The organism is Veillonella parvula, from assembly GCF_032577575.1.
GTDB lineage: Bacteria > Bacillota > Negativicutes > Veillonellales > Veillonellaceae > Veillonella.
The window spans coordinates 288,357-519,042 of record NZ_JAWFVO010000003.1 but is presented as its reverse complement, the minus strand read 5'-3'; the positions used below and the strand labels follow the sequence as shown (position 1 = coordinate 519,042).

The 230,686-nt window shown below is 40.4% G+C and carries 194 protein-coding genes, 1 tRNA gene, 1 other RNA gene, 1 riboswitch and 1 other annotated feature (2 of these 198 only partly in view); of the genes, 42 read left to right on the top strand and 154 right to left on the bottom strand.

Features of this window, described 5'->3' with window-relative positions; all coding sequences use genetic code 11:
- The 39 genes from E7K77_RS08125 to E7K77_RS07935 form a co-directional block, all read right to left on the bottom strand.
- Window positions 1-835, bottom strand: partial view of a hypothetical protein gene (locus E7K77_RS08125; protein WP_316687654.1) — the 5' portion only. Its footprint begins 164 nt before the window's first position; 835 of the gene's 999 nt are visible here — the first part of the coding sequence; its start codon is at window positions 833-835; the stop codon falls past the left edge of the window.
- The gene (locus tag E7K77_RS08120) at window positions 822-1,127 is read right to left on the bottom strand and encodes a hypothetical protein (RefSeq protein ID WP_287512926.1); all 306 of its coding nucleotides are present in this window, start codon (window positions 1,125-1,127) and stop codon (window positions 822-824) included. Before E7K77_RS08120 ends, E7K77_RS08125 begins: the two co-directional genes overlap by 14 nt.
- An 8-nt stretch (window positions 1,128-1,135) precedes the next feature.
- On the bottom strand, window positions 1,136-4,621 hold the full coding sequence (locus tag E7K77_RS08115; protein WP_325321183.1) for a host specificity factor TipJ family phage tail protein: 3,486 nt from the start codon (window positions 4,619-4,621) through the stop codon (window positions 1,136-1,138).
- A 468-nt stretch (window positions 4,622-5,089) separates the two neighbouring features.
- Entirely contained in the window at window positions 5,090-5,416 is a 327-nt protein-coding gene (locus tag E7K77_RS08110; RefSeq protein ID WP_325306068.1) for a C40 family peptidase, read from the bottom strand.
- Complete coding sequence (locus tag E7K77_RS08105; protein WP_325306069.1) at window positions 5,400-6,005, bottom strand: DUF1833 family protein; 606 nt, start codon at window positions 6,003-6,005, stop codon at window positions 5,400-5,402. Before E7K77_RS08105 ends, E7K77_RS08110 begins: the two co-directional genes overlap by 17 nt.
- A gap of 1 nt (window position 6,006) precedes the next feature.
- The gene (locus tag E7K77_RS08100; RefSeq protein WP_325306070.1) at window positions 6,007-6,339 is read right to left on the bottom strand and encodes a hypothetical protein; all 333 of its coding nucleotides are present in this window, start codon (window positions 6,337-6,339) and stop codon (window positions 6,007-6,009) included.
- 2 nt (window positions 6,340-6,341) lie between these two features.
- Entirely contained in the window at window positions 6,342-9,539 is a 3,198-nt protein-coding gene (locus E7K77_RS08095; protein ID WP_325306071.1) for a phage tail tape measure C-terminal domain-containing protein, read from the bottom strand.
- Window positions 9,529-9,714 (bottom strand): hypothetical protein, encoded by a 186-nt coding sequence (locus E7K77_RS08090; RefSeq protein ID WP_105098784.1) that lies wholly within the window; start codon window positions 9,712-9,714, stop codon window positions 9,529-9,531. Before E7K77_RS08090 ends, E7K77_RS08095 begins: the two co-directional genes overlap by 11 nt.
- Window positions 9,715-9,857: 143 nt before the next feature.
- Complete coding sequence (locus E7K77_RS08085; protein WP_316603901.1) at window positions 9,858-10,136, bottom strand: hypothetical protein; 279 nt, start codon at window positions 10,134-10,136, stop codon at window positions 9,858-9,860.
- A gap of 11 nt (window positions 10,137-10,147) precedes the next feature.
- Window positions 10,148-11,110 carry a phage tail tube protein gene (locus E7K77_RS08080; RefSeq protein ID WP_325306073.1) on the bottom strand — a complete coding sequence of 321 codons (963 nt, stop codon included), beginning with the start codon at window positions 11,108-11,110 and terminating at the stop codon, window positions 10,148-10,150.
- 14 nt (window positions 11,111-11,124) lie between these two features.
- Complete coding sequence (locus tag E7K77_RS08075; protein WP_325306075.1) at window positions 11,125-11,529, bottom strand: hypothetical protein; 405 nt, start codon at window positions 11,527-11,529, stop codon at window positions 11,125-11,127.
- Window positions 11,530-11,602: 73 nt separating this feature from the next.
- Window positions 11,603-12,283 (bottom strand): hypothetical protein, encoded by a 681-nt coding sequence (locus E7K77_RS08070; RefSeq protein WP_004697574.1) that lies wholly within the window; start codon window positions 12,281-12,283, stop codon window positions 11,603-11,605.
- On the bottom strand, window positions 12,283-12,585 hold the full coding sequence (locus tag E7K77_RS08065; RefSeq protein ID WP_325306076.1) for a hypothetical protein: 303 nt from the start codon (window positions 12,583-12,585) through the stop codon (window positions 12,283-12,285). The genes E7K77_RS08070 and E7K77_RS08065 overlap by 1 nt, the downstream gene beginning before the upstream one ends.
- Before the next feature lie 44 nt (window positions 12,586-12,629).
- Window positions 12,630-12,953 carry a DUF2190 family protein gene (locus tag E7K77_RS08060; RefSeq protein ID WP_325306077.1) on the bottom strand — a complete coding sequence of 108 codons (324 nt, stop codon included), beginning with the start codon at window positions 12,951-12,953 and terminating at the stop codon, window positions 12,630-12,632.
- A gap of 16 nt (window positions 12,954-12,969) precedes the next feature.
- Window positions 12,970-14,868 carry a prohead protease/major capsid protein fusion protein gene (locus tag E7K77_RS08055; protein WP_325306078.1) on the bottom strand — a complete coding sequence of 633 codons (1,899 nt, stop codon included), beginning with the start codon at window positions 14,866-14,868 and terminating at the stop codon, window positions 12,970-12,972.
- 2 nt (window positions 14,869-14,870) lie between these two features.
- The gene (locus E7K77_RS08050) at window positions 14,871-16,349 is read right to left on the bottom strand and encodes a phage portal protein (protein WP_325306079.1); all 1,479 of its coding nucleotides are present in this window, start codon (window positions 16,347-16,349) and stop codon (window positions 14,871-14,873) included.
- A complete protein-coding gene (locus E7K77_RS08045; RefSeq protein ID WP_325306080.1) occupies window positions 16,346-16,558 on the bottom strand; it encodes a hypothetical protein in 213 nt (70 codons plus the stop codon). Before E7K77_RS08045 ends, E7K77_RS08050 begins: the two co-directional genes overlap by 4 nt.
- A gap of 10 nt (window positions 16,559-16,568) precedes the next feature.
- A complete protein-coding gene (locus E7K77_RS08040; protein WP_325306081.1) occupies window positions 16,569-18,455 on the bottom strand; it encodes a terminase gpA endonuclease subunit in 1,887 nt (628 codons plus the stop codon).
- Window positions 18,361-18,897, bottom strand: coding sequence for a hypothetical protein (locus tag E7K77_RS08035; protein ID WP_325306082.1), 537 nt, complete (start codon window positions 18,895-18,897; stop codon window positions 18,361-18,363). Before E7K77_RS08035 ends, E7K77_RS08040 begins: the two co-directional genes overlap by 95 nt.
- 291 nt (window positions 18,898-19,188) lie before the next feature.
- A complete protein-coding gene (locus tag E7K77_RS08030; protein ID WP_325306084.1) occupies window positions 19,189-19,575 on the bottom strand; it encodes a DUF1492 domain-containing protein in 387 nt (128 codons plus the stop codon).
- Window positions 19,576-19,752: 177 nt separating this feature from the next.
- Window positions 19,753-20,007, bottom strand: a complete 255-nt coding sequence (locus tag E7K77_RS08025; RefSeq protein ID WP_325306085.1) for a hypothetical protein — start codon at window positions 20,005-20,007, stop codon at window positions 19,753-19,755.
- A complete protein-coding gene (locus E7K77_RS08020) occupies window positions 19,979-20,524 on the bottom strand; it encodes a DUF3310 domain-containing protein (RefSeq protein WP_325306086.1) in 546 nt (181 codons plus the stop codon). The genes E7K77_RS08025 and E7K77_RS08020 overlap by 29 nt, the downstream gene beginning before the upstream one ends.
- Before the next feature lie 16 nt (window positions 20,525-20,540).
- Window positions 20,541-21,923, bottom strand: coding sequence for a DEAD/DEAH box helicase (locus E7K77_RS08015; RefSeq protein WP_316689347.1), 1,383 nt, complete (start codon window positions 21,921-21,923; stop codon window positions 20,541-20,543).
- Window positions 21,923-22,219 carry a VRR-NUC domain-containing protein gene (locus E7K77_RS08010; RefSeq protein WP_316689346.1) on the bottom strand — a complete coding sequence of 99 codons (297 nt, stop codon included), beginning with the start codon at window positions 22,217-22,219 and terminating at the stop codon, window positions 21,923-21,925. Before E7K77_RS08010 ends, E7K77_RS08015 begins: the two co-directional genes overlap by 1 nt.
- Before the next feature lie 271 nt (window positions 22,220-22,490).
- Window positions 22,491-24,893 (bottom strand): virulence-associated E family protein, encoded by a 2,403-nt coding sequence (locus tag E7K77_RS08005; RefSeq protein WP_325306088.1) that lies wholly within the window; start codon window positions 24,891-24,893, stop codon window positions 22,491-22,493.
- An 84-nt stretch (window positions 24,894-24,977) separates the two neighbouring features.
- Window positions 24,978-26,942: a DNA polymerase gene (locus E7K77_RS08000; protein ID WP_325306089.1), complete on the bottom strand. Its 1,965-nt coding sequence runs from the start codon at window positions 26,940-26,942 to the stop codon at window positions 24,978-24,980.
- A 12-nt stretch (window positions 26,943-26,954) separates the two neighbouring features.
- On the bottom strand, window positions 26,955-27,671 hold the full coding sequence (locus E7K77_RS07995; RefSeq protein ID WP_325306091.1) for a DUF2815 family protein: 717 nt from the start codon (window positions 27,669-27,671) through the stop codon (window positions 26,955-26,957).
- Between the two features lie 2 nt (window positions 27,672-27,673).
- A complete protein-coding gene (locus E7K77_RS07990; protein ID WP_325306092.1) occupies window positions 27,674-28,858 on the bottom strand; it encodes a DUF2800 domain-containing protein in 1,185 nt (394 codons plus the stop codon).
- Entirely contained in the window at window positions 28,858-29,424 is a 567-nt protein-coding gene (locus E7K77_RS07985) for a hypothetical protein (RefSeq protein WP_325306093.1), read from the bottom strand. The genes E7K77_RS07990 and E7K77_RS07985 overlap by 1 nt, the downstream gene beginning before the upstream one ends.
- Window positions 29,417-30,382: a DNA-methyltransferase gene (locus tag E7K77_RS07980; RefSeq protein ID WP_325306094.1), complete on the bottom strand. Its 966-nt coding sequence runs from the start codon at window positions 30,380-30,382 to the stop codon at window positions 29,417-29,419. Before E7K77_RS07980 ends, E7K77_RS07985 begins: the two co-directional genes overlap by 8 nt.
- Window positions 30,357-30,839, bottom strand: coding sequence for a DUF4406 domain-containing protein (locus tag E7K77_RS07975; RefSeq protein ID WP_325306095.1), 483 nt, complete (start codon window positions 30,837-30,839; stop codon window positions 30,357-30,359). The genes E7K77_RS07980 and E7K77_RS07975 overlap by 26 nt, the downstream gene beginning before the upstream one ends.
- Entirely contained in the window at window positions 30,836-32,209 is a 1,374-nt protein-coding gene (locus E7K77_RS07970; RefSeq protein WP_325306096.1) for a DEAD/DEAH box helicase, read from the bottom strand. Before E7K77_RS07970 ends, E7K77_RS07975 begins: the two co-directional genes overlap by 4 nt.
- Entirely contained in the window at window positions 32,199-32,654 is a 456-nt protein-coding gene (locus E7K77_RS07965; RefSeq protein ID WP_325306098.1) for a hypothetical protein, read from the bottom strand. The genes E7K77_RS07970 and E7K77_RS07965 overlap by 11 nt, the downstream gene beginning before the upstream one ends.
- 155 nt (window positions 32,655-32,809) lie before the next feature.
- On the bottom strand, window positions 32,810-33,316 hold the full coding sequence (locus E7K77_RS07960; protein WP_325306100.1) for a hypothetical protein: 507 nt from the start codon (window positions 33,314-33,316) through the stop codon (window positions 32,810-32,812).
- Between the two features lie 13 nt (window positions 33,317-33,329).
- Window positions 33,330-33,563, bottom strand: a complete 234-nt coding sequence (locus E7K77_RS07955) for a hypothetical protein (protein ID WP_322352826.1) — start codon at window positions 33,561-33,563, stop codon at window positions 33,330-33,332.
- A 97-nt stretch (window positions 33,564-33,660) separates the two neighbouring features.
- A complete protein-coding gene (locus E7K77_RS07950; RefSeq protein WP_325306102.1) occupies window positions 33,661-33,963 on the bottom strand; it encodes a hypothetical protein in 303 nt (100 codons plus the stop codon).
- Window positions 33,964-33,975: 12 nt separating this feature from the next.
- Window positions 33,976-34,215 (bottom strand): hypothetical protein, encoded by a 240-nt coding sequence (locus E7K77_RS07945; RefSeq protein WP_322353098.1) that lies wholly within the window; start codon window positions 34,213-34,215, stop codon window positions 33,976-33,978.
- A gap of 20 nt (window positions 34,216-34,235) precedes the next feature.
- Window positions 34,236-34,490 (bottom strand): helix-turn-helix domain-containing protein, encoded by a 255-nt coding sequence (locus tag E7K77_RS07940; protein WP_325306105.1) that lies wholly within the window; start codon window positions 34,488-34,490, stop codon window positions 34,236-34,238.
- A 73-nt stretch (window positions 34,491-34,563) separates the two neighbouring features.
- The gene (locus E7K77_RS07935) at window positions 34,564-34,779 is read right to left on the bottom strand and encodes a helix-turn-helix domain-containing protein (protein WP_308518666.1); all 216 of its coding nucleotides are present in this window, start codon (window positions 34,777-34,779) and stop codon (window positions 34,564-34,566) included.
- Window positions 34,780-34,987: 208 nt separating this feature from the next.
- Between E7K77_RS07935 and E7K77_RS07930 the strand changes: the two genes are divergently transcribed.
- The 3 genes from E7K77_RS07930 to E7K77_RS07920 are packed head-to-tail and all read left to right on the top strand — an operon-like array spanning window position 34,988 to window position 37,352.
- The gene (locus tag E7K77_RS07930) at window positions 34,988-35,818 is read left to right on the top strand and encodes a helix-turn-helix domain-containing protein (protein WP_325306106.1); all 831 of its coding nucleotides are present in this window, start codon (window positions 34,988-34,990) and stop codon (window positions 35,816-35,818) included.
- Entirely contained in the window at window positions 35,808-36,209 is a 402-nt protein-coding gene (locus tag E7K77_RS07925; RefSeq protein ID WP_325306107.1) for a hypothetical protein, read from the top strand. Before E7K77_RS07930 ends, E7K77_RS07925 begins: the two co-directional genes overlap by 11 nt.
- 57 nt (window positions 36,210-36,266) lie before the next feature.
- Window positions 36,267-37,352: a tyrosine-type recombinase/integrase gene (locus E7K77_RS07920; RefSeq protein WP_325306108.1), complete on the top strand. Its 1,086-nt coding sequence runs from the start codon at window positions 36,267-36,269 to the stop codon at window positions 37,350-37,352.
- A gap of 95 nt (window positions 37,353-37,447) precedes the next feature.
- Here the strand turns inward: E7K77_RS07920 and E7K77_RS07915 are convergent, their stop codons facing one another.
- From E7K77_RS07915 to E7K77_RS07885, 7 genes are all read right to left on the bottom strand, one after another.
- A complete protein-coding gene (locus E7K77_RS07915; RefSeq protein WP_325306109.1) occupies window positions 37,448-37,642 on the bottom strand; it encodes an AtpZ/AtpI family protein in 195 nt (64 codons plus the stop codon).
- A 1-nt stretch (window position 37,643) separates the two neighbouring features.
- Window positions 37,644-38,786 carry a non-hydrolyzing UDP-N-acetylglucosamine 2-epimerase gene (wecB, locus tag E7K77_RS07910; protein ID WP_004695061.1) on the bottom strand — a complete coding sequence of 381 codons (1,143 nt, stop codon included), beginning with the start codon at window positions 38,784-38,786 and terminating at the stop codon, window positions 37,644-37,646.
- A 57-nt stretch (window positions 38,787-38,843) separates the two neighbouring features.
- Window positions 38,844-39,995 (bottom strand): glycosyltransferase family 4 protein, encoded by a 1,152-nt coding sequence (locus E7K77_RS07905; RefSeq protein WP_004695060.1) that lies wholly within the window; start codon window positions 39,993-39,995, stop codon window positions 38,844-38,846.
- Between the two features lie 34 nt (window positions 39,996-40,029).
- Entirely contained in the window at window positions 40,030-41,388 is a 1,359-nt protein-coding gene (locus E7K77_RS07900) for a PFL family protein (RefSeq protein ID WP_101928468.1), read from the bottom strand.
- 8 nt (window positions 41,389-41,396) lie between these two features.
- A complete protein-coding gene (locus tag E7K77_RS07895) occupies window positions 41,397-41,672 on the bottom strand; it encodes an ACT domain-containing protein (RefSeq protein ID WP_004695058.1) in 276 nt (91 codons plus the stop codon).
- Between the two features lie 134 nt (window positions 41,673-41,806).
- A complete protein-coding gene (locus tag E7K77_RS07890; RefSeq protein ID WP_039965238.1) occupies window positions 41,807-43,444 on the bottom strand; it encodes a phosphoglucomutase in 1,638 nt (545 codons plus the stop codon).
- Window positions 43,445-43,615: 171 nt separating this feature from the next.
- The gene (locus tag E7K77_RS07885; protein WP_008602433.1) at window positions 43,616-44,560 is read right to left on the bottom strand and encodes a YitT family protein; all 945 of its coding nucleotides are present in this window, start codon (window positions 44,558-44,560) and stop codon (window positions 43,616-43,618) included.
- Between the two features lie 205 nt (window positions 44,561-44,765).
- Here E7K77_RS07885 and ispE point away from each other — a divergent pair, with 205 nt between their 5' ends.
- The 4 genes from ispE (at window position 44,766) to E7K77_RS07865 (ending at window position 49,566) form a co-directional block, all read left to right on the top strand.
- Window positions 44,766-45,662, top strand: a complete 897-nt coding sequence (gene ispE, locus E7K77_RS07880; RefSeq protein ID WP_008602429.1) for a 4-(cytidine 5'-diphospho)-2-C-methyl-D-erythritol kinase — start codon at window positions 44,766-44,768, stop codon at window positions 45,660-45,662.
- A complete protein-coding gene (locus tag E7K77_RS07875) occupies window positions 45,659-46,351 on the top strand; it encodes a GntR family transcriptional regulator (protein WP_004697535.1) in 693 nt (230 codons plus the stop codon). The genes ispE and E7K77_RS07875 overlap by 4 nt, the downstream gene beginning before the upstream one ends.
- A gap of 138 nt (window positions 46,352-46,489) precedes the next feature.
- On the top strand, window positions 46,490-47,950 hold the full coding sequence (locus tag E7K77_RS07870; protein ID WP_021148542.1) for an alanine/glycine:cation symporter family protein: 1,461 nt from the start codon (window positions 46,490-46,492) through the stop codon (window positions 47,948-47,950).
- A 359-nt stretch (window positions 47,951-48,309) separates the two neighbouring features.
- Window positions 48,310-49,566, top strand: coding sequence for a Glu/Leu/Phe/Val family dehydrogenase (locus E7K77_RS07865; RefSeq protein WP_008602423.1), 1,257 nt, complete (start codon window positions 48,310-48,312; stop codon window positions 49,564-49,566).
- Window positions 49,567-49,707: 141 nt separating this feature from the next.
- Here E7K77_RS07865 and E7K77_RS07860 read toward each other — a convergent pair whose 3' ends face one another.
- From E7K77_RS07860 to E7K77_RS07835, 6 genes are all read right to left on the bottom strand, one after another.
- Window positions 49,708-50,199: a QueT transporter family protein gene (locus tag E7K77_RS07860; RefSeq protein WP_008602421.1), complete on the bottom strand. Its 492-nt coding sequence runs from the start codon at window positions 50,197-50,199 to the stop codon at window positions 49,708-49,710.
- Between the two features lie 470 nt (window positions 50,200-50,669).
- Window positions 50,670-51,359 (bottom strand): 7-cyano-7-deazaguanine synthase QueC, encoded by a 690-nt coding sequence (gene queC, locus E7K77_RS07855; protein WP_008602419.1) that lies wholly within the window; start codon window positions 51,357-51,359, stop codon window positions 50,670-50,672.
- A gap of 68 nt (window positions 51,360-51,427) precedes the next feature.
- Window positions 51,428-52,183, bottom strand: a complete 756-nt coding sequence (locus tag E7K77_RS07850; RefSeq protein ID WP_004695049.1) for an exodeoxyribonuclease III — start codon at window positions 52,181-52,183, stop codon at window positions 51,428-51,430.
- Window positions 52,184-52,333: 150 nt separating this feature from the next.
- Entirely contained in the window at window positions 52,334-52,561 is a 228-nt protein-coding gene (locus E7K77_RS07845) for a hypothetical protein (protein ID WP_008602417.1), read from the bottom strand.
- Between the two features lie 13 nt (window positions 52,562-52,574).
- A complete protein-coding gene (locus tag E7K77_RS07840) occupies window positions 52,575-53,393 on the bottom strand; it encodes a sulfurtransferase (RefSeq protein WP_008602416.1) in 819 nt (272 codons plus the stop codon).
- A 51-nt stretch (window positions 53,394-53,444) separates the two neighbouring features.
- Window positions 53,445-53,609 (bottom strand): hypothetical protein, encoded by a 165-nt coding sequence (locus E7K77_RS07835; protein WP_008602413.1) that lies wholly within the window; start codon window positions 53,607-53,609, stop codon window positions 53,445-53,447.
- Window positions 53,610-53,923: 314 nt separating this feature from the next.
- Between E7K77_RS07835 and E7K77_RS07830 the strand changes: the two genes are divergently transcribed.
- The gene (locus E7K77_RS07830; RefSeq protein WP_008602411.1) at window positions 53,924-54,853 is read left to right on the top strand and encodes a DUF3829 domain-containing protein; all 930 of its coding nucleotides are present in this window, start codon (window positions 53,924-53,926) and stop codon (window positions 54,851-54,853) included.
- A 67-nt stretch (window positions 54,854-54,920) separates the two neighbouring features.
- Here the strand turns inward: E7K77_RS07830 and E7K77_RS07825 are convergent, their stop codons facing one another.
- The 10 genes from E7K77_RS07825 to E7K77_RS07780 form a co-directional block, all read right to left on the bottom strand.
- Window positions 54,921-56,474: an ABC transporter substrate-binding protein gene (locus E7K77_RS07825; protein ID WP_325306114.1), complete on the bottom strand. Its 1,554-nt coding sequence runs from the start codon at window positions 56,472-56,474 to the stop codon at window positions 54,921-54,923.
- A gap of 386 nt (window positions 56,475-56,860) precedes the next feature.
- Window positions 56,861-57,676: an ABC transporter ATP-binding protein gene (locus E7K77_RS07820; RefSeq protein WP_101928478.1), complete on the bottom strand. Its 816-nt coding sequence runs from the start codon at window positions 57,674-57,676 to the stop codon at window positions 56,861-56,863.
- Complete coding sequence (locus E7K77_RS07815) at window positions 57,669-58,466, bottom strand: ABC transporter ATP-binding protein (protein WP_187002389.1); 798 nt, start codon at window positions 58,464-58,466, stop codon at window positions 57,669-57,671. The genes E7K77_RS07820 and E7K77_RS07815 overlap by 8 nt, the downstream gene beginning before the upstream one ends.
- A 12-nt stretch (window positions 58,467-58,478) precedes the next feature.
- Complete coding sequence (locus E7K77_RS07810) at window positions 58,479-60,047, bottom strand: ABC transporter substrate-binding protein (RefSeq protein WP_004697531.1); 1,569 nt, start codon at window positions 60,045-60,047, stop codon at window positions 58,479-58,481.
- A 173-nt stretch (window positions 60,048-60,220) separates the two neighbouring features.
- Entirely contained in the window at window positions 60,221-61,042 is an 822-nt protein-coding gene (gene nikC / locus E7K77_RS07805) for a nickel transporter permease (RefSeq protein WP_021148552.1), read from the bottom strand.
- Window positions 61,042-61,980 (bottom strand): nickel ABC transporter permease, encoded by a 939-nt coding sequence (nikB, locus tag E7K77_RS07800; protein WP_004697516.1) that lies wholly within the window; start codon window positions 61,978-61,980, stop codon window positions 61,042-61,044. Before nikB ends, nikC begins: the two co-directional genes overlap by 1 nt.
- A 145-nt stretch (window positions 61,981-62,125) precedes the next feature.
- Window positions 62,126-62,313, bottom strand: a riboswitch (cobalamin riboswitch).
- Between the two features lie 406 nt (window positions 62,314-62,719).
- On the bottom strand, window positions 62,720-64,051 hold the full coding sequence (potE, locus tag E7K77_RS07795) for a putrescine-ornithine antiporter (protein WP_004697529.1): 1,332 nt from the start codon (window positions 64,049-64,051) through the stop codon (window positions 62,720-62,722).
- 590 nt (window positions 64,052-64,641) lie between these two features.
- Window positions 64,642-66,069 carry an argininosuccinate lyase gene (gene argH / locus E7K77_RS07790; RefSeq protein ID WP_278467658.1) on the bottom strand — a complete coding sequence of 476 codons (1,428 nt, stop codon included), beginning with the start codon at window positions 66,067-66,069 and terminating at the stop codon, window positions 64,642-64,644.
- Complete coding sequence (locus tag E7K77_RS07785; protein WP_278467655.1) at window positions 66,069-67,280, bottom strand: argininosuccinate synthase; 1,212 nt, start codon at window positions 67,278-67,280, stop codon at window positions 66,069-66,071. The genes argH and E7K77_RS07785 overlap by 1 nt, the downstream gene beginning before the upstream one ends.
- Window positions 67,281-67,530: 250 nt before the next feature.
- Window positions 67,531-68,337 (bottom strand): transglycosylase domain-containing protein, encoded by an 807-nt coding sequence (locus E7K77_RS07780; RefSeq protein ID WP_058948111.1) that lies wholly within the window; start codon window positions 68,335-68,337, stop codon window positions 67,531-67,533.
- Between the two features lie 330 nt (window positions 68,338-68,667).
- On the opposite strand from E7K77_RS07780, the gene E7K77_RS07775 reads away from it, so the two are divergent.
- Window positions 68,668-68,946, top strand: coding sequence for a metal-sensing transcriptional repressor (locus tag E7K77_RS07775; RefSeq protein ID WP_004697521.1), 279 nt, complete (start codon window positions 68,668-68,670; stop codon window positions 68,944-68,946).
- A 92-nt stretch (window positions 68,947-69,038) separates the two neighbouring features.
- On the opposite strand, the gene E7K77_RS07770 is transcribed toward E7K77_RS07775, so the two are convergent.
- Window positions 69,039-69,299: an HPr family phosphocarrier protein gene (locus tag E7K77_RS07770; RefSeq protein WP_215675767.1), complete on the bottom strand. Its 261-nt coding sequence runs from the start codon at window positions 69,297-69,299 to the stop codon at window positions 69,039-69,041.
- Window positions 69,300-69,437: 138 nt separating this feature from the next.
- The gene (ptsP, locus tag E7K77_RS07765) at window positions 69,438-71,165 is read right to left on the bottom strand and encodes a phosphoenolpyruvate--protein phosphotransferase (RefSeq protein ID WP_155085940.1); all 1,728 of its coding nucleotides are present in this window, start codon (window positions 71,163-71,165) and stop codon (window positions 69,438-69,440) included.
- A gap of 318 nt (window positions 71,166-71,483) precedes the next feature.
- Between ptsP and dapF the strand changes: the two genes are divergently transcribed.
- From dapF to E7K77_RS07740, 5 genes are all read left to right on the top strand, one after another.
- Window positions 71,484-72,317: a diaminopimelate epimerase gene (dapF, locus tag E7K77_RS07760; RefSeq protein ID WP_004695030.1), complete on the top strand. Its 834-nt coding sequence runs from the start codon at window positions 71,484-71,486 to the stop codon at window positions 72,315-72,317.
- A 1-nt stretch (window position 72,318) separates the two neighbouring features.
- Window positions 72,319-73,716, top strand: coding sequence for a Na+/H+ antiporter NhaC family protein (locus tag E7K77_RS07755; protein WP_325306118.1), 1,398 nt, complete (start codon window positions 72,319-72,321; stop codon window positions 73,714-73,716).
- Between the two features lie 28 nt (window positions 73,717-73,744).
- A complete protein-coding gene (gene pfkB / locus E7K77_RS07750) occupies window positions 73,745-74,659 on the top strand; it encodes a 1-phosphofructokinase (protein ID WP_325306120.1) in 915 nt (304 codons plus the stop codon).
- A 33-nt stretch (window positions 74,660-74,692) separates the two neighbouring features.
- Window positions 74,693-76,687, top strand: coding sequence for a PTS fructose transporter subunit IIABC (locus E7K77_RS07745; protein ID WP_325306121.1), 1,995 nt, complete (start codon window positions 74,693-74,695; stop codon window positions 76,685-76,687).
- Between the two features lie 454 nt (window positions 76,688-77,141).
- On the top strand, window positions 77,142-80,900 hold the full coding sequence (locus E7K77_RS07740; protein WP_325306122.1) for a subtype B tannase: 3,759 nt from the start codon (window positions 77,142-77,144) through the stop codon (window positions 80,898-80,900).
- A 275-nt stretch (window positions 80,901-81,175) separates the two neighbouring features.
- On the opposite strand, the gene cysK is transcribed toward E7K77_RS07740, so the two are convergent.
- The 15 genes from cysK to E7K77_RS07665 form a co-directional block, all read right to left on the bottom strand.
- Complete coding sequence (gene cysK, locus E7K77_RS07735) at window positions 81,176-82,111, bottom strand: cysteine synthase A (protein ID WP_024061368.1); 936 nt, start codon at window positions 82,109-82,111, stop codon at window positions 81,176-81,178.
- 15 nt (window positions 82,112-82,126) lie between these two features.
- Window positions 82,127-82,576, bottom strand: coding sequence for an RrF2 family transcriptional regulator (locus E7K77_RS07730; protein ID WP_008602390.1), 450 nt, complete (start codon window positions 82,574-82,576; stop codon window positions 82,127-82,129).
- Between the two features lie 493 nt (window positions 82,577-83,069).
- Window positions 83,070-83,633, bottom strand: a complete 564-nt coding sequence (gene ahpC / locus E7K77_RS07725) for an alkyl hydroperoxide reductase subunit C (protein ID WP_004695016.1) — start codon at window positions 83,631-83,633, stop codon at window positions 83,070-83,072.
- Window positions 83,634-83,822: 189 nt separating this feature from the next.
- Complete coding sequence (locus tag E7K77_RS07720; protein ID WP_008602389.1) at window positions 83,823-84,038, bottom strand: hypothetical protein; 216 nt, start codon at window positions 84,036-84,038, stop codon at window positions 83,823-83,825.
- A 9-nt stretch (window positions 84,039-84,047) separates the two neighbouring features.
- A complete protein-coding gene (locus E7K77_RS07715) occupies window positions 84,048-85,658 on the bottom strand; it encodes a CTP synthase (protein ID WP_004695015.1) in 1,611 nt (536 codons plus the stop codon).
- Window positions 85,659-85,673: 15 nt separating this feature from the next.
- Window positions 85,674-87,407 (bottom strand): arginine--tRNA ligase, encoded by a 1,734-nt coding sequence (gene argS / locus E7K77_RS07710; protein ID WP_004698104.1) that lies wholly within the window; start codon window positions 87,405-87,407, stop codon window positions 85,674-85,676.
- Entirely contained in the window at window positions 87,373-87,831 is a 459-nt protein-coding gene (locus E7K77_RS07705) for a DUF1934 domain-containing protein (protein ID WP_004695011.1), read from the bottom strand. Before E7K77_RS07705 ends, argS begins: the two co-directional genes overlap by 35 nt.
- 51 nt (window positions 87,832-87,882) lie before the next feature.
- A complete protein-coding gene (locus tag E7K77_RS07700; RefSeq protein WP_012864827.1) occupies window positions 87,883-88,134 on the bottom strand; it encodes a GIY-YIG nuclease family protein in 252 nt (83 codons plus the stop codon).
- Between the two features lie 124 nt (window positions 88,135-88,258).
- The gene (locus tag E7K77_RS07695) at window positions 88,259-88,900 is read right to left on the bottom strand and encodes a peptidylprolyl isomerase (RefSeq protein ID WP_008602382.1); all 642 of its coding nucleotides are present in this window, start codon (window positions 88,898-88,900) and stop codon (window positions 88,259-88,261) included.
- 212 nt (window positions 88,901-89,112) lie between these two features.
- On the bottom strand, window positions 89,113-90,021 hold the full coding sequence (locus tag E7K77_RS07690) for a DUF3829 domain-containing protein (RefSeq protein WP_101928489.1): 909 nt from the start codon (window positions 90,019-90,021) through the stop codon (window positions 89,113-89,115).
- Window positions 90,022-90,157: 136 nt separating this feature from the next.
- On the bottom strand, window positions 90,158-90,934 hold the full coding sequence (locus E7K77_RS07685; RefSeq protein ID WP_004695003.1) for an HAD family hydrolase: 777 nt from the start codon (window positions 90,932-90,934) through the stop codon (window positions 90,158-90,160).
- Between the two features lie 8 nt (window positions 90,935-90,942).
- Window positions 90,943-91,179 (bottom strand): DUF1653 domain-containing protein, encoded by a 237-nt coding sequence (locus E7K77_RS07680; RefSeq protein ID WP_004698254.1) that lies wholly within the window; start codon window positions 91,177-91,179, stop codon window positions 90,943-90,945.
- 44 nt (window positions 91,180-91,223) lie between these two features.
- Window positions 91,224-92,297, bottom strand: coding sequence for an iron-containing alcohol dehydrogenase family protein (locus E7K77_RS07675; protein WP_325306123.1), 1,074 nt, complete (start codon window positions 92,295-92,297; stop codon window positions 91,224-91,226).
- Between the two features lie 149 nt (window positions 92,298-92,446).
- The gene (gene brnQ / locus E7K77_RS07670) at window positions 92,447-93,778 is read right to left on the bottom strand and encodes a branched-chain amino acid transport system II carrier protein (protein ID WP_325306124.1); all 1,332 of its coding nucleotides are present in this window, start codon (window positions 93,776-93,778) and stop codon (window positions 92,447-92,449) included.
- A gap of 208 nt (window positions 93,779-93,986) precedes the next feature.
- The gene (locus E7K77_RS07665; RefSeq protein ID WP_325306125.1) at window positions 93,987-95,990 is read right to left on the bottom strand and encodes a molybdopterin-containing oxidoreductase family protein; all 2,004 of its coding nucleotides are present in this window, start codon (window positions 95,988-95,990) and stop codon (window positions 93,987-93,989) included.
- A gap of 580 nt (window positions 95,991-96,570) precedes the next feature.
- Here E7K77_RS07665 and E7K77_RS07660 point away from each other — a divergent pair.
- A complete protein-coding gene (locus E7K77_RS07660) occupies window positions 96,571-97,710 on the top strand; it encodes an Ldh family oxidoreductase (RefSeq protein WP_004698291.1) in 1,140 nt (379 codons plus the stop codon).
- A gap of 295 nt (window positions 97,711-98,005) precedes the next feature.
- A complete protein-coding gene (locus E7K77_RS07655) occupies window positions 98,006-99,643 on the top strand; it encodes an L-lactate permease (protein WP_325306126.1) in 1,638 nt (545 codons plus the stop codon).
- Window positions 99,644-99,730: 87 nt separating this feature from the next.
- Here the strand turns inward: E7K77_RS07655 and E7K77_RS07650 are convergent, their stop codons facing one another.
- Window positions 99,731-99,937 carry a PepSY domain-containing protein gene (locus E7K77_RS07650; RefSeq protein WP_325306283.1) on the bottom strand — a complete coding sequence of 69 codons (207 nt, stop codon included), beginning with the start codon at window positions 99,935-99,937 and terminating at the stop codon, window positions 99,731-99,733.
- A 455-nt stretch (window positions 99,938-100,392) separates the two neighbouring features.
- On the opposite strand from E7K77_RS07650, the gene E7K77_RS07645 reads away from it, so the two are divergent.
- Window positions 100,393-101,580, top strand: coding sequence for a multidrug effflux MFS transporter (locus tag E7K77_RS07645; protein ID WP_287528715.1), 1,188 nt, complete (start codon window positions 100,393-100,395; stop codon window positions 101,578-101,580).
- Window positions 101,581-102,441: 861 nt separating this feature from the next.
- On the opposite strand, the gene E7K77_RS07640 is transcribed toward E7K77_RS07645, so the two are convergent.
- From E7K77_RS07640 to E7K77_RS07610, 7 genes are all read right to left on the bottom strand, one after another.
- On the bottom strand, window positions 102,442-106,698 hold the full coding sequence (locus E7K77_RS07640) for an acyl-CoA dehydratase activase-related protein (RefSeq protein WP_325306127.1): 4,257 nt from the start codon (window positions 106,696-106,698) through the stop codon (window positions 102,442-102,444).
- A gap of 514 nt (window positions 106,699-107,212) precedes the next feature.
- Window positions 107,213-108,046: a MetQ/NlpA family ABC transporter substrate-binding protein gene (locus E7K77_RS07635; protein ID WP_077707659.1), complete on the bottom strand. Its 834-nt coding sequence runs from the start codon at window positions 108,044-108,046 to the stop codon at window positions 107,213-107,215.
- Between the two features lie 372 nt (window positions 108,047-108,418).
- Window positions 108,419-109,732 carry a DUF389 domain-containing protein gene (locus tag E7K77_RS07630; protein WP_012864837.1) on the bottom strand — a complete coding sequence of 438 codons (1,314 nt, stop codon included), beginning with the start codon at window positions 109,730-109,732 and terminating at the stop codon, window positions 108,419-108,421.
- Window positions 109,733-109,741: 9 nt separating this feature from the next.
- Window positions 109,742-110,779: a nicotinate-nucleotide--dimethylbenzimidazole phosphoribosyltransferase gene (locus E7K77_RS07625; RefSeq protein ID WP_325306128.1), complete on the bottom strand. Its 1,038-nt coding sequence runs from the start codon at window positions 110,777-110,779 to the stop codon at window positions 109,742-109,744.
- 288 nt (window positions 110,780-111,067) lie between these two features.
- A complete protein-coding gene (locus tag E7K77_RS07620; RefSeq protein WP_325306129.1) occupies window positions 111,068-112,387 on the bottom strand; it encodes a dicarboxylate/amino acid:cation symporter in 1,320 nt (439 codons plus the stop codon).
- A gap of 396 nt (window positions 112,388-112,783) precedes the next feature.
- Window positions 112,784-113,614 carry a hypothetical protein gene (locus E7K77_RS07615; RefSeq protein WP_279008921.1) on the bottom strand — a complete coding sequence of 277 codons (831 nt, stop codon included), beginning with the start codon at window positions 113,612-113,614 and terminating at the stop codon, window positions 112,784-112,786.
- 24 nt (window positions 113,615-113,638) lie between these two features.
- Window positions 113,639-114,811, bottom strand: a complete 1,173-nt coding sequence (locus E7K77_RS07610; RefSeq protein WP_325306130.1) for an iron-containing alcohol dehydrogenase — start codon at window positions 114,809-114,811, stop codon at window positions 113,639-113,641.
- Window positions 114,812-114,959: 148 nt separating this feature from the next.
- On the opposite strand from E7K77_RS07610, the gene E7K77_RS07605 reads away from it, so the two are divergent.
- The gene (locus E7K77_RS07605) at window positions 114,960-116,519 is read left to right on the top strand and encodes a hypothetical protein (RefSeq protein ID WP_325306131.1); all 1,560 of its coding nucleotides are present in this window, start codon (window positions 114,960-114,962) and stop codon (window positions 116,517-116,519) included.
- 73 nt (window positions 116,520-116,592) lie between these two features.
- Here E7K77_RS07605 and E7K77_RS07600 read toward each other — a convergent pair whose 3' ends face one another.
- Window positions 116,593-117,516, bottom strand: coding sequence for a DUF2806 domain-containing protein (locus E7K77_RS07600; protein WP_101928502.1), 924 nt, complete (start codon window positions 117,514-117,516; stop codon window positions 116,593-116,595).
- Between the two features lie 619 nt (window positions 117,517-118,135).
- On the opposite strand from E7K77_RS07600, the gene E7K77_RS07595 reads away from it, so the two are divergent.
- Together E7K77_RS07595 and E7K77_RS07590 are read left to right on the top strand one after the other, a co-directional pair.
- Window positions 118,136-120,418, top strand: coding sequence for a ribonucleoside-diphosphate reductase subunit alpha (locus E7K77_RS07595; protein WP_325306132.1), 2,283 nt, complete (start codon window positions 118,136-118,138; stop codon window positions 120,416-120,418).
- Window positions 120,419-120,617: 199 nt separating this feature from the next.
- Window positions 120,618-121,646, top strand: coding sequence for a ribonucleotide-diphosphate reductase subunit beta (locus E7K77_RS07590; protein ID WP_123138122.1), 1,029 nt, complete (start codon window positions 120,618-120,620; stop codon window positions 121,644-121,646).
- Between the two features lie 380 nt (window positions 121,647-122,026).
- Here E7K77_RS07590 and E7K77_RS07585 read toward each other — a convergent pair whose 3' ends face one another.
- Together E7K77_RS07585 and E7K77_RS07580 are read right to left on the bottom strand one after the other, a co-directional pair.
- Window positions 122,027-122,485 (bottom strand): DIP1984 family protein, encoded by a 459-nt coding sequence (locus E7K77_RS07585; protein WP_008602307.1) that lies wholly within the window; start codon window positions 122,483-122,485, stop codon window positions 122,027-122,029.
- Window positions 122,486-122,585: 100 nt separating this feature from the next.
- Window positions 122,586-123,002: a GNAT family N-acetyltransferase gene (locus E7K77_RS07580; protein WP_325306134.1), complete on the bottom strand. Its 417-nt coding sequence runs from the start codon at window positions 123,000-123,002 to the stop codon at window positions 122,586-122,588.
- A gap of 472 nt (window positions 123,003-123,474) precedes the next feature.
- On the opposite strand from E7K77_RS07580, the gene aroF reads away from it, so the two are divergent.
- The 8 genes from aroF to E7K77_RS07540 all read left to right on the top strand — a co-directional run bounded on the left by aroF (window position 123,475) and on the right by E7K77_RS07540 (window position 131,813).
- The gene (gene aroF / locus E7K77_RS07575) at window positions 123,475-124,488 is read left to right on the top strand and encodes a 3-deoxy-7-phosphoheptulonate synthase (RefSeq protein ID WP_325306135.1); all 1,014 of its coding nucleotides are present in this window, start codon (window positions 123,475-123,477) and stop codon (window positions 124,486-124,488) included.
- Window positions 124,489-124,562: 74 nt separating this feature from the next.
- The gene (gene aroB, locus E7K77_RS07570; protein WP_325306136.1) at window positions 124,563-125,615 is read left to right on the top strand and encodes a 3-dehydroquinate synthase; all 1,053 of its coding nucleotides are present in this window, start codon (window positions 124,563-124,565) and stop codon (window positions 125,613-125,615) included.
- Window positions 125,616-125,625: 10 nt separating this feature from the next.
- Window positions 125,626-126,894, top strand: coding sequence for a 3-phosphoshikimate 1-carboxyvinyltransferase (aroA, locus tag E7K77_RS07565; protein ID WP_325306137.1), 1,269 nt, complete (start codon window positions 125,626-125,628; stop codon window positions 126,892-126,894).
- A gap of 74 nt (window positions 126,895-126,968) precedes the next feature.
- A complete protein-coding gene (aroC, locus tag E7K77_RS07560; RefSeq protein WP_314051843.1) occupies window positions 126,969-128,063 on the top strand; it encodes a chorismate synthase in 1,095 nt (364 codons plus the stop codon).
- Window positions 128,050-129,189, top strand: a complete 1,140-nt coding sequence (locus E7K77_RS07555; protein WP_008602300.1) for a bifunctional chorismate mutase/prephenate dehydratase — start codon at window positions 128,050-128,052, stop codon at window positions 129,187-129,189. Before aroC ends, E7K77_RS07555 begins: the two co-directional genes overlap by 14 nt.
- A gap of 124 nt (window positions 129,190-129,313) precedes the next feature.
- A complete protein-coding gene (locus tag E7K77_RS07550) occupies window positions 129,314-130,549 on the top strand; it encodes a shikimate kinase (RefSeq protein WP_325306140.1) in 1,236 nt (411 codons plus the stop codon).
- Window positions 130,550-130,889: 340 nt separating this feature from the next.
- Complete coding sequence (locus E7K77_RS07545; RefSeq protein ID WP_004694948.1) at window positions 130,890-131,495, top strand: type II toxin-antitoxin system RelB/DinJ family antitoxin; 606 nt, start codon at window positions 130,890-130,892, stop codon at window positions 131,493-131,495.
- A 15-nt stretch (window positions 131,496-131,510) separates the two neighbouring features.
- Complete coding sequence (locus E7K77_RS07540; RefSeq protein ID WP_008602295.1) at window positions 131,511-131,813, top strand: type II toxin-antitoxin system RelE/ParE family toxin; 303 nt, start codon at window positions 131,511-131,513, stop codon at window positions 131,811-131,813.
- 24 nt (window positions 131,814-131,837) lie between these two features.
- Here the strand turns inward: E7K77_RS07540 and aroD are convergent, their stop codons facing one another.
- From aroD to E7K77_RS07525, 3 genes are all read right to left on the bottom strand, one after another.
- Window positions 131,838-132,632 carry a type I 3-dehydroquinate dehydratase gene (gene aroD, locus E7K77_RS07535; RefSeq protein ID WP_008714845.1) on the bottom strand — a complete coding sequence of 265 codons (795 nt, stop codon included), beginning with the start codon at window positions 132,630-132,632 and terminating at the stop codon, window positions 131,838-131,840.
- A gap of 311 nt (window positions 132,633-132,943) precedes the next feature.
- Entirely contained in the window at window positions 132,944-134,188 is a 1,245-nt protein-coding gene (locus E7K77_RS07530) for an MFS transporter (protein ID WP_038125678.1), read from the bottom strand.
- Window positions 134,189-134,449: 261 nt separating this feature from the next.
- Window positions 134,450-134,869: an RrF2 family transcriptional regulator gene (locus tag E7K77_RS07525; protein ID WP_004694942.1), complete on the bottom strand. Its 420-nt coding sequence runs from the start codon at window positions 134,867-134,869 to the stop codon at window positions 134,450-134,452.
- 146 nt (window positions 134,870-135,015) lie between these two features.
- On the opposite strand from E7K77_RS07525, the gene E7K77_RS07520 reads away from it, so the two are divergent.
- Window positions 135,016-136,383, top strand: a complete 1,368-nt coding sequence (locus tag E7K77_RS07520; protein WP_287508088.1) for an NCS2 family permease — start codon at window positions 135,016-135,018, stop codon at window positions 136,381-136,383.
- A 248-nt stretch (window positions 136,384-136,631) separates the two neighbouring features.
- Here the strand turns inward: E7K77_RS07520 and E7K77_RS07515 are convergent, their stop codons facing one another.
- From E7K77_RS07515 to E7K77_RS07495, 5 genes are all read right to left on the bottom strand, one after another.
- Window positions 136,632-137,939 (bottom strand): hypothetical protein, encoded by a 1,308-nt coding sequence (locus E7K77_RS07515; protein WP_287508090.1) that lies wholly within the window; start codon window positions 137,937-137,939, stop codon window positions 136,632-136,634.
- Between the two features lie 130 nt (window positions 137,940-138,069).
- On the bottom strand, window positions 138,070-138,831 hold the full coding sequence (locus E7K77_RS07510) for a hypothetical protein (RefSeq protein WP_287508093.1): 762 nt from the start codon (window positions 138,829-138,831) through the stop codon (window positions 138,070-138,072).
- 238 nt (window positions 138,832-139,069) lie between these two features.
- On the bottom strand, window positions 139,070-139,582 hold the full coding sequence (locus E7K77_RS07505; protein ID WP_004694934.1) for a pyridoxamine 5'-phosphate oxidase family protein: 513 nt from the start codon (window positions 139,580-139,582) through the stop codon (window positions 139,070-139,072).
- Window positions 139,583-139,617: 35 nt separating this feature from the next.
- Window positions 139,618-140,007 (bottom strand): MarR family winged helix-turn-helix transcriptional regulator, encoded by a 390-nt coding sequence (locus E7K77_RS07500; RefSeq protein WP_287508095.1) that lies wholly within the window; start codon window positions 140,005-140,007, stop codon window positions 139,618-139,620.
- 66 nt (window positions 140,008-140,073) lie between these two features.
- The gene (locus tag E7K77_RS07495; RefSeq protein WP_287508097.1) at window positions 140,074-140,481 is read right to left on the bottom strand and encodes a polyketide cyclase; all 408 of its coding nucleotides are present in this window, start codon (window positions 140,479-140,481) and stop codon (window positions 140,074-140,076) included.
- A gap of 282 nt (window positions 140,482-140,763) precedes the next feature.
- On the opposite strand from E7K77_RS07495, the gene E7K77_RS07490 reads away from it, so the two are divergent.
- Window positions 140,764-142,206: an amino acid permease gene (locus E7K77_RS07490; protein WP_004694928.1), complete on the top strand. Its 1,443-nt coding sequence runs from the start codon at window positions 140,764-140,766 to the stop codon at window positions 142,204-142,206.
- Between the two features lie 33 nt (window positions 142,207-142,239).
- On the opposite strand, the gene E7K77_RS07485 is transcribed toward E7K77_RS07490, so the two are convergent.
- The 15 genes from E7K77_RS07485 to E7K77_RS07415 all read right to left on the bottom strand — a co-directional run bounded on the left by E7K77_RS07485 (window position 142,240) and on the right by E7K77_RS07415 (window position 162,911).
- Window positions 142,240-142,812 (bottom strand): immunity protein YezG family protein, encoded by a 573-nt coding sequence (locus E7K77_RS07485; RefSeq protein WP_287508098.1) that lies wholly within the window; start codon window positions 142,810-142,812, stop codon window positions 142,240-142,242.
- Window positions 142,813-142,906: 94 nt separating this feature from the next.
- Entirely contained in the window at window positions 142,907-143,797 is an 891-nt protein-coding gene (locus tag E7K77_RS07480; RefSeq protein WP_008714828.1) for a hypothetical protein, read from the bottom strand.
- A gap of 207 nt (window positions 143,798-144,004) precedes the next feature.
- Window positions 144,005-145,129, bottom strand: a complete 1,125-nt coding sequence (locus E7K77_RS07475; protein ID WP_287508100.1) for a cation diffusion facilitator family transporter — start codon at window positions 145,127-145,129, stop codon at window positions 144,005-144,007.
- Between the two features lie 260 nt (window positions 145,130-145,389).
- The gene (locus tag E7K77_RS07470; protein ID WP_174892375.1) at window positions 145,390-146,508 is read right to left on the bottom strand and encodes an RluA family pseudouridine synthase; all 1,119 of its coding nucleotides are present in this window, start codon (window positions 146,506-146,508) and stop codon (window positions 145,390-145,392) included.
- Window positions 146,508-149,096, bottom strand: coding sequence for a 3'-5' exonuclease (locus E7K77_RS07465; RefSeq protein WP_316703839.1), 2,589 nt, complete (start codon window positions 149,094-149,096; stop codon window positions 146,508-146,510). Before E7K77_RS07465 ends, E7K77_RS07470 begins: the two co-directional genes overlap by 1 nt.
- Before the next feature lie 12 nt (window positions 149,097-149,108).
- Window positions 149,109-149,360 carry a hypothetical protein gene (locus tag E7K77_RS07460; protein ID WP_008714821.1) on the bottom strand — a complete coding sequence of 84 codons (252 nt, stop codon included), beginning with the start codon at window positions 149,358-149,360 and terminating at the stop codon, window positions 149,109-149,111.
- 4 nt (window positions 149,361-149,364) lie between these two features.
- Window positions 149,365-149,961, bottom strand: coding sequence for a recombination mediator RecR (gene recR / locus E7K77_RS07455; protein ID WP_004694915.1), 597 nt, complete (start codon window positions 149,959-149,961; stop codon window positions 149,365-149,367).
- Window positions 149,962-150,291, bottom strand: a complete 330-nt coding sequence (locus E7K77_RS07450; RefSeq protein ID WP_008714816.1) for a YbaB/EbfC family nucleoid-associated protein — start codon at window positions 150,289-150,291, stop codon at window positions 149,962-149,964.
- A gap of 140 nt (window positions 150,292-150,431) precedes the next feature.
- On the bottom strand, window positions 150,432-153,119 hold the full coding sequence (gene dnaX / locus E7K77_RS07445) for a DNA polymerase III subunit gamma/tau (protein ID WP_316703841.1): 2,688 nt from the start codon (window positions 153,117-153,119) through the stop codon (window positions 150,432-150,434).
- Window positions 153,120-153,375: 256 nt separating this feature from the next.
- Window positions 153,376-153,475: signal recognition particle sRNA small type (gene ffs / locus E7K77_RS07440), an RNA gene on the bottom strand.
- A gap of 117 nt (window positions 153,476-153,592) precedes the next feature.
- A complete protein-coding gene (gene gltB / locus E7K77_RS07435) occupies window positions 153,593-158,173 on the bottom strand; it encodes a glutamate synthase large subunit (RefSeq protein ID WP_325306143.1) in 4,581 nt (1,526 codons plus the stop codon).
- Between the two features lie 318 nt (window positions 158,174-158,491).
- A complete protein-coding gene (locus E7K77_RS07430) occupies window positions 158,492-159,358 on the bottom strand; it encodes an RluA family pseudouridine synthase (protein WP_316061261.1) in 867 nt (288 codons plus the stop codon).
- A 1-nt stretch (window position 159,359) separates the two neighbouring features.
- Window positions 159,360-160,553, bottom strand: a complete 1,194-nt coding sequence (locus E7K77_RS07425; RefSeq protein ID WP_325306144.1) for a GNAT family N-acetyltransferase — start codon at window positions 160,551-160,553, stop codon at window positions 159,360-159,362.
- A gap of 205 nt (window positions 160,554-160,758) precedes the next feature.
- Window positions 160,759-161,694, bottom strand: a complete 936-nt coding sequence (locus E7K77_RS07420) for a DUF2156 domain-containing protein (RefSeq protein ID WP_316062400.1) — start codon at window positions 161,692-161,694, stop codon at window positions 160,759-160,761.
- 101 nt (window positions 161,695-161,795) lie between these two features.
- Window positions 161,796-162,911, bottom strand: coding sequence for an efflux RND transporter periplasmic adaptor subunit (locus E7K77_RS07415; protein WP_325306145.1), 1,116 nt, complete (start codon window positions 162,909-162,911; stop codon window positions 161,796-161,798).
- Window positions 162,912-163,022: 111 nt separating this feature from the next.
- Between E7K77_RS07415 and E7K77_RS07410 the strand changes: the two genes are divergently transcribed.
- The gene (locus E7K77_RS07410; protein WP_050756201.1) at window positions 163,023-163,874 is read left to right on the top strand and encodes an aldo/keto reductase; all 852 of its coding nucleotides are present in this window, start codon (window positions 163,023-163,025) and stop codon (window positions 163,872-163,874) included.
- A 55-nt stretch (window positions 163,875-163,929) separates the two neighbouring features.
- On the opposite strand, the gene E7K77_RS07405 is transcribed toward E7K77_RS07410, so the two are convergent.
- The 3 genes from E7K77_RS07405 to E7K77_RS07395 form a co-directional block, all read right to left on the bottom strand.
- Window positions 163,930-164,268 (bottom strand): branched-chain amino acid transporter permease, encoded by a 339-nt coding sequence (locus E7K77_RS07405; protein ID WP_038125671.1) that lies wholly within the window; start codon window positions 164,266-164,268, stop codon window positions 163,930-163,932.
- A complete protein-coding gene (locus E7K77_RS07400) occupies window positions 164,261-164,926 on the bottom strand; it encodes an AzlC family ABC transporter permease (RefSeq protein WP_008714808.1) in 666 nt (221 codons plus the stop codon). Before E7K77_RS07400 ends, E7K77_RS07405 begins: the two co-directional genes overlap by 8 nt.
- A gap of 100 nt (window positions 164,927-165,026) precedes the next feature.
- Entirely contained in the window at window positions 165,027-166,193 is a 1,167-nt protein-coding gene (locus tag E7K77_RS07395) for an iron-containing alcohol dehydrogenase (RefSeq protein WP_004694893.1), read from the bottom strand.
- 261 nt (window positions 166,194-166,454) lie between these two features.
- Here E7K77_RS07395 and E7K77_RS07390 point away from each other — a divergent pair, with 261 nt between their 5' ends.
- A complete protein-coding gene (locus tag E7K77_RS07390; RefSeq protein ID WP_004694891.1) occupies window positions 166,455-167,273 on the top strand; it encodes a MetQ/NlpA family ABC transporter substrate-binding protein in 819 nt (272 codons plus the stop codon).
- Between the two features lie 72 nt (window positions 167,274-167,345).
- On the opposite strand, the gene E7K77_RS07385 is transcribed toward E7K77_RS07390, so the two are convergent.
- From E7K77_RS07385 to E7K77_RS07360, 6 genes are all read right to left on the bottom strand, one after another.
- Window positions 167,346-168,161 (bottom strand): nitroreductase family protein, encoded by an 816-nt coding sequence (locus E7K77_RS07385; protein ID WP_004694890.1) that lies wholly within the window; start codon window positions 168,159-168,161, stop codon window positions 167,346-167,348.
- A 746-nt stretch (window positions 168,162-168,907) separates the two neighbouring features.
- Window positions 168,908-170,461, bottom strand: coding sequence for a nitrite/sulfite reductase (locus E7K77_RS07380; protein WP_325306147.1), 1,554 nt, complete (start codon window positions 170,459-170,461; stop codon window positions 168,908-168,910).
- Window positions 170,462-170,710: 249 nt separating this feature from the next.
- A complete protein-coding gene (locus E7K77_RS07375; RefSeq protein ID WP_008602231.1) occupies window positions 170,711-172,102 on the bottom strand; it encodes a cation:dicarboxylate symporter family transporter in 1,392 nt (463 codons plus the stop codon).
- Window positions 172,103-172,278: 176 nt separating this feature from the next.
- A complete protein-coding gene (locus tag E7K77_RS07370) occupies window positions 172,279-173,007 on the bottom strand; it encodes a LutC/YkgG family protein (RefSeq protein WP_325306149.1) in 729 nt (242 codons plus the stop codon).
- On the bottom strand, window positions 173,007-174,452 hold the full coding sequence (locus E7K77_RS07365) for a LutB/LldF family L-lactate oxidation iron-sulfur protein (protein WP_004694882.1): 1,446 nt from the start codon (window positions 174,450-174,452) through the stop codon (window positions 173,007-173,009). Before E7K77_RS07365 ends, E7K77_RS07370 begins: the two co-directional genes overlap by 1 nt.
- 12 nt (window positions 174,453-174,464) lie before the next feature.
- Window positions 174,465-175,202: a (Fe-S)-binding protein gene (locus tag E7K77_RS07360; RefSeq protein ID WP_325306150.1), complete on the bottom strand. Its 738-nt coding sequence runs from the start codon at window positions 175,200-175,202 to the stop codon at window positions 174,465-174,467.
- Between the two features lie 523 nt (window positions 175,203-175,725).
- On the opposite strand from E7K77_RS07360, the gene E7K77_RS07355 reads away from it, so the two are divergent.
- Both E7K77_RS07355 and E7K77_RS07350 read left to right on the top strand, forming a co-directional pair.
- Complete coding sequence (locus tag E7K77_RS07355) at window positions 175,726-177,474, top strand: S-layer homology domain-containing protein (protein WP_316689724.1); 1,749 nt, start codon at window positions 175,726-175,728, stop codon at window positions 177,472-177,474.
- A gap of 183 nt (window positions 177,475-177,657) precedes the next feature.
- Complete coding sequence (locus E7K77_RS07350) at window positions 177,658-179,043, top strand: S-layer homology domain-containing protein (RefSeq protein WP_316689723.1); 1,386 nt, start codon at window positions 177,658-177,660, stop codon at window positions 179,041-179,043.
- A 92-nt stretch (window positions 179,044-179,135) separates the two neighbouring features.
- Here E7K77_RS07350 and E7K77_RS07345 read toward each other — a convergent pair whose 3' ends face one another.
- Together E7K77_RS07345 and E7K77_RS07340 are read right to left on the bottom strand one after the other, a co-directional pair.
- On the bottom strand, window positions 179,136-179,981 hold the full coding sequence (locus tag E7K77_RS07345) for a hypothetical protein (RefSeq protein ID WP_316689722.1): 846 nt from the start codon (window positions 179,979-179,981) through the stop codon (window positions 179,136-179,138).
- Window positions 179,982-179,992: 11 nt separating this feature from the next.
- Window positions 179,993-182,071, bottom strand: coding sequence for an OPT family oligopeptide transporter (locus E7K77_RS07340; protein WP_012864880.1), 2,079 nt, complete (start codon window positions 182,069-182,071; stop codon window positions 179,993-179,995).
- Window positions 182,072-182,651: 580 nt separating this feature from the next.
- On the opposite strand from E7K77_RS07340, the gene E7K77_RS07335 reads away from it, so the two are divergent.
- Complete coding sequence (locus E7K77_RS07335; RefSeq protein WP_325306152.1) at window positions 182,652-184,007, top strand: class II fumarate hydratase; 1,356 nt, start codon at window positions 182,652-182,654, stop codon at window positions 184,005-184,007.
- Window positions 184,008-184,104: 97 nt separating this feature from the next.
- Here E7K77_RS07335 and E7K77_RS07330 read toward each other — a convergent pair whose 3' ends face one another.
- From E7K77_RS07330 to E7K77_RS07320, 3 genes are all read right to left on the bottom strand, one after another.
- A complete protein-coding gene (locus E7K77_RS07330; RefSeq protein WP_120054955.1) occupies window positions 184,105-185,286 on the bottom strand; it encodes a metallophosphoesterase in 1,182 nt (393 codons plus the stop codon).
- A 16-nt stretch (window positions 185,287-185,302) separates the two neighbouring features.
- Window positions 185,303-186,400 (bottom strand): A/G-specific adenine glycosylase, encoded by a 1,098-nt coding sequence (mutY, locus tag E7K77_RS07325; RefSeq protein WP_316097878.1) that lies wholly within the window; start codon window positions 186,398-186,400, stop codon window positions 185,303-185,305.
- 203 nt (window positions 186,401-186,603) lie between these two features.
- On the bottom strand, window positions 186,604-187,125 hold the full coding sequence (locus E7K77_RS07320) for an 8-oxo-dGTP diphosphatase (protein ID WP_227037291.1): 522 nt from the start codon (window positions 187,123-187,125) through the stop codon (window positions 186,604-186,606).
- 117 nt (window positions 187,126-187,242) lie between these two features.
- On the opposite strand from E7K77_RS07320, the gene E7K77_RS07315 reads away from it, so the two are divergent.
- The 3 genes from E7K77_RS07315 to E7K77_RS07305 all read left to right on the top strand — a co-directional run bounded on the left by E7K77_RS07315 (window position 187,243) and on the right by E7K77_RS07305 (window position 189,165).
- Window positions 187,243-188,016, top strand: coding sequence for a DUF4931 domain-containing protein (locus E7K77_RS07315; protein ID WP_004698244.1), 774 nt, complete (start codon window positions 187,243-187,245; stop codon window positions 188,014-188,016).
- Between the two features lie 75 nt (window positions 188,017-188,091).
- The gene (locus tag E7K77_RS07310; RefSeq protein WP_316097876.1) at window positions 188,092-188,925 is read left to right on the top strand and encodes a metallophosphoesterase; all 834 of its coding nucleotides are present in this window, start codon (window positions 188,092-188,094) and stop codon (window positions 188,923-188,925) included.
- Between the two features lie 9 nt (window positions 188,926-188,934).
- Window positions 188,935-189,165 (top strand): hypothetical protein, encoded by a 231-nt coding sequence (locus tag E7K77_RS07305; RefSeq protein WP_004698256.1) that lies wholly within the window; start codon window positions 188,935-188,937, stop codon window positions 189,163-189,165.
- A gap of 243 nt (window positions 189,166-189,408) precedes the next feature.
- Here the strand turns inward: E7K77_RS07305 and E7K77_RS07300 are convergent, their stop codons facing one another.
- The 3 genes from E7K77_RS07300 to crcB form a co-directional block, all read right to left on the bottom strand.
- Window positions 189,409-191,907, bottom strand: a complete 2,499-nt coding sequence (locus E7K77_RS07300) for an S-layer homology domain-containing protein (protein WP_316603810.1) — start codon at window positions 191,905-191,907, stop codon at window positions 189,409-189,411.
- Window positions 191,908-192,327: 420 nt separating this feature from the next.
- Complete coding sequence (locus E7K77_RS07295; RefSeq protein ID WP_325306156.1) at window positions 192,328-193,308, bottom strand: molybdopterin-binding protein; 981 nt, start codon at window positions 193,306-193,308, stop codon at window positions 192,328-192,330.
- An 84-nt stretch (window positions 193,309-193,392) separates the two neighbouring features.
- Window positions 193,393-193,773 carry a fluoride efflux transporter CrcB gene (crcB, locus tag E7K77_RS07290; protein ID WP_101928541.1) on the bottom strand — a complete coding sequence of 127 codons (381 nt, stop codon included), beginning with the start codon at window positions 193,771-193,773 and terminating at the stop codon, window positions 193,393-193,395.
- A gap of 189 nt (window positions 193,774-193,962) precedes the next feature.
- Here crcB and E7K77_RS07285 point away from each other — a divergent pair, with 189 nt between their 5' ends.
- Window positions 193,963-194,346 carry a helix-turn-helix domain-containing protein gene (locus E7K77_RS07285; protein WP_325306157.1) on the top strand — a complete coding sequence of 128 codons (384 nt, stop codon included), beginning with the start codon at window positions 193,963-193,965 and terminating at the stop codon, window positions 194,344-194,346.
- A gap of 195 nt (window positions 194,347-194,541) precedes the next feature.
- Here the strand turns inward: E7K77_RS07285 and E7K77_RS07280 are convergent, their stop codons facing one another.
- The gene (locus E7K77_RS07280; RefSeq protein ID WP_004694848.1) at window positions 194,542-195,249 is read right to left on the bottom strand and encodes a GntR family transcriptional regulator; all 708 of its coding nucleotides are present in this window, start codon (window positions 195,247-195,249) and stop codon (window positions 194,542-194,544) included.
- Window positions 195,250-195,457: 208 nt separating this feature from the next.
- Between E7K77_RS07280 and E7K77_RS07275 the strand changes: the two genes are divergently transcribed.
- Complete coding sequence (locus E7K77_RS07275) at window positions 195,458-196,399, top strand: diacylglycerol/lipid kinase family protein (RefSeq protein ID WP_325306158.1); 942 nt, start codon at window positions 195,458-195,460, stop codon at window positions 196,397-196,399.
- Window positions 196,400-196,479: 80 nt separating this feature from the next.
- Here the strand turns inward: E7K77_RS07275 and addA are convergent, their stop codons facing one another.
- Together addA and E7K77_RS07265 are read right to left on the bottom strand one after the other, a co-directional pair.
- Window positions 196,480-200,346 (bottom strand): helicase-exonuclease AddAB subunit AddA, encoded by a 3,867-nt coding sequence (addA, locus tag E7K77_RS07270; protein ID WP_325306159.1) that lies wholly within the window; start codon window positions 200,344-200,346, stop codon window positions 196,480-196,482.
- On the bottom strand, window positions 200,336-203,893 hold the full coding sequence (locus E7K77_RS07265; RefSeq protein WP_325306161.1) for a PD-(D/E)XK nuclease family protein: 3,558 nt from the start codon (window positions 203,891-203,893) through the stop codon (window positions 200,336-200,338). Before E7K77_RS07265 ends, addA begins: the two co-directional genes overlap by 11 nt.
- Before the next feature lie 350 nt (window positions 203,894-204,243).
- Here E7K77_RS07265 and E7K77_RS07260 point away from each other — a divergent pair, with 350 nt between their 5' ends.
- Window positions 204,244-205,236, top strand: a complete 993-nt coding sequence (locus tag E7K77_RS07260) for a hypothetical protein (protein ID WP_287550321.1) — start codon at window positions 204,244-204,246, stop codon at window positions 205,234-205,236.
- An 87-nt stretch (window positions 205,237-205,323) separates the two neighbouring features.
- Here E7K77_RS07260 and E7K77_RS07255 read toward each other — a convergent pair whose 3' ends face one another.
- From E7K77_RS07255 to E7K77_RS07230, 6 genes are all read right to left on the bottom strand, one after another.
- Complete coding sequence (locus tag E7K77_RS07255) at window positions 205,324-205,998, bottom strand: flavodoxin family protein (protein ID WP_287550319.1); 675 nt, start codon at window positions 205,996-205,998, stop codon at window positions 205,324-205,326.
- 11 nt (window positions 205,999-206,009) lie between these two features.
- The gene (locus E7K77_RS07250; protein ID WP_287550317.1) at window positions 206,010-206,891 is read right to left on the bottom strand and encodes a DMT family transporter; all 882 of its coding nucleotides are present in this window, start codon (window positions 206,889-206,891) and stop codon (window positions 206,010-206,012) included.
- Window positions 206,888-207,466, bottom strand: coding sequence for an anthranilate synthase component II (locus tag E7K77_RS07245; RefSeq protein WP_287550315.1), 579 nt, complete (start codon window positions 207,464-207,466; stop codon window positions 206,888-206,890). The genes E7K77_RS07250 and E7K77_RS07245 overlap by 4 nt, the downstream gene beginning before the upstream one ends.
- A gap of 14 nt (window positions 207,467-207,480) precedes the next feature.
- A complete protein-coding gene (locus E7K77_RS07240; RefSeq protein ID WP_316101772.1) occupies window positions 207,481-208,950 on the bottom strand; it encodes an anthranilate synthase component I family protein in 1,470 nt (489 codons plus the stop codon).
- A 74-nt stretch (window positions 208,951-209,024) separates the two neighbouring features.
- Window positions 209,025-209,272: a binding site (T-box leader), on the bottom strand.
- 314 nt (window positions 209,273-209,586) lie between these two features.
- Window positions 209,587-210,138 (bottom strand): SGNH/GDSL hydrolase family protein, encoded by a 552-nt coding sequence (locus E7K77_RS07235; RefSeq protein WP_287550554.1) that lies wholly within the window; start codon window positions 210,136-210,138, stop codon window positions 209,587-209,589.
- A gap of 148 nt (window positions 210,139-210,286) precedes the next feature.
- Window positions 210,287-211,513, bottom strand: coding sequence for an MFS transporter (locus E7K77_RS07230; RefSeq protein ID WP_287550553.1), 1,227 nt, complete (start codon window positions 211,511-211,513; stop codon window positions 210,287-210,289).
- A 142-nt stretch (window positions 211,514-211,655) separates the two neighbouring features.
- Here E7K77_RS07230 and E7K77_RS07225 point away from each other — a divergent pair, with 142 nt between their 5' ends.
- Window positions 211,656-211,820: a hypothetical protein gene (locus E7K77_RS07225; protein ID WP_287550552.1), complete on the top strand. Its 165-nt coding sequence runs from the start codon at window positions 211,656-211,658 to the stop codon at window positions 211,818-211,820.
- Here the strand turns inward: E7K77_RS07225 and E7K77_RS07220 are convergent, their stop codons facing one another.
- The 15 genes from E7K77_RS07220 to E7K77_RS07150 form a co-directional block, all read right to left on the bottom strand.
- Window positions 211,821-212,468, bottom strand: coding sequence for a DUF6338 family protein (locus E7K77_RS07220; RefSeq protein ID WP_287550551.1), 648 nt, complete (start codon window positions 212,466-212,468; stop codon window positions 211,821-211,823).
- 408 nt (window positions 212,469-212,876) lie between these two features.
- Window positions 212,877-212,965 (bottom strand) — tRNA-Ser (locus E7K77_RS07215).
- A 168-nt stretch (window positions 212,966-213,133) separates the two neighbouring features.
- Window positions 213,134-214,087: a magnesium transporter CorA family protein gene (locus E7K77_RS07210; protein ID WP_004694714.1), complete on the bottom strand. Its 954-nt coding sequence runs from the start codon at window positions 214,085-214,087 to the stop codon at window positions 213,134-213,136.
- A 445-nt stretch (window positions 214,088-214,532) separates the two neighbouring features.
- Window positions 214,533-216,662 carry a heavy metal translocating P-type ATPase gene (locus E7K77_RS07205; RefSeq protein WP_325306163.1) on the bottom strand — a complete coding sequence of 710 codons (2,130 nt, stop codon included), beginning with the start codon at window positions 216,660-216,662 and terminating at the stop codon, window positions 214,533-214,535.
- Window positions 216,663-216,917: 255 nt separating this feature from the next.
- Window positions 216,918-218,450, bottom strand: a complete 1,533-nt coding sequence (locus tag E7K77_RS07200) for an ABC transporter permease/substrate-binding protein (protein ID WP_004694709.1) — start codon at window positions 218,448-218,450, stop codon at window positions 216,918-216,920.
- A gap of 172 nt (window positions 218,451-218,622) precedes the next feature.
- The gene (locus E7K77_RS07195; RefSeq protein ID WP_004694706.1) at window positions 218,623-218,949 is read right to left on the bottom strand and encodes a YolD-like family protein; all 327 of its coding nucleotides are present in this window, start codon (window positions 218,947-218,949) and stop codon (window positions 218,623-218,625) included.
- 56 nt (window positions 218,950-219,005) lie between these two features.
- Window positions 219,006-220,289, bottom strand: a complete 1,284-nt coding sequence (locus tag E7K77_RS07190; RefSeq protein WP_004694705.1) for a Y-family DNA polymerase — start codon at window positions 220,287-220,289, stop codon at window positions 219,006-219,008.
- 250 nt (window positions 220,290-220,539) lie between these two features.
- A complete protein-coding gene (gene dnaB / locus E7K77_RS07185) occupies window positions 220,540-221,898 on the bottom strand; it encodes a replicative DNA helicase (protein WP_004694701.1) in 1,359 nt (452 codons plus the stop codon).
- A 69-nt stretch (window positions 221,899-221,967) separates the two neighbouring features.
- Window positions 221,968-222,414: a 50S ribosomal protein L9 gene (gene rplI / locus E7K77_RS07180; RefSeq protein ID WP_004694699.1), complete on the bottom strand. Its 447-nt coding sequence runs from the start codon at window positions 222,412-222,414 to the stop codon at window positions 221,968-221,970.
- Window positions 222,411-224,438: a DHH family phosphoesterase gene (locus E7K77_RS07175; protein ID WP_119562631.1), complete on the bottom strand. Its 2,028-nt coding sequence runs from the start codon at window positions 224,436-224,438 to the stop codon at window positions 222,411-222,413. The genes rplI and E7K77_RS07175 overlap by 4 nt, the downstream gene beginning before the upstream one ends.
- 19 nt (window positions 224,439-224,457) lie before the next feature.
- The gene (locus E7K77_RS07170) at window positions 224,458-225,414 is read right to left on the bottom strand and encodes a DUF2232 domain-containing protein (RefSeq protein ID WP_004698114.1); all 957 of its coding nucleotides are present in this window, start codon (window positions 225,412-225,414) and stop codon (window positions 224,458-224,460) included.
- A 177-nt stretch (window positions 225,415-225,591) separates the two neighbouring features.
- Window positions 225,592-226,071 carry a DUF4411 family protein gene (locus E7K77_RS07165; RefSeq protein ID WP_101928550.1) on the bottom strand — a complete coding sequence of 160 codons (480 nt, stop codon included), beginning with the start codon at window positions 226,069-226,071 and terminating at the stop codon, window positions 225,592-225,594.
- Between the two features lie 11 nt (window positions 226,072-226,082).
- Entirely contained in the window at window positions 226,083-227,198 is a 1,116-nt protein-coding gene (locus tag E7K77_RS07160; protein WP_156697312.1) for an ImmA/IrrE family metallo-endopeptidase, read from the bottom strand.
- A gap of 160 nt (window positions 227,199-227,358) precedes the next feature.
- Window positions 227,359-229,521 carry a ribonuclease J gene (locus E7K77_RS07155; RefSeq protein WP_325306165.1) on the bottom strand — a complete coding sequence of 721 codons (2,163 nt, stop codon included), beginning with the start codon at window positions 229,519-229,521 and terminating at the stop codon, window positions 227,359-227,361.
- A gap of 395 nt (window positions 229,522-229,916) precedes the next feature.
- Window positions 229,917-230,686 carry the 3' portion of a DUF805 domain-containing protein gene (locus tag E7K77_RS07150; protein ID WP_058948253.1) on the bottom strand. 307 nt of this gene lie beyond the right edge of the window, so only the last 770 of its 1,077 coding nucleotides appear in the window; its start codon lies off the right edge, out of view — the gene reads right to left on this strand; it ends in the stop codon at window positions 229,917-229,919.

The window sequence follows — 230,686 nt, the reverse complement described above, 5'->3', positions numbered from 1 at the left end:
ACGTTTGCCACACTCGCCCCGTGTGTGACTTTTTATCTCCGTTATTGATATTGGGCCCCCAAACGGATACATCGATTACAGACATGGGTATAATCGCAACCTTGACGCCATAAGTCTTTGGATCACGGGCCATGTTTGTAAAAGTATCCGGAACGTAGTTTGATAACTGGTTATACCAATCATGCGCATAGTGATCGATTATGCGTAGGTACCTGATGCGGCTATCATATATCACATCATTCTGCAGATTGTAATCTGCTACCCAGGATGCTTTATAGTACTTGTGACGGCCAAGCACTTGCAATGCCGTATTAGGCTTACTACTTCCTACCTTGTCAACAAATCGAATACGAGGTGTATTTGCATTAGCCACAACATCCTCGAAATAGCCGAAGCAATAAAACTTGATGCCGGCTTTCACTTCATCAACCATTGCTTGCGTTACCTTTTCGCCTGGCTTAATTACATCCACTACCAGCACCATTAATCGTTCACGACGTTTATGAACCCACTGAGCTGCGAATTCATATCCTTGTGGAACTGATACTGCTATAAGAGGTGCATCACCATGATATGCGTAATTAGTGACATAAAAGACCTGGATTACATTAGCCTCCCCTGCGATATATCCGTATTGGAATTTACTTGTAGGTACCATCATAGGAGTGTAAGCTGCGGGCTTGAGTGGAATTTGAACTGTTGGCGTTATCCCCCTCATTGCCCCAGTGTAAAGAACTGCATCTTTTTGTTTAGGAAAGCTAAGATATACTAGATTATCATAGGTATCGTTTATAATCGTGACACCTTCTTTATTCTGGATGTTAATAAATTCCATACGCCAACCACCCTTCATATGTAAGATCTTTAAATTGACGATTGATATTATATTCATCCTGGGACACCGCAAAATAATATGTTATGACATTGCCCCTAACCTCTGCCACTAAGTACTGCCCCATGGCTGCGGCCCAGACATGTTGCCCAGGCTGTAAACCATTCACAGTAATTTGTTGACGTCGATTTGGGATGTCAGATACATATATCCGCCCCTCGATATGCGTGAGCCTTTCCTTGAGATTTAGTATGATATTGCCGTTAGCATCATAAGCTAATACATGCGGTTCCATAATACCTCCTACCAGCATCCAAGCTTAATCCGAGGGTTGTTATCATCATCAAAGCCTGTAATAAGATTATCCTGAATCTCAACACGAGCGCCCGTCTCTTTCGAACGAAGTAACCCGATTGTACCGGACACCGCCGATAAACTATCAACATGTAATTTGTCGGCAGTAACTGCGTTAGCCTGAATCATCTTATTAACAATGACGTTATCATCGAACTTAGTCGCTCCAGTGATGTGAATCAATTTCCCCGCAATGTATACACCGGACTGACTGAGGTTAATGCGAGATACCAACTCGCCACCATCAATCTCACCAATACTTTTTTTAACTTGTAAATCGATGCTACCAGCTAACTCAGTAATGCGAGATTCCGTATGTGATGCCAAATTCGTAATTCTTCTAGTGGTCTCTTCAGAATTCTTATTGAATTTCTTGTCAAGTTCCTTAATTCGTTCATCAACTTTATTCAGCCCAAGAGACTCAAGGTCTAGCAAGCTAGCATCAATTTGTGTCTTAATCACGACTTGCTTCTCGTTAACGAGTCCATCTCCGAACACATCCACAAACGAGCAACGTATCCGATATATTCCGGCTGAGTTCGAATACGTCAGCATGGTGCTAGTAGTTTCAAAATCATCAGTGCGTTCATCTCCGATCACGTGGCATCGAATAGCGTAGGCCTGCGCCGGCTTAGTTGAGAAGTAAAGATTGAATCCGCCTAACTGACTTTTTACTACAAGCTCAGGCGCGGCCAACTGTGGAACGTTATACTCATATGTTGCTGCAGTCGAGTATTTGCCCAACGTGCTGCGAGCATATAAATAAACCGTATCTGCTCGTTTGGTTAAAGTAAGTACAGCAGAGGTACCTTTAACTCTTGCCAATAAAGCATTCGTATCTTTGCCAGGATTATTATCGGTACGTAATTCGTAATAGTCGACATCAGCATTCAGCACCTCATCCCATGATGCGGTGGCATTTCTACCGAACGTAATACCAAAATTACTAGGCATATCAGGTATCGCATCCATTGGTTTGACTATCACATCAACCATTTGGGCTGTTTCTGCTCGGTTGCCAAATCGGTCAACCGAGATTGCTTTGATTCGATACTCCTCACCTGGACCTAATGATTTGATAATAACCTGACTATTACTACTGCCAGCATACTGCCATTCTTGCCCCGTTACAGGTTTTCCACTTTTCGATTTTAAGAGATACCAAATCTCCGCCACATCGAAATTGGCAGGATTACTAGGCGGGTCAAATAGCACTTGTAAGTCGTAGTAAACACTTTTATCGGCCGTTTGATTGTATCGACTTATAACGTGTAAATTCTGAACATCCTCTGGCGTTTGCAGCTTAGGTATGGCTATAGATTTTGTTACGCCAGTAGTTAACTGTCCTAACTCATTAATAGCCTGTACCCGCACCTCATAGGTCGCACCTAGCAGCACATCAGATATCGTGGTAGTATTTGTGGATGCCGGGTAGTTTCCGATATATGTCCACGTATCGCTTTTTACGTTTCGGTAATTTACGACTACGTTTGAGACTTTTCCATCACGAGGTAACTGCCACGTTACACCTATGCGTGAATACATGATGCCATTAGCACCATAGACATCGCTCACTAACCCTACTGATTGAATATCAGATGCACCGTGATTCGTATAATCAATACTTGGCACCGTGCCATCATCTGATACATAGAGTTCTGGATAGTATTCCATGCATTGGATCTTACGAGTCATTTCTGATAGTGTCTTTGTAATAGCCAACACACGAAATGGCTTAGCCGATTTAGAAATTTCTCCGAATGCATATACCGCATCAGGCTGCACCGGTATAGCCTCTTTAACAATCACATTGAGACCTGATACATTTACTACGTTAAACGTAGAGACGATATCCGTAGCGTTGCTACGAATCAGCAACTGATAATTCTTCCCTGGTTGTACCGACACTTCCTTGTCGAGTGTAATCGTCTGGCCACTTACCGCAACCACACGACCGCCCTCGCCCCATTCAGGTATGTCGTGCTGAATTAAAATAATATCTCCTACCGTGCACGCTATAGCATCCGTAAACGCCTCTATTGTCACAGTACGTATTTCATATTTATTGCATCGCAAGAAATGCTTACCGTGTTTATAGGCCTGCTCAAGACTAGTACACCCCATAAGTTCAACTTGTGCCGGATTTGTTAGCGTATCCGACTCGTCGTAAGTATCCCCATATACTGGAATGACGTCTCGCTCATAATCCTTATCCTTGTTAAGGAACGATATTTCAACAGAGTTAGCCCTAGCCTCCACACCTTGAAACTCTTCAGTAAAGCTGCCATGTTTTATATTGGCTACAGTAAACAACTGTACCGGTGTAGATTGATAATCACTAACACATGTGAACCTGGTTCCTACAGGAATTACTTTCCCTCGACCTACTGCTTCTGGATACTTTAACGCATCCCATAATCGTATAGCGGTGTCGTATATATAGTTGAACGTAAACCCATCCATTTTGCACTTATCTGCCCATGCCTTAAATGCGTTATAGTCAAGGCGCATATGGGGCTGTCCAAATACAATATACTCACCGCCAATCTTACGGCAGATGTGAATTAAATCATAAGCAGCCCAAGCCGGGTTATCAGCTGGTTGTGCTTCATACTTATTGATATACGGATTAAATACATACACCTCTGAACGTTCTTGAATCCACGTTACTTTTGGATCAGTACCGCTTAGCTGAGATGTAGCCAATGCCTTAATTCCAATGAGGGCTTTTCCCGGATGCACAAAATCATCATAAATAATTTGGGTTAGCTGCACCCAGTAGACCTTATTGACATGGCGCAGGCTTTTCCCATCTTTCGCACTGCAGCGCATACGGATTTCATAACGCGCCTTTTCAAGATTGTCAAAGCGAAATACACGATAAAACGCATTATTTGTCGCCTCTTCAATTCGCCCTGCATAATCGGATGTATTCGTCACGCTATTATCCGACTTGATAAAGTTCCACGCATCGCGGCGCTTAATATGACCTGCCATGCCCTTTTGATTTGCTAAAGGTAATGCCTGCCAGGACTCATCGCCTACCTTACGAATTTCTGCTTTCAATGTGACAGACGTACGGTCAGCGCCGCCGCTATCATTTGAATAATATAATCCGTTTGGGAATCCAACAGTTAACTCTATCGCATCACACGCATCGCCTTGTACCTGTTGCGTATTCCATGATTCAGTCAATTCATAGTTTAGGGATTGATCCGCAAAGTTATCATTGAAATTTGGGATAACTGTTTGGTCATTTGTGCCCTTTCTGATATCCACCTGCACATCCTTATAATTACTGATTGGGTTAGCGTTAATACGAATATCTTCTATCTTTGATAATTCGCCCTCACCCGCACAGTATAAAAGGTTAAGGTATTGCTTTTCGCCATCACTAATTACATGGCGGGATAATAATAACCCAGCGCTTTTCATCCGGCCATACGTCACGGCTAAAGGGTAGCCCTGCCCAGTAACAGTTTCGGTACCTCCCCAGCCATATGTATTTGACTGTTCGGAATTCGAACGGTCAACCTTAGGAGCAGTTAACTTTGAAATGATAACATTACCTATCATCCCTACCGCCATAGCAATTATTGACCGCCAAATTAAGCTTTTGATACCAAAGATAGCACCCGAAGCGATACCACCGGTAAATGCAGCCATCCCTATCGATAGAAGAACACCAAAGAACTTACCCTCAACTCGGGGCATTACTACAATGTAATCTTCATCGTTTACAACTGTATCTGGTGCCGCCTCATGTCCATTTACTGAGTACGCCCATTCACCAGGTACACTGAAGTAATAGCTGATAGACTTGCCCTGTTTAAATGGCAAATATTTTGTATCCCGTTGCTCTGGCTTGAACGGATTATTTACAATAATTACGTTAACCATCTGCTACTCCTTCCTTTCATAAATGTGCTTCAATCGAGGCACGTACTTTGATATGTGCTCTATACAGGTGCCGCTGTGTTCAGTAGCGTGTATAAATTTACCTTCGCCAAGATAAACCCCTACATGATCGAGATTTTTACCATATAGCGCAAATACCAAAACACTCCCTGGCATTGGCTCACGAACCTCGCGCCATTCGTCCATTTGGATTTGGGTATATTCGGGTAGTGGTATTCCACTACGCCGATATACCTCAACAACTACATCCCAGCATTTCATTTCCGAGAATGGGGTACCTATCATATCAGTCACGTCACTTATTGGATGCATACAGTCCTCCTTGCGGGATAGTAGGTTCTCCGCCAAATCGTGTACTGTTCCCCAATTCACGGCATCGCGCTAAGGTTTTATTGCATTGATTTTCACGGCCCTTATACCCACACTGAACGCCTTTAAACTTGAACGGACAGAAATCCTTCATCACACGGATTAACGGGAATCGTCGAGTAAAGCTAAAGTCAGTACCCAGTGTAAACTCCATCCATTCTGCGTTTGCATGAGTTCCAGTAATTACGAAATGCTCCTCTTGCTCGCACACATCAGGTATGTTTGTATTCACTACACGAATGATGACATTGGCTCCAGTGAATCCATTATTAGACTCTGCCATGCGCTGAATTGTACGAGTCACATTAGATACGGATAGCTTGATATTAGGTAAATCCGTCGCATTCTCTGTAACATCTTGAATGGTAAATGGAAATGCGATATAGGTATTGCCTTGAAATTGGATATTCTCCGTATTGTATACCAATCGAATCGTATCGTTTTTATAGGATATTTCTAACAGCATTAACCACACACCTGTGGCCGATATTTGGTTTTTCTCTAAAATCGATGCCGTTGAGAGTGGTAACATTTTATACCTCCTGTAATTTCACGGTTCCCATCCACACTCCGTAATCATTCGCCGCAAAGTCTAACTGATCAGCAAATCTCACTCGAAGTGTTTCACGAGTTTCAGGATGAACCCAATCAAACACATTTGAACAGTTAACATCGTCATAGAATGCCCGAAGTTTATAGTAATCGGCTGTTGGCAACTTATACCCTACGGAATATGTCCGCAGTGTCTTTGTCGTCTTTTTCCTGGTAATTAGCGTCATGTTTTCAACTTGGCCTTTATACGAAATATCTGGAGTAGTCTCCTGAATTGGGTATATCGGCCATCGAATATCTGGAAATACTGCCATATTTATACTGCGGATGCCTTGATGGCGTCACGCATACCTCCTTTGTTTGATTCCATAGCACGAACTACTACATCGATAACATAATTCTCACCATCAAAACGAGAGTTCTGTTGCTTGCTTTCGAGTTCTTGGCCAGACTGATTAACGATATTAACAACTACGTTGTTACTTGTAGTACCGCCCATCAATCTACGTGTTTCACTTGCAGTATAAATACGATGTGATCCCGATGATTGTAATAGTTCTGGCCCGTTTTCACCAACTAACATAAGTCCTGGATTCGTTTTTCCTCCGGCAGCGAATCGATTTCCTGTAAATGCAGAACTAAACGAACTACCACCGGCAAAGGACGATGTCCCTTTTGCAGCACCTAGTGAGCCAATACCACTTACTGCACCACCAAATAATCCTTGCAACTTAGGCATGATGTATTGTTGGAACGTTAACTGAATCATCATCTTAATAATGGCATTTGTCATATCCTTGAATATGTCCTTAATGCCTTTACTGAATGACTTCGTTCCTGTTGCCATAGCCTCGAGATTATTTGTCCATGCTGAATTGATAGAGCTCATCGTACTATCAAAAGTAGACTTTGCTAAATCAGCATAATTGGTAGTCTCTTGCTTATACTGGCGAGCGGCTTCTTGTAGGCTCGTTTTCAGACTGCGACCGGCAAGTTCCCATAGCTTCTGCTGGGACTCTAACAGGTTCTTTTCAATCTGCAGCCTTTGAGTAGCCGTTAACTGGGCCTCATTCACTTCACTCCGTGCATAGTCAATATAGGTCTTTAACTCTTCAGCAAGTAGTGCGTCCGCATCACTACGAGACAATCGACCAAGCGCAACCATATTGGTTAAGTGGTCAACGGTTTCACTCGTTTGCGTGTACGCCAACTCTCTGATTTTCTGCTCAGTATCAGACGCCACTTTTAGTCGCTCTGCTTGAGCTTTCTTTTCAGCGAGTTCCTTATCGCCTACGGCTTTTGTATACTCACGAACGTTATCGTCAATCTGCGCCTTTTGTGCTTCAGCTTCCGCTTTGAGTAATTGTAAGCGGTCGCCGGTACGTTCAAGATCGAGTTTCTTAATATCCTCGTTCATCTTACGGACACGAATAGTTTGATTACGTTGCGCCTCAGCTAATCGCTTTTGATACAGCTCTTCGTTCTTAGCTCTAACTTGGGCAGTTAGATTTGACTCAGCGAGCTTCTTAGCATTTGCTGCGCTACCTGCTGTGTCTGTAGAGGCGCTCGATGTAGCTCCGGCTAATACGCTAGTATCTACATAACCAGTAATAGCCCCAAAGTCACCTTCAACAGACGGCTTAGCAACCACTCCTGTACTAGAGTTAGCCCCAGTATAGCCACCTGCACCATCACTAATGACAATATGATTATCGCCAAGTACAACCACACCGTCGCCGGCTTTAGGAATGTAGCCATCTCCCGCATCATGCCAAGCACCTGCGGATCTAGCTGCTTCCATGATTGATGGGACATATCGAGGCACGTCCTTACCAAATGCCTGCAATACAGAGTCTGAGAACAGCTTGCCGCAGTCAGTTGCCCATGTACCATCAGCACCTAACTCGTATGCTTTACCGAGCTGTTCATTGGCTGCATCTAGTACACTCACAGCTTCTCCAGTAACGCCTCCGCTCAATCCGGAAACAGAACGGATGATATCACGAATATTCTTATTGTTAGCTTCATACTGGTTTTTAGCTGTTAGCTTATCAATTTCGTATTGACTGCCGTCAATTTGCAGACTCTGCAAAGTAAGAGACCGATATAATTCAGACATACGCTCTACAGCACTCGTCAACTTTTCGGCTGCTTGCTGTGCTTTCTTCGCAGCCTGTTCTTGGGCTTTGGCCGCTTTCGCTGCCTCTTCATTCGCCTTATTGATAGCCTCGGTATTGGTTAGGCCTCCACCGTTAGCAAGGTCCTCTTTTGCTTTTGCGAGTTCCTCATCGAGTTTCGCTTTTGCAGCATCCGCCTCTTCTTTTTGCTTCAAAGCCGCATCGATTCTAGCGCCTTCTTCTTTTGTAGCTAAGCGGTCATTTTTTACAAGCCCAAGCCACGCACTATCCTCAATCCAATATCGAGTATCGTGTGATTCCCTAAACTTGTCAGACAGGCCTGTTGTTGAGTTCGTATTCTTGTGAATACGCTTCCCATCAACATCTACACCCATATAAGAGCCAGATGTTTTTTCATTGTAACGAAAATCAAGTAATGCTTTCCCAGCAAGTCCGATTACCGTAGCTAATGTTACCCAAGGACCTGCAGCGGCGAGTGTGGCCAATCGCATAAATCCGAGTGCACTGGTTAGCGACCTCATGACTATGATTACTGCCCCAGCTTCTGCACCGAATTTAACAATTCCGCCGATAGCTTCCTTTTGCTCAGCAGTCATTGACTCAAATTCTTTAGCTACATCCAATACGCCTTTTGCGTAGTCATTAAACACAGGAACTAACTCATGGCCGATGGATACCGCAAGCCTCTTACCTGTATTCTCTAAATCCTTTAATTCCCGATTTAGCTTCGCAGATTTGGCTGCGGTATCATCGTCGATGATAAGCCCCATTGCCTTGGCACGTTCAGCCACCTTGTCCATCTGTTCAGCGGACATGTTAAGCATGGCGTGCATTTGGTAACCAGTACGGCCGAATAACTCCATTTCGACACGAGTCTTTTCAGCCCCGTCCTTCATGCCTCTTAGACGTTCCTGTATCATCTTGAACACTTCAACGGTATTCTTACCTTGAATCTGTTCAAGCGTATAGCCTAATTTACTAAATATATCAGTGCCGAGTTTCCCCTCTGCCCGAGCGACTTCCATTTTTTCCTTGGCCGCTCCGACGTTCTTGGAGAACTTAGCAAATGCACCAGCGCTATCTTCCATAGCTATGCCCATATAATTGGCCACTGCTAATAATTCGCTGGTTTCTTTTGCCGTAGCACCGGTAATTCCTGATAATTTCTTAACGGCTACATCCCATTGAATAGCCTCTTTGGCAAGTTTGGCACCGATGCCTACAACACCGACACCGGCACCTATCGCCATGAGGTCATTCTTCATTTTGCCAAGGGCGGATTTGGCGCCTTCGGCACTAGCTGTAATTTTCTTGAGTCCTGCTTCCGTATTCTTATCGGTCAGCTGAACGACAATATCAATTAAATTATTGGCCATTCTTGTGCGCCACCTCCAATTCTTTGGCTTCTAATAATACGAGTAAGTCGATAAGGTGCGGTAGTGGCTCAATGCCGTAAGCCCTCGCCACTTCTAACACCGCTGGCATATCGAATCCAGCAATACCGCCTGGATGCCAACGTCGCTGCATTCGGCTGGCATTGTATACTCGCATTGCCTGTCTCGTTCCATCTAATTGATGCGGGGAATTAAACTCACACTCCGAACAATCAAAATGTTGTTTAGTCTCACGTTGCATCTTGATACAATCAGAGCAGTATTTCTGCTTATCGGAACTGAGCCAACTCCACGCATCAATTAGTTTTTTTCGATTTCAGCCTTTTTTTCATGCGTAAAGCGCATGGTATCAAGCGCAACTTCCATAAGATCATTGTCTGGCGCTGCGTTGATTTCATCTTCAGTTAGGCCGTAGATGTGTTGCATAATCCATTGTGCAAGGTCACGAGAACGTAATAGACGTTCTGTGTCCGGTGCTTCCTCCGGAACTGGAGTATACAATGGGTCTAAACCAGATTTAATTAATTCACCACGTTCAGCAAATGTTAAGCCTCTTACTTTGATATCTTCAAATGCCATGTTGGCACCTCCTAGTATTGTTCTTGATTATTAACTAATGTAATGATAGATGCAGAACGACCAGCATCTGCACGATAGTACGCCTTAAATGGTAATTCAATATTGACACCACGAGGGCCGTCAATACCTGGAGATTGTCGTTCGTATACCAGTTCAGGCAACTTGAATGTAAGCGACCAGTCATCTTGTTCAAGTCGCAATTCCAAGCTGGATTCCGTACCGTTAACCGCTTTGTTTAAAAGGTCTTTGTTTTGGAAAAACGCTTTAATCGTTCCGGAGATTGAAACAATTCCTGGGTCGATGTATGTTCTAAAACCTTTACCGCCGATAGCGTAAGAGTCGCCGTCCAAGCCGAAGTCAAAGTTGATATCACAACTTAGAATATTGGCTACCGTAACGCCACCCTCTTTGATAGTCGCGTTAAGGTTTTGGAACGGTAAGAAATTTACCGCCTTAGCTGCAGCATCGAATGTAGTAGCAGCTAATGTTTCCTTGCAGCCCATTACATCCACAGATGCCGTAAGTTCGGAGTCACCGCCAAACTTAAAACCTAATTTACTAACTCGAACCCCAGCGAATTGCTGGAATACGTTAACATCAGGGTATCCCTGTTCAATAGTTAGCGATGGCATTGTGTTGCCGATTTTAAATGTGTGCTCAGACTTCTTATTTGGCGCTTGGCCAGTCGTATTAGAAGTCGGTTGCCCGAATGCAGCTTTTAGCCAGTATCCGATGTCAATAACACCAACCGGTACGGTTAAACTACCGGACGTGTCGATGTTGCCACGGAATGGCGCTGCAGGATTACGATCACCACGTATCACAGTGGAGTCATTTAAGTTTTGACTAGCTTTCACGGAGCTAGATATGATTGGCGTGATTACACCGCCAGTGGATGGCGTTGTACCAAAATCCGCCTCAAACGCAATCGCCACATGGGACTGAGAGCCCTGTGCACGTTTTGCTGTTGCCATATGCATTTCCTCCTTTAATATTCAATATTTCCGCCGATTACATGCGGAATTTCTATAGTAGCTGTTAACCGTCCAGTGAATACTGGACGCCAATTCATGCTATCAAGTTCATAATCAATGCCGATTATCGGAAACGCTGGATTCACCTTACAAATGCATTCGATGATTAACTGCCCTAGGTTATCCGATTCTAGCGCTCCATCGTAACGAATAATATTCTTAATGCGCGTTGCACCTTCATGGACGATCCCCCATACAATCATTAACGAGTATGTATAGGTATCAGCAAGCCCTTCGTTCTTATTACTCGGTAGCAATATGATGCAAGGGCAATCTTCTTCAAGCGGTGCTTCTACGTCATCATATCCGACATACAGTTGCGCCGGCTTTCCGTATTTGTCATTGCAAAATTTAGTCAACGTCTCGTCGTTCGCTAGAGCCTCAGCCCAGCGTTCAACGATGCGTGACAGTGGAATTGTCTGTTGCATCAAATCACCTTACCTTGTAATTACGTCGAGATGCTGATTGTGCAGCTGGGCCATAAATGGCATAGTCGCCTATCTTATCCTCGATATAAGGTTTAAGCTTAGGCTGTAACGCTGCTTTCATAGGACCATAAGTATGACGTGGCTGAATTTTAAACATCGATTTTCCCTTCGGTAGCGGTACGCCTGCGGCAAATAGCTTTTTGCGCATAGGCTCTGTAATCTGCTTGGTATATCCTTCCTCGATACGTTCGCCTAACCGTTTAGCCGAATTAGATAACCACCCGACACGAACGGATTGTTTGCCCTTGTCATATTGATAACCGACTGCATTCGATAGCTTACCAAGAGGACTATATCCGATTGTCCTGGCACTAATACCCATATCAAGTAAGGCATTTCGCGATTTCGAGCCCCAGGCCTCTCGTTCAGCTCGTCCGCCACTTTGGTATGCTTTGCGAAGTTTAGCACCAAATGCTGACTCAAATGCAGCACGTCGCGCCGGCGCCATGAAGTTAGGATATCTACGTCCACCTGGTGCACCCGACCGGATGCCCTGCTTGATTTCCTTTTGCATCATCCAACCTGTGGATTTTAACGCTTTACGCATCCAATCCGGCTTAGTCTCCGCAATGAAATTCAGATAAGGCGTGGCTGTGTCTGTAATTGTAATCGGCTCATTACTCATTACGGTCTCACCGCCCTCACGTTATGGACAATTTCCAAACAATACATCGTGCCGTCAAAGTTTGATACATGGTCAACGTACCATTTAGCGCCGTTGATATATACTTCGTCTTTTGATCGTGGTTCAGGAACATCCTTAGCACGCACCCAAATTTGAGCCTTATCGGCTAGTGCTTTATCGACGAATCCGGAACCCTTGCCATCATATTCGCCAATTTCCACACTTGCTTTGATATCTTGGCCTTTGTAGGTAATCTTTTCACCGAATACAGATAGTAACGCTTTATCATCATATTTCAGCATTAGTTTTACCTCATAAGCGCCCAAAAAGGGCGCTTTGTAATTATTTACGCAGTAGGTTGTAACAACATTACTGTCACTGTTTCCTGTGCAGCTGTCTTAGGTTCTACAGCCATGCCAAGAACTTTACCACCTGTTTTTACTGCTTTGTCTGTTAAAAATTGAACTAAATCGCCAACAGCGTAAGTATCTGCTTTATTAGCGGCTACTTTAAATACGCCTGTTACTTTTACAGCGCCAACTTCACCTTTAGCAATGTCAGTAATTGCAACTCCATGCAATTTACCGACTTCTACAATATCGCCTACTTTTACAGGAGCGGTAGCTGTGAAATTGATACGATCAGTATCCATTACGAATTGTGTCATCATATATGTTACCCCCTAATTATTTACCAGCGTTTCTATATACACCACGGAAATCAAGTGCACTTACGCCGCAATCAAATGCTACTTTATATTCAATGCCATCTACATCAAAACCTTGACGAGTTTCTAAACGTGGAGTTTCAACACCATTCAAGTAAGTTACTTCTATAGTGTCATGTTGACTTGCATCAGCTACTAAGTACCACGCATCTGGATCAGTTAATTCTGCATCTGCCACAATTACGAAGCGACCTTTGTAAGGGTTAACCACACCGGGATTTGTACCATCTACTGCTGCAGTAGAGTTAACAATTTGGTAAGCTGTTACTTCCAATTCTGGTGGTACTACTAAATATTTAGGAGTGATGTTTAAATTAGCTGTGCCTTGAATACCTTTTTGACGACGCATAGCAGTAATCGCTTTAGCGATTGCTTTAATGGATAATGCTTCGCCTGTCTTAGCAACATTGCCATGCTTATCGTCAAATAAGGCTATGTTATCTTGCATTTTAACGTCGCCAGTTAATTGAGCGTATACCATTTTATTTACCAAACGCTTTGCAGCAGAACCGTATTTAGTAGCGATTTTGGAGAATAGGCCTAAATCGTCATTGATGATTGCTTGACGGGTCAAGCTAAAAATTTTGCCGTATGTAGCCACTTTAGTACGAGCAGATGCTTCTTTGAAGACATCTTGTTGGAATTGACCGCCTTCCGGTACTAACTCAAGGTTGCCAGCTTCAGACAATGCTACGCGTGCAGCTTCCTTGAAATCACGGTTAGAGCCTTTGCCTGCCCAAATTTGGAATGTAGTTTCTGCTTCATTAAAACCAACCATTACGGATTTATTAGCCAAGTTAGACATGATTGCAGGGAATGTAGATGTGGAATTAATAGCCGCACGTGCCATTTCCATATTATCGCCAAATTTAGCTTTAGTATCACATTCACGTTGTAAGGACTCACGAGCCAACTCAATCATGGAATAGCCGCGCAATTCATTAGCACCGGGTGCCGGTTCTGCTACAGATAAACCTGCTGCCATTAATACCGCATCTTGTGCGGCAGCACGGAACTTATCAGTTTCAGCTTCGCCCATTGTTACGGATACACCTTTGTTACGCGCCCGTAATTGGTCCATTACCATTTCGCGCGCTTCGTCAACAGATACACCCGTTACAATTGCTTCGTCTGCACCTTCTACGTCGAAGTCTCGGAATAAGGCCGTAATTTCGGATGTACGCTTGCGTTCAGCTTCCATCGCTTTAGCAAGGTCTGCCTGTGTGATACCAGTTTCAACTGGCTCTGTAGATTTTACTTCTTCAGTTTTTAAAACATCTTTTGGATCCATACTTCTTTCTTCCTCCTGTGTGTTAATACTCGTATGAATTTCTTCAGCACTTCGTCCTACCCCTACAGTTAGGTCAGCAGGAACAGATACAATGCTGATTTCCAAAGGTTCCCAATCCGTAACTACATAAGTATCAGGGCCCTTGAATCTGCCATTACTGGATATAGAATCTTTATCATCAAGTACTTCACATCGCTTAATGGAATACCCAACGCTTACCCCTTGTAGCGTCCCGGATTGTACCTTTTTGAAAATCATGTCGGATTTTTCGTCTTCATCGAAACGCACTAACGCTTTTCCTCGATTATCTTCAATCCAAACTTTCTCAACGTGTCCCACGACTGCATCCCTGTCGTGATTAAACAACGCTGTTCCTAAACCATTATTAAAGCGCTCAAGGTTGATGCACTCTTCGTCGTGGCAAAGGATTTCATCGCCGAACCAACGGCCATATGGCGTTTCGGAAGAGAAAGATAATTCTACTGTCCGACTGTCGGTATCGACGTTGTCAATAGTAGATTCTCGGCAATAATTACCAAGAATGCTGCGCTTTTGATGTTCACTCATTACTAGCCATCAGCTCCTTCCTTTGTAGTGTCATCATCGCCCATCGTTAGCGGTTGCAACTCACTGGAATAATCTAGCAATACCCCCAACTCCTTGGCTTTATCTTGTTCGAGTTTTCTTTGTTCAAGAACTTCCTCCCAATCGCGGCCAGATGCTGCACATACATCTTCTAATGTTGTAAGTCCGGATTTGATTGCTTCTTTATTGGCGTTAACTTCCTTAACAGGATCAATCCAAGACCACCCTGGAGCAAGCCAAGCTACCTCTTGGTATTTGTCCTTGTTCGCTAAGTAGTCTGATGGTAATTCGCCGACTAAGTAAAGAGCATCAATAAAAGCTTTCCAAATCGGCATACAGAAGTGTCTGATTACAAATTTCTGTACTTGACGGAATGTCTTTTGGTCCTCTAACAAGTTTTGCCTTGCAGCTGAGAAATTCCCAGATATATTACGCGCTACGATGTCAGCGCTCATACCAAGACCGGACGCAATACGTCTGGTCTGAGTTGCCGAATATTCGCTCGCAGTCCCTGCATTACGTTTAGGATCTGCAAACTCAATCGATTCACCAGGGCTGAGATGTCTAACCATGCCTGGTGCCATTGTGATGTTAGGTCTACCTTTTTTATCTCGTGGTAATAGTGTGGCTTGTTTTCCCGAGTTTTGTGAGGTTACAAAAGCACTAAAACATGCTGCGACACGAGCCGCAATTAAGTCAGCATCCATGTATTCATCGATATCGTGAATTCTACGTAAGACTAACGCCAGTAAGCTTACACCCCGGATTTGGGAAGGTCGTTTAGGTTTAAATAACAAAAATGCTTGTTCGGTTGTTAGTCTAACCGTATCAAAAGTTCGTAAACCCATTGGATCAGTTTGACTCACATGGTAAGCTACTGGTCTGCCATGTTCAGTCACTTCAACACCATTGATGATGTTATTCTTACCGTTTGTAATACTCACCGCCCCTATGTTTTCAGCTTCTATTAGTTGAATAGATAGAGGTATGTACTCGCCTTGTGAGGTTTTATTTACCAAAATTTCACCATCATACACCATTCGTCTTAGGGCCATTTCTTGTAATTCATAGAAACTAGAAATACCCCTAATGTCTGCATTTTCAGGTTCAGACCATTTGGCCCAAGCCTTCTCGATTTTCTTATTTAGTTCACCGTTCAACTTTCCTGAACGATTTCTAACTTTCGCCTGCGGAACAATACCCGCTCCGATTACATTTCGCAATAAAGCAATAACAGCGGACTCAGCTAAGTCACTGTTCATTTCTGCAGCTCTTGCACGTCCGCGAATAATATCACGTGAACCAGTCGCAAGCTGTTCGGCAGTGCCATATGCGGGTTGCCAATCACTGCTCAACCTATCCATAGATGCCGCATCATATTGACGTAGTGCATCACGGTAGGACTGGCGCTCATACGCACGTCGTGGACTCACCCATCCAATTACTTTGTCAATAATATTCATCGTCCACCCCATGTTACAAATGCATCCATTTGATAGCCATTTGCCTCCTCATGTACACGTTGCATTAACGTTTGTTCGCGTGCATAAAGTACAGGCAAGTCAATTGCCTTGAATCGTTTGCCGCCAATCTGTAGCTCGGAGTATCCTTTTGTTTCGATATCCTCAATAACTTGGCGGACACGTTCCAATTGTTCATTTACATCGCCCATGGTTCACCTCCTATCTAAACCAATGTCCAGTATTGCCTATGCCACCACCATAATCATCGTAGGTTTCAACCTCTTCGGTTTCTTCATAAGCTTCTGGTTCAATTAAATATTTAACGCCCGCAATATCTGCTACAGCAGCATTGTAGGTGCATGTATCAAGTAAGTGATTAACAGGATGGCTAGTGAGCGGTTTCCATTGCACCGTTACCGCACCTGTTTTCACATTTCTGATTTCTTGCTTTTCTTCTGACCTTAAATGATCAGAATACTCTTGTGGACAGTCTTTGTATAAATGAATCGTACCGACTTCGTCTGCAGGTCTTATCATCCTTGCGAATATAAAGTCCTTCCAATAATCAGTGTTTAGCACATACAACTTCAATCCGCCTACGACACCCTTTTCTAGTGATGTCATAGTGTATGGTGCTGCCATCGTACTATGATTTGAAGAACCTTTAACTGGAATACAAACTTCAGGGAATCTAGAACAGAACTGATATACTTCATCCGTTCTAAAGCCTGAGTCAATGCCGGCTTTCATCACCTGTCGAGGTTCGCCGTACTCTGATGGATATTCGCGGTTAATGATTATTTCTTCTAAATCTTCCCATGTGCTTGCCTGTCCATAATCAATCAGATAAGACTTGACACCTGGTGCATATGCTCTTACTTCCCACCAGAAGTGATCGAGTTGTACGTCAACCGAAGCTATAAGTAATACTGCTTTATCTGGCACGACGCCACACGGATACGAAGATTGTGTAAACTCCAGATTCTGTGTGTTTTTAGTTTTAGAACTTCTCCACGGCTCCGCTAACCACGAGTTGATAAAGTTCATCAACGTAGCAGGCGTGTCTTTTGAATTCTTAAACTCATAGGCAACGTCCCCGAATGTGACCCAGGGTGAATATATAGACGATAAGTGATACGATACCGAGCGGACTTTACTTTGCGATTCGTTTACCGCTCTCCATTCGCCACGTCTTAACATTTCCATTTTGTGCTTGTCGTAAATACGTTCGCCGCAATGCTCACATTCGTAGTACGCTGTATCACGTATCATGTCCGCATTATCATTGTGTTCTTCAGGCCATTTTATCTGCTTAAACTTGAAGGTCTGCGACACACCACAATGCGGGCATGGCACGTAATATTGTCGACGCTCATTTGCACTCATGAACGCCTGCCAAATATTACCCGACTCAACCGTAGGAGTAGACACCATCACGATTTTTTTATCGACGAACGTTTTTGTACGTTCTGTCGCCAGTTTGATTGGGTCTGCCTCCTTACCTGCAAAGGCGGGATACTTGTCGATTTCATCGAAAAATAGATATTTGATTGAACGGCTTGAAAGGCTACTCGGAGAGTTCGCCCCCACAAGCACCATGTAATTGCCGTTGTTGAAATCTAACTCCAGCAATTTACTATTCTCATCAAACTTGTCACTAATTGATTTGACAGATTTAATCATAGGCTGCACACGCTTATCACTAGCGAACTTAGCGATGGTATCTGTTGGATACACCATCATGGTAGGGGAGGATGTTTGATCTAGTGCATACCCTATCATGTTAAGTTCTGTTTCTGTCTTACCTAGCTGTGCCCCAAAGCAAAGAACTATTTTTTCAATGAGTGGATCAGTGAATCTATCCATCGGTTCTTTGAGATACGGTGTTCGATTTGTCCGCCATCTACCTGGCTCCGCTGATACACTTGTTAGTACCCTGAAGTTATCCGCCCATTCCGAAACCGTATATCGTTCTGGAGGCTTGAACGCTTCAAGCTCTTCAGGAAACCAATCAACCCTTGGCCTTTGTTTTTCGACTGACTTTGATTTCCGGCGTGTACTCGCCCTTGCGAGCGTAGCTTTCGAGGTAGTCTTCGACAACGTCATTCACCACCTTTTCTACATTCGCCCGTTCCTCTGGGTCCGTGAATTCACTCGCAATTCGTTTCGCCAGTTTAATAAACGACGACTTTAATTCGAGTACTCGCCCAGACCATTCCTTTGCGACATCGGCACGAGATATGTATTCGCCCTCTAATATTTCGAGTAACTTTTTCTCACGCGCTGCTTTAGACTCCTTTAAGTCAGCTTCAGCAACTAACTTTCGAGTGGCTGCAGATTGGTCTTTTGCTTTATCACTTTTTGCATGTCCGAGATAAGCAAGCACCTCCCTAAGATTCCACCACCCAGTGGCAGCTTTCGGCATCCCTGATTTATGATGCCTAGAAATAATTTCAGGTGATACTCGAAGAAGGTCGCAAAGTTGTGCGGTCGATACGAGCAAATCGCCTGCGGTATTGAATTTGACTCTCGGTTTTGCGTCGGCCATTGACGACCTCCTTTCTGTCTCTTGACATTCAACTTTCAACAGTAAAATTTCTCCCACACAGAGACAATCTTCGCGCGGGGGCGACCAGCGGCCATTTTTCGCCCGCGGAGTACCTTTTCCAAATTTTCATTTTCTCAATTAGGAGTTATCATTGATACTCAATAAAAAAGGGTAGACCTCAACTAAATAAGGTCTACCCCGGGGCAGTGCAGCAGGCAGACATATTGTGCGGGCCAGACACTGCCTGCTATCTACTACACTTACATTATATTAAATTAAGAGTGTGCCATTCTATGCCATCTTTTCAAATTCAGCGATTGCTTTCTTGTGAAGTCTGTGAACTTGTCGCCACGAATACCCTAACTCGACAGCTATCTGCTCCCATGGCAATGCATTAATATATCTGAGATTCAATACATCCCTATATTGTCCGTCAGCTATTTGGTTGATGACTTGCTTGACCTTGTTTCGAGAATCAATCAACTCATCCCATTCTCTGTTCAGTTCCTCCCTACATTCTTGTAAGTGCTTACTAATTCGTGGCATAGCATCTCCCGATTCACATATCTGTATAGCTTCTGAATGTAAATCTCGGTTAATCGCACCTAGCTGAATCTCTAACGCACGCATTCGCTGCTCAGTATGGCGGACAGCTTGTAGTTCTTCCTTAGCCATCATACTCGATAATCTCCATATTTACTGATAATCATCTGTGCTCGTAGTAATCCGTCAATGTATCCGCTTTCACGAATTCTATCATCTAGCATAGGTGATCTCAGTTGCCTATTACGGGCTCGTATGATGGCAAGACTTAAATCTGACTGTATGGCACCTACAATCACATCTGCCCTACTCCTACGCTTTTGCATTCTTTACCTCCATACGTTCGACAATATCCTCAATGGCTTCTACCATGTCTGCTTTGCATTGCTCGACAGCAGTGAACATCTCCTCACACATGGCGTATGCATCATCACTCAGGTCATCATCTAATCTCTCGGCAACATTATCTTTGAGATTATCTACAACCTTAACTATATCCATGACAAGTTGATACGTGTCATCTAGATAGTGCCCTTTGTTAATTAGTAGACGCTCGACTTTTGTCATGCTCTTCCCTCTTTGCAATTTCCCGATTTAAATACCAACGGGCTTTTTTCAAATCCTTAATAGCATCATCCTTATGCCCAGCTCTGGATACATACTTCACAACATTACCTAATCGATATCCTAGTTTCTTGTCTTCGATGTAATCGATAACCTCGATATCGCCTTGTGTATAATGACTAGGATGGTTGATATCATCACATTGCTTATCTATGCGTCTAGGAGGTTCAGAAGGTCTGGAAGGTCTATGAGGTCTATCTAGTATACTTCTTCCCATATTTATACCAAATCGATTCGTTGCTTCTCCGAAACGTCTCAATTCTTCATTCGCTATGTAACGACTTAGCTCTTCACTAGCTGATAGCCTAGTAGGTGGCGGCGGGGGATTCTTTGGTTGCTCATACAATCTACCTGGGGTTAACCCGTACACAGTCTTGTATTTTCGTTTATCAACAATATCTATAACTTGAATAGTCGTGTAACACACTATTATTACAATAACTCCGAATAATCCCGCCATTATAAAATGATCCATATTAATCATCCTTTCTGTATTTATCAATTCTCGCTTTTAAACTTTGCAGCACATATTCCTGCGCCCGGTCCTTTTGCGCTAGTGCGTCCATCATATCCTCATCACGAGTTCCCTCACATATTAGATGATGGATAATTACCTTCTCCATTTGACCTTGGCGGTGTAGCCGCTTATTAGCTTGTTGATATAACTCAAGACTCCAATTTAACCCGAACCATATTACATGGTTCCCGCCGTCTTGTAAGTTAAGCCCGTATGCCGTACTAGCCGGATGTGCTAATAGAATATCAATCTCTCCAGCATTCCACGCTATCTCATCATCGGCACCCTTTAACTCACGGACACGTAGTTTAGTCTTAGCTAATGCTGCTTTTAGTCGTTCACAGTCATGTTTAAAATTGTAAAACACTAATGCAGGCTTGCCGTTCAACTGTTCTACAAGTTCCATAAAAGCCTCAATTTTACAGCCATGTATCTCGTGAACATTCCTATCGCCATCATATACGGCGCCATTCGCTAACTGTTGTAGCTTTGTAGATAATGCTGCTGCACTCAAAGCTGTGATATCTTCGCCAGCTTCAATCAACTCTAATACAGATGTGCGTTCCATATCTTCGTATGCCTTTTTAGCTTTTGAATCTAACTGCACATATTTAATATCGTTGATGACTGGAGGTAGCTCCAAATAGTCACTGGCTTTCATGGATATACATAACCCAGATATTGCCGCCATGATACTGTCATTTGAATCGGATTTAGGTTTATAGGAGTACACCATTTCGCGTGACCTCTGATCGGGCTCGAAATAGTAATCTCTAAATCCTGTGTACGTTTTACCTAACGACTCGCCGCGGTCTAATAAATACACTTGTGCCCATAAGTCGATTAACCCATTAGGGGCTGGCGTACCTGTTAACAACACCATACGCTTGATGTGGTTATGCATATAGGCTAATGATTTAAAACGCTTAGCTGTGTGGTTTTTAAAGGAACTAGATTCATCCACAACTACCATGTCAAATGGCCACGCATTCTTGTAGTAATCAACTAACCACGTTACATTCTCGCGATTGATGATGTATATGTCGGCAGGTGTGTTTAAAGCCTTAATACGCTTTTTCAGGCTACCTAATACAGTAGATATCCTTAATATACCTACACCGTCCCATTTTCGTGCTTCTCGTTGCCATGTAGCCTCCGCTACTTTCTTAGGCGCTATGATTAACACTTTACGAATGGCGAATCGGGAGTACTTTAATTCGTATATGGCAGATAACGTGATAATCGTTTTTCCTAAACCCATATCTAGGAATAACCCTATCTTATTTTGATTAACGGTCTTGTCGATACAATATCGCTGATACGCATGCGGGATAAACTGCATTACGCTTTCACCCCGAATTCTTCTGCGAATTGATCCAAATAACCAGCCACGGCATCAGCACCTTTTAACACAAATATTTTTTGGTTTAGTTTTTGAAGTTCACGGGCTTGGGCTCCCTGCAATCTCGAAAGTACACCTTTGGATGTCTTCAATTCTACGAAATGAATAACACCATTCGGCCATATAACGATACGATCAGGCACACCGACATTGCCAGGGGATACAAACTTATATGCTTTACCTCCCGAACGTTTGACGCCTGCAACTAATTTTCTCTCGATATCCTTTTCTAACATTTCTCACCTCTGAAATTTTTAGACGTTAACATGTTTACATACGCGTATATGAGGGTTCAAATTAAGGCTGTAAAGGGCGTATTTTTTCTTAAAACTCTTTGTTTTGATATTTACCAGTATATAATGTTAACAATGTTAACCAACCTATATGAATATAGATAATTACTGACTTTATGCGTTAACATAGTACGTTAACATTCTCCGAATTCGTTAACATTCTAATGTTAACAAAAATACTGAGAATGTTAACGCTTAATTGAGAATGTTAACGTTATAATTTCAGTTTTGACTCGTTGATTCTGAACCCTCTTTGATGTCCATATTCACCAAATCTCATCAACTGACTTCCGCCCATTGTGTACGGGGAGTCCGCCAATATCTGATTAATTTCCCTAGTCTCGATCTTCTTCATTCGACTTGGGTCGTTCCCAAAACATTCCCACCAAACCTCTGCCGCACAAATACGGTCACGGTATACTAACTCTTGACCCTCGGCAGGTTTAGCATTCATGCTAAGATACGTCCTCCTGGCGCTCCGACTCATCACATTCCAATTTAAAGGCACCTTGATTAATAAAAACTCATTAATCAGTCCTGCTTTGGTATTTGATTCCATATGTGCATCTCTTGCCGCATCAGCCAGTTTTAGTACAGCCGGGTCATCCTCGATAATGAGGCTTTCCCCGCTTTTATAACGATACAAGGCCTCCGCCCATAACTGGTCAACTTCCCCTGGAAGATTAACAAATATGTTCTTTCGTGGAGTCGTCATTTCAAGATCAATAGGCCAAAATCGGCGATTGCCTGTGATATCTTTTAGGAACTCATACTGATTCGTACTGCCAAAAAATACACACTGCCGTGGGTACTCTTGCGTACGTCGGCCATAAGCCTGACGAAATACATCTACTTGACGACTTAGGAATTGCTTAGATGCATTTTCTTCAGCCCTTGAATACCCGGCCATTTCACCAGCTTCTATAATCCATTTACCTTGAATACCTTCTGCAGCTTCCTTACCTTCAAAGGTGTTTAAGCCATCAGCATACCACTTCTTACCCATCGTGCGGATAAGAGTACTTTTACCGATACCCTGACCGCCGATAAGAATTGGCATCGTATCATACTTGCATCCAGGCTCAAACGCTCGCGCTACTGCCGCCGTAAATGACTTTCTAGCGGCTGCACGAGTATACACATTATCCTCAGCCCCTAAGTAGTCGATGAATATGGTATCTAATCGAGCAATGCCGTCCCAGGATAACCCGTTAAGGTAATCTAGTACTTCATTAAATCCATTTTGCTCAGCGCACATAATGAGGGCATCCATGATTTTATCTTTGCCGGTGATATCATATTTATTTTCTAGGTACCACCGTAAGCCCGCATCATCTGCGTCTGTCCATATGCGAAGTCCTGGTGTTGGGTTCCATGGTAGGGCTCCTTTTGCCACGTATCTCGAACCAAATCTATCATAGGCAAGTCTACCGACAAGCGCCGGATCATGGTGCATGATTTTAAGCATGTTATCTAATGTGTTCTTAGGTCGACCATTCTCGTCGTACTTTAATGTCGAGCTTTTCATCCAGTCAACGTTCGTCAACGCATTAGGGTCGAGATCGGATGTCTCAGAATGAGCCGATACGTCCGTGATAATATCAGCAAATACATTTGATGCCGATTCTCGGGCGCGAGCCATGTTGAGTTCATTAACGACTACCGTATCTTGCATAGCTAGTTTAGACATAGCCATGTAAGATGGCAGTTTGTGCCCAGGTGTTCCGTCCTTAGCAGTCTCGTCTAAGCTGTGGAACTTATGCAGCCGGATAAGGTCAAAGGCGTTAACCAGTTGACCACTGCACGGGTCAGTATTATGGTGACTGAACAGGAATGTATCGTCATCATATATAACCGCCCCTGCTACCGTTGAGCCAGTAACGAACGTTAAACGGTCCTCGCTGCCGTCAACATCGACATATGCATGAGGTATGAATTTATCAATCGCCTCACGGATGCCATATATTCGACAAAAAGCACCTACAATACCTGGCTTTTCTCTCGGATCAGCTTGTTTCGCAAGTAGCTGTTTCTCATGCTGCGATGCTTCCTTACCAGGTACCTGTGGCCAAGAACGTACATCGCGCCAATCAGTATATTGACCGAGCATACCGTCAGCAGATAAGAAAGCCTTATCGCCTACATAATATACATATTGAGCATCGTTAGGACATGACGGCCAGTACATAAGCCGAGAAGCTTCGAACGTAGTTCCGTCCATCATACCAATGCCGATGAGCTCCGCTAACTTACGGGCGATAGGCTCATACTCGTCAGGTGTCATCGTTCTATCAGTCGGGACGATAACGCGTAACCGCGGACGATGCACAGTGTGAGAACGGGTTGAGTAGATGGCATAAGCCATGCCGAGGCTGTCAATCGTGCGGGCGACGTTCTCAGTTTCCCCAGGCGATATGGCATCCATATCAAGAGTAATCAGATCACGCCCAGACACGTTAATAGCTTTACGTTGTAGACCGTTTAACGTACCACCAACAAAGCCGCCTATGTCCTTTAACTTACTTTTCTCAGATTTTGGCAATCTGTGGTACTCGTCCACGGTTTCTGTTGTACGAACGGGGATTTTGAGGCGTTCACAAAACTCGGACCATAACATCTCCGTACGGGTCCATTGCTTTGATGTGCGACTCGCACCGATACTGATGGTAATCAGTTTATCGTTTTGCAAGTGTATCCCCTCCTAATCTTTCATATAATAGTCGTTAGTAAATCCTGCGGATGATAATAGCAGCCCGTCTGCCCAAGGTATGGCGATTGAGAATATAGCATTAACATCATCCAGTATTGATTCTGCGTTATGCTTATTGATTTCAAGTACAGCTTCGTCATGGATGTGCATGATAATTTGATATCCTACATCCTCCAATCGGCGTAATGTTAATGCTAAACAATCGCGAGCGACTGCTTGCGTGATGTTTTCGACTAACTTACCCCCATAGGTACTTTCAGTAACCCATGCAGCATTTACCTTAGTCTTAAAATGCACAGCATCCTTACCAAATGCATTCTGTTTAATGCTTGGGCTAGGATAAAACAGCTTACGTCCGCTAGGTAGTTCAATCGTCATATATCGGTATCCATATATTGGATCAATTTCCAAACGAAACATAATGCCGTGGTCAAGGCCTATAGGATTCCCGGTAGTAACGGTGTACACGGCCGCGTTCTCAACGGCATACCATAAATCTCGTATTCTAGGTGATGCGTTACGCCACAAATTTACGATTTCTGGTAATTCCTCCTCATGGAGTCCCATATCAAGAGCTCCCATGGCTTTTAATGCATTCACTCCGCCTTGATAGCCGAGTGCCAATTCAGCGACTTTACCTTTTTGTCTAAGGTGCCCATTCTCGCCATGTTTAACAACGGGAACACCAAACATCGATGATGCGGAAGCACAGTATATATCTCCGCCCTCAGCGAATACTCGCTGCCGCCAATGTTCTCCCGATAACCAGGCGATAACACGAGCCTCAATGGCCGAGAAGTCGGCCACACATAATGTATTGTCCTTTTCAGCAATAATTGAGGTACGAATTAATTGAGATAGCGTATCCGATACATCACCGTACAGAAGTTCTAACCCTTGACGGTTTTTGGTCTTAACGAGATGCCGAGCCGTGTCGAGGTTTTCGATGTAATTTCTCGGCAGGTTCTGCACCTGGATAAGACGACCCGCCCAGCGTCCGGTACGGTTGGCACCATAGAATTGTAACGTTCCCCTAAGACGAAGATCTGCGCCCATAGCACCATCCATCATGGTGTATTTAGATACTGATGACTTCGCAAGTTTCTTCCGAATCATAAGCACTTTTGCTGCAACGTCATCAGCATCCGTCAGAGCATCGGCCACAGTGTCCTTAGTTAACTTTTCAAGACTAACATTAGTATTATTGTTTAGCCAATCAAGTAATTGATTCCGGCTGTTAGGGTTGCTAAGTCCCGTAATTTGATAAGCCTCATTCATCAACATTTCGCGATTTTCTTCATCAATGTATAAGGCACCCTCAACCAATTCATGGTCGATGCGCACCCCCCTACTATTGATTTGGATATCAAGATACCAATCTTTCCACGTATCATCAGGTACAGGGAAAGAAGCTAATCTATGATAACATTCCATCTCGGTCACAACGTCCTGGCGGTTGTACTCGATAAAAGCATTCCATTTATCCATATCGTGTCTAGGTAGATTACGGGTACGACCCCCATTACGTTTAGTAGGCTTACATGGCGTACAAAAGTACTTGATAAGTGCTTTCCCCGATGCATCCTTTTTCTTATCCTGAGGTAATCCCAGGGCCTTGCCGAGTAAGGCTAGGCCCATAGGATATCCTAGGTAGGCACCGTGAATCATCGTGCATTGCCACTGATCAACCGATGTGAGTAACCCTGCACGATTTAGACATGTAATTTCAAATTGTGCATTGTAAGCGTGCTTGATTACATCTGGGCTTAATAAATCACGAATTACACTGTCAGGAATTACCCCTCCTTGCGCTAAATCTACAACTTCAACAGAACCAAAGTCGTAGGAATACGCAAATAGTAATATGGCGAAATCAGGCGATTCAGTATATTTGTACACTCCGAATGAGATATCAGTCGATGAATATGTTTCTATATCAATACTTAGATGCCTCATATCAGGCACCTATTAGTAAGGTTGACCAGTTACAGGGTTAATCCCTACAGGAGCCTGCTGCACGGATTGCTGAGGTGTCGTAGCATATGCCGGTTGTACATAACCTTGTTGAGGTGCTTGTTGTTGCACAGGTTGACCTGCTACTGGAGCACCAGTATATACATTAGCTGCGCTACCTTGAGGTGCACCAAATACAGAGGATGCAGCTACAGGCATGCTACCCAATGCTTCACCATCGCGTACTTTTTGAACAGGACCTAAACCACATCCGATACCAGTGGATTGATTGGAGTAGAAGAAGAATCGAACAAGTACATTGACATACATGCCGGAGTATACTTGCGTAGGATTTGTGAGAGGATTACCTTGAAGATCTACTACTTCAACTTTATAACTAGCGTCTTGCGCTGCTGTAAATACCCAATGACCTTTACATTCAGGGCCAAATTCCTTACCAGATTGCGTGTAACCATCACCGTCATGAATTGGTACTTTAGGCTGTGCTGGAACACGTGCGCCGAATTTGGTACGCGCGGCTTGAATGGCAGCCTCGATAGCATTCATAAGTGCTTGGTGTTGAGCTACATCAGTTTTAGGCAAAAGAATAGTAGCTGAATATCTAGGTTTAGCACCAGGCTGTGTGGAATTAGCCCAAGGTTCTAATAGATGGCAATAGGATACACGAACATTTTGCAATAATACTTCAGTTGGTTGTGGAACGAATGACATAATTAATTACCTCCATTATTATCATTAGATACATTAAATATTTGCGCCGCAGTAGGTTGATTGGTAATCCGAGGGCGCTTATCGGATTCCTCAACTAGGGTAGGCTTGCCTGCTTTCTTAACGATCATGTCGCCTACCATATCATTAAATTGGGTTTTACCGATGGTCTTTTCCATCTGAGCCAATGTTAATGTCTTGCGTTCATATAGAATGCTTTCATCGATGCCTGCTTTGATTAAAGTGTCAATCGCAGCATCGGTGTCTTGAAATGCCCGACTACCACGACCCTCTACGGCTTTCCAGCCAGGGACTGTCACCCCATTAAGAGATTCAGTGAGTGCGTAGTCTTTCATATCCTCGAGCCAAGCAGCGACGTCTTTCCCTCGACGAAGATATTCACCGAGTTCTGTCATCGAGATAAGTCGAGGATCATGATTAGCAACTAGCGCACTGTGCAATGAGTCGTTTGCCTCATATCGAGCTTTGCACTGTTGTTTCGCCCTGCAGAATCTGCACCAGTCGCCAGGTTCAAATTTACCGTTGCCAGACATAGCCTCGTCTGCACGAGGTTTGACGAATGTATTACCCCACTCCAGTAGTTCTGCCGTAGGGATTTCCCATTCGCTGATATTATTAACACGGGGCTGCACGATAGTCATTTTGACCGTATTAAACATATAGAGTAATCTATATGCGTCAATCGCGCCGAGGGCATATAACATCATTTGTGGATTGTGTTCCGCATTAACAACTACCCCTTTTCCGTGCTTATAATCAACGATGTGCAAAGTGTCGCCGGATAGGATGATACAGTCAGCCGTTCCGAATCCATCGGGTACATAACGGCTAAAGTCAACGCGTTTTTCAATGGCTACTACTGGAGTTGCTGTGCAACCTAACATGACACCTTTGACATATTCAAGGTATGTTTCCGAGGTATCGTCCATTTCTGGTTGCCACAATTCATCCTTTTTGATTTTGTTGAACTTGCGAGTGTATGTGGATTTCGCCATGGCCGTGGTATACTTCTGTAGTTTTAACTCACACAGTTCGTGTGCCAGGGTTCCTTCCTTTGCATATACAGATGTGCTATCGGGAAAGTTCTCCTCTAGAAGAGGGGCGGCTGTACAATGCAGCCACCGGTGCGACCCCGATGCGTTTAATAATGCATGTGATCGAGGTGCCATTAGATTCTTGCCCCCAATCCTCTAATTGCATTTACTAATTCAGGGTATCTGTTCTCAGGTACTTCACCCAAGTATTGAACACCGAATTGTGCCATTAATTGTTGCAATTCTACAGCTTTCCCTGCGTCAAGTAATGGCGCAAGAGCCGCTTGAATTTCAGGCAATGTATACTTCTTAACTTCTTGGGATACCGGAGCAGTAACAGGTGTTTGCAAAGGTGCTGCAGTTTGTACTTGGGCATCAGTTGCCACGTTGACAGTTGGTGCCGTAACAGCTACTTGAGTAGGAGTAACTTGTACAGCCGCATTAGGAGCCGTCATGGATACGGAGTTTGGTTGCACTGCTACTGTTGTAGTAGGCACACCTTGATTCGTATCTTGTGGTGTGAGATTAGATACGCACACGGACGGTGTCGCTACTGTAGATACCACTGTATCTACTATGCCAGGGGCTTTATCATCCATTGCTCTGTCGTTATCTACAAAACTTCTGAATTGATTTAACACAGCTTTTAGCTGGTTATATACATCTAGTACATTAACTCCTTGAACTTCAACTTTAATCATTGTTTAAATCCTCCTGAATATTAATAATTGATTGGTTGTAATACGATTCTTTTAGCTCAAAACCTAAAGCCCTACGCCCCATACGAAGTGCCATAACTGGTACAGTACCAATACCGGCAAACGGATCAAGTACGATATCATTTGGATTACTCCACAATTCTATGCAACGAGCCACCGTATCTAGCTGTAACGGGCAAATATGACGTTCATCCTTATTATCACGAGCTGCTTTATAATTCAGCGTATGTGTTTGGCGGATATCCGCCCATACAGGATTAGCATATCGGCGCCATACTTGATGGCTATACATAGGCTCCGTATTATATTTCTGCTTTTTATCAAACAACTCTGGATCGGGCGCAGGTCGTTCAACTCCTTTGATACCCTCAGGTTCCTCTTGCCCGAAAAACTGGGTAAATCCATCCGGATGTGCGATGGGCTCCGGATTGTCACCAGGCTTACGCAATGTCACGATGTAATCAGGCGCCCCCATACGGCACATGGCAGAATCTTTTACAATTTGTTTATGTAAAAGACCCAGAGCCTTTGTCCGAGTAGCCTCAACAAGAGGGTCTTTCCAAATCGTGACTCGGGAATGCATCACGAATCCAGCATCCTGAAAGGCTCGAATAATGTCACCGGGAAAGTCTTTCATTCCGATAATACCATCCCTAGATTTCGTGAGAGGTAAATCCATACAATGAACTGATACTAATCGCCCAGGCATTATTACGCGGTATAGTTCTGCAATCAAATACTTGAAGTGCTGCCAAAACTCACTATCAGTAGATGAGTTTCCCATATCCCTATCGGAATTTGAGTACACATACAAGCTACTAAATGGAGGGCTAAATATGGAGTAATGAACGCTATCATCAGGCAGCCCTTTCAGCACTTCTACAGAGTCGCCATTATAAATTGCAAATCGGGACTCAATTAACTGATTTAGCACGTTCACGTTGTAGGTCCTCCTTTGCTTTCTTATTTAACGCTTGCAGCATTGCAAATCCAGATAGGGCGGCTATAGCTTTATCCATTCCTGCCTCAACAGCTAATCTAGTCAATTTGGCTGCTTTTAATTCATTGATGTGGATGACTCTTATGTTATGATCCTTAGCATAAGCTAGCTCCAAATTGCACCCGGTTGAGTTCTCCCATCCGTTGCACATTATGATTGCATCACAACCACTTAGAAGGTCAATACACCAGCCTATGCCAGTATCATAATCAACCTTGTTATATAAATGCCCAAACATATGTATAGGTGATAGGAATATGTTATGCGTATCACTGCCAAAAGGTTCCTTTATCGGAAATACGCCCATATCGTCCTGCAGCCACTTTAATACAGAGTCAGCATTCTTTTTATTTTTAGCCAATCCTCCGAATGGATGGCTTACGTAAATTTTAGTCATATAACAGCCCTCATTTCTGCCCAGTTAGGTAACACCATAGGCACACACGGATTGTATTCCGTTGATTCCCGTCTAGTTTTAGATAATTCAGTACGAACAGCGTCACGGGTTAGCGCAATCATAGCGTCCCTCATTTTTATAGCATCCGCTTCCTTACGTTCGATATTCGCTTTAACCGCGCCTTCCTTTTCGGAAATTACGATATAAGCGTTCACCTCATGCTTCTGACCAAATCGCCAGCATCGACGAAGCGCTTGATAATACTGTTCATAACTATCGGATAGTCCAACAAAAATCATATTGTGGCAGTTTTGCCAGTTCATTCCGAATCCAGCGATACTTGGTTTTGTTACCAAGCATTTTAGGAATCCAGAACCAAAACCTAACATCATGCCCTGTTTTCGAGTCGCCTTATCACTACCTTTGACGTCCTCTGCGAGATCAATCATTTCTTTCAAAGTAGTCGATTCATCATTAAGGTCGCACCACACTAGCCATTGCTCATTAGATGCATTGACTAAATCAGCTGCTGCTCTACATCTTGATTCAAGAGATGCTTTGCGGGCTCTGCGGCGTTCCAATAATGATAAAGTAGGGATATCTTCGCCAGTTTTATCAACTACGATTTCATGTACGTGTAACTCAGGCAATTCATAGCCATCATCTTCATACCCCAGGGATGCCGGATTATCTAGCACGACTGCCCATGACGCCATCCATTCCCAAAAGGTATTCTCTGCATGGCCTTTTAATCGCCATTTAGCGGTATCGCTACCATCGTGCGTGAAATACATAGATAACATCTCATTACGGCTCATGATGCCGAGGAACTCTGCATGATTGCCAAGCTCCATATAGTCATTCGGTGCAGGTGTTGCCGTACATGCCAACCGATATGGTGTATTACTGAATCGATTTATTAAATCTGTACGTACTTTACCAGTAAATGACTTTAGGATACTTGATTCATCAAGCACGACACCTATCAAATTATCGGTATTGAATCGTCCTAATTTCTCATAATTTGTAATATTAACGCCTGGCACAATATCATCATCAGATTCGCATATAGTCACAGGAATATCGAAACGGTCACCCTCGGACTGTGTTTGAGCAGCTACAGCTAGCGGTGCTAATATGAGTACTGATCCACCTGTATGTAGATAAATCTCATACGCCCAGGCCAGCTGCATTAAAGTTTTACCTAATCCGCAATCTGCGAATATGGCAGCTTTACCTTTTGCCAAGGCCCATTTAACGATATCTCGTTGGAAGTCAAATAGATGATTGTTTAACATACCTGTATTAATATCAAATCCATGAGATTCTGACATTTTAGACTTGGAGTTGATGAAAGCGTTATAATTCATTGACAGACGCCTTCACAGATTCATACTCAGTAAGTAATGCTGAGAATTCTGGGTTATCTTTTGCGAGTAATCGATACATAGTCAAGCGCTCAGCGTTTTTAGCCTTTTGTTCGAGTTTCTTTTCGATGTCCTCCAATTTAGCTCGATCACTTTCGCGTTTATCGCATTTAGAGGTATCAACAACGGCTATAACCTGCTTAACGATGTTCCCTTTAAAGCCTTGCATCCGAACAGTATCGATGTCTTTTGCCTTTTTCAAAACACGGGCAAGACCTAAGCCGTTTCTTGATTTAACAACAACCCAATCACCAACACCAATGTTATCGATTGGAACATTTGTATCGGATTCATAGTATCTAAACCAAAATTCATCTGGGTTATGTATAGGGGTGCTATTTTGCCAGTAATAATCACTGGTATCGTAAGTAACTAATAGGAATTCCATAAGATGTCCTTTCTGTGGTATACTTTAAGTGGATATTTTTCTAATTTGAGCTTGTTGATGTTGCCGCATCATCAGGCTCATTTTTCATGCCCAAATCCTCGCATTCATCAGGAATGCAGAAGTCTCGTCTTGGACAGTTGTTACAGTCTCGCAATTTAATCACCACCTTTCAAAGCGCTTAAATCAAGCACCATCTCAGGTTTTCTAGCTTCCCACGCGTAATAATCTAGACCCGCTTCTTTTAACGCATCGGCAGCTGCTCTACCTGTCTGGGCTTCATCAATAATTCTGTAAGCACTTTTTCTGGCATCACGTACTTTTGATAGTCGTTCATTGAACGGCTTCAGGAGTTCACAAACAGTCGCCCATTCTTTTGATGGTTCCCGGTAGAAACTCCTACTTCGACTAATCATGCGATCTATTAAAAATTCTGAAGTCGGCATACTAGCCAAAACATTATCACCAAATCCCGATTTCCTAATTTCCATAGCTGCTTTTCGTGCTTCGGATAGAGCATCTTCTAGACGCTTAAAGGCATCTAGTGATTTAATTTCTTTAATTAATAGCGCTTCGTATTCATTTTCAATTGCATTGGTTTTGTCAAAACTGACACGTGATACGAAGTCCCTCACTTTTTGTTTACTGACATAAGCTTTTGTCATTTTCTGTCTCCTTTTAGTTGTAATAAGGGTTTTTGCAATAATCGCCGCGAGTTCTCACTCTCGGCATGTATGTGACATCTTCGCGGTCTTCAGCATCCATTTCGGCTTTATCTTTGTAAAAACCGTATAGGGATATGACAAGTCCGATTAACGATTGCAATATAAACTGTTCCCAACCGATTTGGTCTACTTCCAAGGCCCCCATAGAGCCTGCGACAAGGAACGTCCCCAATAACATATAGCCCATAAATTGATCTCCTTTATAACATCATCATTGATAAAATAGATGCTACTGCAGCAGTAGCAAAGCTTAAATGCATTCCTGCGTCAATCCATGTCATGATTTACATCTCCTTTAAACCTTTAAAATAACCAGGATCGTGCCTAAATCCAGAATGATACACAGTCGATACCTGACAATTTGACATGTCGGTACTTTTGACGTATCTAATGGCTTTTTGGATGGCGCTATCGATTAAGCGCGTTTTTAAGTTTAAAAATCCCCAATTTGAGGCTCCTAACTGTTCAAGTTCCATCAGTGCCCACCGTTTTGTGTTACATTTTCTGTCGAGGCTATACTGAAATCCACCTACAATTCCTTTAATTACGGATATTGTGTAATGATAGGATGTGTTACTCCAGTTCATGATTAATTCCTCCTAATGAATTCCTGCAGATTTAAACTCCGCATCAACTACTTTCGTATCCCATCCAAGCGAATGGACAAGGAACGTCCTAAAGCCTTCTTTGTCGATGACAAAGGCTCTTGACTTTTTGCCTGGTGACTGCCAGGCATAGGCAAATGGGAATTTACCTACCGCGATACCCTCTCTGATAGCCGTTAGGCTAACACCAAGGACAGCCGACATTTGGGCGACTGAAATCACTTTTTTAAGCATTTACTGTCCTCCTTTTTACTTTAAATAGCATCAATTTTCGGATTGTAATAATCCGTCTCCCAAAAGTCCGTATCCTCGACGGACTCAACTCCGAGAGCGTGACAAATAGCAACGATTGTACCCATGTGGACTGAACGCCCTTCAATTGCACGATTCAATGTTGACCTTGAAATCTCTGCAGTCCTAGTTAAATCTGCTTTTGACATGCCTAATGCGTCTAATCGTTCAAGTATGGCATCGCCGTACATTCTTGTTGTAAATTGCTTTTGCCTCATACTTGCGCCTCCTTTTAAGTTGCCTAATTAGGAACCTCTAAGTAAAAATAAAAAGTTGCCTAAATAGGAACCTTTAATGTAAAAAAAATACGTTCGCATCAAGGTCATAGGTTATACACAACGTACGCATCTCTTGTAATGTGAAGTCTGTGTTAATGCGGTTAAGCTTCTTACTGAAAGTGTTTGGCTTAACCCCTATCACCTTTGCGGCTGCGGTATTAGAAATATCATTTTCTACCATAAAGCTTTTGAGCTTTCGATATGGAGAAATTGCTTTACGTGGTATCATATACCCCGCCCCCTTTCAATATCAAATTGTTATATTAGCCACCCTTAAATGTTGCCGAGTTGCCTTATGAGTACATGATAGCACCGCAAAAAGTTCCTGTCAACAACATTTTTGTGATTTCTCGTAAATTTTAATTGCCTATTGAGGAACTTTAGGAGTATAATATAGGTAGGATGAGGGTTTAAGTGAGGAAAGGTGAATTTTAAAAATGACTACAAATCTAAATATAAACTCAAGGCTTAAAGAAGATCAATTAAAATTTAAGATAGGCCAACGATTAAAAGAACTACGCACCGCGCAAGGCCTAACTATTGATGCACTTCGAGAAAAACTTTCATTAGAGGTTCAAAAAGCCGGAATAGACATAAAAGGTGAAGGCGTATCCAAGAGTATGATATCACGCTGGGAGAATGGCAAGAGCCAACCATCCGCTCCTTATATTCGAGCCTACGCAACGCTATTTAATGTCGATATGAACTATATACTAGGGAAGGATTTACACCACGAAGCAGTCCGGGCAACTTCCTCAAAAGCACAGGCCCAAACGGACTTCATTCATGATTTGTATCGATATATCAAAACTGCATTTCCATTGACCGACGATATCGAAATTAGAAGACTACGAAATAATGCGGCTCATGGGCTGATTGAAGAACACAAGGAGTATCTACCGGCCATATTGTCTGAGGACGATTCATTTTACCTAGAAGCAAATAAAAATTCGTTTGAAGAGCTTATGGTAACTACCTTAAGAGAATCCCTTCCGCTAGCTACAAAGCCAATGATTGATAAATATAGAGAAATTGGGGCCATTATATCTCATTTAATGGAAGATACCGATACTTTTATCCGGTTTTTCTTAACACTTGGCCAACTAGAGAGCCGAGGTAAGCTTGATTCATTTTTAACATTTACTATTGATCAATTCTATGAACCAACAAAAGATATTAAAGAACTTGAACTCTCAAGGGATTTTATTAAATACCTAAAAGCGTACAGTGATAAATTGAAACAAAGGGAGGAAAATTATGAAGATTAAGTCAATTATCGCTATTCCTATTATTCTTATAGTCGTCATAGGCATAGCCCTATTCGCCCTATGGCCTAAACCGTCTATTGAGTTTAAGGACGAGTCTGTGCTTGGCCACACCGTAACCAGCGTAGTCCTTGAGGACTGGACACTTACATCCGCGCAGGGTGGAGAGAACTCCACTCTTACCTTCCCTAATGGGAAGTCTGTACAAGCGCATTGGCAGCTCGTGCAGACCGTACCGCCTGCACGCCGATTCGATATATTCCCTGAATCATTCTTCTACCACACCATATACGTGGCACCGGTTCAGCCAGGACTCGTTGAGTACATTAACGCTAATAAGCCTACAGTTACCTACTACCTCAACGGAGAGGCTAAACAGATTCAATTTAAATAAGATGTAAGCCCCTATCCAATACTACTCAGATAGGGGTATTTTAGGAGGTATGAAATTATGGCCATGAAACGCGCCAATGGTACAGGCACCGTATATAAGATGAAACATAAGGCCCTACGCAAGCCATATCGAGCCGTAGTGACCCTTGGATACAATTCTGAGGGTAAACCCTTGCGGAAATCCATAGGTACCTTTGCAACACAAAAGGAAGCGTATAATGCATTATCGGCTTATGATGCTAATGCTCCGCAATATGAAGTCAAGGATACGACCTTTGGTCAATGTTGGGAATGGATGATTGAAGATAAGATACGTAAAGGGGTTATTTTAGAAAAAGGCGGATATCTGTATAATAAAAAGAAGGTTGAGCATCTACTAAAAATCCCTATTAAGGACATAAGACTTGCACATATGCAAGATGTCATTGATAGATATGCGGATATGAGCCACACAACCCTTGTTCAAATTAAAACTGCTATGAAAGCAACTTTTGACGCTGCTATAAAAAATGATATCGTCGATAAGAACTATGCTGCTCTTGTGACGCTTCCTCAAAAGGTAAAGTCTGAAATCCATAAACCCTTTACGCCTATTGAGATATCTCGTTTATGGGAGCTGGCAAAAACAGACAGAGACGCCCGCATATTATTGGTTTACATATATTCAGGAATGCGACCTGGTGAAATCCAAAGTATTAAACTAAAAGATGTTCACATTAAAGATAGATATATGATCGGTGGCAGTAAAACCGAGGCAGGAAAAAACCGCATCATTCCAATCGCAGAATCTATCCTACCATTCATTAAGGAGTGGTATAAGCTAAGTAACTTCCAACGACACGAATATTTACTTCCAAAAGATACTCCTAAGCATTTATTAGTAGCCATTCGCACCTACTTAAACAAACATTTCCCTGGGCACCTTCCGCACGATGGAAGGCATACATGCGCTACTCTATTAATTCATATTGGTATATCGGAAGCTACAACAAAAACTATATTAGGTCATCGGCATTCGGATGTAACCAATCAAGTATATATCCACAAAGATGTGTCTGAGTTAGTGGCAGCAGTAAATAAATTACCTGATAAGGATAGCCTTTTAGGCGCGGATTACGTATCTTTAACTTTCGCCAAAAGTTGAGCAACGGTTGAGCAACCGAGTTGATTTTAAAAAATTTAAAACAATCTGCAAATAAATAAAGCCGGTAAATACGCATATTTACCGGCTTTATGGTATTATTGTATCTGTTTATATAACATATAAAACCCTGTTATAGCTCCTATTAGGCCAAATATGACCATGCAGAGTGGTTCCGTTTGAAGCCAAGTATCCAATTTATAACCTAGCCAAATAAAACCTCCTATACAGGAGACCAGTGTGACCCCCGCTGATGTTGCCATGGCGAGGGCTTTCACAAGATCCTTATCCATATTATTTACCAAATCGTTCAGGACGATTAGGATTGCCTAAGAACTCATGGCGCAACGCTTGGATGATGCGTTCAGATGCTTTACCATCACCATATGGGTTAACAGAGTTAGACATCAACTTATACGCTTCAGCATTGCTCAATAATTCATAAGCGGCTTTATGTACCGCATCTTTATCAGTACCTACAAGGCGAACGGTACCTGCTTCTACTGCTTCAGGACGTTCTGTCGTATCACGCAATACGAGAACTGGCTTACCAAGAGCTGGGGCTTCCTCTTGAATCCCACCTGAATCAGTCAAAATCAAGTAAGATTTAGCCATCAAGTTTGCAAATGGTTCATAGTCAAGAGGATCGATTAATGTAACACGATCCACAGAGCCAAGCTCCTCTTGTACAACTTGGCGAACTTTAGGATTTTTATGTACAGGGAAAACAACTTGAATATCTTCAAATTCATTAATTAAATCGCGAATGGCTTGATATACATGGCGCATAGGTTCACCTAAGTTTTCTCGGCGATGTGTGGTAACAAGAACCGTACGTTTTTTAGGATCAAGAGCATTAATAGCTGCATCATCGAATACATAGTTGTCTTGTACCGTCGTATCAAGAGCATCGATAACAGTATTCCCTGTTACATAAAGATGTTCTGTATTAATATTTTCCTTTTTTAAATTGCTTTCAGAACTAGAAGTAGGCGCAAAGTGATACGTCGCAATAGCCCCCGTCAATTTGCGATTCATCTCTTCAGGGAACGGAGAGTAAATATCACCTGTCCGTAGTCCTGCTTCCACGTGACCTACAGGAATTTCTTGGTAGAAAGAAGCCAAGGCACCAGCAAAGGTAGTTGTAGTATCACCATGAACGAGTACCACATCAGGTTTTGCTTCTTCTAATACATCTTTAAGGCCCATCAAAGCACGATTAGTTACATCATATAGTGTTTGACCTTGGCTCATAATATTTAAATCATAGTCTGGGGTAATATTAAACAAGTTTAGTACTTGATCGAGCATATCTCGATGCTGTGCCGTAACGGTGACGATAGGTTCCATATCTGGTGCTGCTTGTAATGCTTTTACAAGAGGAGCCATCTTGATAGCCTCAGGTCTTGTACCAAAGATTGTCATAACTTTTAACATAGTTGCCTCCAACGTAGTAGGATAGAAAAAATGGGGCGCCAAGCGCCCCACAGATGGTTATTCCTTATGAGAATCATCAGTATTCTCCAAGGCTTTAGCCAATTCATCGCGATCAAAGGATATGGTATCATCCGAGTCGCTACGTTCAATTGTAGGACGTGGTAACGGATGCCCTGCCGCATCACTATGCATGATAACGCCAAGACGTCGTGCAATATAAATACTACACAAGAAAATTACTAATACCAAGGTCGCGCCGACCCAAGCATTAACCTCTGCAACGATAACAGATACACCGCCGAAAAGAGCTGTTACTGCATACATCAACAATACAGCTTGCTTTTGTGTTAACCCTTGTGCCAACAAGCGATGGTGAACATGACCTTTATCGGGTTTAAAGATTGGACGTCCACTGATTTTACGGCGCACAATGGCAAATAAGGTATCCAAAATAGGCAATCCTAACACAATAGCAGGTACCACTAGAGCAATCGTAGCAGCCGTCTTTACGGCCCCCATAACGGAAATAGCCGCTAATGTATAGCCTAACAACATGGATCCCGTATCACCCATGAATATTTTTGCAGGGTTAAAGTTATACCGCAAGAAACCTACAGTCGCACCTGCTAAGGCAAGAGAGATACAAGCAAGATCAGTTTGACCTAGTTGCAATGTCATTGCACAAACAGCGATACATGCGATAAAAGAAATACCTGCAGCCAAGCCATCAAGGCCATCGATAAGGTTTACAATATTTGTAAAACCAACTATCCAGAAAATAGTCAATGGGATAGCCCAATACTTGAGATATACTACACCACCCCAAGGAAGGTTGATGAAATCTACTCGAATATCATAAGCCACTAGGATAGCGGCGGCTATAATTTGGCCCATTAACTTAGTTTTTGGCTCAATTTGTTTAATGTCGTCCCAAATACCAACTAGCACCAAAATGACTGTACCAAGGACAAACCCAAACAATTTATGATCATGCGGAATGGAATCGTTAAAAAGAACCGATCCCACATAACCGAGAAAGATTGCTAATCCACCAAGTCGTGGAATCGCACCATGATGCACCTTTCGAGCATCAGGTTTATCTATTGCCCCAACAGCAACGGCAAAGCGTTTTACCAATGGGGTAAGTGCAAAGGTTATGATGAGCGCTAGTGCAAAGGCCCACACATAATCGAGCACATATTCACTCATAAGACACCTCCAACAAGTAGGTTGTAAAAACGGATTAGTTCGTTAAGCTACGAATAGGAGCAGGAATTCTGCCACCACGGGCGATGAACTCGGCTGCACTATATGGACTCACTTCGATAATAGGAGCATAACCTAATAATCCACCAAATTCAACAACCTCTCCAACAGTCTTACCAGGTACAGGAATTACACGAACCGCAGTTGTCTTATTATTAATCATACCAATTGCTGATTCATCTGCAATGATAGCAGAAATGGTGTCAGCAGTAGTGTCTCCAGGAATAGCAATCATATCAAGCCCTACAGAACAAACACATGTCATGGCCTCTAATTTATCAAGCGTCAAACTGCCACAGGATACAGCATCAATCATGCCTGCATCTTCCGAGACAGGAATGAATGCACCACTAAGACCACCTACGTGAGAGGAAGCCATAAGACCACCTTTTTTCACCGCATCATTAAGTAATGCTAGTGCCGCTGTGGTACCATGACAACCACAAGAGGACAAGCCCATTTCTTCAAGAACATGAGCTACAGAGTCACCTACAGCTGGCGTTGGTGCCAAAGATAAATCAATAATACCAAATGGTTTACCGAGACGACGGGATGCCTCTTGGGCTACCAATTGACCTACGCGCGTGATTTTGAAAGCAGTACGTTTAATCGTTTCTGCTACAACGTCAAAGGATTGACCTCGAACGGATTCAAGCGCATGTTTTACAACGCCCGGGCCAGATACACCTACAGAAATAGCACTATCCCCTTCTGTTACCCCGAAGAAAGCACCCGCCATAAACGGGTTATCCTCTACAGGATTACAGAAAATTACGAGCTTAGCGCAACCAAGAGCATCATTATCCTTTGTAAGCTCTGCAGTTTTCTTAACGATGATTCCCATGTCTCGCACTGCGTCCATGTTGATACCAGTTTTAGTAGAGCCCACAGCAACAGAGCTACAAACGATATCCGTAGTTGCCAGCGCTTCAGGAATAGAGTCAATCAAAATGCGGTCAGCTCGAGTGGCGCCCTTTGTTACAAGCGCAGAAAAGCCACCAATAAAATTAACACCTACAGTTTTTGCAGCACGATCCATAGCTTCCGCCACAGGAACATAAGCTGTTAAATCACTCCCCCCTGCAACTAGAGAAATGGGTGTTACAGAAATACGCTTATTGATAATAGGAATGCCGAATTCTCGCTCAATATCTTCCCCTGTAGATACAAGATGTTCTGCCTCTTTTGTAATACGGTCATAAATACGGTCACACAGCTCTTTACCAGAACTAGATGCACATTCTAGCAAGCTAATCCCCATCGTAATAGTGCGCACATCAAGCTTATTATCGTGAATCATCTGATTCGTTTCTAAAATATTGTCGATAGATAACATAGTGCCTCCTATCCTACACGGTGCATGCTCAAGAAAATATCAGCATGTTGTGCACGGATTTCAACACCTAGTTCTTTACCTTGAGTCGTCAAAGCCTCTTGGATAGCTGTAAGATTTTTCATATCTTCAGACTTGGTTTCACACATCATAATCATATTGAAAACACCATCAAGGATGGTCTGATTTATCGACATAATATTTACACCGTAGTTAGCGAGTACGGTACTAACCCCAGCAATGATACCAACGCGGTCTACGCCGACAACGGTAACAACTAATTTCATAACATCACCTTCTCTAAGCACTACAAACTATATAGCCAGTATAGGGCATTCAATAAACTATATTAATATATTATAACACATTTATTATTTTTCATGAGTGAAATCTTTATGAGTTTTCTAGTGAAAACAATATGTTATACTTCGTCAGACAAAGCACTTGTTACAATCTCTTCACCAGCAGTTAACAATGCAATAAGACCTTTGTCACCTTTATAGCTTTCACCATAAATTTTATATAAATCTTCAGTACCAGATGGACGTGCTACAAACCAGCCTGTTTCCGTTTCCACACGAACGCCATCAATAGGCATATCTTTATACAGAGAAGTAGTGCGAACATTAGTAATCGCATCACCATCTACTTCGGTAGCCGTAATGGAGCTTGCATTTAATTGTTTCAACTTAGCCTTGGCCACCTTTGTACAAGGCGCATCAATACGACCAAATCGTGGATCCCCACAGCCTTCCACAATATTGTTATATAGTCTCTCAACAGTTGCGCCCATTACAGCATACATCTCCATTGCTAAGAGAGCCATAATCATACCATCTTTATCTGTGGTCCATACGGTACCATCTTTTTTAAGGAACGATGCACCAGCAGATTCTTCGCCTCCAATGCCAATTTCCCCATCGAATAATAGAGAACTAAAGTATTTAAAGCCTACCGGAACTTCATACACAGGAATTTCTTTAACGGATGCCCACTTATCAATCATGGTTGTACAAACAACCGTTTTGCCTACCCCTTTATCCTTCCAACCACGGGTTGTGAATAGATAATCGGCAGCGGCTACGAGGAATGCATTTGGTGAAGCAAGCCCTTCTGCACTAACAATACCATAACGATCATAATCGGGATCGTTACCAACAGCCAAATCGTAATTACCAATTTGCTTGATAACATCGGCCATAGCGTATTCGGAGGAACAATCCATGCGGACCTTACCATCATGGTCATAGGTCATAAAGCTAAAAGTTGGATCATATTCATCATTGATAATATCCATGTTGAGATTATAGCGCTCTTTAATAGCTCGCCAATAACCTAGTCCACTACCGCCGAGGGCATTAACGAGGACCTTAGGTTTTGCACTTTGTATTGCCTCCATATTAATAATAGAAGACAGTTCTTCTACGTACAGGCCTTTATAGTCATACGGAACTTGTTGGTCAGGTTCAATATTGTCGATGCTAATACGTTTGAACCCTTCTAGTTCACAATATGCACGAACATACTCATTAGCTCGAGTTTCAATCCATTTTGTAACGAGAGTATCCGCCGGACCGCCATTAGTAGCGTTATACTTGATGCCACCGTTATCTGGAGGATTATGAGATGGCGTAATCACGATACCATCTGCCTTATCATCGTGGCTTTCATTATAACGAATAATGGCCCGAGATATAGATGGCGTCGGAACGAAATCCATATCGGAATCAACCATTGCCGTTACACCATTGCCAGCAAGAACCTCTAGAACCGTTACAAGGGCTGGCTGAGATAAAGCATGTGTGTCTTGACCGACAAAAAGCGGACCTGTGGCACCGAATTGACCACGGCCATCACAAATAGCTTGTGTAATAGCCGCCACATGTAAATCTGTAAAAGTACCATTTAAAGATGTACCGCGATGGCCAGATGTACCAAAGGATACGAGTTGTGTCGGATCTGTAATATCCGGAGCATTATCAAAATATGCATCCACAAGGGTTTGCACATCGATAATATCTTGTTCTTGTACAGGAGTACCTGCTAATTTATGAGTCATAGAAACCTCTAATCTTATCTTGAGGGCAAGCCCTCTCATTTTACAACCTTGATATTCGATCAATTACATTAAATTATTTTCAAAATGTATGTATCATTCATAAAATATTATATTTACGCATAATTAATATAAGATGACAACAGCCAGAGATTTTATCATAATTCTTTATTTTTATCTGTTACAACTATTTTCATCTATTACAACATTATTGTTCGCTTCGGTAGTTATATCTTGTGATTTCAGCTGTTTAGATATTTCCGCAGGAACAATAGGTTGAGTAAAACCTTGACCGATAACCTCTTGGGCATCAGTAATCAAGATAAACACATTTGGGTCCGCTTCTTGAATAACCTCTTTCAATTTATTTACCTGCAGCAAGTTAACGGCAACCATCACAATTTGCTTAGGCGTCCGTGTATAGGCACCAATACCATTAATAATAGTGGCACCACGACCAACCTTATTGATAATACACTCACATACTTCATCGGTGCGATAGGTAATGATAAAAGCAACTTTACGTTGATTAAAGCCGATTACCACCTTATTTGTAATAATAGTATACACATACACACTGATAAGAGTTACAGCTACCGCTTCAAGTCCAACAACGCCGACAGCAACTAAGAGGATGGCACAGTTGATAGCGCTATTAATGGACCCCATTTGAAGACCATAATATTTGCGAACGATAAGTGCAATTGGATCAAGGCCTCCTGTATTACCACCTACACGGTAGACGATACCAAGTCCTAGTCCAGTTGTGATACCTGCCATCATAGAACTGAGTAGTGGATCCTTAATAATCATGTCATATTGCAAGAAACTAAACAGATCAATCATCCACGATAACATGAGCGTACCATACAAAGTATTAAGCACTACACGTTTACCAAGCCACTTCCAAGCAGCCCAAAATATAGGGACGTTCAAAATAACGTTCCAAGAACCAACGGATAATCCCGTTAGATAATACAAAATCAACCCTACCCCACTAATACCAGTACTAACCAGTTTGTGAGGTAGTACAAAGGCATCTAAACCAGCGCCAAAAATTGCACAACCAACAGCAACTATGACACATTGATAGACAACATCTTTATACTTGGCGAACATAGCTCCCTCCAAATTGCCATTTCACTATAAATATTCTATAATGAACTAATTAAAACATACACTGTTTACAATGCTTTTAATAATCAAACAACAGGTATATACAAAATCATCATAAACCACTTAATGGTTATTTTCAATCACTTTATAACAGTATAAAATAAACATATAAACTGCATATATTTTGTACATTACAAACGAGGCTATTATGAGTAAAAGTTTTGAGCAACTCGGTTGCAGCAAAATTAATATTGGGCTTGCTATTACAGGCAAGCGTGACGATGGATACCACGACATCGATTCTATATTTCAATCGATTCGCCTTAGTGATTCTATTTATTTCGCTAAGCATCATTCCGTAGTCTTTTCTGGTGGCGCTCCTGAGTTACCCGATTACATGCAAAAGCTCGTAAGCTATGGAGAAGATAATCTCGCGCTCAAAGCGTTGCGTGCCATACAAGCCTATACGGGTTGTAAAGCCGGTGCCGCCATCCACCTATTAAAACGCGTTCCTATTCAAGCGGGTCTTGGTGGCGGTAGTGCAGACGCAGCGGCCATGTTATTAGGTCTCAACCGCTTTTGGGACTTACGGCTCACACAAGAGGAACTTTTAAACATTGGTGCCTCACTCGGATCTGATGTGCCGTTCCTACTACAAGGTGGTACCGCTCGCGGAACAGGTCGTGGCGAAGTGTTAACCTATAGCCAATCGCCAGAGGCACATTGGCTATTACTAGTAAAGCCAAAGGTATCTATTTCTACAGCGATTGCTTATGGTCGCTTCAGTGGTAAATCTAATGCCACCGCAAAAACAATCGATACCGTTCTGAATCATCTTCAGAATAATGATTTACAATCTGCTTTCACTAGTAGCGCTAATACTTTCGAAGAATTATTATTCCCAGATCACGAAGAACTAGGAATATGTAAGGAGTTTTTCACTAGCCGTGGTTACCCAACCATCATGACAGGAAGCGGTCCTACGATGGTAGTATTACTTAACAAACCTATGGAAGCCTTACAATTACAAGAAGAGATTAAAGCAGCTGGTCATGATTGGCTGTCACTCATTACTAAAACATGTACACAGGAGGACTTAGTATGACAAAACGGTTACAACCTATACGACTCGATGCGTATAAACCACTAAGAGAAGTGGTAAGTGAAACATTGCGTCAAGCCATCCAAGATGGGGTGTTAAAACCTGGGGAGCGCCTCATGGAAATTCCCCTTGCCGAAGAGTTAGGTGTAAGTCGTACCCCCATTCGTGAAGCCATACGTAAACTTGAACTAGAAGGCTTTGTCGTTATGGTGCCTCGCCGCGGCACCTACGTTGCCAACATCTCTTTGAAGGATATCACGCAAGTATTTGAAATCCGTTCTGCCCTGGAAGAACTTGCGGCAGGCCTTGCAGCAGAACGCATTACAGAAGAGGAAATCGAAACGCTGGAGAGAATGCTTGTAGAAATCGGCGATCATATGGAAAACAAAAATATGGAATCCGTTGTGGCTGCGGACGTAGAATTCCACGAAGTCCTCTACCGCGCATCTCGTAATGAAAGATTGGCGGATATTGTTCACAATTTGCGAGAACAAACCTACCGCTTCCGTAGTTTTTCTATGAACCAACCAGGTCGTCTTAGAAAAACTTGGGAGGAACATCGTCAATTAGTGGAAGCCATTGCCTCTCACAATGCCGCACAAGCTCGTAAACTAGCTCGAATTCACATGGAACATTCTGAACAAACCTTGTTGCAAGGAATGGAAGAGTCACAAGAATTTACTAAGGCATAAAAAACATCCTACAAAATACTATATAAAGCAAAATCCTTCCTATTTGTGAAGGATTTTTGTTTTACATAGTCTATAGAAATTGATACAATATCATTGATTAGTATGAAATATGGATTTTTTATAAGAAAGGGAGTTTTTATGGAAGCAATGCTTAATGATGCTATATCCACCATAAACGGTTATTTATGGAGTTATTTCATCATTTTTATTCTTATCGGCGCAGGTCTCTTCTTTACGATGACAACGAATTTTGTACAAATTCGCATGATTAAAGAAATGATTCGCCTCGTAATTAACGGCGCAGGTAGCTCTACAGAAAAGAACCATGTATCCTCATTTCAAGCATTCTGTGTTAGTACCGCATCTCGTGTAGGTGTTGGTAACATCGCAGGTATAGCTATTGCCGTTGTACTTGGTGGCCCTGGTGCTATTTTCTGGATGTGGGTTATCGCACTCATCGGTGCTGCCACGGGCTTCATCGAATCTACATTAGCACAAATCTACAAAGAACCTGTTGCTAAGGGCGGTTTCTATGGCGGACCAGCTTACTATATTCGGTATGGTCTAAACAACAAGGCATTATCTGTTCTATTTGCTATTTTAATCAGTATTACCTATGGTTGGATTTACAATTCTGTACAAGCCAATACTTTGGCTGCATCTCTCCAGGTATTTAACCTTGATGTGTCCTATACAGGCGCTGTAGTAGCAGTCCTTCTTGGTATTATCATATTCGGTGGTATCAACCGCGTTGCAAAAGCATCTGAAATCATTGTTCCTATCATGGCGATTCTATACATTGCTACTGCATTATTTGTGGTAATTATGAATATCACCCAATTCCCACATGTAATCTATACTATTTTCGCCTCCGCATTTGAGCCTGTTGCAGCAGGTGGTGGCTTATTAGGTGCTACTGTTATGAATGGTATCAAACGGGGGCTCTTCTCTAACGAAGCCGGGGAAGGTTCTGTTCCAAACGCAGCCGCTACGGCAGCTGTTAACCACCCTGTAGAACAAGGTCTTGTACAAGCATTCGGCGTATTCCTTGATACATTCATCATTTGTACAGCTTCTGCTTTCATCGTACTCATCGTGGGTGATTACAGCACTACAGGTCTAACAGGCATTGCTCTTGTACAACATAATCTAGCTCAACAACTTGGTTCTTGGGCGCCTACAGCCGTAGCCATTTTCATCGTTATGTTCTCCTTTAGTTCCTTAATTGGTAACTATTACTACGGTGAAATCAATATCAGCCACTTAACAAATAAACGATTCTACCTACATTTGTTCCGTATTGGCGTAATTCTTATGACATTTGTTGGCTCTATTGCTTCTCTAGATCTCGTATGGAATCTAGCCGATTTATTCATGGCTTTCTTAGTATTAACTAACGTAAGTTCCATCGTACGCATGGGGCGCACAGCAGGTCTTGCCCTTGACGACTATATCAAACAACGCAAAGCAGGTATTGAAACGCCTGTATTTAACCGTTCCATCCTAAATCACACATATGGCATCGTATGGTGGGGCGATGGTCAAACTACAGACTCCTCCGTACCTCCTACTCCGATTGAAGATACAGTGGAAAAATAAAATATATTGACCTATGAGGCTGGTGAAAGTATCTTTCACCAGTCTTTTTCGTATAATCTTTAAATTCGTATAATCTTTAAAATACTTTATTAATGCATACAGATGGGTCTATATTCTTCGGAATATAGATTTTTATTTTTTGTAAAAGTATCCATTTTCATAGATAAGACTATCCTCCACCAAGAGATTTTAAAGTGACAGATATCACAGTAACCATCTATATTTTTCCTACTTTTAAAGGTTAAAAACTATAGAATATATTTATAAAAATATAAAGGGTATTCTATTTATAATGTCGAATACTTAAGTATGTGAAAAATTAGCACTAATTAATTTACTCTGTTATCCGGGAGGTAATTATGAGCGGTTATAACCCATATGAAAACATGTTAAACACATTAGACGTAGCAGCTGAAAAGCTCGGCTATACTCGTAGTGAATACGAAGTATTGCGTCACCCAGAACGGGAACTAAAAGTAGCAGTTCCTCTTCAACTAGACAATGGCGAAGTTCGCGTATACGAAGGCTATCGATGCCAACATTCCACATTGCGTGGTAGTGCTAAGGGCGGTCTTCGCTTCCATCCAGATTCCGACGAAAATGAAGTGCGTGCACTTGCGGCATGGATGACTATTAAAAACGCTATCGCTAACATTCCTTATGGCGGTGGTAAAGGGGGCATCAAAGTCGATCCTAAAACTTTAAACCCTCGTGAGTTAGAACGCTTAACTCGTAACTTCGTACGCCGTATTGCACCTATCATTGGTGTTAATACTGACGTTCCTGCACCAGACGTAAATACGAATGCCCAAATCATGAGCTGGATTGCTGACGAATACAGCACATTAAAAGGCGAATGGAGCCCAGGTATCGTTACAGGTAAACCAATCGAAGTAGGCGGTTCCTTAGGCCGTAATGAAGCGACTGGTCGCGGTTGTCTCATCGCATTGCAAAGCTATCTTGCTAAGAAAAACTTAGATATTAAAAACCTTACTGTTGCAGTTCAAGGCTTTGGTAACGTAGGTTCCGTAGGTGCTCGTCTCATTGCACAAGCAGGTGCAAAAGTTGTGGCTATCGGCGACGTAAGTGTTAACATCTACAATCCTAACGGTCTCGATGTTGAAAAAGCATACGAATATGCTAACTCCCACGGTCGTTCCCTAGAAGGTTACAGCGAACCAGGCATGACTACAATTGGGCCTCAAGAGTTATTGGCTCAACCAGTGGATGTATTGTACATGGCGGCCCTTGAAAACCAATTAAACAAAGACAACATGGAAAATATCCAAGCTAAGATCATCTTGGAAGGCGCTAACGGCCCTACTACTAATGATGCGGATAAATACTTCTATGAAAAGGGCATCGATATCATTCCTGATGTGCTTGCCAACGGTGGTGGCGTAGTTGTATCCTACTACGAATGGGTACAAAACAAAGCAAGCTTCTACTGGACTGAAGAAGAGGTTAATGAAAGATTAACTAAAAATATGCAAAATAGCTTCGAAGCTGTTTGGGAAATGCAACATAAATATAATGTACCTCCTCGTCAAGCAGCATACATGGTTGCTCTTGAACGACTCGTAGTTGAAACTAAGTGGCGTGGCTACAACTGTTAAACTCCTATACCTCCATACATGTTAGCCATGGAAAAGGCGTAAGCGCACATTGAGCTTACGCCTTTTTATTTACCTATATACATAATCGAAACATCTCTTGAGATTCAATTATTTACTTAGTTTTGTCAATAAAACCACTTATTATTTAAAAGCACCTAATAAAGCAGCCACACTAGGACGGCTCATCAAAGCTTTCACCAATACAGAACCAAGAATCGCTGGAACAGTTTGACCCACGATGAGGTTCAACACTAATGGCCAGTACGGTAGGCCAAGTAATGGGCTGAGCCACAATGGCACACATAGTGCAGGCACAAAAACAATGGGAAGCATTGCCCACCAAGCACTAAGGCCAAGCTTGCGCATGCCTACGATGATGCCTGTCGTTACTACACCGACACCAAAGCCCCCTATCATATCGAAGATACCAAGACCACCGAATAGGAAGTTAGAAATGAGGTTGCCAATCCCCATGGGAATCACCAAGAACGGAAAGGCATAAGCAAGTGCATATAATGATGTTGCTATACGAATTTGATACGCCCCGAAGGAAACGCTTTGCGTTACATACAATACAACGATGTACAATGCCACAACCATGGCAGAAATAGTCAATTTGCGTGTAGAAATCATAACACTCACCTCCTCAAAATAAAAAAGCATGGCAAAACTACCATGCTTACAATGCTTATGAATTTCCGTAGTTTTGTTTAGAGACAGGATGGTTTCAAACTGTCTTATTTAGTTGTCGCCTTTAGGCAGTACTAATATATCATATATCTAATATTTTCGCAATTAATTGGGATTAAGGCGGACTTGTAGGATCATCTACGATTAGTATCAAGATTGTAAGGTGGGGGTGGTGGCAGATACCTTTCCTCATCGCTCCACTGGCGAACCGGCCATCGGCCTAGGGCCTTGACCTGCCAAAGTCGCTCTTTGAAAAGGTATCTGCCACCACTTCAAATTTAGCAACTCTGCTTATCCCCTAATACTAGTGACGTACAAGTCCGCCTTGAATCACATATACATGCTACTCTATTAGAATATATGTAAAGTAGTCGCCTAAAAGGCGACTGCTTGTCTAAGCCAGTTTATGGGTATTATAGTGCTGGGTCTTCGACTCCGTTTGCGTGGAAGGCTTTAGCTCTGTCGATGCAGGTACCGCAGTGTCCGCATGGTTTGTCTCCGCCTTCGTAGCAAGACCAGGTTAAGTGGTATGGTACGTTGAGGCGTAGGCCTTCTTTTACGATGTCAGCTTTGTTGGCGTTAATAAAGGGTGCTTCTAAGGAGCATTCTTTACCAGAGCCTTCAAAGATGGCGTCGCCCATAGATTTGTAGAAGTGTTCTGTACAGTCAGGATAGGCATTACCCGCCGCATCATCACTGTGAGCACCGTAATAGATATAACCGCAGTCTAGAGATAGTGCCAAGGATGCTGCCGCAGATAGGAATAGACCATTTCTAAACGGTACATAAGTGCTCACCGTACCCTTCCCTTCTGCATCTTGTTGTTCTTTGTAGGAACCTTGCGGAATGTCTTCACTAGATTGTACTAACAGGGAGCAGTTACTGAAGGCAAATAGCTTGGTAACATCCATCGTTTTACCTTTCATATTATAGTACTCTAAAATAGCTATGGCAGCTTCTAATTCTTTACTATGTTTTTGACCATATTGAATCGATAAGGGCACCACATTGTCTTTACCAAATCGTTCAATGGCGAGGGCCAAACAAGTAGTACTGTCTACGCCACCGCTAAATAGAACAACAGCTTTTTGTTTTTGAGCCATAGTATCTCCTTTTCTATCACAACAGCCTCATCCGTAGATGAGGCTGTGCTTTTACATTCACTAAAATTTTATAGATCAATAACCAATTCTACTGGACAGTGATCGGAGCCAAAGATTTGTTGATGAATCTTCGCTTCTTGGATTTTATCATCAAGGCGTTTGGATGTGATGAAATAGTCAATTCTCCATCCTGTATTCCGTTCACGAGCTTTCCCCATATAGGACCACCAGCTGTATTGCTCAATAGCATCTGGATAGAGGTGACGGAATGTATCTGTAAAGCCTGCCCCTAAGAGTTCTGTCATCTTTGCACGTTCTTCATCGGAGAAGCCCGCATTTTTACGGTTTGTCTTAGGATTTTTTAGGTCGATTTCTTGATGGGCTACATTGAGATCACCACATAGAATGACAGGCTTTTTCTTATCTAATTCAAGTAGATAATTACGGAATGCGTCTTCCCAAGTCATACGATAATCAAGGCGAGCTAATTCACGTTGGCTATTCGGTGTATAACAGCATACCAAATAGAAATTATCGTATTCAGCAGTGATAACACGGCCCTCTTGATCGTGTTCTTCAATACCGATGCCATTAGTTACGGACAATGGCTTAATACGCGTGAATACAGCCGTGCCACTATAGCCTTTCTTAACTGCACTATTCCAATATTGCTCATACCCTGGCAACTCCAAAGAAATTTGATCGGGTTGCAATTTTGTTTCTTGCAGGCAGAAAATATCTGCATCTAATTCATTAAAGGATTCCATGAAACCCTTTGTTACAGCGGCGCGGAGGCCGTTTACATTCCAAGAAATTAATTTCAATTCTTACTCCTTTATAATACTTCTTTATAATACTTCGCATCAATCTAATACTATTCACCGTATTTAACTTGGTGAAAGTCTCTTTCACATAGAATATACGTCAAGTTTTTGCTTAATGTAAGCTAATCTAAAGATTATATGTTAGCAATACTACTGCTTTTTATGTTTCTTAGCATGTCTTGCTTCTGCACGAGCCTTACGGGCGTTTTCGTTGGCTTTAAGATCACTTTCACGTTTCTCACGGAAATAGTTAGCCACCGCCGACAAGACAAGAATCACTAATACAGTTACATTAAACATACCAGGTCCAAAGGTATAGATGTGATAACACAAATAACCAAAGGCAACGACTGTTAGTAATTGTTTTAATAGATTCATTCGCCCTCCTAAGTTAGTTTAATGTTTCTACACCTGTACTAAGCGGGAAGCCTTCATACGTTACCCAGTCACTAGAACTACCAACATATAAAGCAGATTCAAGTCCTACTTCACTCATGGTTAACAACGCATTGCAGGCAGTCACACCAGACCCACAGTACGTTACAACTGGCCTATTTTGGTAGATTTCGTTGTAATACTCAGCCTCTAAATCTTTCAAGGATTTAGGACCATCTACGGTATAGCCACTTTCATAAAAATGATTAACAGCCCCAGGAATATGCCCTGTCATACCATCCATCGTATCCACTTGAGATCCATCATAACGGAATGGCGCACGAGCATCAATAATAACATGATCTCCGCTTTCACTAGCCTTGAGCACCTCATCGCGACTCATAACCATATCCGTTTGCAACTCGTAGTTAAAAATAGATGGTTCAGCAGGTAACGGGGTCGGCTCTTTAGTTAAGAGATGGCCCTCTCGAACCCATCGTTCAATACCACCGGATAAAACGCGTACATCTGTTAAGCCCATGTAACGTAACGTCCACCAAAGACGGCCCGCTAAGAATAGCCACGAATCATATACTACAACCTTTGAGTTACGAGTGATGCCATAAGACTCAAAGGTATGAGCTAACTGTTCCATATCTGGCAATGGATGACGACCACCATGCTCGCCTAAAGGACCAGTCAAATCCTTGTCTAAATCTACCGCATAAGCCCCCTTAATATGGCCTTTTTTATAATCTTGATACCCTCTAGCATCTAAAATGATGACCTCATCGAAACAAGCTAATAATTCTTTAGGAGTGATAAAATTTGACATGTTGTACTCCTTTCTTTGATTATATCGAAAAATACAAATCTTTTAATATTATTATATACGACTATAGCGGGATATACAATTGAAAGCTACTGATATTAAAAACTCATCACAATTGCGTAACCCATCTTCAATGGCAGATAATACATTACGCCCTTCCCCATTAGCAATAAGTTCCGAAGATGTAGCAAAATTGATTAATTGATTCGATTCTGACATAACGAACTCCCTATATAATGAATACTATACTTGCTATTATACCAGCCGCAGCTACAACGTCTAGAGAGTATATAGTTTTACTTTTAAAAGTATATTTTTATAACAGCTTACAGCCTCATTCATCGTTTAATCGCTAATTATAAATATAAATACATGTCCAAATCTAACATTTTCATCTATTCCTTATAATTATCGTATCTATACGTCTTTTTTGCCACGTAAAGTTGTGATATAATGTAAATAATTACTCTTAGGACATTAGTCTGTCCAAATGGATCCAAAAGAGTTAGTGTGTTTTCAAGGAGCGTGCGCAGTTGAAAAAGGGGTACATCAAGTTAATAGCAGCCATTGTGCTCGGTGCTGCTATTATCGGTGGTGGGATCTATGGGGTGTATACACTCTTATCATCCAATACAACGACAATTTTATATCGATCAACCGTTGACGATAAAATCAACGCCATACGACCTTATATTGTTGCATTAGATGCATATAACTCATACAGTGTAGCCTATGCTAACCAATTACAGCCAACTCTTGAAGAGTTGCGCAATGGGTCTCATAATACGACGATTACCTTACCTAAATATAAGGAACTTAAAGCTGCATTAGAGGTAGCAAAACAAGATAGTTCTACACCCTACGAAGACGTAAACCAAGCGACAAATGACGTCCTCGTAGTACTTGATCAAATTATTCCTATTGCTGATCAGTTGCAATCTTACTATGTGGAACGTCGTTATGAAAAGGATAATTATAAAGGTAGCGATGAGCTAGCAGCTCAATATGTACCTTTAGCAGAACAGTTCTACGCTACATATAATGCATTAGACTTAGCTTTAGATAATCGTAATAATGAGCTTTATAACGAACGCATGACTGAGTATCAGGGAGAAAAGCGGGAAAATGCGGTTAACTTTATAGAGATAAATCTCATAACAGCACAAACTATTGACCTTATTGATCCAGATGGGAATACAGACACCCAAAAGGTAGAATCAAACTTACAACAAATTACACAACGCCTCAATAAATTACAACCTGGTACTACACCAGAAGTACAAAATGCGGTAAGAGAGTATCAAGACTCAGTAAAAGAATTTGTTGCAGAGGCACGCAACTACATTATTATCAACTCATCTTATGGCGAAGCTTATACGCAATTATTTACCAAGTATAATAAAATGATTGGCAAGGCCAATGCAGTTAACATGGCAGACTTAGATGTAACAGAAAAAAAATAATATTTAGATAACACAAAGGACTAGCCCATGCGAGCTAGTCCTTTTATTTTTATGTAAGCAGCAAACTTTATTTCTTTTTCAAATCTTTTGTAATGATGTAATATTCAGACGGTGTTATCTTGATACCATCAATATGTTTATTACCTACAATATTAATTTTAGGATACCCAAGGAATAATGCTACAGCGTTATCTAACATCAGTTGTTGGGCATTGATAACCGCATTACGACGCACCACTGGATCGCTACTACTTTCACCAAGAGCCAACAATTCATCGAAACGAGGATTAAAGAAGCCAGACCCATTAGTTTCAACGCCTATACCCCAATATTGTTTCAAGAACCATACTGGTTGACCCGTATTAGCGGTTACAACACTGGAGATAATCATATCATAATCACCAGATTGAGATAATGTGTCGATAACCGCATAATCTACGATTTTAATTCGTAAATCTACACCGATTTTTTTGTAGTCCGCTTGCAATGCTTCCGCATATAATGGCAATTCAGGACGAGTTGTGTAGGCATAAAAATCAAGTACGAGGTTTTCACCGTCTTTATCTACAATACCGTCGCCATTTGTATCTTCATAACCTTCACGTTTCAGTAATTCTTTAGCACGTTCTACATTATATTTATTAGGATCACGCAATTGGTTAAAGCCATAGTCTATGGATGGTGGCAATGGAGCCTTACCGGCTACGAAGGTATCCTTCATGAGGTTCTTCGCATAAGACTCACGGTCTGCTGCTGCAATGAGGGCTGCACGAAGATTAGGATTCTGTAGTTTCCCTTTTTGCCCTATACGAACAAATACGTCACGCAAGGAAGCCACTTCATAGATAGTGAATTTCTTATCATTTTGGAAGATACTATATTCACCAGGTCCAATGTTAACGGCCATATCTACATCGCCCGCTTGTAACGCCATAGCACGAGTATTCGCATCATTAATAGATGGGATTTCAACCTTAGCAAAGCCTGCCTTGCCATCCCAGTAATTATCATTGCGCTTTAGTTCAGCACGCTCTTTTGTGAAAGAGGATACTACATATGGACCAGTACCAATAGGACCTTCCTTTGCAATATCACGACCATTCGCCTCTGCTGTCACATCCATAATCAAAAACAATGGATCTCCTAACAAGTTGGGCAAATTATAATATTCCTTGTCAGTCTTGATGGTCAACTCCTGACCGTTAGCAGTAATTTCTGTATAGTTAAAGAACGTTTTTGCTCGTTTACTTTTAGCAAAAGTTCGTTCTAAAGATGCTTTTACCGCCTCAGCTGTCAAACTATTACCATTTGAGAATTTAACTTTATCATTGATGGTGAAAGTCCATGTTAACTTGTCATCACCTTGCTTCCAAGAGGTGGCAAGCCAAGGCGTTGCTTTCATTTGATCATCAAACTTGATAAGCGTTTCACCTATACCAAATCGTACAACGGCCCAACTAAAATAATTTTCCGTTGGTTCTAATGTGCCAGCAAAACTAATAGCCCCTACCTTTAATACATCATTAGATGAAGCAGAATCTTGATTCATACAACCAATAGTCCCGAGCATAGTCACACCAAGGGTCATACCAATTAGTAAAGCCTTGCGTAATCCTTTCATTTATACACCTAACCTTTCTACACACATTAACTATCTATTTATACTCAGATACTCACTATTTTTTGCATTAACATAATCTAGTAAATATAACCTGCTTTTACAATAGTTAATATAAAGAGAATCTATGTACATCACTTCATATGAGCATATCTTATTATACCCATAGGGGTATATTTTATACAGTCAACTATACTATATATTAGGTGTTAACACAATGTATAATTTGAGAAACATTTCAATATATCTATTAAAAAATTTCATATCTTAACTATGCATAAAAATAGCAGTTAGTCTTGAAACTAACTGCTATTTTAAGTTTACCTATCCGATGTAACTCTCTACATTTCAAATTTATACTTTTGAAATTTTGAAAGTAAATTTTCCTATTAAGCTTCTAATGCAGCCTCATCCAAGGTAAGCGGCTTATGATCTTGACCAATTTCAAAGATAGAGCTCAATAAAACCTTTGTATATGGATGTTTTGCATCCGCCAAGTGGAAAGCATCTAGTTCTTCAACGATAGCACCTTTGTACATTACGACCACCTTGTGGCACATCGTACGAATAAAGGCAATATCATGAGCAATAAATAGGTATGTTAAATTTTTCTTTTTTTGTAAACGCGCCAAAAGGTACGCAATGGAGTCTTGTACAGATACATCTAGGGCACTAGTAGCCTCGTCTAACACGAGGATTTCGGGCTCTAAAACGATAGCACGAGCAATGGCAACACGTTGGCGTTGACCACCAGACATTTCATGAGGATAGCGATGCATAAACTCGCGAGGTAAATCTACCATTTCCAGGTAGTCACCTGCGATTTGCTCTTCTTTTCCCTTTTCAAGAAGACCAAAATTATAAAGTGGCTCAAGAATGATATCTTTAACCTTCATACGTGGGTTAAAAGCTGCAGATGGATCTTGGAATACCATTTGAATCTTTTTACGATATTCTTTCGTTTGTTCAGAATTCATATGTTGAATCTCTACACCATCTACATAAATCTCGCCTTCCGTAATAGGAAGCATTTTCATGATCATACGAACCAATGTTGTTTTCCCAGAGCCAGATTCCCCTACAATCCCAAGGGACTGACCTTTTTCGAGAGTTATATTAATATCCTTACATGCTTCGAGTTCACCACCAGTGGGAAGTGGGAATCGTTTACATACATTTTTTAATTCTACTGCGTAGTTAGTCAATGTAACGACCTCCTCCCAATGTTGGTACAGCCTCTTTTAATTGTTTCGTATATTCATTAGATGGATTTTCCAAAATGTCTTTAGGAGTACCTGCATCTACGACACGGCCCTTTTTCATAACGATAATGTAGTCTGACATATACGCCGCTACACCAAGATTATGGGTTACCATTACGATTGCGGAGTTATGCTCTTTAGCTAGTTCAAGCATTTGCATAACCACTTGAGATTGTGTTGTTACATCGAGTGCAGATGTCGGTTCGTCACCGATGAGTAATGCTGGGTCCAATGCTAACGCCATAGCAATACCAACACGTTGACGTTGACCACCAGATAATTCGTGTGGATAACGGCGCAATATATCCGCTCCATTAGGAAGAGATACAGATTCTAATAACTCAATTGCTCGTCGATCACATTCATCATTAGTGATTTCAATATGAGATGTAAACAATTCTCTAAATTGTTTACCAATGCGAACAATTGGATCTAATGCACTACCACTATCTTGGAAAATCATAGCCATATCTTTACCACGTATGGCTCTCCATTCTGACTTAGATAGGGTACGAAGGTTGTGACCGTTAAAGATCATTGTACCGTCTGTAACCTCACCACCTACAGATAATAAACCCATGAGGGCCCGGATTACAGTAGTTTTACCGGATCCGGACTCACCTACAATGGTTAATACCTTACCGCGTTCCAAGGTAAAGTTCACATCCATAACAGCAGGCACACCTTGGTACGCAATGTTAAGGTTTTCTACAGTTAGTATGTTTTCTGCCATTATAGCTCCTCACTATTTTGTAATTTTGTTAGTAATCCAGTAGTAATCACTTGGGTACATTACAGCACCTTTCAAGTAAGAACCTGTAACGATATTAGTTTTAGGATAGCCTAAGAATAATGCAGCACCATCATTCATCAACAATTGTTGAATTTGCATTGCGTAATCACGACGTTTTGCTGGGTCGAATTCAGTTTCAGCTGCATCTAACAATTGGTCAACTTGTGGATTGGAGTAACCAGAACCATTTTGAGGGTTGGAGCCATTGTTGTTAGTGTGCCAATAGTTAGCCAAGAACCAGATTGGATCACCTGTATTAGCTGTTACAATGTTGGAGATAAGCATATCATAGTCGCCGTCTTGACCCATTTTATCGATCAAGTTATAGTCAACTGTTTTGATTTTCATATCGATGCCAACCTTTTTAAGGTCTGCTTGAACAGCTTCTGCATAAAGTGGTAATTCTGCACGAGAGTTATATACTATGAAGTTGAATGTTAATGGTTTGCCATCTTTATCAAGGATCCCATCGCCATCAGTATCTTTCCAACCATCTTCAGCCAACAATTGTTTAGAACGTTCAGGATTATACGCATTAGGATCTTTCAAATCGTTGAAGCCATAGTCCATGGATGGTGGAATTGGAGCAGAACCAGGAATAAATGTACCTTTTAACAATACATCAGCATAGTTTTTACGGTCTGTTGCAGAGATAACTGCAGCACGAACTTTGTCATCCCCAAGAATACCTTTTTGATTAATACGGGCCAATACGACACGAAGAGATGCGATTTCATCTACTTTGAATTTATCATTGCCTTGGAATAAACCAATTTCACCAGGACCGATGTTAACAGCCATATCTACGTCGCCAGATTGTAAGCTCAAAGCACGCGTATTAGGGTCATCGATGGAAGGAATTTCTACAGTTTTAAATGGTACTGTACCATCCCAGTAGTTTTCGTTCGCAGCCATTTCAGCACGTTCTTTAGTGAAGGATTTAACTACATATGGGCCTGTACCGATAGGACCTTCCTTCGCAAAGTTACGGCCATCTTTTTCAGCTTGAACGTCAACGATTAGGAACAACGGATCCGCTAAAAGGCCAGGCATATTAGGATATTCTTTTGTTGTATGAATAACTAATTGTTGACCATTAGCTTCCATAGAGTCATATTCGAAGAATGTTTTCGCACGATTAGACTTTGCAAAAGCACGTTCAATAGACGCCTTTACAGCTGCTGCATCAACTTTTTTACCATTGGAGAATTTCACCTTATCATTGATTGTGAAAGTCCACGTTTTATGATCTGGGGATACTTCCCATTTAGATGCAATCCATGGTTGAGGTTTCATTTGTTCGTCAAACTTAGCCAATGTTTCACCTACACCATAGCGCATTACAACCCATGCGAAGAAGTTTTCTGTAGGTTCTAATGTGGATGCGAAGTTAGTAACGCCTACTTTTAATACATCTTTGTTAGCAGCACCATTATTATCAGACCCACAACCAGCTATGAAGGAACCCATCATTACAATACTAAGACCTGCTAAAAGGGCCTTTTTCCAAGATTTTTTCATGTAAAATCTCCTTGTACAATTACATACAAAACATAAAAACATTTAAACATCAAGACTATGATAATCCAAAATAGTCAGTGATGGAAAAACCATTATTTATACCTATTCACATAGAAGCTTTTACAAGAGAAATTACCACCAAAAGCTTTCAAAACATGAATAGATATACTATATTATCCTTGGTTTTTAGGATCCACTACATCACGTAAGGAATCGGACCAAAGATTAAAAATAGCAACCACGATAAGGATGGACATACCAGGGAATGCCATGAGCCATGGACTCGTTTGCAAGTACTGGCGACCCTCGTTAAGCATAAGACCCCATTCTGGAGTCGGTGGCTGAGCACCAAAGCCAAGGAAGGATAAACCTGCTACCTCAATCATGATAGCCCCGATATCTAATGCACCTGTTGTAATAACGAGAGGCATAATATTAGGAATGATATGACGTCTGATGATGGCCGTCGTAGATGCGCCCATCATAACAGCAGCCGTTACATATTCCTCACCGCGCACCTTGAGCGTCATAGAACGTACAATACGAGCATATTTTGCCCAACCTACAACAGATAAGGCTAAAATCGTATTTACAATGCTACCACCTAGAATACCAGCAATAGCAATAGCCAATACGATACCAGGGAATGATAACATAATATCAGCTAGGCGCATGAGGACCATTTCGACTTTGCCGCCAAAATATCCTGCTATAGCACCGATGATAGTACCAATGCTCACCATGATAACGACGATGGATACGCCCATGAACAAGGATAATTGAGTACCATAAATGATACGAGATAATACATCACGTCCTAATTTATCTGTACCAAACCAATGTTGGCTGCTTGGTGCTTGCAATGCCTGATTTATATTTGAGGTGAAAGCATCGCCCGGTGCAAGCCAGGGTGCAAAGATAGCGATGAGAACAATGATAATCATCAACCCACTATAGAAAGAGAACAATTTATGTTTTTGAATAAATTCTGCCATTATGCTCTCTCCCTTTTCAATCTAGGGTCTAATAAGATATATGATGCATCAACCAATGCGTTAATACACATATATGCTAAAGCAACCCACAACACAAAACCTTCAATCAATGGATAATCGCGCATAGTAATAGCATAAATTGCCATATTCCCAAGTCCCGGCCAAGAGAATACCATTTCTACGACTGCCACACCACCTAGTAACCAACCAATAACAACACCAAGAATAGTGATGAGTGGTAACACCGCATTAGGTAAAATATGACCGAATAAAATTTTTATCTCACTAACACCGCGAGCACGAGCGCCAATAACATAATCCTTTTGCATTTCCTCAAGGATAACGAGCCGCACTTGACGCATGTATTTAGACCCAACAACAACTGCCAAAGTAATAGCGGGCAAAATAACACCAGACGCAGTCACTCGAGAGGATGCAATCGGTACAAGGCCCAATTTAAGACCGAAGATGTAAATCAGTACAAGACCTAACCAGAACGTAGGCATAGATACGCCTACGAAGGATAGAAATCTCAACACATAATCAACCCATTTGTTACGATTTAAGGCGCTTATAATACCTGCAGGCAATGCATAGAGCAGCGTAAATACTAAAGCCGTACCCGCTAACATTAATGTACCTGGTAAAGCCTCCAACATACGATCTACTACTGGTTTTTTAGCAGAATAACTCATCCCTAAATCACCTTGTGCGGCATTGACGACCCAGTTTGCATACTGTACTACAAATGGTTTATCTAACCCAAGCTGAGCTCGAGTTTCATCGATAAGCTCCTGAGATACGATAGTATCTGCCGTTTCAAGTAACATCGTTACTGGGTCACCTGGTGCTAAATAGGTGAGACAAAATGTCAAAAATGTGATGCCAAACAAGGTAACAATAAATTGCCCCAATTGTTTGACAAAGCGTTTGCCCATAGGCGCCTCCTAAACTCTCTAAACACTAACAACAATTCAAATGACAAACTAATGGTACTAGCTTTTTTATATAGCGATGAAGCTTAAAGGCTAGGGAACGAAAAAAGGTTAGTCGCCCGACTAACCCAAATTAAGCACAGCATATGTATACCATGCCTTTAGAGCAGGCTTTCTGACTCTGATTCATCGCAACATTTCGGCCTTCCCAGTTTCCCAGTGACCCTATAATGAAACCTTGCTCCTCATTACAGCTATTTGCATAGTATGGGTTTTTCACCCATTTTCCTCTTTTACGCTCGGTAAATACCGACACTCACTAGTTCATTCATTTTTATCGATTATAAATATACTATATTAACACTCTATTTACAATACATATACCCCTTATGGGTATATATATTTCACGTATTTTCAATATAATTTTTATACTGATAAAAAATATTGATTAGTGATTAAATTCACAATCCTGCATAAAACCATATAAATTAACTTATATAAATAATTTTTTATTATATTTACTGTATAAGACGGTATATATATTAATTTTAATAATAACAAAGCAACGTAAAAACTTTATTATAAAATCTTTTTATGCACAGCAAAAATTTGATTAATAATAAAAATGCTCTTTAAGTTTTTTCAAATTAGACACTCATGAATTATAAGTCTAATTTATAATTATCATAAAAAAGAGGCTATTACCGAAGTAATAGCCTCTAATAAGACGAGATGTATTCAGTTAATCAATACTTTGTTGTAAGCGGTGTGCTCTGCGTGTATCCCACGCTTTACGCAAAACATAAATCACCAAACCTATGCTTACTGCCACTGCGCTACCTACCATAGCATCAAAACCACATGCGTAGATTGCATATAGACAATAAAGAACGCCTATACCGAACAAGTAATTAGAGCGTTTAATACGACTTTCAGCTACGCCAGCCATACGCATCATTGTAGGTACTGCCAAAATGCACAATACATACGGTACTACGTTAGTTACAACCGCTAAGTTTACTAAGATTTCAAATTGCTCACGCAAGGATTCGCTTGCAGTGAATAAAGTAAGTAATGTTTCAACAGCGAGTAAAATCAATACACCACGAACAGGAGCATCTTTGCTATTTACACGAGCGAATATTTTAGGGAAGTAACCATGTTCTGCTGCACTTTTGAAGACGCGAGACAATGTGAATTGCCAGCAAAGCAAAGCGCCAAAGCAAGAAATAACCATAGCAGCCATAACGATGTTTGCAATTGTATCATTGAACATGTATACGAATGTCAAACCGAATGGTGCATTAGAATTTAATAAATCAACGTTAGGCACAATACCTGCCATAACGTTTGTGGACAAGATATAAACCACGGCCACTGCTAATGTACCCGCCACAGTTGCGATAGGTACGTTTTTCTTTGGATTCTCAACAGCATCAGCATTAGCCGCTGCGGACTCAAATCCTAGGAAGCCCCATAAAGTTAGGGAAATAGATTGTTTTACCGCATCATAAAGCGGAAGATCATTTGGGTTCCATGCCGCCCAATAAATAGATGGATCAAACCAATACCAGCCGATTGTACCGATTAATAAAACCGGAACAATAGAGCCCCAAATAGTCATATTGCTGAGTCGACCTGTGAAACGATTCCCTCTGAAGTTTAGAATCGCTGCAAACCACAAGAGCACAATTGTTACCTGACTTGTTTGTGTCGCATTGAGGTCAACGCCAAAGAAAGCTGCGCCATAACCTACGGCAGATACCGCGATGGCGATATTAGCAATGATGAGAGATATGCTGTAAGCATAGCTCGCCATAAAATGTCCAGTTTTACCGAAGCGATGTTCTGCATAACCGCCCATGCCCCCTTGTTTTTGGGAGAACATACCCGCTTGAGCAAAAATATACGCTAGTAAAAGCGCACCCACAGCTGTCACGAGCCAAGATAAAACTGAAATAGTACCAACTTGAGCCAAATTAGTTGGTAACATAATGATCCCAGCTCCTAGCATATTGGCTGCTACCATTGTGGTTAGCTGGAATACAGACATTTTTTTAGCGGTGGTTTTCATGTATCAATCCCCTTTCACTAAGGTGAATTTTTTCTCGTCCATAATTCACTTAAAATATATATACCGCTAAGTAAATCCAGTTCGTGCTGTGATGGGCTTGAATGTGAATTTACCGTTTTTATTCTTATTACGAGTTAAATAATAACACCTATGAAACCAAAATAAAAGTACTTTATTGGCGGACAAGCTATATTACACGAATTGAATAAATCATAGGTAATTTATCATCAAAATTGAACAGAACTCATTTTAATTGTGGCAAAGTATATTTTTACCCTATTTTATTCTGTGTATAGATGTAATTTTTCCTATCTATCACGGTTATAGTGTCCTAGTACAAGACTATTATTTCCTCACAGTCCACTATATGTGTACACACAAATGCATCATTTTAATAGTGAATTATCAATTAGAATTTTGGGATTTATAGGTATCGTCTAGCTTTTAAATAAAAAATCGATATACATATAAGTATAATGGGCAATATTAGACCCTTAATGAAATCCTTATATGTATATCGATCTCAGACTTTCAAATTTATATTGATAATTATTCTTTACTTTTATTGTTGATGTATTCTTACACTACTTTTATGCCTGTACGGATTCAATAATATGTTTCCATTCAGTAATTTGTTTTTCTTCTGTAGCGATAATAGCTTTGCCATTATTACGTTGTCGTTCCACACACTCCGGAGCCGTACCAGAATAGTTATTACGACCTGCAACACAAGCTTCAATGGAAATGGCATCAAGAATATCCGCATCAAAGTGATGAGAGATTGCTTTGAAGTCCTCTACCGATAAATCAAGAAGTACACAACCTTTTTCGATGCAATGATGCACCGCATTACCTACGATTTCATGGGCTTCACGGAATGGGACACCTTTCTTCGCAAGATAATCTGCCATATCCGTAGCATTAGAGAAGTCGTCATCAAGGACTGCTTTCATATGAGCCCCATTGACCTTCATACCACGAATCATAGCCGCATTAATGGACAATGCGAAGTGTACTGTATCAATAGCATCGAAGATACCTTCTTTATCCTCTTGCATATCCTTGTTGTATGTAAGAGGCAAGCCTTTCAAAGTTGTTAAAAGGCCTAACAAATGACCATAGGTACGGCCTGTTTTGCCACGAACCAGCTCGCAAACGTCAGGATTTTTCTTTTGAGGCATGATGCTAGAGCCCGTGCAGTGAGCATCATCAAGTTCAATAAAATTGAACTCATTGGTAGACCACAAGATCAACTCTTCGCTAAGACGACTCAAGTGCATCATCACTAGAGATGCAAAGGACAAGAATTCAACTACGTAGTCACGGTCAGATACGGCGTCCATACTATTTTCGTAAATACGAGAAAAGCCCAAAAGCTTTTGCGTATATGTTTGATCAATGCCGTATGTAGAACCAGCTAATGCGCCGGCCCCAAGTGGCATGATGTCAGCATGTTTGAATACCATCAACAAACGATCAAAATCGCGTTCCAACATAGAGAAATAGGCCATCATATGATGCCCAAACAATACAGGTTGAGCCCGTTGTAAGTGCGTATAGCCAGGCATGATAACATCACTATACTTTTCAGCTGTTTCGATGAGAGCCTTCTGCATATCTACGATGAGTTCACCCATTTCCACAACAGCTTTACGCACGTACATGTGCAAGTCTACTGCGCATTGGTCATTACGGCTACGGCCGGTATGCAAACGACCACCCGCTTCACCGATGTCATCAGTTAAACGCTTTTCAATATTCATATGAATATCTTCAAGAGCTACAGAAAATGGGAATTCCCCTTTATCGATTTGCCCTTTAATCTTTGCTAAACCTGCTAAAATTGCATCTCGATCTGCGTCGGAGATAATATTTTGTTTTGCTAGCATAGTCGCATGTGCCTTGCTGCCTGCAATATCTTCGGCGTACATCCGCGCATCAAAAGCGATAGAGGATGTAAAATCCTCTACCGCTTTATCAGTGCCTTTTGTGAAACGCCCGCCCCACAATTTAGCCATTATTTACCTGCTTTCTCTTTCATCAGTGCATTAATTTTGAGAGGTAAACCGAACAAGTTAATGAAGCCTTCTGCATCAGATTGATCGTATACATCATCTTCTTCAAATGTTACGAAATCTTCGCTGTACAAGGAATATGGGGAAGTGCTGCCCGCAGAAATGATATTTCCTTTGTACAATTTAAGTTTTACTTCACCAGTTACAGTTTTTTGAGTTTCATCAACAAACGCTTGTAATGCGTTCATCAATGGTGCAAACCACATGCCATCATATACGAGTTCAGCGTATTTGTTAGCAATGAGTTCTTTGTAGTGGTATGTAGCTCTGTCGAGGCAAAGGTATTCAAGTTCTCTGTGAGCATACATGATGATAGAGCCACCTGGGTTTTCATAAACACCACGAGATTTCATACCTACCAATCTATTTTCGACGATATCTACAACGCCTACACCATAGTGTGCACCGATTTCGTTGAGTTTTTCTAATATTTGTAATGGAGTACCTTCTTGACCATCTACAGCTACAGGTACACCTTCTTTGAAGGATACAGTTACATAACCAGCTTCATCTGGAGCTTGTTCAGGAGTATGTGTTACCAAGTACACATCATCTTTAGGCGCATTTGCTGGATTTTCAAGATCGCCGCCTTCATGGGACAAATGCCATACGTTTTGGTCCATAGAATATGGGTGAGATTTTGTAGCTACAACTGGAATATCGTGTTTAGCAGCATATTCCATGCAATCTGTTCTAGATTTCAAATCCCATTCTCTCCAAGGAGCAATGATTTTCATGTTAGGAGCTAATGCTTTGATAGTCAACTCAAAACGAACTTGGTCATTACCTTTACCAGTCGCACCGTGAGCGATTGCATCAGCCCCTTCTTTTTTAGCAATATCTACAAGGATTTTACCAATTAAAGGTCTAGCAAAGGATGTACCTAATAAATATTTGCCTTCATAAACTGCACCAGCTTTTATTGTAGGCCAAATATAATCTTTTACAAACTCTTCCTTAGCGTCAACGATGTACGCTTTAGATGCGCCAGATTTGATTGCTTTTTTCTCAACTGCATCATAATCCTCAGGTTGGCCCAAGTCTACACACACAGCAATAACTTCAGCGCCATAATTTTCTTTTAACCAAGGAATGATAACAGAAGTATCTAAGCCACCAGAATATGCGAGTACTACTTTATTTGCTTTACCCATGATAACACCTCATAAACCACTATCTATTTAAACTCATATAATCAATACAATATCAGATAATTGTGAAAGCACCGTGGTATTTTCTATCCCGACAGGCATTTTCTCCTTCTGACAAAAAATAGTATACACCTGTATAATTATAAATGCAAGTATTATTTTTATTCACTTTAATAATATATTTCTTTTCCGAACTAATAAAAAACTATATCTAGTAATCGAACACCAGATATAGCTTATTAAATATATTAAGTTATTCTTCCACAAGCTCTAAGTCCTGTTCATACGCATAGTCTGCTTCTGCTTGTGTAATCATGCCTTGGTCTACCATTTGTTCGAGCACCAGCTTTTGTCGAGCTTTAGCCCCTTCATAGTTCGTGTAAGGATCTAAATAGGACGGTGCATTAGGTAATGCTGCGAGTAAAGCGCTTTGCCCCAATGTTAATCGACTGGGACTCGTCCCAAAGTATCCGTGAGCTGCTTCGTAGATACCATAATAATTATGGCCATAATATACGGTATTCAAATACATAGTTAGAATTTCTTCCTTAGAGTAGTAATGTTCCATTTCACTAGCGAGGATGGCCTCTTCCACCTTACGACTCATAATGCGCTTCGAGGAAAGGAAAAGATTTTTTACGAGTTGTTGTGTAATAGTACTACCGCCTTCTAGCGTTTCACCTGCTATGGTATTTGTGTACAAGGCGCGAATAATACCGAGTACATCAATAGCTCCATGTTTATAATACCGCTTATCCTCAATAGCAATTAATGCATTTTTTGTATACTCAGGAATAACATCCCCTTTCACCCAATGTTCTTTTGAAACACGTTGATTAAGAGCTATCTGTACTTTATCTCTAAATGTAAACAGGCGTATAATTCGATCTGTACGACTGAGCGTGTCTTCACTTTGTTCTATTTGTTTTTCAACAAGTGTATGAGCTTTACTCTCACGATTTGTCCCTTGAAAGCTATGGTATCCGTCATATATAAACATAGCCAAAATCATGACCACCACGAATACAACTAGGTTTCGAAGGTAGCGAAATACTTTCATTTCTTTCACCTATTTCTTAAAGGTCTGTAATATAAACACATGTAAACATAAGTTTATAATCTAGCCATCTATACAATACCTTATATACATATACAAATATAAAGTATATTAAATGTATTGTATCACATCAATCAAGAAGAAGATATGTAAAACACTAGTTTTTACGTCCACTCATACTACAAATATATTTAATATATCTTATAACGGCACGACACTATATATCTATAAATACCGATTAATGCATATTAGTTATACTTATTAAGTTGTATTAAAAACTTTAAATAGAGTATAATATATGAGATGATAAAAACATGCCTATGGAGGAGTAATATGAAACAGTGTATGGATTCAGAAAATCTGCATCGTCGATTGCGTAAAATCTTAGGTCAAGTGCAAGCTATTGATCGAATGATTGAAGAAGACATTCCCTGCGAAGATGTGTTGAGCCAAATTAATGCAGCTAAATCTGCACTACATAAAGTAGGACAAGTAATTCTTGAAGGACATATCAACCACTGCGTACGAGATGGTATCGAACATGGTGACGTAGAAAAAACCATTAGCGACTTTACAAAAGCTGTAGAACGCTTTGCAAATATGGGTAAATAAAAAAGGACTCTACAAATGAATTGCACCCAAAAATTAGACATAATTTTGGGAGGTGCAGTTCAAAATGTAGGGTCCTTTTTATTACCCCAATATTAATCGTGGTTAGTTGTTAAGAATTCGCTCAATGCAGCGAGTACATCATCTTCGTCAGCACCGTCAGCAGTCAATGTAACGGATGTACCTTTTGTAGCACCCAAAGTCAATACAGTTAAGATAGACTTAGCATCCGCTGTTTTGCCATTGGCAGCAATAGTCACTTTAGAAGCAAACTTAGCAGCCAATTGTGTGAAGGCTGTAGCAGGACGAGCATGTAAACCAGATTCGTTAGTAATTTCTACTGTTAATTCTTTCATGATAACCTCTTTCTATCTCGATAGGCAGAGCCTATCTCATACGTTCTAATAGATATATTGTATCAATATCAAGTATTTCAATTCAAGTATATTACATCTTATTTGCTATATAATGATTCTATTTAAGGCAAAACTGGATTATAGTAAACCTTTTTCAGCTAATACAGATTTAGCGTATTCTGTAATTTCTTCTGCTGTGTCCATAGTAAGTGCTTTATTTGCCACCTCTTCACATTCTGCTTTGGAAACAGAACGCAAGATATTTTTAATAAGAGGAATCGAAGAAGCAGTCATGGAGAATTCGTCGAGGCCAAGACCTAATAGAATCATGGTCGCCACAGGATCACTAGCAAGCTCACCACACATGCCTGTAAATTTACCTTGTTCATGACTAGCATCAATGACGTGCTTAATAAGACGTAACACACCTGGATGCAATGGTTGATACAAGCTACCAATTGCTTCGTTCATACGGTCTACTGCCAATGTGTATTGGCAAAGATCATTCGTACCGATACTAAAGAAGTCTACATATTTAGCAAGAATTGGAGATATAACAGCTGCCGCTGGTACTTCGATCATGATGCCAACCTTGATATCCTTGTTGAAATCCTTACCCTCAGCCTCCAGTTCCTCCTTACATTCACTAAGCATAGCATTCGCTTGCTTCACTTCCTCAACGGAAGCAATCATAGGATACATGATGTGAATATCACCAAACGCACTAGCTCGTAATAAGGCACGCAATTGTACCTTAAAGATGTCTGGACGATTTAAGGATATACGAATAGCGCGATATCCTAGGAATGGATTCATTTCACTTGGTAAATCAAGGCATTTCAATTCCTTGTCTCCACCGATGTCCATGGTACGGATAATAACAGGCTGCCCCTTCATATCTTGGGCTACCTTTTTATACTCTTCGAATTGTATTTCTTCTGCAGGCAATTCGTCATTTTCCATGTAAAGGAATTCTGTACGATACAAACCAATACCTTGTGCGCCCATAGTGAGCGCATGTTTAGCATCCTTCGCCTTACCAATGTTGCCGAATAGTTCTACATGATGACCATCAATGGTAGTAGCTTCAAGATTAGCGGATTCGCGCAACCGTTTTAACTCTTCTTGGAACGCCAACGCTTGATTTGTATACTCCGTCCAATCCGCATCAGATGGATTGATTTCCACGATACCATCCGTACCAAGAACGACTGCCTTATCGCCATCTGCAAAGCTTTCAATATCACCAACGCCCATAACTGCAGGAATCTCTAAGGTGCGAGCCATAATAGCCGCATGAGATGTAGGGCCACCTGCTGCCGTAACGATACCTTTTACTACCGCTTTATCAAGGGATGCCGTATCAGATGGTGCCAAATCATGAGCCACCAAGATAACCTCGCCAGAAATATGTGATAAACCGCGAGGGTTCATGCCTAACATATTACGCATCAAACGATCACCGATATCCTTAATATCTGCGCCTCGTTCACGCATATAGGCGTCTTCCATGCCGAGAAAGATATTGGCAAAGGTTTCAATTGTTTGAGCCGTAGCCGCTACCACATTCATATGGCTAGACTCAACAAGGGATTTAATTCCGTCAGATAAGGATGGGTCTTGAGCAATTTGCATATGCGCTTCAAAAATAGCCGCCTCTTCTGGCCCCATTTCATCCAACGCTTTTTTACGAATAGTATCCAATTGTTTTAAGGTAGATGCCATAGCAGTTGCAAACTTGCCAATTTCTTCTTCTACCTTGTCTTCCGTTACATTGTAATCAGGAATGACAATTTCCTCTTGAATATATCTATATACATTGCCTACTGCAACGCCACGAGATCCAGAAATCCCTTGAATTCGCATATGTGTTCCTCTTTCTATTACGATTAACTACATTACTCTTTATTTTATCATTTCTCTGTTAAACAATAAAGTAATCCAAATACCTATACTCCCTTAAATAACCGTCCCATATGGGGCATTTTTTGTTTTACTATAACTCTCAATAAACGTTGTAAGCTTTCCTTATTTTCCCTTTATTTTGCTATAAATTTATACGATTCCATGCCATGCTTAGGACCTATTTATGATATAATATTATAATATAGAATATATAATAATAAACATATGAGACTTTCATGGGCTTCATGGTGAAAGTCTTACTTATTGATAGGAGACTTTATGAAATTAACGAAAATGCATGGTCTCGGCAATGACTTCATCCTCTTTGCCGACCCACAAGGGACGTCTAAAGACTACACAGACCTCGCCATCCGCCTTTGCGATCGTCGCACGGGTATTGGTGCTGATGGTCTTGCTATCCTAGTTCCTTCCGAAACCTGTGATGTGCGCATGCGCATCATCAACTCCGATGGTAGTGAAGCAGAAATGTGCGGTAATGCCATCCGTTGCTTTGCCAAATACGCTTATGAACACGGTGAAACAACGAAGGAGACTTTCACCATTGAAACCTTAGCTGGCGTAATGAAGCCTACATTGACTATCGAAAACGGTATAGTCACACAAGTTACTGTAGACATGGGCAAACCATTTTTTAAGGCCCAAGACATTCCTATGAATGTAAACATGGATAAGGTTATCGACGTAGACCTCAATGTAAACGGTGAAACCGTAACAGTGAGTTCTGTATTGCTCGGTGTGCCTCATACGGAGGTATTCATCGACGACATTACAAAAGCCCCTGTTACAACACAAGGCCCTATCCTTGAAAAGCACGATGCCTTCCCTGCCAACACCAATGTAAACTACATTGAAGTGGTAAACGACAAACACATCAAGGTGCGCACATGGGAACGCGGCGCTGGCGCTACTTTAGCTTGTGGAACAGGATCTTGTGCCTCTGCCGCTATGTCCTTTGAAAAGGGCTTAACAGGCCGCGAAGTAGATGTGGAACTCTATTTAGGAACATTGCATATTTCATACTTGGAGGATGGCACGGTGCTCATGACAGGCCCGGCTGAGGAAGTCTTCGAAACAGAACTTCCTATCGATTAAAATGAAGTGGTTACAACTTATATTAAATGCGTTCCTAAGGTACCAACAGGGTCGCACACTCATACCACGGAATATAGAGCCCCTTTTGGGACTACTTGCATCCATTCTCGTCATCCTCATAGCCGTAGCCAATAGCATCGCTATTGGTTATGCCTTGATTGTCGTATGGAGCATCATGGACTACGTGTTCTACCGCAAAGGATATGCCCTAAAAGAATTATTAAACCTATCTTGGACAGGTGCGAAAACATCCATCATAGTGATGCAAATCTTCCTTCTCATCGGTTGGCTCATCGCCATGTGGCAAGCAGCAGGCGTTATTCCTATGATTATCGCCACAGGTATCGATTTAATTGATCCATCCATCTTTATCGTCTGTGCCTTTTTAATAACAGCCATAGTGAGTATGCTGTTAGGTACTGCACTGGGCACTGTAGGAACGATAGGCATCGTACTCATCACGATGGCAAGAGCTGGAAGTATTCCAGAAAATATCGTAGTTGGTGCCATTATTGCAGGTGCTTACTTTGGTGATCGAAACGGTCCACTATCCTCTAGTGCATCTCTTGTAGCGGCCTTGACCCATACAAAGGTATCGACGAATATTCCCATTATGTTTAAAGATGGTATTCCAGCACTCATCATCTCTACAGTGTTGTATCTATTACTATCTCAGTGGTACCCACTCAATTACGAAAATAGTTTACTATCCGATACAATTCACTTTATTTTCAATATCGATTGGACATTATGGATTCCAGTCATCATCGTCATTGGTCTATTGCCTTTGAAAGTATCTATCCGTTGGCCTATCGGACTCAGTGCATTAGCGGCGGCCATTCTAGCCTATACCAATCAGGATGCGAGCCTCTCAGAGTTGGGATGGTATACCTTAACAGGCTTTGAACTACCGCACTATAATCCACTAGCTAATATCATTCATGGCGGCGGTCTGCAAACGATGTTTATCCCTACCCTTTCAATTTTTATGGCTACTGCCATTTCAGGCATGCTCGAAGGGGTTGGCTTCTGGAACGATATACGACAACTGTTAGAGCGAGCTAAAACACGGAGCGATGTATTTGCTGCCAATGTAGGTCTTGCTTTCTTAACAGGTGCGGTTGGATGCAGCCAAGCTATTGCGGTAGTTATGACGCACTCTATTATGCGTATTACCTACGCACAGCAAGGTATTCAAGACGAAGATGTAATGCTAGACTTTGAAAATAGTGGCATTCTCATCGCTCCATTACAACCATGGAATATCGCTGCCTACGTGCCCATTGTCATGATGGGTACAAGTTCAACAGGTTATGTACCATTTGCCTTCTTCCTATATCTAGTACCACTCATCTATTGGTTACGATTACGGAAGCAAGATCAACCAATCATACGCTAATTAGTATTATCTCAAAAGGGGAAATTGTATGATTTATACCATTACCTTTAATCCAGCTCTCGATTATATCGTGCGCCTTGATCACCTCAAGACGGGTACTATTAATCGCACCATCCAAGAATACGTTCTCGGTGGCGGCAAAGGTATCAACGTATCTATCGTGCTCAATAATCTTGGCATGGATACGACAGCACTCGGCTTCATCGCAGGGTTTACAGGCGAAGAAATCGTAACACAACTCAAGAACTTCGGCGTAAAAGAAGATTTCATCCGACTTCGCGAAGGATTAACCCGCATCAATGTTAAGGTAAAGGCCTCTGATGAGGAAACAGAGATTAACGGCCGCGGCCCAATCATCGGTGCCGACGAATTAGAAGCGCTATACAAACAGCTTGATGCATTGACCGAAAAGGATACCTTAATCCTTGCTGGCAGCATTCCTTCTAGTCTACCAAGCGATATGTACGAAATCATTATGGAGCGCTTACAACATAAAAATATTCGCATCGTAGTCGATGCGACAAAAGATCTGCTCACAAAAGTCTTACCTTATAAACCATTTTTAATTAAGCCAAATAATCACGAGCTTAGCGAAATCTTTGGTCGCACTCTCGCTACAAAGGATGATCTTGTAGAAGCTGCCAAAGCATTGCAAGAGAAAGGTGCACAACACGTACTCATCTCTATGGCTGGTGATGGAGCTATCTTGGTGTCTGCTGACGGCACTGTATATACAAGTCCTGCCCCTAAAGGAACTCTCGTGAATTCCGTGGGTGCTGGCGACTCCATGGTAGCTGGCTTTATTACGGGCTATGAAAAAACGGGTGACTTACAAGAGGCGCTCTACTGGGGCATCTCCAGTGGATCTGCCTCTGCCTACTCTGAAAACCTCGCAACCCTTGAAGAAGTAGAAACACTACTTTCACAAGTACGAGTTAAATAATTTTATATTTTATTTGCATCAAGGAGTACACATATGCAAATCACTGATTTATTAAAACCGCAATCTATCCTGTTGAATGCAGATCCTGTCACAAAGGCTGACGCCATTTACACCTTAGGTGAATTGATGGACAAAGGCGGCCACTTGACAGACAAGGCAGAATATTTAAAAGCAGTGTTCGCTCGTGAAGAGTCTGGTTCTACAGGCCTTGGCGACGGTATTGCCACACCGCATGCTAAATCTGCAGGCGTAAAAGAAGCAGGCCTAGCCGCTATGGTCGTGCCTAACGGTGTAGATTTTGAAGCGCTTGATGGTCAACCTTCCCGCCTATTCTTCATGATTGCAGCTCCAGAAGGTGCGGCTGACACTCACGTAGAGGTATTGAGCCATTTAGCAACGATGGTGATTGACCCTGATTTCAAAGAAGCTCTTATCGCAGCTCCAACTGTAGAACGTTTCTTGGAACTCGTAACAGCTAAAGAGCAAGGCAACTTTGATCCATCTGTAGAAGGGTTTATCAAAACAGCAGAGGATCAAAAAGCAACCGGTATTACTGGCGCTATCGAAGCGAAGGCTACAGAAGCAATTGAAAAGGTGGCACCTAAGATTTCTGTAGATAACCCGTATTATGATGTACTAGCTGTTACAGGCTGTCCTACTGGCATCGCACATACCTACATGGCTGCAGAATCTTTAGAACGCAAAGCTAAAGAAATGGGCATCTCCTTAAAAGCAGAAAAGAACGGTGCTTCTGGCGTTAAAGATGCTCTTACAGCAGAAGAAATTGCACATGCTAAATGCATTATCGTAGCTTCCGATCGCCAAGTAGAAATGGCACGTTTTGACGGTAAACCTATGATTCAAACTAAGGTAGCTAATGGCATTAATAAAGCGGAAGAATTATTGCGTGAAGCTATGGCTGGTACAGCACCTGTATACCACGCTTCTCCATCTGACAAAAATGCCGCAGTAGCAGCATTCGATGCGGCAGATAACTTCGGTCGCCAAATCTACAAACATTTGATGAACGGCGTATCTCACATGTTGCCATTCGTTATCGGTGGCGGTATCTTAATTGCCCTCGCCTTCTTATTCGATGTATTCAATCCTGCGAATCCTAAAAACTTTGGTTCCGGTACACCTCTTGCGGCTTTCTTAATGCAAATCGGTGGCGCTTCCTTCGGCTTCATGTTACCCGTATTAGCCGGTTACATCGCTATGAGTATTGCGGACCGTCCAGGTCTTGTAGCTGGTTTCGTTGGTGGCTTATTAGCTAACCAAGGTGGCTCTGGTTTCCTAGGCGCATTGATTGCCGGTTTCGCAGCAGGTTATTTAGTATTATTAGTTAAGAAATTAGTATCTGGTTTGCCTCAAGCCTTAGAAGGTACAAAACCGGTTCTCTTCTATCCTGTACTTGGCGTATTATTCATCGGTATCGCTATTACCTTTATCATCAATCCTCCTGTATCCGCACTTAACCACTGGTTAATGGACTCTTTGCAATCCATGGGCACTACTAGTCGCGTATTGTTAGGTCTTATCTTTGGTGCTATGATGTCCGTTGATATGGGCGGCCCTGTAAACAAGGCGGCTTATGTTATCGGTACTGGTGCTCTTGCAACTGGCGAATACGGTATCATGGCTGCTGTAATGGCAGGCGGTATGGTTCCTCCATTGGCAATCGCTCTTTGTACTACATTCTTCCCTAGCCGCTTCACAGAGGCTGAACGCAAATCTGGCATCACTAACTACATCATGGGCCTTTCCTTCATCACAGAAGGTGCCATCCCATTTGCAGCAGCCGATCCAGTTCGCGTATTGCCAGCCTGCATCATCGGTGCTGGTACAGCCGGTGCGTTATCTATGTTCTTCGAATGCACACTACGCGCTCCACACGGCGGCATTTTTGTAGTACCAACAATTGGTAATCCACTACTATACCTTGCGTCCATCGCAATCGGTTCCGTCGTGGCTTGCTTCATCTTAGCACTTGTAAAACCAAGCTTAAAAAATAGTATCACTAAATAGACCATTAAAATTAATCTTCAATTATAACTTATATATGATTGATTGATGGCTGATGATTGTTGATTGTTTATGATGAGTTTCGACGATTAGCGGTTAGTAACTAATAGTTAACATTTAGCGACTAATTGATTAATGACTCTTATCGATGGTGAAAGCTGGTGTCACACCAGTAGATATAGTAAAAGGACTAGAATATACGTATTCTGAACTGCCCTAAAATTGGACACAGTTTTGGAACAACAGTTCAGAAGTATACGTGATCTAGTCCTTTTCTTATATTCAAAAATAATTAATATTATTTTATAATTCATGATCAAAACTACTTTCAAAAGTGGAAGCAAATCCTCAAAATTGTACAATTACATTGATTTATGTTAAACTATATAAATATTAATTAACTTTAAACTTTAAAATTATAAATTATTATTAGAAATCTAGTTCGGAGAGCTAATTCATGAAATCATCCAAAAATTGTAAGGTTACTGCTGCATTTCTTGCCGCAGCTGCGCTGGGTGGTGTTGCCCATGCAGAGCCTATACTTAACATGAATGATTTAGTAGGTACGAGTACCAGTGCTGAATCAACGACACAGAGTCCTACAAGTGTAGTAACTCCAGTCGTGAAACCAATGGCAACTCAGCCAGTCTTACCAACTACACCACAACCGGCTACCATTGTACAACAACAAACACCACCGATGGCACAACCTCAACCATCCTACGTGATGCAACCAGCAACGGTTAGCCCTGTACAAACTCAACAAGTTACACCATTGCAAGCAGTACCGCAACAAGTAGTACCAATGCAATCTCAACAACAGGTTCAAACTCAACCTCAGTATGTTGTCAATAAAGATACAAAGACTGTCATGGAGCCTACATTAGCAATGCACAGTTTGATAAATGTACAACGAAAAACTGAACCTGTTACTATAGAGAAACCAGTGGATGGTAAGCAACAAGTACAAACTACACAAGTACAGCGTACACCTGTTATTATTCAACAAGAATCCATAGCTCCATTAACTGTATCAAATACTACAGTAACAAAAGCCGTGGTGGCAAAACAGAGACTTACAATTCGAGATATTCAACGAGCTGAGCGTGAGCGTCTAGCTCAACTAGCCGCTGAAGAAGCATCCCAACAAGAAAATTTATCACAAGCTGATCAACAACAACTTGCTCAAAAACAAGCTGAAGCACAACGCCAAGCGTCACTACAAGCACAACAACAAGCAGAAGCCCAACAGCAAGCAGCTTTGCGGTCAGAACAAGAACGTGTGGTGGCTCAACAAGCAGAGGCTCAACGCCAAGCTACTTTACGTGCTGAACAGGAACGCATTGCGGCTCAACAAGCTGAGCAAGCCCGTATTGCAGAAGAACGCCGTCAAGCGGCAGAGCAAGAACGCATTCGTATCCAAGAGGAACAACGCCGTATTGCTGCGCAACAGGCGGAACAAGAACGTATTGCAGCTCAACAAGCCGAGGCTCAACGTCAAGCGGCTTTACGTGCTGAGCAAGAACGTATTGCGGCCCAACAAGCCGAAGCGCAACGTCAAGCCGCTATTAAAGCAGAACAAGAACGTATCGCCGCTCAGCAAGCTGAAGCGCAACGCCAAGCGGCTATTAAAGCTGAACAAGAGCGTATTGCCGCTCAACAAGCTGAGGCTCAACGCCAAGCGGCTATTAGAGCGGAGCAAGAACGTATTGCCGCTCAACAGGCTGAAACTCAACGCCAAGCAGCTATTAAAGCGGAACAAGAGCGAATAGCCGCTCAACAAGCTGAAGCTCAACGTCAAGCGGCTATTAGAGCGGAACAAGAACGTGTGGTAGCTCAACAAGCCGAGGCTCAACGCCAAGCTGCTATTAAAGCAGAACAAGAACGTATCGCTGCTCAACAAGCCGAAGCTCAACGCCAAGCGGCTCTAAAAGCTGAACGTGAGCGTATCCTCGCTCAACAGGCTGAAGCCGCCGCTAAAGCTGAAGCTGAACGTCAAGCGGCTATTAAAGCAGAACAAGAACGTATAGCGGCTCAACAAGCTGAAGCTCAACGCCAAGCGGCTTTAAAAGCTGAACGTGAGCGTATCCTCGCTCAACAGGCTGAAGAAGAACGCTTAGCGGCTGAAGAAGCAGCTCGCCAACGTGCTGAAGCTGCCGCTAAAGCTGAAGCAGAACGGCAAGCAGCTATTAAAGCAGAACAAGAACGTATTGCGGCTCAACAAGCTGAGGCTCAACGGCAAGCCGCTTTAAAAGCTGAACAAGAGCGTATCGCGGCCGAGAAAGCTAAAGCTGAACGCGAAGCTGCTATAAAAGCGGAACAAGAACGTATTGCTGCTAAACAAGCGGAACTTGCAAGACAAGCTGCGATCCAAGAAGAACAAGAACGTTTAGCTACTGAACAACTAGCAAAAGAAGAAGCGGCAGCTGCAGCAAAAGCTCAGGCTGAAGCCGAGGCAAAAGCTAAAGCAGAAGCGGACGCTGTTGCTAAAGCGCAAGCTGAAGCTGAGGCAAAAGCTAAAGCAGAAGCAGATGCTGCTGCTAAAGCTCAGGCTGAAGCCGAGGCTAAGGCTAAGGCTAAAGCTCAATCTGAAGCCGAAGCAAAAGCTAAATCTGAGGCAGAGACTAAACAGGTTCAAGAAAGTAAATTACCACAATCTTATGTAAATGCTCGTAATGAAGCTTCCACAAAAGGCTCTCCTGTTACAGAAGAGAAAAATATTCTCTCCCAACCAATTGAACCCCCATTGCAAGCTGATGCGTCTGCAAAGATTAGTCTTGCTTTCGACGCGAAAAATTATGAATCCATGTCTACCACAGTAGATAATAAGGAAATTAAATATCGCGCCTTCGAGTATATCCCTTACGTGGCTAATCCAATCGACATAGATCAGCAATACATGAACATTTATGTACCAGAGGAATATTTCAACAACGGCACAATCAATGGTTACAATACCCAAACAGCCCCTATCTTCATGCCAAATGCAGTAGGTGGTTACATGCCGAGCCAGGCTATGACGCCTAAGATGGAAAATGGAAAACCTAACAGTGTTCTTTATGCATTATCCCGTGGTTATGTAGTAGCTTCCCCATCTACTCGTGGTCGTACCAATAAAGCTTCCGATGGCAACTTTATCGGTAAGGCCCCTGCAGTAATCGTTGACTTACAAGCGGCTACAGCTTACTTACACGCTAACGATTCCGCTATGCCAGGTAATGCAAACCGCATTATCACAAATGGTACAAGTGCAGGCGGTGGTGTATCCTTATTACAAGGTGCAACTGGTAACAGCTCCGACTTCCAACCATATTTACAAGCATTAGGTGCAGCTACAGCGGCAACTAATGTATACGCAGCATCCGCATATGCCCCTATCACTAACCTTGATGCGGCAGATATGGCTTACGAATGGAGCTATAACGGTATCACATCTTTTAACAAAGTAACTATGGGCCAAGGCGAATTACCACAAGCTAATGTAGGTGGTAACTCTGCTCCACCACAACGTACGATGCAACGTGTAAACTTGAATACAGACGATTTATCATACTCTAAAATGCTCAGCGAACACTTCCCTGATTACGTAAATAACTTACAATTACGTGACTCTCTAGGTCGTATACTAAAACTCGACAAGAATGGTAACGGGACTTTCAAAAACTATGTAAAAGAGTTTATCGTTGCTGCCGCTAATAAAGCAGCAGCTCAAGGTACTGATTTATCCAAGCATACATACCTTGTACGAGATAATAAAACAGGGGCCATCAAAGACATTAACTGGGAAGCATATAACCACTTTGTAAGTCGCTCAAAAGCGCCTGGTGCCTTTGACTCTCGTGCTAATGATACAGGTGAAAACAATCTATTTGGTACAAGTACTACAGATAATAATCACTTTACCATTACTGCTGCATTACACGATTCAACAGCTAACCAAGATGTATACGTAGAAAATGCTAAGATCGTTACTATGATGAACCCAATGAACTATCTTGGTTCTCCTGCTGCGACAAATGCACGATTCTATCGTATTCGTTATGGCACAGCCGACAGTAATACATCTGTTGCAATTCCTTTAATCGTAGGTACACGTGCTCAAAACCTTGGGTACAGAGTAGATATGGCAACACCATTTAATGTAGATCACTCTGGTGACTACGATTTAGAAGAATTATTCAACTGGATGGATAATATCGTTAAAAACGGTAGATAATCACAATTAAATACATACTAAAATACTAAAGGAGCTACCTAGTAGTTCCTTTTTCATATACAATTATAAATTTTCTTGTGTATTCAATTATAAATGTTATTGTGAAAGTCCCTCTCCGACTATGAATAATCTGCACCATTATTTAATCAGTACATCACCCTATTATAATAATAAAAGAATTCAATCAAAAAAGGATGCCCCCTGTAAAATACAGGGGGCATCTATGTGTTTGAGCCAGGTAAAAGCAATTATTATGCTTTCACCATGATAGGCGATTAAACTTCAGGGAACAATGCTGTAGATAAGTAGCGTTCGCCTGTATCAGGGAGAATTACTACAATATTTTTGCCTTTATTTTCAGGGCGTTTTGCCAATTCTTGAGCCGCCCAAAGCGCAGCACCAGAGGAAATACCTACCAATACGCCTTCTGTGTGACCAAAAGCTTGAGATGTAGCAAAAGCATCCTCGTTAGAAACTTGGATTACTTCATCGTAAATGTTAGTATCCAATGTATCTGGAATGAAGCCAGCACCTAAACCTTGGATTTTATGAGGGCCTGGTTTACCATTAGACAATACAGGAGAATCTGCTGGTTCTACGGCAACCACATGTACATCAGGGTTTTGTTCTTTCAAGTAGCGACCTGCACCTGTCAACGTACCGCCTGTACCAACACCAGATACGTAGATATCTACGGTACCATCAGTATCTTGCCAGATTTCAGGACCAGTTGTTCTGTAGTGAATTGCAGGATTAGCTTGATTTACGAACTGACCTGCTTCAATAGCACCGGATGTAGCCGTTACGATTTCCTTAGCTTTAGCAATAGCGCCTTTCATACCAAGAGAACCGTCAGTCAATACGAGCTGAGCACCATAACCAAGCATTAATTTACGGCGTTCAATGGACATTGTTTCAGGCATTACGATTACAACTTTATAGCCAAGCGCAGCACCTACAGCAGACAAGCCAATACCAGTATTACCAGATGTAGCTTCTACGATTGTGCCGCCTGGTTGTAATTCACCAGATTCAACTGCAGCTTGAATGATTGCTGCTGCGATACGGTCTTTTACGGAACCGCCTGGGTTGAAGTATTCCAATTTTGCGAAAATATTAGCGTTTGCACCATATTTTTTACCAAAACGTGTAGCAGCTAATAATGGTGTTTTACCGATTAATTCAACAAAAGATTTTGCAATTTTAGACATAGTGGTCACTCCTTATTAAATAGAACCATCCCAATTATCATATTTTGTATCAAGTTTTGCGTAAGTCCCATCAATTACATCTTGTAGGGTTACGTTTTCTAAATAATCATGAATATAGTTTTGTAAGCCTGCCCAGAAACCAACGGTGCGTTCGTTGATTACTGTATCAGTACTCACCCCTTCATCAAGGGTAGATATGATAGCCATCGATTCCTCAGTAGCAAGCAATATTTCAATAATTGTGTACTCCTTAGGGCTTTTAGACAATCGATATCCGCCGTATTTACCGCGGATACTATCCACTAGGTTAGCAGCGCCTAAACGAGCTACGATACCTTCTAGGTATTTTTCAGATATGCCTTGTCGTTCTGCCACAGATCGCAAGGAAACTGGTTTATCTTGCCCTTGCTCTACCAAATCGATGAGAACCATCAATGCATAACGACCTTTTGTGGAAATCCTCATATATCTTGCCTTTCTTTGTAAACGTTAGTGTTAAACACACCCATATTAAAAAGTGCTTATATTATATTTATAAAGCTATTTATAAAACCTTTCACATTAATAGGAATTAATTTCATTATAGACCACTCACTATAAAAATGCAAGAACTTATTTCCTACTTTTATAAAGGGATATCTACTCATCCTATATTTATTGAGTTTATCCTATATTTTAACTTAATAACTTGCCTCGTAGAAAGCTCAAGTTATTATACTTTTGTTAACTCGCAACACAACGAAGTAAGAATAATCTTATAACACAAAAGGACCAGCCCGAAGGCCAGTCCTTTTGCGTATAGTTTGTAGTTTGTTATATGAGGTTTACCATGATGAATTGGAGAGGGTTCATCTGGTATTGGGACTTACCGTATCGTCAGGAAAACGATGCGCGCCCGTGTTTATGTCATTTGAGGAGTTGTCTAGATTACTCTAGCATTTAAGTATAAGTTTCTTAATTAGATTTTACCTACAAGATCAAGACCTGGTTTCAAAGTATCTTTACCTGGTTTCCAACGTGCAGGGCACACTTGATCGCCATGTTTAGCTACAAATTGAGCAGCTTGTACTTTGCGAACTAATTCTTCAGCGGAACGGCCGATACCCATATCATGAATTTCTGCTGTACGCACGAAGCCTTCTGGATCTACTACGAATGTACCACGGTAAGCCATAGCAGATTCTTCTTGGAATACATCGAAGAAATCAGCTAATTCATGTTTTTTGTCAGCCAACATGTAGTACTCGATTTTATTAATGCTTGGAGAAGCATCAGACCATGCTTTGTGAACGAATTCGGAGTCACAAGATACGGAGTAAACTTCGCAACCCAATTCTTTCAACTCTGCATAAGAGTTTTGTACGTCTTCCAACTCAGTAGGGCATACGAATGTGAAGTCTGCTGGATAGAATACGAATACAGACCATTTACCCAACACGTCTGCAGTGCTAACTTTTACCAATTCAGGTTTTTTGAAAGCATCAAGTGTAAATTCAGGAAGTTGTTTACCAATAATAGACATGTTATGTCCTCCTTATTTGAGTTCCATATGTAACGAATATATTTATATTGGTGTACTTAACACCGCATCTATATCTATCTTTGTCTATATAATAACAAATATCATTCAATATTGCAAGCATTATTTTTAAATTTATCGATATATTTTTCCAACTTTTTTCGATGTAAGCAAAAAAAAGAAGAAAGATGCTCATTTCTGAGCATCTTTCTTCTTTTTACATACTACAACAGACTTACTGTTCACAGTAGCGTGATCAAAAGCTATTAAACCCGCTATATTAGCAAGCCCTCTCCGTGCTATGTGACCAGTTATAGATTGTTCTTTTCCCGATTTACCATATACAAACTGCTCTAGTTTGAGTGCAGCTAATATAAATAAACCTATAATAGATAAAATAGATTCCATCGCTTTAATCTATTTTTTTAGTTCTAAGATTGCATCTACGAAACCACGGAATAATGGGTGTGCATTATTTGGGCGAGATTTAAGTTCTGGATGTGCTTGTGTACCAATAAAGAATGGATGATTTTTTACTTCAATACTTTCAACAAGACGGCCATCTGGAGATGTACCGGAAATTACAAGGCCTGCATCAGTCAATTGTTGACGGTATTCATTGTTGAACTCATAGCGATGACGATGACGTTCATAAATCAAATCTTCCCCATAAGCTTCGTGAGTTTTCGTACCGGCTTCCACTTTGCATGGATAGATACCTAGGCGCATTGTACCGCCTTTTTTATCTACATCAACTTGATCACTCATCAAGTCAATTACTTTGTACTTAGCATTTTCATCGAATTCGCTAGAGGTTGCTCCTTCCATGCCACATACGTTACGAGCAAATTCCATTACTGCAGATTGCATGCCAAGGCATAGGCCAAGATATGGAATATTGTTTTCACGAGCGTATTGGATTGTGCGAATTTTACCTTCTACACCACGGGAACCAAAGCCACCAGGCACGATGATACCTTCAACACCTTCAAATACCTCTTTAGGATCTACAGAAGTATCATCAAGTTCTTCAGAGTCAATCCAACGAATATTCACTTTAGTACCTGTAGCAATACCAGCATGATCTAGAGCTTCAACTACGGATAAATACGCATCATGCAACGCTACATATTTACCAACGATAGCAACTGTAATATCTTTATTAGGATTCAAGATCTTATGAACCATTTCTTTCCATGCAGTCATATCACATGGACGATCTTCAAGACCTAACTTTTTGATAACAATATCATCAAGACCTTGATCTTGCATCATCAATGGCACTTCATAGATAGAGCTACAAGTTTGATTTTCAATAACTGCTTCAGGTTCTACGTCGCAGAACAAAGCAAGTTTTTCTTTCATATCATCAGAGATATGTTTCTCACTACGACATACCAAAATATCTGGTTGAATACCAATGCTACGCAATTCTTTTACACTATGTTGTGTAGGTTTTGTTTTCAACTCGCCTGCGGCATTGATGTAAGGCACTAACGTAACGTGAATGTAAAGTACATCGTTACGGCCTACTTCTTTTTTCACCTGGCGAATAGCTTCCATAAATGGCAAGCTTTCAATATCACCTACAGTACCGCCGATTTCAGTGATAACTACATCAGCATTATCCTCTTTACCTACACGGTAAACATTTTGTTTAATTTCATTTGTAATATGTGGAATTACTTGTACAGTGCTACCTAGGTAATCACCTTTGCGTTCTTTATTGATTACAGACCAATATACTTTACCAGCTGTAATATTAGAACGTTTGCTAAGGTTAATATCGATAAAGCGTTCATAATGCCCCAAATCAAGGTCCGTTTCGGCGCCGTCATCTGTTACGAATACTTCACCATGTTGGTAAGGGCTCATCGTACCAGGATCGATATTAATGTATGGATCAAATTTTTGAATCGTTACATTGAAACCGCGGTTTTTTAGTAAGCGACCCAAAGATGCTGCTGTAATCCCCTTTCCAAGAGAAGAAACAACGCCGCCAGTTACGAAAATATACTTAGTTGCCATGATGCCTCCCACCTATTACATTTTTTCCGGAGCGGAAATACCTAAAATACCCAAGCCTTGACGAAGAACGAGGGCAATCGCTGTGATTAATCCAAGACGAGCTTGTTGCAACGCTGGATCTACGCCAATGATACGACCTTGACGGTAGAATGAATGGAACATGCTTGCCAAATCGTATAAGTACCGAGCAATACGATGAGGTGCACGATGTTCAGCAGCTTGAACGACCTCTTCCGGATATTCAGCTAATTTCTTAATTAATTCTAATTCCATTTCACTTGTAAGTGTTGTGAAATCAGTTTCACTATAATCGCCAAATGCGATGCCAGCTTCACGCACTTGGTTGTAAATGCTGTGAATACGAGCATGAGCATATTGGATATAATACACCGGGTTGTCATTACTGCGAGATTTTGCCAAGTTAATATCGAAATCAAGTTGGCTGTCTAAGGAACGCATCAAGAAGAAATAGCGAGACGCATCTACGCCAACCTCTTCAATCAATTCATCTAATGTAACGCTATCACCACTACGTTTAGACAATTTAACAAGTTGTCCGTCACGGAACAATGCTACCATTTGTAATAACAATACTGTTAATTTATCAGGGTCATAACCAAATGCCGCCATAGCCGCTTTTACACGACATACATAGCCATGATGGTCAGCGCCCCAAATATCAATCATTTCTTTAAAGCCACGATCAAATTTATTGCGATGATACGCAATATCTGCCGCCAAATATGTAGGAACCCCATTATCACGAATAACTACGCGGTCTTTATCATCACCATAATCAGTAGATTTTAACCATAAAGCACCGTTTTTTTCATAAACTTTGCCAAGGGCCTTTAATGCCTCTACGGAATGATGAATCTCATCCGTTTCATGAACTGTACGTTCAGAGAACCAATTATCAAAAGTAACGCGGAAGTTTCTTAATGTTTCCTCTAAGCGAGCTAATTTTTCTTTTAAGCCCTCTTCCTTAAACAAGGCTACACGATCTGCTTCGTTCATAGCATTTAATTTATCAAAGCCTTCGCGTTCTGCAATCGCTTTCGCTGTTTCAATAATATCTGGGCCACGATAGCCATTTTCAGGGAACACTAAAGCCCCTTCTGGAATATCGAACTCAGGCATAGAACCGTCTTCATTGCGTTTAGGTGGGAATACTAATGTAGCACCTTGTAACTCTTGGAAACGGTACTCAATGGAAATAGCCATGTTGTCGATTTGATTACCTGCATCATTGATATAGTACTCGGATTGTACATTATAACCCGCTGCACGTAACAAGTTTACAAGAGCACTACCGTACGCAGCACCGCGACCATGACCAACATGCAATGGACCTGTTGGGTTTGCACTTACGTACTCTACTTGAATTGTATCGCGCGCACGCAATGGTTGAACACCATACTCAGTACCAGCATTCAAAATGGCTTTTAACGTATCGTACACCATATCAGATTTCAAAAAGAAATTAATAAAACCTGCGCCGGCAACCTCAGCACGTTCAAGCCAATCAAAATTCATATGACTAATCAAAGCTTCAGCAATGGCTCGAGGATTTTGACGAGCTACACGAGCGGATTGCATAGCGATGTTTGTAGAAAAATCACCGAATTCCTTTTGAGGTGGCACTTCGAGAACGATTTCTGGATATTCCCCAGCCGGCAAATCACCGCTGTTAATCGTATCTTGTAATGCCTGTTCAATCCCCGATTTCAGGATTTCCTTCATGTCCATGCTCTATATCCTCCCGCACGTCTATATCTAACTGATTATAAAATTGCCATTCACCTTCAACGGAAATATCATATCCTAAATGAACATGACCTACGCCATCATGAAAGTCTACTGTTAATTCATGAGTATTTACAGCCATATGTAAATCACCATATGGTGTTTCATATACGGCTTCACGTTCTTCACCACGGACGTATTGATGACGCATATTGACAGCCCCTGTTCGGAGCAACACGATAGAATCATCATGAATTTTAATGGTCGTCTTAACCCCATCCAATCCAGTCACACTAGATTCTTCATAACGCACATATTGAGCATTACCTTTTTCATGTGACGTACCTGGGGAAATCAGTTCCACTACGGTATCCTTGCCATCCATATCTCGTTGTACACTCTTTACGGACACTAGAACCCGCTTCATTTTCAACCTCCGTGGTAGTAATTAATCATCATATTATACCATAATCAAGGACTATTTTGCACCCTTAATGAGTCTCAATTTCTTAGTCTTCGTCATCCGTTTAATAGCATATTCCCTGCGTTGTGCTTCTTGTTTTTGGTGAAAGCTTTCAGCATATACCAAGGTCACAGGACGACGTCCTCGCGTATATTTTGCACCGCCTGGGATATGTCCATTGTGAGCATCTATTCGACGTTTGAGATCTGTAGTCCATCCACAATACAAAGAATCATCAGAGCAACGCACTAAGTAAATATAGTGCATTTCTTTTGATTCATCGCCTTGAACACTAGCGTCGTTCAAGATTGTATCACAATCTACAATTATACCTTGTACCTCTTGTGTAGATGCGCATTCACCAGAAAGAGACTCTTGAGAAGTACTTTTCTTATTTGCCATTTTTCGCATCATCAGTAATCGGCTCCAATGTAATGGTATTGATGATTACTGGTTCTACTGGCTTATCATTGCGACCGGTTTTAACCTTGCCGATTTTTTCAACTACATCCATGCCTTGTACTACAGTACCAAAGATGGTGTGTTTATTATCTAACCAATCCGTAGGTCCCAAGGTAATAAAAAATTGAGATCCTCCTGTATTAGGACCACGGTTAGCCATGGCTAGAACGCCCATTTTATTGAAATGTAAATCATTGGAGAATTCATCAGGAATTGTATAGCCCGGTCCACCGGCACCTGTGCCATCAGGATCTCCACCTTGAATCATAAAGCCTTCGATAACGCGGTGAAATGTTACACCATTGTAGAAGCCTTTTTTCACGAGATAATCAAAATTTTTGACCGTAATCGGCGCTTTAGACCCTAACAAACGAACCTTAAATTGACCATAGTTTGTATCAAAAATAGCATATTCATCTGCAATTGGCGCATTCGTAAAATTAGGCATCGCCACAGTTTCTGCTTTCACAGTATTACCTTGTGGTTGCTCCCCAGTTTTGGTACTACATGCTGTTGTACTAAGTACTGTAATCCCCAACATTGCGCATAAAGCCAAGCGTTTCCAGTTCATATGTCCCCCAAAATACTAATATTATATTTAACTAAATGTAGATTTAAAATTTACATAGAAAAACCGCTCAACCCATGAGCGGCTCTTTTTTAGTATATCATATTATGGCACTATTGAGATTAAAAATATAAAAAAATAATATAACAACAAAAAACAGAGCTTCAAAGGAGCTCTGTTTTTGTAGGCCTCAACTAATCACTTAGTTAATTCGATTATTTAGAGTCAAATTGGTCTGGAGTTGTATTATTATAAGACTCAATATAATTATTGAAATTCTCAATCATGTCGTTAAGATTGTTTTCATTTGCATCAGTAAGTACTTGACGTACAGAACCAACTACAGAGTTATAAGAGTTAACAAGCACTTCTCCACGATCATTATTTATGCTCTTAAGCAATGTTTGAATTTCATTAAGTTCTTTTTCTACAGCTTGTTTGTCTGCATTTTTAGGAGCTTTTTCTACATTTTCTACAAGAGTAGTCAAGCGAAGCGTAGATTCCATTGCTGCTGCATAGCCTTTTTTACCGTCTTTTTTCAATTTTTCGATTTGTTTCTTAGTTTGTTCAGTGTTAGCTTTGTTAAGAGCATCATTGAACTTCGCATAAGCTGCATCAAATTTTTCTACTTGTGCTACGTATTTAGCTGCTAGTTCTTTACCTTTAGCACCACCATCGTTCATGTAGGCTTTAGAGTCATCATAAGCTTTCAAATCTTTGAATGTTGGTACTAATTCATTAAGAATATTTAATACATTATCGCGTTCTGTGTCAACTTCTTTAAATGTAGAACCTTCTTTTTTAGATTTTTCCAAAGCATCTTTTAAAGTATCATAGTGAGGTTGACGACCAATAGCACCTTCTTGGAAACCACCCTTTAGTTTAGCCAAACTATCTGCATAGTTTTGACCCCAAGTTGCATTATCACCATTGAAGCGATTTGTTGCATCAATAAGTGTATTAAGCTTAGCAGCTGCTTTCTCATCGCTACCGCCATCAACTACGGAGGATACTACGGAGCCAATGCCACCCGCTTTATCACTGCCACAACCAGAAACAAATAAACCTGCTGTCAATGCCGCTACACAAAGTAAAGTTGAAAATAATCTGCGTTTATTGTTCATATCTTCTCTTCTCCTTTTAACACATGAATATTGAACTAAGCGCATTATACTAACTATACTACACCAATTCTGTAGCCACAGCTACAAAAATAAATCTTCATATAAACTTCACCTGGCTTAGGGGCATTAGCGATAATTAATCAATCCATTTAAAATGCTTACACGCATTATAAATGCCATCTTTATCACAGTCTGTAGTAATATAATCAGCCTTTGCCTTTAATTCAGGGCGCGCATTACCCATAGCAATATTTAGCCACTCAGGCCTAAACATAGACAAATCATTATACCCATCACCAAATACAACAGCTTGATTTGGCTTCATTCCAAAGTGTTCAAGCATATTACGAATACCCAACGCCTTTTCCATAGGCTCATATAGAACACAGCCATCACCATAACGAATGAGCTTATGTGTCATATGCTCGATATCCTTCTCCTCTTCCTCTCCTTCCTTGAAAAACACATAAATCTTATAAAATTCTTCAACACTATGAAAGTCAAAATTAGGGTCTACAGTTGTTTTAAATACATCCCAATTTGGATGCCACTCTAAAATTTCCTTATACGGCGTAATACGACCGAGTTTATTACGGTCAGTTACGGCCCAAGGAATATTATGTGATTCTAAATACTCTAAATATTTAATACATGCATCACGATCCATACCTATCATGGATACCAATTCATTATTAACAGTGATACTGTGACCACCATCTGCTACGAAATCAGTAAGGCCTGCTTGCTCTGCGAAACGCTTAGCATCCACTTGAATACGACCAGTTGCTAAGGCTACACGGTGACCACGACGCTTTAACTCATCTAAACTGTATTGAGCACTTTCAGGGATTTTACCTTCAGGCCATACAGCTAAGGTATTATCGATATCGAAAAAGAAAAACTTCTGCTCCACAGGCCCTCCTAATCACGTCCACTCATCAGCTTAAACCGCTCTTTTTGTTTTACATCTGGATATTTTTCATGGTCCACATCACTCAAAAACATATCTAGTGGTCGTACATATAAGTCACGTTGATCATATAATTTTTGATATACCACGAACTGTTCACTCGTTTCCGAATGAGTTGCAACATCTAACACGTAATAGTACATGCCTTTAAAATGACGATATAAGCCACCCTTTACAATTTCTTGCATTTATAACCTCATCACATAACATACACAAATAGTTACAAACCATATTAATCAAGAGATTCCATATATTGAATAGCCTTAGTCAACATATCTGCTGTAATTTTATATGGAGATACATCAATATCATGAACAGATGTAGCCTTTTCAACAATTTGAGGAATATGCGATGCAGTAAGATCTAATTGTGAAAGTTTAGTAGGCCAACCTAATTCGCGATATACTGGCAACCACCGTTGTAATTCATCCATTTGTTGGTCAACGGTTAACAAAATAAGTAAGCCATAAGCTACTATTTCACCATGCAAATGATTTTCTTCTGTTTCTTTATTAGTAACACAGCCATAACATACAGCATGAGCCATGTTGCTATTATATGCCATAGGAACACAACCTGATACAACACCGGTAGTAAAGATAACAGTCATAGCAATGGTATCAAAGGCATCACTACGTTTATTAGCTTGACTATCTTTATAGGCTTGTATACCATGTGCTAAAATTGGTTCACTACACATAGAAGCTAGAGTAAGGCCTAACTGAGTATTATAGTCTTGCTCGCGATTGCGAGCAGAAAGATGAGTTTCATAGTGTTTTGCAATAGTATCTCCCATTCCTGCCCACAAGTAACGGCTTGGTGCTTCTACGAGAATATCAGCATCAATAAAGCAGTGCACAGGAGGATGATTTACAAAAGCTACGTCATCAAAAGTATGATCTGCCGTGTATACAGCTGCCACTTCTGACGTTGCCGCACAAGTAGACGCAATGGTTGGAATTGTAAAGAATGGTTTATCATCTAACTCTATAGCTACTACTTTTACTGTATCCATGGCCTTACCACCACCTACAGCAAAAAGAAAGTCTGCAGCTTTCACAGATTCCATACGGGCAAGTTCCTTACCTCGAGCAAAGGTACATTCACCGCCAAAGTGAATCACGTCCAACACCTTAATATCCGCCTTATCAAGTACGGGTTGGAGATGTGGTAACGCCTTAGATAATGCTGTTTCACCACCAATAATGGCCACAGAACTGCCGTATAATTTTGTAAATTGTGGAATGGCGTCAAATACATCGTGACCGCCAAAACTATAACTTGGTAAACAATGAGTACTACGCATAAAATTTCCTTCCTTCTTTTATCATTTATATCCTTATTTATCCTTATTATAGAAACTTCTACACACAAAATCAATTTTATATGACAACAATCAAAACATAAAAAGGCTCTATACTCTCACAAAATGAAAGCATAGAGCCTTTATCTTTATTACTTATTATCGGAAGCAAGACCTTTATGGATAAGGCCTACAACGAAGCCTAATACCGCAAAGCTCACCCAGCCCATACCAGCACTTTGGAATGGAATATATTGAGCAAAAAGCTGTTCCAAAACTGTAGGTGCAATACCTGCAGTTTCCAGACCAGTCATGAGGGCGGAGATCATTGTGAAAGCCATAGTCCATGCATATACGCAACGACGGCCACCAAACACATTATGAAGAAGCGCCAACAAAATAATTACGATAGTCAACGGATACAAGAGCATCAACACAGGGATTGCTGCACTGATGATTGTTTTCAAGCCAAACATACTAAGGCCAAAGGCCGCTAGAGAGAAAATTACTACATATAATTTGTAGCTAATCTTTGGTGTCAGCTTGTGGAAATACGTACCGCAAGAAGTGATAAGGCCGATACTTGTAGACAAGCAAGCTAACAAAACGATGATAGCCAAGATGACTTGACCAAATTCACCAAACAAATAGTTAGCACTTACTGACAATACAGGAGCACCTGTTTCGAATAAGCCAAAGCGTTCAACACTTGTAGCACCGATGTTAGCAATAAATACGTAAACAATACCAAGAAGGCCTACCGCAATAGCACCTACTTCCATTACTGTTTTTGTAATCACAGCACGAGAGGTAGCACCACTAAGGCGTACAAAATCGATCACAAGAATAGCAAAAACTACGGAAGCCAAGGCATCCATCGTATTGTAGCCATCTAAGAAACCTTGCAACACAGCTGTTGGTGCATCACTATATGCTGGTTGTGGTACCGCATAATTACCAAGCGGAGTAATAAAGGATTTAACAATTAACAACAGAATTACAAGTAGTAAAGCTGGTGTCAAAATATTACCGATACGGTTAACAAGCTTTTGCGGACTAATGGATAGCCACAAAGAAATACCAAAGAATAAAGCCAAGAAAATTGGTTCCATATTCATGCTTAAACCTTCAGCAAAAGGTTTAATAGCGATTTCATAAGCTACAGTACCAGTACGCGGCGTCGCAAACATTGGACCAATACTCAAGTATAAAGAAATTGTGTACAACAAGCCATAAATCGGATGAACACGACTTGCAAGTTCTTCAACATCTTTACAGGAAGAGTAACCCATCGCTGCAACACCTAAGAGTGGAAGGCCTACACCAGTTAATACGAAGCCGAGCAAAGCCCAACCTACATTATCACCAGCTTGTTGACCTAAGGCCGCTGGGAAAATCAAATTTCCTGCCCCAAAGAATAGAGCAAATAACATCATACCTATAGCCAAATAGGCACGGGTCGACAGATTGTCGTTACCATTCATAAATGTAACCCCCTTTAGGTCAATAAAATAATATTACCATTATAATCTAAAGGAGCTAAGGTATACAAGAAAAATATCCTCACTATTCTATATCCGTATAATGTTATTCCCATAAGTAAAAGGATTTAATTTTTAAATATAGCTGTAAAAGCATGTGACATCACACATCTTATACATATTCGTTCATGATATGGTAATAAACTATTATCTACAAAAGATTTCTTATATGGACTTGTACATCATAAAAGGTACTTCCCCATCCCTGATCTGTAGGACGATCTGCGGTAAGCGCATTGATTGCCACGTGAGGATCACTTGATTGAGATTGCCACCATACACCGAGGGTTACCAATGTACCTCTCTGCACTTCATCGTCATAGTATGCTTTAATTTTTACACTACCACGATCGTTATAAATTTCTACCTCAGTACCATCATTTATGTTATACATTTTTGCATCTTCTGGATGAATGCGAAGTTTCATCAACTCAGGATCATTAAATTCTAGTTCGCAGAAACTGGAGTCCAATATACGAATATCATTGCCAATTATGAGCCAAAACGGTGCATTGTCACCATACGGAGGTACATACCGAATCAATGGTTCTGCATCATGTGGATTATATAGCTCGATTTTCCCAGATGGAGTTTTGAAATCCATTTTATAATCTTCTGATACCGTCATTTCCACAGGCTCACCTGTTAGAATCAAATCTTGGTCACTCTTGGATATACGACTCGAAGTGTGCACAATTTGTTCAATAAGCTCTCTTTCACTAAGGTTAAAGAATGCATCCTCCAACCCCATACGTTTTGCTAACTCGGCGATAACTTGCCAATTGGAACGAGACTCCCCAACTGGATCAATCAATTTGTAACCCGTACCAATTGTGTAATGACCATAAGAATTATAAATATCATCATGCTCTACAGATGTTGTGGCCGGCAAAATAATATCCGCATATTTACAGGTATCCGTAAAAAAACGCTCATGCACAATTGTGAATAAGTCATTACGCATCAAACCTTTACGAACCACATTTTGATTAGGTGCTGTAATAGCAGGATTTGAGGAAAACACATATAAGCTATGAACGCCAACTTCTTCGGGATTTGTAAGCATCTCCCCAAGTTTAATCATAGGCATCAATCGTTTAGCAGGCGCATGAACATGAGCCTGTTGCATCACATCTTTGCCAATAAATTTACTACCACTTGCACTCGATAGTAATCCACCTCCAAGATATTGCCATGCTCCAACCACAGCAGGCAAGGCATTAATAGCACGGCATGTCATAGCACCATTACCATATCGAGACAAACCACTGCCGAGACGGATAAACGGCGCTTTTGATGTAGCGTATGCATGAGCGAACTCAGTCATACGATCCACGGAAACACCACAAATATCAGATGCTTTCTCCGGCGTAAAATTAAGCAACACCCCTTTTACCAGCTCATCGTAGCCTTGAACATGTTCCTTAATAAAATCTGTATCCGCCAAACCGTCACGATGAATGATATGAAGCATACCTAATGCTAGCGCTCCATCACTACCTGGTTTAACGTAAATATGCTCATGAGCTTGGCTGAAAGTATAGGTTTTATGAGTATCGATAATCCAAACACGAGCACCCTTCTTTTTTGCTATATTCACATCATGTAAGATATGAACATCTGTGGCTGTCGCATTCATGCCCCACAAGACGATAAAATCACTATGTTGCGCCTCTTGTGGTTTAATCGCTAAGGTATCACCGTAAACAGAGCGGAATCCCGCCTGTTTGGCAGGAGAGCAAATACCTCGGTCTTGGTCTGTAGCACCAATGCGACGGAAGAAATAATCTGCCGCAGGACTCTGAATAACCCCCATTGTCCCCGCGTAAGAGTAGCGCAAAATACTTTCACTGCCATAAGTATCAATAGTTTCTTTGAAATTATTGACAATTGCATCAAGGGCTTCATCCCAACTAATACGAGTGTACTGATCTTCACCAATGCCCTTTTTACCAACACGCTTCATAGGATACTGCAAGCGCAACGGAGAATGTATTACTTTTTCATAATGTGCCACCTTAGGGCATAGTGTACCTCTTGTGAAAGCATGTGCTCTATCCCCTCGAACAGATATTACTTTATTATTATCGACTGATACAATGAGTCCGCATGCATCAGGACAATCGTAAGGGCATACAGATTTATATTCTTTCATGATAAGCACCTCGCTTATAAATTGTATAAACTATAGGATGTATATTTATATTATATTATAGTATGACTCGTATAAGTATAACCTTTTGCACATATTCTGAATTAAAAAGGTTTTAGAAATGATTATTTTATGTATATCAATGCATTCAATTATCACATTACATTTATGACCTCATCATTTATTTTGATATATGTAGTTAAACATTTCAAGTTTTATCGATATCTATCCATTATCATTCTTGTCCAATGCCTAAACAGATATACTAATAAGTTCTATAAAAATACCAAAATTCTTCAAAAAAATCATGTAATCATTACTAAAAGTCATAACCATATAGTTTTAGGTATAATCAGACATTTTAATAGTGTCGTATAGATTATGTGACAAAAATCACCGGTACGTATGCGTATTTAGTAATGTCGTTCAGACTGTAAGACTATTCAATCTCACTTGTTTCTGTGCTATACTGACAGTGTCATTTGAGAGGATATAGAACTCACAAGAAATCATTTTGAATTCATGGTTATCTAATGTGAAGTAGCTATATCAGGTACATATTTTCTGAAAAGAGGTTTTAACGATGGCAGACGCAAAAAACACTGTGTTATTCCCTTATGAAACACTAAAAAAATTGAGCATGGACGCTTTCCAAAAATTTGGTTTCTCCGAAAAAGAAGCTGACATCATCCAAGACGTACTTTTGACTTCTGACTTGTTCGGTATTCAAAGCCATGGTATGCAACGTATGGTTCGTTACCATAAAGGTATCACTAATGGCTTGATTAAAATCGATGCTAAACCTGAAATCGTAAAAGAAACTCCAATTTCTGCAGTTATCGACGGTCATGACGGCATGGGTCAATTATTGGGTCATAAAGCTATGGAAATGGCTATCGAAAAAGCTAAAAAATCCGGTGTTGGTATCGTATCTGTACGTAACTCCAACCACTACGGTATCGCTGGTTACTATGCTAAAATGGCATCCGACCAAGGCTTAATCGGTTTCTCTTGTACAAACTCCGAAGCAATCATGGTTCCTACATATGCTCGTAAAGCTATGCTTGGTTCTAACCCTATCGCTTGGACTGTACCAGCTGATCCAGTTGACTTCTTCTTCGATTGCTCCACTACAGTAGTAACTCGTGGTAAACTTGAAATGTACAACAAAATGGGCAAAGCTACTCCAGATGGCTGGGCTGTTAATAAAGACGGCGTTCCTTCCACTGATGCAGCTGAAGTATTGGGCAACATCTCCCGTCATGAAGGTGGCGGTATCCTTCCTTTAGGTGGTGCTACAGAAGTTCTTGGCGGTCACAAAGGTTATGGTAACGGCATGATTGCTGAGTTGTTCTCCTCTATCTTGTCCCAAGGTGGTACTTCCAACAAATGTATGGTTGGTGGTAAATCCAACATCTGTCATGGCTTCATGGCTATCAACCCTGAATTCTTCGGTGACCCTGCGGAAATCAAAAAACACTTCTCCCAATTCTTACAAGAATTACGTGAAGCACCTAAAGCTCAAGGTCAAGATCGTATCTATACTCATGGCGAAAAAGAACATGAATCCGTTGAAAAAGTTAAAGCTGAAGGCATCCCTGTACTTAACGGTACAATGCTTGAAGTTCAAGACCTTTGCAATGAATTAGGTCTAGACTTCAAATCCTACTTCGGCGATTATGTACCAGAAGCTCCTGCTACAATGTTCAAAGGTAACTACTAATACCTAAACTTAGTAATGGCCCTAACAAGGACTTGTAGTTAGTACAGAAGGGGACATAAACACTGTTTATGTCCCCTCTCTTATGTTTTTAACCTCATAGGCTATGAGGTTAAAAAATTTTATGTACTATATCAATTTTTATGATAAGTATATCTGTTATTTTATTGTAAGCTTTTATTTTAACTGAACTTTTACAAATTAACATCATAGCGATTTATTCATCAATTAAATTGATTAAACTACGTCGTCCTGTTGAGCATATATTTTTGTTTTACTTGAAAGGATGATCTTAGAAATGAGTGCTATCACCGTTCTATTAGCGCTATCTCCAATCATTTGGTTGATTGTAGCGTTATCCATCTTGAAATTACCTGCATGGCAAGCAACAAGTGTTGCTGCGATTGGTTCTTTCATTATCGCTATTACAGCATTCCAAGCTGACCCATTTATTATGGTCACTGGTGCCCTTGAAGGTGCCGCATTGGCAATCTGGCCAATCCTATTAGTTATTACAGCTGCTATCTTCGTTTATAACTTGGTAGTACATACGAAAGCAATGGAAACTATTAAAACCATGCTTTCTTCTGTAACATCTGATACTCGTGTACTTGCATTACTACTTGCATGGGGCTTTGGTGCCTTCATGGAAGGTATGGCTGGCTTCGGTACTGCCGTTGCAATTCCTGCAGCTATGATGGTTGCCGTAGGTTTTGACCCACTTGAATCTATCATCGCATGTCTCGTTGCAAACTCCGTACCAACAACATTTGGTTCTATCGGGATTCCAACAACTACATTGGCATCCTTAACAAACCTTGATCCAAGCCATTTAGGTACATTCATTTCCGTACAATTGTTCTTGCTTAACCTTATCGCTCCATTCTTTGTTGTTATGATTATTGGTGGCGGTATTAAAGCGTTAAAAGGCGTATTCCTTGTAACATTGCTTTCTGGTTTAGCATTAGCAGTTCCTGAAACTGTAATCAACGCTGTAATGGGTCCAGAATTATCCGTAATTTCTGCATCCATCGTTATCATGGCAGTTATCATTGGTTGTGCAAAAATCATGCCTCCTAATGATCCTAAATACGCAGTTAAACAAACTGGCGAAGTCCCTAAAGTTTCTGGTGGCGAAGGCCTTGTAGCTGCAATGCCATTCATCTTAATCTTCGTATTATTGTTATTAACTTCTAAATTGTTCCCTGCAATTAATGGTCCTCTTGCGTCCATTAAAACATCTGTACCTATTTATCAAGGTGCTGGTGCAAAACCTTACACATTCGTATGGATTGCAACTCCTGGTATTATGATTTTTATCGCTGGTATTGTTGGTGGTTTCATCCAAAAAGCAAAAGCTGGCGAAATCTTCGGTACATTGGGTAGCACAGTTAAAAACTTGAAATTCACATACCTTACAATCATCACAGTTGTTATGACAGCTAAATTGATGACTTACTCTGGTATGACTGCAGACATTGCAAAAGCAATGGTTGCTGGTACAGGTACATTGTATCCTCTATTCGCTCCTATCGTGGGTGCGTTGGGTGCATTCTTAACTGGTTCTGGTACAAACTCCAACGTATTGTTTGGTCCACTTCAAATCGCTGCAGCTCAAGGTTTAGATCCTACAAACTTCGAAGACCTTGGCTTCTGGTTGGCAGCAGTTAACTCCGGTGCAGCTGGTATCGGCAAAATGTTGTCCCCACAATCCATCGCGATTTCTATTGGTGCCGTAGGACCTGCTTTAAAAGCATACCTAGAAAACCACAAAGAAATCAGTGCTGAAGAAGCTCATAAACTAGAACATGAAATCGAAGCAAGCGTTATCATGAACAGCGCATTCAAATACTTCTTGATCTTCATCGTTATGCATGGTTGTATCTCCTTCTTCGGTCAACATTTCATCCATGAAATTCACCACTTCTTTTTCTAAGAATTAATGAAGCAAAAAGAACAGCTCGTAATGAGCTGTTCTTTTTATTTATATCAAGATACTATATTTTTATTCTACTAAATAAAATTAGAAATACTTGCGTTCAACTTCCCATTTTGTGAAGTTACCACTAGCTGCATCGATTTTAAAGTCATATTCGTAACCATTGTATCGAATTTCACCTTCGTATTCCAATCTACCATGATCATAGTCATGCCCAAATTCAGTGACATTAGCTTGTGTTGCTCCTGGCACACATCCCAATGCACGATTTAAGGCCTCTTGATCACCAATACCTTAAGCAGACGCAAATGTTGTCAATCCAACAGCAGCAACAGCAGCCAATACCAAGGCTTTCATAAATTTTCTCATAATAACCTCCTATATACGATAAATTATACTGATTTTTTTAGATTTACTCTATACATTTATTCTAATCTATAAATCGAAGTACATCAAACACGAACTTTTGATATACAACCACCTCACAAACACTATACGCTATGTTATTATTTATATACTCATAAAAATATTTTATATATAAATACAAAAATTTAACCTAAGTAAAATAGTATATAAAGGCTAGAAGTATATATGGGCTAGAATAGAAAAAACTTTTACATATAAATCTATAGAATAATTTATCAAATTATGTTACAATACTTCTCATTATAAGGCAAAATTAAATGCAGTCTGCGAAGTGCGATTCGCAGACTTTTATTTTTCTCACTTTAGTATAGGAGGGTTTTATGACTCAAGAAAGTTCTGCTAAGGTCTCTTTCATCTTAGTAGTATTCCTTGGTCTGTTGACAGCCATCACACCACTTGCAACAGATTTATATTTACCAGCATTACCAATTATGCCTAGTGAACTAAATACATCTGCATCAAATATTCAAATGACCATTGGTGTGATGACTTTTGGTGTTGCATTAGGTCAATTATTTGGAGGTCCTATTAGTGATACTATGGGCCGCAAGTTGCCTCTTATAACAGGCAACTTACTTTGCGTTATCTCTAGCATAATCTGTGCTTATGCACCAAGCATTGAAATACTTTTACTCGGAAGATTTCTACAAGGTTTAACAGGATCTGTGGGCGTTGTAATTGCTAAGGCCATCGCTCGAGATTTTGCATTTGGTCAAGAATTGACTAAACTCTTTGCATTGCTCATGATGGTTAACGGTTTGGCGCCAGTAATCGCTCCGCTCATCGGCGGTCAATTATTACTATTCACTACATGGCGCGTTATCTTCGTTATTTTAGCAATATTTTCTGCTATTCTATTAGTGGGATCTCTTCTCTTCCGTGAAAGCTTACCTAAAGAAAAACGCGTTACAGGTGGCGTTGCAACTGCTACAAAGAACTACATTACGCTTATTAAAGATAAGCGATTCCTTGGGCAAACACTAATCCAATTCTTTGCTTTTGGTGGATTCTTTGCGTATATCTCAGGTTCATCCTTTGTATACCAAAACATCTTCCAGCTATCTGCACAAGAATTTAGCTATCTCTTTGGTATCAATAGCTGTGGTATTATCTTAGCTAGTGCCATAAGCGCTAGATTAAGTAATGTAATCACAGTTCGACAATTACTAACATTTGCCCTCTGGCAACTAACAATCGGCTCCTTGCTATTCTTAATAGCTATGCTTTTCGAATGGCCACTTATTCCTGTAACGGCCATTCTATTCTTTACCGTATGTACAGTATCCCTATTTGGCTCTGCCTCTTTCTCTATGGCAATGGCTAAATACGGTAAAATGGCTGGAAGTGCCTCTGCAGTACTTGGCTTTGCTAGCATGTTCTCTGCAGGAATCGTATCTCCATTAGTTGGTATTGGTGGGGAATATACGGGGATTCCCATGGGGATTACAATGCTAGTATGTGCAGTGCTTTCCTTATTGTGCCTATATGGTTTGGTAGAAAAAGATTAATCTCTTTTACACATTTGTATAAGCCCCACAATGGGGCCCGACTACAACAGAATAATATTAGTATATAAATAAGAAACCCCTTTCCTTGCTCAGTACTTCGTAAAATCGCTTCGTAAAGGGGTATCTTATTTATATTAACACTACCTGTGAAGGCGTCCCATTGCGGGACTTTACAAGCATATTTCAAAATAGATTAATTCTTTAACTCTACAAACACCTAGGCATAATAACGAAAACCACCTACACAACTGATTGTAGGAGAAAGGAGATGTGCCATAGGCACATCTCCACATTTCTCCCCCTCCTCTATCCAGTTATATTTTCAATGGGACATCTTCATAGCGAGCGTTTATAGAAAAGAACACAGCCCTCTCTCCTCTTTTTCCGTTAGATGTATTGCGAATTTTTTGTGAATAATGAGATAAAAAAACGATGGAGCTATTAGATATACAGTAGATTGAATCATTTACATTTTATAATGGGACATCTTCATAATTAGCGTATATAGAAAAGAATACAGCCCTCTCTGCAGCGATTTTACGAAGCGTAGCGCCGTACTGAGCCAAGAGAGGACTGTGTTTTTTCTATACTAATAATATGCAGTTATCATCTGACCCCATTATAAAATGTAAGAGACCTTATCGCTTATTCACTAAATTCCATCCCAACTCCTCCCCACTGCACTAGTTATATTTTCAATGGGACAGCTTCATAACAGGTGTATATAGAAAAGAACACAGCCCTCTCTGCAGCGATTTTACGAAGCGTAGCGCCGTACTGAGCCAAAAGAGGGCTGTGTTTTTTCTATACTAGTGTTATGTAGTTGTCACGGGGCCCCATTGAAAATATAACAGAGCACCCTTATTCAAACATTGTCGATAGTAGTAGTTTCAATCGGTTTGCTTGGTTTACTGCACTGGATCCTGGATCGTAGTCGATAGCTGCGATTCGCACGTCTGGGTAGGCAGCGGATAGTGTTTTCACCATGCCTTTACCTGTTACGTGGTTTGGTAAACAGCCAAATGGTTGTAAGCATACAATTTGCTTAGCTCCTTTTTCGATAAGGTCAATCATATCTCCTGTGAGGAACCAGCCTTCACCACATTGGTTACCAAGTCCGATGAATTGGGCTGCTTCTTTTGCTACTTCTGTCATACGTTGTAGCGGGTCAAAGTGTTTTGACGCTGCTACGGCTTTTGCATATGGCAAGCGGTAGAGCTCAAGAGCTTCACGAGCCAATGTACCAAAGAAGCCAGATAGCCATGTACCATCAAGGTGCTTAGCACGGTATGTGCTATCCATTGCACAATACAAGAAGAAATCTAGCAAGCCAGATGTAACGACTTCGCCGCCTTCCTTTTCGATAAGCTCATTAATATGATTGTTAGCACTTGGATGGAATTTAACGTAAATTTCCCCTACGACGCCAACACGAGGTTTCTGTACATCCTTGTTGACTGGCAAGTTATCAAAGTCATGAATGATTTCTTTAATATACTTGTTGTATTGACGAAGGCTTGCAGATGTAATATTATCACGTAATTTTTTAATCCAATAATCACATAATGCATCGGTAGAACCAGGGTTCTTTTCGTATGGGCGTGTAGCCAATACGCATTGCATGATAGCGTCCCCGTATACTACGGCTTGAATCATGCGATGTAAGAAGCCTTTTGTCAATTTGAAGCCTGGTTGGCGTTCCATATCACTCGCATTAAGAGATAGAATAGGTACTTGTTTCATACCAGCATCAATCAATGCTTTACGTAAGTAACCGATGTAGTTTGTAGCACGACAACCACCACCAGTTTGAGAGATGATAACAGCCGTCTTATCTACATCATATTTACCGGATAATAGTGCGGACATGAGCTGCCCTACAACGATAATCGCTGGGTAACATGCATCGTTATTAATGTATTTTAAACCCACTTCGATATCGTCACGCGTAGGCGCTGGCAACATTTCAAAGTCATATCCTTCATTTTTGAGTACTGGCTCTAAAAGGCTAAAATGCAATGGTGACATTTGTGGCACCAAAATTTTATAAGTCTTACGCATTTCTTCTGTGAAGACAACGCGATTGTAATCGTAAGTTGGTAATTTCTCTACCACTACCTCTTCCGGCGCCTCAGGATTATGATGACGACGCAAGCTACGTTCCATTACAGATTGCAATGAACGCAAACGGATTGTCACGGCGCCAAGGTTTGTACCTTCATCGATTTTGAGCAAGGTATGGATTTTGTGATTTGCTGAAAGTATATCTTTTACCTGATCTGCTACGATGGAATCAAGGCCACAACCAAAGGAGTTAAGCTCTACAATTTGGAATCCTTCAGTTCTACTTACAAATTCAGCGGCACGATATAGGCGACTATGGTAGGACCATTGGTCTACAACACGTAAATGCTTGATTTCATTGCCTAATGGTGCAACGCCATCTTCTGTAAGAACAGCCATACCAAGAGATGTGATAAGTTCAGGAATACCGTGGTTAATACCGGAGTCCAAATGATATGGACGGCCAGCCAATACGATTGTCGGAATTTGTTCTGCCACGAGGCGAGACACAGTTTTCTTTGTCGTTTCACGGTAAGACGCTTTACAGTTTTCCTGCTCTTCCCAAGCGAGGTCTACAGCCTTAGCAATATCCTTCTTCTTTAAGTTTAAAAAATCCAATGCTTTCACAAGGGCCGGAACAAGGGATTTTTTATCAGCTAACGGCAAGAATGGTGCGTGGAATGGAGTATCGCCCAATACCTCTTGCATATTATTTTTGATAAGTTCTGGATAGGAAATAACCATTGGACAATGGTAATTATTGTCGCGACTAAATTCCTTAGGGCCATGTTGAATACAAGGGTACCAAATAAAGTCTACCTGTGCATTCGCTAAATCTCGAATATGACCATGTACAGCTTTTGCAGGATAGCAAGCTGTATCGGATGGAATTGTATCGATAGCCTTATTGTATTGATCCTTAGTCGTATAATCTGAAAGGATTACTTCATAACCCAAGCTATTGAAGAATGTGAACCAGAATGGAAAATCCTCATACATGTTGAGAACGCGAGGAATACCTACGCGCATTTTACCTTCAAACTCGGGAATATTTTTCTTCAAGTAGTAATCAAAGTAACGACGTAATTTTACATCTACCAAGTTAGGAACTGGCTTACGTTTCTCTTGAATCATATCGCCAGCGCCACGGTCACAACGGTTGCCCGTTACGTATGTACGACCATCGGAGAAAGCGTTGATAGTAAGCATGCAGTTATTTGGGCAAAGGCCACAATTGCGCATTGTCGTAGATACTTGTAAAGAATTAAGACCTTCACTATCTAGCAATGTACTTTCACCCTTTTGTAACTCTTCCGCCGTTTCCGCTGCAAGAAGAGCCATACCGTATGCACCCATCAACCCAGATACGTCAGGGCGAATCACCTCTACGCCCATCAATTTCTCAAAGGCACGCAAAACGGATTCGTTATAGAACGTACCACCTTGTACAACGATATGATCGCCTAATTCTTTAGGATCTTTCACCTTAAGAACCTTATAAAGGGCATTTTTAATTACAGAATAAGCAAGACCTGCTGCGATATCTTGTACCGTAGCACCTTCTTTTTGAGCCTGCTTAACCTTAGAGTTCATAAATACGGTACAACGAGAGCCTAAATCGATTGGCATAGGTGCCAATAATCCTTCTTTTGCGAATTGATCGATAGGAATTCGTAGACCGGATGCAAATGTATCAATAAAAGAACCGCAACCAGAGGAGCAAGCTTCGTTCAATACGATATCTTCGATGTACCCATCACGAACCTTACAGCATTTCATATCTTGACCGCCAATATCCAAGATAAAGGATACATCAGGGCAGAAGAATCGAGCCGCACGATAGTGAGCCATCGTTTCTACTTCGCCTATATCAATGCCGAGGGCGCGTTTAAGAAAGGCCTCACCATAGCCGGTTACGCCAGAGTGTGCAATATAGGCGCCTTTTGGCAATAATTCATATATTTTCTCGATGATTTCACGAGATTTTTCTAACGGTTTACCATGGTTAGGACCATAGTGAGAGAAGATAATTTCCTTGTTGCTATTGATAAGAACTACCTTAAGAGTAGTAGAGCCAGCATCAATACCAAGGTAACAAGGACCTTGAGCATCCTCGATATTCGCCTTTGGCGTTACCGCCTTAGCGTGACGAGCTCGGAACTCTTCTAATTCTTGTTCATTTTTAAATAGCGGATCCACACGGTCTGTAGCTTCCATAGGAATACCAATAAGTGCACCGATTTCCTTTGTCAATTGACCAACCGTAATCTCACGGCACTCATCTTTCATCAATGCCGCCCCTAAAGCGATGAACAATTCACCATTTTCAGGGATAATGCGATGCGCTTCATCTAGCTCTAAGGTATCGCAGAAGCATTGGCGTAATTCAGACAAGAATGTCAACGGGCCGCCAAGGAACGCTACATTACCTTCGATTTTATGACCGCATGCAAGGCCAGCAATCGTTTGATTTACAATTGCTTGGAATACAGATTTTGCAATATTTTCATGAGATGCGCCTTGGTTTAACAAAGCTTGTACGTCTGTTTTAGCAAATACGCCACAGCGTGCCGCAATTGGATAAATCGTATCAGCATTCATGGCTAATTGGTTAAGGCCAGATGCATCTGTCTGCAATAAAGTCGCCATTTGGTCAATAAAAGCGCCCGTACCACCAGCACAGGAGCCATTCATACGATGTTCTGCAGTTTGACCTAAATACGTAACCTTCGCATCTTCACCACCAAGTTCGATGATAACGTCTGTCTCTGGATAGAGGGCTTTCACAGCTCGCGTTTCAGCAATAACCTCTTGTACGAATGGGATGCGCACCTTTTCGGCCATAGCCATCCCACCAGAACCAGTAATACATACATGAACAAGAGCGTCTTCATGACCAACTTGAGCCTCTTGTAACAAGGTATATACTGTGTCCAATATGTTTGCATAATGGCGTATGTACTTTTTATACAAATAATTATCGTGTTCGTCCAATAATACAACTTTAACCGTTGTAGACCCCACGTCAATCCCCATGCGTAGCATGTGCTGCATAAATACCTCTCTTTTTAACGACTGTATGACCACCTAAGTGACCATACTTATTTTTGTGAAAGTCTCAACATGTAATATGTACAACATATATAATGTACTAAGCATCTAAAATAAATAATTAAATTAGATAAGGATATAATACTTTCACCAAATATCTAAATTTTTAAATATCCTATCTTTATTATACAACAACAGCAGTTAAAATCTAAGTTATTTCTATATCTAAAATGTTATAGAAAATATATTAAGATTTGAATTACAAAGTCATATATATAATAGGATGTAAAAAATATTATACCATTTTACAATGAAAAATAACGTATCTTTTGTAACATAACAGGTCAAATCAAATGTATTAATTGCATCAGACAATCTGTAATATATAAGAAACTAACCCCAAAATTGATTCCAATTTCGGGGTTAGTTCATAAGACAGTAGGTCTTATTCGTATCTATAAAGTTATGTCATAAGAGAGTATTAAATTTAATACATATATGTTATTACAATCATTGATTAGAACGCTGGGATGATAGCCCCTTTATAATGTTCTTCAATGAACTTCTTAACTTCTGGAGATTGTAATGCTTTAGCTAATTTTTGGATAGCTGGTTTGTTTTCATCACCAGGATTTACGGAAAGAAGATTTGCATATGGAGAATCCGCTTTTTCTACGAATAAACCATCTTTTGTAGGATTAAGACCTGCTGGCAATGCATAGTTAGCATTGATTACAGCTGCGTCTAAGTCTTGAATAGAACGAGGAATTTGGGCTGCCTCTAACTCTGTAATTTGGATGTTTTTAGGGTTGCTAGTCACATCAAATGGTGTATTAGTCAAACCAGTTGGGTCTTTCAAAGTTACAAGACCTGCACTTTGTAACAAGAGAAGTGCACGAGCACTGTTTGTTGGATCAGATGGAATCGCTACTTTTGCTCCATTAGGCAAATCTTTTAAATCTTTGATTTTTTGAGAGTAAATAGCCAATGGTTCGATGTGAACTGGGGCAAAGCTTACGAAGTTTGTACCATGATCTTTATTGAAGTTATTTTGGTAAGGCACGTTAGCAAAGAAGTTTGCATCTACTTCATGGCTAGATAATGCCATGTTTGGTTGAATGTAGTCTGTAAATTCAATGATTTGAAGATCTACACCTTCCTTAGCCAATAAAGGCTTGATTTGATTTAAGATTTCAGCATGAGGTACAGGGTTCGCTGCCACTTTTAACACCTCTGCTTTAGAGCTACCAGCATTGCTGGAACTTTCATTGGTTGTGGAAGAACCACAACCACTAATCAATAAGGACGCCCCTAGTACGGCCGTCGCTGCTAATGCTAACCATTTTTTCATGTAATCCTCCTATCTACGATGAACACCTGCATCTATTGACGAGGACTCACGCGTATACAACACACGTAGATATTGTAATAAATTTATATTTTCTTATTCATGTATCTACATTTAATTATTTAATAATTTCGATGTTGTAAGTATAGCAATTTAAATCCTACTTGCATAATAGATTTTATATATTAATCTTTATAACTAAAATCTATAGCAAGGATAAAATAATAACGTTTAACTATACCAAGCAAATAAAAACAGTACTAAGATGATTTCCCGTACTACTAGGTAATATACCTAATAGCTAAAATCAAACTTAGTACCGTTATAAATGTCGCTCTATATAATAAACAATCTAATCAAAATCAAAAAATCAACTTATAGAGTTGACGTTGTTTGCTCGATAGAAATAGTTACAGGTGCTGATAATTTAGCTTCTAGCCAAGCTTTTATTCGTTCCAAATCTGCATCAGATACAGTGGACGTGGTATAGATAATCACCATATAGCGACTCGCTTTAGGCTGTTCTAAATTATCTATCAAAGGCATGCCTTCCACTTTACTTACAAATGGGAACAACGCCTTTGCTTCAGCTTCTGTCGTTTTCATAGTGTTTATAGTTTCACTTACTAGTTGATAAGTCGGCTGGTACAGATTACTCAAGTTTTTATATGTTTCAAGATTCTCTGAAGATTTATTCAAGTTCGTCTTATCCATAGTAGATTTTTTCTCATCTACGCTATTAACAAATCGTAATGTATAAGGCTGCAAGTACTCATCCTTCTGTAACTTGTCATCCAACTGGGCTTGCTCCTCTAAATTCACAGGAGCTCCTATAACTACTAAGTCTACTAGCTTATTCGTTCGATCCAATGAATAATCAATCACTTGTCGACGTCCATCTTGATTAATATCGTTCTTAATAAACTGCTCTATATGATTTGACTCAGAATATTTGATGGTCATATCATAGCCTGCATAAATACTTGGTATAGCCATAATAAGACCAATCACAAGAAATATTAGCTGATTACGACGAATAAGCTCTTCTGCTTGTTTATGGAATGGCAAACTATATACACCCTTTAAAACAATAAAAGATGCAAAGAAGATGAAGAATGCATTTATAAAGAATAGATAACCAGCCCCAAAGAAATAGTTCCAATTTCCATTAGCAAGGCCATACCCTGCCGTACATAGTGGTGGCATAAGTGCAGTTGCAATCGCAACCCCTGGTATAACATTATCTAAGGTCTTACGCGTTTGTCCAATAATCCCAGCTAACCCACCAAATATAGCAATAAATACATCAAAAATACTCGGTTCTGTACGCGCTAATAGTTCAGATGTAGCCGTCTGAACGGGGGAAATATAAAAATATAAAGTAGATGCCAAAACAGCAATCGTAATCTGTAAGGATAATCTTAAAATAGCGCTTTTCACAACTGTAAAATTAAGCGTAGCGAAGCCAAAACCAGTTGCTAGAATAGGTCCCATCAACGGCGATATAAGCATAGCACCAATAATAACTGCCGTACTATTCATATTCAACCCAATAGAGGCAATAAACATGGAGAGGATCAGGATAACCAAAGCAGGTCCCTTAATCTTAGCCCCACCTATCAACCTTTTAGCAATGGTTGCATCATCGGCTCGCTCAAAATGTATATCAAAGTATTTATTTATTTCCATTCTTCTTCCTTATAATTTCATCAGCTCTGCAAAGGTGCCCACATTTACAAACATATGCTGCGTTGTTTTTAGCATTTGCACCATCAAAATGGCTCCTGTGCCTTCTCCCATCGACATTTGTGCTTGAATAGGAACCATGTCTTGAGTGATCCCCACCTCAGCTAAAGCGATTTCCGTACCTTTTTCTTTAGAATAATGCGATGGCAATGCATAGTCCTTAACACGAGCGTTTATGTGCGTTGCACAAGCAGCTGCCACAGATGTTATAAAGCCGTCAATAACAAAAGGCTTTTCAAAATCTACACAAGCTAGCATCGCCCCAAGAATAGCGGCAATATCAAAGCCCCCAACATGCGCTACGATTTTGCGAACTCGGTCAGGCTCATGTTCAGAAACCATATTGTTCTTATGATGCTCTAAAACAGACCGAACAAAATCAATTTTCCGCTTCATCAGCTCTGGCTTGTCAGGCCAGGAACCAGGTCCTACGGTTTCCGTCGGCTTAGCTCCAGTTAATGCAGACAACACACAAGCAGAGGTTGTTGTATTCCCCAAGCCCATTTCACCAAAGGAGAACAGATTCATTCCTTGTTCTACATAATGTTGAATCCGTTCATATCCAGCTTGAAAGGCGCTATTAAATTCATCCTCAGCCATGGCAGGATGGTTTAAAATATTCTTTGTGCCCTTCGCTACTTTGCGATCCACACCAATACCATCATCTGAGGCAATTCCTACGTCTACAACCTCATAAGGAATATTGTTAAAGTTACAAAATTGTGTCGCCGATGAACGCCCTAGTAACATATTACGAGACTGCTTTTGTGTCACCTCGTAGTTATAACCTACATAGCCTTCCATGTTACAACCATTATCAGCAGAAAATATGATATGCTGTGGTCGAATTTCACCATTAATCTCGCCCCAAGCCGTGCAAATTTTGCGAAAATACATTTCCCATAAACCAAGACCTCCTGGGATGAGACATTTCGGTTGGAGAAATTTATTTAATTGTTTCTCTATAGGTAATACTGACTTATCTTTCATTCTAATCTCTAGTCCGCAACTAATATGCCAACTAGCCTTCTGTTAATTCGATATTATTCTATATGAAAGTATAACATAAATTACATATCTAGTAATGTGACTATTGTTCGTTTTTAAAAATATAATTTAGTTTTGAATTTTAGTCTTTTAGCATCTATATTTTTAGTTGAAATTATCATTATATAATTACAATCAATCTAGCAGATAAAAAAGGTTATCCCTCACAGGATAACCTTTTATTTGAGTTATATAATTAAGTATTTTCTTAAGCTTATCTAACCTACGAAATTAAGCACCTTGGAATTGTGGCATATCATCGCCACTGGAGTCGTCCAATTTACCTTGAAGGTCATGGTCAACCATGGCACACACAGATGCATCAGACCAAACGTTTTCAGCGGTTTCAATCATGTCGATAATCGTATAGATTGGCAAGATGATACCCAGCAAGCCGATTGGTGCTCCGATGGAGCTCATCAAGGACAAGGTCAAGAAATAGCAGCCCATTGGAACGCCCGCATTACCAATAGCAGCGAGAACTGCAATAAATAACCAGGCTGCCATTGTGCCAATCGTTAATTCCATGCCAGCATTTTGCATTACGAATAAGGATGTAACAAGAATGAAAGCAGCACAGCCATTCATGTTAATTGTTGTACAAATTGGCAATACGAAACGAGCTACTGCAGGATGAGCTTTCAAATTATCCTCAGCAGATGCCAATGTAACAGGCAATGTTGCAGCAGAAGATTTAGTAAACAACGCAACGGCTACAGCTGGAGACATTTTGCGGAATACATCCACAGGGTTCAAACCGCGGAATAACAAGAACAATGGAATTACGATAAAGAATTGAATCAAGTTACCACCGATAACAACAGCCGTATATTTACCTAAGGCGCCAACAATTACGCCCGCTTCGATTTGCGCAGATAATTGACCTGCAAAGGCGAGGATACCGATTGGCAATACATAAAGTAATGCTTTAATCAATGTAAACAGCAGTTCTTGTAAACCGAATAAGACTTTCAACACCGCTTCACGATTTTCTGTGCGTGGCATAAACGCAAAGGCTAAACCAACGGAAGCAGAAATAAACATTACAGACAATACATTGGCTTGTAAGTATGGTTGCAAGATATTGTTTGGAATAACAGATAAGAAATGATCGTAATACGTAACATTGCCAAGTTTTTCAGGCACTTGAGCCGCACCGGCACCGATTACATCAATTGGCAAATTACCTGGTGCAATCCACAGGAATAAGCCAAGTCCTACAGCTGCTGCACAAACTGTAGTAAGCAATGTGTATACTACGGCGTGTCCAAAAATACGGCCTGTATCCTTTTTAGCACCTAACATGGATAATGTAGTAATTACTGCTAAAGATACGGTTGGAATTGCGATAAATTGGAACAAACGGGTAAAGACCGCTGCAATAAAATTAAAGAGCTCATTTAAAGCCGGAATATGTTGCCATCCTAAGATAGCACCAATAATGAGTGCCCCCATCCACAAAATGAACTGGCGCAATTTACCTTGACCACGACTTTTTAAGGTAATCTCTTGCGCTAAGACATCCACATTCTTGTCGTTTTGATCTGCCATAATAACACCTCTCTACAAACTAAACTACTAGAGACTAAAAAAGAAATCCCAGCCCTAGGGCTGGGACAGTGAATATCCGAGTCTCTCTTTAATTCACATTATAGAGATATGATTTAAAATTGTCAATTCCAATATTTGAACACATTATAATATATTCAAGTATTATTTCAATTTTTTATAGACATTCTAACAAAAACTAATGATACACCTATAGCAATTATTAAAATCAGATAGTATAACCCAGAATATGATATCTCATCCGAAAACAAAAATGTTAGTACCCAAAGAATTATAAAGAACCATATACTTTTTTCTATATGGAGGCTCAGTAAACAAATTCTTTAAATACATTAAACACTGTCGCATATACACTCTCCACAACAATACCTACTCAAGTTACTTAGATTGATAAAACACCGCCCGTGTCCCATCATTACTAATCAAAACTTCCACAAAATGAGGTCTTTTCCTATTGCCATCGTCTACAAAGACATATAGTCTATGATTTTCAGTAGAATTATATGTGTCCTTCACCACTTTTTTCGTTTCTTTTCTAGGTGCAAATCGTAACCACTCTATAAAACTCCGTTGTGGTAAGTTTAGAGGTTCTTCATCAATGCTATCTATAATACGATAGCTGGTAGGATGAGATATAAACCGCTTCAATTCCCCACTTTCTAAATCGAATAATCTATTATATTTATCAATTTGAGCTGTATAGGCTGCATGTTGTTTTGCAATCGCCTCATATTGAGCAATTACTTTAGGGTCTCCCTCTAAAACTACATAACGATAAGGGTACGCAGTAGCCCAAGCAACATCTGTTCGCACCATAGATACCTTATCAATACTTTCTGGAAGCTGCTCAGGAGATTTAAGACCTTCTGGTAATTCGCTATTATTAGGCCATCCTCGTTTCCAATCAGTTGTGCTGTACTCAAAATCCTCAAACTGTTCGACGCTTGTATTAATATCATACTTAAGCCAATCAGCTACGAGCCAAGATATACTAAGGGTTATGACAATAAATAAACCGCAAGCTAGTCGGCTATGGGCTTTTTCAGATATAGTTCGTTTCTTAAAGCGACCATATTGCAGTAACACACTCAATACTATGGCTATACCAAAAACCATGTATGTAATAGGCGCTATATTAAATAGGGTTGCCACAACTGCAAACAACACACATAGCATAACCGTTAATAGGCCATAAAATCCTTGAAACAAAACTCTCTCCTATCATGACAATACTTAGAACATTTTCTTATACAACATTTCTATATCTTCCCGACTCACATTGGCCATTGTATTAGCAATATTCCCTGTAGCTACGACGTATACGTTATCGACGAGCCAAGGGATGTCTTTTTTCGTAAAGCCTAGTTTTGTAAGGTTTGTGGTAAGGTCTAATTCATGGACGATTAAACGCAGTGCTTCACCCAGTTCGGAGCCATCTCCATGGTTGAAGATACGTGCCAAGGTAGCAAATTTGTCTGGGTTAGCACTCCATGTATATTCCACAGCAACAGGTTCAATAACGGCAAGGCCTACACCGTGGGTAATATCCTTAAGCCCACTAGCAGGATGTTCCATGCCATGAGCAAGTGTTACACCGGCAGTATTAATAACCATGCCTCCAATTGTGCTAGCCAATGTAACGGACTCCCAAGCTTTTGTAAGTTGAGTTTCGTTGAGAACAGCTGATTTGCCTTCAGCCATTGCTTTCACATGTTTATATAGAGGCACAAGATATTGTGCTAACAAAGTTACAGCATAATGAGCTAATGCATCGGTAAAAGGTTGTGCTGTTTTAGATGTATAGGCCTCAATATTATGACATAGTGCATCAAAGCCTACAGATGCCAATACATGAGGTGGCATTGTGCCCATCACTGCGGGATCTACGATGGATACTTTTGGTACGATGGCATTACATCGCAAGGATTTCTTGTCTCCTGTTTCGGGATTAGTAAGTACACCAAAGCCATTACCTTCGGAGCCGGTACCACAGGTTGTAGGAATTACAATAAGAGGCAACGCCTTATCACTGGTTTTACGATTAAAGATATAATCGTTAATGTCACCTTCGTTAACGGACATAAATGCAATGCCTTTTGCACAGTCCATGATAGAGCCGCCACCGATGGCAATAACCATATCACAGCTTTCAGATTTAGCTAAAGCAGCGCCGTCCAATGCAGTCGTCGTTAAGGGATTGGCATCCACTTGATCAAATAACACATGTTCAATATGTGCCGCATCAAGTTTTGCTGTCACACGGTCATATAGTCCAGATTTTTTGGCACTTGTCCGCCCTGTTACGATTAGCGCTTTATCGCCATAAGGCTTAGCAAAATCAGCAACACTATCGACTTTATCCCAACCAAATTGGATATGTACTGGTAAAAAATAAGAGAACTCCATGTGAACGACCTCTTTTCTATAAATACTAGCTCTTAATGTTATTGTAATGTAAATTCAGACACCTGTAAAACCTCATAGGACTTTCACTAGAAAACATGTATACTACAGATAAGAGGGGGTCGTTTATTTTTATAGAGGGAGAGAATCTATGAAATCTGCAATTACACATTTATGGTCTTCGCTGCGGGACCTAGCAACGCAGTCGCCTATATTACTGGCATTAATTGCCGTATTTTCATGTACACCGTTTTATCTAGAGCAAGATTGGTTTGCCGATATAGACCTTTGGTTCTATGGGTTGTATTTCTTCATCGTCATACTACAATCATATATAACACGAGATCGAAAGTACTCCATAGTATATACATTATTAAGCATAGGCATCAGCGTTGGTCTATATACGATTCATGAAACGTACCATCACATACGAGGCATCGAGTTGGCCACAGAAAACATATCATATCTATGGCTGTACTCTATGATTGCTCTATATTTTACATCGCTTGGAGAATACTACATTGGCGAAATCATCAATCGCCTGAAACGGATTGGTATTACCATTGTTACATCAACACTGTATAATGTCGTCATAATCATGACTCTATGGTTTTTCTTCATCATTCTGAACAAACCATTTACCTTTGATGATCTAATCTTTAAAGTATTAGCCGCTATTAATATATTTATCTGTATGTCCATGCTGTGCACTTACAAAGAGGAGCCTGATGGACCACCAGAACCAAATACATTCTATAATGTTGTTTTTGGAATCATACTACCAAAGGCTTCCATCATTACAGGTATTCTAGCTAATATCTACTTGGTATTGATTCTCTTAGGCCTCCGCGAAGATGCGCGGTTCCTTTATACATATTATCCGTATGTAGCCATTTTCTATCTATTTTACTTGGCTAGTTTCAGATCTAGTGAAAGCAGCAAGACACAAAGGATCCTATGTTTCTTATTTATTACGATTACAATATTGTGCCTAATCCTGATTGGCAAACGTGTAATAAATGAGCCTGTACTCTGGCTCAATACGATTTACGTAGCCGCATTCAATCTAATCTTCTTAGCACATAACGTATATTCCTTTGTAAAGCGTTTGACTCCATCGATCCATACAACGATTATGGCACTCGCCCTAGGTGCAGTCCTTTTAATGCCTTTTATCGGTTACACATCCCATCGAGAGTTTACAAACTATACGAAAATTGACGGTCAATGGCACGTATACTTGCCTATTGTAGAAACATTTGATCCTGATTTTACAGACTATGGCAGGACGATTATACAGGGGGATTCTCCAAAACTAGGAGCAACGGAAATATATAAGGAACGAAATATTCAGTTTATCAGCTTTACGGCCGTTGAAGAACCACATGTTATTTCGCTTGTAGGATATAATAAATTCATTTCTAACATTGAATTAGAGGTACGTGAGCCTGCTGATAGTACAGCTGACATACCAACAGCGTCATATGAATCGATCAACTTTAGATTCATCAATGAAGGGCTTGATTTAGAAGTATCTCTACCAAATGGCGTGACCGAAGTTCATCATATATATGAAAAATTCCTCACTGTACCAAAAACGGCTTCAGATTCAGTCATTATAGAAGGCACGGGATACAAACTCTTAATCCACTCCTACTATGCATATCAAGATAGCGCACGAAGAATTATTTTTAGCGTATTATATCAGTAAAACTTATAAAAGGAGTGTTCAAATAGAACACTCCTTTTATAGATTAAACTAATAGTATTTGCTATTATGTAAATCAATCTTCGTTATTAGAAATAGACGCTAGTAGATTTTTACCATCATGTAGGATAGATTTCTCATCTAAACTAACAATTTTATATACCCCTAAAATACACTCCTGATTTTTATTAGCTATTTCCTTTGCAAGTTCAATAAAATTTTCTTCTGATACACTTTTAGAAACTAATACAGCAAGTTCTTGTCCTGCTTTAGTAAAAGGATACGTCTTAATGTGTATTTCAATATTTTTATCATCTGATGATTCAATCGTCATAACTAAATCATTATTCCAGAATAAAACGTTAGGATTTTGACCAATACTCATACTAAATCCAATTGTGCCGTCGTTAAATATAAGTCCTTGTTCATTAAGTTTCATGATATCAGTATAATAAATGTTATGCTTTTCAAGATAGGTGTCATAATGGGGCAAAAAATTTTGTCCCCTAGTCATAACAGAATGAGAACATATCAAACTAAACAGCTCAGCATCCTGTTTACTGAGATTTCTTAGTACATCAATTGTTTTAAGTGAAAATGACGATGGTTCTGCAACCTCACCCGCTAAAAGTTTAGCCCATAAGTCTTGCATTACTTCATCACTAATATTACCTACAGCTTCATAAAATCTTACAAACCAATCAAAATCATAATTTGCATTGTTATTATCATGATGTATTTCCGAATAGTATTTATCAGCTTTCTTTGCAACCTCTAAAAAATTGCTCGCTTGGTAATACTCTACATAGGTCATTTTACCTGCTTTTAATAAACTATCAGCAACTTCCTTAAACTGTCCATTTTTAATCTTTTCAAATTCGGCAACTGATGTGTTACGCCTTAAAAAAATAGTTGTAAACAATCCACCTACTACTGAACTAACAACACTTATTGCAGTTGGACTATTACTTAATAAAGCAATTATTTCCATTCCAGTCATAAATCGATCCCCCTCTTATATTTACCCCCATAAGTATTAATGTAACACTAATAGCACCTCTGACTTTTTCTTTTTATAAAATCTACATTATATCTTCTATGATTTAATATAACTTTATATAAAATTATTATATCTCTAAAATTCAGCTTTTTCTAATTCCGACTATTAAAAAGTAATTTGTATTTATTCTTTCAATCCTCCTTATTTTAATCTTATAATGAGATACAATATTATCATAAATAATGAAAGTATCACTCCATAAAAATAAAATATTCTCAGTAAAATATACTTTAATAATTCTAAAAAGAGATACATTATTCAAAAATATCATATATTACCCATCAATACAATAATTATACGTTTTTTCACTACTTCCCAAAAATGAGGCAACTATACTTATATTTTTCGTAAAAAGTCAATATTGATTATATAGAAATTTTTCGCTATAATCGTAACATAATGTATAAGCCAAATAAGAAAACTACCATATATAGTAGTTTTCTTATTTTTCTGATTAGACTCAACTTAAAGATATTTTATATAATTCATTCTAATCTTATATATGCTTATACGACTATATTAACAGTTTTATGACTTTTTGCTCTCAAGGGGAACAGTAATGGAGATTATGATCAAGAAACGGGATGGCCATTTCGAGCCGTTGTCCGTTGAAAAAACGAAACGAATGATAGCCTTCGCATGTTTGGGGTTAGATTCTTGTGATCCACTAGAATTGGAAATGGATGCGAAGTTGCAATTCGTTGATGGCATGACCACTAAAGAAATTCAAAAAACTTTAGTCCAAACAGCCATCGAAAAAGTTATATCTAAAAAAGACGACGGCTTCGGCAACCAAGTTAATAAAATGAACCAAGATTGGCAGTTCGTAGCAGCTCGCCTATTCTTGTTCGATCTCTATAAAGAAGCCGCTATTACTCGTCGTTACAAAGCATTTGGCTACGGCAACTTCCCAAATCTTGTAAACATGCTTGTAGAAGAGAAAAAATACGCAGACTTCTTCGTTACAGAATACACTGCTGACGAATTGCAAGAGTTAGGCGATTACATCAAACCTAAGCGCGATTATCTCTTCAACTATGAAGGTCTCAAATTATTGGCTGACCGTTACTTGGTAAAAGGTTTTAACAAAGAAATCTTTGAATTACCGCAAGAACGTTTCATGGCTATCGCAATGCATTTGGCTCTTGTAGAAGGGGAAAATAAAGTAAAATACGCTAAGAAATTCTACGATTTGATGAGCCAATTAAAAATGACGACAGCTACACCTACTTTGGCAAATGCTGGTACACCATTCCACCAATTGTCCTCTTGCTTTATCTCTGGTGTAGACGACAACTTATGGTCCATCTACGACGTAAACAGCAAATTCTCTCGCGTATCTAAACACGGTGGTGCGCTTGGTATCTACCTTGGCAAAGTTCGTGCATTGAACTCCGATATCCGCGGTTTCAAAAACTCCTCTGGCGGCGTTATTCCTTGGATTCGCTTGTACAACGATACAGCCGTTGCGGTAGACCAATTGGGTAAACGTAAGGGCGGCGCTACAGTAACACTTGATATTTGGCACAAAGACTTCTACGAATTCGTAGAACTTCGTACAAATAACGGTGATGACCGCCGTAAAGCGCACGATATCTTCCCTGCTATCTCCGTTCCAAATATCTTCATGGAACGTATGTTAGCTCGTGAAAACTTCACCCTCTTCGACCCTCATGAAATCTTGGCTGTAAAAGGCTATTCCTTAGAGGACTACTACGATACTGATGACAATAAAGAGTTCACAAAACGTTACCTCGAATGTGAACAAGATCCTAATTTACACGGCATCGAGGTTCCAGCATTAGACATGATGAAAAAAATCATGCGCTCCGCTGTTGAAACTGGTACGCCATTTATCTTCTTCCGCGATACTGTAAATGCTGCAAATCCTAACAAACATGCAGGTATGATTTACGCGTCCAACTTGTGTCACGAAATCGCACAAAACGTTGGCTTCACTAATCTTGCTGAAGAAATCATCAACGAAGACGGTACAATTACTACTAAAACAAATACAGGCGACATGGTTACATGTAACTTGAACTCTATCAGTCTTGGCCGTATTACAGACGAAGAGTTGGAAGAAAACATTGCCCTTCAAATTCGTATGTTAGACAATGTTATTTCCATCAACCAAGCACCAGTACCAGAGTCTCGCATGACTTCTGATAAATACCGCGCTATCGGTCTTGGTACGTCTGGTTATCACCACTACCTTGTAAACCATGATATCCAATGGGAATCTGATGAACACATCGAAGTAGCGGACAAATTATTTGAAAACATTGCATTCTATGCGATTAAAGCTTCTATGGAGCTTGCAAAAGAAAAAGGCGCGTACCCAGCATTCAAAGGTTCCGAATGGGAAACTGGTGAATACTTCACACGTCGTGGTTACACATCTGATCGTTGGAAACAATTGGCTGCGGACGTTGCAAAATACGGTATCCGCAACGGTTACTTGATGGCCGTAGCTCCTACAGGTTCTACATCCAACATCGCTAATACAACAGCTGGTATCGACCCTATCTTCAAAAAATTCTTCATCGAAGAGAAGAAAGGTTCTTTCACACCAAAAACGGCACCAGATTTGAACGACAAAACATTCTGGCTATACAAAGAGGCACATACAATCGACCAACAATGGTCCATCAAAGCTTGTGGCGTGCGTCAACGTCATATTGACCAAGCACAATCTTTCAACTTGTACATCACTCCTCAAATGAAAGCGAAAGAAATTCTTGACCTTTACGTAGAAGCCTACAAACAAGGGATCAAAACGATCTACTACATCCGTAACCAATCCCTTGAAATGGATGAATGCACAAGCTGTTCCTCCTAATATAGGATAGATACACGCTACATTCTATAATACAATTTAAGCTATGATAAAAGTTGAAGATATCATTGCCATAGTTTACAAAAAATATACTCTATAACTAGAGAGCACTAAACCTGTAAAAGATACTTTCACCAACATTATAAATCTGATGACGACCTATAGCAGTATAGGTCGCATCATAGCATAAAGGAGTCCTACTATGGATAAAAAACTGATTTTCAATGAAAAAGGTGACCGTGGCACTCAATCTATGATTGGCGGTAATACCACAAACCTTCGCGAATGGAACCGTATCAAGTACGACTGGGCAAATCAAATGTACCGTACAATGCTCAACAACTTCTGGATTCCAGAAGAAATTTCCTTGAACGAAGACGTTAAACAATTCCCATACTTAACAGATTACGAGCGTCGTGCCTTCGATAAAATCATTGCGTTCTTGAACTTCCTTGATTCCATTCAATCTGAAAACTTGCCTAATTTGAGCCGCTATATTACAGCATCTGAAGTGGCATCCTTATTGAATATCCAAGCATTCCAAGAAGAAATTCACGCTCAAAGTTATTCCTACATTTTGGACACTGTAACAAATCCTATTACACGTGACAAAATTTATGACGAATGGCGTACAGATAAAACATTACTTGAACGTAATCGCTTCATCGCCGATGCATACCAACGATTCAGCGACGATCCTAGCGAAGCAAACCTTATTCATACAATCATCGCTAACTATATCTTAGAAGGCATCTACTTCTACTCTGGATTTAGTTTCTTCTACACCTTGGCACGCCAAGGCAAGATGACAGCTACATCCACTATCTTCAAATATATCAACCGCGATGAAGTAACTCACCTTGTATTGTTCCAAAACATCATTCGTGAGTTACGCCGTGAACGCCCTGATTTGTTCACACCTGAACTAGAAGCAAAAATCACGGACATGATTCGCCAAGGTACAGAAAACGAAATCGCTTGGGGTCAATACATCACTGATGATAAAATCCTCGGCCTTAACAACGTTCTTATCGAGCGCTACATCAAATACCTTGCGAATATTCGCTTAGAAGCAATCGGCTTGCCTCATCTATATCCTGAAATCAAGGATAATCCAATGGAATGGATCGAAAGCTTCTCCAACTTGAATAGCACAAAAACTGACTTCTTCGAAGCTAAAGTTACAAACTATACAAAAGCAGCGGCATTTGATTTTGACGATTTAGAATAATAGACGTTATAAAATACAATATCTAGGGACGTACGAGCCAATAGAAAAGAGCTAATAGCTATAACGCTATCAGCTCTTTTTTCATGATTATTTAAACCTTAGTTATGAGGAATTGCTGCAAATTTAAACAGCTCTCTCCTATTTATCTCTAAAAAACAAAAAACTATCATATCAGTGTATATGTTGCTAGAAATATAGTCCCCAAACGCCACCCTCGTTTTACAGTTGACACATGGTTATACATTGTAAATTGTATCAATACATTTGTGCGCAAATAGGCCTACACCGTAGATTTTCATTCGCCCCATGAATGTATTCATAATAAGCTTGGTAAAAGCAAAAGGTTTTGTGTCCACCCTGTTTCAAACTACCAACTATTATCAGCTTTCAATCAATTCAGTTGTCCAGTTAGCAGACTGCAATAGATTGTCTAATAAACGTACTTGTTTTGCGATATGATCAGCTTCTTTTTGGATGTCTGCCACATTCACAGTCGGCATTAGCTTAATCTCAGACCCTCTCGCACGGAAATTGATACTTCCTGCGCTAGATGCTAAAGTTCGATAAGCAGTTAGGCGCAAAGCAGCGCAATCTTTTTCGGCAATGATTTCAGTAATAGTTCGACCTTCTATAATAGTTTTGCAATTAGTTAAATTAATATCTGCAATTAATTTTTGAAGTCTATTTACACATTGTTCTAATGTTTTCAAAAGTTCTTCAGGGTTCTCATTCGGTACTTCCCCTTCTTGCACTAAACTATTTTGAGTTAAGCGAAGCTCTAAATCGCTTATTTTATAATTTAAATCAGATCGTTCTTGTAATGCTTCTGCTAGTTTCATAAACTCTCCTCTCAAAAAGATATATCAAGTTACTTATAAAATACTATGTACAACAATATATATATCCACCAATTCTTATTATACAGCACTATTGAACGGCTTATAATACTTTCCGCATCATCACGTGAGGACATCCTTCATCTAGGTATTCTTCCCCTTCAGCACGATATCCAAGGGATTCATAGAATGGTTTGGCCTGTACTTGCGCCGACAAGGAGCAGGTCTTAAAGCCGTCACGACGAATCGCATTTTCAGCGGCCATCATAATCTTAGTACCTAAATGTTGTCCACGATACAACTTGCGTACCGCCATGCGACCAATATGTGCATCTCCAGCTACATCACTGGGAAAATATCGACACGTACCAGCCGCTTTACCATCAATGGATAAGAGCACAAACTTTGCAGTCTCATCGATTTCATCAAACTCGTCTTCAAAACCCTGTTCTTTCATAAATACATCGATACGAATTTGTTTTATTTCCTCTGTTATATGATCTAAGATTTGAATAATCATGGGTGCCCTTTCTGATTATAAGTACATTTATAAGAATCGATTCATGTGTATTACGAAATACCCTATAAACAATGAAAGCTTCTTTTTTTATTATATCAAAAATACGCTTAATCCCACAAAACTTCTCTGTTCCTATTAATTCCCGCATCAAAAATATTTTAAAACTTCCATGAAATTCATTTTTAGGTATTGCATATTTTTATCATTTGGGTTTATACTATACCCAATATTTTAGAAAGGAGCAACCAAAGATGACTAACCAAATTAGCCTCACAACAAAACAATACTTTTATTGGTTCTTTATCCAACGTACGGGTAAGGAACTATTTGTGATGCGCTAATTAAGGATTATTCAACATTAGTTGCTTAGAATAGTAAAAGGGCTACCCGTATTAGATTACGGGTAGCCCTTTTTGTTTGCTATCCGTATGGTCAGCCCTACTATTCACTGTAGTTACAAGGAGGAATTATCATGATTATTACATTGAAGCAAAACGCAGCAGCGGAAGAAGTATCCCGTTTACGCAGTGAATTAGAGGCTCAAGGATTCGTTATCCATCCAGTAGAAGGTACTCGATACAATATTCTAGGACTTATCGGTGATACTGCATCTCTTGATGCCCGTCAAATCGAGTCTCTAGATTTCGTAGATAAAGTAACTCGCATTCAAGAGCCATACAAAAAAGCAAACCGCAAATTCCATCCAGATGATTCTGTAATCAATGTAGGTGGTGTCCTCATCGGTGGTGGTCACTTCGCAGTAATGGCAGGTCCTTGCTCTGTGGAAACACCTGAACAAGTATTAGCCACTGCTAAAGCATGTAAAGAAGCTGGTGCTACCATCCTTCGTGGCGGCGCTTTCAAGCCTCGTACATCCCCATACTCCTTCCAAGGCATGGGCCCAGAAGGTTTGGAATTGTTGGAGCTTGCAAAAAAAGAAACAGGTCTTCCTATCGTTTCTGAGGTTATGGATATCTCCCAATTACAATACTTTGATAATGTAGATATGCTTCAAATCGGTGCTCGTAACATGCAAAACTTCACGCTTTTAAAAGAGGTGGGCAAATTAAATAAACCAGTTCTTTTAAAACGTGGTTTATCTGCAACATACGAAGAATGGTTGATGGCTGCTGAGTACATCATGTCCGAAGGCAATGAACAAATTGTATTATGCGAGCGCGGTATCCGCACATTCGAAACCAAGACTCGCAATACCTTAGATGTAACAGCAATTCCTATGATGCATGAATTATCTCACTTGCCAATTATCATGGACCCTAGCCACGCAGCAGGTATGAGCCGCATGGTTCGTCCGCTTTCACTTGCATCCGTAGGCGGCGGTGCAGACGGCCTTATGATTGAAGTTCACAACGATCCAGCCAAAGCATTGTGCGACGGCCCGCAAGCATTGCGTCCAGACCAATTCACTAGCCTTATGAAAGAAATTAACGCGTTACGCCAAGCATTGGTAGAATGCACTAAATAATCTTACATATCACACAAATAAGCTAGTATCCGTTATAATAGATACTAGCTTATTCTTTTAAGAAAGGAACCGTTATGACTCGCATCCATATTAACGCGTCTACACCGTATGATGTTGTCATCGAGGAAGGCGCTTTACAACGCATCACCGATTATATTAAACCCTTAAAACCAAATTGCCGTGTTATCATCGTTAGCGATAGTAACGTGGCACCTCACTATTTGGACTCTGTGAAAGCTAATATGGAACATGCGGGTTATGCTGTTTGTGATTATGTTTTCCCTGCTGGTGAAAGCTCCAAAAATGCTCATCAACTCATCGATTTAGTAGAATACATGGCGGCCCGATCATTGACTCGCAAAGACTTGCTCATCGCCCTTGGCGGCGGTGTTGTAGGCGATATGGCGGGCTTTGCGGCAGCGACCTATTTACGTGGTATCGACTATGTTCAGGTTCCTACATCCCTATTAGCCGCAGTAGACTCATCTGTAGGTGGTAAAACAGCAGTCAATCTCGAAGCAGGCAAAAACCTATGGGGCGCTTTCAAACAACCTATCCTTGTCCTTTGTGATCCAGCTACACTCAATACATTACCTGAAATGGAATGGATTAATGGATGCGGTGAAATTATCAAATATGGCTTTCTAGACGTACCGGGCTTACTCACACAACTTGAGAATAGACCACTAATTAAACATCGCGGTAGTGTAAGTGGCGTTATTGCCCGCTGCGTACAAGCAAAAGCGGATATCGTGGAACAAGACGAGCGCGAATCTGGAGTTCGTGCCCTCCTAAACCTCGGTCATACCTTTGGTCACGGCATCGAAAAAGCGAGTCATTTCGAGGTGCATCACGGTTATGCCGTTGCTATTGGCATGGTCCTCATGGCACAAGGTGCTGTCAAACATGGAGAATTAGATGCAGAGGCTTTAAAGAAATTAAAAGCCCTCATCAAAGCACACAATTTGCCAACCACAACAACGATAAGCAAAGAAGAGATTCTAGCTGCCGCTAAGCATGACAAAAAAAGCGAAGGAGCAACCATTAAAATCGTAGTACCTACTAGCTATGGTCACAGCGAACTCAAGGTAGTAACGCACGAGGAACTTGCTACCTATTTAGATTAAGGAGATTTATATGCATTCTGTAACGAACGCCATCCCTACTGGGACTATCGCGTCCATACCCGCAAAGGCCCACGCACATCGCGCGTTAATTTGCGCCGCTCTTGCTAGCTCGCCTTCAACGATATTGCTGAGCCGCACCTCTAAAGACATCGATGCTACTATGGACTCCTTACGAAGCTTAGGCGCACAAGTTGTGTATGAAAATAAAGTTGTCACTGTTACACCCGGTCGTGCGCCCCAAAAAGGCAATGTTGTTCCCCATGAATCGGGTACCACATTGCGCCTCTTATTACCAGTGGCAGCCTCCATTTGTAATGAGGTAGATGTGGATGCAAAAGGGCGTTTACCAGATCGCCCTTTAGAGCCCATGCTCGGTGAAATGAAAGCTCACGGCGTAACATTCTCCCAAGATAAACCACCATTCACCATGACAGGGCGTCTCCAAGGTGGTCAATTTAGCATGGTTGGCGATGTAAGTAGCCAGTTTTTCTCTGGATTATTGTTAGCAGCTCCACAATGTGAAGGCGCTACAATTATATCTACGACACCACTTCAATCTAGCGACTATGTCACATTGACAACTACAACGATGGCAGACTTCGGCGTAACAGTCGACCATATACCTGCCGCTGACACAGTCCAAGAATCCTTTACGGTAGCGGCTAATGCTACTTTTAAAGGTCAAAGTAATTACCAAATCGAAGGCGATTGGTCCAATACAGCGATTTGGATGGTTGCTGCCGCTATGACAGGCCAAGCTATTACCATTACGGGTATGAACAAGAATTCTGTACAAGCTGACCGCCGCATCATGCAGGTCATCGAATCCGCAGGGTGCACTATTACATGGGATGGCATGAATATCACTGTATCAGGTCGCGCTAGTAAGCCAATCCATGCCGACCTCGAGCAAATGCCCGATATGTTGCCAGTTATGGCAGCCCTCGCTTGCTCTATCCAAGGTGAAAGCTCCTTTGTTAATGGTGCTCGCTTACGGTTAAAAGAATCAGATCGCCTCGAAGCCGTTGCTAATCTCGTGAGAGATTTAGGAGGCACGGTTCGCGAAGATAGTGATGACCTATATATCATCGGTAGTGGTATACTAAAAGGAGGAGAAGGTGATTGTGTTAATGACCATCGCCTCGTTATGGCAGGCACATTGATGGCCCTCATAAGTGAAAATCCTGTGATATTAAAAGATAGCGAAGCTATCACAAAATCCTATCCTGACTTCTTTGAGGACTGGAACATGCTAGGTGGCAATGCACAACCAGTATAGCTGCCTAATCATAGTTAATGCGTTTCAATAGATAACAATACTAGTCATACATACTATAAGTAGGAGTAAATATAATGGCATCTAATTTCGGTAAAACCATACAAGTATCTACCTTTGGCGCGTCTCATGGGTACGCCATCGGTGGTATCGTGGAAGGCCTCCCTTGTGGACATACCATCGACATCGACGAGCTACAAGCCTTCTTAAAGCGCCGTGCGCCAGGTCAAAACCAATTACAAACGCAACGTAAAGAAGCCGATATACCTGAATTCTTATCAGGTATGGTAGATGGCATGCTCAGTGGATCTCCATTAGCATTTATGATTCGCAATACATCGCAGCACTCCGGTGATTACAATAACTTGCGCGACATTCCTCGCCCATCTCATGCGGACTTTACGGCTCGCATGCGCTATGGTGACAAGGTAGATATGCGCGGTGGCGGCCACTTCTCGGCACGTCTTACAGCACCTCTTTGCGTAGCTGGTGGCATTGCACTACAGTTATTGCGTGAAAAAGGCATCGAAATTCACGGCCATTTAAAACAAGTTGGTACAATCCAAGATACTCCTATCGATATGGTTCATCCAGATATGAAAGCACTTGCCAAAATAGCTACCGAAACTATCGCTATGATCGATGCAGACAAGCGCTTTGAAGTAGAAAACTTGATCATGAAACTAAAAAAAGACGGCGACTCTACAGGTGGTATCGTTGAGGTTGTGGCTACAGGTCTACCAATCGGACTTGGCAATCCAAACTTTGACGGCATTGAAAACCGATTAGCTCGCGTGATCTTTGGCGTACCTGCCATCAAAGGCATTTCCTTTGGCGGTGGCTTCGACATGTGTTCTCGCCTTGGATCAGAAATGAACGATGCTTTCACCATGGACGGCGATATAATCACAACAACTACCAATAATAGCGGTGGCATTCAAGGCGGTATCACCAACGGCTTGCCCCTCATTATGCAAGTGGGCATCAAGCCTACTCCATCCATTTATAAGGAACAACATTCTGTGTCTCTTTCACAAAAAGAGGACACATTACTCACCATTAAAGGTCGTCACGACCCATGTGTAGCGCTTCGTGCTGTCCCTGTTATCGAAGCCGTTACGGCCCTTGTCATTCTTGATTTCTTAGGAGATATTGACCATGAACTTAGATGAAGTACGCGTTAAGATTAACGATATAAACGACCAAATGCTCGCCCTCTTCAAAGAGCGCATGGAACTCTCCAAGGACGTAGCGGCTGCAAAAAAAGAAATGAATAAGGCTATTTACGATGCCAAACGAGAGCGCGACATCCTCGACAAGGTAACAAAAGATGCAGGTCCGGACCTCGATTTATATGCACGTCGCTTTTTTGAAGCATTATTTAGCTTGAGTCGTACATACCAATCTGAGCAACTATTCCAAGACAATGAATTCACGTTGAAAATGAAAAAAGCCATCGAGCAATCGCCTACTTTGCCACCTCAACGGGGCAGTGTAGCTTGCGCCGGCGTATTCGGCAGCAATGCTCAAATGGCGTGTGATAAATTATTACCTCTCAGCCAAATCCATTATGTAACGGGTTTCCGTGCCGTATTCGATGCCGTAGAGTCAGGGGAATGTCAATTCGGTGTATTGCCTATTGAAAACAGCTCCAATGGTTCTGTAAAAGAAGTATATGACCTCTTAGAAGAGCGCAAATGCTATATCGTTCGCGGTACGCGTCTTTGGATATCTCACGACTTGCTCGTGAAAAAAGGAACAAAACTAGAAGATATTCATACCATAATTTCCCACCCTCAAGCATTGGGCCAATGCAGTCACTTCCTAGATAAGTTGGAAGGCGTAGAATTACGCTCCTATGACAACACGGCTCGAGCTGCACAGCTCGTAGCGGCTAGTGATGACCCAGGTGTGGCAGCTATCGCAGCACCTCAATGTGCAGACCTATATAATTTGTCTCCATTGTTGAGAAATATCCAAAATAGCGACAACAACTATACGCGCTTTATCTGTATTAGTAAGGACTTCCACGTATACCCAGGAGCTAATAAAATCTCAGTAGTAACGACAGCAAGCCATGCTCCAGGGGGCCTTGGTACATTGCTCACCAAATTTGCTAACATCGGAGTGAACCTTACAAAACTTGAGTCCCGCCCTATCGTAGGACATAACTTTGAATTCTTGTTCTACCTCGATTTGGAAGCATCCTTAGCAGATCCAAAAGTACTCTCCGTGTTGGCAGAGCTCCACGCATCGCAAGATAAATTCCGTTTGCTCGGTAATTATCCTGAAAATTAATATTTTCCTCTATGGTAGTGATTATTAATGACATATATAGTACAATGGATATAGTTTTAAAACTCCAATGGCTAATAGGTGACAGCCTATTAGCCATTTTGTGTATATTGACCTAGGAGGTCCTATGAAATTTGGTTTACTTGGCCGTACGTTGGGCCATAGCTTTTCCCCACGCATCCACAATGCTTTGGGAAATACTAATTATGAATTATTTGAACGAGAACCGAGTCAACTGCAAGAGTTCTTCGCAAATCCAGAATTACAAGGTATTAATATTACCTTCCCTTACAAGGTTAATGCCCTTGAGGCTTGCGATGTAGTTGACCCTCGCGCGGAACGCATTGGCTGTGTAAACACGATGGTCCGTAAAGACGGCAAATGGCATGGTTACAATACAGACTACGATGGATTTGTATTCACCCTAAAACACGCTGGTATCGATGTATCTGATAAGGAGTGCATCATCCTTGGCGATGGCGCATCTTCTGCTACCGTTCACGTGGCTCTTGAAGATCTAGGTGCTAAGAGCATCACGCATCTATCCCGTAAAACAGCTCCGCTCTATACCGATGCACCTAATTACTACGAAACAGCACAGATTATCATTAACTGCACTCCTATCGGGATGTATCCGCATAATCCGGCTAGCCTGATAGATATTATGCAATTTTCCAAATTAGAAGGCGTTGTAGATCTCATCTACAATCCGCGCCGTACAGTTTTGCTTTTACAAGCAGAAATGATGGATATTCCACACTGTGATGGTCTACCTTTCCTCGTAGCACAAGGCGTTGAGGCAGCTAATCATTTTCAAGGTGAAAGCTTTGGCACCAACGAAATCGAGCAAATCTTGCGAGATATGCGCCGTGAAAAGGAAAATATCATCCTCATCGGTATGCCTGGTGTTGGGAAAACAACAGTTGGCAAGGCAATCGGCAAAGAGATGGGCCGTACTTATATTGATGTCGATCAAGAGTTAGCAAAAGAAATCGGTGATATATCCACATATATTACGGAACAAGGGGAAGCAGCATTCCGTGAAAAAGAAGCAGAAATGATTGCAAAATTAGGCACAGAAACTGGCCTTGTCATCTCCACTGGTGGCGGCTGTGTAACAGTACCTAAAAACTATGTACATCTACGTCAAAATGGTCGTATTTACCAATTAACGCAGCCTGTAGAAAAGCTATCTACCTCGGGTCGTGTCCTATCTAGTGGCGGCATAGAACGTTTACGTGAACTCGAAGAAACTCGCACTCCAATGTATGAAAGCTTTGCACAATGCATCGTGGAACATAATCGCAATGCACCAGAAACAGTGGCGGCTATACTAAAAGACTTTGAAGCAAGCTTATTGTAAGAGTTTATATAACGGTATTCATAAGATTGTTTCCTCTATATAAGTAAGGGCTTCTACATCTATAAAAGTAAGAGCATTTACATCTGTATTTCTAGATAAAACTAAAACTCATATCATGACATCAATGATATAAACTGAAAAGCAGTAGCTATCCTCAGGGTAACTACTGCTTTTTTTATGTCTCCTATGTATTATATATATTGGTAGAAAATCGCTTTAGCAATTACAATGTAATTACACAAAGAATTTAAAATAGCTTTCACCATGGAACTATCAAAATACAATGAACAAATTTCTATAAGCAATAGTCTTAACGTGACGACCATAAATAGGAGACATTATGAAAACCGTAAACCTACAAGTCCGCATCAACGAAGATCTAAAACAAGAAGTATCCAGTATATTGAAAGCACAAGGTCTATCCTATACCTCCATGTTAGACGCACTATTTCGTCAAATCATTAAAGAACGTCGCATTCCGTTTGCCATTGCATTACCAACGGCACCTATAGATGAAACACCTACACCAAGCACACTCAACAACGGCACCTATGAACAACCACAAACTACATTAAAAGCCTCAGATCATATAGGTGCATATGGTACACCAAGAGAAGAAAATCAAGAAATATCCTTCGATACAATCGATAAGACAGGAGTTCTTAACATCCGTATCAATCCTAAAGTTAAGACACTAACAACAGCTATTCTAAAAGAAATGGGATTAACCATGTCACAAACAGTTACACTTGTATCTAAACAAATACAATTTAATAAGGATATTCCACCTACTATCCTCCGTCCAGAATGGATTGATGCTATTAATAATGATTTCTGGACTGAAGAAGATTTAACTACAAGAATACAATTAGGGCTAAATCAAGCAGAAAAAGAAATTGGTGAACCTGCGGAAAAAATTTTTAATGAACTCCTTGAAGATTTATAAATTTGGAGAGCTGAAATGAAGTATACAGTAATTATGACGCCTACAGCTAAGTCTGATATAGTAAATCTCAAAAGTTCACTAGAACAACAGATTATAGATTCTTCCTTTATTAGAAAAGAATTAAAGTTGATTTATCAAAAAATTTCTTCATTAGCTATCTTTCCTGAACGTTATCCTATTGTAAATAGTAATACCAATTACAGAAAATTATCATACAAAAAATATCTTATTCTATATAAAGTCATTAATAATAACATATATATTTTTTATATCCGCCCTTCAAAAATGAATATACTACAAGAAATACAAAACATATAAAAAAGTCGGCTTTCGCCGACTTTTTTAATGCACTTTTACGCGTTTATGTTGTTGTTCGTCAAATACACCATCTACATCTATGGTATCTAGAATTCGTTTTAAAGCATGTACATCGATTTGCCCTGGTGCCGATGCTTTACCAGCAGAGGCAAAGGTCATGGCATTTCCAAATAGAGCACCTGCAGTGCGTGTAACAGCACCTAGTTCTCCCATTGCCATCGTAATAATTGGATCCGAAGGATACAAAGCTTTCACTTCAGCCGTTGCTTCAAGTAGCGTCAATACATCACCAGTTGTGTGAGGCATAACGGCAATTTTTGGCACATCGGCCAAGAACTCTTTCATTTGAATAAGTCGATTTACAATGACTTCACGACTCGGCGTACAATGGAAATCATGGTTGCTCATGATAATAGTGATTCCATGAATCTTAGCAAACTCTATCGTTTTAAGCATTCTATCTTGATCAAAAAACAGCTCAATATCGATAGCATCCACCAATCCTGTAGGAATCAAACGTTCTAGCATTGTAAAGTAATCTTGTGTAGAAATCGTTCTTTCCCCACCTTCACCTTTTGTGCGCCATGTAAAGAGCAATCCACGACCTTTCAGTTGTGGCTTGATGAGCATTAATAGTTCAATAATAGCATCAATGGAGTGGGCCCGCTCGAAATAGTCAATGCGTAGCTCTACTATGTGACACGGTGTATTACATGCTACTGCGGTGGCATCCAGAATCTCTTTCATTGTTGTGCCCACAATAGGCACGCATATTTTTGTACCCTTTTCTCCGAGTACAGTATGACCGATACGGACCATAATAACTCCTTTCTGTCCCACACGGTGAGACTAGTGACTTACCTTAAACTAACTATATACCAATATTTTTGTAAAAGCAATCAATCGGCCCATATTGGATTGCTATTCACTAAAAACGTATGAAAGCCTACTATTATGCACTAAAACAGTATTCTTAGATTAACGATTAACATCACTTTTTCTTATACCCTAGATTAAGACCTCTTACCAATAAACGGTCTGTATCTGAAAGCCTCGTATTATAAAAATAGCCTAAAAAAGTAAAAGCTCCTTACCAATATATATTAGTAAGGAGCTTGTTAGACTCTAATTCACACACTATATTTATCATGTTGTACGGATAGTTTCCGTGATTGGAATCCCATATAGAGTAATAACAAACCTGTAATACTAAATACATAGGATATCCCAATGTAGGTAGATACAATACTTGCGAACACAGGCCCTACCATAGAACCGAATTGTTGAGCCGTCGTCGTCATACCAAACATGCGACCTCTAAAGCCTGGTTCTGTATTAAGAGTTACGGCTGCACTCAAAGATGGGTTGATGCCCACAATACAAGAACCAATTAGCACTTGTAGTACACCAAACCACCAAATACCTACTGGTAAGCTTTGAAGTAAGAGAACAACACCACTACCAAGCATACAGTAGGAAATGGTTCTAAAGTACCCACGACGCTCACCGAGGCGCACCCATATATTGGTCGTTAAGGAACCGGCTAAACCACCGATACTGAGGATTGTACCTGAAATGATGGCTGCCCCTTCCATAGTGCCTTGCATATCACCTACATAAAGCGCCAAAATAGGCTGTAGCATCATGATGACACATTGCATAAAGAAGTAAATCCATAAAAGTCTTACTAATACAGGTTGTTCTTGAACCGACTTAAAATCTTCTCGCAAGGATGTAGCTTTTACCGGCTGTTTGGACTGCTCCTTAGAAGTTGTATTTTCAACTTCTAGTTTTGGTTCTTTTACAAGAAACAATACCGCTAAAGTAGCAATGAATACGGCTATACCAGATATATAAAATACAGGGCGCATACCTACAACACTTTCAACGGCACCGCCCAAAAATGGACCGACGACATTACCTAAAATTAGACCTGTTTGGAATATGCCGAGGGCACGGCCTACCTGTTTTTCATCCACACTGAGGGAGACCATGGTCATCGCTGCAGGATAGAAACCATTAGCGAACCCAACTAAGGCACGCCCCATTAACAATTGATACTGATCCGTTACCATGCCGATGAGAACATAACTGACAGCAATGGCAAAACCAGCGCGCAAAGCCATCCGCTTTTTCCCTTTATTATCTGCAATTTTGCCCCAAATTGGCGCCATAATGCCAGCGATTAGGAATGTAATACCAAAGACGAGACCAGACCAAAGTGCCACATCATCCTTTGGAACACCGAGTTCCAATAAATATATTGGCAAAAAAGGAATTATCATTGTATAACATATGGCTAGCACCGTCATACTAGTTGTGATAATCCACACGTTGCGCATGCCACCTCGAGCATCATATACACTTGTACTCATGGTACCCTCCCTTCCGCATAAAATCGTTTAGATAAACTAATATACACATAAATCACTTTTAATTACAGTTCCATTTAAATTACGATTCTACTTAGATTTCAATCTATGTTACTATTCATAAGATGTTATTACATTTTAATTTCATATATAAAGAAGAGCCGCATACGAAACGCGACTCTTTCCATAAAAAATACCTAAAATATAGGTATACAATGTAGTAATCCTCAAAGATTATTCAAACTAAAGTTTTCGGACTATCAATTATTCCGTAGGAAATTTGTGATCCATTACATCTTGCAAGGAAACATGTTCCATAACATGTCGGAACTCATCTTGTAAATACTGCCACAATGGAGCTGTCAAGCAGTCATTAAACATAGGACACGGTTCTACATCATCTTCTAAACAAGACACGAGAGCAATGGAGTCCTCTGCGGCATATAAAATTTCATATACATTGTATTCAGCCGGAGATTTCACCAAACGATATCCTCCATATTTACCACGTCCACTTTTAACAAGGCCCGCGGAGGATAATCGAGATACAATCCCCTCTAAATATTTATCGGAAAATCCTTGGCGTTCTGCAATCTCACGAATTGGTACATTTTTTTCTACTCCATGTTCTGCAATATCCGCCAATATCCGTAAGGCATAACGCCCTTTTGTAGATATTTTCATAAGTTAACCTCTATATCATTCATAATATATTAATAGTATATCACAAATTCATACAAAAAATGGTGGGAAATATGATACACTATACATATATCGAAATATCTTTATTTAGGTATGATTTTAATTTCATATAGGGAGGATTTTATCTAATGTTAGATAAATTATTTCAACTCAGTGAACGTGGTACAACCGTTAAAACAGAGATTTTAGCAGGTATCACTACGTTTATCACGATGGCGTACATCCTATTCTTGGCGCCAAACATTCTTAGTCTTGCAGGTATGGATAAGGATGCGGTCCTCATTGCCACAGCCTTAGGTGGAGGTCTTGTGACGATTGCTATGGGTTTATTCGTAAACTACCCAATTGCTCTCGCTCCAGGGGTTGGCCTCTTGGCATTTTACTCCTTTACCGTAGTTCTCGGTATGGGCGTATCTTGGCAAACAGCATTAGGTGCGGTATTCATTTCTGGTCTCGTTTTCCTCGTATTAACATTGACATCAATACGACAAATGATCGTTGAAGGTATCCCAGCCTCCATGAAAATTGCCATTACCGTTGGTATTGGTCTTTTCATTTCTATCATCGGTTTAAAGTTATCCGGCTTGATGGCTATCTCCATAAGTTTGTCTCCAAACTCCTTGGGTCAAGTCGTACAGACACATGGTAATCTAGTCCCTCCAGCATCTGAAGCACTTTTGACGCTCGGTAATTTGCACAGTGGTGAAACATTGTTGGCACTATTCAGCCTCATCTTTACAGCTTTATTGATGGCTCGCAAAATTCAAGGTTCCCTCTTGATTGGCGTTTTAGTAACAACAATCATCTCCTATGCGACAGGCATTTCCACAATGCCTGAGAACTTCACCGTATTAGCCGTTCCTGATTTCTCCAAAGCAGCATTCTTGCAATTAGATATTCCTGGTGCTCTTCACATGGGCTTAATCACGATTATATTCTCCTTCACATTTGTAGAATTATTCGACTCTATGGGCACTTTGATTGGTACTGCTACAGAGGCGAAAATTGCAGATCCTAAATCTGGTAAATTCCCGGGTCTTGGTAAAGCCATGACCGTAGATGCTATCGGTGTTAGTGCCGGTGCATTGCTCGGTACTTCTACAATTACGGCTTTCGTTGAAAGTGCGGCAGGTGTAGGGGCTGGTGGCCGTACAGGTTTAACAGCTGTCACAACAGGCGTACTTTTCTTAATTTGCTTATTCTTGGCTCCATTGGTATCCTTGGTTCCAAATGCAGCCACATCTCCTGTTCTTATCATCGTAGGTGCCCTCATGTTAGGTGCCATTCGCAACATCGACTTCGATGATTGGACAGAAGGCTTCCCTGCATTCCTCGTTATCGTATTAATGCCGTTCACATATAGCATCGCTAACGGTATCTCTGCAGGTCTTATTGCATACCCTCTACTCAAAATTATTGCGGGCCGTGCAAAAGAAGTTAACTGGATTATGTACGTATTGTCACTACTTGTTATCATCCGTTATGTATTCTTCTAATTAACGTATGCCCATAATTATGCTATTAGTGAAAGCTACTTTATATTCGATAGCTATACAATCACTAATACCTAAAAACAAAATATATGTAAATTACATCCACTAAAAGAACCCATCTCCAAAGATATTACCCTAATATCTAGGAGATAGGTTCTTTTTATTATGTGTTATTTTATAGTAAATACTAATATCGTATAGCCTCACCAAATTATGATGCTATAGTTATAGTTTCTTATTACTGTTTCTTATTAACGAATTGTTTTTACACCGATTAAGTCTGTACGACTTGAATCAATATTTTTTAATGGTACTACATGTTCTTTATAAAACTCTGCTTCAGATGCTTTCACAGGCACTTGAAAGAACAAGAAATATGCCATGTTATCCTTGCTCCACATAATACTGCGAACTAAGCTCTTATCTAAATTACCTGTATACTGCACATCACCTGTTGGCGTAGAGTCAATCCACTGTACGTCATGGTATTCCGTTGGAACATATTCTTTAGGCCATACAGTATCCTTAGAGTAACTCATGCGGAAGGCCATAACATGATTTACCCAACGGCCGCTATGTTCTTTGTACTCTTTATCTTGCTTCCAATATACAGTTTCTAATACATCATTATCATAAAAATGTGTAGCATAGTATGTATAGCCAAGAGGCAAGTAACTTGGTACAAATACGTCATACGGCATCTTACGAGATGCATCCGTTACACCGCTTGGTAAGCCGATGGATTTATTCGTAAGTATAGGCCACTCAGAATTCGTATGTGTGCGCAATGGCAGTCCAATAGATTCAAAATGAGGTCTATCTTGTTCTCCATTTTGTTTAACACTTTGCGCATTATTGCCTTTAACATTTTGCTTATCATTTCGGTCACCACGTAATCTAGTATCATCAGAAGCCACATTACTTAACGACCCTACTGAATCTACAATTTTGCTTACATAGTTTTGGTTTCTTGAGGAAGCAAAGTAAAGCATATTAACTTTGTTATCTTTTTCCCAATAAGCAATTTGAACAGAATCGTTGCTAGAGCCTAAAGTATGTACAGAGATTCCATTAGGGGTAGTAAAGCTAACGGCATCATCAGCATTGTATTTTGTCTTTTCCAAAATAGGCTTTACTACGGTATCGATAGCCCACCCCATACGATACACAATATCTGTATTAGAGAAGGTTAATTTCTGACCATATTCTCCATTATGGCCCGTTTCCGTATACACGATTTCTAATACGTCATGATCTCTTGACTTTACATCGCGTACTGCATAATCTTCAGGCATATAAGACGGAATTTGTAAATTATATCCAAAATAATTAGTAGTTGCCTCAATATTACGCTCTAGGATATCACCATTATCAAGTTGATCATACCACCGATAGCGATTCATTAGTTCTTTATTCTTTTCCACTGTATCAGTGGTAACTGTATGTCCATTTTCATCCACTAAAGGAGATAACGCACTAACTGATTGTACTCCAAAGCTGCCTATCACGGTAGCTAATATTCCCATGGCTAATAATGATTTTGTTATTTTCAATCTCATAATTTCTGCTCTCTCTAAATTTAGATATTTATAAGTATATATTACCGAAGTAATCATTTATCTATTACATTTTTTAACTCACATCACTGACTTTCAAGAGTATTACGTACCATTAATAAATCACACCAGTCTATGCTTTCATAGGCACTACATGTTCCTCTTTTATTTCTTCAATTGTTTTAGGTGTTGTCGGATAGTTACCAACTAGTTCATAACGAGAGCTATCAATACTCTTCAACGGTACTACATGCTCTTTATAGAATTCCGCATCAGCCTCTTTCACCTGTTCTAAGAAGAATAGAGAATAAGCCATGCCATCCTTCGTCCACGAAATGCTGCGAACCATATGTGTTTCAGGATTACCTGTATAATAAACCTCACCAGAGTCACCTGGTTTAGACCATTCAAGATCGCCATACTCAGATGGAATATATGGCGTATCTCTCACGGCATCCAAGGAATATCCCGTTCTATAAGCCATAATACTGTCTATATATTTTTTCCCATCCCGATAGATAGTCACACCTTTTTTGTAATATACAACCTCTAATACATCATTTTGATCTTGACGCGCTGTATAGAGTTGATAACCATAAGGTATATAACTAGGTGCCTTAACCTCATACGGCAGTTGCTGTGCAGCTTCTACTATTCCTTTCCAATTACGAGCCCCTTCTTGCGTTTTCATAGGCCACTCTAATAAAGTCTTTCTTGGTAATGCTTTGATTGCTGAATCAGGATGAACTCTAGGCATATCAAATGTAACGGCAGCGGAAACACCAACATTATCGGTAGATATTGAATCATTAACAACATCAGCTGAAACATATCCTGCACACAATAATCCTACAGCCATAGCAGACAAAACGGACTTAAATAGAAGCTTCTTCATGATCTCTCCTTTTATAAAAAATTGATATATACTTTACACATATAATGATATATTTTCTTATTTATATCAAAAACATGCTGCCGATTCTGTTGCCCTAGCTACTTCATAAAACTTTTATCTTTCCTATTGTGAAAGTATAGTTATGAGCCATTAGCTGCTTTAATTCTAACTAGTTATACATAATAAAACATCCTACTAAACGCTATATTACAATAGAGTTCAATAGGATGTTTTGTTATTATTTAGTTAATGGAGGCATAATAATATCTTGTTCAAGCTGTCTTCGTCTCTTTGCGGTATAGTCTACAACTTTAATTTGAACGACGCCCACAGAGTTTACCATGGCATCAGTAAAGGGAAATTCTCGACCAGTCTGATGCTTCATTAATACTTGTAAACCATGATCCTTTTCATCAACACGCTCTAAGTAGGTAGCCTCTCCTCGGCCCATCACACTAGAATAAACTGAGCTATATTTACAAGGAATATCTCCACCTGATACGAGGGCCTCATCATTACCGTCAATTTCGATAAATACATGGGGGTTCACTTTAATCAAATTAAACTTCTTCCCCTCATGATAGCCATGTACATAGATGTAGAGTATATCATCTACAATTTCATAACCGAAATGTAAAGGTACCACGTAAGGATAATCACCATCCATCATACCTAAGTGAATGATGCGAGTGCTACTTAAAATGCCCTTAATTTCATCTATATTTGTAACCATACGATCTTGACGTCTCATAATAGCCTCCACAAGAATCGGAAAATTAATACACCTTACTCTTCATGTAATCTGCCAAGAAGATGTTTAAATTGAGCCTCATCACTATTCAGCTTTCCGAAAAAGATTTCATCAATCTCTTCAACTAATGGGACTGCCTTTTGTAATATTGCACCGCCCTCTTCATTTAAAAGAACAGCTTTCGCACGTGTATCTCTAGAGTGCTCTTTTCGCTCTACAAAACCACGTTTTTCCAATAAACTCAATATTTGAGATACCGTCATAACATCTATCCCTGAAAGTTTTGAAATCATAACTTGTGTAACTTCGTTATCATGTTGTGATAGATACGCAAGAGATGCTAAAACAACAAATTGAGGATGTGTTAAGTTCAACTCTTTTAACGCTTGTTTTATAGTAAAATGCCATTTATTGTACACCCTCATGAACAATAATCCTGTTGATTTTTCTGAATTGTCTTTATATTTTGATGTAAACAAACAGCAATCACCTTATCTTTCTAAACAGTTTTTTAGAATAAATATAGATTGGGGAACATCTGAAAAAACTTGACTTAAAAATTCTAAATGTTGCTTATCTTCACTTTCTAAGCTTACAGTGTGTTTTACATTTACACTTCCGTCATGATTATCAATTATTTGATGTCCGAAAAGAATAGCACCAAATGGAGTTTCAGTCTTATCCCAAAACTCTTCAAAAGGTTTTACAAGAGTAAGTTGATATTCCATAGGTGGTATACCTTCAAGCTCCATTGTACCACATGAACCGGTCTCAAATTTACCGTTTAATGTAATATTTTTTAGATCCTCTTCCCAGTCATACCATTTTTCGATATTCGCATAATACGTCCACACAGCTTCTTTTGCCGCTTTTATTTTCAAACTAAAACTAAATTCCATTTTATATCCTCCTTTTATTATAAGTATACTTATTATAAATTATTTTATATTATTCGTCAATAAACTTCATAAAAAAAGAATATTCTTTGCTTTTATCAATATAAGGATATACTCTATCAGAAAATCATATCATCTTTTGTCTACTGTAAAAATACATTTGACTTTTTAGAATAGATACTGTATTATAAGAAAATAGTTTTATAGATTCTATAGATTATGAAAGTTATGGTTATCCATGGCTTTTTATGTTTATAGATAGTTTGTAGAAAAGAGGTCTTTATTATGTCTGATACTCATCAGTTAAAACGGGGTCTTAAGAACAGGCATGTACAGTTGCTCGCTATCGGCGGTGCTATTGGTACAGGTTTATTCTTAGGCTCCGGCCGCGCCATTCACTTGGCTGGTCCATCCATTATATTCGCCTACCTAATAACAGGTGTTATTTGCTTCTTTATTATGAGAGCACTAGGCGAATTACTGTTATCTAACCTAAACCACCACTCTTTTATCGACTTTGTAGAAGATTACTTAGGGGATCGAGCAGCATTTATCACGGGATGGACATACTGGTTTTGCTGGCTTTCACTAGCCATGGCAGACTTAACGGCCGTAGGCCTCTACATGCAGTACTGGATACCGTGGCTACCCCAATGGATACCCGCCTTACTCGTTTTAATCGTCTTGTTGTTAATGAACTTGACAGCTGTAAAACATTTCGGCGAAATGGAATTCTGGTTTGCCTTGATTAAGGTAATCGCTATTATCTCTCTTATCATCATCGGTATCATCATGATTGTTACAGGTTTTACTACAGATGCTGGCGTCGCCGCCTTTAGTAATATGTGGAATTACGGAGGATGGTTTCCGAATGGAACGATGGGCTTTATCCTATCATTCCAAATGGTTGTATTTGCTTTCACAGGCATAGAACTCGTAGGTTTAACGGCTGGCGAAACAGAAGATCCTGAAAAGGTTATTCCAATGGCCATAAACAATATTCCATTGCGTATTATTTTATTCTATGTAGGCTCTTTAGCCATCATCATGAGTATTTACCCTTGGACTGCCGTTAACCCTGCTGCAAGTCCATTTGTGGCTGTATTTACCGCCGTTGGTATTACAGCCGCTGCAGGTATCGTAAACTTCGTTGTTCTTACCTCTGCAGCATCTGCTACAAACTCCGGTATCTTCAGTACTGGTCGTATGATTTACGCCTTGGCAAAACGCGGTCACGCCCCGAGTTCGATGCGCCGCTTGACTCACAGCAGTGTGCCATACCAAGCAACGATTTTCTCGGCAGCCGTATTATTGATTACGGTTGTACTCAACTACGTAATGCCTGAAGCAGTATTCGTTATGATTACATCAATCTCTACGTTCTGCTTTATCTTTATTTGGGCCATGATGGTTATTTGCCATCTCAAATATCGCAAAAAAAATCCTGATGTAGTGGCACAGTCTAAATTTAAAATGCCTCTATACCCAGTAATGAATTACGTTATCCTCGCGTTCTTCGTTTTCGTTTTAGCCATTCTAGCCTTAAACGAAGATACGCGAATTGCCCTCTTGTTCACACCAATTTGGTTTATTATTCTTTGGGCCTTCTACTCCATGCTTAACACGGACGATGAAGATGCCCTTGGGGAAGAACTCATCGAAATGGCAGGCGTAAAAGAACTTTACAAAAAACCTAAAAAAGACGATTCCGATGATTACGTAATCTAACAAAAAAGCTCGTGCTATGCACGAGCTTTTCTTTTACTTCATTGACGGGAAGTTTTGTTGTTCATATTGTTGTAGATATGCTGGTAAGTTACTTGTATCTTCATTGTAATTAAAGATAGTCTTAATGCGATAGCCTTCTTGAGTGATTATGATATCAATAGAGGATGGTACTTCTTGATCATTCTGTTGCAAGTGATTAACTAATTCTTGCAAGGCCTCTGTTTGATGTAAAGAACCGGCCATATATTTACCCTTGGATAGACCTGTATTTCTAATGACTTGGCCATTGTATACTTGACCTCTATTATCTTTGTAATAAAAGCGTACAGCATCCTTATCTCCCGTAGGAACAGCTTTAATATAAATGGTCTTCCAATTCTTTTTAATCATCACTTTTGTAGCTTCTGCTAAATTATTAGACAAACGTCGTGTTTCTTTATTTGTTGATTTAGACACACCATTAACCTGTTGAATTTCATCATTCATAGGCATATCAATAGGTGCCACTACTGGATCTTGTTCTACCTTTTTTGCATCTGCAGGCTGAACCGCGAACATACCAACAACCGCCATTACAGCTAATGCGGTAAAAGCAATTTTTTTCATTCCATCTCTCCTTAGTTAGGATACATCAAAACAAATTATATTTTATACAACACATTCTATTATATTCATTAAACAGTTTAATATCAAGTCATACTTAATTTTTAGGACTGACACTATTAATGATTTGGTTCCATCGTTCAAAACGTTTAGTATCGTAGTTCATATCCATATATTTAATATTAAAAGAGGTAATCGATTTTAGATTTTCATAGCGTTCCATCTCATCAGTCTTAACATTCCAGAACAACATCATATTTTCATATATAGGAATACCATAATACTGTTCAGCTTTAAAAAAATCAAAAGGTAAATTCATATTTGGTTTCGCATATATAAGAGGAGTAACCGTGAGCAAATAAGTATCTCCTACCTTACCATTTATATATAATTCTCTAGGAATAAGAGAGTCTAATATTACTTTATCATTTTTAATACCATGTTTACTTTCTTTCTTTTGTTGAACCAAACGTGGATCTGTATCAACTATTTTAGAAGCAGATAAATTAGCATCTATAATATATTCTCCATCTCGATTAGAGGCTATAATTTTTCCATCTATATAATCTAAGGAAGCAGAAAATTTATCTAAATCATATCCAATAATATTAGAAACTAAAGATGTATCATTGATTTTAAAAATCAAAAGTGGATACAACTTCATATCAGGAATAGTATCATTAGAGCATCCGAGTAGATATAGTTCCTCATTAATAATAAGATAATCAACAATATAACAGTTATATTGTTTTAAAATGGGTAATACATCGATAGTATACGATTCAGAATAATTAGATGCACTCAGAATCTTTAATGCCGCAGTAGGATTACGATTAATATCAACTGCAATATCCTTTTCTATAATTACCCCTTGTTTTGGTAAAATTCGAGCCTCATTTCTCGTACCACTAAGGTGTAAGGCACACAAAATAAGGATAAGTAAAAGCAAAAAACCAACAATATAATGCTTTTGTATCCATTGCAACATAGGACCACCTCTCTCTTACCTATAGTATAACTAAATCTGTCGACTAATAAAAGAAAAGACTTCTGCCAATTCTTGACTGATTATATTCTGTCAATTACTGGTAAAAGCCTTTAATTTTATAATATTGGTTATGAAATTGTCCTATATAGCAAAGAGATATACTTAGATGTTTCTATTCGCAAAAATATCAAAATCAATATTACTAAATTAGTTACTAAAATCCGTATCCACAATAGCGAATTGTGTATAATCAGGGTAACGTTTTTGCATTTCTGCCTTGATTTTTTCTAATGTACTATGTGGATCTTCTTCGTCAAAGTCAAAGATAATATCGTAGTAGATAACCTTCTTTTCTTCTTGTACGTAGAAGGCATGTACTTGTACTACATGTGTATATAAACTAATAACTTGATCAAGAGCTTTTCTAATTTCAAGTACTTCTACACTTGGTTTGTTTTCAGCATATACACCAACAGTCATATTGATGCCAAACTTTTTATAAAGATGAACCGCAATGCCCTTTGTTAATGGATGAACTTCTGCCATTGTCATAAAATCTGGTACAGAAATATGAACGGAACCAATTGTTTCTCCCGGACCATAGCTATTTAATACCAAGTCATATACACCACCCACATTCGGATGCTGTGCGATAGTTTCTTTAATATTACGGATTAAATTATCATCTGCTCGAACACCGAGCAAATGGTTATACATTTCACGTAAAATATCATACGCCGCTTTTAAAATCAAAACAGAAATAACAGCGCCCACATAACCTTGAATATCAAAGTTAAAGAAAAATACTAAGCCTGCAGATACCAATGTAGCAAAGGTAATCACCGCATCAAAAAGGGCATCTATACCAGATGCTACGAGCGCATCGGATTTATATTTTTCTCCTTGTGCCTTGATGTAACGGCCCATCACTACTTTCACCACGATGGCAACAGCGATGATAACAAGACCTGGAATATCAAATGTAGATACCTCAGGGTGGATAATTTTATCCACAGATTCCTTAAGGGATCCAATACCTGCACCGAGAATGATGAAAGCTATGGCCATAGTAGTCATATATTCTATACGACCATGACCAAATGGATGCTCCTTATCAGCCCCTTTGGCGGCTAATTTCGTACCCACAATAGTTAATACAGAGGACAATACATCTGTTAAGTTATTTACTGCATCAAGGATGATGGCGATAGAATTAGACGCAAGGCCCACAATCATTTTAAAAATAACGAGAACGACATTACCTATAATGCCTTTTATACTGGCAAGCGTAATCCCCCGATTACGTGCTGCACCATTATCTTGTAAAATCATACTACACCTCTTACATTCTGATTTATAGTTCTTAAATTGAACTATATCGATTTGCTCCTATTTATATTATAGCTTATCGATTATCATTTGTCATTATTTTTCTTGAAAAATATTTTTAAACTTATTGATTTTACTGAATTATCAATAATTCTCATTTCTCAATTAGGAACTTTGATGTATTGTGACTTCACAATGTATAGTACAAACTTATGACTAACAAACTAGTATTTTGTATTACGTAACGAGTTAACCAGATCAGATTATGCCATAACCGTAATATGCTCTCCTGTGCGAATGTGTGTAAATACTACCTTTTGAGCGCGCAATTGGAATGGCTGTCCCGTAGGTTGTGCACCGTATAATGTATCTCCTACAAGAGGGTGCCCTAAATGGCTGAAAGCTACTCGAATTTGATGTGTTTTCCCTGTGTACAAACGAACTAAAACCTCAGTATATCCACATTTATTGGACTTATACACAGTTTTGTCCACATTTGGATTATTTTTATCCACATCTACTAATTCTATATCCACATTTTTTAGTCCTATATCCACAGAATTTTCAGACTTATTCACAGAGTTATCCACAGGCTGGGAAGAATGTCTACATAGGACGGAAAAATCTGTACGAGTCTCTTTTCCCTTAGGATTCACTTCGTAATGAACCCCATCAGCACTGCGTTCCATAGGAAATACCAAAGAATCTTCATCGGCTTCTACAATGCCTTCCACAGTCGCCATATACCACTTTTCAAAGGTATTATCATCCATTTGCTGTTGATAAATACTTTGTGCTAACCCACTTTTTGCAATGACAATGCAGCCCGTCGTATCTCTGTCGAGACGGTTCAAGAAACGTACCTTTCGCTTGATACCATGTTCTTTAAAATAGTACGCCACCCCATTGGCAAGGGATATTTGGTCTTTAGAGTTTACCGTCACACCACTTGGTTTATCCACAATAAGGAGATCAGTATCTTCATACAGAATGCGTAAGTCCATTTCGATAGGGTCGTGATCTATTTTTTCCTTTGCCATAGCAATCCAGATCTCATCGTCTACGGAAATTACATCCTTTGATGTAGCCTTATGCCCATTAATATGGATTAATTTCTCTTCAAAGAGTTTAGCTAAGGACTTTCGAGGATATTTAGTATCTAACACTTCACCGAGTGAAATATCACATGCTTCGCCAGTATGTTCTAGATCACCACTTGACATGTCTTGATTGCTACTCGATATATCTCGATTTTTACGTGATATATCTTGTCCATTACCTATTAGCTTTTGTCTTGCATATTTCTGACTAAGCACAGCGTCTATATCTGCAGCGGTCACGGTCCACAGAATATCGTCAGGACGATGTGTTTTTCGCGCCATTAGTATCTCCTTTCTACGAGATCAGGGTCTCGTGGCATATAGTTGAGTAGCGAGCTTGGTTGAACCGCTCGACCTCTTATACTCGTCTGTTCAAAGGTAATGGCCAATTCTTGTTTAGGTCGAGTGATGGCCACATAGAACAAGCGCTTTTCTTCATCATCACGACCTTCTGCAAGGGCAAAAGGACTTGGGAACGTACCTTCGTTGAGTCCTGCTAAAAATACATAATCGAACTCACTGCCCTTTGCTTGGTGAATGGTAATGATAGGAATGCGGTCTTCGTTTCGCACCTGTTGTGTAGGCTCGCCCGCCGTAAGGGCCGCCATCTGTAAGATTTGATTTAACCGCGCTAGTCCTGGTGGCCCTTCATAAGCCGTATCTAGTTTTTCCATGATGCGATATAAATCGCGTATATGCTCTACCTTTGCCGCTTCTCCATAAGATTTATAGTATTCTAGAACCCCCATTTGGTTCATGATGTACGCCAATAATTTCGTTGGCATCTCCGTATAGGCTTTTCTACGCAACGTCGCCATTTGAGATGCGATACTCGTGAAAGCTGCCTTATATTTGTTAATAGCTACCATACGTCCCGTTGTAGTAGGCACGATATTTTCTTTCACCGCATAAATTAAAAGCTGTGCAGTGGCTAAGATATCGTCCATCGCATTGTGCGTTGGCTCATGGTGGATAGGAAACTCAGACGCAAGGAAGCCCAATTTATGATTTGGTAAATTAGGATAGAAACGACGGTAGATATCGAGGGTATCGTAGATAGCCTTGAACTCGGGATTACCTAAGTTATGACGCGCCAATTCGTTCGTAAAAATGCTTACATCATAGTTTACATTGTGACCTACAATAATAGCATTCTTAGAGAATTCCTTAAAGGCTTGTAACACTATAGCTGGCTCTTCGCCGTGCTCTTGTAAATACGCATCGGAGAAGCCGTGTACCTCTTCGGATTGACCAACAGGTACACCAGGATTGATAAAGCGTTCAAAAGTCTCTAAGACCTGTCCATGTTCATCGATGCGGATAGCCGCAATTTGAATGATATGGTCTTGAGCCGTATCTGTGCCGGTGCTCTCCACGTCATAAACAACTACTTCGTGCTGTTCAAGCCCACTTACGAGCTTTGCATAAGGCTCCGCCTCAAAGATAGGCATATCCATGAAATCCGTCAATTTTAAACCTACTTGACGCGTCTCAGGGCTTTCAATCGCAGCGATACGAGCGTCACCGATGCCAGCAACATAACGTTTTATAATGCGCTTAGCGCTGACGGAGTCATTCGGGTTCATAAGCAGTTTAAAGTAAGCCATAACGTCTTTGATTTCTTGACGTCTAAAGAATTTGAACTCGTCGATAATCATAAATTGACGGCGTTCCTCTTCAGGACGCTCACCGTTAAGGCGTTCAAAGGAGTCACTCAATCGTTGAGCCTTTTTATTATCTCGCACGAGAACGCCGATATTAGCATCCTTTGGTAAGGCGCAGATGGATTCGTAGATATATCGACCCTCAAGATAACTATTTTTACAGCCTTTAATGAGAACCGGCTTACCCTTGCTTTCACTATTGGCACGAGGCAATTCAGTGTAGATAGACCCAACTAGATCGGGGAACATATTTTGCAAGGTCTTGAAAGCCATCGTAAAAAGCGTCCAGTTAGAGCGATAATTTTCATAAAAGATGATTTTCAAAGGCTTGAAATCCGCATCAAATTGCTTGAGCAAGCGAAACGGATCGGAGCCACGCCATTCGTAAATCGTTTGGAAATAGTCGCCACATAGTAGCACGTGATTACCTTCCCACAGCATTTCTAATACCTTGTACTCCAGTACGCCAGTATCTTGCATTTCATCTACAGAGATATAGCTGTAACGACTGCGCCAGCATTCACGAACTACAGGGTCTTGGAATAGGCGATGAACACCGCAAATGAGGTCTGTAAAATCTAGACCGTGCACGGAAGCTAAGCTTTCATCATACGCAGCAATCCATTCGTGACCATGGTTCAAGAAATCATTGAGTTCACTGTATAAGACATTGCCAAAACTAGAGAACTGTTGCTCAATGGCTTCACGCTGCTCCCTCTGCAAGCGTTCGATGGTCCGCTTGTAATCGCCTATGAAATCATCAGAATAAAATCCATATAAAGAGCGATATTCTTTCACCATGGAGATAACATTAGCAAAAGACATTTCTCGCAATTTACCAGGACGGTACGGTTCAGAAAGTTCCTTGCAATCTTCTTCGTCAAAGATGGTCATGTCCGTGTACAAGCTTTCGTTGCGCTTTCCCTCTTGTTGGAGAATGAAAAAGCAAAAGCTGTGGAATGTACTAACCTCCACAGCCTTTGCAGGACTGCCTACGAGCGATTGAATGCGGTCTTTCATCTCATTTGCGGCCTTGTTCGTAAAGGTCATGCACAAGATATTCTCCGCCTTCGCATAGCCACCCTCGATGAGATGAGCCACCCGATAAGCAAGTGTATTCGTTTTTCCCGTCCCAGCGGACGCTAACAAGAGGATATTCTGTTCCACTTCATCAATAACGCGTTGTTGTTCACGATTGATAAGCATAAAAACCTCCTGTTATTTAATGCCGTAATATATAGCAGCTAAAACCATAGGAATAGGACCTAAAATTGCTGTTAATGCCCAAATACCAACTCCAATATCCATTGGAATCTCAAGTACATGAACACATACCCAGTAGGTTAAGCCACCAATCACAACATTCATAGCCACCCGTTTAATGGTGAAAAATGCTACTTTGAAAGCAATGTAGGCTACAGCAATGGAAATAACCGCCGATATAATCGGTGATGCTAATAAAGCTCCCATACTACTATCCTTTCATTTCTTGACGGTTCACTACGGCACCGCCTAGCGTTAATTCATCGGCATATTCGATATCGCCACCCACAGGAACACCGCGGGCAATTCGCGTTACCTTGATGCCACTTGGACTTAATAATCTCGCCAAATACAGAGCTGTTGCTTCCCCTTCGACATCCGGGTCTGTCGCGAGGATAACCTCTTGTACAACACCATCGCGAAGGCGTGCAATTAATTCTTTTACGCGAATATCGTCAGCACCGATGCCCTCCATAGGGGACAAGGCACCTTCCAATACATGATACAAGCCCTTGTAATCACCACTGCGCTCGATAGCAATGACATCGCGAGATGTTTCAACAACCATGATTGTCGTTTGATCGCGATTTGGATTGCTACAGAATTCGCAAGGATCTTGAGCTGATAAGTTAAAGCAAATAGAACAGTGACGCGTAGCCCCCTTCGCTTCTACGATAGTTTCCACGAGGCGGTCTACCTCTTCCTTCGGCATTTCTACCAAATGATAAGCCAAGCGTCTAGCCGACTTAGAACCGATACCAGGTAAGCGGCGCAGCTGTTCTACGAGCCGTTCTAAAGCGTTTGTCATTTAGAATAAACCTGTTGGCAAGTTTAGACCACCAGTTACCTTGCCCATTTCTTGAGCCAAGAGGTCGTCTACTTTTTTACTAGCTTCGTTTACCGCAGCCATTACTAGATCTTCTAACATTTCTACATCTTCAGGATCAACAGCTGTAGGGTTCAATTTCAAAGATTCGATGATTTTTTCACCGTTCATCACAACGGTTACAGCACCGCCACCTACGGAAGCTTCTACAGTACGAGTTTTTAACTCTTCTTGCATTTTCTTCATATCTGCTTGCATTTTTTGAACTTTTTTCATCATGCCAGTCATATTGCCCATACCTTTACCAAACATTGTATTTCCTCCTTTTAGGACATCGTCCTATACTAATATTCTAAGTCCATATCATTAATACTATATGACATAGGTTTATAACATATATGTCTCCTAATAGCCCTAAGGCCAAAGGTTATTATATAACGATTGCTTTTCATCTATTCTTCGATGACCTCGACGATGATGTCATGGTCTTCAGATAGTTTTTCTAATGTTTCTGCCAAGAGAGGATTATTTCGTTCCTCTTCTGTCATATGCTCTGGATCCCAGGCGTATTCTCGAGCCACCGTAACACTATCAATAGCCTCTATTTCAACAGGTGCTGGTGAAAGCATAGCATTTCCATCACTTTGATGCGGGGTTACTTCACGAGGTTCAACCCCATCAGACTTTGGGACAGCTTCCACCTCGATATGCGCACCGCTATCCATAGGACGCTCTAACACTTCGCCATCCTCGCTGATAACAGTCACACTATCTAATGGATGTGGCGGCATATCATCTAAGGATGATACATAAGAGCCCTCCATATCATCTACAGGCACATCATCAAAGGAGTGAACTGGAATATTATCCCCTTCAATAGAACCCGCTAGAGACTCAATAGGAATTTCACCATCAGGGACCTGATTAGATGGACTGCCATCAAAAGATGTAATCGGCACATCTCCACCGGATGCTGGCTCTGTTTCTACGCCAGCTCCTAATGCAGTTTCTGATGCAGCTATTGTAGTTGTATTCGCATTATCACTAACTACTGTATTTGCAACAGCATCGCCGGTTTTCTTAGCTAAGAATGCCATCGCCGCAGCCTTAGCCGCGTCCACAGCCGCAGAATCAGGCTTACTCTCTTGCGGATCATTGGTCAAATCCATTTGTGTCGGTTCCGCACCGGAGGTCGTCTTTACGTCAACCATCGGTTTTTGTGGTCGTTGGGATGCTTTTACTTGGCGTTGTGTGGTACTACCAGCAGCCTTTTTATAGTCTTTATAAACTTGCGTGAGGGCATCTACGATTTCTACGTGTACCGCATAGCCCAGTGTATAAGTGAAAGCATCAGCTGCTTCAGCCAAGTTCACTTCATTAGTCATCACATTGAGATGCAATGTATTTTTAAAGGCCATGACCGCCTTGCTTTGGTCTACATATACAAGTTGACCTTGACCGATAACGGTAGAGGTCATATTGCGATTGCTATCCTTCAAGTATTTAATCACATTGGATTGTACATTGCGATACTCTTGAGCAGACAAGATTTGTTCACTAATGATGGCCTGTGTACTAACACCTTTTTTAGCACGACCTTTAGCTTGGTTTCTTGTAGGTTTTCGGGAATCCGTGTCCCCATTATTTGGCGGTGGCGCCATGCCAACCCCGCCCATCGGTGGCGGAGCCATGCCCACTCCATTCATCGGAGGAGGTGTACTACCTGGTGCTCCCATCGGTGGAGGCGTCATACCTACCCCATTCATAGGAGGCGGTGTCATCCCCACACCACTTGATTGTGGCACTGCATCAATAGTAGTATTTTGAGTGCTGCTCATTGGAGCATCCTGTGTAGTTACAGTAGTATCAACAGATACAAAACTATTCGCATAGCCACCTTGTGGTGGTACAAATGCATTAGCACCATATGTTGTTGGAGCTGCTACGGGGCCTCGTTGCTCTAATTGAGCCATGCGGTTCAATAAATCGTTTCGTTCAGATCTCTCGGCACTTTCTAGTGCATATACACGGTCTTCTAAGCTTTCATCAACAGAACCTAATTTAGCACAAAGCACGAGTAGGCCCATTTCAATGATGGTTCGTGGGTTGTCCACTTGTTTCGCATCATTCATGATGGATTGAGCACTGCGCACATATTGGTTAAGTTCATTGAAATCAACAGTATTGGCCTGAGCTAAAAACTCATCCTTAAAGGCATCGTATACCTTGAGCTCATCCGCATCAGGAGCCACCTTACCAACGAGCAAGGCACGCACATGTTGAATGAGGGCTTCCATAATTTGCGTCGCATCGCGACCTTCTGCCAATGCATCGTGAACGTAGGATAATACTTTCGGGCCATCTCCGTTGCGCAAAGCATCTAAGAAATGAATGATCCATTCCTTACTTACAAGACCGATTAACTCTTCCACCACTTGCGGTGTAATAGAGCCCGTTGCCATACCTGCACATTGGTCTAGAATACTCAAGGCATCACGCAAACCACCGTCTGCATGAACAGCGATGAGCTGAGCCGCCGCAGAATCAAGACCAAAGCCTTCTTTTTCTGCTACGTAAGATAACCGTTGTGCGATGTCATCAGAAGTAATGCGTCTAAAAGTGTAACGCTGACAACGAGACACGATAGTAACAGGCAATTTTTCAATTTCTGTAGTGGCAAAGATAAACATCACATGAGCAGGAGGTTCTTCTATGGTTTTTAAAAGCGCATTCCACGCCTCTGTAGTGAGCATGTGGGCTTCATCGATGATGAACACCTTTTTACGCCCTTCAACAGGCATAAATTTGACGCTTTCACGAAGAGCACGCACCTCATCGATACCGCGATTAGATGCGGCATCGATTTCAAAGACGTCCATGGACTGGCCACTCAAAATCGATCTACAAGCACTACACTCATTACAAGGGTGATCCGTTGGGCCATGCTCGCAGTTGATAGCGCGCGCAAAAATCTTCGCCATGCTCGTCTTACCAGTCCCCCGCGGACCGGCAAATAAATAGGCATGAGCTACCTTATCCTCCCGGATAGCGCGCATCAATGTATCAGACACCTGATGCTGACCGACTACATCGGTAAATGTCTGCGGACGATACTTACGATATAGCGCAATATATGCCATTGGAACACCCCCTTTTTCCGAAACTTACAATACTTTATTATACCATATTCAAGAAAATCTGACTTCTTTAATATAGTTCTCTCCACATTTCCAAAGTGATATGTTTATTTATAAACTTTGTAGATATTTACTAGTCAAAATTCCATCATATGGTTCACAATAAAACATCGTATAGTCCAGAATAAAGTATCATACATTCCTAAATTAGACATAAAAAAAGCGACCTCACAGGCCGCCTTGCAATACTCGATCACGACAGCCCCCGGGTTCCCCGTGGCACATGAAGGTTACCGCTTAGTGCTGCTACCTCTCAGTCCTGACACGATTCACAGGCCCCCATTGCACAGGCCCGAGAACTGCCATGATCCAATATTGCAATATAAATATTATACATGAAAAAGCCTCTATAGTCAAAGCTATAGAGGCTTTTCACTGTATTCTTATATAACAAAAATTAACTAAGAAGAAATATATTATGCATATTTTTCTTTAAATGCAGCTAATTGAGCTTCCTCTAAGGACAAGCCTTGTTCTTTAAAGCGTTCAATAGCAGCTTGCATTTCCTCGTATGCTACAGGTACAACTTTTGTGAATCTGTTAACAAAGTTATTCCAGTTTTCAAGGATGTGACGGCCTTTAGCGGAGTTAGTATGCAATACATGTTGTTCTACTAGTTCTTTAATGCGTTTAAGGTCATCATTATTGGCAGGACGTAGTTCTACGAGACCTGGATTTACATAGCGTTCATCGCAATCGAGGATGTACGCATAGCCACCGGACATACCTGCTCCGAAGTTACGGCCGATTTTACCGAGTACGAGCACTTCGCCACCGGTCATGTATTCACAACCATGGTCGCCGACACCTTCCACAACAGCCGTGATACCACTGTTACGAACGGCAAAACGTTCACCAGCTACACCGTTGATGTAGGATGTACCAGAGGTTGCACCATAGAAGGCAACATTACCAATTAGGATGTTTTCGTCCGCTTCAAAGATAGATTTCTTAGGTGGGTACACCGTTATAGTACCGCCGGACAAGCCTTTACCGAGGTAATCATTTGCATCCCCTTCGAGTTCTAAGGTCATGCCTTTAGGGATGAAAGCACCAAAGGATTGGCCTGCAGAGCCTTCAAAGTTCAACTTGATTGTGTTATCTGGCAAACCGCTTTCACCATAACGACGAGTCACCTCAGAACCAACCAAGGTACCTACAACACGATTGATGTTAGTGATAGCCAATTTAGCGCGAATCGGTTTTTGGTCCTCAATAGCAGGACGGCACATACGCAAGAGCTTGGACATATCCAAGGTGCGTTCTAACTCGTGATCTTGGTCAACCATGTGCATATGCCCTACAGAGACGTCGATGTACGGACGGAACAATATACGTTTAAGGTCAACGCGAGACAACTTGAAGTTATCGTCTTGCGATTTTTGACGTACAAGATCGATACGCCCAACGAGTTCAGCTACGGAGCGAATACCTAGGCGAGCCATGATTTCACGCAATTCACGTGCGATAAAAATCATCAAGTTTTCAACATATTCAGGCTTACCTGTGAAACGAGCACGCAATTTTTCGTCTTGTGTAGCTACACCATAAGGGCATGTATTAAGATTACATACACGAGCCATTTTACAGCCTACCGCAACGAGTGGCAATGTGCCAAAGCCGAATAACTCAGCACCGAGCATAGCTGCTACAGCCACATCGAAACCAGTCATCAATTTAGAGTCTACTTCTAATTGAACACGGTCACGCAATCTATTGAGCATCAAGGTTTGATGAGTTTCAGACAAACCTAATTCCCAAGGCACACCAGCGTGTTTAACAGATGTACGACCTGCCGCACCAGTACCACCATCGTATCCGGAAATCAAGATATTATCCGCTTTCGCTTTCGCAACACCAGCAGCAATCGTGCCAACGCCTGCTTCAGATGTCAGTTTAACAGAAATACGCGCATCTTTATTGACGCATTTCAAGTCATAAATCAATTCAGCCAAGTCTTCGATGGAGTAAATATCGTGATGTGGTGGTGGAGATACGAGCTCAACGCCAGGAGTGGAGTGACGAGCTTTTGCAATTTCAGGATATACCTTTTTGCCTGGTAATTGACCACCTTCACCTGGTTTTGCGCCTTGAGCACATTTAATTTGCAACTCTTTTGCATTGATCAAATAATTCGCTGTTACCCCGAAACGACCAGATGCAATCTGTTTTACTTCGGAGTTCATGCTGTCGCCGTTTGGCAATGGTTTGAAACGATCTACGTCTTCGCCGCCTTCACCAGAGTTGGATGTAGAGCCTAAACGATTCATAGCGATAGCGATCGCTTCATGCGCTTCTTTACTGATGGCACCGTAACTCATAGCGCCCGCTTTAAAGCGTTTTACGATAGACTCTTCCGGTTCAACCTCTTCGATAGGAATACCACCGCCTACAGGATAATTCAATTCCATTAAAGAACGCAATGTAACATGGTAATCATTGCGAATCGCTTTGGAGTATTCTTTATATTTTGCATAATCCTTTCCGATAAGGGATTCTTGTAACAGGTCGATAGTCTTAGGGTTAAATAGATGCTCTTCCCCATCTTTTACTGGACCATACCAACCGCCTGGTTCGAGTACAGTTTCGTCGGATTTGAAAGCCCGTTCATAACGAGCTAATGCCTCATGTGCTACACCGCCAAGACCAATGCCGCCGATACGTGTTGGCGTATTTACAAAGAACTTATTAATGAAGTTAGTATTCAAGCCCAAAGCTTCAAAGATCTGTGCACCGTGGTAGGAACGAACTGTGGAAATACCCATTTTGGACATAACTTTCATGATGCCACCTACAGCGGCTTTAATATAGTTCTTTTCTGCTTCTTCTGGTGTAATATCTCCAAGGCGTTTACGAGCTTGCAAATCGCGAACTGTTTCAAGCGCCAAGTATGGGTTGATAGCTGTTACACCATAACCGATTAATGTACAGAAGTGATGAACTTCGCGTGGTTCACCAGATTCAAGGATGAGGCCAATTTCTGTACGCAACACTTTGTTAATCAAGTGATTGTGAACAGCAGCTACAGCCAACAACGCTGGAATTGGTGTATGATTTTCATCGACACCGCGGTCGGATAAGATCAACACATTTTGATCTGTACGAGCTGCTTCTTCTGCCTTTTCGCATAAATCATTTAGCGCATCGCGCAAGCCTTCAGCACCCTTAGTAGGATCGAAGAGAATTGGCAAGGTTACGGATTTCATGCGACGACAATCAAGAGCTTTGATGGACGCCAACTCTTGGTTCGTAAGGATTGGTGTGCGCATAGACAGCGCATAGGTTCCTGCTTTGTTAGGCTCTGTTAGATTACCAGAGTTACCAAGCATAACCCGTGTAGATGTAACCATCTCCTCACGGATAGAGTCGATAGGAGGATTTGTTACTTGCGCAAACATTTGCTTGAAGTAGCTATATAGCAATTGTGGTTTATCGGACAAGATAGCTAAAGGTGCATCGGCACCCATAGCACCTACAGGGTCTTTACCATCTTTTGCCATAGGCACAATCATGCGCACAAGGTCTTCTTGAGTATACCCAAAGGCTTGTTGCTCCTTGAACAAATCCTCTACCTTTGGAATGGTACTTTCATCGGCCTGAGTAATTTCAGATAAGTGAATGACGTGTTCTTTTACCCATTCATTGTACGGTAATTCAGTAGCAACGCGATGTTTGATTTCTTCATCGGAAATGATGCGTTGTTCATCTGTATCGATGAGAAGCATTTTACCTGGTTCCAAACGGCCTTTAGCGCGGATATTTTCAGCATTTTCGTTTACAACGCCAACCTCGGAAGCCATAATAACGCGGTCATCTGTTGTCACATAGTAACGAGCAGGACGTAAACCGTTGCGGTCAAGGACACCGCCGATAACTGTACCATCCGTAAATCCCATAGCCGCAGGACCATCCCATGGTTCCATCATAAAACTATTGAACTCATAGAAATCATGTTTTTCTCGGCTCATGAGGTTATTGCGTTCCCAAGGCTCAGGAATCATCATCATAATCGCATGAGGCAAGGAACGGCCTGTCATGTGCAAGAATTCCAATGTGTTATCAAACATAGCCGAGTCAGAACCGCTATCATCTACTACGGGGAATACCTTTTTGATATCTGGGAACAATGGAGATTCCGCTTTACCTTCACGAGCGTTGATCCAGTTTACATTACCGCGAATGGTGTTGATTTCACCATTATGAACTAAGAAACGGTTAGGATGTGCCCTAGCCCAGCTTGGAAATGTATTCGTACTGAAACGAGAGTGCACCATTGCCAACGCAGATGTAAAGTCAAGGTCGCTCAAATCAAGGTAGAAGTCTCGCAATTGACCAGGTGTTAACATACCTTTATATACGATTGTTTTAGAAGACAAAGATGCGATATAAAAATCGCTAGATAATTCCTTGCTTAATGGAATGATGCGTTTTTCCGCCAGTTTACGGATGATATATAATTTACGTTCAAATTCCTTATTGTTAGTTACATCGGGACCTTTGCCGATAAGGATTTGAATCATCCAAGGTCGAATCGCAGCTGCCTCTTTACCGACCTTTGTACCATCAACCGGTACTTCACGCCAGCCGAGGACAACTTGCCCCTCTTCGCGTACGACCTCTTCGAGAATTCGTTTTTGCTCGTTACGGAGACTTTCATATTTATGAGCAAAGACCATACCTACGCCATATTCGCCAGCTGCAGGCAGTTGAATACCAAGCACTTCGCACTCACGCTTGAAGAACTCGTGCGGAATTTGTACCAAAATACCGGCACCATCCCCTGTGTCCTTATCGGCACCGGCACCACCACGATGTTCAAGGCGCTCCAAAATGCGCAAACCATCGTCGATAATATCATGAGATTTCTTCCCCTTAATATTAACAACGAAGCCCATGCCACACGCATCCTTTTCAAATTGGCTGCTGTACATGCCATTGGCTTCGAGTCTAGCTTGATCTAGACGTTGTTGCTCTATTGTGCTTTGCTTCATATCCATAACGTGCACTCCTTCATATCACTTGATTATTCCAAGCACTGCGGCATCGTTCCGTTCGGTCTTGGTAAAAGTATAACTAACAAACTATTTCTCTATAAAATTATCAATTTAACATTCTATAGAATTTTATGTCTATACACAGTATACTCCTGTCCACTGTGAATTGAAAATATAAAAAAAACATAGTCTATGCTTTTCATGCATAGACTATGAGTTTTTATCACTATTGTTTTTTGTATACAAGGATACAGGGATAATAAGCATCTCGTCCGATAGATGCGATAGGCATATTATTTAGAACAGAAAAATCAACGGTTATTATTCTCGACCAAAATTATCCCCTACTTCACAAGTAATCGTGATAGCTTCGTCCTTACCATACGGCACGAAGGTTAGCTCCGATGCATGTAAACATTGGCGTGTATAAGGCTTATTGCGCGTACCATACATAGCATCACCTACGATAGGATGACCAATGTGTTCCATGTGTACGCGAATTTGATGAGTTCTACCAGTCAATAACTTAAAACGTAACAGAGTATTGTCTCCCTCATGATTAAGAACAATATATTCTGTTTGAGCAGGCTGCCCAAATTCATCGATAACGCGGCGATTATCAAATACTGGATCGACCCCGATAGGCGCATCTACCATACCATCCGCATCAATACGCCCTTCTACAAGGCCTGTATAAATGCGGTCGATACGACCTGCTTGTAGCTCATCCGTATAGTATTGTTGTGCTTCTTTTGTTTTACCAAAGAGAATGCACCCCGATGTATCTCGGTCGAGGCGGTGCACAGGTCGAACCTTATGAACTACGTTTTTCTTCGCATAATACCCTGCCACATAGTTACTCAATGTACAAGACTTCGTTTGCCCTGCAGGATGAACGAGCATAAAGGGATCCTTATTTACAACTAACGTATGCGCATCTTCATAGAGAACTGTAATCGGTCTCTTTTCTACATCAACCCCATAATCCTTATCTTGTGGTAACTCCAAGGTTAATACATCACCCTTTTTAAGTGCTCGCTGCGAATGAGCCACACGGCTATTAACTTTTACCCGTTTCTTGCGAAATACCATTTGGATATCCCGAGAGGATAGGGAAAATCGTTCCTTTACATATTTAGAAACCGTCAACTCTGTCGGTTCTTTCACCGTATACGTTTTCCAGCTCATATTACCACCATTCGTTAATATATGTTTTTTGTTCAGGATAGAGAATATCGAAATAGTCTAACCATTCTTCACTTACTGAAAGTTTCCCTTCAAAAACAAGGTCTCGAGCCGTAAGAGTGCCCATTAATAACTGGCTCAACGCACCGACCTCAATGGTAATATCTGTTTCCCCCTCTATCGTATCAGAAATCTTTTTAACGGATGGAGTTAATGCACTGCCATATTGTACTTCATAGCGACCTTCGTTCCAACTGCAAAGCCCATCTTTTACAGCAAAGGTCATTGTTATAGGCATCATCAATGTCTCTTGATTGACAGGAATTGCTTCAAAAGCAGCTTTTACATCTACAATACGACTCATCATATATGGCATGGTAGCGTGGCCAGTTCTACCATCAGGATAGAAGCGATAATATGTATCGTGAAGGCCTTCATTCCAACGGATAGACGTACCTTGAGAACGGTGATTATAGAAATAATTTAATAATGCACGTTGTGCACGGCGTGTCGTGTAAACCAGCTCAGTAACAGGAATTTCAGGCTGACCTAAACGATACACTGCATAGCCTTCAATGACATGGTCATCGTTGCGCACTACAGCAACATTTACACCTTCTGCAAAGAAGCTGCCTAACAAACGTTTCCATTCCTTTTCGCCACGTTCTGCGTAGCCAGAAAGACGAGCCGTATATGTTTTATATACTGGATCTAACAAAGTCCATTGATCTACGCTATTTAGTAAGCCAAAGCTCAACGTTTTATCTGTCATAGGGCGCAAGTCTTCTAGCGACATGGTGTTCACCCATTGATGAGCATAAAGTTCCCAACCATATTGCTGATAGAACGCTGCCTTGGATGGCATCAAAATCGTCATAGCTTGACCGCGTTTACGAAGCTCCTCTAGTGCAGCAGTTAACAGTGCACCGCCTACACCACCACGGCGAGCTGCTGGATGCGTTGCAACGCCTACCATATAGCTCGTAGGTAATACGGCACCACGTACATTAAGATTATATTGACGCAAATGAACGGTGCTCAACAATTGGTCCTGTTCTAACCCGACCATTGTATTCTCTGGTTCATAGCAATTTGTAAAATAATATTGAAAGAATGGATCTTCCTTTGGTTCAAAGCAGTACGCCCATAGATTTTCCACATGAGACGTATCTTGAGCCGTCGCAATTCTAAATTCCATAATTATGTCCTCGTTATATCATAAGAGCCGTTATCTATCTGTCGCGTCACAGCGTATAATATCTAATCTGATCTAATTTAAGCACATCACATCACCATATGGCCATATCGCCATGATGATACGATAGTTACATTCAAATAGATAGTCTAACAATTCTATTATAACAAAATGAGCTATGAAGCACATCGACTTCATAGCTCAGATTTTATTTACCACCTGTCGCATTATCTGCTTCGTTAGCATATACTGCGTCATATTTTTCAGCAAAATGATCTGGGTTATAAGATTCTTTTGCTTGACGAAGACCAGGCAAGCCCATATCTTCTTCACGGTTGATGAATTCTACTTCGCTAAATTCATGACGAATGAATTCATTATTGATAGCTTGATACAAACCACGAATATCTGGATTTGCTTTTTCAATGTGAATCAAAGCAATTCTGTCATTGAGAAGTTCACCGATACTAAAAGCCTCAACACGGCCGAATAATTTAATGGCACCGCCTTTAAGACCCAACACGTCCCAGTTATCAAACAACAAGTTGATGGCTACCAATTCATCTTCGATACCTTCTTCATGATGCGTTTCTACCCAAGATGCTGCCGTTTCACGACATAATGGGATGATATCATCTGTAATTGGCACATATTCATAGTTAGAATATTGCATGCGAAATTGGTTTAAATGGTTTTTCTTTTGACGGAATTTCTTACCAGACAAGTTGATAAGATCTTCGGACTTGTAAATATATTCGTAATTGTCACGGTCAGGTGTAAATGCATAGCGACCAGGACATAGGTCTTCCATGCGTTCTTTTACATCTTTGCTAACGCCTTTAAATCGGAACGGCAATTTATTTTCTACGAACCATTCTTTAGCACGCAACAAACCATCAAGGAACTTTGCATCTTTACCAGCAAATGGAGGCAATAGGAATGGCTCACGCTTGCCACCACCTTGGATATACAATACGCCATTCTCTTCAGCCCAGCGAATACCGTATGGATCTTGCCACATAAACAGTGTAGTAAAGCAATTATCGGATGCTTCGTAATGATGTTGTTCAAAATATTTGTCGATTAATGGTTTATCTCTCAATTCAAAACGTTTAAATTCTAAAATAATAATCCCTCCTATCAGATTCCTCTTTTGAGGTTACTTTCACAATCTGTGAAAGTTTTGATTCCATCACATTTAAACATAATCCTAACAATCTAGTACTAAAATCTTAGGTCTCATAATTACAATTTTACAGATTCACCTAATACAAAGGTGCCATCCGTCGTAATAACCTTATCACCTTCGTTTAAGCCAGAAATAATGGCTACGTCATCGCCTTCAGTGATGCCTACCTCAACAACACGTACATCAACTGTATTATTCTCAGTCAATACATATACATATTTCCCATCTTGATTTTCCCGAACCGCCTTAGTTGGAACGGTCAGCATCTTGGCTTTCACATTAGATTCAATAACGAGTGTATAAAATTCACCAGCCTTGATTAGGCCTTTCTCGTTATTGAAAGTGGCTTTCACAAGAACACTTGGCACATTTTCAGGTTGAGTAATATCTACGTAAGTCAATTCACCTGGTAATTCTTGGTCCCCTACCTTGAGAAGTACCTTCATGCCATTCTTCGCTTCAGGTGTACCTAATTTCATAGCCGCATCACGAGGAATGCTGAGGGATGCAACCATCGGAGTAGATTGCTGAATCATCATAAATGGACGGTCTGCAATCGCCATTTGACGGTCTTCATTATAGATAGATGTTACAGTGCCTGCTATAGGAGCCACGATTGTAGATGCCGCCATCTGAGCCGATACTTGTGCGATTTGTGCCTCAATGGCCGCCGTATTGATGCCTCCGCCACCACCGCTTGTAACTGTTGTAGTTTGTGGTTGAGATCGTTCCAAAATACGATCATATTCTTTTTGTGTGATTATGCCCGCTTCACGCATGCGTTGAGCCTGTTCCAGTTGAGTACTGTCTATAGATGCTGCAGTCGTAGTCGTCACAGCTGTGGCATATGATTGTGATTGGGCTTGCGCTAATTGTCCTTGCAAGGATGCTAGCTGTTGTTGTAAAGCCGATGTATCTACAGTTGCCACAGTTTGACCTTGCTGTACTTGATCGCCTACTTTCACGGCATACACGACCTGCCCCGTCAAGGTCGGCGTTATCGTCGCCTTATTAAGGGCCGTTACATTGGCATCATTATGAATCTGCAACGGCATATCCTTGTATGTTACATCAGCAACGGATACAGTTTTTGTACCGCAACCAGCAATGGCCAAGGCCATCATTACAACACCAAGCATAGCAACTCCAGAATAGAATCGATTTAATTTCATTCTGTCACTTCCTGTCATATTGATTTTTATCAATACCTTAGTATATCATAAAATCAATCAGAATTGTATGAAAGCTAATTCCTTTAATTAATGGATATAACGGAGGTTCTCATGGAAGAACGGATGGACTTTAGAATATTAAATAACAGCAGTTTTATTCCCTCTATCGGTTATGGCACATATAAAACAGGTAGCGAAGGGGAAACAGAACAAGCCGTAACTAATGCATTAAACGTAGGCTATCGATTGCTCGACACAGCTGCATACTACGGCAACGAAGAAGCCGTAGGCAAAGGCATCAAAGCATCTGGCGTTAAACGTACGGATATCATCATTACTACCAAAATCTGGCACACTAATGCAGGCTATGATAATACGATGCGCGCTGTTGAAAGCTCTCTAAAAAATTTAGACACTAATTATATCGACATCATGCTCGTTCACCAACCTTTGGGCGATTACTACGGCTCTTGGCGCGCCATGGAAGAATTATACGATCAAAATGTACTCCGTGGGTTAGGTCTATCTAACTTTTACGAAGACCGCCTCATTGACTTGCTGTACCACTGCAATGTAAAGCCGGTGGTCAACCAAATCGAATGCCACCCGTTCAACCAACGTCAATCACTCTTACAATTGATGAGAAAGCATCAAGTTGTAGGTATGGCATGGTCTCCATTTACCCGTGACCGCCAACCGATTTTTGACCATCCAATCATCAAAAGCTTGGCGGAAAAATACGGTGTTTCAAAACATCAAATCATCTTGCGTTGGCACATCCAACGCGGCATCATTCCATTGCCAAAGGCAAATAACGTGAGCCATATGGAAGCTAACTTCGATGTATTCGATTTCAAATTAACTAACATCGACATGGACGTTATGGAATTATTAGACCAACAAGACTTCTTGGAAGACCATCATACTGCACCAGGTCTTGAAAGACTTTTACAACTAAAATAAAACATAAAACCACGTATATCTAACCTTTCATAGGAATAGATATACGTGGTTTATTTTATCTTGTTACATTAAATATGGCTTGTACAAGAATCATATACGCTACAGTTCCTGCCCCAATAGACATGAACATATTTCGCTTCCACATATGAAGCCCCACTGTAACTAAGAATGCAATTAATTCAGGAAGTCCGTAAGGATATATTAGAACTACAATATCTTTAAAAGTGTACACAACAAGCAGACCCATAATCGCTGCAGGTAGAGCCTTACCTAAGTACAATACAAAGTCTGGCGCCTTTTTACCGGGAGGGAAAATGAGAAAAGCCGCAAATCGTGTGAGCAATGTACCTGCTACTACAATAGCAACAGTAATGACCATTTCTAAACTAGTCAAGGCGTACACCTCCCCACTTATACGCTATATAACATACTACGAGCATACACCCCATAGAAGCAAGCATAAATAAGGATTTTCCCGTTAATAGAAGCATTGCTAGGGCTACAACGGCTCCAACAGCACCTAAGCCTCGAATATTATTACTTTTAGCATTAAATAACATTTCAAGGAATATAACAATAAATAAGCCAGGTAATACAAAACCAATACCTCGCAAATCTACAGATGCTAATAAATCGCCGAACAATCCCCCTACAAGAGTACTCACAACCCAGAAGATATAATTAAGCCACGATACATGGAAGTAGAACCATTTTTCATCTACATCATCGGGTAACTTCGTAGATACATTAATTGCAAAACTTTCATCACACATCCACGCAACTGTAGGAAACCACTTCCATCCCATATGCACATATCGCTGTAGTGCAGATAGACCATAGAAGAAATGACGCCCATTGACAAACAAGGTCAACATAAAAGTATTCACTGGATCAAAGCCTGCCATTAACAGCCCAATAGTTACGAACTCCATGGAGCCTGCAAATATGGTACTAGCTAAAACAGGAGCGGTCCACCAAGGAAACCCTTGACTGGTAGCATACAAACCAAAGCCTACTCCAAGAAAGAGGAAACTAAGCCCCATGGGAATCATAATAGGAAGTGCAAAAGAAAATGCACTTCTATTTTTTATTTTATTTATAGGGAGCGCCTCCTTTCCATATCATACAAGTTTACACTGTTAATCCCCTTAATTATAAGGCACGCATTAAAATCTCGCGAGCTACTTCTGGTGTTACATCACCATTTTCACCAAGTTGTGTCATGCCATGGTCCTCTAATTGTTTCACAATTTTATCAACTGCTTCTTCACCAAGACCATAGTCTTTCAAATGCGTAGATACGCCAAGGGACTCGAAGAATTCACGAGTTTTAGCGATGGCCTTGTCCGCTTTTTCTTCGTTTGTACCTTCTGTAATATGCCATACCCGTGTAGCATATTGTGCCAATTTTTCAAGTTTGTCTGCTTTTTTCACTTCTAACAATGCAGGTAATACGATAGCCAATGTAATACCATGGTCAAGATGGTACGCCGCAGTTAACTCATGGCCAATCAGATGAGTTGCCCAGTCTTGTGGCACGCCGGCACCAATTAAACCATTTAATGCCAATGTAGAGGCCCACACGTGGTTAGCACGAATATCGTAGTTTTCTGGATTTTCTACTGTTTCTTTGCCGATTTCAATCATAGTTTTTAAAATACCTTCGCTGAAACGATCTTGAATACGACCTTCTACAGGGTATGTTAAATACTGCTCTGTGGTATGCACAAAGGTATCGATAACGCCATTCTTAACTTGTCTTTCAGGCAAGGTGAAAGTCAATGTTGGATCAAGCATGGAGAACTTAGGGAATACTAAGCTACTGAATACAGGGTATTTACCGTCACCATAAGTAATAACTGCACCATTGTTCATTTCGGAACCAGTTGCAGGTAGTGTCATAACTGTGCCAAATGGTAATGGATTTGGTACCATGTCTACCGGAACCTCTGGCACACCAACTTTCATTACCTCAATAACGGGACCATCATAGGTAGCACCCATAACGATAAGTTTTGTAGCATCTACTACAGAACCGCCGCCTACAGCGAGAACGAAATCTACGCCATGTTCTTTAATGAAAGCTACCGCACGTTCACAAGTTTCAAGAGATGGGTTTGGCTCAATACCACCAAACTGCTCAACCTTGCGGTTACCAAGAGCTTTCACAATGCGATCAATAAGACCACTGTGCACAGCGGAGCCACCACCATAAGTAATGAGCACCTTTGCATCCTTTGGTACCAATGTATCTAATTCATCTAAACGGTCTTTACCAAATACGATATGTGTAGGGTTATAAAAATCAAAATTATACATACATCCTCCATTAATCCGACATATAGATATATGAATCCATATTAGAATTATACAAAAATATTTAAAATATAAATTTACTACCTAGCGATCACACATTCAATATAACACATTAATCAATATATTATATTGAATTGTATTATAAATGAGCTAGAATTTCACCATAGTTTTAATCTATAGCTAACTGATATGCTTTTATCATATACAAATCCCCTTCATCCATGATAGGATATAACCATTATAAGACTTGAAAGGGATGATTATATGAAATTAAAAACATTGTTAGCACCATTACTTATCGGTGCTCTTGCATTTGCTATCGCTGGTTGTGGTAGTACATCAAATCAATCAACACAAACACAAAAAGAAATCAAAATAGGTGCTACATCTGGTCCTCATGCACAAGTAGCTGAAGCTGTAGCAAAAGAAGCTAAAAAACAAGGAATCGATCTTAAAGTAGTTGAATTCTCAGACTATGTAACACCTGATAAAGCCCTTGCAGATGGCGATATTCAACTGAATGCTTATCAACATGTACCATTTATGGAAAACTTTAACAAACAAAATGGTTCCAACTTAGTAGCAATCGGTAAAACAATTTTGGTGCGTATGGGCTTATATAGTAATAGCGTACACAGCGTACAAGATGTACCTGAAGGCGCTACTGTTTCTATCCCAAATGACCCTACTAATGGTGGTCGTGCATTAGCATTATTAGCTAAAGCTGGATTAATTACGTTAAAAGATGGTGTCGGCTTCAAAGCAACAGTTGCAGATATCACATCTAACCCGAAGAATATAAAGATTCAAGAACTAGAAGCAGCTCAATTACCTCGTAGTCTAGATGATGTAACAATTGCAGTTATTCCAATGAACTATGTGCAAAGTGCTGGTCTTAGTGTAGAAAAACAAGGTTTCTTCTTCGAATCTAAAGATGAACCACTAACAGTTATCGTACTTGCAGTTCGTAGTGAAGACAAAGACAACGAAACATACAAAAAAATTGCAGATATTTACAAATCTGATGCTATTAAACAATACATCGACGAAACATTCAAAGGCACTATTACAACTGCCAACTAATAAAGTTTATATCGTCACTATATAACTAAAAAGAGATGCCCCAATGATTACAATCATTGGGGCATCTCTTTTTTACTCTTCTGTATCAAATGTAACATCTAATGGTTGACGCTCTACAATATTGCGATATCGTACTTTAGGATATCCCATAAGAATGCCACCAGCTACAATTTTATCATCAGGTACACCTAATTCATCTAATAATGGTTGGTATTCAGCTTCTCCAGCATGTTCAAAGAAACCAGCCCAACAAGTACCAAGGCCTAAAGTCGGCGCATATAGCTCAGCATAAGACAAGCAAGAGTGACCACTATCATGGGTACGATGAATATCTTTTTTAGAGCCAATTGCCACTACGAGAGCCGGCGCATCGCGCAAGATATACTCCTTGCCTTTATCTACCTCTGCTTGAGCAGCACGAGCATAGAGACGCATAATCGGTACTGTTTTTGCAGCCAGATGCATCCACTCTAGAACAAGATCAGCAATACGGCGCAACGTTTGTTTATCTCGGATTACTATATACGAAATACCTTGTGTGTTAGTCGCTGTTGGCGCCATTCTTGCAACGTTTAGCACTTTGCGAATGAGCTCTACAGGGACTGGTCTATTTTGATAGTTACGAATAGAGCGACGACTACGCATGAATAGCTCAGCTTGCTCAGGCGTTAACTTAGGTTCCTTTGTAATATCGATTTGCTCCTTACGCGGTGTCATATCGCTATCAAGAGCAAGCGTTGGGCATACGGAAATACAATGCCCACAGGAGATACAACCTCCCCTGCCAGTTACAGGTCCAGCATCGGACATCACCAGCAATCCGGTCGGACAGTCAGCAACGCAAAGGCCGCATCGTGTACAGACTTCTGTATTGACGGTAAATAACATCTGAATATCCTCCAAATACTACTATAAAGCCTATTATAACATACAAAATCAAGTCATATCTAGTTTTAAACAATTATTCTAATTGTAATGGAGCTAATCCCTGTTCCTATATTTGCCTTTTGGATGGGGCCCCGTTTCATTAATACAACTTGGTAAAAAAAGTAAGAATACGCTTGCTTGCTCCGTTCTTCGCAAAGTCGTTGCACAAGCGTATTCTTACTTTTTTATCACTGTATTTATAAAGATGCCCCATCCAAAAGCGTAAATAATCTAGCTAATACTTATATAGAGTCATTACAATTACACCTTGAAATAAATCATAGAAAACACTATCATTTTACACATTATAATAAACTTTATAGTAGTGGCGCCATGCCCACCGTATGGGAAGGACTAGCCAGAGGCTAATCTACTGGCTTGTCTTGATGCAAATTCAGTCAAAACTACTTAACCGCTCTCGCCTCTCCGCTCCTCTAATTATAAAAGCATATTGAGTAAATATCGAATGTAGCTTGTCATGGGGCCGCTCTGTATATTAGTAGGGTAAGTCGCTTTGCTATGGGACTAATTTACATCAGGTGTTATAAAAATGAAACTGGATACCCCTGCAGCGACTTTACGAAGGACGGAGCAAAGAGGTACCCAGTTTTATTTTTAATTAAGTTGTCGCAATGAAACGGGGCCCCATAGCAATCGACGTAGAAACTACTTATATGCTAGGGCCCCATGACAAGCGGAAACCACATTTACTCAAATGCTTTTATAAGTTCCATGTATTGCGCTTTGTGTGTCATTCTCCATGTCCCAAAGTCTGGTTCTGGAGATTCGTTTAGAATATTTGCCAAAGATTCCAAAAATTCTGGAATTTTTGTAGCTACAATATTGCCAGCCATTTTACCGAAGTTTTCAGAACCCATGTGTTCTGATCCACCATCTACAAGGATGAATGCTACCATAGGTTTTTTATCTACTAATTTTACAGCACCATGGAATCCAATTTCACCGATTTGGTGTGTACCACAAGAATGTGGACAGCCGGATATATGTAAACGAGGTAGTTTTCTTGTGTCTACACCCTTTTTTTCAAGGTGTGCGAAGATATCTTTTAACAGACCGTTAGAGTCTTGCATACCAATCTGACATATAGTAGAACCAACACAAGATACGGAACGGCGGAAATCATTTTCGGCACTATCATCAGTTATTTCCGCAATTTTGCGTGCTTCATCAGCTGTAAGATTAATGAAGAACAATGCTTGGTCTGGCGCAATACGTGCTTCTACTTGGTCAAGTGTCACTGCATAGTCAAGGGCAGCCAACAAGTGTTCTACGTTCGCATCACCACCTGCTGGATGGTATTCTACGTAATATAAACCTTCTTGTTTTTGACGGTGAATACGATAATTTTCCACAGAATCATCACGCTTACCAGTTTTTGTAATTTCATAAGCATAATCAGCTGGATTAATAGTTAGGTGTTCTACTTCTTTTACCATAGCTAGAGTTTCTTCATAGATCTTGATGAAAGCTTCCGCCCCACCCATTTCAGCAGGCATATAACGGGTACGAGCCTTACCGCGGTTTTTGAAGTTACCATGGTTAGCAAAAACCATAAGCATAGCTTTCACATGGTACAAAACATCCTCAGGCGCTACATCATGTGCCACCGGAATACCAATGCGAGGATTAGGACCAATACCACCACAAGCATACACATCAAAAGTATTGTGTTTTGTTAAGTTAAAACCTAGGTCCTTGAACGTAGAATGTGGGGTACTATCAAAACCATTATCTATACCCATTTTAAATTTGCGAGGGATCTTGATATAGAACATTTGCTCCATAAGAAATTCGCTAATTGCTGTTGCATATGGCGTAATATCTAACGTTTCACGAGGATCAATGCCGCGTAAAATACTAGCTACTACATTGGGATTATCACCACCAGCACCACGGTTGTAAATACCGTGATCATAACATTCCTTATAGAGCTTTAATATTGTATCACCATCGAGGCCGTGCATTTGTAAGCATTGGCCGGTAGTGAAATGTACATGTTGTAGGTTATATTTACGAATGGAGTCCGCTAAAAACTGCATGTGCTCGCGCGTCATGCGGCCACCATTGAAACGCCAACGGCTCATACCAGTATTTGCACCGCGCTCAGCGTAACTACCATAGGTACCAGACTGCCCTTTATAATCTGCAATAGATAGTTCTTTCTTATAGAACTTATGTGTCATATCCTCAAACTTTGGATAATCTGCAATTAATCGATCTTTCAATTCTTGTGTAATCATACTATTACCCTCTTGGCTTATATTTATTAAGCATAATTCGTAACTTTATAACGCTTAGTATACCATATATGCATAAGTATGTTAGTAGCTAAGCTCACAATTTCAATATCGATTATTAATAATATAGTTTACAATCTGTAATAATTATCACTTTTAAAAAGGCAAAAGAAGCTGTAACCAAATGTGGTTTTACCACATTCAGCTACAGCCCCTTTTTATAATAATTATATGATTAAGTGTTGCTAGTTTTTATACTCGACCTTCGTTAGGATTATTGTATGCATCCTTATCAATGGTTCCCATAATTTTGTCTACTACCAAAGCATTTGTTAAGGACCCAGATACGTTCAAACATGTACGTCCCATGTCAATCAATGGATCGATAGCTAGAATTGGGCTAATGGAGGTGAAGTACGCTCCAAGGCCTGTACCACTAAGGGATACAGATGCCGCCATTGTAGCCGTACCTGGCACGCCTGCGATACCAACAGAACCAATAGCAATAACGATAACACTCATGATGTACATAGTCATATCGAATGGAATATTGGCTACATTAGAGATGTACACCACAACAAGTGCTGGGAACACGCCCGCACAACCTTGCATGCCCGCAGTAGTACCGAAGGAAGCTACTGTATTAGCAGTTGTAGCATTTACACCAAGACGTTTTGTCAAGGTCTCTACAGTTAATGGCAATACCCCCATCGAAGAACGAGAAGTGAAGGCCAATAAGAGTGGTGCTTTCGCTTTCTTGAAGTATGTAATCGGATTGTAGCCAAAGCTAGTAATCAAGATTGCTTGTACAACAAACATAATCAAAAGACCAACGTAAAGCAATACTACGAACAAGCCCATATCAAGAATAGCTTGTACACCGCGTGTTGCCAATGTAGAAGCTAACAAAGCAACTACACCATATGGCATAAGACCAATTATGAAATCAGCTACCCAGGAAATCAATTGGTGAAGTTCATCAAATAGTTTTGTGAACACCTCCATAGAGTTTGTCCCTGTTTGTTTTAATAGACGAGCTACGCTACCCAAGATAATTGCAAATACAACAATGCCGATAACATTTGTTTCAGCAGCCGCTTGAATTGGATTGCTTGGGATTAGTGCTCGGAATGTATCAACCATAGGTTTGATTTCACGAATCTTCTTACCAGATTCAACAATATCAAAACCTTGACCTAAACCGAAGGCATTCCCCAAAATTAGACCGACTATAGCAGCAACGGCTACCATGCCGAGATTCGTAGAAATCATAGCAACTACTAACTTTTTGAGGTTAGCACCTGCCTCCATGTGCAAAATAACGTGAACAATAGAGATAAAAACGATAGGAATAACAAGCATGCGGATTAAGTCGATGAAACCTCCCCCTACGAGAGAGAACCACTTTGTACTTTCCTTGATGTAAACCACTTTGGATGGATCATCAGGGAAACCTGCAATAATTTGGACCGCTATACCAAGTACGGCACCAGCAATAGTACCAATAATAACAAGATTACCGAAGGATGTGCCCTTGCGTTGCAATACATAAATACCTATTAACACGAGCACGAACACCGCGATAATACCAATACTTAGTGGATTGCTTAACATGAGGTAATCTGTAAAGAATGGAATATTCATAATACACCTCTTTAATTCATATCACAATAATAGGTTATGAACTTAGTATAGCATATATCGAAAAAAATACAAGTACAATATTTAATTTTTGATAACATTTAATGTATTCTGTAATATATGCACCAAAAAGGCGATTTTCTAAAAGAAAATCGCCTTTAGTAAATCTAGCTATTATATTATCTATTAACTAAGATATAGGTTACTTGGATAGGACCATGAGCACCATCTACAATTACCAATTCGATATCCGCCGTACGGGACGGACCAGAAATCAAGCAGATATTTGTAGGGAACTTAGCTGGATCGTTATGATACCGTTCAGCCAAATGTTCCATTGTTTGTGTCATGCGAGGATTAATTGTGTCAGTATATAACACAGCAATATGTGTTGTAGGCAACAAACTAATCGCACGGCCAGAATCCTCACCAGAAGCTTGTACTACAGTAGCAGTTTCCGCAATACCGCAGTATGGGAATGTAATACCAATATCAGCATTAGCAGTATTAGAAACACATTCTTCACGACCTTTAGCTGGATCCCATTGGAAGTATGTACGAGTGCCGCCATTATTAGCTGCATCTTGTTCGAACAATTCTTTTAATTTATATTCTTCTACTTCAGGAGAGCTTGGGAATACAATTTTACCGTTTCCCCAGTCTTCGATAGCTGCCAAAATTGTTTCACCTAGTTTGTCAGGTGTAGTTTCAATGAATTTTGTACCAACACGTTGACATTGTTCCTTAAACATTGTCAAAATTTGATCGCGATTCAAATCTTGGAACATAGTTTCTTGAGGACCATGGCTATAATCAAAGCCTTCTACAAAAGCAGGGCACATTTCTTGATCACGGCCTAATGCACGAGATAAACGTGCAATAAATTGATTACGTTTAGCTACATCCATTATTTTTTCTCCTTCTTCTTGTTCTTTTCATGTTCAGCATACAAATCACGGAATTTCTTGAATTTCAAGGAACCCAATTCTTTAGATTTAGTCCAGCCATTCATAACTGGAATAGCTTGAGTCCATTCAGGCATGTTACCCTCTTTATTACTAATTAAGTTCATACCGATAGCACCAGCTTTTGTGCCAAGATCAAATAATGTTGCATTACCGAACATCTTAGCAGCTGCTGTGAAGATAGCTTCTTCTGCTTTTGGACGAGTCTTTTCAATATCAGCCATGATATGACGGTGCTCCATCAACAATTCATGCAATGGAATAGCTACTGGACAGTTCTCTGTACATGCACCGCATAATGTAGAAGCATATGGAAGATCGCCGGCTACATCGTAACCTTTGAATAATGGAGTCAATACAGCACCCATTGGACCTGGATATACAGAACCATATCCATGACCAGAAACGTGACGGTATACAGGACAAATATTCATGCATGCGCCACAACGGATACAACGTAGCATTTCTTGGAATGTACCACCCAAGATGCCCGAACGGCCGTTATCAATAATGATGATATGAGTTTCTTCAGGACCATCAGCTTCACCAGGACGCGCAGGACCAGTCATCATGGAGAAGTAGTTAGAAATCTTAGAACCTACTGCAGAACGGTTCAACATTTCCATCATAACGTCAAGAGCTTTAAAATCAGGGACAATACGTTCTGTACCTAAGAAAATTAATTGAGTCTTAGGAATAGAGCTAGCCATACGGCCGTTACCTTCGTTGGAAACGATTGTACATGTACCAGATTCAGCAACTGCAAAGTTACAACCGTTAACACCTACATCAGCTTTTAAGAAACGCTCACGTACATAACCACGTACAAAGTGAGTCATTTCCGTAGGATTTTCAGTTCCTGTATAACCTAATTTTTCAGCAAAAATTTCACGGATTTTGTTACGTTCAAAGTGAAGACCTGGTACTACGATGTGAGATGGAGGACTTACTGCAGTTTGCAAAATAAATTCAGCCAAGTCAGTTTCGTTAACTTCAATACCAGCTTCTTCCAAAACTTCGTTCAAACCAATTTCTTCAGTTAAGATAGTTTTGGATTTAACGATCATTTTTGCTTCGCGTTGGCGAAGGATATCTAATGCAATTTGAGTAGCTTCTTTGTCATCGAACGCAAAGTGGACTTTAGAACCAGCTTTTTCAGCGTTGTCAGCAAATTGACTTACATAGTAATCCAAGTTGTTAAGTACGTGATCGCGAATTTTAGCCGCTTCAGCGCGGAAATCTAACCATTCAGGAACATCCGCAACTACTGTATTACGTTTATCATAAAACACGTCTTGTGCTTTTTTAATAGCTGCAACTTTGAAATCGTCAGCCAAACATTCTTTTATACGTGTTTTATAGGGGCGATTGTCATATATAAGTGCCATGTCGTCTCCTCCTTAACGGTAGTTTAAGATTTCAGCAATATGCATAACTTTGATACGGCGATCAATTTCGCCTTCTTTATGAAGACGATCAAGCATACCAGCGATATTCATTAAGCACGCTTGGTCAGAACCGGAGATAACGTTGGCACCTGTGCCAGCAATTTCCAATGCTTTTTCGCGTGTCATAACTTCACTGATTTCAGGGTTTTTAACTGAGAAAGTCCCGCCGAAGCCGCAGCAACGATCTGCACGTGGTAATTCAATCAAGTTGATATCTTTAACGTTTTTAAGGAGTTTGAAAGGAGGCTCTTTAATGCCCATCAAACGAGTTACGTGGCAAGATGTATGGTATGTAACGGATTCGTTGAAACGAGCCCCTACATCTTCAACACCTAATACGTCAGTAATAAATTGAGTGAATTCGTAAATTTTACCACTCAATTTTTCTGCGCGCGCCAACCACTCTGGTTGATCTTTTAAGAAATGATGATATTCATCACGGATTGCAAAAGCGCAAGAACCGGACATGCTGACTACATATTCAGCGTTCTCAAAGCATTCGATTGTATTCTTAATTGCATCCATAGCCGCGTCATTGTAACCGGAGTTAGTGAACATTTGTCCACAACATACTTGTTTCTTAGGTACTACAAGCTCACAACCTAATCTTTCAAGTACTTCTACACCAGCCATACCTACATGAGGGTAGAACATGTCAATCAAACACTGTTGGAAAAGATGAATTTTCATATTATCTTCCTCGTCTTTTCTAGTACTTAACCTAATAAAAAATTTTGATATGTATGTGTTATGGCAATTTTTAGTAGTGAATTTTTCGACTAAATTTCTGCCCTGAACATTACTTATGCTTTCAAATAAATATTCAAAAGCTCATCGCTATAATTATAAATTAATCATGTAGATATTGTCCAAAGAATTGCTATATTCGTATGTACCCTTTTATTTCTTATATCGTTATGACTTTTTGTAATAACAAACATTGAATTTTATCACATCTATTATTTCATTTATCATTTTTTCTTGTAAAAGCCCCATAAAATCTAGATTTTGCGAATGTTTATCATTTTGCATTTTTAACTACTAGAAAATCAACTTTTATCTATATTTCATTCTATATTTATATAATCGTACTCAAATTTTCAAATTCATGTAAGTTTTATCCTTATAGATTACATTTTCTTATAGTAGTGTATAAATTTAAAAAGTGTTATAATTTATTTTATATAAGTATAGTTTGAAAGGAGCCCTTTTCATGAAACTAAATAAATTATCTTTGTCTTTAGCAATTACATTGGCCCTTGGCTCTACATTCAGCATGGCTCACGCTGAAACAACTGCGACTCATATAAAATCCGAAGTATCTAATGTGGCTACTAGAGCTGAAGTTTCTGCTAAAGCGGATGAACACCGTGTTGATACATCTGTTAAAAACGATACTAAACGTATTGATACATCCGTAAAAAATGATGCTAAACATGGTAGCACAGTTGTAAAACGTGATGCAAAACATGCTGATGCATCTGCTAAAAACGCTGCTAAACGCACTGATACATCCGTAAAAAACGATGCTAAACGCGTTAACACTTCTGTAAAAAATGACGTTAAACGCATTGATACTTCTGTAAAAAATGATGTAAAAGAAGATGCTGTAAAGGTAGAAGGTAAAAAAGCTGTAAAAGCTAAAGAAAACTTACCTGCTGGTATATACCCCGACACAAAAGATAACTGGGCTCGCGATGCTATCCAAGCAATGACACAAGCCGGTTACCTTTCTGGTTATGCTGATAATACATTCAAACCTAGTGCACAAATTACTCGTGAGCAAGCAGCTGCTATTTATGGCAAAGTGCTACAACACAACTTAAACGAACAAGAATTAGCGGAGATTGCAACAAAAGAATCCTCTACCTCCTACTCTGACGTGGAAGCAGATCGTTGGTCTAGCTCTGCTATCAAATTAGTTAGTGCTGCAGGCGTAATGGAAGGCACATCTAAAACAGCTTTCACACCTAGCAAAACTATGGACCGCGAACAATTCGTTGCATCCGCCGCTAGCCTAGCTAAAAAATTAAATCTTTCTACACCTGTAAAAGCAGAAAAAGTAACATTTAAAGACGAAGCTAGCATCTCCTCTGCTTACTTGGCAGATATCCAATACATGGCTCAACGTGGCATCGTAGCATCTGGGGCAACAGAAAACTTTAACCCTAAACAACCTGTAACAAGAGCACAAGCGGCAACAATCTTGAACCGCATGCTTAATGGTGCTGGCCTTGCAACACCGAAACACAGTACAACTGAAGCTAAAGCTGAAACAACTGTAAAAGAAGATATAAAGAAAGCTGATACAGCAATCGAAAAAGAGGCCTCCAAAGTAAATAAAGATGCAAAAAAAGATATGTCCAAAACTGATAAAGACATGAAAAAAGAGGCAGAAAAGGCAGATAAAGTAGCCAAAGCTGATGCAAAAAAAGTTGAAAAAGACGTAAAAGGCAATAAAGATGCTGCAGTAGCTGAAAAAGCTGAACCTACTCACACAGTTCGCCCTGTTCGTCGTAGCACACTAAAAGCACTTGATCAAAAACAACAAGCTGCATTAGAAGACAAAGTATTTTCTGAATTAAATAAAACTTATAAAACAGAAGATGCATTCCAAAATTATGGCGTAATGTACTGGCGTGACAATCAATTACACGTAGCTTTGAAAACAGACAGCGATATTTCCACAGTAAAAGCCAACCTTGCAAACCGTGGTGATTCTACTGTAAATAACTATGTTGTAGTTGAATCCTCCCAATACAGCCAAGCTGAATACGATGCAATCGATACAAACTTCCGCAACTACTACAACAAAAATGAAAAAGCAGGTACAATTCTAGCTACATTCCCTGATGTAGAAAATAACCAACTTTACGCAGTTGTATCTACAGCATCTAAAGAAACACAACAAGGAATCTCTAAATTATTCGGTTCCAAAGTAAAAATGACAGTAAAACGCTAATCGGCGTTACACTTAACCAGCCAAGGCAGCGTATACTCGACAGTACTACGCTGCTTTGTTGTATATCACTATGCATGCCAACTAATTGACTTTGATGCGACGGATATAGCTTTTTATGCTGGTGAAAGTTTATATTCTACGGCTATCAAGCGCTAGCCTTTACCATGATTAGGAAGGATTTTTATGTACAAGAATACCCCTCACGCATTACGTGCCCTCGTACTCGGCACATTATTGACTACAACAGGCCTTGGTTTTGCTTCTGCAAACACAACCACTACAACTCATGCTCCTGCAACTACTGTTGAAGCCACTAAAATGGAAACTACTAGAGCAGATGTAGCTAAAACAGAAGTAGCTAAAATGGATGTTACTAAAACGGAAACAACCAAAATCGAAACAGCTAAAATTAAATCTACTAATACTGCATCACCTGCAATTGTAAACACCTCTATTGGTACACCTCAAGATATTCAAAAAATCCGCGCCCACATCTTTACAGATGTGCCTAGTGATTTTTGGGCGGCTAACTCGATTAGCACTGTAACAAAAGCAAACCTAATGAAGGGGTATTCCGATGGTACATTCCGACCTAACCAACCTATGACACGTGAAGAAGTAGCAGCTCTCTTCAACAATATCACGGATGATGGTACGGCCGCCTTTTTATCAAGTAAATTTAAAGATATTACATCTGACCGTTGGTCTGCTCTTGCTATTGAATCTGTAGCGCGCAAGAATATCATCAGCGGATATGGCGATGACACATATAAACCAGAAAAATATATGTCCCGCCAAGAGTTTGCGGTAGTAGCAGATAACTATATCCATTACTTAGGATATACCACTGAAGACCCAACAGTTCTTGATAATATAGCCTATGGAGACCAAAAATTTGTGGCTCCTTGGGCACAAGATGCCGTTCGCGAGCTTGCCTATCTTGGGTTCACAAACTACGCTCCAGGTACATTGTTTAACCCTGAAAAATATGTAACTCGTGCAGAAGCAGCGGAAATTGCGTACCGCATGACACAAACAGAACAAGCACTTGCCTTCCACAATACATTGTTCAAGCAACAAGTAGAAAACAAAACAGCTAATATCATCGACAAAGCATTAGGCTATGGCAATGATTTCACCAAATTCCGTCAAGACGGGGCCCTCTTCTGGGAGGCAGGCCAATTACATGCATCTTTAACAGATCAAAAGAAAACTGACCTCGTCTCCAACGCAATTACAGAGGCACATGATCCACAGCTAGATAGAACTGTAGTCGTATCAAAAGGTAAATTAAATCAGGCTCAACTAGAAGAGTATCAATCCGATGCCATTGCCCTTTACCAACAAAAAGAACCTCAAGGAAAGATTCTTTCCATCTCCCCAAATACTGATACGAGTGCCCTTCTCATTACCGTTGATTCTATTCAAAAATCGACGTTGAAAGCATTTAAAAAGAAATTCCATGATAATGTATTCTTACAATTACCACCAGAACCGCTTACAAAGTCAGACGGAAATATTCAATTCCCATTACCACCGCGCGTAAACTATTATAACGACAAACAATAACATAGAAAAAAAGAACCGCACCCTTAGGAGCGGTTCTTTTCACAATTAAACAGCTGTTACTATACACACATAATCGAATTTACACAGTTCGATTATTTTTTTGTTACATCATTTTCGCGGTCACGCAAGATACCAACTGGTACATATACCGTACCTGCGCTATGGATTGAATCTACGTCTTGTTGCAAGATCATTACAACGGAATAATCATCTGTTGTGTAGAATTCAGTAGGCATTTTATCGATACTTACATCGCCACCTAATTTATCTTTCACATCTTGATTATTATTAATCGCATTCACCAATTCTTTTTTATTAAGACCACCAAGATCGTACAAGGACAATTGTCGACCTGTTGTGGTGTTAAATGTGAAGCCTTTTACATAGTTTACACCATTGGCATCATGATCACGCATTGTATATGTATGAATCAATACGCTGAAAATACCGTTTTTATCTGTTTTAACATCATAGTACATAACTACATTTGTTTTATCAGATTCTTTAGCATTTAACTTTTCTACATCATTTTGTATTTTAGAAACATACTTTTTGATGGTCGTATTGATTGCTTTTTCTACCGCAGGGCTAACAGATTTAACCTCTGGGAATACTAAATCCAAATGATCTGTAGTAGATTCCACAGGTGATACAGCAACCTCTTTACGATCCATATAACGGTCCGCATTTGGAGCTACCACTTCAACTGCATTACGATCTACTTTAGACGCTTTAGAGCGCAACGCACGATTCTGCTCAGGTGTAGCAGTACTAGAAATACGATATGTTAAATCATTACGATTTACACGTTTCGCATTTGTTTGATTTGCTTGTACATTTACAGTATCTTGTGTTACAGGTATTACTTCGCTTGCTGCGAAGGAGACTACTGGCAATGCAGCAGCCATAATGATGAGTACAGACTGTTTTAATTTCATTGTTTAACCTCTTATTGTTCTTGCTCAGCTTTCATAGCAAGAGCTTCTTCTTTATTGAACTTGTGTGTAACAACACGGCGAACAAGATAGAGACCAGCGAATATGAATGCAAGCAATCCTAACCATTGTGCTGTGCTTTCAAATTCAGGACCTACTAATTCAAGTGGAGCTTCCCCACCACCAGTTGTAACAGACAATACAATAATAACAGCTATGATTACACCAATCAAGCTTTCACCAACGATCAGACCAGAAGCAAAGAGAACACCGCGGCGATTGGATTGCTCTACATCGTAGTCAGCAAGCTCACCGGCACGCATTTTAGCACGAGCTACAAGATAACGACCTACGAAGTAGCTGATGAAAGAACCAATAATAAGTGGTACTTCTAAAGTAGGTGGTAAATAAATACCCATACCAACAGCCAATGGAGGCAATGTTAAGGTAGCAGTTGTGCTCTTGAGAATCAAGTTGACGATAATTGCCACAACACCAACGCCAACGCCGATTAAGATATAATCCCAATCCATGCTAGAGTTGAAGATACCTTGCGCAATGGTAGTCATCAAAGTCGCTTGAGGAGCCGATAATGCAGCGTTTGGATCCATTTCAGCACGTGGTAACGCACCTGTGAAACCGTATGCTTGATAAAGCAAGTTAAGAACTGGAGCAATTGCAATGGCACCGGCTACAGAACCAAGTAACAAGGCAATTTGTTGACGCCAAGGTGTAGCACCAACGAGTTGGCCAGTTTTCAAATCTTGTAAATTATCATTAGAAATAGATGCAATCGCAATAACTACGGATGTCATAAAGATAGCCATAGCAGTAGCGAACTGAACACCTTCTTGTGTAGCAAATAAATTATTTTCCGCTGCGATAAAGTATACAACTAAGGAAGAAATAATAGTCGCTAAAATACCGATACCAGAAATTGGAGAAGCAGATGTACCGATAAGGCCTGCCATATAGCCACATGCTGCAGCTACGAAGAAGCCAATCAATAAAGCTACTACGATACCTACTACAACGAGTGTCCACATTAAACCTGCACTAATAGGTACGACAGATACGAAATCCCAGAATGTAAATACTAAGCCAATAAGAATAAGTATGAATACACCTAAAACGGATTTTGTACTCATATCTGTATCCATGCGATGCAATTCACGTTCTGCGGAGCTGCTATTCATGGATTTAACAGAAATTTTCATACCTTCGATGATAGGTTTGATTAAGGTAATCAAAGTCCAAATCGCAGCAATACCGATAGCACCAGCACCGATAAAACGAACTTTAGATTTCCAAACAGCCATTGCAAACTTGGCAGTAGCACCGCCATCTGGAGCAAACATATTAGTGAAGTAAGGTACGAAGCCAGCCCACGCGATGAGTACACCAACGAGGATAGCGATACCAGAAGCGATACCAATAAGATAACCAGCACCTAACAACGCTGTAGAGAAGCCCAAAGGAATTTGAGTAATCCCTTTGCTACCTACAGGAATCCAGAAGCTCATGCTATCGCCAAGCACTTTGAAACCATTTGCACAAAGGCTAATAAGGCCAGCTACAAAGCCACCGGACACAATGTCTGTCATACCGGAGCTAGATTGAGGGCCTTGTTCACCATTGTGAGAGCCAACCTTTAAAATTTCTGCTGCTGCACGGCCTTCAGGATATGGTAGATCACTATTCACTACCATGGCACGACGCAATGGGATGGTGAATAATACACCTAGAGAACCACCACAGGCACAGAGCAAAAATGTTTGCCAGAATGGAAAGCCATTCCAATACCCAAGCATGAGTAAACCTGGCAAGATAAAGATAATAGCGGACAATGTACCAGCGGCAGAAGCCTGCGTTTGTACCATGTTATTTTCAAGAACGTTAGAATCCTTGAAAAAACGCAAAATCGCCATTGAAATAATAGCAGCCGGAATGGATGACGAGAACGTCAAACCAACCTTCAAACCAAGATATACGTTAGATGCTGTAAAAATAACAGTAATCAATGCACCAAGTAGCATCCCACGTAACGTCAGTTCCGGCAGATGAAGGTCATGGCTCGTAAAGTCATGTTTCATAAGTACTTACCTCCTCTGTGAAATCATAAACTTAAAACAATATACTAAGCTACTTTCATTTTATCGTGTTAAAGCGATGATTTCAATATATATGCGATATTTATAATGTATACATATAAAAGATTATAAATTTAGCTTCCTCCAACAGATATCTTAAAAGGTCTATTCTGTACCCTAAACACTTTATTAGACGTGGTAGCCCTCCAAAAGCCTCCAAAGCCACCCACCCCGCTCCGTGGGGCCGCTAAGTCGTTTTTGTAGGACCACCACGCTAATATATACCTAATCGTCTTACTATAAGAATAGACCTTTCATTATTCACCAAATAAAATATTTTATTTATAATCTTTCTACATATAACGCATTATCAATCTTACATATAGATTGAAATCATAAAGGTATGGGGAAAAGGAGTGCGCAATATGCGTCCCCTTTCTTATATGCGCATTATGCATATACACCTATCAATTATATGAAAATAGAAATCATTCTCTTTTATTCTGTACAAATATACAGGATTTTATATAATTAAAGTACCGACAATAGAGTCGGCATGTCTTTTAAGGAGGTTGTAAACATTATGGAAACAAGAATTGAATACGATTCAATGGGACCAGTCGAAGTCGACGCTAGACGAATTTACGGACCTCAAACGCAACGCTCGTTCAATAACTTTAAGATCGGTGACCACCGCATCCCTATTGAACAAATCAAATCGCTTGCGCTTGTAAAAAAAGCATGTGCTTTAACCAATGCAAAGTGTGGCGCAGTAACTGAGGAAAAAGCGAAACTCATCGCTCAAGTAGTAGATGAGATTGTAGACGGCAAATGGGATGAAGAATTCCCGTTAACTGTATTCCAAACAGGTTCTGGCACACAAACGAATATGAATGTGAACGAGGTAATCGCTCACCGGGCTAAACAGTTAGATGAAAGCAATCCGCTTCATCCTAACGACGATGTAAACCGCGGTCAAAGTACAAACGATACATTTCCTACGGCAATGCATATCTGTGCGTACTTTGAAATTACAAAACGCGTAATTCCTGCATTGGACGGCCTTATCGGATCCTTTGAAAAATTGCAGAAAAAAGGAAAAGGATTGCAAAAAGTTGGTCGTACGCATCTACAAGATGCTACTTTTATCATGGTAGACCAAGAAATTAGCGCCTTTGTGGACGGCCTAAAAACTGCCAAAACTATGCTCCTTCAAAATGCTGACCACCTACTCGACGTAGCACTCGGTGGTACTGCGGTCGGTACAGGTGTGAACACACCTAAGGGCTATCTAGACGTTATGGAAACTGTATTGCCAGAGGTAACAGGCGCTCCATTCCGTGTTAAGAATAACAAATTCCAAGGCCTATCTTTGAAAGATGCATTTATGATGGCTCACGGTGCACTTAACACATTAGCGACTACCCTATTCAAAATCGCTAACGATGTGCGCTTCTTAGGCTCTGGCCCTCGCTGTGGCTATGGCGAATGGCATCTTCCTGAAAACGAACCGGGCTCCTCCATCATGCCAGGCAAGGTAAATCCTACACAATGTGAAGCCTTGACCATGGTATGCGCCCAAGTATTCGGCCATAATACGACTATGACACTCTGTGCAGGTAGCGGTGCATTCCAATTGAACGTGTACATGCCTATCATGATCTATGACTTTGTTGAAAGCTGTCGCCTCCTTGCAGATGCTATGAATTCGTTCACAACACACTGTATCGACGGTGTAGAATTCGTACCTGAAAAACTCAACTTCTTTGTAGAACAATCCCTCATGATTGCTACATCCTTAACACCATATATCGGCTACGATAAGAGCGCTAAGGTGGTAAAAGAAGCGTACAAACGTGGTTGCTCTATTAAAGAAATCATCTTGGAAGAAAAACTCATGACCGAAGACGAATTTGCTGAAGCAGTTCGCATGAAATAAAATCTCTCACATCTCTATGATATATCTGTAACATCCTCTCATACCTCAAATGAACGGAAAAAGCCCCGATACATTATGTATCGGGGTTTTCTATTTATTACGCCACTCCATCAAAGAATGTAATGACTGTAATTTCTCGTGGGCAGTTGATACGGATTGGGAACCAGTGTCCTGTACCATTATTAACATAGCACACGCTTTGTTCTTGTACATAGCGACCTTTTGTATATGGTGTGCCCGTTGGTACTAATGGCATGCCCATGAATACGATTTGACCTCCGTGTGTATGACCAGATAGAGTCAATGGAATTTTACGTTCAATAGATTCTTCGAAGAATTCAGGGTGATGGGCCAATAGGATAACAAAGGCATAGTCTGGAATTCCAGATAAAGCTTTGTTAATCATGGCTTCTCGGTTATCCTTTTTACGATCGTTATCGTACGCAACGCCCGCAATATATACAGGTTGTTTACCACCCATGATTTGAATATTACTATTCACGAGAATATTCATAGGTGTATTTCGTTTAAGTGAATCCAGTACCTTATTTACATCGTGATGATACTCGTGATTTCCCAAGATAAAGTCAACACCATCAGGGATTTGTTTTGCGAAGGTTGTCAGTCTTTCACAGACTTGCGGCAACCATGCAAGCTTATCAATAAGGTCGCCAGTGATAACAACGCGATTAGGTTTTTGTAAAAGTGCAAGTTTCAGGATTTCATCAAAGTCATCTAAGTCGATACTCGGTCCTATATGAATATCACTAAGTTGTACAATTTTATAGTTTTTCAAACCAGGTGGTAGGTTCGTGTAGCCAAAACTTTCATGAGTTACTACTACCTCTTGTTGACCTGCAAAGGCAGCATAGCTAGAACCACCGATAGTAGCCAACGGCACTATAGTTGCAGCAGTTCTAAAAAAAGTACGACGGCCTGTTCTATTTTCCTCTGGTGTTTTGCTCCAAATCTTATTGATTGTCCAATATAATAGACTAAGTATGATAAATACAGGAATCGCTAGAAATACGCCAAAAAGGAATCCGTAGCTTTCGGTACGGAACATATTCATCAAAGGATAGTACATCGTACCATATAAATCCACTTGATTGAGTATATAGTATCGGATAGCAGCAAACCACGCACCGATAATGATTATATAGCCCACCCAGGCAGGCCATTTCTTTTTGGGCTTCCACAAGTTGAGGAATAGAGCCCAAAATCCTACCAACCCTATTAGGAGGATGGCAGAAAAAGTAATATTAAATAGAATTCTCATTCATTACTCCTACAAATTATTTTGCGATTTCCGTCAATTTACCATGAGGACCCGCCCAAGCATAGTCGGAGAACTCATCACGCTTGATGAGCATCCAGTCCTTTGGCAATTGCTGTTGGATATCTGCAATCGATATATTATTCGCATTCCCTGTGTACGTTAAATCACCGCGGAATGCTTTCATAAACCATTTTCGGTGAGAGAAAATATGTGTTATTTCTTTCACAAGTACTGGTTGCAAAGATAACTCAAAGCCAAGGGGCTGAACTAATTCCTCAAGGCCTCGTTCTCCGTCCTCAAAGGCAGATACCATTTCCACAGATGGAAATTCCCACATGGACCGTAAAAGTCCACGATTCGGCCGTTTATGCAACAAATAATAGCCTTTATAATTCAAGATGCCCACGAATAAAGGCACCTCTACTACCTTTGTTTTCTTGATGCGCACAGGCAGTTTATCTGTATCTTCATGTTGATAGGCAGCGCACATATTTACAATAGGACATTCCCCACAACGCGGCGTTTTTGGAATGCACACAGCAGAGCCAAAGTCCATCAAGGCTTGGTTAAAATCACCAGGTCGATCGTGAGGCAAAGTCTCCTCCACGATGGCTGTAATAGTCTTTTTACCCTTAGTGCTTAAAATATCGTCAAAGATGCGATATAGACGAGCATAGATGCGCAATACATTGCCATCTACAGCCGCTTCTGGTTCGTTGTACGCCATAGATAGTACAGCCCCAGCCGTATAAGAACCTACGCCCTTTAGGGACTCCATGGTTTTACGATCGTGAGGCACGATACCGCCGTAATTTTCAACTACGTCCTTTACACCGAGGCGCAAGTTACGAGCACGGCTATAATAACCAAGCCCTTGCCAAGCATGAACCACCTCATCTTCGGAAGCCTTTGCCAAGTCTTCCAAAGTTGGGAATAGACGCATCCAGTTGTCGTAATAAGGCTTCATCGCCTCAATGCGCGTCTGCTGGCTCATCACCTCGGAAACCCAAATCTTATAAGGGTCCCCACAATCGCGCCACGGCAACTCCCGTTTATGCACATCATACCACGCCAATAGCTGTGGTACCCACTTTGGGTTCTTTTTATCAGTCATATTACCTCAAAATAGTATAAATTATGGAGCATATTACCACTCTCATGGTCATATAGCCCCTTTTTACATTTTAAAATCCACCAAACCATCATCTTGATGTTAGTAAATTTATGTTAATAATTAAATAGGTATACACTAAAATTCGTCGGCATAGTATAAAGAATACCTATATTCGACAATATAACGCAAATAATCTATACGTATCAGCCATTAATATACAAATCAATGCGCGCCAAGTGTTCGCTTTCAAGAACGGTATCAACAGTGGTCAAATCCATCTTATCCACCATATTATTATCTCGTCCAAACACAATAGGTCCTTTTAATTTCTTACCTTCTAACAACATCGGCAACCATCTGCGGTCACCATCCCACATATGTTCATAAGGAATTTGATTCGGTTCTAGCCAATGAGGCTCCATTTCGTCTGTTTCCTCTACAGTACCTGTGAAAGTACGCAAGAAATACACATAGCTTACGTGCGTTAAGCTCTCATCAAAAGGAAATTGAAAATCAAAAGCCGCTACACATTCTAAGTCTTCGACACGTCCTTGAAGGCCAGATTCCTCATAGAGTTCACGAATGGCACACTCTCGGAAGCTTTCACCATCATCAAGTTTACCACCGAAACCATTATATTTATTAGCCCCAAAACCACGCTTCTTACGCCCTAACAATATACGATTTTGTTCATCAATGGGAAATACGAGCGTCGTTGGTTTCATAGGGCCTCCTTAGTCACAAAAATAACACACTATTATTATACCATTATTTCATGTACGAATGTGCTAGTTGTGGTATGATTAAGAGTATAGAATTTCTTACAAGGAAGGAGGCACATGATGAACAAACCACTTAGATTTAATATCGAATTAGGACGAACAAAGCCCGTCAATATTCGCAATGAACAAGTGCGTTGTCCCTTCTGTGATCGTTCCAAATTAACGGATATTCTCGATACATCAGGTCATATTATATGGCTCATGAACAAGTATCCTGTATTAGAAAAAACTTGGCCTACCGTCATTATCGAAACGGAAACTGACGAAGGCGAATTTTCTACCTTACCTACAGACGAAGCCGCCCACATTCTCCAATTTGGTCTCGATAAATGGCGCGAAACTCGTCAACGTAAAGAGTTTAAATCCGTACTCTTCTTCAAAAATTATGGCTATATGTCCGGTGGCTCTATTCGCCATCCTCACAGCCAAATCATAGGGCTTGAGAATTACGATTACCATAAAGATATTACGGCCCAAAATATGGAGGGTTGGCTCTTGCACGAGGATCAAGATGTACGCATCACCTTGTCTACCCATCCGATTATCGGGTTCTTTGAGTACAACATTCGCTTCAAACCAGATGCACCGGTTCGTACTGTAGCCCTTCGACTACAGCAAATTTTGCGCTATGTATTGCATAGTGTAGCAAACTTTAGCCAGTCCTATAATTACTTCGTATATAATCTTGAGGACGGCTATGATTACATCAAGGTAGTGGCGCGTTATGTAACGACGCCCCTCTATGTAGGCTACAAAATTCCTCAAACTTGTGATGAGGGACGAGCTGCTAAAATCAAGCACGATATTACGCCTTATTTTCAAGCTACTAAATAGCTCTAACCATATACCGTATATAATTTGATATATTATTTTATATGGTTTTAACCATACATAATTGAAAGGATTTTTATGAAAGTATTTGCCATCGGCGACCTCCATCTATCTGGCCATCCTCCGACGAAGCCGATGGATATTTTTGGCCCGCACTGGAATGATCACTGGTCCCGCATCAAAGAGCATTGGAATGCCAATGTAAGCGATGAAGACATCGTCTTTCTCGTAGGTGACATGAGCTGGGCGCTCCGTCTCAATGAAGCTGCCTGCGATTTACAAGAAATTGCATCTTTACCTGGTAAAAAATATATGATTCGTGGCAACCATGATTATTGGTGGGCATCAGCAAACAAGATGCATAATCTCATGGGTGACGCTATTACCTTTATACAAGGTCACGGCACCGCAGAAGTTATCCAAACCGAAGAAGGGCCGCGCCTTATTGCATTCGGTGGAACGCGCGCCTACCTCTGTCCTGGAGACTCCCACTTCTCCCCAGAAACGGACCAATCCATTTACGATAGAGAACTGATGCGTACCGAAGCAGCACTACAGGAAATGGATAAGGCAATACATAAAGTACTTGAGGAACTCAGGACGGAAACAAAGGTCTGTATAACAGAATCATCCGGTTCTAAAAAGTCCTATTCACCAACACCTGATTCAATTAGAGATATAGAGAATATTCCTGTAACAAAGTTATTGTTGCTACATTACCCTCCATTTAACGAGTCCAACGCACCTTCGGGCTTTACGGATCTCATGGAGCAATATAACGTAGATATCTGCATTTTTGGCCACTTACACGATCAAATTTCTTTTAACCGGATTCCAAAGGAATTTGGTACGACAAAACTAGAGTTGGTATCTGCAGACTATCTAGATTTTAAGCTAAAGCAAATTATCTAAGGAGAGACCATGAGTCGTATTCATAAAGAACATTTACAAGCTGGCTATATCTTTGGTGACAATGTTAACCAAGAATATATTTACTTGCCTTCTGGTGAGGTAGGCACGGAGCATCCGTTAGCAGTCCTAGAAACACCAACGAAGCGCGAAGATATTACATTGGACGAAGCAGTCCATATGATTGATACCCTAACACTAAAACGTTGTAGCCACCCTACACTAGGTAAAAAATCATTTTAATAACGCCATCAATAATGTAATTAATTGAACAAAATAATAAAATAGCGGATAGTTGACTATAATCTGCACTCCAGAAAAGGATCATAATTTCTGATTTCTGAAAGTGCAGATTGTTATTAACTCAACTATCCGCTAGATGAAAAGAGGCTGTTTATCACGGCCTCTTTTGTTTTTTCTTTAGTTTATAAAAGAACTATTTTGTTGTCTTCCTTTTAGTTTAAAAGGTTATTTCAAGACAAGTAATTACTTCGCATTACGCTCGATATGACTACCGTAAACATCTCTGTAATCATTAGTTTGCTTATTGTCTTTATTGTTTACACGAAGTCGTTCTACCTTATGACGATCATTGTCTTTACCAGAGATTCGATCCACACGAGTACGATCCAAGTCACGAAGACGAGCCAATTCAGGATTAAATTCGTTAATCGCACGCCCCATTTTGCCATCAATTGGGGCACCCAATTGTAAAGCACGGTAAATGATCGCAGCATACTCATAACGAGTCATCGCACGATTGCCTTTAAATTCGCCATCAGGATAGCCTTCAACAAGACCTTTATCAGCCAAGTCTTTTACATATTCATAAGCCCAATGATTAGCTGGTATATCAGGGAAGTTCACATCTTTCTTGTCATACTGAGGTGCCATTCCCATGGATACCTTCATTTGTTGAATCTCTACATTTTGGGCTTTTACAATGGCCTTTAAGTCTTGAACCTCTTTAGCCAAAGCTACTCTAGAAGTAGATACACCATTTTTTTGACCTAATTTCAATGAAACGCCGGCATTGACCATGTTTTCACCGTTACCCATGGATCCAGCTACGCTGAACATAGTGTCTTCATTTGGTCTGTAGAAAGCACCTAATGCCATCGCATTTTCACCGGCATAGTTACCGTAACCAGCCGCAAAATTCCATTTATCATCAGGATCAAAATCCAATGGATGAATAGCCGCTAATGCAGCCGCACCAGCACCAACTTTTCCTATTTTGCTATTTAATAGGTTCACACCATTACTAATACCGCTAGTAGCTTGATACAATTGGCTACCGTTAACGGCATCTTTAGATGTAGCGGATACTTCACCATCGGCTACATTAGTGATTTTATTGCCACCATTATTTAGACCTTTATTGTCCAAAGAAACATTACCAAATTTAACTTTATCTACAGATACTTTGTAATCAGTACCACCAGCAGCATTTGTGCTTGTAGTTACAGTTACATTATTACCTGCAGAAATGCTAGTATGTTTTTTAGCTTCTTTTAATGCTTCTGTGGCTAAAGTCTTATTATATTCAATACGACGTTCATGACTTTCGATACGCTCACTATGATTTTCAATTCGAGCATCATGATTATCAACACGATTATCTAAATAATCTAAACGCTTATCTTGATTGTCAATACGTTTTTCTTGATTATTCATACGTTCAGTTTGATTTTTTAATTGAATGTCATGATTTTGAATTTGATCTTCATGACGAAGTAAATCAGCATCTTGACGAAGATTTTCTTTAGTTAAACGAGTAATTTGATTATCATGATTTACAATTAATTTATTATGTTTTTCTAATTCTTGACTATGTCCATTTAAAATATCTTCATGTTTTTGTAAGACATCTGTATGATCTTTTAATTTTCGTTCATTGTCGGCAATTTTTTCTTTATTTTTATCGATTTCATTAATATTATTTTGAATTAATGTATTGTGATTATTAAGAATTCCGCCCACTGTATTTGCTACTGCATATAATTGACTACCATTTATAGCATCCGTGCTATCAGAAGATACTTTCCCAGATGCTACATTAATCACCTGACGTTCTTTACCAGATGCACCAACACTCGTAACGCCGTTACGAGCTGACCCTACCCCAGCAAAGCCGGAATAGTTAATACCATTTATATTAGCTTGTGTTTCTGTTGTGGTAGCTCTATCGGTAGATGCATTGCCTAAGAGAACACTATTTCCTTGTGTTGACGTCACATTACTGCCCAGTACATATGTATTTGCTTGCGCTACGTTATTTCTAACCCCAAAAGCGCCAGAATCAATGCCAGAGACAGAATTACTGCTACCAATTCCAACTCCACCACGTGCAGTAATCGTATTACCTGAACCTAGTGCAACAGCATTTGCAGCACCAGCATTAGCATTATTACCTACAGCAGTTGCACTCTCTTCAGCTTTTGCATTATATCCAACAGCTACTGAACGATTTCCCTTTGCTCTAGCATCATTACCATATGCTGAAGAGAAATTACCAGATGCCTCAGCATTAAAGCCAGTAGAGGTACTTGAAATACCATTAGCCTTTGTACTATTACCAACTGCAGTAGAACCTTCAGCAGATGCTTTCGCGGATGAACCAAAGGCATTTGAATTACGTCCAGAAGAAACAGATCCATGGCCTATTGCAGTGGCATTCTCGCCTTCCGCCCGTGCACTCCGACCGATAGCATTACTATTATTAGCGGTTGCCTGCGCACTTCGTCCGATAGCCAGTGAGGTTCCACCAGATGCGGTAGATGACTGACCTACAGCAGTTGAATACGAACCGGATACCGTATTTCTGAAGCCTACTGCCAAACTATGGTCACTGGTAACCGTGTTTTCATCACCAAAGTGACGTGAATACTCTGTCGGATTTCCTTGTGCTTCTACATGTAATACAGTTCCCGTGCCTAACGCAAGTAGTATTGCCAATGATAATGCAACTTGTTTGCTTTTCATCGTTTACTATTCCTCCCTACATCTAAAATTATAAATACAACGGATAATATATTATCATTTATAATATATATTCAACAAAACTCACCATAAAATATGTCCGTTATTAAATAATGTATTATCATTATCCTTAACTATTATTGTACTTTAAATATTAAATGAAGTAAACGAAATTTTTAATAAAATCGATAAAAATATCAATTTTATCAATAAATAAAAAATCTACCAAATTCATCATACTATAAATTAATAGCATAGTAACAATATAAGGAGATAAGATTTATCTTATCTCCTTATATTGGCTATATTAACTATATTCATTATATTAGCTATACTAATTATTCTAGTTATATTGTTTAATTTAGCTATATTACTTAGAATAGCTATATTAGTTATTCTAGCTAATCTTGTTATACTAGCCTATTAGCCCAAGAATCCTCCATGGCCCATAGCTATACAATCTTCTTTGGTGATTTCATCATCTGCAACAAGACGTGGCACAATTTCATCAAAGGCAGTCGGTTTACTGAATAATACGCCACCTGGTACACCAAGGATTGGTGTGCCATCTGCACAGTAAGCAATGCAAACCATGGACCCTGGTAATACAGGCAAACCATAGGTAACAACGCGATCTGCATAGCGTTTAATCGCGCCAGGTGTTAAATCATCAGGGTCAACGCTCATGCCGCCAGTACAGAAAATGATATCGGCACCCGCCGCTTTTACCTTATCAATAGCCTCCACGATATCATCCGTATTGTCTGTTACAATCTCATGAGCTACCTTTGTAACGCCAAATTCAGCACAACGTTCTTCAATGATTGGGGTGAAAGCATCTTTAATACGACCTTCAAATACTTCAGATCCAGTCGTAACGATACCCATAGTTTTGCGTACGAATGGCTTTACATGTAACAAAGGCTTATCATCAGCAATTTTCTTTGCCTCCTCTACTTGTTGTTCTTCTAACAACAATGGAATACAGCGCATGCCTGCTAGTTTATCACCAGCTTTCACAGGTGTATTATTAAATCTTGTTACAATAGTCAGCTCACCAATGCTATTGATAGCGTGTAAGCGTTCCACATCAACCTTGAAAAGACCATCTACATCTGCAATGGCTTCAATTTTACCTTGCGCCATAGGGCCATCATGCATGTTTTCGCCGCCTGCCATATGATACAAAGCACGAGCTACATCCTCTTCGTGTAAGAAACCTTCATCTTCTGGTTCCATCACAAAGATATGCTCCTTACCAAGGTCTAATAATTTTGGAATATCCTCTTCTGTGATAACATGGCCACGGCGGAAGGGCGTGTCTTTCACCTCACCAATGACGATTCTTACGATATCGTGTAATAAGATTTGCCCTACGGCATCTTGTGTTCTAATAGATTTCATAATATCTCCCAAGTCATTAATAATAAAATACGCTATGATATAACATCAAAATGTATTTAATACTATTATTCAATATTAATATGTTTAAATACTACAGAGTAGACGTACTACTAGCATACCAACCCAACAGAGGATTAAGCCCCCTACGACTTGTACTACACCGTACCATAATGCTTGTACATAGGATTCAGCCATCATAAGCTGTAGCATTTCAAAGGCAAAGGTTGAGAAGGTGGTAAATGCACCTAGCCCACCTACAACGAGGAAAAATCTCGCCCACTGAGGTAGATCTGGCTTTTGCATATAAAGGCCTAAGACTAAACCGATAATGAGGCAACCAACGAGGTTTACTACTACCGTACCATACGGAAAAGAGCTGACCTTTGTCATAACCCATTCACCGAGAGCCATACGGCATAAGGCCCCAGTGGCGCCACCGAGGGCAACGGCTATGTATTTTTCCATATTGCCTCCTTTACTCACGATAACATACTAGATGTTATGATCACATTACTATAGCATACATGTAATACTACTTTCACAATTCGTGTAATTATCTGTAATAGCCGATAATTATCTACTTTTCTATATTAGTCAGACGCTAACAATCTCAGTATACTATATTTAGAGAGTAGGGAAAAGGAAGGAGTCCCTATGAACCCCTCGGCTACACCGCTCACCGAACTGCGGATCAACACATACGAAGACCCGTTTTTACAACATCAATATGTTTGTTTAGGTCATAAAATCGCCATTATTCGCATATCCCTAAATATGTCTCAACAAGAGTTAGCTCGTCACATTGGTATCAGTCGTAGTTATTTAAGTAAATTAGAATGTGGTACAGGCATCTCCGGCATGTCTTTAGAAATTCTTTTTAAAATCGCACAAGCCTTTCAAATCAACGTAGGTCAGCTCGTAAGACTGCGTGTTATAGATTATAAAAACTGTAATGCGCACCTAACATCACACTATAAACGGCTAGAGCTTCTGAACCACACCAAGAGAACGTCTCGAAACCAAACAAAAGCAAACTAATCCGATAGTCTAAAAGAACAGTTAATTAAATACAACAAATGATAACTAATTTATATCAAGATGCTCTAAATGAAAATTGAATTAAATATTCAAAATAATAATTAAAAAAGCTCCACCATTGGCGGAGCCTCTCATATGTCATTATGCCCATTGCATCAGCATCAGCATCAGCATCAGCATCAGCATCAGCAGGCATTATACTTCATTAAGTTTTTTATGCTGTACTTCCGCATTTGCTTTTTTGAAGATAAATGCATTGTTGATATGCTGACGCATAGCTGTTTCTGCTGCTACTTCGTCGTGGCGTTCAATAGCGTCTACGATTTGGTCATGTTCATCATCACAGTCATGTGTACGTACAGCATTGAAAGAACTGATGTACATGTCACGATTAACGCGTTCACGGAAACCTGCTAGATAATCTACAATACGTTCATTGCCAGAGTAATGAGCAATCATTGTATGGAATCGGCTATTCACATCAACACGTTCTGTGGCATCTTCAATTTCATGCATCTCTTTACAAAGGGTTCTTAGCTCTTGTACTTGCTCAGGTGTAGCATGACGAGCACATAATCTAGCACCAAGTCCTTCCATTACTTCGCGAACTTGGTAAAGTGCTACAATTTCTTCTGGAGTGTCAGCTTTTACAGTAACGCCTTTCCAAGGAACGATAACTACGAGATTATCTTTAGCTAATTTACGGAATGCTTCACGTACAGGTGTAGCACTCACTTGTAATTGTTCTGCAATCTTTACTTCGTTAAGCTTCTCTTGAGGCATCAATTCGCCTGTTAAGATAGCTGTTTTTAATGTTAAATATACTTGTTCACTGAGAGGTAATCTTTCGATAGAATCCACTGCGGACAATTTGTATTTATCTTTTGAACTTTGTCTTCCCATTACTAGCCCCTAAACCTTACTAACCATTCGTGCTTTCAGACTTTCAAAGAACGGTTAAAATGAGTATAATATAGTATACAACATATCTTAGAAAGTATGTTGTGCGAAATTAAGTATATACATTACAATTATAGAACTCATCATTAAGACTGTCAATTTAACTATAGATAATAGCTATATCTCATTTTTGAAAGTAAGGAAGTATACTATGAGCCGTTGTTTGATTATCATCAACCCTGTCTCAGGAGGAGGTGCAGCGCGCCGTTATGCCCTCGATTTACAATGGAAATTGAGTACCTTGTTCGAAACGATTGAGGTCAAATTCACCAGAGGCGAAGGCGATGCTACACGTTTTGCTAAGAACGCTTGTGAACGCGGGTTTGATGCCGTATTCTGCATGGGTGGTGACGGCACTGTTAACGAAACCGTTAATGGTATTGCCCAAGGTGGATTCTCCTGTACCTTTGGGTTTATTCCCGTTGGTACAGTAAATGATATGTCTCGTGCGCTCGGCATTCACCAAAATCCAACGCAAGCTATCAGACGTATCGATATCAATGAAACTCGAACCATTGATATCGGCCGTTGTAATGATCGGTATTTCTGCAATAATATTGCAGCTGGCGTTATTCCTAAGGTTGTAGATGAAGTTACACCAAAGGAAAAGAGCATACTCGGCCCTCTCGCGTATTTCTTGAGAGCAGGCCAAGCGTTGTTCACTACAAAGGACTACACGTACCGCATTAAAACAGAGGACGATGATTTCATTTGCAAATCTCCTCTCGTTTTAGCCCTACTTACCAATGTAGTATCTAGCTTTGAGCGTTTTATGCCAGAAGCCTCTGTAGATGATGGTTATATGCGTATCATCATCTTCAAAGAATATTTTATCCTCGATATTCTCAGCGTATTACCACTCATTATCAGTGGTGCCATCTATAACTCTCGTTATACAACGACATTAACTGTGAAAAAAGCTCATATCGAACTTCTATCTAACGTCGATGATTTATCGACCAATATGGATGGTGATGCAGGTCCTGCTATGCCAGTAGATATTGAAGTATTGCCGCGCGTACTCAAAGTATTTGCACCTGCAAAGCATAAAAAGAAAAAAGCCTTGAATCTGCCTAAACTACCACATATATAACAAGTAATTGGTAACACAAAAGCTCTCTATCAACGAATAGAGAGCTTTTGTGTTTATTAATTTATAAGAATCTATACACTTTAGTCCACGATGATTGCATCGTGCAAGCGGAAGCTATAAATATAGCAAGCTTTCACGGGCATCCCCGTCAATCGCTGCAAGGCCTCTTTATAGAGATCCATTTGGATTTTATAGCGCTTGATAAGGTCTTCTCCGGATGTAACACGATCCGTTTTGTAATCTACGAGAACCCATTCACCGTCCTCTTCAAAGGCCGTATCAATAATACCTTGAAGGAACAGATTTTCCCCGTCCTCTAAGGTGTCATATACGCGTTTTCCTTCAAAGAGCATGCTAAATGGCAATTCTCGCTCAATACGTTTTGCATTGATAAGGCGCTTACCAAGATCAGAGCTGAAAAATTTATACAAACTTGTATCGCTTAATAAATTTCTCTCTTCCTCTGTGAAAGTCCCTTTCTCCACCAGTGCATCTAATTCTTTCGTCAAAGAAGCTTGCGTATACTCCACAAGAGGTAACCATTGCATAGCCTCATGCATCAAGGTACCCCATTGAGCACCCGTCAATACATCTTCTCCAGACTGTAAAGCGTGAGGTTTGCGACCGAATACGGAATTTGCTAATTCATCCTCCGAAACTATAACAGGCTGAACACTAATATTACTACTGTCATCGGCACTAAGATTCGGGTTCGTTGTATCTAGCTTAATAGCCTGAACCGCATCCGACACGGCTCGTTTAGCACCCAAATCTACCATTGCAACCGATTCATTAAGAGTGTCTATATTTCCTGCCTCTAGTTCTCGTTCTTGGAATCGTCGCTTCAATTCACTAACGGAAATTTTAGCAGTACGTCGTGTAGCATCGTTGTATGGATAGGTATAGTTAAAACGGTCCACGATTTCCTGCGGTAATTCTACGGAATTAACATCTTTTAAGTCCCGCACCTTATTAATTGTTGTCTCGTCGATATCCGCTTTGTAATCGAGATCACCATAAAGAGAGCCATCATGGATTTCAACCTTTAAACGACACTGTTTATCCGGTAAATCAAAATAGGTGGGTCCTTCGTACTCGATGGCTACGCGCAATGGATTACCGCCATCTAAATGACGAGCAAAGCCCATGATCATCCAGTCTAGATAGGTATTAGCTTGTGTAATAATATCTGTCGGTAACTGTTGAGTTTCTACGGATGCCACATTTTTAATGAGCTCACCTATGGTGCTTAACACACCTTTAGAATTTTTAAAGCCTTTAATAAAGCCTGTCATGAACAGCTTATCTCGTGCCCGTGTCAAGGCAACATAGAGAATGCGCTGCTCCTCCGCCTTGAGGGCCGCCTCTTTTACGTCTTTCACATAGAACCAGGGCATGGTCGGGAAGGACACTCGAATATCTGGAAAATATCCTTTCAAACCAAGGCCTGCATTTTTATCGATAAGAAGCTCTGAACGCAAGTCCATCATATTGAATCTTTTTTGTACACCAGATAAAAATACTACAGGGAATTCAAGGCCCTTACTCTTATGGATGGTCATGAGGCGCACCACATTATCTGCCTCGCTCACCACATTGGCAAGTGGCATATCTTGGTTGCTGTCGCGCAAGCTTTCCACAAAGCGCAAGAACCTAAAGAGCCCACGGAAGCCAGAAGCTTCATAGCCCTTAGCTCTATCATATAAGGCAAGCACATTAGCGCGGCGCACGAGACCATTCGGCATAGCCCCTACATAATTTACGTAATCTTGAGATTCGTAAATATCCCATAGCAAATCGGTCACACCATGGCGACGCGACAAAGTGCGCCACCGCTCCATATGTCCAATGAAAGCTAATAAGCGCTCATCTTGAGCCTCTTCTGCATAGGTTGGCATGAGCGACCATAGAGAACCCTCACCAGACAGTCGCAATGCGCCTAGTTCGTTCGCATCAAGGCCTACTAGGCCAGAGTGCAATACGGCAGCCATCGGCAAATCTTGTTCCGGATTATCTATGATGGATAACAACGCCAATAAAAGTTGAATTTCTTGTGCTTCAAAGTAACCGTCTCGCTCATTTACAACCGCAGGAATCCCCGCTTGACGCATGGCTTCTACGGCACGCGTCCCCCAACCCGCCAAGGATCTGCGCAAAACAGCAAAGTCTCGCCACTCGATTTGACGGAATGTGCCATCTGGATTTTGCACCTGTTTCTTAGCAGCATGGATTTCCTTGATTTTTTGAATGATGAAATCTAGCTCACGCTCGTTGTTTTCAGGGTCATCCCCTTCATCTTCGTCACTTTCACTAGCACCAAGAGTATCCTTACTCACATCTAAGAGCTGCAATTCCACGTCGCCTCCAACCCAATCCTCTGGTGCATCCTCTACGATACGGCCAGGAATAAGCGATTCAGCCTCTGTATAATTAAGCTCTGCCGCGTCTTCCGTCATGATTTGATAGAACAAAAAGTTCGTAGCAGCCAAAATATTTGCATCAGATCGGAAGTTTTTCGCCAAGTCGATACGTCGTTCTACCGCATCAGTACCACCGTAAGTATTGTACTTCTCCATAAATAAAGAACTGTCGGCCATACGGAAGCTATAAATAGCCTGCTTCACGTCCCCCACGTAGAACCTATTATCGACGCGAGAAATCAAGTTGATAATCGTCTCTTGCACGCCGTTCGTATCTTGGTATTCGTCGACCATGATTTCTTTGAACGTATCTTGCAGTTCCTTTGCCACTTCAGATGGCTGAGGGTCATCCTCTGTGCCAGGTTCAACGAGAAGAGCCAAGCATAGATGCTCAAGATCGCTGAAATCCATGATGCCTTGCTCTTGCTTCATGTCTCTATAAGCTTTATGAAAAGCAATCGTCAGTTCTACAAGACCTTCTATGATTGGATATTGAGCCTTAAACTGCTCTTGCAAGGTAGCTTCCGGAACGGTGAATATAGCGTTTTGCATGGCTTTGAGGTCATCTTTATTTTGACCACCTAAAGATCTAAACTCTGCTACCAACATAGGGTCATAAGCTTGTGCCTCTTTTGAACCCATACGGAATTGATCCTTAATAAAAGTATCCATATGCTTACAAGCATCGCCCATATCATTCCAAGATTGAGCTGCTGAAAGCATACTTAGTGCAGCCAGTTGATTATCGTATATATTTTGCCATTTATGAGGCCCCACTGGGTCGAGCAAGATTTCTTCCATCCGCTCTAAGCGCTCTCGAATACGGTTGATAACAGCTAAATGATTCGACCACATATATTCGCCCCACATCGTATCACTAGAGTTTATGGTCATCGCCTCTTTATACGGCTCTAAGGCTTTTCTTAGCCATCCATCGGGATTAGCAAGGGACATGGCGTAATTATATAAAGACATAATCTTTGCCGTTAAGCCCGCATCGGATTTATCGTCGCTGAAGAAGTCCGCTAGCTCATAGATATTATAAAGGCCCTCTTCATAGGACTTAGTTAATAAATCGGCTAATACCTCTTGCTGTAACAACGCCATTTCTGCTTCATTGCCGATACGAGCCGTTGGATTAATATCGAGCTTGTAGAAATAGGAACGGATTACCCATTGGCAAAAGGAGTGCAATGTAGAAATATGAGCAGACGGCAATAGATTGAGCTGTCGTTCAAGGCGCTCTTGTAGTACTGCATCATCTGTAGATTCCATGGCTTTAGCCAAGGCAAGGCCAATACGAGCGCTCATCTCTTGGGCTGCAGCCTTTGTGAAAGTTACAACCATGAGTTCTTGAACGGATAAAGGATTATCCATATCCTTAAGGCGCGTAATAATGCGCTCTACGAGGACCGCTGTCTTACCTGAACCGGCAGCAGCCGCAACAAGTAAGGTCTGATTATCTAAGGAGGAGTCCTTAGGTGCTATGATGGCAGACTCCTGCTCTGGCGTCCATTTAACACCCATGGTTTTCACCTCCTTCGCTACTATTATTTCCGTCATTATTATTATTTTTTTCGTTGCTGTTATTTCTGTCGTTACTGTTGTTTCCGTTGTTTCCGTCGCTTAAGACCTCTTTCATCCGTTCTAATGCATCATCTTCAGACAATCTAGACAAATAATTATATCGATTACGGCTAGAGTCAAAGCGACATACCGTTCTGTAATCGCAGTATGTACAAGGTCTAAAGCCATTCAATTGATATGGCTTAATCGGAAACTGCCCTTCCCCAATATGACGGCCCGTCTCAGCCATCACGTGATTTGTATAACGGCACATTACATCAAACTCACCAGTACTCTTAACCTTACGTAAATCTCTACTGGAAATGGTTTGATCTTTCTTCGTAGCAATCGGCACATAAGGGCCTCGTTTAGAACCATAGGATAAAAACTTATTGTCAATATGCGTCAATAACTCAATATCATCTGAGAAATACCCACTGTTTTGCCAAGCATCACTTTCATTAGCCAACGAAACGGCATCTTCATAAGATATAGGCGCATCAGCAGGGATTTTAGGGTTCTTCACGTAGGAATAAACCACCGCCGCAGGGGACATAGATTCGCCATGTGTTTTACCATAAGCGGATTCTAACGCCAGCAAATAGGTCATGAGCTGCAGTTTAAGGCCATAATACACATCTTGGGCCGTCACATGAGCGCCACCTGATTTGTAGTCGATAACCATACCATAGGTTTGACCATCCCGCGTATATTCATCGATGCGGTCAATTTGACCGATGAGGCGCAAGTAACGGTCTTTACCAAGAGGGACTCGAATAGGGTCCCAGCCACCTTGACGACCAAAGTCTTGCTCTAAATACTTCGTATCAAAATCACTGCGCTTTGACCATTCTACGAGACGGTCTACCGTCACATGTAATGTTCTCTGTACACGTTGCTCGATGGCTTTTTCGTAGGCATCGCTCGTTTCTTCACCCAGTTGATTCTCTTGCAAGATTTCATCTGCCACGGTGCGACATAGATTTGTTTGTTCCTCTTCATCGAGGTCACGCCATTGTTTGTTGTTTTCTAAAAGATAATTACCTAAGCGCTCTAAATTAGCATGTAGGAACATACCGATTTCAGGAGCTCCAAAGGAACGTACTGGACGCGGTTCTAGTTTCAAACCATATTGAGCATAGAACTTGAACGGACATTGTTGGTATCGTTCAAGGCGTGTTACAGAGCCAGACATATAGCCTTTAGACAGGAACAACCCATTTACTAAATACTGCGTAATGACAGGCACATCGTTATTATCTCGAATGCCACGTGACACCTCAGCTAAACGAAAACGATAGGTTTCGCTTTCACGAGCCCAGTTATAGAGGCCCCACCAAAGAGGATTGACCTCATAACCACTAAAGAGCGCCCCCCAACGCTCCGACAATAATGACAGACTTTGGAGTGGGCGCCACACGTAATCCGCCTCTGTATCAGGTGCAATGGAGAGAGGAATCTCTACCGCCTGATCTACGTACCCAAGGGATTCTAATCGTTTCACCACGAGGGATGGCTCAAGACCGGTTCCATCCTCACCAGAGCCCGCATAGGACAAGGTCAACGAATCGGATGCCCGTGTCATGGCGAGGTATAATAGAAAATTCTCGTTGAAAGCCTTCGGCAAGGCACCTTCTGCTAAGGTAATGCCTGCATTGGCCAACTCTTGACGCTCCTTATCCTTGATGAGCCCTTCATCGCCCATACTTTGAGGGAATACGCCTTGGTTGAGGCCCATTACGAACACCTTAGGCCACCACTGGCTGTAACCACGTTCAATAGTGGTAATCACCACATGGTCTAAAGACGGCGGAATCATAGAGTAGTTTACATCGCTAAGGCCTTCTTCGAGGAGGAGCATCATCTCATCCAGAGTCAATATTTCATCCTTCATGACCATAGAAATTTCGTCTATAAAGGAAAGAACCGCATTATACATCTGTTCATGACTAGCTTTGGATTCTTGATCACCTATAGTTTCTGCGTCCTTCGCCCATTCATAGAGCCGCTCTGGCACTTGTAAGATTTCTAATAAACCATAAAGTTGTGTACCCCACTCAGCCCCTGTATGACCCTCCGCATTAGCAGCAAAGTCAAACCATGGAGATAATATATCCATAATGGTTTCTCTTGCTTTGTTAACACGTGCTCTGCGTGGTACATCTACGTGGTTCTCTTCATCTTGCCCCTCATGAAAGCCTCGTAAGTACGGCCAGCTTTCACGTTCCCATTTATAATGATCGATACCAAACTCGAGAACGTAGTTCTCTAGCTCATCTACAGCCTCACGAGTAAGCGGCATCAAGTCCGTCTTGAGCAAGAGGAACATGCTGTCTCGACTATAGTTATGACGCACGATATCAAATAGAGCCGTCAATAGCTCGCCTAATGGATGATTTTTCATAGGCCGCTGACGGTCAATAAAATGCGGAATACCGTAGCGAGCAAAGACCTTTTCTAAAGTGTCACCATAGGTTTCAGACTCGCGGAGCATGATACATACATCTCGGTAACGCGCCTCTTCAGATGATTCTACATAGGCTAAAATGTGACGAGCCACAGCATCTGCTTCGCGTTCCCTGTTATAGCCTCGAATAAGCGGAATCGTTTCATCTGTAGAGTTTTTCTTACTAGGACTAATAAAGTAATTAGACTCTAACTCTCGAACAATTTGAGGGCCTCGTTTCCCGTCAAAGCCAACCCAGTTGATACTAGAGCCATAACGAGCGACTAAGGTGTCGTAAATCTCTAAAGGGCGGCTGAAGAGATGCTCCCCTCGACGAGCTAGATTTAACGCCTTTGGAGCCATCGGTAAATCGATAGTAATAACGGCTTCCTTTGCCAAGTCAAACAAGGTATAAATCAGCTCGTAATGTGTGGGCGTAAACCAATGAAAACCATCGATAAAGACATGGCTATTCTCCATGAGAGGAGATTGTGGCAAAGCCTCTACGATTTCCATGATAGGATCGATGTCGCGCTCCCCATGGCGACTGAGTTCCTCTTCATAGGCAGACATACAAATAGCTAACTCGCGCAATTTCTTTTGTAATACATTATTTTTAACAAACTCTGCCCCTCGTTCTAGGTCATCAGGACCTACACGGAAGGCGCGGAATTCAGAAAAGAGTTGTTGCAATACGGAAGAAAACTCAGGTCGCTTTGTGGCCTGTTCTAATAGCCCGAGTTCCTTTTGTTTTCGTTTCATTACAAGGCGCAACAACATAGACCGGCCAAAGCTTGATAAACTTGATTGACCGACCCCTTTTGAGCCTATAGATTGATATACCTGATAACCCAAACGACCAAAGCCTACGACGCGAACCGTAGTAAAGCCTTTCTCAGGCATGAATTCAGCTAGCTCCCGTTCCACCCGATAGGTGGCAGGTTCAGGAACGAGCAAAATTATTGGTTCCCCTGGACAGTCTGTCATGACCTGACGTATGCGCTCATATACGGCGCGCGTCTTGCCTGATCCAGCCCGTCCATAATAGACACTAATACTCATGAGACCTCCCTAGTGAAACTTTCACCATCTCAATTGATATAATCCACAAATGTATATTGCTCATATCAGTTAACGCATTAGAATAGCACTACACAAATTAATTGTAGCACTATACGAATTAGATATAGCATCAAACGAAATTTTTCGATATAATAAATTACTATACTGATTATTATTATATAGTAATATGACATTCTATGGCTAATTGTACAATATTTGACTCATTTGATTATATTTATTTATAATTAAGATAATATTTTATATTTTATTTACAATTAGCATGAATTCCTATATAATACAAGTTAGTATCTGTGTTATTTGTAAAATCATGTATTTAGGAGTAAATTATTATGAACAAAAAACATTTAGCAACTGCTTTTGCAGTGTTTGCAGCGACAACGATGTCTTTCTCTGCTTTTGCTGCAACTATTGATGCTAATGCACGCGCTTACGAACGTGCTTCAGCAGAACAATATTCTTATCCTGCACCACAAGCGGCTACGCCAGCTTACCAAACTAGTTATGCCACAAGTGCACCACGCCCTGGCTACAAACCATTGCCAGCAGTGCCTTATACAGCAGGCGATATGGCTCAACAAATGCCTGTATCTAAAGAATTAGGTGATCCAATCTTTGTGGCACCACAAACAACAGCTGTAGGTCTTCAAATCATGGATCCTATCCCTACTGAAGCCCAACCTGTATACCAAGAAACTGTAAACTCCGTAACAGCTAATGGCAACGGCAGCTCCTACGTTTCTCGCTACAAAGCTAACCAATTAAACGCTTTCGACTTGTTGTTAAATGGTAAAACTTACACATATGACTTGCCTGCATACACTAACGGCTACCAAGTGAAAACTGCTAGCTCTTACAACCGTGCTGGCAACGGTGTTGCGAATGTATTCTCTACAAACGTAATCACTGAAGCAGTTGTAAACAACAACTCTTTGCGCATCACTGTAAACATGACTCAACCAACAGCTGTAGCAGCTGCTAAATTGCGTTCCATGCAACAAACTGGTCAAGTAGCAAGTGGTGAAGTAGCTGCATTGTTCGCTTACAATGAAAGCTATGATGGTGTAAAACAAGCGGCTCATTACGATATCTTCAACAATAACGGTCGTTACATCGTTGTTAAATCCGGTGCTGTAACTGTACCAAATGGTGCGCAACACCCTTACGCAACTGCATTATTCGCAGTAACTGAAGACACTGTAGCAGCTGTAACCGTATCTGGCAACACTGCTGAAGCTTCTGATTTAGTAAAAGGCACTGCATATGCAATCGCACAATCTGCTAAGGTATCCAATAACAAAGTATCTACTAAATCTAAAAAATAATTCGTACAAAAATTAAAGCTAAAAAGTAGCAAGGAAAGGCTGTACTCAAATGTAAAATTAATTACATTTTGAGTACAGCCTTTCTTTCTATATTGTAGTCTTTATTGAATATATAAAATCTCTCTCATTAAGCAATATTTCTTTATCAATACCTATATTTGTTTTTTTTAATTTGATAAATACGGCAAATTCAAGCATCCTAATAACCATTCTATATAAAGAGTCTAAGCCTTCTGTATCATTTTGTATCTCACCCTTCTGTCCTCCATATAAATATACTGGAAATCCGCTACCAACAACAATCATTCTATTCAGTAAAAAATTTTGAATTAACTGAGTAAAAACCGCAGAATGAGCATATCTTCGTCCTACAGCAATAATTCCTCCAATTTTATTAGTTAATGGACGCTCAAACCTTAAATATCCCACGCCTAAACGATCAATAAAAGATTGCATTAAACTGGGCATGCCAAATCCATGTACTGGAGTTGCATATATCAAACAGTCTGCCTCTTTCATTTTCTCATATACTTTTACTACATCATCATTCTGTCTACATGGTTCCGTTCGATAATTACAATTTTCTACATCCTCACAAGTATTACAAGATTTTACAGATAGCTCACGCAAATTTATCACGTCAAAAACCACATTATACTTTTTTGATACATTTATTAAAATCTCCTTCGCAATATTTATTGCAAATTCAGTATTACCATTAGTTCGTTCAGAACCATTGATAACAAGAAACTTTATTTTCATATGCGCCTCCATTATTTATATGATCTAGTTAAATAGGTAACGCTTAAAGTTACAATTATAGTGCCAATAATTTCATTTATAGTAATATTATGATTCAATACAATGACATCTAACACTAATGTTGAAATCGGTCCTAAAGCACTAATTATTGCAGTTTGTGTTGCACTAATAATTTTTACTCCATAAGATAAAAGATAAGAAGGGATTATTGAGCACATTAAAGCCAATAATACTAAATAAACCATCACGCTATCTTCAAACAAAAAACTAGTTGCAATATCTCTTGAAAAAATCATAAAAATAATAACTAAAGCTATAGTACTTATACACATATAAGCACTGGTAAAAACAGTTGCACCAATCATTCGAACGGCATGCTTACTATAAATTATGAATATAGCCCAAAAAATTGCGGACAGCAAAACTAATCCTCCACCAAGTAGAGTCTCTTTAATATTCCCTATTACAATTGGATTAAACATAAAAATTAGACCAATTACTGTCGAAAAAATTAAACCCATTTGAACTATCGTAATTTTAGAGTTTTCTTTAGATAGCAAAAAAACATATATTGGGAAAGTAAACAGAATAGCTCGTTCCAAAGATGCAGATATGAATAGCAATCCGATAAAATCTGCTATTGATGACAACAAATAGATGAAAGATCCGATTGCACCATATATCACTACCTTTTTAATTCCCCTATTTTCCCAATCTACATTCAGTAATGGAAATAAGAAAAAGGGTAATGAAATGATAGACCTATACATTAATATTATAATAGGAGTAATTTCGTTTAAATAAAGAAGTTTCGCAAAAATCGATTTCGTTGATAAAAAAATAGTTGCTAAAAATATTGCCAATAAGCCTATATTTTTTACTGACAAATTCATTCTACATACCTCTTTTTGAAATTTTGTAACATTTCTAATCCATTGATAGTACCTATACTTTCGGGATGAAACTGTATCCCCTCTATAGAATACTTCTTATGCCTAACTCCCATGATATAATGATCATCCATAGAATTCGAAGTTATAATTAGTTCATCATTATTAAAACCTTCTTTATCAATAATAAGAGAATGATATCGTGTTACTAAACAAGGAGAGTCAAAATGTTGAAATATACATTGTTGATCATTCGTTATTAAACTTTTCTTTCCATGTCGTAAGTTACATGCTTTAGAGATTTTACAGTCAAACGCTAAGCCAATCGCTTGATGTCCTAAGCAAACTCCCAATATAGGAATTTGGCCTTTGAATCTATGAATAATCTCAGTATAACCAGCATCTTTTGGATGACCTGGACCTGGTCCTAATAAAATCATATCAGGACTCAGTTCCTCGATTAAAGCTATATTAATTTCATTAATCCTATATACAATTGGATTCATATCTAGTTGCTTTAAATATTCAACTAATATATATACAAAGCTATCATATGCATCTACAACTAATGTTTTCATGTTATCCCCCTAAATCAATCTAAAAGTGATTTGCCAGTAATAGTAAGATATGTTGCAGCTAATTTATTTAATGTTTCATTCCATTCATTGCAAGGCTTTGAATCTGCAACAATACCAGCAGATGCCCGGATATGATAATTTCCTGCATAATATAACGCCGTCCTAATACAAAGCGCTAAAACAGCATCTCCATTTAATGTAATTTGACCTATAGCACCAGCATAAAGTCCTCTTTTATTATTCTCGTATTTTTCAATAAGCTTCATAGATTCAATTTTAGGTGTCCCTGTCATAGTTCCTGCTGGGAAAGTGGCTTTAATCACATCAAAAATATCATATACATCCTCTAAATCTATTTGTAAATCAGAAACCAAATGAAAAACATGTGAGTAAGTTTCTACAAAAAATTGCCGTGTCAACTCCAATGTTCCTTTAGAACAAACTTTAGCTAAATCATTTCTACATAAATCAATTAACATTAAATGTTCTGCGATTTCCTTCTCATCACATTTAAGTTTTTCAATAGCCATATTATCAAGTTCTTCATCATGAGTCCGCTTTGTAGTACCTGCAATTGGTCTCATTTCTATAGTACGACCATTTTTTCTTACAAATAGCTCTGGACTAGCACCAATTGAAAAAACACTATTTATAGGTGCAAAATACATATATGGGGAAGGATTAATTTCACGCAAACGCAAATATACATCAAATGGTCTTGTATTAGTACTAATAGATATTTCATGACCAATTTGAATTTGATAAATATCCCCATTAGCAATATGCTGCAAACACTCATTTGCAACCTCTAAGAATTCAGATTTACTCATACTGTCTTTTATAGTATTGACTGGATAAATTTCTGGTATTGGTAAATCATATTTTGTGTATCTTTGTAAAGTGCTTTCAATATTCACCCAATCGATAACAGGTTGTCCGGTAAACTTCAGTTCTTCATAAGTTATACTGTTATCATTTAAATTAAACTCAATGATTCCTCGATATAAGTCAAGCACTATATCAGGTATTTCATAATTACATACTCGGTTTAAGTCTGGTATATCCTCTATATATCGTATACTTTCATAAGAAATAAATGATAAAAAGCTTAATTTAGTATTACATTCTTCTTTATTAAATAATCCTGTAATAAAACTCAAAACATCAAATATATGCCCCTCTCGAACATATATTTCAAGTCCATCAATAATAACTGTATTTATAGCTTTTAAATTACTCTTAATATAATCTATCAAAGCACTATCACCCTGTAGATTTAAATAACTATCCTTTATAGATATTGACAACACCTTATCAAAACCTACATATGCAGAATTAACATCCTGAGACGGTCCCGCTAGCGATTCAAAAATATAGCAGTTATTAGCTCCATAAAGTTCCTGAATAGCCATATAACATTGAATCGCTTCACAAGTACACTTAATAAGGCCTCTTCCTATTCCAAACTCTAAATCTGTATTCATATAATACCTCCAACAATTAATAGATATTAACCTTTCCAATTTAGATCTAAATAATAAAAAACACATTTCATCCTAAACAGGACGAAATGTGTTCGCTATACCACCCATTATGTATACTTTCAAGTGCGGAAAAGTCAATATACCTTTCGATACTCTAGTCATATAACGGTGACAACCGTTCCAGCCTACTCGAAATACTTTCGGTGAACTCTCATGAGCCCATTCACTATACGCTAATCGCTGATCATCTCATCTCCATAGTGGTCATCAACTTGCTGTAGAATAGTTAGTATAGTTACTACTTCTCATTCAAAGATTTGAAATATTATTCACATGTGATTTAATTACATTATACATTAACTAACTATAATGTCAACTCACTTTTATAATTAATGTGTGTTTTTTTACTCATCATAATTCAAAAAAGTACATTTAGTCTGTATTCAATCCATCTTATTTTTTTAATTAATAAAACCTTTTAGAAGTATATCTAAATAGTATTATATGTAAATGATATATAGCAACCCTTTTTTATTATATTTATTCATTAATATACACAAAAAATTATATCAACTAAATACATTATATTTTGATAAACTCCATAAAGCACCTATGTATACATTCTAAATATTCTATCTAACCGATTTGTAAAAATACCTTCAATGCGGTTTGTGACATTAATCGATAACCGCGCTCGTTGGGGTGTACCTCTCCGGCAAAGACAATTTGTCCAATTTGATCCGCTTCAAACAAGGTGGTATAAAAATCTATGACCTTAATATTACGTGCCTCTGCATAGGCTTTTAGCTGTTCATTAACCTCTCGTACAACCAGATTTAATCCATCCATATCGCTATCAATTTGAGTTTCTAAACCGATGATTACCATCCCTTTTGTACTAGCCAGCTCAATAGCTTTCACCAAAGTCTTGTACACATAGGTACTATCTCGACCTTGTAAAATATCGTTAGTGCCACACATCAAGAAAATATGACGTGTTGGATCAGTTGTAGCCGTAATTGCCCAATTTTCAATATTATAAATCATACCCTGTACGGAGCAGCCATCTTCACCATAATTTGTAAAATTAGCACCTTCTATGGATGCATCACAGATTTCGACCCAACCCTGTCCATAAGGTACATCATAGCCACGCGTAATACTATCGCCAAAACAGATGATTTCCATTTACATCCCTCCTGTAATATGACTCAATCATATAATAAAAGAACACCATACACAATATACATATTAATTACAAAAAGGACCCGTTTTGAACTGCCCTCCAATTAGGCGCAATTTTTAGAAGGGCAGTTCATTTACGGATCCTTTTATATTATTTAAGACGAATGAAAAACAATGCGCATGCACCGATAATAGGGGCAATGGCGATAGACATCAAGGACATTTGGTAACTGCCCGTCATAACGAGGACATTGCCCAAGAGCAGTGGTGCCAAGAGAGCCCCAATTTGATTAAACAAGTTTACAAAGCCCGCTGTAGTGCCGCGTAAATGAGGTGCTGCCGATTGAACTACAAGAGCATTAGTCAACGCACTATGCATGAAGGCACCTATACCGAGGATTGGACCTGTTACAAAGAGCATATTTGGATTTGCCGTACTTGCAAACAAGATTAAAGCGGGCGCAAATAAGAACATAACGAGCGCCGCTAAATGGTTCTTCTTAATTGGCAAAATATCAGATAAAATACCAATTGTTGGTTTCGCAATTAGTGCCGCCGTACCGAACACGCTCATGACTTGGCCTGCATAGATAGCAGTTACGCCTAATTGTTTAACCATGTACAAGTTCGCCCATTGCGTTACGCCCCAAGTCGTACCTGTTGCGAAGAAGCCTGCAATTGCCAAGCAACGAATGTTACGGTTGGAAATGATGTGCTTCAAGTTTTCTACTAAAGACGTTTGGCCTACGCCAAGTTTAGCAGCCGCTGCAGAAGCCTCGGCTTCTCGTTGTGCTAGGATTTCTGCACTTGGCTTACGCACTGTGAAGTAACATAACACGAGTACTGCCAATGGCAAGATGGCTGTAGCAAGGAATGCCGTTTGCCAACCGTAATGTGTAGCTACATATGGAGCGTAAAGGTTTACCGTAGTAATACCAAAGGACGTACAGCTCATAAAGATACCTACGGCCGCACCCCGTTGATTCGGACCGAAGTGATCTCCGATAGCACTCAAGCAAGAAGCTTGTACAGGACCAGACATAACGCCTAATAAGAAACGCAAACCCCAAGCCATGGTATAGTCTGTAATGGTACTCATCAAAGCCGTTACAGCGGCCATACCGATCAAACTAAACAAGATGGTGCGTCTGTAACCGATTTTATCGGCTAAGATGCCGCCTGGTAATACCGTTAACGCATAACCAAAGTAAAAGGCCGAAATATGTTGAGCCCCCATCTTAGCTGTGAAATGCAACGCCTCATTGAGGATAGGCATAACAGATGCCCAGGACAAGCGCATAACAAAGCTCAACAAGAACGTGAGCCACACACTAAGGAGAATTAAAATCTGAGTTCGCGAGAAACTAAGTCGATTCATACGAGCTCCTTTCTACAGAAAACCTAATAAATATATCGATAGCATATCATAGTGGACAAATATTGAAAAGGACATCTATTATTAGATGTCCTAAACTATTGATTATGCTATTATATTTTTGAGGGCGTAGAAAGGTCTATTTATGACTAACAATAAGTCAAAAAAAATTTTCATCGAAGAAAGCACTAATATAAATAAATTAATAGAGACTAGAGGCGGTAATCTTCAAAATATAAATAAACCGCCAATAAGTGCAGCAGATGAACTATCTAACTATATAAATAAATTACCTAAAAAGAAAAAATAATTACTCATCTTGGGTTACTGGTATTCTGACATCGTATTCTTTAATCATAATACCTAGTCTTCCATCATAGTAAATATGCTTATACGGAATTTTCCCTAATCGTTCTTCTAATTCAATAAACTGATCCTCACAGGGTTCAATTCCTAATTCCTTATATTTTTCTACACAGTTATTTAAACGCCCTCTACATATAAGCTTGTCATCTTTATAAAGTTCGATATAATGACGATATTTCCTATCATTAAAATATGTATCAAATATACTTTGATTTAGCGTGACCGCAGTTTTCTGCGAACCTCTAGCTTTATTTATCCAATATGTATACCACTCATTCAAGCGATACGTGATTAAACCTAGTATAGTAGCTACTATTAAAACTAATCCAATATACTTGGCAATAAATTCTAAATTATTTGCATATACTTGTACATCAGTAGCTTGTAGAGTTGAGTAATTAAAACAAAGCCCATGAATAGATACAAGCATAATAGATGCTGCAACAATTGAAATAATTCCACTAAACATCAAGCAATATAATGTTTCCTCGAACGTGCTTAAATCATCACGTACGTCATTTGTATGTTTATAGATTTTTCTAGCAATATAACCTGGAACAATAAGTAATAAAATAGCTAACTGATTTTCCATAGTCTCACCTCTTTATTCCACTATATCATGATTATCTTTATTTCGCATCAGAGAACATTTAGTATTCTGTAATATATAAAAAACTGTATCACATTTGATCTGCACCCATTTTCTTGGACAGATATAATTAAGCTACTTTTTGGGAATGAGTTCGGTATTCTACCGAACTCATTCCTTTTAATTGTATGCCTATTCGGCATACAAAAAACGCCCCCATTACACACTGCATGCACAATGGGGGCAAATTATTTTATTCTTTTGGGGGCAAAATGGTGGCAAAATTGTGTTATAGTTCGTTACAATTCGTTATAATTTCAATTCTATAATACTATTATAAACCTTTATTCTTACTATGTTTGTTATAGTTCGTCACGATTTGTTATAATCTGTGATTGTTATATTTATTGGTGGCGGAGAGGGTGGGATTCGAACCCACGGCCCCTTGCGGAGTCACTGGTTTTCAAGACCAGCTCCTTAAACCACTCGGACACCTCTCCATAACGGTACTATTATATCAAATTGGTCTAATAATAAGCAACAACGTAATACGTAAATAAGCAATAATATAATACATAAGCAAGCAAAAAAGCTGACTTACAGCCAGCTTTTTCATTTGTATTTAACATTTAGTATTGCCCTAATCTATTAGTTATTTGTCATATATATTAGAATAGGTCTTTTTTCCACATGCCGATGATAGCAATGATAGAACACACCACGGAAATACCTACTACTTCGTAGAATCCATTCGGATCATCCTGGAACGGCAACGCCACATTCGTTCCCCACAGACTGAATATGATTGTGGGCACTGCCAAAGTAATCGTAAGGGCCGCCAACATTTTCATCACCATATTAAGGTTATTTGAGATAATCGATGTAAAGGCGTTCATCATATTCATCAAGATATTAGAATACATTTCAACCATCTCGATGGCCTGTTTATTTTCAATGATAACGTCTTCCAAAAGATCCTCATCCTCTTCGTACATTTTAAGCAAATGTCTATAAGTGCTGTGACCACGCAAGCGCAATAGGCGTTCCATAACAGTTCCATTCGTACGCAACGCAGAGGTAAAGTATGTCATGGATTTCTGTAATTCCAATAGTTGGAAGAAGTCTTTATTTTTCGTCGTATGACGCAACTGAACTTCAATATCGTCGGTACGGCGGTTAATTTGTTGCAAGTAACGTAAGAACAATGTAGCTGTACGGTACAAGATCTGGAACAAGAACCGCGTCTTTTTATATGTATAGAATGTAGACAGTTGATTTGAAATGAACGGATATAACACCTCGGACTCTTCAAGACATACGGTAATGAAGAAGTCAGGCGTCAAAAAGATACCAAGCGGCACCGTATCGTACATATCATTACCGCGAATCGCAGGAATGTTGATAACCACGAAAATATAATTGTCCTCTAACTCCACGTGAGAACGTTCTTCCATATCGAGAGCGGTCTTTAAAACGTCCGTTGGAATTTCCGTCAAAATATTGATGAGGGACAATTCATCGGGGTCTGGGTTCACCAAATTTACCCAAGAACCTTTTGTGGCATCTGATACAGTGCAGTCTGAAACTAACTCTTCTTCTATGTGTTTGTACACCGTGATCATGCTATCCCTCCTTCCAACGAACATATAGTAATCATCTAATAAATTATATACTATTTTATAGCTATTATTCAATTCAATTGTGAAAGTTTTGTTTATGTAGTATATACATAAATCACTTTATGTCTATTAACAATGCACAATTGTATATGTTAAAAGCATCTCAAAACATTCTTATATCAAATCTACCAAAAAATCTAGCAAACAGATAGATTAATAAGACTGCTAAACTAACAAATCCCCCAAAAGATTAAACCACTAAAACTTACAGTGAGTAAGTATGCAAACAAATAATCAGCAATATATCATTAGGTTAAATCTTATAAAAATAACCTCTATACTAGCTTGTCGCTAATATAGAGGCTATTTGTTTTATCCTACTCTGTCAGATCAGAATAGTATCATTTGTTATATTCCTGTATGGTTCTATAAGATTACTTTCACCAAATTAACGGCGCAAGATACGAATAGAGTTCAAGATACAAAGGATGGATACACCAGTATCACCGAATACGGCCCACCACATGGATGCATAGCCCATAAGGCCTAGCGCCATGATAAGAATTTTAACGGCAATAGCGAATACTACGTTTTGCCAAGCAACGCGCAAGGTCGCTTTGGACAAGTCGAGGATATGTGCAATGGCAGTCAAAGATGGACGCATGAATACGACGTCTGCCGCTTCGATAGCCGCATCAGCACCGCTCCCCATCGCGCCACCAACATCGGCACCAGCAAGCACTGGTGCATCGTTGATGCCGTCCCCTACGAACATGGTAGGACCATATTCGGAGCGAATATCTTGTACAACAGACAATTTATCTTGTGGCAATAATTGAGCACGCACAGCACTTACACCAGTTTCTTTGGCAATATACTTAGCACTTGCTTCAGCATCACCTGTAAGCATAACCGTTTTAATATCTTGACCATTAAGATCAGCAATTGCTTCTGCGGAATGTGGACGAGCTTCATCGGCGATGATGATACGACCAAGGTATACATTACCTTCTGCGACCAGAACCTCTGTGCCGTATTCAGTAGCTTCTGTTGGATAACCTTGAACAGCATAGCGTTCCATAAGGCGACGATTACCAACGAGTACTTGTTGGCCATCAACCATGCCCACCATACCTTCACCGGCTAATTCTTGAACGAAATCAGAAGCCTCTACAGTAATACCTTGTTCCTTTGCTTCAGACACGATGCTTGTTGCTATTGGATGCGTAGACACTGCTTCAATAGCTGATGCCATGGACAACAATTGATTCTTACTCACATGGGAGCCTACAGTTTCTACGTTTTGTACTTTAAATTCACCAGATGTAATAGTACCAGTTTTATCGAGAGCCACTGCTTTCACACCAGCTAAGGCCTCGATAACACGACCACCTTTAAGCAAGATACCGTGTTTAGAAGCATTACCAATACCGGAGAAGAATGCGAGTGGCACACTAAGTACCAATGCACATGGACAGGAAATAACGAGGAATGTTAAGGCTGTATAGATCCATTTATGCCATTCACCTGTAATAAGGGATGGGATGATAGCAACCACCAAGGAAAGAGCTACAACAATTGGTGTGTACACACGAGCAAAACGCGTAATGAAGCGGTCGATTTTAGGTTTAGAAGATGCTGCATTTTCAACGGCATCAAGGATTTTTGTAACCATAGATTCTTCAAGAACCTTATCAACGCGCATCGTAATACGACCAGATTCGTTGATACAACCAGACATGAGTTGTGTGCCAGGTACGGCGCGAACAGGTACAGGTTCACCTGTTACAGGAGCCGTATTAACACGAGTCTCACCTTCTAAAACAGTACCGTCTAGAGGGATTAAATCACCAGGGCGAACTTCAATAGTACTGCCTACCTCAACCTTTTCAGGAGCCATAACTACGATTTCACCGCCACAGCATGTATCCACAACACGTACCTCTTGTGGACGCATATCAACAGCATTCATGATTTCTGTACGGCTGCGATCTGTGGCTTTATGTTCAAAGAACTCACCGATACGATAGAACAAGATAACGCCTACGGCCTCAGGCAATGCATCGATAGCGATAGCGCCCAATGTAGCGATAGACATCAAGAAGTTTTCATCAAATACTTGGCCTTTTAAGATATTGCGTGCTGCGATGCGCAATACTGGGAATGCAAGTAAGATATAAGCGATATAATAAATTGGAGTTTCGATGGATTCTGGCAAACTAATGGATGGAACAATTGTAGTCAACGCTTCATAGGCCATAAATAACAAGCCCGCTACGATAACGGCAATTGTCATCGCCTCACTGCCATGGTCGTGATCATGACCATGGTCATCTAGAGCCGCTTTAGATTTACGCTCGTAATCAGCTACTGTTACGCCCTCTTCGATGGAATCGCAAATATCTTGAATATCGCGTTTAAGCGCTTCACGGTCTCCCCAAGAGCCGGTTAATTTTAATTGATGTGTAGCAAGTGTAAAATTGGCAGTCTCTACAACATCCATTTTACGGATACGATCTTCAATTTTTGCTGCGCAGTTCGCACAGTTCAAATCCTTCAACAACAATGTTTCTTCCATGATATCTCCTTTGATAATAGTGAAAGTTTCTATCCTGTATTATAAGTTAATTTATTGTCTATTTCTAATACTTATTAGACATATCTTGTTTCATATCTTGTTATATATGTTCCTAAACATTATTCATCAGATATTTTTATTTATATGAATATCTGTTCATATGTTTATATTACATCAAAGGAGATTAAATGTCAATACAAAATCATATTCAATATATATCAAATTTTATTTACTTTAGTTCTAACTATATTCACCTTATATCAAATTTCGTTCTACCAGGAATTTATGTGCTACATCAGCTGGCAGTTGATGTTCCGTTTCAACGGCGTAATTCATCTTCGCCATCTCTTGATCTGTAATCGTATGATTTAAACTTTCTAATACAGGCCGCAGTTCAGGATGAGCAATCAACACTTCGCTACGTACGACATTACCAGCCATATAGGATGGATATAAATGTTTATCATCTTGTAACACCGTAATCGGTGCAATACTTAATTGACCATCAGTCGTGAATATCGGCATTGCATCCACCTCACCACGACTAATAGCCGTATATTTTAGCCCTATATCCATATCTTTAGTAGCTTTAAAGCTCATACCATATACGCGTTGCAATCCAGCATAGCCATCCTCACGACCAAAGAAATCATATTCCCCGCCTAATGTTAGGGATGGTGCTATACGAGCAAGATTGGAATACGTTTTTACACCATAGGTCTGAGCAATCTCATTACGCACTCCTATGCCATAGGTATTATTAAAGCCGTACATGCCCACCCACTCAAAATTATATTTTTCTTTATAGGCCTGTGAAAGCTCATTAAATAGGCTTTCATCATAAGCATCCGTACGTTTCAGCACAGCAGACCAAGCTGTACCAGTATATTCAGGATATATATCAAATTGGCCGGAAAGCATAGCTGGTTGAATATTTGATGTACCACCACCTACACCTTCTGTAACCTCTACGGTTAAATCAGTCTTCTTCTCGATTAATTCTTTTAAAACATTCCCTAAAATAAGCTGTTCCGTCATAGGTTTCGTTGCAATATGAATAACATCGGTCTTCACATGACGGCAATACATAGCCCAGCCACCTATACCCATTGCAATTAGCGTCATAATCGAAACAAATATAATCGTATAACGCTTCATATGAGGGCTAATACGCGTTACTCTTTCACCTAGAGAAAAGAGCGCATCAACAGTAATGGCTAATAGTGCAATCAGTAGACTACCGGCAATCGTCAAAGCACTTTGATTCGTTGTAATGCCCCTATAAATCGCCACACCTAAACCACCAGCACCAATAAAGGATGCAATACCTGTCAAGGCAATGGTCATAACGAGCATAGTCCGTATACCAGCCATAATCGTCGGCATAGCCAAAGGAATCTCTATATTCCACAAACGTTGAATCCGCGTGAGCCCTAATGCAATCCCCGCTTCACACATGGCTTGATCAATCTGGTTAAGACCAGTAAATGTATTTCGTACCATCGGTAATAAAGCATATATAACCAATGCAATGATAGCCGTCGTATTACCAACACCTGATACGTACAACAAAAGGCCTAACATCGATATAGATGGAATTGTATATAGGAAATTAACCACTACCATAACTGGCGCAGCTAGCCGTTTATATTCGTATATAAACACACCCAATAAGCCACCGATGATGGTAGCAATAACAGAAGCTAATACTGAAATTTCTATATGCTCCCATAATAGCTGGAGGAAAAAATCATAGCGATTTATAAGTAATGATATGACATCATGCATTACATACACCGCCTTTCTAAGTCAAAAACACGAAAAATTATATAGGTATATTAGAGTCAACAAAACTAAAGAAATCTTTATAAAGCTATATTTACCCATGATACTATTGTATACCTAATTATTTCTTAACTCTAGTCTATTTACCATACACAGTAAAAGCCATCATTTATATTTATATATCATACAAGTTTAGCTCTTTAATATATCTGAAAGGAATAACAGTTCCTTGTACAGATAGAATTTGTAATTGCTCACTAATCATATCAACAGCTCCTATAAGTTCCGTATATTTTCGTTTGTTGTAGTAAACGATTCGTACCCACTCCCCACAACGTACAGATTGTAAAACTGTATTTAACTCGTCTATTTGATCCTCTGATAACTCTGCCCGATTTTCTTTTGGCTTTGCTACAGCGGCTAATAACGCTTCAAATCCCCTCAATGCCGCAAAGGGCATAAATTGTTTTGCTCGCTGTAACCGAGACATGCGATGTTTCATTAATGTATACCTCCCCTTACGCGACTAATGTATTTCCAATGTATCCATTATAATATCTATTCCCCATTATGACCGCCTACCAAGGTATTTCTAAAGCGCATGGTTCCTTCCTCTTGTAAGCTCGATGCACGCAAAATAGAATTCTTACCAAACTGTTTCTTAATGGATAGCATAGCCTCTTGTACCTGTCGCTCTTTTTCCTCTTCATTTGTAGTAAGAGTGCTAAATAGGTCCACCTCTTGAGGTATGGCGGATCGATTGACTAAATCCTCAAAGCTGATTCCTATGCGACGGATGAGCTCATTTTTACGGCAATGCTGCTCGTATAATTTAATAACTGCCGCCGTTAACACCTGCAAAGAGTCAGTGTACTGCTTAAGCTTTTTAGAACCTCCTGTAGAGCGCATCATTTCATCAGCATAGCCGATATGAACGTGAATATGGTTCGTAACCCCTTTGATTTGTAAAAGCTCTAATACCAAGGACTCTACCATTTCGCGCATAGGCACGTATGCCTCTTCATAGGTATAATTACGCAACAAAATCTGACTGTGCGAGATAGAGTGCTTAATAGGTCGATACGCATGGATATCCGCAATCGTACAAGGCTCACGGCCCCAAGCATGGTCAATGATGAGCTCTGCATTAATGCCAAACTCCTTGTACAACTTCGTCTCTGGAATCATAGTAATACCATGTAAGTCATAAGCACCATACTTATGCAAACGATTAGCTATGCCCTTACCAATCTGCCATATATCGGTCAAAGGCTGATGATACCAGATTGTCTCTTTAAAAAGGCTTTCATCAAGATAGCCTATAAAATCAGACGCATGTTTCGCCAAAATATCAAGGGCAATCTTAGCAAGAAACAAATTTGTTCCGATTCCAACGGTGGCATAAATCTTCGTTGCCACTAGCACCGCATCAAGCAACATCTGCGCCAACTGACGAGGCGTCTTTTTATATAGTGGTAAATAGGGCGTAATATCGATGAAATACTCGTCGATAGAGTACACATGCACATCTTCGGGCGCCACATACTTGAGCAAGGTTCCATAAATCTCAGCAGACACCTGCATATACCGCTTCATATGTGGCTTCACCGTCAAATACTCAATATACGGTGGAATCTGAAATAATCGGCTGCGATTTTTAACACCTAACTTTTTTAAGGCAGGAGAAATAGCCAACGTAATAGCCCCCTTGCCACGAGAACCATCGGCCACCACCAGAGGCGTCATAAACGGATCCAGTCCTAAATCGGCGCATTCTACAGACGCGTAAAAACACTTCAAATCAATACACATATACAGCCGATCCGTATCAGCTGAACCCATACAAACACCCCCTAAGCCCCTAAACAACTGGCTTTTACAAAAATTAGAACACAAAAATTTCTATGATTAGTATAACAAAAATATAGAATATTTTCAAACATATGTTTGTTTTTATATTTAAAAAGAAAGGACTATACTTATGCAGCGACATCAGGTCACGAGGAGCAAAGAAGTATAGTCCTTTCTTTTTAATTAAAATGTAGCTATGTCACGGGGCCCCATCAATATAGGCACGCCCCGATAGTTTTCATTATTGTTCCGGCCCTAGGTCTCGGAATTCTACGTCTCTAAATTGTGTTAATTCCCCAACGAATTGGAGTTCCACGGTACCGACGGAGCCATTACGGTGTTTACGAATGAGGACCTCTGCATTGTCCCCTTTTTCGGAGTTTTCATCGTAATATTTATCGCGGTACAAGAAGATAACGATATCTGCATCCTGCTCGAGGGAGCCAGATTCACGAAGGTCCGAAAGTACAGGCCGTTTATCTGGTCTGCTTTCAACACTACGAGACAACTGCGACAAAGCGATAACCGGCACGTTAAATTCACGAGCAATCAGTTTAAGATTACGAGAGATTTCGGACACCTCTTGTTGACGATTTTCACTGCCCTTACCAGCATTTCGACCTTGCATCAACTGAATATAATCGACGATAACGAGATCGAGGCCATGTTCCACCTTGAGACGGCGCAATTTAGAGCGCATATCTTGTACGGTAAGACCCGGCGTATCATCGATAAAGAGCTTGGATTTACTCATGCGGTCCGCTGCAGCAATAACCTTTTCCCAGTCAGCAGGATCCATGTTCGCACGGCGCAATTTTTCAGAACTCACACCTGCCACGGAGGACAAAATACGACCAACGAGCTGTTCCTTGCCCATTTCCAGGGAAAAGAACGCCACCGTCTTGTCGTACAACATCGTTACATTTTGAGCGATATTCAAGGTGAAAGCTGTTTTCCCCATCGCAGGACGAGCTGCTACGAGGATGAGGTCAGATTTTTGTAAGCCGTTGAAAATATGGTCCACATCTTTAAAGCCTGTTGGCACGCCTGTAATAGCACCATCATGCTGTTGCAGTGCATTAAGTTTATCTAGATTAGATAAAACCACTTCACCAATAGCTGCAAAGGAGGATTCAGACTGAGTTTGACCGCTTACGTCTAGCACCATTTGCTCTGCCTTATTGAGGATTGCCGTCGGCTCATCTTCGCCAGCATACGTCATGCCTACGATTTTATTCCCTGCATCGATGAGGCGGCGCAACTGAGCTTTCTCGCTGATGATTTTCGCATGTTCCTCTACATTGTAGGAAACCGATTCATTCGCAAGAGATGTAATATAAGCAAGACCACCTACTGCATCAAGGCGCTTACGACGGTCTAGTTCTTCACCAACTGTGATAAAATCAGCCGTCTTATTGGCATGCACGATTTCTAGAATAGCATCGTAAATAATACGATGTGCATCTCGGTAAAAATCTTCAGATTTAAGAATACTCGTCACCGTATCTACAACGGCTCCCATATTGGATCCATTAGTTAATAAAGCCCCCAAAACGGCCTTTTCCGCATCTAGATTATGCGGTGGAATGCGTACATCCATGATAATCCCCTTCACACAACCACTATGGATAAAAGAATTCACCATACTCAAAGAGCATGGTGAATACTATTATTCGGCTACTACATTAACCTTGATAGTACTTGTAATTTCAGGATGAACACGAACTAATACGTCATGTACGCCCAATGTTTTCAATGGTTCTTTGATTTCGATTTTCTTTTTATCGATATCCACTTTATATTGAGCTTTAGCAGCATCGGAAATATCTTTAGCAGTAACGGATCCGAATACACGGCCTTCTTCGCCCATGCGAACTTTTACAGTTACTTCAACCTTAGTCAATTGAGCTGCCAAGATCTTAGCTTCGTCATTTGCAACGGCTTTATTATGAGCAATGGATTCTTGTTTTTGTTTCGCATTATTTACGTTAGTTGCTGTACCTTCAAGGCCGAGGCCTTTTTTGATCAATACATTACGACCATATGCGTCGCTAACTTCAACGATTTCGCCTTTTTTACCAACTTTTTTAACGTCTTCTAACAATACTACTTTCATTGTTGTTCCTCCTCTTGTTCTACGGAATGAAGCGCCTCAAGAGCATGCTCCAAAATGGCCTGCTTCGCTTCCTCTATGGTCATACCTTGTAATTGAGCACCAGCCACAGTTCTGTGACCGCCACCACCCAAGGCTTCCATTACAACTTGTACGTTTACCTTGCCTTTGGATCGAGCGCTGACGCCGATACCGCCATCATTTAGGGAATATAGTACAAAAGCTGCTTCAATATCTTCATTACTGATGAGCATGTCCGCACTTTGTGCAGCCAACGCCATCATATCCTTCAAACCTTCAGGCGCTACGGAAATAGCAATCCCTTCAGTACGACTTGCTTCAAATACCATTTTAGCACGCAATTGGATAGAATCGAAAGTTTCAATAAACAATTGTTTAACTCTGTCGATATCCGCTCCTGCACGGCGCAAAAATGCTGCAGCCTCAAAGGTACGCGCACCAGTTTGTTGAACAAAGTTCTTCGTATCTAATACGATACCTGCATAAATGCCTGTAGCTTCCGCTTTTGAAAGTTTTACAGGAACGCCTGCATATTGTACAAGCTCTGTTACGAGCTCAGATGTGGACGATGCAGTTGGTTCCAAATAGGTAAGCAATGGATTTTCCACAAAGTCCGCTGCGCGGCGATGATGGTCGATAACGATGCGTCGTTCAGAAATTTCAAGCGCCTCTTGAGCCGCCACCATTTCCTGACGATGCGTATCACACACGACAGTGAGCGTATTCGCATCTACCCATACTCTTGCAGCTTCTGCAGTAATAATATTCTCTTTCCAGAACTCTGACTCGTTAAGAACATTCACCATTTTATCGATGGCGCTAGTTTCTTTTGAAAGCGCAATGCGCACGTCTTTACCAAGTGCTCGAGCAATGGCGGCTACACCGATAATACCACCTAATGCATCGTAGTCTTCACGTTGATGCCCCATGATAAGAATCTTATCAGAATCAATCATAAGCTCATGTATTGCTTGAGATACAACACGAGCACGAACGCGCGTATTCTTCTCAACGCCTGCCGTATTGCCACCAAAGAAACGCGTACTTTCACCATCCATAATGCACACTTGGTCACCACCGCGACCTAAGGCGATATCTAAGGCTGCACGAGCACGACCAGATACATCTTTCACAGAACCTACATTTTCACTAATACCAATAGAAATCGTAGCTGGTACTTGACGCGGAGATGGTACTTTACGAATTCGTTCGAGCACTTTAAAACCATCTTCCTCCATTTCATGAAGCGCACCACGAGAAATGGCAAAGGTATACATATCATCTTGGAAGTTACGAATAAAACCTTCGTAGCGGTCGATTTCATCCATAATGATATTATTTATATCTGTCCAAATACTAGTATACTCACGATCACTAAGACCTTTTGTCAATTCTTCGAGATTATCGATTTGAATCATACCCCATACAGGCTGTCCCTCTTCGGCTTTAATACGGGCTTTTTCTAGGTCCGTAATATCCTTGAAGTACAGCGCCATCACTGCATGTTCCGCCAGTTCATCTTCACTATCAATATCTGATCGGGTATCCCGAGGATCGATAAATTTATAAATAATTTGGAAGTATCGATTTTCATATTTTTCCGTCATATATCCGGACTTACCCCAGATTTTATCGATACGGAAACCAGGCAACAAGGCAGACATTTTTTGGAGCTTATTCCAATCCACCTTAACCCAGTCAGCGAAAACACTGTTATTCCACACCAATGTGCCTTGCTTATTAACAAGAACAATCCCCATTGGCAAATTTTGTAAAGCAAAGTTAGAAGCTTGTGTGACATTTTTCATCATCGCACTAAACTGTTCTCTTGCTAAACGACGCCGGTTATGAAGGGTATTATAATTAACCAAATACGCCGCTACTACAATGATTAATGCTAAAATCGCAATAGCCCAATTTAAATAGGCCAGCAATAATAGCAATAATACGAGAACGGCAACAATGGTAATTTCTAAACCTTTCCATCTCCGTTGAAAGGATTTCATAACGGCCTCCTTTCTATTACTATTGACGCGCTTTGTAACGTGTCCGTAAATCTAAAAACATATCTATAACACCAAATATCGCTAGTGCTTGTCCAAAGAAGAAGGCATATACACCAAGCAATATCCACTTCAATTTATTACTCATGCGATAACTACTCATTAAGTCTGCTAAAGCTGCAAAGCCATGAACAGAACACATAGAGCTACCGAGGAGTAATACATTAGTACTAATGGCTGTGACCCATGAAGAATCCATATTAATATGTGGAGCACCATATATACCAATAATGCCTAACGCATATAAACCGGCACTCCAGACAGGCATCTTCCACTCTTCAATCGGTAAAAATCGAGGTATGGAAATATGTAATCGCTTGCCTAACCATATAGATATCTGAATAGTTATATAACTATATGATACTGCAGCTATAGCTATAGCTACAAAAAACGCATCCTTCAAACCAGTAGCTAACTTATCTACATTTTTCACAAATAAATCCGCTTGTTCTTGTGTAATATTAGAATTCGTTTGTAATGCTTGATCAGCAATCATACGAGCTTGCTCTGTCATCTGTATATCTATCATTGATAAGTCAATACCAGATATATACGCTTGTGCAATGAAAGTTACTAATACAGCAACAAACATAGCAATACTAGGGAGTAGTAACCGTTTAATCGTTCCCAATGAAAGACGATTACCCTCTCCTACTCCTACACCTACCGCAGCAAATAAGCCAACAGGTATACCATTCCATGGTCCAAATAAAATTACTGCTAAGAAAGTAGTAACAATAGCTGCCGATATACTATATTTACGGCCCCATTTTGTTCCAATTATGCCAATGGCCGCAGGTGTAACAAAAAATGATAAAAAGGCGAAAGCTGGTATATAAACACTGATAGCACTAAGGATAACACCTATAGCACTAACAAAGGCAGTTTCAACCATCGCTCTTGTATTTGTTTTATTCATAAATCACCATTCTTACATAAGAAGATATATTAATTGGTATCTTTTAATTATAACAGTTTAAAAAGGTAACTTCAAATACCCCATATAGTAGACAATTGCGATAGTGGTGCTATTTATAGTACTGGCAATACATATAAATAACGAAAAATAGGGAGCCACCTAAAGTAGCTCCTCATCTCATATTACCATATGTAATTGACGCATCATTTCAAATACATTCACATATGAAACATCAAAATGCTCACATATATCCGGTATTTTGACTTTCGTAGTGCTTGGTCCCGCTAAGGTTTCGTGGGTTACAACCACACCTCTGCGGACACTCGCATAAGCTATAAGCCAAGGATCCGCTTTAGCCAAAAAGCGATGTTTTTCTGCATCCTTATATTGTTGATTTGACATCACATATTCAGCGATATCTACATATGAATTTTGTATCTCATCATCATTTGTCGCTTCAGTAAATGTCAAATAATGAGTGTTAAACCAAGTAGATAACTCATCATTACCGCTCATAATTTCATTTTTAATGTGATCAATAGTTAAAATATTACCTCTACTGCGAGATATCAACTCATTCCAGAACGATGGAACAATATCAAACCCATAATAGCGGTTCTTTGCATCTATAAAGGTATTACTATCAAGAACATACATAGTTTTTTCTCCTAAAAACTATACTCATTCACATATTTTGTAAAAGTACTACCACGTAAGCCTAACAACTCATACGCATCTCGATACGCCAATTCACCTGCTCGAGCAGCTTTGACAACAGTACGACTAAAACTTTCACCCAACCGAGCGTGAGCAGTGACATAAAAATCCCCACCACCTCTTGTCTCTCGTTCAGGTAAGCTTTGTAATCGCTGATTAAAACGTTCCACTAGTCTATGATATTGAATTCGAGTAATATATCCATGCTCTAATGCTATACGATAGATAACATATTCACTCACCTTAAAACGCTTAGCTACGGTCTCATAATCCTCCAAATGTTCATTCCACACTGGAATAAATCGAGATTCCGGCACAAGAAATTCACCTGCAAAGCTGTTACAATACGGCTCAGAAGAGCTATCAGTAACGCCTTCCTCACCTAATAATATATGACAAAACTCATGAATAATCGTAAACAGCCTCCCATGATTCGAATCAGCTCCATTGATAAAAATAACAGGTGCATAAGAATCAATTAATGTAAACCCTCTAAACTCATCGACAGATAATTTACGTCTAGTGTTAGAGCCCACAATACCGTTAACAAATACAGTAACACCGATAGCCTCGATGCGTTCACGTATATATGTAAACGGATCTGCTATACCTATTTGCCAACCAGCCTCTATATTTAATAACGAATAAGCTTGATGCACAAGACTTCTGCTATCCATGTGTTTAGAAAAACCCCCTACATAAGATAACGCATCTATTCCTAAATTAAGCTTTCGATATTGACTCAACCAATCTTGGCGAATCTGCATATCATAAATAGTATCTCTTAACTCAGGACTATATGGCCTATCAGGGATTTCACCATTTAGTCTTCTAAAATCAGTAATCTCTTTATCCGATAACTGTGGAGGATTCTTTAAATAAATATACCCTAACGGTACATTGGAAAAAGTAGCTAATGCCTGTATTTGGCAAATTGTCGGATGCACACTGCCGGCAATCCACTCTCCATACTTTGGAAACCGCTTATAAAAAGCTTCATAACCTTTACCACTATATTTAGGTAACCAGTTTAAAATAGCTCCACTCACCGGAAACCGTCCGGACATACCCTCACCTCCCTTTCCCCTTTATTACTCTTCTACTAAATAATATTCGCTACTTATTATAAAATTCCTACTTTGATTACATTAATTTTACAATCATATACCAATGAAAAACAAGCAGTTGTTAAATAAATATTTTAACAACTGCTTGTCTTAATTATATCTATACGTCTTGAATAATTGGCAAGATCATAGGGCGACGACGAGTTTTATCATAGAAGAATTTACCCAATGCGTCACGTACGTTTTGCTTAATGGTTGTCCAGTCTTTGATGCGTTGCATTTCGCAATCTTCAAGAACTTGTTCTACACGGCGCTCCGCAGCAAGCATGAGTTCTTCTGCGTCACGAACATATACGAAACCACGAGATACGAGGTCTGGACCAGCTACGATAGTACCGGAAGCTTTATCCATCGCCATAACGACGATAACCATACCTTCTTGTGCCAATTGTTGACGGTCACGGATAACGATATTACCTACGTCACCAACACCAAGGCCATCAACGAAGATAGCGCCAGCTTGTACGCGGCCACCTTTGCGACCACCATCTTTATCGAATTCAAAGATTTGACCATTATCACCGATAAGGACTTTCTTAGGATCTACGCCCATGGCCACACCAAGTTCACCATGACGGCGCAACATGCGATACTCACCATGAACTGGGATAAAGTATTCCGGACGAACAAGGTTAAGCATTGTTTTAAGCTCTTCTTGGCTCGCATGACCAGATACGTGAATACCACGGTCTTTACCATATACCACATTACAACCTAAACGAAGCAAGTTATCGATAGTTCTACCTACAGCACCTTCGTTGCCTGGAATTGGTGTTGCAGAAATGATAACAGTATCATTCGGTGCCAATTCTACAGTGCGATGGTTGCTTGTTGCCATACGGGACAAGCCTGCCATCGGTTCACCTTGAGAACCAGTCGTTAAGATCATGATTTGGTCATCTGTGTAGTTGTGCATTACATCAACGTCGATGATTGTATTTGGTGGAATATTCAAGTATCCACGCTCTTGGGCAATTTCTGTAACATTGACCATGCTACGGCCCATAACTACAACCTTACGGTTGAACATAACCGCCGCATCAATAGCTTGTTGAATACGGGATACGTTAGATGCAAATGTCGCCAAAACAACGCGGCCTTTTGCTTCTCCAACAGCTTGTTTAATCGCAGGGCCTACGGAACTTTCAGAACCGGTAGTACCTGGTTTTTCTACATTTGTAGAGTCCGACAAGAGCGCTAATACGCCTTTGTTACCTAACTCAGCAAATTTGTGCATATCCATCAAACGGCCATCAACAGGAGTTTGGTCAATTTTAAAGTCCCCTGTATGAAGAATTGTTCCGATTGGTGTATTAAAGTATACAGCGCAAGAGTCAGGAATAGAGTGATTTGTTTGGATGAAACCAACAGTCACTTGACCAATTTGAACTTCATCGCCGGCAGCAATCGTACGAAGACATTTTGGAGATACCTTATGTTCTTTAAACTTGCCTTCGATTAATCCACAAACGAGGTTTGTTGCATATACTGGGCAACTAATTTCTTTCATAAGGTACGCCAAAGAACCGATATGATCTTCGTGACCATGAGTAATTACGACAGCTTTCACGCGGTCTTTATTCTCGATAATATAGCTCATATCAGGAATAACGATATCTACACCAAGCATATCTTCACTAGGGAATGCAAGCCCAGAATCAAGAACGATAATTTCGTCCTCGTATTGGAATATGGTCATATTTTTACCAATTTCACCAAGGCCACCTAGTGGGATGATTTGGAATTTGCCCTTGTTGGCGCCATTTGGCGTACGACCGACTAATTCTACTTGTTCCTCTTGATTATTCCAACCTGTAGAACGGTTATTGGAGCGGTTATTATTGCGGTTCTGACCATTTTGGCCATTGCGACCATTATTAGTACGCGCATTACGTGTATTTTCACCACGCGGTGCACGAGTTTGGCGAGTTTTGCGTTCTTGACCTTCACCTTGTTCCGCATTGCGGCGTGTATTTGTACGGCGAGTCGTATTAGTACGACCACTATTCGCACTTGTACGAGTATTTGTAGACCGGCGTTGGCGTGTTGCACCTTCACCAGCTGTTTGTTGGCGCGTACGACCTTCGCCAGCAGGGCGGCGTGTATTTGTACGGCGACGCGTTTGTTTTTGCTCGCCTTCAGTCGCAGCTGTAAGAGTAGCAGTTTTTGCTACTGTTGGTTCTGCTTTCACTTGCGCAGTAACCTGATTATCTGTTGTATTCACAGTTCCTCCTAAAATTTTGTTCATTAATTTATTTAACATAGTTTTTCTCACCTATCACTTGAATTGATCTATGCCACGAGGAAATGTCACACAAAGAAAAAGGCGCTATTATACTAGCGTCTCGTCAAATGGGCGCAAAAATGCGCTATCAAATTTTGCCGTTCCTAGTTTGTGTGCCATTTGCCGTAGCAAATGAGTATAGTGCACTATCAGATGCTTCAACCGCAAGAGACTTCTGTTTTTATCTCAATCCGATACGCAGTGCAATATAGTCCGATCTGTTTTGATGAAAGCCTCACTTTCATACGTTGTGCTCATTATAACATAAAAACAACATAAACAAAAGAGTTCTACGCTTGATTCATCAAAAGTAACATAAAATTTTACTACTACTTAAAAGGGCGGCTCAAACCGAACCACCCCAAAGCATTTCATTATTTATCATCTGGCATACTTTTATAAAATCCTTCAATATGCCATTCGCCATTTTCTTCGACCAGAGATATGTAGCGTGTCATGTGCGCAGCCTCAACCGCGCCATCTCCGGGTTTAGTGACTTGCAGATCCGCTTCGTAAATGATGCGTTTCATGCTGTTTATACGAGTGATACGACTCGCACCTAAGGACCCGACAACCACCTTCGGCGCCGACTTCATAGATTCCATCCATTTTTGCTTTTCTACGGGATTCGTCTTAGTCTGATTGATAACATAGGTGAAAGCCTTATCATAGTTCTTTTCATTGACGGCATCAAAATAATCGTGTATCGCATCCCGTGCAGCTTCATCACTACCTTGACCGACAATGATGTTCGTAAACCATCCGCCCAGCTCCAGTTCACTTTCCGGTCCCATATAACGAGCCGAAACACTGCATACGCAGATAGCACTCACCAGCAATGCAACGAGAATTCGAGTGGTGAAAGCACTGCTCGTAGGCGATACTTTCATAATAGATGCCAACCGTTTGTCAATGACGATGTTCCTTAACGCCTCACCATATTGATTGGCCTTCGGTTCACCCTTCTTACACAGTAGAGCAAATAGAATTATTGGCCCTATAAAAGGTATTAAAACAAAAAATAGATGTTCACTACTTTTACCGGTATCATGAAGGCGACGGATACATAGAGCCCCCAACGGAATTAGCAAGACTAGACCGATGATTGTCAGTAACATCCATGCCAACAGGATTAAATAAATAC

What these genes read in the sequence shown, in the direction of transcription:
- E7K77_RS07630 (WP_012864837.1), bottom strand. Translation starts at nt 109,732, where the DNA reads ATGGAAATAAATAAATACTTTGATATACATTTTGAGCGAGCCGATGAT.
- E7K77_RS07655 (WP_325306126.1), top strand. Translation starts at nt 98,006, where the DNA reads ATGAGTGCTATCACCGTTCTATTAGCGCTATCTCCAATCATTTGGTTG.
- E7K77_RS07925 (WP_325306107.1), top strand. Translation starts at nt 35,808, where the DNA reads ATGAAGATTAAGTCAATTATCGCTATTCCTATTATTCTTATAGTCGTC.
- E7K77_RS07475 (WP_287508100.1), bottom strand. Translation starts at nt 145,129, where the DNA reads ATGATTTTACAAGATAATGGTGCAGCACGTAATCGGGGGATTACGCTT.
- E7K77_RS07895 (WP_004695058.1), bottom strand. Translation starts at nt 41,672, where the DNA reads ATGAAATTAGTTGTTACCGTTGTCGGCGTAGACCGCGTTGGTATCATT.
- E7K77_RS07885 (WP_008602433.1), bottom strand. Translation starts at nt 44,560, where the DNA reads ATGTTCGCCAAGTATAAAGATGTTGTCTATCAATGTGTCATAGTTGCT.
- E7K77_RS07730 (WP_008602390.1), bottom strand. Translation starts at nt 82,576, where the DNA reads ATGAGGATTTCCACAAAAGGTCGTTATGCATTGATGGTTCTCATCGAT.
- E7K77_RS07395 (WP_004694893.1), bottom strand. Translation starts at nt 166,193, where the DNA reads ATGTATAATTTTGATTTTTATAACCCTACACATATCGTATTTGGTAAA.
- E7K77_RS07285 (WP_325306157.1), top strand. Translation starts at nt 193,963, where the DNA reads ATGAACCCCTCGGCTACACCGCTCACCGAACTGCGGATCAACACATAC.
- E7K77_RS07275 (WP_325306158.1), top strand. Translation starts at nt 195,458, where the DNA reads ATGAGCCGTTGTTTGATTATCATCAACCCTGTCTCAGGAGGAGGTGCA.
- E7K77_RS07335 (WP_325306152.1), top strand. Translation starts at nt 182,652, where the DNA reads ATGGAAACAAGAATTGAATACGATTCAATGGGACCAGTCGAAGTCGAC.
- E7K77_RS08080 (WP_325306073.1), bottom strand. Translation starts at nt 11,110, where the DNA reads ATGGCAACAGCAAAACGTGCACAGGGCTCTCAGTCCCATGTGGCGATT.
- E7K77_RS07220 (WP_287550551.1), bottom strand. Translation starts at nt 212,468, where the DNA reads ATGGAAAATCAGTTAGCTATTTTATTACTTATTGTTCCAGGTTATATT.
- E7K77_RS08000 (WP_325306089.1), bottom strand. Translation starts at nt 26,942, where the DNA reads ATGAGGCATCTAAGTATTGATATAGAAACATATTCATCGACTGATATC.
- E7K77_RS07775 (WP_004697521.1), top strand. Translation starts at nt 68,668, where the DNA reads ATGAAACAGTGTATGGATTCAGAAAATCTGCATCGTCGATTGCGTAAA.
- E7K77_RS07935 (WP_308518666.1), bottom strand. Translation starts at nt 34,779, where the DNA reads ATGATACCACGTAAAGCAATTTCTCCATATCGAAAGCTCAAAAGCTTT.
- E7K77_RS07340 (WP_012864880.1), bottom strand. Translation starts at nt 182,071, where the DNA reads ATGAAACATGACTTTACGAGCCATGACCTTCATCTGCCGGAACTGACG.
- E7K77_RS08060 (WP_325306077.1), bottom strand. Translation starts at nt 12,953, where the DNA reads ATGATGACACAATTCGTAATGGATACTGATCGTATCAATTTCACAGCT.
- E7K77_RS07170 (WP_004698114.1), bottom strand. Translation starts at nt 225,414, where the DNA reads ATGAATAAAACAAATACAAGAGCGATGGTTGAAACTGCCTTTGTTAGT.
- aroB (WP_325306136.1), top strand. Translation starts at nt 124,563, where the DNA reads ATGACTCGCATCCATATTAACGCGTCTACACCGTATGATGTTGTCATC.
- E7K77_RS07350 (WP_316689723.1), top strand. Translation starts at nt 177,658, where the DNA reads ATGTACAAGAATACCCCTCACGCATTACGTGCCCTCGTACTCGGCACA.
- E7K77_RS07200 (WP_004694709.1), bottom strand. Translation starts at nt 218,450, where the DNA reads ATGCATGATGTCATATCATTACTTATAAATCGCTATGATTTTTTCCTC.
- E7K77_RS08025 (WP_325306085.1), bottom strand. Translation starts at nt 20,007, where the DNA reads ATGACAAAAGTCGAGCGTCTACTAATTAACAAAGGGCACTATCTAGAT.
- aroD (WP_008714845.1), bottom strand. Translation starts at nt 132,632, where the DNA reads ATGGTCCGTATCGGTCATACTGTACTCGGAGAAAAGGGTACAAAAATA.
- E7K77_RS07380 (WP_325306147.1), bottom strand. Translation starts at nt 170,461, where the DNA reads ATGATTACACAAGAATTGAAAGATCGATTAATTGCAGATTATCCAAAG.
- E7K77_RS07665 (WP_325306125.1), bottom strand. Translation starts at nt 95,990, where the DNA reads ATGAAAGAATATAAATCTGTATGCCCTTACGATTGTCCTGATGCATGC.
- E7K77_RS07525 (WP_004694942.1), bottom strand. Translation starts at nt 134,869, where the DNA reads ATGAAAATATCTACAAAAGGGCGTTATGCCTTACGGATATTGGCGGAT.
- E7K77_RS07620 (WP_325306129.1), bottom strand. Translation starts at nt 112,387, where the DNA reads ATGGCAGATCAAAACGACAAGAATGTGGATGTCTTAGCGCAAGAGATT.
- E7K77_RS07690 (WP_101928489.1), bottom strand. Translation starts at nt 90,021, where the DNA reads ATGAACAATAAACGCAGATTATTTTCAACTTTACTTTGTGTAGCGGCA.
- E7K77_RS07605 (WP_325306131.1), top strand. Translation starts at nt 114,960, where the DNA reads ATGAAATCTGCAATTACACATTTATGGTCTTCGCTGCGGGACCTAGCA.
- gltB (WP_325306143.1), bottom strand. Translation starts at nt 158,173, where the DNA reads ATGGATATGAAGCAAAGCACAATAGAGCAACAACGTCTAGATCAAGCT.
- E7K77_RS07165 (WP_101928550.1), bottom strand. Translation starts at nt 226,071, where the DNA reads ATGTATGTTCTTGATAGTAATACCTTTATAGATGCAAAGAACCGCTAT.
- E7K77_RS07500 (WP_287508095.1), bottom strand. Translation starts at nt 140,007, where the DNA reads ATGAGGGTGTACAATAAATGGCATTTTACTATAAAACAAGCGTTAAAA.
- E7K77_RS07860 (WP_008602421.1), bottom strand. Translation starts at nt 50,199, where the DNA reads ATGATTTCTACACGCAAATTGACTATTTCTGCCATGGTTGTGGCATTG.
- E7K77_RS07460 (WP_008714821.1), bottom strand. Translation starts at nt 149,360, where the DNA reads ATGGGAGCTTTATTAGCATCACCGATTATATCGGCGGTTATTTCCATT.
- E7K77_RS07960 (WP_325306100.1), bottom strand. Translation starts at nt 33,316, where the DNA reads ATGACAAAAGCTTATGTCAGTAAACAAAAAGTGAGGGACTTCGTATCA.
- E7K77_RS08035 (WP_325306082.1), bottom strand. Translation starts at nt 18,897, where the DNA reads ATGGCCGACGCAAAACCGAGAGTCAAATTCAATACCGCAGGCGATTTG.
- E7K77_RS07250 (WP_287550317.1), bottom strand. Translation starts at nt 206,891, where the DNA reads ATGAATTTGTCAGTAAAAAATATAGGCTTATTGGCAATATTTTTAGCA.
- E7K77_RS07945 (WP_322353098.1), bottom strand. Translation starts at nt 34,215, where the DNA reads ATGCTTAAAAAAGTGATTTCAGTCGCCCAAATGTCGGCTGTCCTTGGT.
- E7K77_RS08050 (WP_325306079.1), bottom strand. Translation starts at nt 16,349, where the DNA reads ATGAATATTATTGACAAAGTAATTGGATGGGTGAGTCCACGACGTGCG.
- E7K77_RS07785 (WP_278467655.1), bottom strand. Translation starts at nt 67,280, where the DNA reads ATGGGTAAAGCAAATAAAGTAGTACTCGCATATTCTGGTGGCTTAGAT.
- E7K77_RS07845 (WP_008602417.1), bottom strand. Translation starts at nt 52,561, where the DNA reads ATGAATCTATTAAAACAATTACTAACAGTCGTTGCCTTTGGTTATTTG.
- E7K77_RS07450 (WP_008714816.1), bottom strand. Translation starts at nt 150,291, where the DNA reads ATGTTTGGTAAAGGTATGGGCAATATGACTGGCATGATGAAAAAAGTT.
- E7K77_RS07155 (WP_325306165.1), bottom strand. Translation starts at nt 229,521, where the DNA reads ATGTTAAATAAATTAATGAACAAAATTTTAGGAGGAACTGTGAATACA.
- E7K77_RS08005 (WP_325306088.1), bottom strand. Translation starts at nt 24,893, where the DNA reads ATGTTATGGTCCGAGTTTTGTGAACGCCTCAAAATCCCCGTTCGTACA.
- E7K77_RS07705 (WP_004695011.1), bottom strand. Translation starts at nt 87,831, where the DNA reads ATGAAGCGGGTTCTAGTGTCCGTAAAGAGTGTACAACGAGATATGGAT.
- aroF (WP_325306135.1), top strand. Translation starts at nt 123,475, where the DNA reads ATGATTATTACATTGAAGCAAAACGCAGCAGCGGAAGAAGTATCCCGT.
- E7K77_RS07370 (WP_325306149.1), bottom strand. Translation starts at nt 173,007, where the DNA reads ATGGATGTAGCTAAACGTAATCAATTTATTGCACGTTTATCTCGTGCA.
- E7K77_RS07825 (WP_325306114.1), bottom strand. Translation starts at nt 56,474, where the DNA reads ATGAAAGGATTACGCAAGGCTTTACTAATTGGTATGACCCTTGGTGTG.
- E7K77_RS07225 (WP_287550552.1), top strand. Translation starts at nt 211,656, where the DNA reads ATGACTAACAATAAGTCAAAAAAAATTTTCATCGAAGAAAGCACTAAT.
- E7K77_RS07715 (WP_004695015.1), bottom strand. Translation starts at nt 85,658, where the DNA reads ATGGCAACTAAGTATATTTTCGTAACTGGCGGCGTTGTTTCTTCTCTT.
- E7K77_RS07510 (WP_287508093.1), bottom strand. Translation starts at nt 138,831, where the DNA reads ATGAAGAAGCTTCTATTTAAGTCCGTTTTGTCTGCTATGGCTGTAGGA.
- E7K77_RS07975 (WP_325306095.1), bottom strand. Translation starts at nt 30,839, where the DNA reads ATGACTAAAATTTACGTAAGCCATCCATTCGGAGGATTGGCTAAAAAT.
- E7K77_RS07315 (WP_004698244.1), top strand. Translation starts at nt 187,243, where the DNA reads ATGAACAAACCACTTAGATTTAATATCGAATTAGGACGAACAAAGCCC.
- brnQ (WP_325306124.1), bottom strand. Translation starts at nt 93,778, where the DNA reads ATGAATGGTAACGACAATCTGTCGACCCGTGCCTATTTGGCTATAGGT.
- recR (WP_004694915.1), bottom strand. Translation starts at nt 149,961, where the DNA reads ATGACAAACGCTTTAGAACGGCTCGTAGAACAGCTGCGCCGCTTACCT.
- E7K77_RS07280 (WP_004694848.1), bottom strand. Translation starts at nt 195,249, where the DNA reads ATGGGAAGACAAAGTTCAAAAGATAAATACAAATTGTCCGCAGTGGAT.
- E7K77_RS07470 (WP_174892375.1), bottom strand. Translation starts at nt 146,508, where the DNA reads ATGGCGCGAAAAACACATCGTCCTGACGATATTCTGTGGACCGTGACC.
- argS (WP_004698104.1), bottom strand. Translation starts at nt 87,407, where the DNA reads ATGGACATGAAGGAAATCCTGAAATCGGGGATTGAACAGGCATTACAA.
- E7K77_RS08105 (WP_325306069.1), bottom strand. Translation starts at nt 6,005, where the DNA reads ATGTTACCACTCTCAACGGCATCGATTTTAGAGAAAAACCAAATATCG.
- E7K77_RS07320 (WP_227037291.1), bottom strand. Translation starts at nt 187,125, where the DNA reads ATGAAACCAACGACGCTCGTATTTCCCATTGATGAACAAAATCGTATA.
- crcB (WP_101928541.1), bottom strand. Translation starts at nt 193,773, where the DNA reads ATGGAAAAATACATAGCCGTTGCCCTCGGTGGCGCCACTGGGGCCTTA.
- E7K77_RS07400 (WP_008714808.1), bottom strand. Translation starts at nt 164,926, where the DNA reads ATGATTCCCATGGGGCTTAGTTTCCTCTTTCTTGGAGTAGGCTTTGGT.
- E7K77_RS07425 (WP_325306144.1), bottom strand. Translation starts at nt 160,553, where the DNA reads ATGGAATTTAGAATTGCGACGGCTCAAGATACGTCTCATGTGGAAAAT.
- E7K77_RS08100 (WP_325306070.1), bottom strand. Translation starts at nt 6,339, where the DNA reads ATGGCAGTATTTCCAGATATTCGATGGCCGATATACCCAATTCAGGAG.
- E7K77_RS08115 (WP_325321183.1), bottom strand. Translation starts at nt 4,621, where the DNA reads ATGAAAAGCGCTGGGTTATTATTATCCCGCCATGTAATTAGTGATGGC.
- E7K77_RS07645 (WP_287528715.1), top strand. Translation starts at nt 100,393, where the DNA reads ATGACTCAAGAAAGTTCTGCTAAGGTCTCTTTCATCTTAGTAGTATTC.
- E7K77_RS08055 (WP_325306078.1), bottom strand. Translation starts at nt 14,868, where the DNA reads ATGAGTGAACATCAAAAGCGCAGCATTCTTGGTAATTATTGCCGAGAA.
- E7K77_RS07305 (WP_004698256.1), top strand. Translation starts at nt 188,935, where the DNA reads ATGAGTCGTATTCATAAAGAACATTTACAAGCTGGCTATATCTTTGGT.
- E7K77_RS08070 (WP_004697574.1), bottom strand. Translation starts at nt 12,283, where the DNA reads ATGAGTAATGAGCCGATTACAATTACAGACACAGCCACGCCTTATCTG.
- E7K77_RS07410 (WP_050756201.1), top strand. Translation starts at nt 163,023, where the DNA reads ATGGAAGAACGGATGGACTTTAGAATATTAAATAACAGCAGTTTTATT.
- nikB (WP_004697516.1), bottom strand. Translation starts at nt 61,980, where the DNA reads ATGGGCAAACGCTTTGTCAAACAATTGGGGCAATTTATTGTTACCTTG.
- E7K77_RS07770 (WP_215675767.1), bottom strand. Translation starts at nt 69,299, where the DNA reads ATGAAAGAATTAACAGTAGAAATTACTAACGAATCTGGTTTACATGCT.
- E7K77_RS08010 (WP_316689346.1), bottom strand. Translation starts at nt 22,219, where the DNA reads ATGTTAGAAAAGGATATCGAGAGAAAATTAGTTGCAGGCGTCAAACGT.
- E7K77_RS07930 (WP_325306106.1), top strand. Translation starts at nt 34,988, where the DNA reads ATGACTACAAATCTAAATATAAACTCAAGGCTTAAAGAAGATCAATTA.
- E7K77_RS07490 (WP_004694928.1), top strand. Translation starts at nt 140,764, where the DNA reads ATGTCTGATACTCATCAGTTAAAACGGGGTCTTAAGAACAGGCATGTA.
- E7K77_RS07385 (WP_004694890.1), bottom strand. Translation starts at nt 168,161, where the DNA reads ATGTTATTTACCGTCAATACAGAAGTCTGTACACGATGCGGCCTTTGC.
- E7K77_RS07235 (WP_287550554.1), bottom strand. Translation starts at nt 210,138, where the DNA reads ATGGAAATCATCTGTTTTGGCGATAGTATTACGCGTGGCTATGATGTA.
- E7K77_RS07965 (WP_325306098.1), bottom strand. Translation starts at nt 32,654, where the DNA reads ATGGAATTCCTATTAGTTACTTACGATACCAGTGATTATTACTGGCAA.
- E7K77_RS08040 (WP_325306081.1), bottom strand. Translation starts at nt 18,455, where the DNA reads ATGACGTTGTCGAAGACTACCTCGAAAGCTACGCTCGCAAGGGCGAGT.
- E7K77_RS07485 (WP_287508098.1), bottom strand. Translation starts at nt 142,812, where the DNA reads ATGAAAAAAATTGCTTTTACCGCATTAGCTGTAATGGCGGTTGTTGGT.
- E7K77_RS07870 (WP_021148542.1), top strand. Translation starts at nt 46,490, where the DNA reads ATGGAAGCAATGCTTAATGATGCTATATCCACCATAAACGGTTATTTA.
- E7K77_RS07585 (WP_008602307.1), bottom strand. Translation starts at nt 122,485, where the DNA reads ATGAAACTAGCAGAAGCATTACAAGAACGATCTGATTTAAATTATAAA.
- E7K77_RS07695 (WP_008602382.1), bottom strand. Translation starts at nt 88,900, where the DNA reads ATGAACTGGAAACGCTTGGCTTTATGCGCAATGTTGGGGATTACAGTA.
- ispE (WP_008602429.1), top strand. Translation starts at nt 44,766, where the DNA reads ATGAGTAAAAGTTTTGAGCAACTCGGTTGCAGCAAAATTAATATTGGG.
- E7K77_RS07890 (WP_039965238.1), bottom strand. Translation starts at nt 43,444, where the DNA reads ATGACTCATAAATTAGCAGGTACTCCTGTACAAGAACAAGATATTATC.
- E7K77_RS08030 (WP_325306084.1), bottom strand. Translation starts at nt 19,575, where the DNA reads ATGATGGCTAAGGAAGAACTACAAGCTGTCCGCCATACTGAGCAGCGA.
- E7K77_RS07545 (WP_004694948.1), top strand. Translation starts at nt 130,890, where the DNA reads ATGAAAACCGTAAACCTACAAGTCCGCATCAACGAAGATCTAAAACAA.
- E7K77_RS07260 (WP_287550321.1), top strand. Translation starts at nt 204,244, where the DNA reads ATGAACAAAAAACATTTAGCAACTGCTTTTGCAGTGTTTGCAGCGACA.
- potE (WP_004697529.1), bottom strand. Translation starts at nt 64,051, where the DNA reads ATGAAAACCACCGCTAAAAAAATGTCTGTATTCCAGCTAACCACAATG.
- E7K77_RS07310 (WP_316097876.1), top strand. Translation starts at nt 188,092, where the DNA reads ATGAAAGTATTTGCCATCGGCGACCTCCATCTATCTGGCCATCCTCCG.
- E7K77_RS07740 (WP_325306122.1), top strand. Translation starts at nt 77,142, where the DNA reads ATGAAATCATCCAAAAATTGTAAGGTTACTGCTGCATTTCTTGCCGCA.
- rplI (WP_004694699.1), bottom strand. Translation starts at nt 222,414, where the DNA reads ATGAAAGTAGTATTGTTAGAAGACGTTAAAAAAGTTGGTAAAAAAGGC.
- E7K77_RS07240 (WP_316101772.1), bottom strand. Translation starts at nt 208,950, where the DNA reads ATGAATACAGATTTAGAGTTTGGAATAGGAAGAGGCCTTATTAAGTGT.
- E7K77_RS07635 (WP_077707659.1), bottom strand. Translation starts at nt 108,046, where the DNA reads ATGAAAAAATGGTTAGCATTAGCAGCGACGGCCGTACTAGGGGCGTCC.
- E7K77_RS07355 (WP_316689724.1), top strand. Translation starts at nt 175,726, where the DNA reads ATGAAACTAAATAAATTATCTTTGTCTTTAGCAATTACATTGGCCCTT.
- E7K77_RS07300 (WP_316603810.1), bottom strand. Translation starts at nt 191,907, where the DNA reads ATGAAAAGCAAACAAGTTGCATTATCATTGGCAATACTACTTGCGTTA.
- E7K77_RS08095 (WP_325306071.1), bottom strand. Translation starts at nt 9,539, where the DNA reads ATGGCCAATAATTTAATTGATATTGTCGTTCAGCTGACCGATAAGAAT.
- E7K77_RS07430 (WP_316061261.1), bottom strand. Translation starts at nt 159,358, where the DNA reads ATGAGCTGGAAAACGTATACGGTGAAAGAACCGACAGAGTTGACGGTT.
- E7K77_RS07875 (WP_004697535.1), top strand. Translation starts at nt 45,659, where the DNA reads ATGACAAAACGGTTACAACCTATACGACTCGATGCGTATAAACCACTA.
- ahpC (WP_004695016.1), bottom strand. Translation starts at nt 83,633, where the DNA reads ATGTCTATTATTGGTAAACAACTTCCTGAATTTACACTTGATGCTTTC.
- E7K77_RS07230 (WP_287550553.1), bottom strand. Translation starts at nt 211,513, where the DNA reads ATGAATCGACTTAGTTTCTCGCGAACTCAGATTTTAATTCTCCTTAGT.
- E7K77_RS07940 (WP_325306105.1), bottom strand. Translation starts at nt 34,490, where the DNA reads ATGAGGCAAAAGCAATTTACAACAAGAATGTACGGCGATGCCATACTT.
- E7K77_RS08085 (WP_316603901.1), bottom strand. Translation starts at nt 10,136, where the DNA reads ATGGCATTTGAAGATATCAAAGTAAGAGGCTTAACATTTGCTGAACGT.
- E7K77_RS07840 (WP_008602416.1), bottom strand. Translation starts at nt 53,393, where the DNA reads ATGTCAAATTTTATCACTCCTAAAGAATTATTAGCTTGTTTCGATGAG.
- E7K77_RS07720 (WP_008602389.1), bottom strand. Translation starts at nt 84,038, where the DNA reads ATGGAATCTATTTTATCTATTATAGGTTTATTTATATTAGCTGCACTC.
- E7K77_RS07600 (WP_101928502.1), bottom strand. Translation starts at nt 117,516, where the DNA reads ATGACTGGAATGGAAATAATTGCTTTATTAAGTAATAGTCCAACTGCA.
- wecB (WP_004695061.1), bottom strand. Translation starts at nt 38,786, where the DNA reads ATGTTAAAAGTTATGACAATCTTTGGTACAAGACCTGAGGCTATCAAG.
- E7K77_RS07900 (WP_101928468.1), bottom strand. Translation starts at nt 41,388, where the DNA reads ATGTTATCTATCGACAATATTTTAGAAACGAATCAGATGATTCACGAT.
- E7K77_RS07815 (WP_187002389.1), bottom strand. Translation starts at nt 58,466, where the DNA reads ATGGCAGAAAACATACTAACTGTAGAAAACCTTAACATTGCGTACCAA.
- E7K77_RS08045 (WP_325306080.1), bottom strand. Translation starts at nt 16,558, where the DNA reads ATGGGCGATGTAAATGAACAATTGGAACGTGTCCGCCAAGTTATTGAG.
- E7K77_RS07390 (WP_004694891.1), top strand. Translation starts at nt 166,455, where the DNA reads ATGAAATTAAAAACATTGTTAGCACCATTACTTATCGGTGCTCTTGCA.
- E7K77_RS07330 (WP_120054955.1), bottom strand. Translation starts at nt 185,286, where the DNA reads ATGAGAATTCTATTTAATATTACTTTTTCTGCCATCCTCCTAATAGGG.
- E7K77_RS07680 (WP_004698254.1), bottom strand. Translation starts at nt 91,179, where the DNA reads ATGCAAGAAATTGTAAAGGGTGGCTTATATCGTCATTTTAAAGGCATG.
- nikC (WP_021148552.1), bottom strand. Translation starts at nt 61,042, where the DNA reads ATGGCAGAATTTATTCAAAAACATAAATTGTTCTCTTTCTATAGTGGG.
- cysK (WP_024061368.1), bottom strand. Translation starts at nt 82,111, where the DNA reads ATGTCTAAAATTGCAAAATCTTTTGTTGAATTAATCGGTAAAACACCA.
- E7K77_RS07905 (WP_004695060.1), bottom strand. Translation starts at nt 39,995, where the DNA reads ATGAGTGAATATGTGCTCGATTATGTGTGGGCCTTTGCACTAGCGCTC.
- E7K77_RS07810 (WP_004697531.1), bottom strand. Translation starts at nt 60,047, where the DNA reads ATGAAAAAATCTTGGAAAAAGGCCCTTTTAGCAGGTCTTAGTATTGTA.
- E7K77_RS07755 (WP_325306118.1), top strand. Translation starts at nt 72,319, where the DNA reads ATGAAGTGGTTACAACTTATATTAAATGCGTTCCTAAGGTACCAACAG.
- E7K77_RS07835 (WP_008602413.1), bottom strand. Translation starts at nt 53,609, where the DNA reads ATGTCAGAATCGAATCAATTAATCAATTTTGCTACATCTTCGGAACTT.
- E7K77_RS07520 (WP_287508088.1), top strand. Translation starts at nt 135,016, where the DNA reads ATGTTAGATAAATTATTTCAACTCAGTGAACGTGGTACAACCGTTAAA.
- E7K77_RS07970 (WP_325306096.1), bottom strand. Translation starts at nt 32,209, where the DNA reads ATGAATTATAACGCTTTCATCAACTCCAAGTCTAAAATGTCAGAATCT.
- addA (WP_325306159.1), bottom strand. Translation starts at nt 200,346, where the DNA reads ATGGGTGTTAAATGGACGCCAGAGCAGGAGTCTGCCATCATAGCACCT.
- E7K77_RS07660 (WP_004698291.1), top strand. Translation starts at nt 96,571, where the DNA reads ATGGCAGACGCAAAAAACACTGTGTTATTCCCTTATGAAACACTAAAA.
- E7K77_RS07205 (WP_325306163.1), bottom strand. Translation starts at nt 216,662, where the DNA reads ATGGAAGAAACATTGTTGTTGAAGGATTTGAACTGTGCGAACTGCGCA.
- E7K77_RS07195 (WP_004694706.1), bottom strand. Translation starts at nt 218,949, where the DNA reads ATGAAACATCGCATGTCTCGGTTACAGCGAGCAAAACAATTTATGCCC.
- dapF (WP_004695030.1), top strand. Translation starts at nt 71,484, where the DNA reads ATGAAATTAACGAAAATGCATGGTCTCGGCAATGACTTCATCCTCTTT.
- E7K77_RS07190 (WP_004694705.1), bottom strand. Translation starts at nt 220,289, where the DNA reads ATGGGTTCAGCTGATACGGATCGGCTGTATATGTGTATTGATTTGAAG.
- E7K77_RS07985 (WP_325306093.1), bottom strand. Translation starts at nt 29,424, where the DNA reads ATGATTAAAGTTGAAGTTCAAGGAGTTAATGTACTAGATGTATATAAC.
- E7K77_RS07480 (WP_008714828.1), bottom strand. Translation starts at nt 143,797, where the DNA reads ATGTTGCAATGGATACAAAAGCATTATATTGTTGGTTTTTTGCTTTTA.
- E7K77_RS07495 (WP_287508097.1), bottom strand. Translation starts at nt 140,481, where the DNA reads ATGGAATTTAGTTTTAGTTTGAAAATAAAAGCGGCAAAAGAAGCTGTG.
- E7K77_RS07345 (WP_316689722.1), bottom strand. Translation starts at nt 179,981, where the DNA reads ATGAAATTAAAACAGTCTGTACTCATCATTATGGCTGCTGCATTGCCA.
- E7K77_RS07610 (WP_325306130.1), bottom strand. Translation starts at nt 114,811, where the DNA reads ATGGAGTTCTCTTATTTTTTACCAGTACATATCCAATTTGGTTGGGAT.
- E7K77_RS07175 (WP_119562631.1), bottom strand. Translation starts at nt 224,438, where the DNA reads ATGAAATCCTTTCAACGGAGATGGAAAGGTTTAGAAATTACCATTGTT.
- E7K77_RS07995 (WP_325306091.1), bottom strand. Translation starts at nt 27,671, where the DNA reads ATGTCATTCGTTCCACAACCAACTGAAGTATTATTGCAAAATGTTCGT.
- E7K77_RS08015 (WP_316689347.1), bottom strand. Translation starts at nt 21,923, where the DNA reads ATGCAGTTTATCCCGCATGCGTATCAGCGATATTGTATCGACAAGACC.
- E7K77_RS07255 (WP_287550319.1), bottom strand. Translation starts at nt 205,998, where the DNA reads ATGAAAATAAAGTTTCTTGTTATCAATGGTTCTGAACGAACTAATGGT.
- E7K77_RS07675 (WP_325306123.1), bottom strand. Translation starts at nt 92,297, where the DNA reads ATGCGTAGTACTCATTGTTTACCAAGTTATAGTTTTGGCGGTCACGAT.
- E7K77_RS08065 (WP_325306076.1), bottom strand. Translation starts at nt 12,585, where the DNA reads ATGCTGAAATATGATGATAAAGCGTTACTATCTGTATTCGGTGAAAAG.
- E7K77_RS07745 (WP_325306121.1), top strand. Translation starts at nt 74,693, where the DNA reads ATGCAAATCACTGATTTATTAAAACCGCAATCTATCCTGTTGAATGCA.
- aroA (WP_325306137.1), top strand. Translation starts at nt 125,626, where the DNA reads ATGCATTCTGTAACGAACGCCATCCCTACTGGGACTATCGCGTCCATA.
- E7K77_RS07375 (WP_008602231.1), bottom strand. Translation starts at nt 172,102, where the DNA reads ATGAATATTCCATTCTTTACAGATTACCTCATGTTAAGCAATCCACTA.
- E7K77_RS07700 (WP_012864827.1), bottom strand. Translation starts at nt 88,134, where the DNA reads ATGCACTATATTTACTTAGTGCGTTGCTCTGATGATTCTTTGTATTGT.
- mutY (WP_316097878.1), bottom strand. Translation starts at nt 186,400, where the DNA reads ATGACTGATAAAAAGAACCCAAAGTGGGTACCACAGCTATTGGCGTGG.
- E7K77_RS08120 (WP_287512926.1), bottom strand. Translation starts at nt 1,127, where the DNA reads ATGGAACCGCATGTATTAGCTTATGATGCTAACGGCAATATCATACTA.
- E7K77_RS07465 (WP_316703839.1), bottom strand. Translation starts at nt 149,096, where the DNA reads ATGCTTATCAATCGTGAACAACAACGCGTTATTGATGAAGTGGAACAG.
- E7K77_RS07365 (WP_004694882.1), bottom strand. Translation starts at nt 174,452, where the DNA reads ATGGCACTTATATATGACAATCGCCCCTATAAAACACGTATAAAAGAA.
- queC (WP_008602419.1), bottom strand. Translation starts at nt 51,359, where the DNA reads ATGGCTCAAAAACAAAAAGCTGTTGTTCTATTTAGCGGTGGCGTAGAC.
- E7K77_RS07295 (WP_325306156.1), bottom strand. Translation starts at nt 193,308, where the DNA reads ATGAAATCTATTAGAACACAAGATGCCGTAGGGCAAATCTTATTACAC.
- E7K77_RS07245 (WP_287550315.1), bottom strand. Translation starts at nt 207,466, where the DNA reads ATGAAAACATTAGTTGTAGATGCATATGATAGCTTTGTATATATATTA.
- E7K77_RS07505 (WP_004694934.1), bottom strand. Translation starts at nt 139,582, where the DNA reads ATGAGACGTCAAGATCGTATGGTTACAAATATAGATGAAATTAAGGGC.
- E7K77_RS07360 (WP_325306150.1), bottom strand. Translation starts at nt 175,202, where the DNA reads ATGAAAATTCATCTTTTCCAACAGTGTTTGATTGACATGTTCTACCCT.
- E7K77_RS07160 (WP_156697312.1), bottom strand. Translation starts at nt 227,198, where the DNA reads ATGTCCGGACGGTTTCCGGTGAGTGGAGCTATTTTAAACTGGTTACCT.
- dnaX (WP_316703841.1), bottom strand. Translation starts at nt 153,119, where the DNA reads ATGGCATATATTGCGCTATATCGTAAGTATCGTCCGCAGACATTTACC.
- E7K77_RS07625 (WP_325306128.1), bottom strand. Translation starts at nt 110,779, where the DNA reads ATGAAAGATAAGTCAGTATTACCTATAGAGAAACAATTAAATAAATTT.
- E7K77_RS07595 (WP_325306132.1), top strand. Translation starts at nt 118,136, where the DNA reads ATGGAGATTATGATCAAGAAACGGGATGGCCATTTCGAGCCGTTGTCC.
- ptsP (WP_155085940.1), bottom strand. Translation starts at nt 71,165, where the DNA reads ATGCGAATTCAAGGGATTTCTGGATCTCGTGGCGTTGCAGTAGGCAAT.
- E7K77_RS07780 (WP_058948111.1), bottom strand. Translation starts at nt 68,337, where the DNA reads ATGAAAGTATTTCGCTACCTTCGAAACCTAGTTGTATTCGTGGTGGTC.
- E7K77_RS07550 (WP_325306140.1), top strand. Translation starts at nt 129,314, where the DNA reads ATGAAATTTGGTTTACTTGGCCGTACGTTGGGCCATAGCTTTTCCCCA.
- E7K77_RS07955 (WP_322352826.1), bottom strand. Translation starts at nt 33,563, where the DNA reads ATGGGCTATATGTTATTGGGGACGTTCCTTGTCGCAGGCTCTATGGGG.
- E7K77_RS07530 (WP_038125678.1), bottom strand. Translation starts at nt 134,188, where the DNA reads ATGAGTACAAGTGTATATGATGCTCGAGGTGGCATGCGCAACGTGTGG.
- E7K77_RS07415 (WP_325306145.1), bottom strand. Translation starts at nt 162,911, where the DNA reads ATGAAATTAAATCGATTCTATTCTGGAGTTGCTATGCTTGGTGTTGTA.
- E7K77_RS07265 (WP_325306161.1), bottom strand. Translation starts at nt 203,893, where the DNA reads ATGAGTATTAGTGTCTATTATGGACGGGCTGGATCAGGCAAGACGCGC.
- E7K77_RS07915 (WP_325306109.1), bottom strand. Translation starts at nt 37,642, where the DNA reads ATGGATAAGGATCTTGTGAAAGCCCTCGCCATGGCAACATCAGCGGGG.
- E7K77_RS08020 (WP_325306086.1), bottom strand. Translation starts at nt 20,524, where the DNA reads ATGGCGGGATTATTCGGAGTTATTGTAATAATAGTGTGTTACACGACT.
- E7K77_RS07865 (WP_008602423.1), top strand. Translation starts at nt 48,310, where the DNA reads ATGAGCGGTTATAACCCATATGAAAACATGTTAAACACATTAGACGTA.
- E7K77_RS08090 (WP_105098784.1), bottom strand. Translation starts at nt 9,714, where the DNA reads ATGCGAGTATACAATGCCAGCCGAATGCAGCGACGTTGGCATCCAGGC.
- E7K77_RS07590 (WP_123138122.1), top strand. Translation starts at nt 120,618, where the DNA reads ATGGATAAAAAACTGATTTTCAATGAAAAAGGTGACCGTGGCACTCAA.
- E7K77_RS07640 (WP_325306127.1), bottom strand. Translation starts at nt 106,698, where the DNA reads ATGCAGCACATGCTACGCATGGGGATTGACGTGGGGTCTACAACGGTT.
- E7K77_RS07515 (WP_287508090.1), bottom strand. Translation starts at nt 137,939, where the DNA reads ATGAGATTGAAAATAACAAAATCATTATTAGCCATGGGAATATTAGCT.
- E7K77_RS07990 (WP_325306092.1), bottom strand. Translation starts at nt 28,858, where the DNA reads ATGGCACCTCGATCACATGCATTATTAAACGCATCGGGGTCGCACCGG.
- E7K77_RS07950 (WP_325306102.1), bottom strand. Translation starts at nt 33,963, where the DNA reads ATGAACTGGAGTAACACATCCTATCATTACACAATATCCGTAATTAAA.
- pfkB (WP_325306120.1), top strand. Translation starts at nt 73,745, where the DNA reads ATGATTTATACCATTACCTTTAATCCAGCTCTCGATTATATCGTGCGC.
- E7K77_RS08110 (WP_325306068.1), bottom strand. Translation starts at nt 5,416, where the DNA reads ATGCATCCAATAAGTGACGTGACTGATATGATAGGTACCCCATTCTCG.
- E7K77_RS07920 (WP_325306108.1), top strand. Translation starts at nt 36,267, where the DNA reads ATGGCCATGAAACGCGCCAATGGTACAGGCACCGTATATAAGATGAAA.
- E7K77_RS07580 (WP_325306134.1), bottom strand. Translation starts at nt 123,002, where the DNA reads ATGATTATTCAAATCTTAGATCATATAACAGAGGAAATAAAACAAATT.
- E7K77_RS07540 (WP_008602295.1), top strand. Translation starts at nt 131,511, where the DNA reads ATGAAGTATACAGTAATTATGACGCCTACAGCTAAGTCTGATATAGTA.
- aroC (WP_314051843.1), top strand. Translation starts at nt 126,969, where the DNA reads ATGGCATCTAATTTCGGTAAAACCATACAAGTATCTACCTTTGGCGCG.
- dnaB (WP_004694701.1), bottom strand. Translation starts at nt 221,898, where the DNA reads ATGGATGTACGCATTCCACCGCATAATCTAGATGCGGAAAAGGCCGTT.
- E7K77_RS07555 (WP_008602300.1), top strand. Translation starts at nt 128,050, where the DNA reads ATGAACTTAGATGAAGTACGCGTTAAGATTAACGATATAAACGACCAA.
- E7K77_RS07210 (WP_004694714.1), bottom strand. Translation starts at nt 214,087, where the DNA reads ATGATCACGGTGTACAAACACATAGAAGAAGAGTTAGTTTCAGACTGC.
- argH (WP_278467658.1), bottom strand. Translation starts at nt 66,069, where the DNA reads ATGGCTAAATTGTGGGGCGGGCGTTTCACAAAAGGCACTGATAAAGCG.